We start from the raw sequence: 224495 nt of genomic DNA, 5'->3' as shown, positions 1-224495 counted from the left end.
CACGGCCTGTCCACCAAGTGGTACCTAGTGCCGGTCGTGGCGGCTATCTGGTTTGCGGTTTACTACGGCATCTTCCGCTTCGCCATCACCCGCTTTAACCTGAAAACGCCTGGACGCGATACCGATACGGCGAGCAGCGTTGAACAGGCGGTTGCCGGGACCGTGGGCAAATCCGGCTATAACACACCGGCCATTCTGGCGGCGCTGGGCGGCGCGGATAACATCACCTCGCTGGATAACTGCATCACCCGCCTGCGTCTGTCGGTGGCGGATATGTCAAAAGTGGATACCAACGCCCTGAAAGCCAACCGGGCCATCGGCGTGGTACAGTTAAATCAGCACAATTTGCAGGTGGTTATCGGCCCGCAGGTCCAGTCGGTGAAGGATGAGCTGGCAACCCTGATGCGAACAGTTGAAGCCTGATGCCTCAGCCCCCTCTCATGAGGGGGTTTTACTTTAAGGACTCACGTCATGTTTGATTTTTCTACCGTCGTGGATCGACACGGCACCTGGTGTACGCAGTGGGACTACGTCGCCGACCGCTTTGGCGCGGCCGATTTGCTGCCTTTCACCATCTCGGATATGGATTTGGCCACCGCGCCCTGCATTACCGACGCGCTGCATCAGCGCATCAATCACGGCGTGCTGGGCTACAGCCGCTGGAAGAACGATGAGTTTCTCGCCGCCGTCGCGCACTGGTTCCAGCAGCGCTTTAACAGCCAGATTGATACGGAAACCGTCGTTTATGGTCCTTCCGTTATCTACATGGTGTCAGAGCTGATTCGTCTCTGGTCACACCCCGGCGACGGCGTGGTGGTACACACCCCGGCATACGACGCGTTTTACAAAGCCATTGAAGGGAATGCGCGTCATGTGGTGCCCGTGGAGATGGAAAAGCACGCAGCAGGCTGGCAGGGAAATATGGCGGCGCTGGAAGCGGCCCTGGCGAAACCTGAAAACAAAATTTTACTGCTTTGCAGCCCGCAAAACCCAACCGGCAAGGTCTGGACGCGGGACGAGCTGACGCACATGGCTGGACTGTGCGCACGCTATGACGTGGCGGTTATCAGCGATGAAATTCATATGGATATGGTGTGGGGAGAGCATCGTCACACGCCGTGGAGCGCGGTGGCGCGCGGCAAATGGGCGCTACTCACCTCCGGCTCGAAAAGCTTTAATATTCCGGCGCTGACGGGCGCTTACGGACTGATTGGCGATGAACAGAGCCGTAACGGTTATCTCAGCGCGCTAAAAGGCCGGGACGGACTCTCTTCCCCTTCCGTGCTGGCGCTGACGGCGCATATTGCCGCCTATCAGCATGGAGCGCCGTGGCTGGATGCCCTGCGGGGGTATCTGGAAGAGAATCTGTTGTATATCGCGCAGGAAGTAAACCGCGCCTTTCCAAAACTGAACTGGCAGCCGCCCGAAGCAACCTATCTGGCCTGGATTGACCTGCGTCCGCTGAATATTGACGATCGGGCGCTGCAAAAAGTACTGATCGAGCAGCAAAAAGTCGCCATCATGCCGGGATATACCTACGGCAAAGAGGGAAATGGCTTTGTTCGCCTGAACGCTGGCTGTCCGCGCAGCAAGCTTGAACAAGGGGTGCAACGCCTCATTGCCGGGATTAACACGCTCCTGTAATCAATTTGCGCAACGGAATATTCCCTTGCGCAAATAGCTTTTTACCCCGTTTTGTTTTTATAATATGGCGCACTTTAACCAGAAAAGAGTGCGACCATGATTGATACACGCCTGCCTTTAACTGATATTCATCGTCACCTTGACGGTAACATTCGTGCCCAAACCATCCTCGATCTTGGCCGCCAGTTCAATTTAACGCTTCCTGCGCAGACGCTTGAGTCGCTGATCCCTCACGTACAGGTAACCTCCAATGAACCGGACCTGGTCAGCTTCCTGAGCAAACTCGACTGGGGCGTGAAGATGCTGGCCTCGCTGGATGCCTGCCGCCGCGTGGCGTTTGAGAACATTGAAGATGCGGCCCGTAATGGCCTGCATTACGTCGAGCTGCGCTTCTCGCCGGGCTATATGGCGATGACCCACAGCCTGCCCGTTGCAGGCGTGGTGGAAGCCGTGATTGAAGGCGTGCGCGAAGGGTGTAAAACCTTCGACGTTCAGGCCCGTCTGATTGGCATTATGAGCCGTACCTTCGGCGAAGCCGCCTGCCTGCAGGAGCTTGAAGCATTGCTGGCCCATCGCGATGCCATCACCGCCGTCGATCTGGCCGGTGACGAGCTGGGCTTCCCGGGCAGTCTGTTCCTCTCCCACTTCAACCGCGCGCGCGATGCCGGCTGGCACATTACCGTGCATGCGGGTGAAGCGGCTGGCCCGGAAAGCATCTGGCAGGCCATCCGCGAGCTGGGCGCCGAGCGTATCGGTCACGGCGTGAAGGCGGTAGAAGATCGCGCCCTGATGGATTTCCTGGCGGAGCAGCGTATCGGGATTGAGTCGTGCCTGACGTCTAACATTCAGACCAGCACCGTGGCAACGCTGGCGCATCATCCGCTGAAAACGTTCCTTGAGCACGGCGTGCTGGCCTCGCTGAACACTGACGACCCTGCGGTTCAGGGCGTGGATATCATCCACGAATACAACATCGCCGCACCGCAGGCGGGTCTGAGCCGCGAGCAGATCCGTCAGGCGCAGATCAACGGGCTGGAGATTGCCTTCCTGACGCCCGAAGAGAAGCAGGCGCTTAAAGATAAAGTGGCTCGCGGTTGAGCATTTGCCGGGTAGCGGCTACGCCTTACCCGGCCTACAACAGCCCTTATAGCTTATGCCAGACAGAGCGTGGCGCGATGTTTGGCAGATTCAATACCCAGCTCAATCAGTTCCATAATCTGAATCGCCTGGCTGGCCGGAACCGGATTTTCACCCGTGCCGTTCAGCGCATCGCGAATGCCCGCATAATAGGCCGGATAGTTGCCCGGGATCGTCAGCAAGGTCTCCTCTACCAGTTCCTCACCTTCCACCCGCGTGACCACGCCGTCGCGCATATCATAGCCCCAGTCTTCCTGCGGCAAACGTTCACCGCTTTTCAGCCGGTCCTCCTGCGGATCGAGGCCAAACTTCACGTAGCTCCCGCGCGTGCCGTGAATGATGTAGCGGGCCGATTCCGCGGCCGCGACCATCGTGCCGTGCAGCACAATCCGCCGCTGCGGGTAGCTGAGCACCGCGTGGAAGTAATCGGTCGTCTGCGCTCCGGGCCGGAGCTGGGCCAGATCGACCGTCATGCTCACCGGCAGACCAAAAAGATTGACGGCCTGATCCAGCAGATGCGGGGCTAAATCGTACCAGATGCCGCTGCCCGGACCGGCCTGCTCGCGCCAGCGGTTTCGTACCTGCGGACGGAAGCGGTCAAAGTGCGATTCAAAAAAGAGGATCTCCCCTAGCGTGCCTTCACTGAGAAGCCTTTTTACCGTCAGAAAGTCGCTGTCCCAGCGGCGGTTATGGAATACCGACAGCAGCCTGCCCAGACTTTTTGCCAGCGCATCCAGCTCGCGAGCCTGAGACAACGTGACGGTAAAGGGCTTATCGACCACCACGTGCTTACCGGCTTCAAGCGCGGCCTTTGCCAGCGGGAAGTGGGTGTCGTTCGGGGTGGGGATAACGATTAAATCAATATTCGGATCGTTGAAAAGGTGTTTTGGCTCAGAGACAACCGGCACGGAAGGCCAGTCGGCATGGACTTTAGCGGCATCGCTGCTGGATACCGCAGCCAGGGTCATCCCCGGCGTCCCGGCTATCAGAGGCGCATGAAACGTTTTGCTTGCATACCCGTAGCCGATAAGCCCAACGCGGATATTATCACTCATAGTGCCGTCCTCTTTTATGACGTTCTTATTTCACACTGGCTAGCCTGGCATTTCCACAGATTAATAATGTGCCATATGACTTAAAATAGCAGGTTGTACGGGTTGTTTTTGTTACATAGTATTAACCCACTGATTTTGTTTAAGGGAACCGTTCCCAAAGCGCTTGCCGTCGGGGAAACGTCGCTGTAACATTTGCGACCTGTATTTATGGATAAAGTACAACTACGAATCATGACGTCAATTATTAATCGAATCATTGAATTAGCGGGATGGATTGTCCTTGGGGTTTCGGTCATTTTGCTGGGCGTTGCCAGCCATATCGATAACTACCAGCCGCCGGAGCCTGTCACAGTCGCCCAACCTAAGTAACCGGTTACTGCAATAAAGAGTGACATAATATGTCAGTTACTTATTGCCAGCCCTGGTGAACACGGTTAACCTTCTCTTCCAGGCATCGTCTGATGCCTGAATTTCAGCAAAGAAAACTCCTAATTTCGTCGCGTTACCTGAGTGGGCTGTTTACGTCTTTATTAATCCGTTTATTATTCGAACGAATTACCTTAACTGGTATTACTCACTTTTATATGGAAACTTATTAATATGACAGTTCAGGACTATTTATTAAAATTTCGCAAGATCAATTCGCTTGAGAGCCTGGAAAAACTGTTTGACCATCTGAACTACACCCTGTCGGATAATCAGGACATCATTAATATGTATCGCGCCGCTGACCATCGCCGTGCGGAGCTGGTTTCCGGAGGTCGTTTGTTCAACGTGGGTGAAGTGCCTAAGTCCGTATGGCGTTACGTTTTATAAGAAAGTAGCCATCCGCGCGAAATGTTATATACTCTCCGCCCTGCAAACTGGCTGTACAACATTTCGCGCAGATTATGGGAGAGTTCATGACCGCAACGCCTGGAGAACGCATTGGAGGCTGGTTAATCGCCCCACTGGCATGGCTGCTGGTTGCCTTACTAAGCGCATCACTTGCGCTGCTGCTGTATACCACCGCACTGATTACTCCTCACGCTATCCAGACCCTGATGTCGCAAAGCGTGCTGAATATTGCGATGTGGTTTGTGTCGTTCGTTTTCGCGATTGGTATGTGGTACTACACCCTGTGGTTGACCATTGCCTTCTTTAAGCGCCGCAAAAGTGTACCTAAACACTACATTATCTGGCTGCTGATTTCGGTTCTGCTGGCGGTTAAAGCGTTTGCTTTTTCGCCCGTATCAGACGCTCTGGCCGTTCGTCAGCTGCTTTTCCCGTTACTGGCGGCCGCGCTGCTGGTCCCCTATTTCAAGCGTTCGACGCGGGTAAAAAACACCTTCGTGAACCCGTAATAACCTTACAGATAACCTGTTGTCGCCTGCGTGAGTTTGTCCGATAATAGGCGGCTTTTTTATTTCAGGCTAAATAATGACCGATTACTTACTGCTCTTTGTCGGCACCGTGCTGGTTAACAACTTCGTTCTGGTGAAGTTCCTTGGCCTGTGCCCGTTTATGGGCGTGTCCAAAAAGCTGGAAACGGCGATGGGCATGGGGCTGGCGACAACCTTCGTCATGACGATGGCGTCCATCTGCGCGTGGTTGATTGATACCTGGATCCTCATCCCGCTGGGGTTAATCTATCTTCGCACGCTGGCTTTTATTCTGGTCATTGCGGTTGTTGTGCAATTTACTGAAATGGTGGTGCGTAAAACCAGCCCGGCCCTCTATCGCCTGCTGGGTATCTTCCTGCCGCTGATCACCACCAACTGCGCCGTTCTCGGCGTTGCGCTGCTGAACATCAACCTTGGCCATAACTTTATGCAGTCGGCGCTGTACGGTTTTTCCGCCGCCGTCGGTTTCTCATTTGTTATGGTCCTGTTCGCGTCGATTCGCGAGCGTCTGGCGGCAGCGGATATCCCTGCGCCCTTCCGCGGTAACGCGATTGCGCTGGTGACCGCGGGTTTAATGTCTCTGGCCTTTATGGGCTTTAGTGGTCTGGTGAAGTTGTAATGAATGCTATCTGGATTGCCATCGCCTCTATCAGCGTCCTGGGGTTGGTGTTTGGCCTTATCCTGGGTTACGCCTCCCGCCGTTTCGCGGTAGAGGACGATCCCGTTGTTGAAAAAATTGATGAGCTTTTGCCGCAAAGCCAGTGCGGGCAGTGCGGCTACCCGGGCTGCCGCCCCTATGCCGAAGCGGTAGGCATTCAGGGTGAAAAAATTAACCGCTGCGCCCCCGGCGGCGAAGCGGTTATGCTGAAAATCGCGGCCCTGCTTAACGTCGATCCGCAGCCCGTTGATGGCGATGCGGAGGTGCAGGAGCCGGTTCGCGCCCTCGCCGTGATCGACGAGGCAAACTGCATCGGCTGCACCAAATGTATTCAGGCCTGCCCGGTTGACGCCATTGTCGGTGCCACCCGCGCCATGCACACCGTCGTGGCGGATCTGTGCACCGGCTGTAACCTCTGCGTGGCCCCCTGCCCGACGCAATGTATTGAGCTGCGACCGGTTGAAACGACTACCGAAAGCTGGAAGTGGGATCTTCAAACCATTCCGGTTCGCATCATTCCTGTGGAACAACATGCTTAAGTTATTTTCTGCTTTCAGAAAAGAGAAGATTTGGGACTTTGACGGCGGTATCCATCCGCCAGAGATGAAAACCCAGTCCAACGGCACGCCGCTGCGTCAAATTCCGCTGGCGACGCGTTACGTCATGCCGCTCAAACAGCATATTGGCGCTGAGGGCGAGCTGTGCGTGAAAGAAGGCGATACGGTTCTTCGCGGTCAGCCGCTGACCTTTGGCCGTGGACGTATGCTGCCGGTGCACGCCCCTACCTCCGGTAAAGTGGTGGCGATTGCCCCGCATACGGTGGCTCATCCGTCCGCGCTGTCGGAGCTGAGCGTGATCATTGAAGCAGACGGCGAAGACCGCTGGATCGATCGTGACGGCTGGAGCGACTACCGCAGCCAGAGCCGCGAAGCGCTTATCGAGCGAATTCATCAGTTCGGCGTCGCCGGGCTGGGCGGCGCGGGCTTCCCGACCGGCGTTAAGCTGCGCGGCGGTGGCGATAACATTCAGACGTTGATTATCAACGCCGCCGAGTGCGAGCCGTATATCACCGCCGACGATCGTCTGATGCAGGACTGTGCCGCTCAGGTGGTGGAAGGCATCCGCATCCTGGCGCACATTCTGAAGCCGCGGGAAGTGCTGATTGGTATCGAAGACAATAAACCGCAGGCCATCTCGATGCTGCGCGCCGTGCTGGCGGGCAGTCACGATATTAGCCTGCGCGTTATCCCGACCAAGTACCCTTCTGGCGGTGCAAAACAGCTGACGCAAATTCTCACCGGCAAGCAGGTGCCGCACGGCGGACGCTCTTCGGATATCGGCGTGCTGATGCAAAACGTCGGCACCGCCTATGCGGTGAAACGCGCGGTGATTGACGGCGAGCCGTTGACCGAGCGCGTGGTGACGCTGACCGGCGAGTCGGTTTCCCGTCCTGGCAACGTCTGGGCGCGTCTGGGTACGCCGGTGCGCCATCTGCTGGAACAGGCTGAATTTTGCCCGGCCAGCGACCAGATGGTGATCATGGGCGGCCCGCTGATGGGCTTTACGCTGCCGTGGCTGGACGTTCCGGTAGTGAAAATCACGAACTGTCTGCTCGCTCCTTCCCCAACCGAAATGGGTGAAGAGCAGGAAGAGAAAGGTTGCATCCGCTGCAGCGCCTGTGCCGATGCCTGCCCGGCGGATCTGCTCCCGCAGCAGCTGTACTGGTACAGCAAAGGCCAACTGCACGACAAAGCAAAATCACATAATCTGGCCGACTGCATTGAATGCGGCGCCTGCGCCTGGGTCTGCCCAAGCAACATTCCGCTGGTGCAATACTTCCGTCAGGAGAAGGCCGAGATTTATGCCATCTCCATGGAAGAAAAACGCGCCGCAGAAGCCAAGGCACGTTTCGAAGCGCGTCAGGCGCGACTGGAGCGCGAAAAAATCGCCCGTCAGGAACGCCATAAGCAGGCCGCCGTTCAGCCTGCCGGGAAAGATCAGGATGCGATCAACGCCGCACTGGCGCGCGTTCGCGAGAAAAAAGCCGATGCCGCCCAGACGGTGGTGATCCAGGCCGGGGAAAAACCGGATAACAGCGAAGCGATTGCCGCCCGCGAAGCGCGAAAGGCTGCGGCTCGCGCGCGTCAGGCGGAAAAAGCGCAAACGGTTCAGGCAGATACTGAGATCGACCCGCGTAAAGCGGCCGTTGAAGCGGCGATAGCCCGGGCCAAGGCCCGCAAAGCTGGAGAGCAGCAGGTAGTCGTCGAGCAAGAAGCGGTCGACCCGCGTAAAGCCGCCGTCGAAGCAGCGATTGCTCGCGCCAAAGCCCGCAAGGCTGCGCAGCAGGCGCCAGAGGCAGTATCAGAAGCACCACCGGTCGACCCGCGTAAAGCCGCCGTCGAAGCAGCGATTGCCCGCGCCAAAGCCCGTAAGGCTGCGCAGCAGGAAGAGCAGCCGCAGGCCGCCAACGATGACCCGCGCAAGGCCGCCGTCGCCGCCGCCATTGCGCGCGTTCAGGCGAAGAAAGCCGCACAGCAAGCCGTAAACGAGGATTAAATGGTTTTCAGAATCGCAAGTTCCCCTTACACCCACAACCAGCGTCAGACATCGCGCATTATGATGCTAGTCTGCCTGGCCGCGCTGCCGGGCATTGCCGTTCAGTGCTGGTTTTTCGGCTGGGGAACCCTGTTCCAGATAGCCCTGGGCTGCGCCAGCGCCGTCGCGGCGGAAGCGCTCGTCCTGAAGCTGCGTAAGATGGCGGTGTCACGCATTCTGGCTGACAACTCCGCGCTGCTGACCGGCCTGCTGCTCGCCATCAGTATTCCGCCGTTTGCCCCGTGGTGGATGGTCATGCTCGGTACCGTGTTTGCCGTGATCATTGCCAAACAGCTGTACGGCGGGCTCGGCCATAACCCGTTTAACCCGGCGATGATTGGCTACGTGGTGCTGCTAATCTCCTTCCCGGTGCAGATGACCAGCTGGCTGCCACCGCACGAGATTGCGGCCACGGTCCCGGACTTTATGGATGCCCTGCACGTTATCTTTACCGGCCATACGGCGCTCGGCGCTGATATGAACGCGCTGCGCATGGGCGTGGACGGTATCAGCCAGGCGACGCCTCTTGATACCTTTAAAACGTCCCTGCATGCCGGGCACAGCGTTGAGCAGATCATGAAATCCGCGATTTACAGCGGCATGCTGGCGGGTGCAGGCTGGCAGTGGGTCAACCTGGCGTATCTGCTGGGCGGCCTGTTCCTGCTGCAGCAAAAAGCCATTCGCTGGCATATTCCGGTCAGCTTCCTCGTGACGCTGACGGTTTGCGCGACGCTGGGATGGGTCTTCTCTCCTGAATCACTTGCCAGCCCGCAGATGCATTTGCTCTCCGGTGCGACCATGCTAGGTGCCTTCTTTATCCTGACGGATCCGGTCACGGCGTCAACGACTAACCGCGGCCGCCTGATCTTCGGCGCGCTGGCGGGCCTGCTGGTATGGCTCATCCGCAGCTTTGGCGGTTACCCGGACGGCGTCGCGTTTGCCGTCCTGCTTGCCAACATTACCGTTCCGCTCATCGACTATTACACGCGTCCGCGCGTGTACGGCCATCGCTAAGGGTTTCGCCATGTTAAAAACGATGCAAAAGCACGGCGTCACGCTGGCTGTCTTCGCCGCGGTCCTGACCGGGCTGACGGCCCTGGTTAACACGTTAACCAAAACGACCATCGAAGAGCAGGCTTCAAAGCAGCAAAAGGCGCTGTTCGATCAGGTGATCCCGTCAGATTTCTACGATAATGATCTGCAAAAAAGCTGCTTTGTGGTAGACGCACCGCAGCTTGGGAAAGGCGCGCACCGCCTCTTTATCGCCCGTAAAGGGAATAGACCGGTAGGCGCGGTGATGGAAGCGACGGCGCCCGACGGCTATTCCGGCGCCATTCAGCTGCTTGTCGGCAGCGATTTCTCCGGCACTATTCTGGGTACTCGCGTGACGGAACATCATGAAACGCCGGGCCTGGGCGATAAAATTGAAACCCGTCTGAGCGACTGGATTTTGCACTTCGCCGGTAAAGTTATCCATGGCGAAGGTGATACCACGTTTGCGGTGAAGAAAGATGGCGGCGAGTTCGACCAGTTCACCGGCGCGACCATCACGCCGCGCGCCGTGGTGAACGCCGTAAAACGAGCCGGGCTGTATGCTGAAACGCTGCCCGCGCAAATCAACAATCTTCCGGCCTGTGAGGAGTAATCATGAGCCAGGTTAAAGAGGTTATTGTCCAGGGGTTGTGGAAGAACAACTCCGCGCTGGTCCAGCTTCTGGGGATGTGTCCCCTGCTGGCGGTAACGTCCACCGCCACCAACGCGCTCGGTCTGGGTCTGGCAACCACGCTGGTTCTGACCCTGACCAACCTCTCCATCTCCGCCCTGCGACGCTGGACGCCTTCGGAAATTCGTATTCCGATTTATGTCATGATCATTGCGTCGGTGGTCAGTATCGTCCAGATGCTGATTAACGCCTACGCGTTTGGCCTGTACCAGTCGCTCGGGATCTTTATTCCCCTTATCGTCACCAACTGTATCGTCGTTGGCCGTGCGGAAGCGTTCGCGGTGAAAAACAGCCCCGCCATGTCGGCGTTGGATGGTTTTTCCATTGGAATGGGCGCCACCTGCGCCATGTTCGTGCTGGGCTCGCTGCGCGAGATCCTCGGTAACGGTACGCTGTTTGACGGCGCAGATGCGCTGCTGGGCGGCTGGGCCAAAGCGCTGCGCGTTGAAGTGTTCCACACCGATACGCCATTCCTGCTGGCAATGCTGCCCCCTGGCGCGTTTATTGGCCTTGGCATGATGCTGGCGATAAAATACCTGATTGATGAGAAACGTAAGCGCCGCGCGGCTGAGCGTAGCGTTCTGGAAGGGACACCCGAGAAGGCTTCATGAATAAAGAAAAGCGCATTGCGATCCTGACCCGTCTGCGGGACGAGAACCCGCACCCGACGACGGAGCTGAATTTTACCTCCCCGTTTGAGCTGCTGATCGCGGTGTTGCTCTCTGCACAGGCGACCGATGTGAGCGTCAATAAAGCCACTGCCCTGCTCTATCCGGTCGCCAATACGCCAAAAGCCATGCTGGAGCTGGGCGTGGAAGGCGTGAAGTCCTATATCAAAACCATCGGCCTGTTTAACAGCAAAGCCGAGAACGTCATTAAGACCTGCCGGATCCTGCTGGAACAGCACGGAGGCGAAGTACCGGAAGATCGCGCCGCGCTGGAAGCCTTACCGGGCGTGGGGCGTAAGACCGCAAACGTGGTGCTCAACACCGCGTTTGGCTGGCCGACCATCGCCGTGGATACGCATATTTTCCGCGTCTCTAACAGGACTAACTTCGCGCCGGGGAAAAATGTTGAGCAGGTCGAAGAGAAGCTGTTAAAGGTGGTTCCGGCCGAATTTAAGGTTGACTGCCATCACTGGCTGATTCTGCACGGCCGCTATACCTGTATTGCCCGTAAGCCTCGATGCGGCTCGTGCATTATTGAAGATCTCTGCGAATACAAAGAAAAAGTGTATCCCTGATCGTCACAAACCCTTACCAAAAGAAGGGCTACCAGACACCCTTCTTTTGGCCGTTATTTGTCCGTCTTTCATTCCCCCTGACCTGTCACTTGTTCGGTTGTTTAACGCTCAAACAGGTTAATACTTTTTTCATAGCCAAAAATTTCTATACATCTGTGATCGCGATCACCCTGATAACTTCATGTTGAATTTTTGTTGTCAAAATCCGCCTAAACCCTTTGTCTGACAAGATACTCTCCTTTCATCACCGAAGATAAGACCAGCTATTTTTCAGAATATGGCCCATATCACTGCATTAAGCGGCAAATAGCAGAACATATCGCCAAAAGCCGGTCAGGGTGGGTTATCGCCAGTCGAAAAAACTACCTTTACTCATCGTATGAAATTTAACGCTGAATAACATTTATATGAACCGACGATTATACCACTTCAGATATATGTAACAGATTATTACAAACGTATTGCCAGATGGGGCAGGATAGTGAACATTACCCGCCGTTTCTCCTCCCAATATAACTATAAGGCGTATGGACTACGGCCATCGCGCTATGAACACCCCCGTTAATATGGGATGTAAAAAAAGAGGTATATGTGTCTACTGCAAACAATAAACCAACAGATGAAAGCGTGAGTCTTAACGCTTTTAAACAGCCTAAAGCGTTCTATCTCATCTTCTCTATCGAGTTATGGGAGCGTTTTGGTTATTACGGCCTGCAAGGGATCATGGCGGTTTACCTGGTAAAACAGCTGGGTATGTCCGAAGCCGATTCCATCACGCTGTTCTCTTCCTTTAGTGCTCTGGTGTACGGTCTGGTCGCTATTGGCGGCTGGCTGGGTGATAAAGTCCTCGGGACTAAACGTGTCATCATGCTGGGCGCCATTGTCCTGGCGATCGGCTATGGTCTGGTTGCATGGTCAGGGCATGATGCCGCTGTCGTGTATATGGGTATGGCGACGATTGCCGTCGGTAACGGTCTGTTCAAAGCGAACCCGTCCTCCCTGCTTTCTACCTGCTATAACAAAGACGATCCGCGCCTGGACGGTGCATTTACCATGTACTACATGTCCATCAACATCGGTTCGTTCTTCTCGATGCTGGCTACCCCATGGCTTGCGGCGAAGTTCGGCTGGAGCGTGGCGTTTGCGCTGAGCTTCGTGGGCATGCTGATCACCGTGGTCAACTTCCTGTTCTGCCGCAGCTGGGTTAAAGACTACGGTTCAAAACCTGACTTCGAGCCTGTGCATATGGGCAAACTGCTGGCCACCATCGTGGGCGTAGTTGTCCTCGCGGCAATCGCCACCTGGCTGCTGCACAACCAGGGTATCGCCCGTGCCGTTCTGGGCGTGGTTGCGCTGGGCATCGTGGTTATCTTTGCGAAAGAAGCGTTCGCCATGCAGGGTGCTGCCCGTCGCAAGATGATTGTGGCGTTCATTCTGATGCTGGAAGCGATTATCTTCTTCGTGCTGTACAGCCAGATGCCAACCTCACTGAACTTCTTCGCCATTCGTAACGTTGAGCACTCAATTCTGGGCATCGCGTTCGAGCCGGAACAGTATCAGGCGCTGAACCCGTTCTGGATCATGATTGGTAGCCCGATTCTGGCCGCTATCTATAACAAGATGGGCGACCGTCTGCCAATGCCGCACAAGTTTGCTATCGGTATGGTGCTGTGCTCCGGCGCGTTCCTGGTGCTGCCGCTGGGTACTAAATTTGCCACCGACGCGGGTATCGTGTCCGTTAACTGGCTGATCCTGAGCTACGCGCTGCAGTCTATCGGTGAACTGATGATCTCCGGTCTGGGTCTGGCGATGGTTGCACAGCTGGTGCCACAGCGTCTGATGGGCTTCATTATGGGTAGCTGGTTCCTGACCACTGCCGGTGCGGCAATCATTGCGGGTAAAATTGCGAACCTGATGGCTGTGCCGGAAAACGTCACTGACCCACTGGTCTCCCTGAACGTCTACGGTACCGTGTTCATGCAGATTGGTATCGCGACTGCGGTTATTGCAGTTCTGATGCTGCTGACCGCGCCGAAACTGAATCGTATGACTCAGGACGACGACAAGACGGCTGAAGCGACCAAAACCGCTACCGCGTAAGATTATTGAGAAACGACAGAACAGAAGCCGCTAATGTATTAGCGGCTTTTTTTTTGTCCGTTGGCGCACTAACATAGCTGAAACCTCAGCAAAAAGGAGTTACCGATGAAACTGTTCTACAAACCGGGCGCGTGCTCTCTTGCTTCCCACATCACCCTGCGCGAGAGCGGCAAAGATTTCACGCTGGACGGCGTTGATCTGATGAAAAAGCGTCTGGAAAATGGCGATGATTTTCTTGCCATTAACCCCAAGGGACAAGTTCCGGCGCTCTTGCTGGATGACGGTACTCTGCTGACCGAAGGCGTCGCGATTATGCAGTTCCTGGCCGATAGCGTACCCGATCGCCAGCTGCTGGCACCGGTGAGTACCATTTCTCGCTATAAGACGCTGGAATGGCTGAACTACATTGCAACCGAGCTGCACAAAGGATTTACGCCGTTGTTCCGCCCGGATACGCCAGAGGAGTTCAAACCAACCCTGCGTGCGCTTCTTGAGAAAAAGCTGCAGTACGTTAACGAATCGCTGAGAGACGAACAGTGGATTTGTGGTTCGCGCTTCACGATTGCCGATGCGTATCTGTTTACCGTGCTGCGCTGGGCGCGCGCGGTTAAGCTGAACCTGGAAGGGTTAGACCATATCGCATCGTATATGAAACGCGTGGCGGAGCGTCCTGCAGTGGCTGCGGCGCTGAAAGCGGAAGGGTTGAACTAACCGAGCGGCCTGTGTTGCCGGGTGGCGCTAACGCTTACCCGGCCTACACGTTTTGGCCGGTTATAACCGGGTTGCGCTGAAATAGTGCTCCGGCTTCGCGATACGATCCTGTGCCGCAACCACCTGCAGTTCATATTCCTGCATCTCTTTCGTCGCAATCATGATTTCGTACACCGCCGCGGTAACGTGTTCCAGCGCGTCGCGCATCGTCGCCCCCTGCAGTAATTTCACCAGCAGCAGACCACTCGTAACATCTCCGACCCCAACCGGCTGGCGCAGGCCGAAATCCACCAGCGGACGGCTAATATGCCAGGCGTCATCTTTCGTCACCAGAAGCATCTCAAAACGGTCCTGACTCAGCCCTGCGCGGGCGAGATGTTTTACCAGCACCACCTCAGGCCCCTGAGCGATCAGTTCGCGAGACGCGCTTACCGCCTCTTCTACGCTGTTAACCGGACGCTCGCAGAGAATTTCGAGCTCGACCAGGTTTGGCGCAATGATATCGCTGGCGGGCAGCGCGTGGCGGACGTGAAACTCTGCGACGCCTGGCGCCACGATACAGCCTTTCTCCGGATGGCCCATGACGGGGTCGCAGAAGTATTTTGCCGCCGGGTTTGCGGCTTTCACCTGACGTACGATGCCGAGGATATGCTCCCCCTGCTCCGCTGAGCCGAGGTAGCCGCTCAGCACGGCGTCACAGCGTCTGAGCTGGTCGATATCGGCAATCCCCTGCACAACCTCGGTGAGGTGCGAAGGCGGCATTACGCAGCCGGTCCATTTGCCGTATTGCGTGTGGTTAGAGAACTGCACGGTATTAAGGGGCCAGACGTTGACGCCGAGGCGACGCATCGGGAATTCCGCGGCGCTATTGCCAGCGTGTCCAAAAACAACGTGGGACTGAATGGCGAGGATGTTCTTCATTTTTTTCTTACCAAACCCTGAAAAAACAAAAGGGGCGTGGTTTCCCACGCCCCTGGAGACTGTTAATTATTTCCAGCAGACAAGGCAGTAGTTTTTCTTACCGCGACGCAGCAGCGTGTAGCGACCATACAGACGGTCACCGTCAACGAAGGTGTATTCCGGGTCGGCCTGTTTCTCACCGTTGATGGTGATAGCGTTAGAGGCGATAGTTTTACGCGCCTGACCGCGCGAAGGCTGGAGCTCAGAGTCCACCAGCGCCTGCATCAGGTCAGCCCCTTTTTCCATCTCAACCATCGGCACGCCGTCCTGCGCCAGCTGTTCGAAGTCCGCCTCGCTCAGATCGCTCAGGGTACCGTTGAACAGGCTTGCGGTAATACGTTTTGCCGCGGCCAGACCTTCTTCACCGTGAACCAGTTTGGTCACTTCGTCCGCCAGCACATACTGGGCGCGCGGTGCTTTACCGCTGTTTTTGTCTTCTTCTTCCAGCGCGTTGATGTCTTCGATGTCCATAAAGGTGAAGAACTTCAGGAAGCGGTAAACATCGGCATCCGCCGTGTTGATCCAGAACTGGTAGAATTTGTACGGGCTGGTTTTCTTCGGATCGAGCCATACCGCGCCGCCTTCGGTCTTCCCAAATTTGGTGCCGTCTGCCTTGGTGATCAGCGGAACGGTCAGACCGAAGACCTGGTTCTGGTGCAGACGACGGGTCAGGTCGATACCGGAGGTGATGTTACCCCACTGATCGGAACCGCCAATCTGCAGGGAAACGCCGTGCAGCTTGTTCAGGCAGGCAAAGTCATAACCCTGCAGCAGGTTGTAGGAGAACTCGGTAAAGGAGATACCCTGGTCGTCACGGTTCAGACGCTGCTTCACGGCCTCTTTGTTAATCATCTGGTTAACAGAGAAGTGCTTTCCGATGTCGCGCAGGAAGGTCAGCACGTTCATGCTGCCAAACCAGTCGTAGTTGTTCGCGGCAATGGCAGAGTTATCACCACAGTTGAAGTCGAGGAATGGTGCAACCTGTTTGCGGATCTTATCCACCCACTCCTGCACGGTATCTTCGGTGTTCAGTTTACGCTCAGCGGCTTTAAAGCTTGGGTCACCAATCAGGCCGGTCGCGCCGCCCACCAGCGCAACAGGCTTATGGCCCGCCATCTGGAAGCGTTTCAGGCATAACAATGGAACAAGATGCCCCAAATGCAAGCTGTCAGCGGTGGGATCGAAGCCGCAATAGAGCGCGATCGGGCCTTGCGCCAGTCGCTCTGCTAACGCTTCCTCGTCCGTCACCTGGGCCACGAGGCCCCGCTCTTGCAATTGTTTAATCAAGTTACTGCTTGCCATCAAATTCTCCATGTATAAACGACTGCACCTTTGCCGGTACACGACTTTTCGCCTGATGCGAAAGGACAATAGAATAAAGCGCAAGCGCGGTGTGCGCTAGCGCTTAAATCAACAAATTTCGGGGATTACGGTGCCAGTCTGTCGATTTTCCAGCCGCCATTCTCGCGCTGGTATAAAAAGCGGTCGTGCAGGCGATGTTCGCCCCCCTGCCAGAACTCCATCTGCTCAATCGGGATGCGGAAACCGCCCCAGAAGCTTGGCAAAGGAATTTCACCCTGCTGGAACTTCTGTTTCAGCTCCAGGAATTTACTTTCCAGCACGCCGCGGGCGGAAATTCGGCTGGACTGTTTTGATACCCAAGCGCCAATCTGGCTGTCGCGCGGGCGGCTGTGGAAATACTTCACCACTTCCAGCGTCGAGAGACGTTCCGCCTTGCCGGTGACCATTACCTGACGTTCCAGCATGTGCCAGGGAAACAGCAGGCTGATACGCGGATTGTTTTCTAAATGGTGCGCCTTGCGGCTGCCGAGGTTGGTATAGAACACCAGCCCTTTCTCGTCATAATGCTTGAGCAATACGATGCGCTGATACGGTTGGCCGTTTTCATCCACCGTCGCGACAACCATGGCGGTTGGGTCGGCGAGTTTCGCTTCGCAGGCCTGTTTCAGCCAGCGTTCAAAAAGCACGAGGGGTTCAGCGGGAAGATCCTGGCGACGCAGGCCGCCTTTAGTGTATTCACGGCGCAGATGCGCAATTTGCTGCAGTTCGTCGTTATCTGACATGGCGTTAGCTGACATTGAGAGTGGGTGGCGCTATTGTGCGCCGCCCCTGTAAAAATCTCAACGCTTCGGATTTTCGAGCTGGCAATTGTTCAGCACAATGCGGTCGCGTTTGTAGACCGTGGCGCTGTAGCCTTTTGACCAGAAGACGTAGATACCGTCGGTATAACGCGCGCCGGAGGCCGACATGCCCTGCTTCAGCGTCAGCAGTTTATTGTCGTAAACAAAGCTGGCTTCCTGGCGTGGGTTATTCAGCTTCACGGTCAGCGGTTTTTCGTCGCAGCGATACTCCAGCGTATCGGTCTGCATGCGTTCAATGAGCTGGTTATAGACGCTGCATCCTGACAGCAATAAAGGCGCGGCAATAAGAAGAAGTTTTTTCATGGGCGTATTCCGAAGACTTTCCTGGTCCTGGAGGGCATGGCTGCCCTCCTGTTTCGTTCCATTCTAACGATGACGCGCCGCGCTGAATTTCAGTTAACTCTGATTATGACGAGGATTTGCCGGGAAAATCGCCCCGAGGACGCTCGCCTCACGCGCGCCGGTTACCGACGGCAAGTTGCCCGGCAGCCCGGCAATGGTGCGCCAGGCGAGCCAGGCGAAGGCCAGCGCCTCCATATCATCACCGCTGATGCCGGCCTCATCGGTCGTGGTCACTTCGGTACCCGGCAGTAGCCCCGCAAGACGCGCCATCACCAGCGGGTTGCGGCTTCCTCCACCGCACACCAGCAGGCGTTCACATCCGCCGCTGAGCAGAACCTGTTCGGAGATCGACACGGCCGTCAGCTCGGCAAGCGTCGCCTGGACATCCTGCGGCGCGAGCGCCGGGAATGGCGCCAGCTGACGCTCAAGCCAGCCCAGGTTGAAGTATTCACGCCCCGTGCTCTTAGGGGCCGGCAGGGCAAAATATGGATCGCTCAGCATCGACTGCAGCAGCGGAATAATCACTTTCCCCCCGCTCGCCCACTCGGCGTTTTTATCATACGGTTGTCCACACTGACGCCAGATCCAGGCATCCATTAACATATTGCCCGGACCGGTATCATAGCCGCGTACGGGCTGCCCCGGGATGAGCATCGACAGATTGGCAATCCCACCAATGTTGAGCACCATGCGGCGTTCTGTAGGGTGCGCCAGTAACGCCTGATGGAACGCGGGTACCAGCGGCGCTCCCTGCCCGCCAAGGGCGATATCGCGACGACGGAAATCGCCTACCACCGTCACGCCCGTTTTCGCCACAATCTGGTTGTTATCACCGATTTGCAGGGTATGCGGAGCATCTCCGCCGGGCTCATGCCAGACCGTTTGTCCGTGACACCCGATGGCCACCACATCCTGCGGGCGAAGATGTTCTTTTTGCATCAAAGCCTGCACCGCATCCGCAAACAGCGCCCCCAGGCGAACATCAAGCTGTCCAAGCTGGGAGAGGGTCAGCTGCTGCCCCTGACAGATACTCAGAATATCCTCTTTCAGTGAAATGGGGATTGGCCAGGTCAGGCTCGCCTGCTGCGCCACCATGTTTTCGTCAATGGCGGCCAGAACGACATCTACCCCATCCAGACTGGTGCCTGACATCACACCAATGTAGCGACCCGATTTCATGCGCTTTCCTTACGTTGCGTGGGCTAAGGTTATCCACTCAACCATAAACGGCGCAGCTTTGCCATCCGGCGATAATATTTTTTAACAATGTCAGACGGGTAACACGGGCGGATCCTGTTTATGTCTCGTTAAGTCAAATTCAAGTACAATTTTCTTATTGTTAGTGCAAAGATATGAACTATGGCCCCTTATGCCATATAATTTAGCCATAACGGATGCCCCCAATCGGGCGTTTTTGGTGAACAGGAGATTCAAATGATTTTACGTGTACTGGGCGTTTCGCTGATTGGTTTAACTCTGGCTGGCTGTGTGAATGACAGTTCACTTTCTGGCGACGTTTACAGCGCTTCTGAAGCGAAACAGGTTCAGAACGTGACTTACGGTACCGTTGTTAACGCACGCCCTGTACAGATCCAGGGTGGTGATGAAAGCAACGTGATGGGCGCAATCGGCGGTGCCGTTCTGGGTGGTTTCCTCGGTAATACCGTCGGTGGCGGTACAGGTCGCTCGCTGGCAACAGCCGCAGGCGCCGTTGCGGGTGGCGTAGCCGGCCAGGGCGTTCAGGGTGCGATGAACAAAACCCAGGGCGTAGAGCTTGAAATTCGTAAAGACGACGGCAGCACGATCATGGTTGTACAGAAACAAGGCAGCACTCGCTTCTCTGCAGGCCAGCGCGTTGTTCTGGCAAGCAACGGAAGTCAGGTGACCGTTTCTCCACGTTAATTAAAAATGGATGTGGTCATCAGGCCACATCCATTTACATTATTTATCACTCCCACAAATATATTTACAAAATACATTCACCCTACCCATAATTAACCACGCCATATATTGTTTCTGCGCAAAGTATTTAGCGTGCTAATTGATTACACTCTTCGCAATACCCTCACCTTAATTCATTATAAAGTTATTAAAACCATATATGTTTGCGAATCGCCGTTCTGTAAAGGGCCGTTATATCTCGTTCTGTCTAGGTTGTATTGCTGTTATCGGCATATTACACGCCCTGTTTTCAAAAATTGCCGAATGGGTTCCTACCTTTTCGTCTCACTTGTTCCCTACGCTCACCATTTTTTTACTGGTGTTTGACCTGTTTATTGCCTGCTTTATGGCAATGAAATACTGGTGTGACCGAAAACGGTTGTATCTGGTATCGCTTGCTTTTGCCTTTGCCGGGTCGGCATCGCTGATGGTCGGAACGCTGTGCAGCTTTCCCGCCTGGCTGGACCTCTATCAGTTCAACGCGGTGAACTACAACGATGCGATGATCTTCTATATGTTCCGCCATCTCTTAATGGCGGTGCTAATAATCGTTTCGGCAATACTTTATACCACGCGCAATTGTCCCCTTTCGCGGCTGGCGCATATTGCTATTGTGAGCGGCGAGTTTCTCTTTACCGCTTTTACTGTAGGGTTGGCCTGGATGTATTCCAGTCATTCTTCCTTTTTATCCATTGATCTTGTTGATAATGAAACCCGCGAGTTTATGGTTCTCTGGAGCCACTTTATTAATATTGCATTGATTGCACTCTGTTTGGTCACATTAGCCACGCTGATGTTTATTACGCGTATACGCAACTTATTCTGGGTGGGCGGTAATTTTCTGTGCGTCTGCTATATCGTCACGCTCTCAATGCTGTTAGTGGGTGGACATGTTGAAGATGTCTCCTGGTATCGCGCTCGCTTATTTGAAACCGTCGCCACGCTGATGATCATTTTTGTTCTGCTCTACGATGTTTTCAGGCTGTATCGCGACTCGCACGTTAAGTATCAGCAGTCTTACCAGAACTCCATTCGCGACCCGCTGACGCGCCTGTATAACCGCAGTTATTTTTATGAAACATTAAAGCAGGCGCTGGATATCGCCAAACCCAGCCGTCCGGTTTCCGTCATCGTCAGCGATCTCGATCGCTTCAAGCGCATCAACGACACCTACGGGCATCTTCAGGGCGACAAGGTCCTGCAGTTTGTTGCTAATCTACTGATGGATTCCGTGCGCCCCCAGGACATCGCGGCCCGTATCGGTGGTGAGGAGTTTGTTCTGATGCTGGCCAACACCTCATCAGACGCGGCGTATCAGGTGGCGGAACGCATACGGTTAAATCTGAGCAGCTTCGATAACGCCAGCAGCGGCGGTCAACTACCGGAGCCAATCACGATTAGCATGGGGGTATATACGGCAACGTCACCCGCAATAGCCGCAGAAACGTGCGTGGAAAATGCCGACAAAGCGATGTATGAAGCGAAGGAGACGGGCCGTAACCGCGTTGTCGTCTTTAAGTAAAAAAAGGCCTTGCTGCTGCAAGGCCTTGTTGTTTGTCAGTCGCGCGACTGTAGCTCATGGATGTTTTGCTCAAGGCGCCCAATGAGGCTGATGAGCATTTCCAGCTCCGCCGGTGAAACGCCTGACAGGATTTCACCACGCGTCTTGGTGATCACGGCTTCCATTTCCGTGATGATAGGCGCCGCTTTCTCGGTGAGTTTAATCCGCTTGGCGCGACGATCGCTGGCGCAGGTTTGCCGCGAGATCAACCCCTTCTCTTCCAGCTGGTCAAGCGTGCGCACCAGCGACGGTTGCTCAATCCCTATCGCTTTTGCCAGTTGAATTTGCGACTGTTCGGGCGGCAGCTGATGAATGTTGTGCAGCGTGACCCAATGCGTCTGTGTGAGTTCCAGAGGTTTCAGGCGATGGTCAATCAGAGCACGCCAGACGCGTACCAACCTTGCCAGATCAGAACCTAATGGCGATTCCAATTTCATCTCCTTATAATTAGCTTGCTAAGTTATTATACTGATTTTAGAATAGTGTGCAGCATTTGTATTGCCAAAACAAATGCAATACTGCATTCATCGAACTTAAAAGTATGACTTACACTGAATTGTGATGCTTCATCATACTAAGACAAGCCAACGCGGCATTCTGTTCACTGCAAAGGATTTCTGCCCGTGACGTTTTTTCATCGCTCAGAGGGTTTACCCCTTCAGGACCTGATCTTCGGTGCGTCAGTCTACTTTCCTCCCCTGTTTAAGGCCGTTCTGGTGGGCTTTATCCTCTGGCTCATCGCGCATCGTCTGCTTCGCGACTGGATGTACTCCGGCGAAATCTGGCATCCCATGCTGATGGATCTTTCCCTGTTTGCCCTTTCCGTATGCCTGGGCCTTGCCGTTTTGACTGTGTGGTGAATATGTCCCTTAAAACGCTAAAGTACTTTTCCACCCTGTTAGTCCTTGCCCTCGCGCTGGTTGCGGGCTGGTGGATGTGGAATTTTTATATGCAGTCGCCCTGGACGCGTGACGGCAAAGTCCGCGCCGAGCAGGTCAGCATTACCCCTCAGGTGTCGGGAAGTATTACGACGCTGTTGGTTAAGGATAACCAGTTCGTCAAAAAGGGAGACATTTTATTCCGCATCGACGACACCCCGTACCACATTGCGATCCTGAACGCCCAGGCGCAGCTGGCTAAAGCCCAGTCGGATCTGGCAAAGGCCAACAACGAGGCCAACCGCCGCCGCCACCTGTCGCAAAACTACATCTCAGCGGAAGATTTAGACACCGCCAATATCAACGTTAAGGCGATGCAGGCTAGCGTCAACGTGGCGGAGGCGACGCTGAAGCAAGCGCAGTGGCAACTGACCCAAACCGTGATTACGGCACCTGTTGATGGATGGGTGACCAACCTCTCGGCCCGCGTGGGGAATTATGCCACCACGGGACAACCGATATTCGCCCTCGTCGACAGCCACTCCTTCTACGTCGTGGGCTATTTCGAAGAGACCAAGCTTCGGCATATTCGCGAGGGTTCGCCAGCCGCAATAACGCTTTACAGCGGCTCTAAAAAGTTACAGGGTCACGTTTCCAGCATTGGCCGCGCCATTTACGATCAGAGTGTTGAAACGGATTCAGGCCTGGTGCCGGACATAAAGCCGAACGTTCCCTGGGTGCGTCTGGCCCAGCGCGTTCCGGTTCGCGTGGAGTTTGACCGCTTGCCGGAGGACATTACCCTGGTATCCGGCACCACCTGCACTGTCTCCATCGGAAACCGGTGATGAAGCTGCAGGGTCTCTCCTGGCAAAACACGCCGTGGATGAAAGCAACGCGTCCCCAGTGGCGCTACGCGCTGCGTAACGGCATTGCCATGTGTCTTGCGTTGACTGTGGCTTATTACCTTAACCTGGATGAGCCCTACTGGGCGATGACGTCTGCGGCGGTGGTCAGTTTTCCGACGGTAGGCGGAGTGATCAGTAAAAGCCTTGGCCGCATCGCGGGCAGCCTGCTGGGCGCCACCGCGGCGTTAATTATCGCGGGCCATACGCTGAACGATCCGTGGCTGTTCATGCTGAGCATGGCGGCATGGCTGGGGTGCTGTACCTGGGCCTGCGCCCATTTTACCAATAACGTCGCCTACGCGTTTCAGCTGGCGGGCTATACCGCCGCCATCATCGCCTTTCCGGTGGTTAACGTGCTCGACACCACCGAGCTGTGGGATATTGCCCAGGCGCGCGTCTGTGAAGTGATTGTCGGGATCCTCAGCGGCGGCTTTATGATGATGATCCTCCCCAGCACATCCGACGGCACCGCGCTCATCACCGCGCTAAAAACCATGCATACCCGATTACTGGAACACGCGAGCCTGCTGTGGCAACCGGATTCCAGCGACGATATCCGCCTCGCGCATGAAAAGGTTATCGGACAGATCCTGACGATGAATCTGTTGCGCATTCAGGCGTTCTGGAGCCACTACCGCTTTCGCCGCCAGAACACACTTCTTAACTATCTGCTGCACCAGCAGCTGCGCATGACCAGCGCCATCTCCAGCCTGCGCCGGATGCTGCTCAACTGGCCGACGCCGCCTGAAAATACCCGGGCCGTGATTGAAACGCTGCTCGCGGCCCTTGCGCGCCCGGATGCGGACATTTACACCGTAGCGCGGATTATCGCCCCGCTCGCCCCGGTTGATGAGTACGACTACCGCCATCGCGCCTTCTGGCAGCGCCTGAATTACTTTTGTCGGCTGTACCTGCGCAGCAGCCGCTGGATTACGGCCGTCGAAAACGCGACCCCATTGACGGAGTTCAACGTCCCCGGCAGCCCGGCACTTGCGCGCCATACCGACTATCTGGAAGCGCTGTGGAGCGGTTTTCGCACCTTCTGTGCGCTGATGCTGGTGGGGGCGTGGAGCATTACCACGCAGTGGGAGTCCGGTACGGCGGCCCTTACGCTTGCCGCCATCAGCTGCGTGCTTTATTCCGTCGCGGCCTCGCCGTTCAACTCGCTTACGCTGCTGCTGCGCACGCTGGTGCTGCTGTCGCTGTTCAGCTTCGTGGTGAAGTTTGGCCTGATGGTGCAGATAAGCGATCTGTGGCAGTTCCTGCTTTTCCTGTTTCCCCTGTTAACCACCATGCAGCTTCTGAAGCTGCAAATGCCTAAGCTGGCGGGCCTCTGGGGACAGCTGATTGTTTTTATGGGCTCGTTTATCTCCGTGACGAATCCACCTGTTTATGATTACGCCGATTTTCTCAATGACAACCTGGCGAAGATCCTGGGCGTGGGGCTGGCGTGGCTGGCTTTCGCGGTGTTACGTCCCGGCTCCGATGCACGCAAGAGCCGCAGGCATATCCGGGAGCTACGCAGAGGGTTTGTCGACCAGCTCAGCCGTAAACCGCATCTGAGCGAAAACGAATATGAATCGCTGGTCTATCATCACGTCAGCCAGCTGAATAACAGCCAGGACGCGCTGTCCCGGCGCTGGCTGCTGCGCTGGGGCGTGGTGCTGTTGAACTGCTCGCACGTGGTCTGGCAGCTTCGCGCGTGGGAAACGCGTTCCGATCCGCTGTCGCAGGTTCGTGATGTTTGCATCTCCCTGCTGCGCGATGTAATGAGCGAGCGCGGTGTCCAGCAGCGGCCGCTGGAAGCCACGCTGAATGAACTGCAGCGGATCTGCGATACGCTTGCACAGCATCATCTGCCCGCAGCCCGTGATTTGGCCTCGATAATCTGGCGCCTGCACTGCTCGCTCTCGCAGCTGGAACAGGCACCGCCACCGGGAACGATTGGGGATCAGATCACGCCGCACGCATAGCGTGCTCCGCCGCCGCCAAGCGGTTTAGGCCGATCGGACATATTGTCGCCGCCGACATGGATCATCAGCGCCTTGCCTTTCACCTCATCCAGCTTTTTCAGTCGCGGCGCGACAACAGGATCGGTGGCTTTACCGTCGTTATTCACCACCAGCACAGGCAGATCGCCTAAATGCCCCATTCCATCCGGGCCTTCATGCTTGCCGGAATGCTGCGGATCGAGGTGCCCTCCTGCCGCTTCCGCCGCAGACGGTTTACCTTCTTTTAAAGCGGGCTGACAGCTGCCTTTGGCATGAACATGGAAACCATGTTCACCAGGAGGGAGGGCTTTGAGGTTGGGGGCGAACTCCAGCCCTTTATCGGTTTCAGTGATTTTCACCGTTCCGATGGACTGACCCACACCCTGTGGGGTGACGAGATTCATTTCCACTTCGTCACTGGCTGCCTGCGCCCCTGCGCAAACAACCAGCGTGACCAGTGCCAGAGCAAAACGCTTCATAGTGACCTCCGCGGGTTATTTTTTGCCCCTTAAGTGTATACCAGGGGCAAAGATTTCACCGGAAAGCCACCTTCAGGCGGTTTATGGTACGTCGTAACCCAGCGCGGCCTTACGGATGCGGAACCACTGCTGACGGGTCATCTGCAGCTCTTCAGCGGCCAGTGCAGAACGCACGCGTTCTATTTTGCCGGAGCCGATAATGGGCAGCGGTTTTGACGGCAGGCGCAGGATCCATGCGTAAACCACCTGTTCGATGCTCTCCGCGTTCAGTTCGCGGGCGATGGTTTCAAGCTCGTTGCGCAGCGGCTGGAATTCCTCATCATTAAACAGACGTCCGCCCCCCAGGCAGGACCACGCCATCGGGCGAATGCGCAGCTGCTGCAGCTGGTCGAGGGTACCATCCAGCAGCAGCGGCTGGTGTACCGGGGAGATCTCAACCTGGTTGGTGGCGAGGGTGAACGGCAGACGAGACTGAAGCAGCGCAAACTGTGCCGGGGTAAAGTTAGACACGCCGAAGTGACGCACTTTTCCACTCTGATGCAGGTTCAGGAAGGCTTCCGCTACCTCATCGGTATCCATCAGCGGGTCGGGGCGGTGGATTAACAGCAGGTCGATACGATCGGTCGCCAGATTGACCAGCGACTGCTCGGCGCTCTTGATGATATGCGCGCTGTCGGTGATGTAATGACCGAGGGCATGTTCAGGTTTTGCCGTGGTGGCAATCCCACACTTCGTGACGATCTCCATGCGGTCGCGCAGGGCCGGAACCAGCTTAAGCGCCTCGCCGAACGCGGCCTCGCACTGGTAGCCACCGTAAATATCCGCATGATCAACCGTGGTGATGCCTAAATCGAGGTGCTCTTCAATAAAGCTCGCCAGCTGGAGCGGGGACATATTCCAGTCCATCAGACGCCAGTAGCCCATCACAAAACGGGAGAATTCTGGCCCCTGCGGGGCAAGGGTAATTCGCTGAACCATAACATTTTCCTCAAGGACGTAATGTCATAAGTATACGCAATTACTGTGTTAAAAAAGTGAAGGTTGCTGGGGTTCTTCGGTCTCACCCGCTTTGTTTGCGCGTATTTTGCGCAGAAGACGCTGTCGGCAAAGGCGTAACACCTCCTGCTTTTGCGTGTCGCTAAAGTTTTGCCAGTTAAAACGCTCATCGCGGGTACGCATGCACCCGCGGCAATATCCGCGTTCATCGACCTGACAAATACCCCGGCACGGGCTCTGGATGGGGAAAAACTCCAGCTGCTCTGCCACACTCACCTCCCGATAGCTACTCTCACCTACAGTGAAGACGTTAATCGCGCCGCGTGCAAGGCCGTATCACAGATTTGTGGCATTAAGGTTTCACTAATCTTCCCTCTCTATACTCGGCCCATCATGACAATAACGGGTTTACCGATCGATGTGGTTAATCAGAAAGTTACAATGTAACGACATTAAATTTACTCTGGGCTGTGCACTCTTTTTTACTCTGCTGAACGGGCTGTTTATCCAGCGCAGCTGGGCCATTATCGGCCCAGTGCATCTGCACGACTTCCTCTTTGCCGCCTCCGTCCCGCTGGTGCTGTTTTGCGGCTGGGTGATTGTCTTTAGCCTGCTTAATATCCCGTATCTCCGCAAACCGCTGCTGATTGTACTGACGATCGGATGCGCCGCGGCGACCTATTTCATGTATATCTACGGCGCGGTGATCGATCAGAACATGATTGTGAACGTGTTCGAAACCAACTCTCAGGAAGCGACCGCCCTGGTGACCCCACAGATGATTCTGTGGATTGTCATAGCCGGCCTCGTGCCTTCCGTGGTGCTGGCGTTGACCCGGATTCGTACCGGAAAATGGTGGTATGCGCTGCTGACGCGCGTTGCCGCGATGCTCGGCGCCCTGCTGGTGATTATCCTGATTGCCGCGCTGTTTTATAAAGATTACGCGTCGCTGTTCCGCAATAACAAAAGCATCGTCAAAATGGTCACCCCGGCGAACTATGTCAGCGCCGTGGTGAAGTACAGCAAGATGCGCTGGTTTGCCGGCGATCAAACGCTGGTGCGCATTGGTGAAGATGCCCACAAAGGGTCACTGATTACCGGTCAACAAAAGAAAACCGTTCTGGTGCTTGTCGTCGGCGAAGCCTCTCGCGCGGCAAACTACTCCCTGAACGGTTACGAACGCGAAACCAACCCGGAGCTGAAAAAGCAGGACGTGATTAACTTCCCGCAGGCCTCCTCATGTGGTACCGAAACCGCGGTTTCCGTTCCGTGCATGTTCTCCGGCATGACGCGCAGCAAATACGATGCCGACCTGGCTCACCATCGCGAGGGACTGCTCGACGTGCTTAAGCATGCGGGTATCAACCTGCTGTGGCGCGACAACGACGGCGGCTGTAAAGGTGCCTGCGATCGCGTGCCCCATACCGACATGACGCAGTGGCAGCTGGATCAGTTCTGCAAAGACAAATCCTGTATTGACGATGTGAACTTTTATCGTCTGGACAACGTGCTGGATGGCGTGAAGCAAGATACGGTGCTGGTTATCCACCTGATGGGGAGCCACGGTCCGGCATACTATCGCCGTTACCCGGACAACTTCCGTAAATTCACCCCAACCTGCGACACTAATGAAATTCAGGATTGCGACCATCAGGCGCTGATCAATACCTATGACAACACTATCCTCTATACCGACAGCATGGTCAGTAAAACCATTGATGCGCTGAAAGCGCGCCAGTCGAGCATGAACACCGCGCTGATTTATCTCTCAGATCACGGTGAATCGCTGGGCGAAAGCGGTATTTATCTGCACGGAACGCCGTACATGCTGGCGCCGGAGCAGCAAACGCATATTCCGTTTATGTTCTGGCTGTCACCGGATTACGCGAAAAACTTTGGCGTCAACGAACAGTGTTTGCGCGACAATGCAGCAAAAAATGCGGTTTCCCAGGACAATTTATTCTCAACCGTATTGGGTATGATGGACGTGAAATCAACGGTTTATCAACCGCAGCTGGATATACTGAGCGCATGTCGTCAGTAAACTCGCTTGCATTAGACCGAACGGTCTATTAGAGTGCGGCCATGAGCAGAAATACTGAACACGATACCCGCGAACATTTACTGGCAACCGGCGAGCGACTTTGCATGCATCGCGGGTTTACCGGTATGGGGTTGAGCGAGCTATTAAAAACCGCTGAGGTACCGAAGGGGTCGTTTTATCACTACTTCCGGTCCAAAGAGGCTTTTGGCGTAGCGATGCTGGAGCGTCATTATGCTGGCTACCACCAGCGTCTGGCGACCCACTTTGCGTCGGGTGAAGGTAACTACCGGGATCGTGTTCTGAACTACTATCAGGAAACGCTGAACCAGTTCTGTCAGCAGGGCATTATCAGCGGATGCCTGACCGTTAAGCTGTCTGCAGAAGTGTGCGATCTTTCTGAAGATATGCGCACGGCGATGGATAAAGGTGCCCGCGGCGTTATCGCCCTGCTGGCCCAGGCGCTGGAGAAAGGCCGCGATGAAAAAACGCTGGCCTTTTCCGGCGAGCCGTTAACCCAGGCGCAGGTGTTATATGCTCTCTGGCTAGGCGCTAACCTGCAGGCAAAAATTTCGCGCAGTGCCGTGCCGCTGGAAAGCGCGCTGGCACATGTGAAAAACAGCATTACTGCGCCTGGCGTATAGCAGGCGTTTTTATTTACCCAACTACTAGTCGACTGGTCTACTCAGGAGTCTTTATGTCAGCTGAAAAATTATTTACCCCCTTAAAAGTGGGTGCCGTCACTGCGCCAAACCGCGTGTTTATGGCTCCGCTTACCCGCCTGCGCAGCATTGAGCCGGGCGACATCCCAACCCCACTGATGGGTGAATACTATCGTCAGCGCGCAAGCTCTGGCCTGATCATCACGGAAGCCACGCAGATTTCCGCTCAGGCTAAAGGGTATGCGGGTGCGCCGGGTCTTCACAGCCCGGAGCAGATCGCCGCATGGCAGAAAATCACCGCGGGCGTTCACGCTGAAGAGGGTCGCATTGCGGTCCAGCTGTGGCATACCGGTCGTATCTCTCACAGCAGCATTCAGCCTGGCGGCCAGGCTCCGGTCTCCGCTTCGGCCCTGAGTGCAAATACCCGTACGTCCCTGCGTGATGAAAACGGCAATGCGATCCGCGTGGATACCTCTATGCCGCGCGCGCTTGAGCTGGATGAAATTCCGGGTATCGTGAACGACTTCCGCCAGGCCGTGGCCAACGCTCGTGAAGCCGGTTTTGACCTGATTGAGCTGCACTCCGCGCACGGCTACCTGCTGCACCAGTTCCTGTCACCGTCTTCTAACCACCGCACCGACCAGTACGGCGGCAGCGTCGAAAACCGAGCTCGCCTGGTGCTGGAAGTGGTTGACGCCGTATGCCAGGAGTGGAGCTCGGATCGTATAGGGATCCGCGTCTCCCCAATCGGTTCTTTCCAGAACGTCGACAACGGTCCGAACGAAGAAGCCGATGCCCTGTACCTGATCGAAGAACTGGCTAAGCGCGGCATCGCCTATCTGCACATGTCAGAGCCGGACTGGGCTGGCGGTAAGCCTTACACGGACGCTTTCCGTCAGAAAGTGCGCGAGCGTTTCCACGGGGTGATCATCGGTGCGGGGGCTTATACCCCGGAGAAAGCCGAAGACCTGATCGGCAAAGGGCTGATCGATGCCGTCGCGTTTGGCCGCGACTACATCGCCAACCCGGATCTGGTAGCCCGCCTGCAGAAAAAAGCGGCCCTGAACCCGCAGCGCCCGGAAAGCTTCTACGGCGGCGGCGCGGAAGGCTACACCGACTACCCTTCTCTGTAATCTCGCCATTGTTCATTGATAGCGGCGATACTTCGCCGCTATACTAAAACATCGTTTCTGTTCAAAAAGACAGTCTATTCCATTGGTTAATGAGGAAATTATGCGCCTACTTCACACCATGCTGCGCGTTGGCGATCTGCAACGTTCCATTGATTTCTACACTAACGTCCTGGGCATGAAGCTGCTGCGCACCAGCGAAAACCCGGAATACAAATACTCGCTGGCGTTCGTGGGTTACGGCCCGGAAACGGATGAAGCGGTGATCGAGCTGACCTACAACTGGGGCGTAGACAGCTATGAGCTGGGTACCGCCTACGGCCACATCGCGCTGGAAGTGGACAACGCGGCCGAAGCGTGTGAACGCATTCGCAGCAACGGCGGTAACGTTACGCGCGAAGCGGGTCCGGTAAAAGGTGGCACCACCGTGATTGCGTTCGTGGAAGATCCCGACGGTTACAAAATCGAACTGATTGAAGCCAAAGACGCGGGTCGCGGTCTGGGCAACTGATCCCTCAGGGCGCAACATGCGCCCGTAGTTTTACTGCATCACCCTGCAAAATTTGCCATAATGCGCTCTGCTTTTTCCCCTTGTAAGAGACCCTGATGTCCGATAACGCTCAATTTAGCGGTCTGTGCGACCGTTTTCGTGGTTTTTATCCCGTTGTCATTGATGTAGAAACAGCCGGATTTAACGCTAAAACCGATGCGCTGCTCGAAATTGCCGCCATCACGCTGAAGATGGATGAACAGGGCTGGCTTACACCGGACACCACGCTGCATTTCCATGTTGAACCTTTCGAAGGGGCAAACTTACAGCCGGAAGCGCTGGCATTTAACGGTATCGACCCGCACAACCCGCTGCGTGGCGCAGTCAGTGAATATGATGCGCTGCACGCCATTTTTAAAATGGTGCGTAAAGGCATGAAAGAGAGTAACTGCAGCCGCGCCATCATGGTGGCCCATAACGCCACCTTCGATCACAGCTTTACCATGGCCGCCGCGGAGCGCGCCGCGCTCAAACGCAACCCCTTCCATCCTTTTGTGACCTTCGACACCGCCGCGCTGAGCGGCCTGGCTCTGGGACAAACGGTGTTATCAAAGGCCTGTATTACGGCCGGCATCCCGTTCGACGGCACGCAGGCGCACTCCGCTTTATACGACACGGAGCGCACCGCAGAGCTGTTCTGTGAGATCGTTAACCGCTGGAAGCGTCTTGGCGGCTGGCCGCTGCCGATGGGCGACAGCGAAGAATAAAAAAAAGCGACCTTATCAGGTCGCTTTTTTATTTGCGCAGAAAATTACTCTGCGTCCGGCTCTTCAGTTTTGTACTTCGCCGCCGTCTCTTTGATCAGCTGCTGCAGTTCGCCGCGCTGATACATTTCAATCAGGATATCGCAGCCGCCAACCAGCTCACCGTCTACCCACAGCTGTGGGAAAGTCGGCCAGTTAGCGTACTTAGGCAGCTCAGCGCGGATGTCCGGGTTCTGCAGGATATCAACGTAAGCAAAACGCTCACCACAGGCTGACAGCGCCTGAACCGCTTGTGCGGAGAAGCCGCAGCTTGGCAGCTTCGGAGAACCTTTCATATACAGCAGAATTGGGTTTTCAGCGATCTGGCGCTGGATTTTTTCAATAGTGGTGCTCATGTCTTGCTTCCTTTAACTTCTGTTACGGCATTCGTCTGACATTGTAGCGGTTCAGACTGGCATCGGAAAATAACATTTTTGTCACGTTTATACATTCTACCCCGAGTCACGAAAAGTTGCATTGCAAATGGTGTTTACCCCTGCGGCGGTCAGGGTTTTGCTTAGGGAGTGGGCAAATGTGCGACAGAACGATGAATTTTTTTGCACTTGCTAACGAAACACGATTGTAGATTGAAAAATGCTATTAACTTTCTGGGTTTTTATAGATTAGAATCGACGGGCTTTGTAAATCACACGCGGGTATTATTGATGACCTGCATTTATCAGGGGACTGCCCAGTGGCGCGGATAAATAAAATCTCGATCACGCTCTGTGCTTTACTGTTTACTTCACTCACTTTCACGCCAGTGGCAAACGCCTCTCAGCAGGCGCGGCATTCTGCTGTACAAAAAAACCATCTTGTGAAAGCCACAGAACGTAAGAAAAAAACCACCGCTAAGAACGACAAGAAAAAAACACCGGCTCAGACGAAACAGACCGCTTCCAGCAAGACGAAAACAAAACCTTCCCGCACTGCCCACTCCGCCAAAAGTAAAGCTTCGCAAACCGCCGCTAACCTCGTTACTGAAAAATGCATCACGCGTAAAGGCCACAAGGCGAAATGCACGAAGGTCACGAAAATAGCGGAAGTGCATAAAGTGCGCGTACAAAAAGCGCAGAAAACCGCGATGAACAAACTGATGGGGCAGATTGGCAAACCTTATCACTGGGGTGGCAGCTCGCCGCGTACCGGCTTTGACTGCAGCGGCCTCGTCTATTACGCCTATAAAGATCTGGTCAAATTCCGCATTCCTCGTACCGCCAATGAGATGTACCACCTGCGCGATGCCTCACCGGTTGACCGCGGTGAGCTGGAAAACGGCGATCTGGTGTTCTTCCGCACCCAGGGTCGCGGCACGGCTGACCACGTCGGCGTGTATGTCGGCAACGGGAAATTCATCCAGTCTCCCCGTAGCGGCCAGGATATTCAGATCACTTCTCTCAGTGAAGACTACTGGGTACGTCACTACGTCGGCGCGCGTCGCGTGATGACGCCAAAAACCATTCGCTAACTCCTGCCCTGCCGCATCCGTGGCAGGGTAAGTTCCTCTTTTGCATACCCTTTCAATTTGCTATCCTGTCCATGTTGTCTGTGTGGTTATTGGCAACACAAAATACAATAAGGAGAGAAGCAATGTCGTTCGAATTACCTGCACTACCGTATGCAAAAGACGCCCTGGCACCGCACATTTCTGCGGAAACCCTGGAATATCACTACGGCAAGCATCACCAGACGTACGTCACCAACCTGAACAATCTGATCAAAGGCACCGATTTTGAAGGCAAAACGCTGGAAGAGATCGTCCGCAGCTCAGAGGGTGGCGTATTTAACAACGCCGCTCAGGTGTGGAACCACACCTTCTACTGGCACTGCCTGGCACCGAATGCCGGCGGTGAACCTGTCGGTGAACTGGCTACCGCTATCAATGCCGCATTTGGCAGCTTCGCGGATTTCAAAGCGAAATTTACCGATGCAGCCATCAAGAACTTCGGCTCTGGCTGGACGTGGCTGGTTAAAGAGGCGGATGGCAAACTGGCTATCGTGTCCACCTCTAATGCGGGTACCCCGCTGACCACCAGCGCGAAGCCGCTGATGACCGTGGACGTGTGGGAACACGCTTACTACATTGACTACCGCAACGCGCGTCCGAATTACCTGGAGCACTTCTGGGCACTGGTTAACTGGGACTTTGTCGCGAAGAACTTCGCCGCGTAAGAGACACGCAGAAGGGTTCGCCCTTCTGCGTTTTTGGTTTACTCCGCAGCGCAGGCTGCTTCAGGCTGTTTACGACCCGACATCATCACCAGCAGCAGGCCGAGCGCGGCAATAATCGCCCCCATCACCGGCACAAAGCTGTACCCCAGACCACCTGAAATCACGGCCCCACCGGCAGCGGCGCCCAGGGCATTACCCAGGTTAAACGCACCGATATTCACGGAAGATGAAAGTCCCGGCGCCTCGTGCGCCACACGCATCACGCGCATCTGCAGCGGCGGCACCACGGCGAAAGTGGCGGCTCCCCAGACGACCATCGCAACCGCGGCCCCAAACTCATTACGCGCCAGCCATGGAATGGCAACCATGATGACAATCAGCAGGGTTAAGAAGCCCTTCAGCGTCCCGCTCACGGAACGGTCGGCAAATTTCCCGCCGAGATAGTTGCCAATCGAGAAGCCCACGCCAATCAGCACCAGCATCGCGGTAACGAAGAGAGGCGTTGCGTGGGTGATATCGTGCAGTACCGGTGAAATATAGGTGTAGAGGGTAAACATCGCCCCTGCCCCCAGCACGGTGGTGAGCAGCGCGGAGAGCACCTGCGGGCGCATCAGCACCGCCAGCTCTTTACGCACTTCCGGACGTTCTCCGGCATTGCCTTTCGGCAGGGAGAAGAACAGCGCCACCATTGCAACCACGCCCAGCCCGGCCGTCGCCAGGAAAGACATACGCCAGCCGATCGCTTCTCCCAGCCAGGTTGCCGCAGGCACCCCGCCGATATTGGCAATCGTCAGCCCCATAAACATGGTTGCCACGGCGCTCGCCTGCTTGTGTTTTGGCACCACGCTGGCAGCCACGACCGACCCCAGCCCAAAGAACGCGCCGTGGTTAAGGCTGGTCAGAATGCGCGACAGCATCAATGTGGTGTAGTCCGGCGAAATGGCCGAAAGCACGTTGCCCAGGGTGAAAATCGCCATCAGGAAAATCAGCGCATTGCGGCGCGCGCGGTGCGAAAGAAGAAGGGTCATCAGCGGCGCCCCTACCATCACGCCGATAGCGTAGGCGCTGATTAACATCCCTGCCGCAGGGATAGAGACATCTACGCCCCGGGCAATAACAGGAAGTAACCCCATTGGGGAGAATTCAGTGGTGCCAATCCCAAAAGCGCCAATCGCCAGGGCCAGCAGGGGAAAATTGATTTTCATGCGTCAACTCCGGATGCCGTGTCATGTGGTGACACAGAACAAAGAAGCAGAAAGCATAACATCAATCACAAAAAATGAGAAGTTAACAAAATGGCAAAAGATTTTTGCCAGAGAAGTAACAATCCGGGGAGTCGGGAGGGAGAAGGCTCTCCCTCCGCGTAAATCAGTGCAGCGCAGCCGTCAGACCGGCCGCAACAATCAGAGCCAGCACAACAATGGTGGTGAACAGCGAAAACTTAAGATCGGAACTCATCAATTTTTCTCCTTTTAATCCCCACACGAAAAGTGAGCTTGCTCATTTTTGCACAGATTACGTCAAAAATCTTCCTGGATTTATACTGATAACCACTTTACCTCTTCCCCTTTTCATCAAGATAGGACAAAATTCCACGCTAAATTTATTAGCGTACCGGCCATTGACCCCCTCCTGACGTCCCGTGTCGTTTTCCCGGCGTGCCGCAATTCAAGATTGCGAGATAAGGGTGAGAGAAGGCAAACGTTTACCTTCAAGTTTTTCAGGAGCTTAGGATATGGTCTGGAGTGACATTTAATGGCAACAATTAAAGACGTAGCAAAACGCGCAAACGTTTCCACTACAACCGTATCACATGTAATTAACAAAACCCGCTTTGTGGCGGAAGAGACGCGCAACGCCGTCTGGGCAGCGATCAAAGAGCTGCACTATTCGCCAAGTGCGGTTGCGCGTAGCCTCAAGGTTAATCACACCAAGTCCATTGGATTGCTGGCGACCAGCAGTGAAGCGGCCTATTTTGCCGAGATCATTGAAGCGGTCGAAAAGAACTGCTTCCAGAAAGGCTATACCCTGATTCTGGGCAACGCGTGGAACAGCATTGAAAAACAGCGCGCCTACCTGTCGATGATGGCGCAAAAGCGCGTTGATGGCCTGCTGGTGATGTGTTCCGAGTACCCGGAATCCGTGTTGTCGATGCTGGAAGAGTATCGCCATATTCCGATGGTGGTGATGGATTGGGGCGAAGCGCGCGCAGACTTTACCGATTCCGTTATCGATAACGCCTTTGAAGGCGGCTATATGGCCGGTCGTTATCTGATCGAACGCGGTCACCGCGAGATTGGCGTGATCCCCGGTCCGCTGGAGCGCAACACCGGCGCGGGCCGTCTGGCCGGTTTTATGAAAGCGATGGAAGAAGCGTTGATCAACGTGCCGGAAAACTGGATTGTGCAGGGCGACTTTGAGCCGGAATCGGGCTACCGCGCGATGCAGCAGATCGTCTCCCAGCCGCACCGTCCGACCGCCGTGTTCTGCGGGGGCGACATCATGGCCATGGGCGCGCTCTGCGCTGCCGACGAGCTGGGCCTGCGCGTACCGCAGGATATTTCCGTGATCGGCTATGACAACGTGCGTAACGCGCGTTTCTTCACCCCGGCGCTGACCACCATTCACCAGCCGAAAGATTCGCTGGGCGAAACGGCCTTCAATATGCTGATGGACAGGATCGTCAACAAGCGCGAAGAGTCGCAGTCTATTGAAGTTCACCCGCGTCTTATCGAACGCCGTTCCGTTGCGGATGGTCCGTTCCGCGACTACCGTCGTTAATCGCTTTACGGGGCCAGCTATGCTGGCTCCCGTAACCATTCCCGGTTCAGCGTTTCGCTGTCTCCCAGATAATCCAGCAGCCAGGCCATCGCAGGCGAGACGTCATTTTGCTGCCAGGTGAGGCAGCAGGCCGCATCCGGGAACGGATTCTCCAGCGTCAGCTCAACCCACTCTCCGGTATCGATGCGCGGACGCGCGAAATGAACGGGCACCATCGCGACGCACAGCCCGGCGCTGAGGCACGTCGCCGACGATTCCCAGTCAGGGGCCACCACCCGCCGCTGGTTGTCCAGAAGCCAGGTGATACGCTTGGGCAATGAACGGGACGTATCCTCCAGCACCAGCGACGGCCAGTTGCGCAGCGTGTCATCGCTGAGCGGCCCTTCCATCGCCGCCAGCGGATGATCGCTTGCCACCACGCATTTCCAGCTCAGCATCCCCATATCGCGAAAAGCGTAACGTCCCCCGACCGGGATCGCCTGCGTGGCCCCAATCGCCATCTCTGCCCTGCCGTCCGCCAGCGCATCCCAGACGCCGTTAAACACCTCCTGCGAGACCCGCAGCTCGACGTCAGAAAAATGACGGTAGAAATCGACGATCATCTGCCGGGTGCGTTCCGGCTTAACGATATTATCCACCGCGATGGAAAGGTGTCCCCGCCAGCCGTTAGCGATCTGCTGACACTGTTCGCGGGTGATCTGCATTTTTTTGATAACAGAACGCCCTTCCTTCAAAAACCACGCGCCTGCGGGCGTTAATTCCACATCACGATGCCGCCGTTCAAACAGCGGAACCGCCAGCCACTCCTCCAGCTGGCGCACCGTGTAGCTGATTGCCGAAGGGACGCGGTGCAGCTCCTGCGCCGCACCGCTAAAGCTGCCGTTACGCGCAACAGCATCGACCACTTCAAGAGAATAATCTGACCACATTTTCTGCCTGCAAAATTTTTGAATGCACCAGCCAAATATTAGCGTTTCACAAGCAGCTTTGCACTCCCTACACTCAGCGCCAATGTATACCTGCCTCCTCAGGAGAATAAAATAATGCAACCCAGGAACGGTTTTTTAGTCTGGCTCGGCGGCTTAAGCGTGCTGGGCTTTTTGGCCACCGATATGTACCTGCCGGCGTTTGCCGCCATGCAGGAAGATTTACAAACGCCGGCTGCCGCCATCAGCGCCAGCCTGAGTTTATTCCTCGCCGGCTTTGCCTTCGCACAGCTGCTCTGGGGACCGCTCTCGGATCGCTTTGGTCGTAAACCGGTGCTGTTGCTGGGCCTGGCCATTTTTGCCGTGGGCTGCCTGGGAATGTTATGGGTTCGCGATGCCACCTGGCTGCTGGTGCTGCGTTTTATTCAGGCCGTGGGCGTCTGTGCCGCGGCCGTGACCTGGCAGGCGCTGGTCACCGACTATTACCCTGCTAACCGCACAAACCGTATCTTCGCCACCATTATGCCGCTGGTGGGCCTCTCACCTGCCCTCGCTCCCCTGCTGGGCAGCTGGATCCTCGCGCATTTCGACTGGCAGGCCATTTTCGCCACGCTGTTTGCCATTACCCTGGTCCTGATGCTGCCGGCGTTCGCCCTTAAGCCAGCGCATAAAAAAGAAGCGCATGCAGACGCGAAGCCGATTACCTTCACTTCCCTGCTCAGCGCCAAAGCGTATCGCGGGAATGTCCTGATCTATGCCGCCTGCTCGGCAAGCTTCTTCGCGTGGCTCACCGGCTCGCCGTTCATTCTGCACGATATGGGCTACAGCCCGGCAGCCATCGGCCTGAGCTATGTTCCGCAGACCATCGCGTTCCTGGTAGGCGGGTACGGCTGTCGCGCGGCGCTGCAAAAGTGGGAAGGTCAGCAGATGCTGCCGTGGCTGCTGGTGCTATATGCGCTGAGCGTTATCGGGACCTGGGCCGTTGGCTTTATTCCTGGCGCCGGTCTGGCCGAAATTTTGATCCCATTCTGCGTGATGGCCGTTGCGAACGGGGCGATTTACCCTATCGTTGTAGCCCAGGCGCTGCGTCCCTTCCCGCAGGCAACAGGCCGCGCCGCCGCGCTGCAGAATACCCTGCAGCTGGGGCTGTGCTTCCTGGCAAGCCTGGTTGTATCGGCGCTGATTGCCACGCCGCTCCTGACCACCACCAGCGTGATGCTGGTGACCGTTGCGCTGGCGGTGTTGGGCTATCGCATGCAGGCCTCCGCGCAGCGTGAGCAGGAAAAGAGTGCTCAGGTTGAAACGTCACATGCCTGATTGCGCCAGAAATCATGTTAATTTTCAGTGATTAGGTTGCTAAGAATTTTCTATTGAATCACCAAATTTTGAGGCCTATACTAAATTTGGTTCGATTAAATACGATAAATATTAATTGTTAACGGGAGCCGGAGTGCTCCCGTTTTACCATGGAAGGCATTTCGGCAAGGGTTATCTCCCTTCCTCTGTTCTACGTCGGATACTAGCCTCGCGGTATTTACCGTGAGATTTCTCACAAACCAAAAAAAGCGTCTACGCTGTTTTAAGGTTCTGATCACAGTAGGGTGATGGAGAAGCTATGAGTTCATCGTGTATAGAAGAAGTCAGCGTTCCGGACGATAACTGGTCCCGGATCGTCAGTGAACTGTTAGGTCGAGCAGGCATCACTATCAATGGATCATCGCCATCCGATCCTCAGGTTAAACATCCCGACTTTTTTAAACGCGTGCTGCGAGAGGGATCGTTAGGCCTGGGAGAAAGCTACATGGACGGCTGGTGGGAGTGCGAACGTCTGGATACCTTTTTCGCCAGCGTGCTGCGTGCCGGTCTTGAAAATCAACTCCCTCGCAATCTGAAAGACACCCTGCGCGTCGCCTCTGCCCGACTGTTCAATCTGCAAAGTAAAAAACGCGCATGGATCGTAGGCAAAGAGCACTACGATCTTGGCAACGACCTGTTCAGCCGTATGCTGGACCCTTTCATGCAGTACTCCTGCGCCTACTGGAAAGAGGCGTCGACGCTTGAAGAGGCCCAGCAGGCCAAGCTGCGTCTGATTAGCGAGAAGCTGCAGCTCCAGCCGGGTATGCGCGTGCTGGATATCGGCTGCGGCTGGGGCGGGCTGGCGTATTTTATGGCGAAACACTATGGCGTCAGCGTCGTCGGCGTCACGATTTCAGCGGAACAGCAAAAAATGGCGCGGGAACGCTGCCAGGGCCTCGATGTGGATATCCGACTGCAGGATTACCGTGACCTGAACGAACAGTTTGACCGGATCGTTTCCGTCGGCATGTTCGAGCACGTCGGGCCGAAAAACTACGCTACCTATTTTGAGGTGGTGGATCGGAATCTGAAACCGGACGGCATCTTCCTGCTGCACACCATCGGCTCTAAGCGAACCGACAATAACGTCGACCCGTGGATCAACAAATACATCTTTCCGAATGGCTGTTTACCGTCAGTCCGCCAGATTGCCAACGCCAGTGAACCCCATTTTGTAATGGAAGACTGGCACAACTTTGGCGCGGATTACGACACCACGTTGATGGCCTGGCATGCGCGTTTTCAGGAAACCTGGCCTGAGATTGCGGAAAACTATTCTGAACGATTCAGGCGGATGTTTAGCTATTATCTGAATGCCTGCGCGGGGGCGTTTCGCGCACGGGATATTCAGCTCTGGCAGGTGGTATTCAGCCGTGGGATTGAACACGGATTACGTGTCGCACGCTAAAAAAATAACCCCGGATGCCCGGGGTTATTTTTTATTCTTCTTCTGCGGTGGTCTTTATTATTGCCGCTTCTTTTGCTGCCAGCACGCGCTCAACCGTATCCACCACCGCCTGGGTTTGCGGATCGATTTCAATATTCACGCGATGCCCCAGTTTTTTGGCGCCCAGCGTGGTGCGCTGCAGCGTTTCAGGAATTAAATGCACGCAAAAACGCGTTGGCGTTACTTCACCCACCGTCAGGCTAATCCCGTCAATGCCAATAAATCCTTTATAGAGGATGTATTTCATTAATGAAGGATCCTGCATTTTAAACCAGATTTGACGGTTATTTTCCGAGGTCACGATTTTTGCCACTTCAGCGGTGGTCATGATGTGACCGGACATCAGGTGGCCGCCAATCTCATCGCTGAACTTTGCCGCCCGCTCAACGTTGACGGTATCTCCCACCGCCAGCTCGCCAAGGTTGGTGATGCGCAGCGTCTCTTTCATCAAATCAAAGCTAATCTGGTTGCCGTTAATTTCGGTAACGGTCAGGCAGCAGCCGTTATGAGCAATCGACGCGCCTGTTTCAATGCCCTCAAGCATATATTCCGGCAGCTCAACAACATGAGTACGGAAATTAGGTTTTTCATCAATGGACACCACTTTGGCGGTGCCCTGCACAATACCAGTAAACATGCTTACAACTCCTGTTTTTTCCGGACGGTGGTGACACCGTTTAATCCCACCACAATAACAGTTGGAAAAAGAGGTTGCCAGCGGAGCGCATTTTCTGGCGATTTTTTCACTAGATAAATAGCTAAAGCCCGCTACAATAGCTGGCACCCCCCTGCATTTTCTTCTTGTTGCCCGTTTCGGCGGCTTTTTTAGTCTCTCAAATAACAACAAAATAAAGGTGTTCACGTGCAGAAGTACATGAATGAAGCGCGCCAGCTATTGGCACTGGCTATACCAGTGATCGTCGCGCAAGTGGCCCAGACCGCAATGGGATTTGTGGATACGGTAATGGCAGGTGGCTATAGCGCCACCGATATGGCGGCCGTTGCTATCGGCACGTCAATCTGGCTTCCGGCCATCCTGTTCGGCCACGGTCTGCTGCTCGCGCTCACGCCGGTTATCGCTCAGCTCAATGGCTCGGGTCGTCGCGAGCGCATTGCCCATCAGGTTCGTCAGGGTTTCTGGCTGGCAGGGTTTGTTTCCGTGCTGATCATGGTCGTGCTCTGGAACGCGGGCCACATCATTCGCGCTATGCATAACATTGACCCGGCACTGGCTGATAAAGCCGTGGGCTATCTGCGCGCCCTGCTCTGGGGTGCGCCCGGCTACCTCTTTTTCCAGGTGGCACGTAACCAGTGTGAAGGCCTGGCGAAAACCAAGCCCGGGATGGTGATGGGCTTTATCGGTTTGCTGGTCAACATTCCGGTGAACTATGTCTTTATTTATGGTCATTTCGGGATGCCGGAGCTCGGCGGCGTCGGCTGCGGCGTGGCGACAGCAGCCGTTTACTGGGTGATGTTCTTCTCCATGATCGCCTTTGTAAAACGCGCCCGTTCCATGCGCGATATTCGCAACGAGAAAAAATTTAGCACGCCGGACTGGAACATCATGACGCGTCTGGTGCAGTTAGGGTTACCGATCGCCCTCGCGCTGTTCTTTGAGGTGACCCTGTTTGCCGTGGTCGCCCTGCTGGTCTCCCCGCTGGGCATCGTGAACGTGGCCGGGCACCAGATTGCGCTGAACTTCAGCTCCCTGATGTTCGTCCTGCCGATGTCGCTGGCGGCGGCGGTCACGATCCGCGTAGGCTTCCGCCTGGGCCAGGGCTCAACGCTTGATGCGCAAACGGCCGCCCGGACCGGGCTGGGCGTCGGCGTCTGCATGGCTGTCTGTACGGCGCTCTTTACCGTTGCATTACGCGAGCAGATTGCCCTGCTCTATAACGACAACCCGGAAGTGGTCACGCTGGCATCGCACCTGATGCTGCTGGCCGCAATTTACCAGATCTCTGACTCCATCCAGGTGATTGGCAGCGGCGTGCTGCGCGGATATAAAGACACGCGCTCCATCTTCTTTATCACCTTCATCGCCTACTGGGTGCTGGGTCTGCCGTGTGGCTATATCCTGGCGCTTACCGATCTGGTGGTGGATCGCATGGGTCCGGCAGGGTTCTGGATGGGCTTTATCATCGGCCTGACGTCGGCTGCGATTATGATGATGATGCGAATGCGCTTCCTGCAGCGCCAGCCATCAACGATCATTTTGCAGCGCGCGGCACGTTAACGACGCGGTAGCCGCCGCCCGGCGGCTACTTTCTCTTCACTTTGCGCGGTAATGAAGCAATCGCGTGAAATCAGAGAGAAAAATGCATTTTCCCTCTTGCCACCTCGATGCTGTGCCGCTAATATTCGTCCCCGTTGTCAGCGACAACACGTTGCGTTCATAGCTCAGTTGGTTAGAGCACCACCTTGACATGGTGGGGGTCGTTGGTTCGAGTCCAATTGAACGCACCATTCTGCGTCCGTAGCTCAGTTGGTTAGAGCACCACCTTGACATGGTGGGGGTCGGTGGTTCGAGTCCACTCGGACGCACCATTTCAGTCCTGAGATGGTGCAAATCCTCTTCTGATATCCTGAATTTTCCTAATCCCTTATTTTCATCATTGTTCTCCTGCTACGCTTTTCTTATGGAAAAAAAACAGGAAGACCGTCGATGAAGAAAATCGCGATTATCGGCTCCGGCCCCACAGGGATTTATACTTTTTATCATCTCCTTAAAAACAGTAAGCCGCTCTCCGTTTCCGTTTTCGAACAGGCCGATGAAGCTGGCGTGGGTATGCCCTATAACGACGACGATAACTCCCGGCTGATGCTGGCGAACATTGCGAGCATTGAAATCCCGCCCATTTTTATGACCTACCTCGACTGGCTGAAGGATCAGAGCGAAGCTCATCTGGCGCGCTTTAAGGTCGATACAACCCGCCTGCATGACCGGCAGTTCCTGCCCCGGCTTCTGCTGGGCGAGTATTTTCGCGACAGATTTCGTTCAATCGTGAAAGAGGCCAGAAAGCTGGGGTTTCAGGTTGATGTCCATGAATCCGCCCGGGTCACCGATATCGTGTCCACGAAAGAAGGGGTCACGCTTTCCGTCAACGACAGCGCCTTTCCTGAACGCTTCGACCTTGCGGTTATCGCAACCGGTCACGTCTGGCCAGACGAGGACGAAGCCACGCGCACGTTCTTCCCAAGCCCCTGGTCCGGTCTGATGGACGCCAGTATCCCTCCCTGCCGCGTCGGTATTATGGGGACATCGTTAAGCGGTCTCGACGCGGCCATGGCGGTGGTGATGCAGCACGGTGAATTTCGTGATGATAAATTCGTGCTGGATAAAGGCAGCGACGCGTTGAAGATTGTCCTGATGTCCCGAACGGGTATTCTGCCGGAAGCCGATTTTTACTGCCCTATTCCTTATGAACCGCTGTCGGTCTTAACCGAATTTGTGGTTGAAAACGAGATCGCCAAAGGATCGAATGGCCTGCTCGACTGTATATTTACCCTGATGGTGAAAGAGCTTCAGCTCGCTGACCCGACGTGGTGTGAGAAAATATCCCTGCATAAGCAGAATGCGGACAGCATTCGTGAGGCCTGGTTTGAGGATCGTAAACGGCATGGCCCGTTTACCTGGGCGGAAGAGAATCTCAACGAGGTGGAGCGGAACAAACGCGAGCGGCGCACCGTAGCCTGGCGCTATACCGTGCTTCGGCTGCATGAAGTGGTTCAGGAGATTGTTCCCCACCTCAGCGAACGGGACAGAGAGCGCTTTAAGCAAGGCCTCGCCCGCGTATTCATCGACAACTATGCGGCCATTCCTCCGCAGTCTATCCGCAGGCTGCTCGCGCTTCGCGAAGCCGGCATCATAAGCGTGGCAGCGCTCGGTGACGATTACACGCTGGACGTTGGCAGCGATCGAACGGTAATCACCACACAAGAGACCGTTTACCGTTTCGACGTGTTTATTGATGCGCGCGGGCAAAAGCCGCTCAAAACGAAAGATCTGCCCTTTCCGACGCTGCGCAAACAGCTGGAAGCCACGGGTGAAGAGATACCGGACGTCGGTGAGGATTACACCTTAAATGCGCCTGACGCCGTTCGCGGGCGCATTGCCTTCGGCGCGATACCGTGGCTGATGCACGATCGTCCCTTCGTTCAGGGGCTGGCGGAGTGTGCAGAGATTGCACAAGCAATGGCGAAGGCGGCGGAAAAACCCGCGTCGGGATCGCGGCGCAGACTACCGTATATCGAGAACTGACAGGGCTTCCATGCCCTGCTGTCGCGGATTACTCGAAGAAGACTTCCGGGTTTTCAGACAGCGAAACGAAGGTTTTCGTCGCTTTATCCAGGGCAAGAATTTTGCCGCTTTCAATGTCGTACACCCAGCCGTGCAGTCGGATGGAGTTATTACGCAGGCCCACCGCGACGGACGGGTGGGTCTTAATGTTGCTCAGCTGCGCAAACACGTTCTCCTGCACCATCGCATTGACTTTATCGATCGGCTTATCCCAGGTTTTCTTCTCTACCACGGCTTTCGCCGCGTCAGAATAGCGCAGCCAGTGTGACACAGCAGGCATCGGCTCCAGGTTCGCGTTATCGGCAATCGCCTTCATCGCGCCACAGTTGGAGTGACCGCAAATCACGATATCCGTGACGCCCAGCGCCACCACGGCGTATTCGATGGTTGCAGACACGCCGCCAGGCTCCGGCCCGAATGGCGGCACGATGTTGCCAGCATTACGAATGACAAAGAGTTGTCCTGGCTCTTGCTGAGTGACCAGTTCCGGGACCAGACGGCTGTCGGAGCATGAGATGAACAGCGCTTTGGGATTCTGGCTGGACGCTAAACTGCGGAAGAGTTCTTTACGTTGCGGGAAAATCTCTTTTTGAAAGCTGAGAAAACCTTCAATGATATGTTGCATAGCAATGTCTCTTTTATCTGTTTTAGTTTAGGCATGATCGAGATCACACTCGTAAAGTTTACCCATCGTGGTTTACTTCAGACAAGCAATATATTTCTGGCCCGACCGCTGCACAATCTCGTCCGCACTGGCCGGGATGTTCTGCCCTTCAAACGCGCCGTAAAGACGTTCGAAGGTTTTCCTTTCGAGATGACTCACCACCGACGCCACGGCGCGGGCCGGCAGCGGAAGATAATTCGGGTAGCTCCACATAAACGAGACGGCGTCTTTACCCGGCGTGACCTGCAGAATATCGCCCACCAGCAATACCCCATCCCCCTCCTGCCAGTGCAGCACCGTTCCACCGGCAAAATGCCCGCCCAGACGCAGCAAGGTGACCGACGGGAAAATCTCCAGCGCGTCCCCCTCCCAGAAATGAATGGCCGGGCTGTCGCGCATGACCCACTCTCTGTCGCTGGCGTGCAGGTAAACCGGCGCATCAAACGCCGCAGCCCACTCCTGCATCGTGGTGTAATAGTGCGGATGTGAAATAGCAATCGCGCTGATGCCGCCGAGGGCGGTAATGAGCGCTCTGGTTGCGGAGTCGAGGTTGGCGATGCAGTCCCAGAGGATATTCCCGTGGGGCGTTTGCAGGAGCAGCGCCCGCTGGTTGATCGCAAAGGCAGGCACCGTTTTGATCCCAAACAGCCGCGGCTCCAGCTGCTGCCATTTGTTGGTATGGGTGGCGGTGACGGTGTCGAAATCGGTCCACGCCTGGCCCGTGGCGGGCACGTACTGGCGTTCATCTTCGCAAATTGGGCATCTGTCCGGGCGGGCATCGTAGGCGGTTCCGCAGGTTTTACAGAGTGTAATCATGTGCTCTCCTCAGCGATAAAGCACTGAGTATGGCAGGGATTATCCTTATGTGCTGCGAGCTACATTGCTGGCTTTTTTTGCCCTATACTGTGCCAGTATCGAAAACTGAACAGAGCAGGTGCCACATGGAAATTGATCTCGATAATTTAGTCTTTAACGGTCTGGATGAAGCCGAAGAGCGTAATGCCGAACGTCTGGACGATGCAGACAAAAAAGCGCAGGCGATTGTCGCCGACGACGACTGCGGCGACGCCTGCAAAATCTAATAAAAAAGCACCGGGAAGCCGGTGCTTTTTTATTTCACTCGTTACACGTCACGCACACCTCGTTCCAGTACGTTTCGCGCGTGCGGCGCAGTTCAGCGTGACGTTTTATCATGGAACCACTCCGGGTCAATGTTGGCGACGTCGACGCCATACAGGCTGGCGACAGGCAGGATTGACTCAAGAACACGTTGCGCGCTGTTCTCCGCATTCACTGGTCGGGTCGCAAAAAACCGCCGTAACGTGCTGATCCATTTTTTCATCGTCTTACCCTCTCTCGCCGTGTCTGATCTCAGTTAAGCACTCAAATGCCGCGCGGGGGAAATACCAAAATCCACTGTCGATGTGCAGGATCTGCAAATAGCCTCCCGTTCTTTTCACTCTTCATTAACACCTTGTTCACTAATGCTTTTTTGCTCATAGCAAAGAACGATTTCTTATTTGGCGATAGCTTTCGCTTATGGGAGCGTAGCGGGGTAAAACAAAAACAACGGGATGGCGAATGACTATGGCAGCAAACATGAAAGGGTTTACAAAACGGACACTGGTTCTGGGATTACTGGCGGCGGGCAGCCTGCTTTCAGCGCAGGCACAGGCCGATCAGCTGGCGGATATTAAGGCCGCAGGGGTGGTAAAAGTGGCCACCTTTGACGCCAACCCGCCGTTTGGCTCTATTGATGCCAAAACGCACGAGATCGTGGGTTATGACGTGGACTTCGCCAAAGCGCTGGCAAAATCGCTCGGCGTGAAGCTTGAACTGGTTGCCACCAATCCGGCTAACCGTATTCCGCTGCTGCAGTCCGGAAAAGCCGATCTGATCGTGGCGGATATTACTATCACTCCGGAACGCGCGCAGGTGATTGATTTCTCAACGCCTTACTTTGTCACCGGTCAGCAGTTCCTGGTGCCGGCTAAATCACCGGACAAGCTTGATGACTACAGCCGGGCGCGTATTGGCGCGGTCAAAGGAACGACGGGCGAGCAGGCGCTGCACCAGCGTTTCCCGCAGTCACGCGTGCTCTCGTATGACGATATTCCGCTGGCGCTGACGGCGCTGCGCAACGGTAACGTACAGGCCATCACCCAGGACAGCACCATTCTGGCCGGTCTGCTGGCGCAGGCGCCGGATAAAGCGAACTTTAAAATCCTGCCCGATCTGCTCAGCAAAGAAGAGATTGGCGTTGGGGTGAAGAAAGGTGAAACGGCGCTGCTGAAGGCCGTTAACGACGAGCTGGTTAATCTCGAGAAGAACGGTCAGGCAGCAAAAATCTACGATGTCTGGTTTGGCCCAAACACGCCTTCCCCACAGCCTCGCGCCTTTAAAATAGAAGCCAGATAATTATGCTCTCAGGTTTATTTTCACACTCCGCGGCCGGTGCCGCGGATTTTTCACATCTGGAACAGGCCAGCGTCGAGTTTCGTCATGTGGACAAACGCTACGGTGACCATCAGGTTTTAAACGACATTAACCTCACCATCACGCCCGGTGAAGTGGTCGCCATCCTCGGCCCTTCGGGTTCCGGTAAATCCACCCTGATTCGTCTCATCAACCAGCTTGAAACCCTGAGCGGCGGGGAGATTCTGGTCGACAACAAGCCTACCGCAAAGCTCTCCGGTACCGGGCTGCGCCAGCTGCGCAGCCGCGTGGGGTTTGTGTTCCAGCAGTTCAATCTTTACGCCCACCTCACCGCCAGCCAGAACATTACCCTGGCGCTGGAGCACGTTCACGGCTGGAAGCCGCAGCCTGCCCAGGAGCGCGCGCTGGCCTTGCTGGAGAAGGTCGGGATGCTGGAAAAAGCCCACCATTTCCCGGCAGAGCTTTCCGGTGGACAGCAGCAGCGCGTCGCGATTGCCCGCGCCCTCGCCTCTTCACCGCAAATCATTCTGTTCGATGAACCCACCTCAGCGCTGGATCCGGAGATGATTGGTGAAGTGCTGTACGTGATGAAAGCCCTCGCCCACAGCGGGATCACGATGATCGTGGTGACCCACGAGATGCAGTTTGCCCGGGAAATTGCCGACCGGATTGTCTTTATCGACGGCGGGCAAATTCTGGAAACGGCGCCGCCGGCACAATTTTTCAGCCAGCCGTCGCATCCGCGCGCGCAGCGGTTCCTGCAGAAGGTGCTCAACCCGCTGCATCAGGAGCATCTGTAATGCCCGCGCTCGACTGGCAGGGGGTACTGACCGGACAGCCTCTGCAGTGGATACTCTCCGGATTCCTCACCACCCTGTGGGTCACGCTTGCCGGGATGCTGCTGGCCAGCCTGCTCGCACTGCTCTTTATGCTCCTGCGCCTTTCCGGCGGACGCCCCGGGAACGCGATCGTCAGCAGCTGGGTGTCGCTGTTTCGCAATACGCCGCTGCTGGTGCAGCTGCTGTTCTGGTATTTTGCCGCCTGGAACGGGCTACCGCAGGCGTTCCGCGACGCGGTGAACGCGGATCACAGCTGGTCAATTCTGCCCGGCGACGTCTGGTGGTTTACGCCCGAATTTTTATGTTCTGCCTGGGGGTTGGGCGTCTTTACCTCGGCGTTTTTAATCGAAGAGGTGGAGTCGGGCTTACGTTCCGTACCTGCCGGACAGCGGGAGGCGGCGCTCGCGCAGGGATTCTCCGCGTGGCGTCTGTTTCGTTACATCCTTCTGCCGCAGGGGCTGGCCAACGCCTGGCAGCCGGTTGTGGGCCAGTACCTTAATCTGATGAAGCTCTCCTCGCTCGCGAGCGGGATTGGCTTTGCCGAGCTGACCTATCAGGTCAGGCAGATCGAGAGCTATAACGCGCACGCGCTGGAGGCGTTTACCCTCGGTACCGCGCTCTATCTGCTGACCGGCCTGGTCATGGGGATGGTGCTGGTTCGCATCGGGCCTGACGCGAAACGTAAACGCCCAGGCGCCGCCGCCACTCGGAGTGAAAAACATGATTGCCGGACTTAACGTCATCACCGATAACCTCGACTATCTGCTGTGGGGACGCGCGGCAACGGGTGAACCGGGAGGCGTATTGCTGTCGTTGATGATGGCTGCCGGGGCCGCCGTTATCGCTCTGCCCGGAGGGATAGTGCTCGCCTGTCTGGCCTGGCGCTTTACCGGGCTCGTGCGAAAGGTCCTCTTTTTATGGGCAGAGCTGATTCGCGGTATCCCGCTCATCTTCGTAATTTTCTGGATGTGGTATCTCCTGCCGCTTATGACCGGAGGCGATCTGCCGGGAGCGCTGACCGTCACGCTGGCTCTGGCCTGGTTTACCGCGGCAACCGTGATGCACTCGGTGCTGGCAGGGCTTAACGCGCTACCGTCCGGGCAGTACGAGGCCGCACTGTCTCAGGGCTTCAGCACGCAGCAAACCCTCCTGCGCGTGCTGCTGCCGCAGGCGCTGAGGAATATTCTGCCGTCGCTGGTGGGGATTTTTATCAGCCTGCTGAAGGATACGTCGCTGGCGTTTATCGTGAACGTACCGGAGCTGACCACGGTGGCGGGACAGGTCAACAACCGGGTGCAAATCTACCCGGCGGCCATTTTTATCTTTACGGGCGTGGTCTACTACCTGCTCTGCTGCTCGCTCGAACAGCTTGCGAAACGCTGGCGCATTACCCGGCCAGCGCTTTAACCACCGTTTCCATCGCTTCAGTTGTCAGTTCACTGCGCTTAACGCGCTGGTTCGCCAGCGCGGTACGCAGGACTCCGGCAATGACAATATGCTTTGGCTCCTGCCCTAAATCACGCATCTCAAGCACCACCTTCCCGACCACCCGGCACATCTCCTGATACAGCGCTTCATCTTTGGTCACGTTACCCATCGTCATCACTCCATTGCCTGTTAAACGTTGAGCTTAAATGATTCTCCTGCCGGATACAAAAAAGAAGCCCGGCGAGAGACTCGCCGGGCTTCATCTGTAAAATCAGTAAATTAGTTGTTTACTGGGATGACCGCGCCTTTGTACTTGGTGCGGATCCAGTCCTGAATCTCTTTCGAGTGCAGCACGTTCACCAGCGCAACGATATCTTTCTTCTTCTCGTCACCGCGATGCACGGTAATGATGTTGGCGTACGGGTTATTTTCACCGCTCTCTACCGCAATCGGGTCGTGAACCGGATCCAGACCGGCGTCAATCGCGTAGTTGGCGTTAATCACCACCGCATCGCCTTCGTTGTTGTTGTACATCTGCGGCAGCAGAGAGGCTTCCACGTTCGGCGTGAACTTCAGTTTTTTCGGGTTCTCAACGATGTCGCTGATGCGCGCGGTCACTTTGTCGATGCCCGGCTTCAGCTTGATCACGCCCTCTTTCTCGAAGATGGAGAGAATACGCCCCTCTTCAGAAACCGCGTCACGCATGATGATCTTGCCACCTTCCGGCAGGTCTTTCAGCGACTTGTATTTTTTGGAGTAGATGCCGATTGGCTCAATGTGGATCGCGCCCGCACTGACGAAATCGTAGTCTTTATCGCCCGCATGATCCTTAAGCACGCTGTTCAGGTAAGGAATGTGCTGGAAATAGTTCGCGTCGATGTCATGACCCGCCAGCGCGGTGTTCGGCAGAATGTAGTCCTGGAACGGTTTAATCTCCAGGTCGATACCCTGCTTCGCCAGAATCGGCTTAGCCTGCTCCAGAATTTCGGCGTGCGGCGTGTTGGATGCGCCCACGGTCAGGGTGTCGGCCCAGGAGGCGAAGCTCAGGGCGCTCAGGGTTGCGGCGGCGATCAGTGTCAGTGTTTTTTTCATGATGTGGTTCCTGTGTGTATTTATTAGCGTTTATCTAACAGTGAAGTAATGACATCGCCGCAGAACTGGATAATGAAAACGATGATCAGAATGGTCACCGTTGCCACCAGCGTGACGTCACCATGGTTGCGCTGGAATCCTTCCAGATAAGCCAGATTTCCCAAACCGCCGGCGCCAATCACCCCCGCCATTGCGCTGTAGCTCACCAGCGCAATGAGCGTCACCGTAATACCCGATACCAGTGCGGGTGATGATTCCGGCAGTAAAACCCGAAACACTAACGTGCTCAGTCGTGCGCCCATCGAGCGCGTTGCTTCGATGACGCCTTTATCCACTTCACGCAGGGCGATCTCCACCAGGCGTGCGTAGAACGGTGCGGCGCCCACAATCAGCGCCGGCAGCGCCGCGTTGGCGCCAAGAATGGTGCCGACGACGGTCTTGGTGAACGGGATCAGCAGGACAATCAAAATGATGAACGGAATAGAGCGGAACACGTTCACCACAATCGAAATCACGCTGTAGACCGTGCGGTTGTGGAACAGCCCGCCGCGCGCGGTTAAAAACAGCGCCAGCCCCAGCACGATGCCCAGCACAAACGTCGCCACGCCGGACAGCGCGGTCATGTACAGCGTCTCCAGCGTCGCCGCCCAGAGCTGATCCCATTTGAGATGCGGAAAGAGATTCTCAGCCATGTTTAATCACCTCGCCTTCAATATCGCTGTGCTGCAGGTCGGCGAGGATATTGTTCAGTTGTTCATCGGATGCCACGACATGTACCCAGAGCTGACCAAACACCCCGTGGGCGGTTTGCGTCATTTTCCCGTGCAGGATGTTAAACGGCAGGCCGTAGCGCAGGGTCAGTTCACCCACGATCGGCTTATGGGTGCTGTGCCCGGTAAAGGTCAGCCTGATGACCGTGCCTTCCAGATCCTTTGCCAGTTCGGTATTGAAAGTTTCTTCTTCGGCGTACTGGCTCACCTGTCGGACAAACTGCTGCGTAATCGGCTGCTGCGGATGGGTAAAGACGCTCAGCACGTCGCCCTCTTCCACCACTTTACCGTTCTCCATCACCGCCACGCGGTCGCAGATTTTGCGCACTACGTGCATCTCGTGGGTGATCAGCACGATGGTCAGCCTGAAGCGGCGGTTAATATCCAGCAGCAGATCGAGGATCTGATCGGTGGTCTGCGGGTCGAGCGCCGAGGTGGCTTCATCGCAGAGCAGCACGTCAGGGCTGTTAGCCAAAGCGCGCGCAATACCCACGCGCTGCTTTTGCCCGCCGCTCAGCTGGGACGGGTACGCATTCTCGCGCCCCTTCAGGCCGACCAGATCCACCAGCTCGGCGACGCGCGCCTTGATGCTGGCTTTTGGCACACCGGCGATTTGCATCGAGAAAGCGATATTCTCGCTCACCGTGCGCGACCACAGCAGGTTGAAGTGCTGGAATACCATGCTGATTTTCAGGCGCGCCTGGCGCAACGCTTCACCCTTTGCCGCAGAGATATCCTGTCCGTTAATGGTCACGCTTCCGGCGCTGGGTTTTTCCAGACCGTTCAGCAGACGAATCAGCGTGCTTTTCCCGGCTCCGCTGTAGCCAATAATTCCGTAAATCTGTCCCTGCTCTATCGTCAAATTGACGTTATCAACGGCAGTCAGCGCGACCTTTCCGTTGTCAAAAACCTTCGAAATATTCCTGAGTACGATCATTCTTATTCTTTATCCGTTTCGCGCATGGCTGTTTAGCAGTATGGATGTCCAAATGATAGTAAACAGGCGTTATCAGCTTTCAAATGAACAAAAAAGAATTTGTTATAACTTTTGGAAATAAACAGCGGATTTACAGGGTGGGAAGCATTTAGATCAATTTCAGCAATGATTATCTGCCGGATGCATATCTGCTGGTAGATGCCCGCTAAAAACGGTCATTTTTTCAGCATTTCATGCCGATATAGCCATCCTCACATCCAGACAACTTTACGTCTTGCTGTCCTGACATCCAAAAATGGCATTTATATTCTTTTCTGTTCTAAAGAGCAGTGAATGGTTCTTTATTGCGAAAATTTCGCCGCTCTATCATCCCGTCATGACATCCAGAAAGGAAAACATCATGACGATTTACCACTCCGTCACTGAACTGATTGGCCGTACCCCGCTTATCCAGCTGCACAAGCTTGATACTGGCCCCTGCTCGCTGTTCCTGAAGCTGGAAAACCAGAATCCGGGCGGCTCTATTAAGGATCGCGTTGCGCTGTCGATGATTAACGAAGCGGAGCGTACCGGCCAGCTGCAGCCGGGCGGCACGATTATTGAGGCGACGGCGGGGAATACCGGTCTCGGCCTGGCCCTGATTGCCGCCCAGAAAGGCTACTCGCTGATCCTGGTGGTGCCGGACAAAATGAGCCGCGAGAAGATTTTCCACCTGCGCGCGCTGGGTGCCCAGGTGGTGCTGACCCGCTCCGACGTTAACAAGGGACACCCTGCCTACTACCAGGATTACGCCCAGCGCCTGGCCAACGAGCTGCCCGGCGCGTTTTACATCGACCAGTTCAATAACGAGGCCAACCCGCTGGCGCACCGCACCACCACGGCACCGGAACTGTACGAGCAGCTTGACGGGCGGATCGACGCCATCGTGGTGGGCGTCGGCTCAGGGGGTACGCTGGGCGGCCTGCAGGCGTGGTTCGCCGAGCACTCTCCGCACACGGAGTTTGTCCTGGCAGATCCGGCCGGATCGGTTCTCGCCGACCAGGTGGAAACCGGACGCTATAACGACGCGGGCTCCTGGCTGGTTGAAGGTATTGGCGAAGACTTTATTCCGCCGCTGGCCCACATTGAAGGGGTGAATCGCGCCTGGCGCATCACCGACCGAGAGGCCTTCACCACCGCGCGCGATCTGCTGAAAACGGAAGGCATTCTGGCGGGCTCCTCCAGCGGCACGCTGCTGGCGGCCGCGCTGAAGTATTGCCAGGCGCAGACCGCGCCGAAGCGCGTGGTGACCTTCGCCTGCGACAGCGGCAATAAGTATCTCTCGAAGATGTTCAACGATGACTGGATGCGTCAGCAAGGGCTCATCACGCGCCCTCAGGCCGGCGATCTCTCCGACTATATCGCCCTGCGCCACGATGAAGGCGCCACCGTAACCGCCGCCCCGGATGACACGCTTTCCACCGTACTGGCACGCATGCGCCTGTATGACATCTCCCAGCTGCCGGTGCTGGAGAACGGCAAGGTGGTGGGCATTATCGACGAGTGGGATCTCCTGCGGCATATCGGCGGCGACGGCGACCGCTTCGCGCTTCCGGTGACGGCAGCCATGACGCGTCAGGTGGAGTTTCTTGATAAACACGCCCCGGAAAGCGCCCTGAACGCCATCTTCGACCGCGGTCTGGTGGCCGTGATTAATGACAACGACCGTTTTCTCGGTCTGATTACGCGCAGCGACGTTCTGACCGCCTGGCGCAACCGTCTACAGCAATAAAGGAATCAATGATGAAAAATCTGGCCACCCTCAGCGTACACAGCGGCGAGTTCAACGACCAGCACGGCGCCGTCATGCCGCCGATTTACGCCACCTCAACGTTTGCGCAACCGTCACCCGGCGAGCATACCGGCTATGAATATTCCCGCAGCGGCAATCCTACACGCCATGCGCTGGAAACCGCCATCGCCGAACTGGAAGGCGGCACGCGCGGCTACGCCTTCGCCTCCGGTCTGGCGGCCATCTCCACGGTGCTCGAACTGCTGGATAAAGACAGCCATATTGTCGCCATTGATGACGTTTACGGCGGGACATACCGCCTGATTGAAAACGTGCGCAAGCGCAGCACCGGCCTGCAGGTCAGCTGGGTTAAACCGGACGACTTAGCCGGTCTCGAGGCCGCCATTCGCCCGGATACCCGCATGGTGTGGGTCGAAACGCCAACCAACCCGCTGCTGAAGCTGGCGGATCTGGCGGCCATTGCGGCGATCGCCCGCCGTCATAACGTCATCAGCGTGGCGGATAACACCTTCGCGTCACCGGTGATCCACCGTCCGCTGGAGTCAGGTTTCGATATCGTGGTGCACTCCGCCACCAAATACCTGAACGGCCACTCTGACGTGGTGGCCGGGCTGGCGATTGTCGGGGACAACAGGGAACTGGCGGATAAGCTGGGCTATCTGCAAAACGCGGTAGGCGGCGTATTGGATCCATTCAGCAGCTTCCTGACGCTGCGCGGTATTCGCACGCTTGCTTTGAGGGTAGAAAAGCACAGCACCAACGCGCTGGCGATTGCGCAATGGCTGGAGCAGCATCCTCTGGTCGAAAAGGTGTTCTATCCCGGCCTGGAATCGCATCCGCAATATCAGCTTGCCCGCACGCAGATGGCCCTGCCCGGCGGGATGATTTCCGTGGTGGTAAAAGGCGATGCGCAACGCGCCACCGAGGTGATTCGCAACCTGAAGCTGTTCACCCTCGCGGAAAGCCTCGGCGGTGTGGAAAGTCTCGTGAGCCAGCCTTACAGCATGACGCACGCCTCGATTCCGCTGGAGCAACGCCTGGCAAACGGCATTGTGCCGCAGCTGATCCGTCTCTCAGTCGGGATTGAAGATCCGAAAGACCTGATTGCCGACCTCAGCCAGGCGCTGCAAAAATAAGCAAAACGCGGCAGGTCAATCACCTGCCGCCATAAGTTGTCATCATGGCTTAACGCCTTGATAACAATATTATGTGAAACTGCACAGATTATTTCTGAAACACCGTTTCCATTTTCCTTTTATCTTAAAATCAGCGTATAATGCGCGCCTAATCCCTGGTGAATGGTTTCAGCGCTTGGAATACAAAAAACAACGTACAACTTCTCCTCTCCTTCGTTGGGCTGTCACTCAGGCACACTTTCTTCTGCACGCTCATTTGATGTCTCCTATCCTTAGTGCGTGTCATATACTCTTTTGCAACACAGGTTTGACTCCGCGGCGGTGCGCCCCCGGAGCGAGATTTCCATATCCTTCCCAACTTAAAGACTAAGACTGTCATGAAAAAGACGAAAATTGTTTGTACTATCGGCCCGAAAACCGAATCTGAAGAGATGCTGACCAAAATGCTGGACGCCGGCATGAACGTGATGCGTCTGAACTTCTCCCACGGTGATTACGCAGAACACGGTCAGCGTATCCAGAACTTGCGCAACGTAATGAGCAAGACCGGTAAAAAAGCTGCGATCCTGCTGGATACCAAAGGTCCAGAAATCCGCACCATCAAACTGGAAGGCGGTAACGACGTCTCTCTGAAAGCGGGCCAGACCTTCACCTTCACCACCGACAAATCCGTTGTCGGCAACAGCGAAATCGTTGCAGTGACCTACGAAGGATTCACCAACGACCTGTCCGTCGGTAACACCGTGCTCGTAGACGATGGTCTGATCGGTATGGAAGTGACCGCCATCGAAGGCAACAAGGTTATCTGTAAAGTGCTGAACAACGGCGACCTGGGCGAAAACAAAGGCGTTAACCTGCCGGGCGTCTCTATCGCACTGCCAGCACTGGCCGAAAAAGACAAACAGGACCTGATCTTCGGTTGCGAACAAGGCGTTGACTTTGTTGCGGCCTCCTTCATCCGTAAGCGTTCTGACGTAGTTGAAATTCGTGAGCACCTGAAAGCGCACGGCGGCGAGAAGATCCAGATCATCTCCAAAATTGAAAACCAGGAAGGCCTGAACAACTTCGACGAAATCCTCGAAGCGTCTGACGGCATCATGGTTGCACGTGGCGACCTGGGCGTAGAAATCCCGGTTGAAGAAGTGATCTTCGCGCAGAAGATGATGATCGAGAAATGTGTTCGCGCGCGTAAAGTGGTTATCACCGCAACGCAGATGCTGGACTCCATGATCAAAAACCCACGCCCAACCCGCGCAGAAGCAGGCGACGTGGCTAACGCCATCCTCGACGGTACTGATGCCGTTATGCTGTCCGGCGAATCCGCAAAAGGTAAATATCCGCTGGAAGCAGTGTCCATCATGGCCACCATCTGCGAACGTACCGACCGCGTAATGAAAAGCCGTCTGGACTACAACAACGACAGCCGCAAGCTGCGCATCACCGAAGCGGTATGCCGTGGTGCAGTAGAAACAGCTGAGAAACTGGAAGCACCGCTGATCGTGGTTGCCACCCAGGGCGGTAAATCTGCTCGCGCGGTGCGTAAATACTTCCCGGATGCGACTATCCTGGCGCTGACCACCAACGAAACCACGGCTCGTCAGCTGGTGCTGAGCAAAGGCGTGATCCCTCACCTGGTGAAAGAGATCGCGTCTACGGATGATTTCTACCGTCTGGGTAAAGAAGTGGCTCTGGAGCTGGTTGATCGTGGTCTGGCACAGAAAGGTGACGTTGTGGTCATGGTTTCTGGCGCGCTGGTGCCAAGCGGAACCACCAATACCGCATCTGTTCACGTGCTGTAATAATTCCCGAACGAATTAATTTTGATAAAAAGCGCCCTCCGGGCGCTTTTTTTATTCCTGACATTAGCTAAAGTCATTCAAATTGCAAATCGGGTTTTTCTATTTAATTGCGAATTATCTAAGATGAATCCGATGATAAATGCCTTTTTTTACATAGATTTTTGCTCAAAAAGGGCCGATTCGATGCTTCTTTGAGCGAACGATCAAAAATAGGTGTATTCCCATCAAAAAAATATTCTCAACCCAAAAAACTTTGTGTAATACTTGTAACGCTACATGGAGATTAACTCAATCTAGAGGGTATTAATAATGAATCGTACTAAACTGGTACTGGGCGCGGTAATCCTGGGTTCTACTCTGCTGGCTGGTTGCTCCAGCAACGCTAAAATCGATCAGCTGTCTTCTGACGTTCAGACTCTGAACGCTAAAGTTGACCAGCTGAGCAACGACGTGAACGCAATCCGTTCCGACGTTCAGGCTGCTAAAGACGACGCAGCTCGCGCTAACCAGCGTCTGGACAACCAGGCTACTAAATACCGTAAGTAATAGTACCTGTTAATAAAATGGCGCACATTGTGCGCCATTTTTTTTGCCTGCGTCAAACGGCTACTGCGTCACCTTCTCCCCTTCATCTTCCGCTACCGCAGCGGACACCCGACTGTTCTACACCGACAACACGCTATTGCTGGCCGACGGGCCGCTCCCTGACGACACGATAACCGGGATCCCGGCGCGGCGTGACAGGGCTTTCTCGATCAGCGCCTTATCGCTTCCCGCCTGAGAAACAAAGGTCGCAAAGTCGGCGGAGTGGGTAATGGGCGAGACCTGCGGGTTTTCTCCCTCAGCCTGCGCCAGCGGGCGGTGGACTTCAATATAGCGCTTACCATCCGGCTCCACGGAGAACTTCACGGGTTCATTGATAATCTGTACCCGCGTGCCAACCCGCACCTGTTCAAACAGGGCTTTAATGTCCGGGGCGTTCATCCGCATACAGCCGGAGCTGACGCGCAGACCAACGCTGTCCGGCGCGCTGGTGCCGTGGATGAGATATTCCCCGTTGCCCACGCCTAAACGCAGTGCGAAGCGTCCCAGCGGGTTATTTGGCCCGGCAGGTACCACCGGCGGTAATTTGATTCCCTGCTCAAGAGAGCGTGCTCTGATGCCCGGCGTGGGCGTCCAGGTGGGATTCGGGATTTTCTGGCTTACGCGCGTGGTCGTGACCGGTGTTTCCAGCCCCAGCTGTCCGATGCCGAGCGGGAAGACCTGAACGATATTTTCTCCCGGCGGGAAGTAGTAGAGCCGCAGCTCAGCGAGGTTCACCACAATCCCCTCGCGCGGCGTGTCCGGCAGCAGCATCTGCGACGGGATGGTAATGACGGTTCCCGGCGCCGGGTTGACTGGCGCAATGGTATTGTTCGTTTCCAGAATCACCTGCGCCGCGGTATTAAACCGGCGGGCGATGGTCTGCAGCTTATTATCCCCTTCCTGTATCGTGTAGGTTTGATTTTGCCCAATCAGGCGACTGCCTGCGGGCGGCAACGGATAGTCCATCGCGCGGGCCGAATTAAGTGCGCCGAGCGAACTGAGGAGTAATAGAGTTATGAGAGACGCGCGCTTCATGCTGAGATTCCTTATTCACTGGCAGGACGCCAGAAAGCTGAAAAACCAGCGAGGCGGGAACCACCTCGCGAAACAGAATGAATGCTGTTCTGTAAGTCTAGCTAAGGATTGCAGCTTTGGCGCGAATCGCGCGAATCATCGCTTCGAGTCCCTGGGAACGAGACGGGGTGAGGTGTTGGGTCAGGGCCATTTTTTCAAACCACGGGCGGACATCGAACGCGACAATATCCTGCGCCGACATCCGGTGGTAAAGAATAAAGACGACCGCAATAAGCCCTTTTACAATGGCCGCATCGCTGTCGCCGTGCAGTGCTATCGTGCCGTCGTCAGACTGTTCCATCACAATCCACACCTGGCTCTGACAGCCCTGAATAATATTTTCCGGGTTATGCGCCTCTTCACCGAGCGGCGGCAGACGCTGCCCCAGCTCGATGATATACAGGTACTTCTCTTCCCAGTTTGCGCAACGCCCAAAGTTGCGCAGCAATTTGTCTCTGTCCGGCAGTTCTGCCATCTTTCGCCTCTCCGTTAGCCCAGCAGCTGGTGAATGCGCTTAAGTCCCGCCACCAGCCTGTCGACCTCTTCCGTTGTGTTGTACATCACCAGCGACGCGCGGCACATTGCCGGCACCTGGTAAAACGCCATCAGCGGCATGGCGCAGTGGTGCCCGGTACGGACCGCCACGCCGTAGTTATCGAGGAAACTGCCCACGTCATAGGCGTGATGTTTCCCGAGATTGAACGCGATCACCCCTTGCCGGTCGGCAGGCCCGTAGAGGGTCAGATCCGGCACGCTGGCAAGCTCGGCAAGCGCATAGTGCATCAGCAGCTGTTCGTACTCCTGAATGCTTTCAAGGCCGATTGCGGAGACGTAGGAAACCGCCGCCCCCAGCCCGATAATCCCGCCGGTATTGGGCGTGCCCGCCTCAAAACGCCACGGCGCGCGCGCGTAGGTGGTGCCTTCCGTCAGGCTAACGGTGGCGATCATCGATCCGCCCCCTTCCCACGGCGGCATCGCCTGCAGGATATCTTCTTTCACGTACAGTACGCCAATCCCGGTCGGCCCATAGAGCTTGTGGCCTGAAAAGACGTAGAAATCACAGTCCAGCGCCTGAACGTCAACCGCGTGGTGCATCACCGCCTGAGCGCCGTCAATCAGCACCTTCGCGCCGGCCTGGTGGGCTTTTTCGATAATCTCTGCCACCGGGTTTTCCGTCCCCAGCACGTTGGAGACCTGGGTGACCGCCACCAGCCGCGTGCGGTCATCCAGCAGTGCGTCGAGCTGCTCAAGCTGCAGCGTCCCGTCAAGGTTAAGCGGAATGACCCGCAATTGCGCGCCAACGCGCTCGCAGAGCATCTGCCACGGCACGATATTGGAGTGGTGCTCCATCTGGGTGATGATGATGTTATCCCCCGCGTGGACCTGCGCGTTGCCCCAGCTGTTAGCGACAAGGTTGATCCCTTCGGTGGTTCCGCGCACGAAGACCAGCTCTTCAGGCGATTTTGCATTGAGGAAGGCGGCAATTTGCGTGCGCACGTTTTCCATACGCTGGGTCGCCTCGGCGCTCAGGGTATGAATACCGCGATGCACGGCGGCGTAGCCGTGGCGATAAAACTCGGCTTCCGCATCCACGACCGGGTTCGGCTTCTGCGCGCTGGCCGCGCTGTCCAGATAGGCCAGAGGAAGACCGTTTACTTCACGGGTCAGAACCGGAAAATCTGCCCGTACTTTCTCGACGGGAAAACTCATGCTTCGCCTCCAGGCAGACGCTGACCGATACGCGCCAGCACCTGCTGTTTCAACTGACCATCGTTCAGCGCCTCCGTCAGTTCGGCGGCAAACGCATAGATAATCATTTTCTGCGCCGCCTGCTGGTCGATACCGCGGGAACGCAGGTAGAACATCTGCTCGTCGTCGATGCGCCCGACCGTCGCACCGTGGCTGCACTTCACGTCGTCGGCGTAGATCTCCAGCTGCGGTTTGGTGTCCACTTCCGCCAGGCGACCTAACAGCAGATTGTTGTTGGTCATCTGCCCGTCCGTTTTAATGGCGTGCTGCGCCACGTTGATCAGTCCGTTAAACACCGCGCGCCCTTTATCACTCACGATAGTTTTATGCAGCTGGCGGCTGTTGCAGTAGCCTTTGTTGTGCTCAAGCCAGGTGCGCGTGTCGCACACTTCAGATTTAACCGGCATCGCCAGGCTGTTGATGCGCAGCGTGGTGTTTTCACCGTTAAGCTGCGTGCTGGTATTGTGGCGCAATACCGACCCGCCGAGCAGGAAGCTGTGGCTGTACGCCGCGGCATCCTGACCCAGTACAATGTCGTTATGGGCAAAGTGGTGGCTCTGCGCATTCTCAAACGCCAGCTTGACGTGGTGAAGCTGGGCATTGGCGGCAACGTTCATCGTCAGACGCGATCCGGTAAAGTGCCGGACATCGTTGAGGCTGACGTAATGTTCGATTACCGTGGCCTCCGCCCCCTCCGCCAGCTCAAGATGGTGGCGATAGTGCGCGGTGTTGATTTCGTCGCCGTCCAGACCCTGGGTGATGTGCATCAGCAGCAGCGGTTTTGCCGGACGCTGGTTACGCTTCACGCGGATATGCGTCACGCTGCGGGCCAGGCTCTCGGTCAGGTGCAGGAAAACCTCAGGCTGAACCGGGGCGCTCAGGGGCTGGCGATCGTCGTTTATCTCAATCTCAAATCCGCTCCCCTGAAGGGCGTCGCTCAGCTCCGGACGGAACTCACCGTCGACAAACACCAGGCGCACGGCATCCACGTTTACGGCCAGCGCGTCACGCTGCGCCGGGGTGAGATCCGCCAGGCGGGTCACAAACTCGGCGTTCAGCAGGCCATCAAGCGGGGTGTATTTCCAGTTCTCATGCTTACGCGTCGGCAGGCCGAGACGCAGCATCTGCTGCAGATGCTGCTGCGCCTGCTCAGAGCGCGTGCCGCCCTGGGCTTCAAACAGCCGGTGCCACTGCTGGAGCGCATTACTGCTGTTCGGTAAGCCAGCCATAGCCCTGCTCCTCCAGTTGTTTAACCAGCGTGAAATCACCGGATTTCACAATACGCCCCTGGTAAAGCACGTGAACGTAATCCGGCTTGATGTAGTCCAGAATGCGCTGGTAGTGGGTGACGATAATGAACGAACGCTTGCCGTCGCGCAGGGAATTCACGCCGTCAGCGACAATCTTCAGGGCGTCGATATCCAGACCGGAGTCGGTCTCATCCAGAATGCACAGCTCGGGCTCCAGCACCGCCATCTGCAGAATGTCGTTACGCTTTTTCTCGCCGCCGGAAAAGCCAACGTTCACCGAACGGGTCAGCAGATCTTCCGGCATTTTCAGCAGCTTGATCTTCTCTTCCATCAGGTCCTGGAAGTCAAAGCGGTCCAGCGCCTCCAGGCCGCGATACTTGCGCACCGCATTCAGCGCCGTCTGCAGGAAGAACTGGTTGCTGACGCCCGGAATTTCGACCGGGTACTGGAAGGCCATGAAGATGCCTTCTCCCGCGCGGTCTTCCGGCGACATCTCAAGCAGATCTTTGCCGTTAAACTCCACCGAGCCGTGGGTTACCTCATAATCTTCGCGCCCCGCCAGCGTCGCAGAAAGCGTACTTTTCCCGGAGCCGTTCGGCCCCATGATGGCGTGAACTTCGCCCGGCCTGACGTCAAAATTGAGGCCACGCAGGATGGCTTTGTCTTCTACGCTAACCTGTAAATCTTTAATGCTTAACATGTGCTTTCCTTAACCGACGCTGTGTTCAAGACTAATGGCGAGGAGCTTCTGGGCTTCAACGGCGAATTCCAGCGGCAGTTCAGAGAACACGTCCTTACAGAAGCCGTTAACGATCATCGAGATGGCGTCTTCTTCGCTGATCCCGCGCTGCAGGCAGTAGAAGAGCTGATCTTCCCCAATCCGCGACGTCGTCGCCTCGTGCTCAAGCTGGGCCGTGTTGTTACGGCACTCGACGTACGGGAAGGTATGCGCCCCGCAGTCAGCGCCAATCAGCATCGAGTCACACTGGGTAAAGTTTCTCGCATTGGTGGCCGTCGGCATGATTTTCACCAGCCCGCGATAGCTGTTCTGGCTATGCCCGGCAGAGATCCCTTTCGAGATGATGGTTGATTTGGTGTTTTTACCAATGTGGATCATCTTGGTGCCGGTATCGGCCTGCTGATGGCCGCTGGTCAGCGCCACCGAGTAAAACTCACCGATGGAGTTATCCCCGCGCAGAATGCAGCTCGGGTATTTCCAGGTGATGGCAGAGCCGGTTTCAGACTGGGTCCACGACATCTTGCTGTTTTCGCCTTCGCACAGCGCGCGCTTGGTGACGAAGTTCAGGATACCGCCGGTATTGCCGTCGCCCGGGAACCAGTTTTGCACCGTGGAGTATTTCACCTCGGCGTCTTTGTGGATGATGACCTCCACCACCGCCGCGTGCAGCTGGTAGCTGTCGCGGACCGGGGCGGAGCACCCTTCGATATAGCTGACGTAGCTGCCTTCATCCGCAACCAGAATCGTGCGTTCGAACTGGCCGGTTTTTTCGGCATTGATGCGGAAATAGGTGGACAGCTCCATCGGGCAGCGCACGCCTTTCGGCACATAGATAAAGGTGCCGTCAGAGGCTACCGCCGCGTTGAGCGCCGCAAAGAAGTTGTCGTTAGAAGGCACCACGGTCCCAATGTATTTTTTCACCAGTTCCGGATGATCGTGAATCGCTTCGCCGAAGGAGCAGAAAATGATCCCCTGCTCTGCCAGCTTCTCGCGGTAGGTGGTCGCCACCGAGACGGAGTCGAAAATAGCGTCCACCGCCACCTCTTTCCCCTCACGCACGGGCACGCCAAGCTGGTTAAAGGCTTCTTCCACCTCTTTGCTGAGGAAACTGTTCTCCGCACCGGTTTGCTGCACCGCGCCGGGCTGCGAGACGCAGGTATCGTCACAGCTGCCGCAGGAGGGCGCAGAATAGTAGCTGTAATCCTGATAGTTCAGCTTGTCGTAGTGCGCTTTCAGCCAGTGCGGTTCTTCCATCTCCAGCCAGGCGCGGAAGGCGCTCAGGCGGAACTCCAGCATCCACTCGGGCTCGTTGCGTTTCGCCGAGATCGCCCGGACGACATCTTCGTTGATGCCTTTCGCCAGCTCATCGGTCTGCAGTTGGGTGAAGAACCCCTCTTTATAGTTGAGGTGCCCACCGCCCCAGGTATTTACTTCACTCGTTGCTTCAGTATTACGAGACATAGTACCGCCTATACCCCAAAGCTTTCGCCGCAGCCGCATTCGTTCTGGGCTTTCGGGTTATGAAATTTGAATAACTGGTTTAAGCCTTCGCGGACGTAGTCCACTTCGGTGCCGTCAATAAACGGCATGGCCTGCAGCGCGACGTACAGCTTCGCGCCGTCAGTCTCGAACACCAGGTCATCTTTCTCGGGTTCGGTGACGGTATCGAGCACGTAGCCGAAACCCGCGCAGCCGGTCTGTTTGACGCCTAAACGCACGCCAAGGATCTCGGGCTTTTTCGCCACCAGCTCGTGAATATGTGCCGCCGCCGCTGGCGTGAGCGTTAAGCCGCGCCAGGCAAAATCGGCAGGATTAAAGGTTTCTGAATGCAGTTCCATAGGTCCACCTCATCTGATAAGCCATCAGGGCATAACACCATGTTAGTGATAACGATTATCACTTCAACCCTCTGTCAGCAGGGGCATTCGGCTAAACCGCCCTTTTTGCCTACTTTTATTAAGCATAGACCCTGTGAGAGGATGCAGTCAGGATGGATGTATTTGTTCAATGCATTGATTAATAATGCATTTCGTCGCGGCATTTATGACAGGGAAGAGAAAAGTAAAATATGCATCGGAAATGCCTATTTTTGAGATAGCTTTTGTTCAGAAAAGGACAAAAACAAAAAAAGGCCCTCAAGGCCTCTGTTAATCAGTGATGAAATGAGACAGCAAACCCCTGTTCACGCCAGTGGTCGAGCTGTTCCTGCTGGCGAGGCGTTGGGGATTTCCCCGTCCAGACGAAAATTTTTTGCCCAGGGAACAGTTCAGGACGCGGCGAATCAATAGGTTCCGCCAGGACGTCAATGTGCCAGCCCTTCTGCGATAGGCGCGCGGCTTCCAGCCACAGATGGGTGCGGTCATCGCATTCCCAGCCAATCAGGAGCGCGTCTTTACCGGCTTTTTTGCGGGATTCCGCCAGGCTTGCAATCGCGAATTCGATCAGGACGCCGTCAAACAGGCTCGCCATGTGGCGCACGGTGTTTTGATCCTGATTCATGCGCTGACGAACGGGAGAAATAATATTGTCAATCAGCGCATCTATCGCGTGATCGCGGCGGAATTCGCCCATTTTGGCGCGCAGCTTTGCCGGGCTGGCGTAACGCAGAACGGTCATCATCTCTTCCTGGAACGAGACCCAGTTGCCCTGAGTCAATACTTCTTTGTTTTCCAGCAAGGCTTTGACTTTTCCGACCGAGACGCCGCTTTTCATCAGGCGCTTGATCTCTTCTATGCGGAGGATATCTTCATCGTCAAACTGACGATGACCCCCTTCACTGCGCTGCGGCTTCAACAATCCATAACGGCGCTGCCAGGCACGCAGCGTAACGGGGTTGATACCGCATCGTTCGGCCACTTCGCCGATACTGTAATAGGCCATTAACTCCCTCACGCTCAGAACTTCCATACCTAACTGCACCAACCTTATCAGATTGTACACACCATTTGTATAACTAAGACCGCATTTTGCTCAGGTGAATGGGCTACTCCTCCCTTCACCTGTTAATACATTGTTGTATAAAAATTACCATTCGTACAGTTAACTCTGCCGTAATGTGTACAGCTTTATCAGAAGTCGAACTTTTTCTCCGGCCACGCAATCGCGGGAATACCGCCGTGTCGCGGGCTGGCAAAAAGATGTCCCTGGAACTGGGAAATCCCGGCGGATTCCAGCCACATCCACTCTTCAGCCTTCTCTACTCCTACCGCGCAGAACTGGATCTCAAGCGAGGAGCAGCATTTAATAATCGCCTGAATAATGGCCTGTCGGGGGCCACTTTTATGCACGTTCGCGACCAGATCGCGATTAATCTTAATTCTGTCCGGCTGGAACTGCGCCAGCAGCTGCAGCCCGGCAAAACCGGCGCCAAAGTGATCGATCGTCACGCTGATACCCGCGCTTTTTAACTGCCTGACCGAATCCGTGAATTCATCAAAACGGGAAATGGCTTCGCTCTCGGTGAACTCCACCACAATTTGCTCGGGTACAAACCCATTGGCTTCAATCGCGGTGAGCAGGAAATCCACGGCGTTGGGAATGTTGACCAGCGTCATGGGCCGCAGGTTGAGGGATAACGTCTGATCCTGTAGCCCCAGCGCGCTGGCCATGGAGAGCGCCACCTGCTTGCTGTGTAAATCAGAGGCGTACACCTCGTCACGCGGCAGATTAGCAAAGTAATCTCCCGGTGCGCCGCCGTCAGGCGTGCGGAGAAGCGCCTCCCAGGAGACGACCTGCTGCATAAACGGATCGACTATCGGCTGGAACGCAAAGCTGCAATCCGCCCCTTTCGCGACCACTTCGGGCTGCGCGGACAGGCGCGTTTCTTCGCGAACGAACTCCCAGGAATCCGCAGGCGGCAGTTCAAAATAGTTCGCTTTTTCCGTGGCCTCGACAAAGGTGCGGAAAAACTGCAGCGGGCGGTCATTATACGTCAGCTGATAGCGTGTCGTCCCTCTGTTGAGCACCTGCTGCAGCACTTCTTCCCTGTCGAAGTGGCGCAAATCAAAAAGCTCCATGCCCACGTTGCCAAAACGCCGGACAGGTCCGTGATCGCGCATCAGCTTCACCACGTTATGGTGGCGCGGGTCGTTGCAGATCTGCTCATAGATAGCAGAGACGTGTTCCACTGGCCCTTCAAGCAGCTGAAAAAAATGTGTGCCGTTAAACAGCAGGATCCCCGTGACATTGGATTGCCGGTTTTTACTATTTGCTGCAGCGACCATGGCTTCCAGCGCTTTCACTGGAACGTCCTCGCAGATATGGCTGCGGTAAATGATGGTTGTGAGCATGCGATTCCTGGGGTTAGGGTTTTGGCCACAAAAAGGTGGATAAGTATCATTTATAGCACATTCATTGCCTGACAAATAATTTACATCTCAATCATTTACGGCAGTTAATGAAACATTTTTCTGCGCTGTACAACTTACCAGTGTCAGACCTTTTTGTACAATATATCCTGTAACATTACCGGTTCATACCAACTAATTAACCATCTGAAAATAAAGAAATTTATAAAATATATCATAAAAATATTAAAAATCTGTACATTTTAAGTGTACAGATTTAAGAATTGTGTATACCTTAATTGTAACGTTAGTGATTACAAAATTTTACAGGAGCGAAACATGCAGCAGAAAGGTTACGCCACAGATTCCGCAGCAGCGATCGCACAGTACTTCGAAAAGGCGGCGCTTCCTACTCAGCAGGAGACGCTGGGCCAGGTGGTTGTCGAAATCCTCAGCGACGGGCGAAACCTGAATCGCAAATCGCTCTGTACCAAACTGCTCAGCCGCCTCGAAAGGGCCGATGGTCCGGAAGAGGAAGAGCACTACCACATGCTGCTTGGTCTGCTCTTCGAACGGTAACGTGATGAATAGCAGTGACGCAGACCGACTGATCGACACGCTTATCGGTGAAGCCGTTCTCTCTCTTCTGAAAGAGCGGGGGCCAGTGACAACCGAAGGATTGCTGCAGCGTCTGCGGGTTATGAAAGAACATGAAAAGGATCCCCGGCGGCGGGAGACACTTGCGGTGGTGATTGCCGAGATCGGCTCAAACAGCATCGCCTTTACACGTCGCAGAACCGCGCAAGGACGAACGAACAGAGAGGGACCTCTCAACGATAACAGAGACAATGTAGTGCCGTTATTTGGAAGTGGAAAACCGTCCGACCCCAAAAAAATACATTGACTGCAATTTAACAGCTACGGTGAGAACAAATGAGACAAAATATTCAGCTTCAACCCGAATACCACTCTGCTTTTTTAGACAGTGCGCTGGCGGAATATTTCCGTTATGCAGGCGATCGTTTTGCTGAAGAGTCCGCTATTTTTTCTACTGCAGTACGCTGTGTTCTGGCCTCCGAAGGCCATCTGTCCAACAAAGCGATCATCCTCTGGCTCATTCAGACGCTGGAAGCGACCCGTGACGTTGTCCAGGCGGATGTGATTCGCAAGACGCTGGAAATTGTCGTGGGCCACACCATGGACGACCTGTAATTTCACGGCTCCTCATCCTGCTTTCGTGTCATCGTCAAAACTGACGAACAGCCTGACGATGACACGCGCCTTCCCCGCTTAACACCCTGTAAAACCAGCAAAGCCAATCTGGCACGGTTCCTGCTTACCTCCGTGTACGGGACTGGATTTTCCAGTCAACTTTGCTTCATTTCTTAACAGGTCTGTTATTGATGAAAAAGATCGCCAGCGTCTGCCCCTACTGCGGTGCAGGCTGTAAATTAAACCTTGTCGTTGAAAATAACCGCATCATCCGTGCCGAAGCCGCAGAAGGCGTCACAAACCAGGGCACCCTGTGTCTGAAAGGCTTTTACGGCTGGGACTTCCTCAACGATACCCGTCTGCTCACCCCGCGCCTGACCCAGCCGATGATCCGCTACCGCAAAGGCGAGGCATTCACTCCCGTTACCTGGGAAGAGGCTATCCGCTACACCGCGCACAAACTCAGCAGCATTAAAGCGCAGCACGGGCCGCGGTCGATCATGACCACCGGATCCTCTCGCGGAACCGGCAATGAAACAAACTATGTGATGCAAAAATTTGCCCGCGCGGTGCTGAACACCAACAACGTGGACTGCTGCGCGCGCGTCTGTCACGGCCCTTCCGTGGCCGGTTTACAGGAAACGCTCGGCAACGGGGCGATGAGCAACTCAATCAGCGATATTGAAAACTCAAAATGCCTGCTGGTGTTTGGCTATAACTGCGCGGACTCCCACCCTATCGTCGCCCGACGCGTGCTGAAAGCGCGGGAAAACGGCGCAAAAATCATCGTCTGCGATCCGCGGCGCATTGAAACGGCGCGCATCGCCGACCAGCATCTGCAGCTGAAAAACGGCAGCAACATGGCGCTGGTAAACGCCTTTGGCTACGTGCTGCTGGAAGAGGAGCTCTACGACAAAAGCTACGTGGCGCGCTTTACCGAGGGGCTTGAGGCCTATCGCCAGACGGTGAAAGACTATGCGCCGGAGAAGGTTGAGCATCTTACCGGTATTCCCGCCCGCGACGTTCGCCAGGCGATGCGCACCTTCGCGGCGGCCCCTTCCGCCACCGTGATGTGGGGGATGGGCGTGACCCAGTTTGGTCAGGCCGTGGATGTGGTCAAAGGGCTTTCCAGCCTGGCGCTGCTGACCGGCAACCTCGGGCGCCCTGCCGTCGGCGTCGGTCCCGTGCGCGGGCAAAACAACGTTCAGGGCGCCTGCGATATGGGCGTTCTGCCGAATATGTTCCCGGGCTATCAGGATGTGACCGATCCGGCGGTCAGGCAGAAGTTTGCCGATGCCTGGGGAATTGACGCCACTAAAATGGACGATCGGGTCGGGACGCGCATTACCGAGGTGCCCCATCTGGCGCTGGAAGGCACGGTCAAGGCCTACTACATCATGGGGGAAGATCCGCTTCAGACCGAAGCCGATCTCGGTCTCGTTCGCAGCGGTTTTGAGGCGCTCGACTTTGTGGTGGTTCAGGACATCTTTATGACCAAAACGGCAGAAGTGGCGGACGTTCTGCTTCCTGCCACCTCCTGGGGTGAACACGGCGGCGTCTTTACCTGTGCCGATCGCGGATTCCAGCGTTTTGGCAAAGCCATTGAGGCCAGCGGCAACGTGAAGCGCGACTGGGAGATTATCAGCCTGCTCGCCACCGAGATGGGCTACCCGATGCATTATGACTCCAACCAGCAGATCTGGGACGAGATGCGCGAGCTGTGCCCTCTCTTCTATGGCGTGACGTATGAAAAAATGGGCGAGATGGGCCACGTGCAGTGGCCGTGCCCGACGCTGGATCATCCGGGAACGCCGTACCTGTACAAAGACAATCAGTTCGACACCCCAACCGGTAAAGGGCAGCTCTTTGCCGCCCCGTGGCGCGCGCCGGCGGAAACCCCGGACGCGGATTTCCCGCTGGTGCTGTGCACGGTGCGTGAAGTGGGGCACTACTCCTGCCGCTCGATGACCGGGAACTGCGCCGCGCTGCAAAGCCTGGCCGATGAGCCGGGCCGGGTGCAAATGAACCCAGCCGATGCGCAAAGGCTGGGCATCGCGGAGGGCCAGCTGGTCTGGGTGCGCTCGCGTCGCGGCAAAGTGATTACCCGCGCCAGCATTAGCGAGCGTATCAACGCCGGGGCGGTCTACATGACCTATCAGTGGTGGATTGGCGCCTGCAACGAGCTGACCCAGGATAATCTCGATCCCATCTCCAAAACGCCGGAAACGAAGTACTGCGCGGTGCAGCTGGAGGCGATTGAGGACCAGCGCTGGGCGGAGGATTTTGCGGCGTCGGCGTATCAGTCCATGAAGTCGCGGCTGATCAACGCCGTCAATGTCTGAGGAAAATATCGGGTGGCGTCACCGCCACCCGATACTGAATTTCAGACACAAAAAAGGCCGCACTCGCGGCCCTTTTATTCTCATGTACTCAATGGACGTGAACGCCCAACCGCCAGGCAAAGTAGATCTCTTCTTTCAGTTCATTCGAAGAGAGCGCCAGCAAATCTGTAAATTCCAGCTCAAGCTGTTTCAGCTTTTTCAGGTACTGCGCCGGAGACAGGTTGCTCTTATCGCGACGTAAATATTCAATTGCCAGCTGTGTTGGGGTTATTTCAGTATCCATGATGTCCTCGCTTATGTACAAAACCTGACCAGTATATCACAACGGACTGGCTAGTTTTTGACCAAAGGCAAAACATCTGAAAACTTTACACAACCGCCGTGGTCAGCCGCGACGAGCAGCACAGGCGATCCTGCTCATCGAGAATATCTATCTGCCACACCTGATGGCGGCTTCCGGCGTGCAGCGCGCGGCAAACACCGCGCACGCGCCCGCTGCGCACCGAGCGAATGTGGTTAGCATTCACCTCAAGTCCGACAACCTTCTGCTCCCCTTCGGTACAGAGATACCCCGCCACCGAGCCCAGCGTTTCGGCCAGCACGACGGAGGCCCCGCCGTGCAATAAACCAAACGGCTGGTGGGTGCGACTATCGACGGGCATGGTGGCCTCAATCTCATCGTCGCCAATGCGGATGAACTGGATATCCAGCAGCCCCACCATATTCCCCTCGCCCATGGCGTTCAGCGCCTGCAGCGTCACAGCACGTTTCCAGATCATCCAATTATCTCCAGTAAAGCCTGCAATGGGTGACGCACACCGTTACCTTCTACCCGTTTTACCTGGCTGCGACAGGAGTAGCCCGTCGCCAGACAGCGGTTTCGCGGCAAACGCTGCATCGCCTGATGCCAGGACAGCTCATAGATGCCGAGCGAGTTGGCGTGGTTTTTCACTTCGTGTCCGTAGGTTCCGGCCATCCCGCAGCAGCCTACGTTGACGCTCTCCAGCTTCGCCCCGAAGCGGGCAAAAACGGACGCCCACTGCGCGGGGGCACCCGGCAGCGCGGTCACTTCCGTGCAGTGGCCGAACAGATACCACGGTTCACCGCTGACGTCCTGAACGGCTTTATCTGCCAGCGCCACCGGAAGCCACTCGTGCACCAGCATGACGTTGAAATCACCGCGCTTATCGCCCAGCGTCTGCTTGTATTCATCGCGATAGCAAAGCACCAGCGCCGGATCGACGCCAACCATCGGTATCCCGAGTTGCGCCACGCGGTTTAAGAAGTCAGACGTTTTCTGCGCGGTCTTCGCAAATCGGTTCAGGAAACCTTTAATGTGCTGCGCCTTGCCGTTGGGAGAGAACGGCAGCACCACCGGCTGGTAACCCACCTTCTCCGCCAGACGGACGAAATCGGCCACGACCTGCGCATCGTAGTAGCTGGTGAACGGATCCTGCACCACCAGCACCATACTGGCTTTTTGCTCCGGAGCGAGCGCCTCCAGCTGTTCCAGGGTCATGTTCGCCGAACGGTGACCGACGAGCTGGCGCTGCAGAGACGGCACCGACAGCAGCGGCAGATCGACCATACCGATGTGTTTTTCGGAGAGCTTGCGCACCAGCGGCTGGTTGATAAAGAAGTTGAAGGTCTTTGGCGCACGCGCCATCAGCGGCGCGTAGCTTTCCACCGTCGCCACCAGATGGTCGCGTACCGGGCGGAGGTATCGGGTGTGGTAAAGCTGCAGGAAACGCGAGCGGAATTCCGGCACGTCGATTTTAATCGGGCACTGGGTGGAGCAGGCTTTACAGGCCAGACAGCCGGACATCGCCTCTTTCACCTCGTGGGAGAAATCATACTCGCCCTTGTTGGCATGCCAGCTGTTGCGGGTGCGCTCAATCAGCGAGCGCAGGCTGGCCCGTTTTTCCGGCAGCTCCTGCTCCAGCTTGAGCGGATCCACCCCGCGGTCGGCCAGCAGACGCAGCCACTCGCGCACCAGCGTCGCCCGCCCTTTCGGCGAGTGAATACGGTTGCTGGTGATTTTCATCGACGGGCACATCGGGCTTTTCACATCAAAGTTAAAGCACAGGCCATTGCCGTTGCACTCCATCGCGCCGCGCCAGGACGAGCGCACCGCAATCGGGATCTGCCTGTCGTAGGTGCCGCGCTTGACGGCATCCACCTGCAGCATCGGGGCATCAACACCCTCAGGCGGGCAGATTTTACCCGGGTTGAGGCGGTTATGCGGGTCGAACGCCGCTTTCACCTTACGCAATTCCGCGTAGAGCTGTTCGCCGAAGAATGCCGGGCTGTATTCCGCGCGGAACCCTTTCCCGTGCTCCCCCCACAGCAGACCGCCGTATTTGGCGGTTAAGGCCACCACGTCGTCGGAGATCTGCTTCATCAGGATCTCCTGCTGCGGGTCGCACATGTCCAGCGCCGGACGCACGTGCAGTACCCCGGCGTCGACGTGGCCGAACATGCCATAGCTCAGGCCGTGGCTGTCCAGCAGGGCGCGAAACTCCACGATGTAATCCGCCAGATGCTCGGGCGGCACGCAGGTATCTTCGGCAAAGGGAATGGGCTTCGCCGCCCCTTTCGCATTGCCGAGCAGGCCCACGGCTTTTTTACGCATCGCATAGATACGCTCAATCCCGGCCAGATCGTTACAGAGCTGCCAGCCGATCACGCCGCCTTCACTCTGCGCTATCAGCTCGTCCAGCCGCTGGCAGAGCGTGGTGACCTGACGCTCAATCAGCTCCGCATCATCGCCGGCAAATTCCACGATATTAAGACCGAGCATCTCTTTATCCGGCACGTCGGTAATGAGGTCGCTTACGGAGTGCCAGACAATATCTTCCCGGGCCAGATTGAGCACCTTAGAGTCGACGGTCTCCACCGACAGCGCCTGCGCTTGCACCATAAACGGCGCATTGCGCAGCGCGGAGTCGAAGGAGTCATATTTGACGTTCACCAGACGGCGCACCTTCGGCAACCGGGTGATATCCAGCCGCGCTTCGGTAATAAACGCCAGCGTTCCTTCGGAGCCGGTCAGCACGCGGGTTAAATCAAACTGGGTCAGGTCATCGTTGAAGACGTGACGCAGATCGTAACCGGTCAGGAAGCGGTTCAGCTTGGGGAATTTATCGAGAATAAGCTGGCGGTTGTCGCGGCAGCGTTCCAGCACGGTACGATAGATGCGCCCGCTGGCGGTGTTGTCTTTGCCCAGCGTTTCCGCCAGTTCAACCGGCATCGGCTGGGTATCGAGGATGTCGCCGCCCAGCAGCACCGCACGCACGCCCAGCACGTGATCGGAAGTTTTACCGTAGACCAGCGAGCCCTGCCCGGAGGCATCCGTGTTAATCATCCCGCCAAGGGTCGCGCGGTTGCTGGTGGAAAGCTCGGGGGCAAAAAAGTAACCGTACGGCTTGAGATACTGATTAAGCTGATCTTTGATGACGCCCGCTTCGACCCGCACCCACCCCTCTTCCGGGTTGATCTCAATGATGCGGTTCATATAGCGCGACATATCAACAATGATGCCCTGGTTTAGCGCCTGACCGTTGGTCCCGGTGCCGCCGCCGCGCGGCGTGAAGACCAGCGAGGCAAACCGCTCCTGCGTGGCCAGCCGGGCGATAAGCGCGACGTCGGCCGTTGAACGAGGGAAAACCACGGCATCGGGAAGAAGCTGGTAGATACTGTTATCGGTCGCCATCGTCAGCCTGTCGGCATAGTTCGTGGCGGTATCACCTGTAAAACCCTGTTGCTCCAGTGCTTGCAAAAAATTAAGCACCAGCTGAACGACGCCAGGTGCCTGAGAAATCTGTGGGATCATGACTGTCGACCCTAATTAGAGTTGTATGAAATCGTTTGCGTGTATCTTAAAAGTTTTATCACATTTTTTTCTTATAATCTCTGCTGAATTACAGGCAGAATTCGCCTGTTAAAAACCGCTGAGATCATTAATGATTAAAGAGACGCGGTTTTCCGTTCCCGCCAGTTGTACTGGCGTTCTTTTAAGGAAAGTTTCATTTATGGTCAATCTTCGCCAGCCCAGGGATGTTGCGCAAATTTTGCTGTCGGTGCTGTTTCTGGCCCTCATGATTATTGCGTGTCTGTGGATTGTTCAACCCTTTATTCTCGGCTTTGCGTGGGCTGCGACCGTTGTCGTGGCCACGTGGCCTTTGCTGCTGCGCTTGCAGAAGCTGCTGTTCGGCCGTCGCGGGCTCGCCGTGCTGGTCATGACGCTCCTGCTGTTCCTGCTGTTTATCATTCCGATTGCCCTGCTGGTAAATAGCCTGGTGGATTCCAGTGGCCCGGTTATTCGCGCCATTAGCAGCGGCGACCTGACGCTGCCGGATCTCGCCTGGCTGAACAGCATTCCGCTGGTGGGCGCCAAACTCTACAGCGGCTGGCATAGCCTGCTGGAGATGGGCGGCAGCGCGCTGATGGCAAAAGTCCGCCCGTATATTGGCACCACCACCACCTGGTTTGTCGGGCAGGCGGCGCATATCGGCCGCTTTATGATGCACTGTACCCTGATGCTGCTCTTCAGCGCCCTGCTCTACTGGCGCGGCGAGCAGGTGGCTTTAGGCGTTCGTCACTTTGCCACCCGCCTGGCGGGCAAACGCGGTGACGCCGCGGTGCTGCTGGCCGCGCAGGCCGTGCGCGCGGTTGCGCTGGGCGTGGTGGTCACCGCGCTGGTGCAGGCGGTGCTGGGCGGGATCGGTCTGGCGATTTCCGGCGTACCGTACGCCACCGTGTTCACCGTGGTCATGCTGATGACCTGTCTTGCGCAACTGGGACCTCTGCTGGTGCTGGTTCCCAGCATTATCTGGCTCTACTGGACGGGCGATACCACGTGGGGAACGGTGCTGCTGGTCTGGAGCTGCGTGGTCGGCACCATGGATAACGTGATTCGTCCGATCCTCATTCGCATGGGTGCAGACCTGCCGCTGATCCTGATCCTCTCCGGGGTCATTGGCGGATTGATTGCCTTTGGCATGATTGGCCTGTTTATTGGCCCGGTGCTGCTCGCCGTCACCTGGCGTCTGTTCTCTGCCTGGGTGCATGAAATTCCGCCGCCGGGAACTGACCCGGACGTGATTTTGAGCGAACTGGAAGAGCTGGAAGAGAAGAACACGCATTAAGGTATGCTGCCGGGTGGCGTTAACGCTCACCCGGCCTACACTCTCTCGCATGATACTTAAACACTGCTAAAGTATTTATTCGTTGCTCACTGGTCAGACCCGCCTTTTCAGCAGTAAGTCTGCTAATAACCTCAAGAATTCTTTACGTCTCTTTAACTATTGAGACGAATCCGATCGACGCTAAATAACACAATGCCTACTATTAGCACACGGTTATAAATCAACACCTTGATTTATAAGCATGGAAATCCCCTGAGTGAAACAACGAATTGCTGTGTGTAGTCTTTGCCCATCTCCCACGATGGGCTTTTTTTTATCCAGACTACGCGCGCTTAACCTCGCAGGTACTGAGCATCCGCCACTCAGCCGGCAGCACCCGCGTTTCCCCTGTCGCATTGACCGTCACCGCCTCGCAGATATCCGCCGACGATGCGCCAACCTGCAGCTCAAACTCGCCCGGCTCAACGATGCGTTTTCCGTCGCGACGGGTGAAGTTGAACATCTCAACCGGCAGCGTAAAGGTGAGCGTGGCGGTTTCCCCCGGCGAGAGCGTGACGCGCTGGAAAGCCTTCAGCTCCTGAAGCGGCCGCACCTGCGTGGCGACCTTATCCCTGACGTAAACCTGCACCACCTCGCTGCCGCTGCGCTCTCCGGTATTGGTGATATCCACGCTCAGCGTCACCTCGCCGTCAACCGGCACGCTGCTTTCGGCGACGCGGACAGCGCCCCAGCTAAACGTCGTCCAGCCGAGGCCGAATCCAAACGGATAACGTGAACCGAAATGGAACGCAAACGGCGTACCGCCGCTTTTGAGCTTGTGATTGTAGTAATACGGCATCGCACCGGCGCTTTTCGGTACGCTCACCACCAGACGACCCTGCGGCTCCGCACGCCCGGTTAACACGTCCGCAATTGCCCAGCCCCCTTCCTGCCCCGGCGCCCAGGCCATCATCAGCGCCGCGACCTTATCTTCCAGACCCTGCAGGTTGTATGGACGCCCCCCGGTCATCACGACAATCACCGGTTTACCGGTGGCGACCAGGGCTTCCAGCAGCTGTTGCTGCACGCCCGGCAGGTTCAGGGAATCGGTATCGGAACCTTCCCCCACGGTACCGCTCTGGAACAGCCCGGCGAGATCGCCCACGCAGGCCACCACCACGTCACTCTCCTGCGCGGCGTTCACGGCCTCGGGGATCGGGGCGGTACTTTGCGATACCGGCGACTGCTGCATCGGTTTGCCGCCGCTGTCGCCAGGGAAGACCGGCGCGCCCGCCATCCGTTTTTCGATGATGTGGCACCCTTTGGCATAGCGGACGTTCGATGCACCGAGATACTGCTCCAGCGCCGCGCGCGGGGTCGTGACCTGCGAAGTCTCTTCCACCATATCGCTGATGATCAAATGCACCGGGAAGCTGTAGCCGCTGAGTAACGCCAGCGGATCGTCTGCCGTCGGCCCCACTACCGCCACGCGGGGTTTGCCGCCGAGCGGTAAAATACCGTTGTTTTCCAGCAGCGTGATCGATTTCGTCGCCACCTCCCGCGCGGCCTGTCGAGTGATAGTATTTTGCAGGTCGATACCGTTTTCATCCGCGTACGGCTTTTCAAACAGGCCAAGGCGGAATTTTTCCGTCAGCGTACGCGCCACAATCTCATCGACCTTCGCCATAGAGATCAGCCCGCGCTCTACCGCTTCCGCCAGATGCCGCGCGCAGTCGTCTTTCGGCAGCTCAACGTCCAGCCCGGCGTTGAACGCCAGCGCAGCAGATTCGGCCGCGTCGTGGGAAATCCCGTGGTGCTGGTGCAGCAGGCTGACGCCGCCGTAGTCCGCAACGATAATCCCGTCGAACCCCCACTGCTCTCGCAGGACGGTGGTCAGCAGGAAGCTGTCGCTGTGTCCCGGCTGGTTATCAATATCGTGGTACGCGGGCATAACCGAACCGGCGTTTGCCAGCTTGACCGCCATTTCGAACGGCAGCAGGAAGGTGTCGTTCAGCTCGCTGAACCCCAGGTGGACCGGCGCATGGTTGCGCGCTCCTTCGCTGAACGAATGCCCCACGTAATGCTTGAGCGTCGCCAGCAGATCGCGCTTATCGCCCTGTAAGCCCTTCACGTAGGCGGTCGCCATTACGCCCACCAGCCAGGGATCTTCCCCGAAGGTCTCTTCCGTTCGCCCCCAGCGCACGTCGCGTGACACGTCCAGCACCGGCGCCAGCCCCTGCTGGCAGCCGACGGAGCGCGCCTCTTTGCCAATCTGCTCTGCCGCCCGCTGCACCAGCTCCGGATCCCAGGTCGAACCGTAGTTTAATGACGACGGGAAAAGGGTGGCGTCTTTGCACAGCAGCCCCACCAGACACTCCTCGTGGAATAGCGCCGGAATGCCGAGCCGCGTCTCTTCCATCATCATGCGCTGCAGGCGGTTCGCCGCGCGCACGCCGGTCTTCGCGTCAACGATGTGGGTGCCCAGCGGCCGCGTGATCTGCCCGACGCCGAGCTTCAGCCGCTCGCTGAGCGCAGCCTGCTCGCTCACGCCGGCGAATTCGTCACTCAGATCGCTGCGCTCGCGGTGGTTACCGTTTTCATCGAGAATCAGCCAGTACGCGTGCATCTGGGCGAACTTCTCTTCCGGGGTCATGCGCGCCAGTAAATCGGCGACGCGCTCGTGTACGGGACGTCCCGCGTCCTTATAGATAGTCGTCATGTTTTACTCCTGTAGTGCGGAAGGGGTTGCCGGGCTGAGCTGCCCCGCTTCGGGTCTGACTTCACGCTTGCTGGCCAGCTCCAGGGCGATGGAATCCACCAGCCGGCTGTTGAGCTTGTAGATGGCAAGCAGCGCGACCATGCAGAGGAACAGCGCGCAAGTGATAAGGGTGAACAGCGCGCTAATGGTCGAGAGAACGCCTGGCGCCTGGGTTGCCTGGCCCGGGGCGTAATCCACCATGCCAAGCACCCAGCCGACGACCGCCCCGCCCAGCGCCAGGCCAAACTTGATGGCAAACAGCGCGGTGGAGAAGACCAGCCCATCCAGACGACGGCCGCTGCGGTGCTCTTCGTAGTCGACCACATCGGAGAACATGGTCCACTGCAGCGGCGTGGTGAGGTTTTGAATAAAGCTAAAGACGATGTTAAGGCCAAAGATTAGCCACACCTGTGAAGGAGGCAGGAAGAAAATCAGCGCGCCGAAGATAACGAAGGAGATAATCGTCCACTGGTAGGCGCGCACGCGGTCAAATTTCCCCAGCAGCCGTTCAGATAATAATGCGCCGCTTAAGGAGGCCACCATGCCGGAAACAATAAAGGCAAAAACCAGATCCGGGCGCAGCAGCACATAGTTCACGTAATACATGGTGGCGGAACCGCGCGTCACCACCGCCGTTAACAGCAAAATATTAAACAGAAACACAATCCGCCACTGGCTGTTCCCGGCCAGCAGTTTTAAATCGGTGAGCATGGAGCCGGAGGTATCATTGCGCGGAGAATAACGCTCGCGGGTCATCAGGAAACAGCAGAAGAACAGCACAATTCCCAGCAGACCCATCAGGCTCATGGCATAGAAATAGCCTTTCTGCACGTTGCCCTGGCCTAACAGTGAGACCAGCGGCAGGGCGATAACCGTCACGATCAGCCCGCCGATAAACGACAGGCCAAAGCGCCACGACTGCAGAGAATGACGCTCGCGCGGGTCCAGCGTCAGCGCGCCGGGCATAGCGCAGTAAGGCACGTTAATTGCGGAGTAAATCAGGCTTAAAATCGCGTAGGTCACGCAGGCGTAAACGATTTTTGCCGTCGGCCCAACGTCCGGCACATAGAAGGTAATGAGGCAGCTCACGCCAAACGGGATAGCAAACCACAGCAGCCAGGGACGAAAACGTCCGTGACGCGTCTGGGTGCGGTCAACCAGTGCGCCAATGCACGGGTCGACAAACGCATCGACCACGCGCACCACTAAAAACATGGTGCCCATAATCGCGGCGGGCAGCCCAAATACGTCTGTATAAAAATAAGCGAGAAATAAGGTAGCCGTTTGCCAGACCAGCGCGCTGGCCATATCGCCTAAGCCATAACCTATTTTATCTTTGGTACGCAATACAGAGGAGAGAGTCATTGTTATTTGCCTTTTTATCAGGTTAAAACGTATTTCAACCAGTTGCGCATCTTCTTAAGGGAAATGCGCAGTAAGGCTCAAGTATTAGCAACGGTTTGCGCGCTAACAATTGTCTAAATTGACAGACAAATTATGATATTTGGTTTTTTACTTTATTTGTGATGGGGAGCAAATAAGAAATGAAATAAAAAAGGCGAGGAATAATATCCTCGCCTTTTCGGGTCAGCGTGGCGTTACTTGTTCAGTTCCGCCAGGCTCAGCCAGGTTTGCACCACGGTGTCCGGGTTAAGGGACAGGCTATCGATCCCCTCTTCCATCAGCCATGCGGCAAAGTCTTCATGGTCGGATGGGCCCTGACCGCAGATCCCGACGTATTTACCCTGCTTCTTCGCCGCGCGGATGGACATGGAGAGCAGCGCTTTCACCGCCTCGTTGCGCTCGTCGAACAGCTCGGAGACCACGCCGGAGTCGCGGTCCAGACCCAGCGTCAGCTGCGTCATGTCGTTCGAGCCGATAGAGAAGCCGTCGAAGTGCTCCAGGAACTGCTCGGCCAGCAGGGCGTTGGACGGGATTTCGCACATCATGATGATCTTCAGCCCGTTCTCGCCGCGCTTCAGACCCTGACGCGCCAGCTCGTCCACAACGGCTTTCGCCTGATCCACGGTACGCACGAACGGGATCATGATTTCGACGTTGGTCAGCCCCATGTCGTTGCGCACGCGTTTCACCGCCTCACACTCCAGCGCGAAGCAGTCGCGGAAGCTGTCGGACACGTAGCGTCCGGCCCCGCGGAAGCCCAGCATCGGGTTCTCTTCTTCCGGCTCGTAGCGCTCGCCGCCTACCAGGTTGGCGTATTCGTTAGACTTAAAGTCAGACAGACGCACGATCACGCGTTTCGGATAGAAGGCGGCGCCCAGCGTCGCGATCCCTTCGGTCAGACGGCCGACGTAGAACTCTTTTGGTGAGTCGTAGCCTTTCATCATCTCGCGGATCTCGTTCTGCAGCTTCGGATCCTGGTCGTCAAACTCCAGCAGCGCGCGCGGGTGAACGCCGATCATACGGTTGATGATAAATTCCAGACGCGCCAGGCCAACGCCTTCGTTCGGCAGGCAGGCGAAGTCAAACGCGCGGTCCGGGTTGCCGACGTTCATCATGATCTTCAGCGGCAGGTCCGGCATGGTATCCACGCTGGAGCTCTTCACGCTGAAGTCGAGGATATCGGCGTAGACGTAGCCGGTATCGCCTTCGGCACAGGAGACGGTCACGTTCTGCCCGTCCTTCATGCGTTCGGTGGCGTCACCGCAGCCGACAACCGCGGGAATGCCCAGCTCGCGGGCAATGATCGCCGCGTGGCAGGTACGACCGCCGCGGTTGGTGACGATAGCCGCCGCTTTCTTCATGATCGGTTCCCAGTCCGGGTCGGTCATGTCGGTCACCAGCACGTCGCCTGGCTCAATACGGTTCATCTCGCTGATGTCGTGGATCACTTTGACCGGACCGGCACCGATGCGGTGACCGATGGCGCGGCCTTCTGCCACAATTTTACCCTGCGCGTGCAGCGTATAACGCTCCATCACCTGACCGCGCGAGCGGACGGTTTCCGGACGCGCCTGCACGATAAACAGCTTGCCGGTGTTACCGTCTTTTGCCCATTCGATGTCCATCGGACGGCCGTAGTGTTTTTCGATCTGCACCGCCTGCTTCGCCAGTTCCTGCACTTCGGCGTCGGTCAGGGAGAAGCGGTCGCGCTGCTCCTGCGGTACATCTTCAATTTTAACCTGCTTGCCATGCTCCTGGGTCGGGGCATAGATCATGCGGATTTTTTTCGAGCCCATGGTGCGGCGCACCACCGCCGGACGGCCAGCGGCCAGCGTTGGCTTGTGGACGTAAAATTCGTCAGGGTTTACCGCGCCCTGCACCACCATCTCACCCAGCCCCCACGCGGAGGTGATAAACACCACCTGGTCGAAGCCGGATTCGGTATCAATGGAGAACATCACGCCGGATGAGCCCACGTCCGAGCGCACCATGCGCTGCACGCCAGCGGAGAGCGCCACGCCGCGATGGTCGTAGCCCTGGTGCACGCGATAGGAGATGGCGCGATCGTTGAACAGGGAAGCAAACACGTGCTTCACCGCCACCAGCACCGCATCGTAACCCTGGACGTTCAGGAAGGTTTCCTGCTGCCCGGCAAACGAGGCGTCCGGCATATCTTCTGCGGTCGCAGAGGAACGTACGGCAAAGGAGGCCTGCGCATCGTCAGCTGAGAGCTGGTTGTACGCGTCGTGAATGGCTTTTTCCAGTTCCGGCTGGAAAGGTGTGTCGATGATCCACTGGCGGATCTGCGCCCCGGCTTTGGCAAGCTCGGTAACGTCATCAATATCCGTTTTATCCAGCAGGTCGTAAATGCGCTGGTTAACACCGCTCTGGTCTAAAAACAGGTTAAAGGCATCGGCGGTGGTGGCAAACCCGTTCGGTACGGAGACACCCATACCTGACAGATTTGTAATCATTTCACCCAGGGAGGCATTTTTGCCCCCAACTCTGTCTACATCATTCATGCCGAGTTGGTTATACCAAAGCACCAGCGGTGACGAGCCATTGTTGGACATCGAAACAATCCTTTTGTGATATTTGATCGGAGTAAGTAACACCTGACTACGTATTTATACTGGCATATTTATTTCCGCTAAAAAAACGGTGAATCGTGTAAGCAATTTAAAATTTCAACTTTTCGGATACTTTCCCATCAACGATTAACCCGATGATTCCTCTATATTCAGCCAGAAACCCCAAAAATAAAGTCGCTATTTGAAAAATGAAATCCACTTTTCAGGAAAATCAAAAACAGCGTTTCATTCATAATTAGGATAAGTTCTTTGCTGTGTAATTTACTTTTTTAATTTATGCTTTCAGACAATTAGGTCTGATATTCAGGGTGAGTAAAATGGATAGTGCTGTCGATCGCCACGTTTTTTATATTTCTGATGGTACGGCGATCACCGCCGAGGTCCTGGGCCACGCGGTGATGTCGCAGTTTCCCGTTTCGATTAACAGCATCACGCTGCCGTTTGTTGAAAACGAGAGCCGCGCTAAAGCGGTGAAGGACCAGATTGACGCCATCTACCAGCAGACCGGCGTCCGCCCGCTGGTGTTCTACTCTATCGTGATCCCGGAGATTCGCTCCATCATTCTGCAAAGTGAAGGCTTCTGTCAGGATATCGTGCAGGCGCTGGTGGCTCCGCTGCAGAGCGAGCTGAAGCTCGACCCGACCCCCATTGCCCACCGTACCCACGGGCTGAACCCCGGCAACCTGACCAAGTACGACGCGCGTATCGCCGCTATCGACTACACCCTGGCCCACGACGACGGTATTTCGCTGCGAAATCTCGACCAGGCGCAGGTGATCCTGCTTGGCGTGTCGCGCTGCGGCAAAACCCCGACCAGCCTTTATCTGGCGATGCAGTTTGGCATTCGCGCCGCAAACTACCCGTTTATCGCCGACGATATGGATAACCTGGTGCTGCCCGCCGCCCTTAAGCCGCTGCAGCACAAGCTGTTCGGCCTGACGATCAACCCTGAACGCCTTGCGGCCATCCGCGAGGAGCGTCGCGAGAACAGCCGCTACGCCTCCATGCGCCAGTGCCGGATGGAGGTCTCCGAAGTGGAAGCGCTGTACCGCAAAAACCAGATCCCGTGGCTGAACAGCACCAACTATTCGGTTGAAGAAATTGCCACCAAAATTCTCGACATCATGGGGCTTAATCGCCGCATGTACTAATATGCTAGTACATTAGCTCAGATTCAGGTATCATCACCTGCAACCACGGGGCGGTGTCGCCCCGAACTTGAAATCAGCAGGGATTGGTTTAAGGTGATGCCCATCACTTCCCGGTAGTCTGCCGATGAAGCAAAAATTTTCTGAGACATTCCATGAATAAAACCGATGAACTCCGCACTGCGCGCATTGACAGCCTGGTCACGCCGGCTGAACTGGCACAGCGGCATCCCGTTTCCGCCGCCGTCGCGGAACATGTGACGGCCTCCCGCCGCCGCATTGAAAAAATCCTGAACGGTGAAGACAAACGTCTTCTAGTGGTCATTGGGCCTTGCTCCATCCACGATCTGGATGCCGCGATGGATTATGCAAAACGACTCCAGGGACTGCGGGATAAGTACCAGCATCGCCTTGAGATCGTGATGCGGACCTACTTTGAAAAACCGCGCACCGTGGTGGGCTGGAAAGGCCTGATTTCCGATCCTGACCTCAACGGCAGCTATCGCGTTAACCACGGTATCGAGCTGGCACGTAAGCTGCTTTTACAGGTCAACGAACTGGGCGTTCCGACGGCGACCGAGTTTCTCGATATGGTGACCGGGCAGTTTATCGCCGATCTGATCAGCTGGGGCGCGATTGGCGCACGCACCACCGAAAGCCAGATCCACCGTGAGATGGCCTCTGCCCTCTCCTGCCCGGTCGGCTTCAAAAACGGGACCGATGGCAACACCCGTATCGCGGTTGATGCCATCCGCGCTGCCCGTGCCAGCCACATGTTCCTGTCGCCGGACAAGAGCGGTCATATGACCATCTACCAGACCAGCGGTAACCCTTACGGGCATATCATTATGCGCGGCGGGAAGAAACCCAATTACCATGCCCAGGATATTGCGGCGGCCTGTGAAACGCTGGCCGAGTTCGACCTGCCGGAACATCTGGTGGTGGATTTCAGCCACGGCAACTGCCAGAAGCAGCATCGCCGCCAGCTGGACGTCTGCGATGAGATCTGTCAGCAGATCCGCAGCGGCTCGACCGCCGTTGCAGGGATTATGGCTGAGAGCTTTATCAAAGAAGGCACGCAGAAAATCGTTGCCGGACAGCAGATGGTTTACGGCCAGTCGATCACCGACCCGTGCCTGAGCTGGGAAGACAGCGAACTGCTGCTGGAAAAGCTGGCAGCTGCGGTGGATACCCGCTTCTGAAGCCTTCGGGTCAGCCGGATCGCACCGCCTGCCCCGGCTGGTAAAAATCTTTCAGCGTTTCCAGCAGGGCATGCGCCGCTTTAGAGAGCTGCGTGTGTCCTGGATGGATCGCTCCTATGCACTTTTCTATCGGCGGGTTATCCAGCGGGATACAGACCGCGCCCAGCGCCGTCATCTGCGCCTCGCAGAGCGCCGGGACGGCGCTGCCGCCCAGCCCGCTCGCGACCATTCGCCCGACCGTCACCAACTGATGACTCTCCAGCGCCACGTCCAGCTTTCTGCCGCTTCGCGCCAGCTCCTCCTCCATCATCAGACGTACCGCCGAAGGGCGCTGCAGGGTGATGAAATCCAGCGTCAGCAGCTCTTCCCATGACAGGCGCTTCTTGCCTGCCAGCGAGGAATCTTTTGGCACAATGGCCACAAACCTGTCGAGGCCCAGCGGGGTAAACAGCAGGTTGTGCGTTGGCGCGGGCTCAAAGGCGATGCCCATCTCGACCCGCCCTTCCCGCACCATCTCTATCACCTGCTCGTTAATGACATCATGCACGGTGACGTTGATCCCGGCATGGCGATCGCGAAACGCTTTTAGCACCTCGGGCAGGACATTCGCGGCAAACGACGGCATGGCCGCAACCGAAATTTTACCGCGCTGCAGGGTAAAGCACTGGTGCATCGCCTCTTCGACGTTATCCCAGTCGGCAAGCAGCTGGCGCGCCATCGGCAAAAACGTCTCTCCCTCCTGCGTCAGCGCGACCTTGCGCGTGCTCCGCTGTAGCAGCGGTCCGCCGAGCGCATCCTCCAGCGATTTAATCGTCAGGCTCAGGGCCGGCTGGGAAAGATTCAGCCGTTCGCTGGCGTGCGCGAAATTGAGAGTGTGAGCTACCGCTAAAAACGCGCGTAACTGTTTGACACTCATTCTCATTTTTCACCCTGTTAACTAATTGAAAAAATTTAGTTAACAGGAAATTAATAAAAAAACCAAATGAGTGGGTCACAAATTCAAAATTAACAAATGAGTCGCCGCCCCTAATGATACCGGCACGGATAACGGGAGGGATGACTATGGCGGGACTGGATAAGCGCGTCGGCAGCTATGCGCAGGCGCTGGATGGGCTGACGGACGGAATGACCTTGCTGGCGGGCGGCTTCGGCCTGTGCGGGATTCCGGAGAACCTGATTGCAGAGGTTAGACGCCGTCAGGTGAAAGATCTGACGGTGGTATCAAACAACTGCGGCGTGGACGGTTTCGGTCTCGGGATACTGCTCGAAACGCGGCAGGTTCGCAAAGTGGTGGCCTCTTACGTCGGCGAGAACGCCCTGTTCGAGCGGCAGGTGCTGAGCGGCGAACTGGAGATTGAACTCATGCCTCAGGGCACGCTGGCGGAAAAGGTGCGCGCGGGCGGCGCGGGCATTCCGGCATTTTACACGGCCACCGGCTACGGCACGCCCGTGGCTGCCGGCAAAGACGTGCGCCAGTTTTCGGGGAAGCACTACATCCTTGAAGAGGCCATTACCGGCGATTTCGCGCTCATTAAGGGCTGGAAAGCGGACTGGTACGGCAACGTTGTCTATCGGCATACCGCGCAAAATTTTAATCCGCTGATGGCAACGGCGGGCCGGATAACGGTCGTCGAGGTGGAAGAGATAGTTCCCCCGGGCGAGCTGCCCCCGTCGGCCATTCATACCCCGGGAATTTACGTCGACAGGCTGATTGTCGGCCAGTTTGAAAAACGCATTGAACAGCGCACCCTGCGCGCGGAAGGAGTCTGACGATGTTAACCCGTGAACAGATGGCCATGCGCGTCGCCCGCGAGCTGCGCGACGGGTATTACGTCAACCTGGGGATCGGTATTCCTACCCTGGTGGCGAACTACATTCCGGACGGAATGGACGTGATGCTCCAGTCGGAAAACGGGCTGCTGGGGATGGGGGCTTTTCCTGACGAGCAGAGCCTTGACGCCGACATGATCAACGCCGGTAAACAGACCGTGACCGCGCGCACCGGCGCGGCCATTTTCGACTCGGCCCAGTCGTTTGCCATGATCCGCGGCGGTCATGTCGACCTGACCGTGCTGGGCGCGTTTGAAGTGGACGTCGAGGGCAATATCGCCTCGTGGATGATCCCCGGAAAGATGGTCAAGGGCATGGGCGGCGCGATGGATCTCGTCGCCGGGGCGCAGAACATCATTGTGGTGATGACCCACGCCTCGAAAAGCGGTGAGTCAAAGCTGCTGCCGCGCTGCACGCTGCCGCTCACGGGCGCGGGCTGTATCCGTCGGGTCTTGACCGACCTCGCGTTGCTGGAGATCGAGGACGGCGCGTTCATCCTGCGGGAATACGCCCCCGGCGTCAGCATCGACGAAATTGCGGCTAAGACAGCCGGGAAAATGATTGTGGCGGACAACGTTCGCGAGATGCGCTTCAACTGAGGACTCACGATGAAAGAAGTCATAATTGTCGGGGCAACGCGAACCCCCATTGGCAGTTTTCGCGGCTCGCTATCGTCCCTTTCAGCGGTTGAGCTGGGGGCCGTAGCGGTGCGGCACCTGCTGGAGAACAGCGATCTTCGCGAAGAACAGGTAGATGAACTGATTTTCGGACAGGTGCTGACGGCGGGATGCGGGCAAAACCCCGCGCGTCAGACGGCCATCGCCGCCGGATTACCCGTCAGCACGCCGGCGACAACGGTCAACCTGGTCTGCGGCGCGGGCCTAAAAGCGGTGCAGCTCGCCGCGCAGGCGATCCGCTGCGGCGACGCGGACGTGGCTATCGCTGGCGGTCAGGAGAGCATGAGCAACGCTCCCTATCTGCTGGACGGCGCGCGTGCAGGGCTCCGTTTTGGCCATACGGGCCTGCAGGACAGCATGATTACCGACGGCCTGTGGGACGCGTTCAACGATTACCACATGGGGATTACCGCTGAAAACGTCGCCCGGGAGAATGCCATTTCCCGCGAGCAGCAGGACGCCTTCGCCGCCCGGTCGCAGCACAAAGCGGCCTCCGCCATCGAAGCGGGTCGCTTTGACGCCGAGATAGCGCCGGTGACGGTGAAACAGGGCAAAAAACCGCCGCTTATCGTCAGCCGTGACGAACAGCCCCGGCCTGGCACTACCGCTGAGCAGCTGGCGCAGCTGCGCCCCGCCTTTTTGCAGGCGGAAGGCTCGGTGACGGCCGGAAATGCGTCAACGCTCAACGACGGTGCCGCCGCGGTGCTGCTGATGAGCGGCGAAAAGGCGCGGGAGAGCGGTTTGCCGATCCTCGGTCGCATCGTGAGCTACGCCGTGACGGGCGTTGACCCGTCGGTAATGGGCATCGGACCGGTCAGTGCCTGCCGGACGGCGCTGGCGCGGGCGGGCTGGACGCTCGATGACGTGGACCTCATTGAAGCCAATGAAGCCTTTGCCGCCCAGGCGCTGGCGGTGGGCAAGCAGCTCGGCTGGGATGAGCGCAGGGTGAACGTTAACGGCGGCGCTATCGCCCTGGGTCATCCGATTGGCGCCTCCGGCTGCCGCATCCTCGTGACGCTGCTGTACGAAATGCAGCGCCGTGACGTCAAAAAAGGGCTCGTCACCCTGTGCGTGGGCGGCGGGCAAGGCATTGCTCTGACCGTCGAGCGGTAAGCATCTCGTTGGTACCCGAATAATAACTAAAGTGAGGAGTCGTAATGAGCGTGTTAATTGCCCTGGCGGCGCTGGCGCTGCTGATGCTGGCGGCCTATCGCGGATACAGCGTTATTTTGTTTGCGCCGATTGCGGCGCTCGGCGCCGTGCTGCTGACCGATCCGGGTGCCGTCGGCCCGACGTTTACCGGCCTGTTTATGGAAAAAATGGTGGGCTTCGTCAAGCTCTACTTCCCGGTGTTCCTGCTGGGGGCCGTTTTCGGCAAGCTGATTGAGCTTTCCGGTTTCTCACGATCCATCGTCGCGGCCGCGATTCAGATCCTCGGCCGTCGCCACGCCATTCCGGTGATTGTCCTGGTGTGTGCGCTGTTAACCTACGGCGGCGTGTCGCTGTTCGTGGTGGCGTTTGCAGTGTATCCGTTTGCCGCGGAACTGTTCCGCCAGAGCGGCATCCCTAAGCGGCTGATCCCGGCCACCGTGGCGCTGGGGGCATTTTCGTTTACCATGGACGCCCTGCCCGGCACGCCGCAGATCCAGAATATCATCCCCACCAGCTTCTTTGGCACGAACGCCTGGGCCGCGCCGTGGCTTGGGCTTATTGGCTCTCTGTTTATTATCGTCTTTGGCCTGCTCTGGCTGGAGCGCCAGCGTCGTAAGGCGTTCAATAACAACGAAGGCTACGGCACGGATCTGAAAAATGAACCCGAAACGCCGGATAACATTAACCTCCCGCACCCGCTGATTGCTATCTCCCCGCTGCTGGTGGTGGGCATACTGAACCTGCTGTTTACCCGCTGGATCCCCGGCTGGTACGGCACGACCCACGAGCTTACTCTGCCAGGCCTGGCGAAACCGATTGTGACCGAGGTGGGCAAGATCACCGCCATCTGGGCCGTGGAAGCGGCGCTGATCTCCGGTATCGTGCTGGTGCTGATTTTTGGCTTTCGCAATATTCGGGGGCGTCTGGCTGAAGGCAGCCGGACCGCGGTGAGCGGTGCCATTCTGGCGGCGATGAATACCGCCTCGGAATACGGTTTCGGCGCGGTGATCGCCGCCCTGCCCGGGTTCCTGGTGTTATCCAAAGCGCTGGCGGCCATCCCGAATCCGCTGCTGAATGAGGCCATCAGCGTGACGGTGCTTGCGGGGATCACCGGCTCGGCGTCCGGCGGGATGAGTATTGCCCTCGCCGCCATGTCAGACTCGTTTGTCGCCGCCGCCCACGCAGCCAATATCCCGCTTGAGGTGCTGCACCGCGTGGCCTCGATGGCGAGCGGGGGGATGGATACCCTTCCCCATAACGGCGCGGTGATTACCCTGCTGGCGATTACCGGCCTGAGCCATCGTCAGGCCTACGGCGGCATTTTCGCTATCACCCTCATTAAAAGTCTGGCAGTGCTTTTTGTCATTGCCGTGTTCTATCTGACCGGCATTGTGTAAGGAGAGAAAGATGAATCTGAACGGTAAGACCGCGCTGGTGACGGGCTCGACCAGCGGCATTGGACTTGGGATCGCCCGCGTACTGGCGAAGGCCGGAGCGCAGCTGATCCTCAACGGTTTCGGCGACAGCGAATCAGCAAGAGAAGAGATTGCGCAGCTGGGCAAAAAGCCGGGCTATCACGATGCGGACCTGCGTGACGTGCTGCAAATTGAAGCCATGATGCGCTACGCCGAATCGCAGTTTGGCGGCGTGGACATTCTTGTCAACAACGCCGGGATACAGCATGTCGCCCCGGTTGACGCGTTTCCGGTGGAGAAATGGAACGACATTATCGCCATTAATCTCTCCTCGGTATTTCACACCAGCCGGCTGGCGCTGCCCGCCATGCGCGAGAAAAACTGGGGGCGCATCATTAATATCGCCTCCGTTCACGGGCTGGTGGCCTCAAAAGAGAAGTCAGCCTACGTTGCCGCCAAGCATGGCGTAGTGGGCTTTACGAAATCGCTGGCGCTGGAAACCGCCCGCACCGGTATTACCGCCAATACCATCTGCCCGGGCTGGGTACTGACGCCGCTGGTGCAACAGCAAATCGACCAGCGCATCGCTGAAGGCGTCCCGCCGGAGCAGGCTCGCGATCGGCTTCTCGCGGAGAAACAGCCTTCGGGCGAGTTTGTCACTCCGGAGCATCTGGGTGAACTGGCGCTGTTTTTGTGCAGCGATGGCGCTGTGAACGTTCGCGGCGCCGCGTGGAATATGGATGGCGGCTGGGTTGCGCAGTGACTTTTGCCGGGTAAGGCGACGCCTCCACCCGGCAAAATCTCTAACTTGAGCAGCTGACCTCCAGCCGCTTGCCCCAGTCAGGCGGGCGGCTGACGTAGTCATCATCCCGCTCGGCAAACGGCGTGCGCAACGCCAGATGCAGGCGGTGTAGCTCGTCATACTCCCCCTGCTCTGCCTGCTCAATCGCCCGCTGCGCCAGCCAGTTGCGCAACACCATCGCGGGATTTGTCGCGTTCATCTGCGTCTGGCGGGTAGCGTCATCCACCCGCTCCTGCTGCAGCCGCGCGCGGTAAGTGGCAAACCAGTCGTCAAACGCCTGTCTGTCAATAAACTCGTCGCGCAGCGGTGAGGCCGCACTGTGCTGCTCCGTCTGGCCCAGCATCCGGAAGGTACGGGTATAATCGCTGCCCTCGCGCGCCATCAGGGCAAACAGACCGTTGAGAATGTCGTTATCGCCCCTCTCCTGCGTCATCAGCCCCAGCTTGTTGCGCATCAGCGTGCCGTATTCTCGCAGCAATATGTCCTGATAGCTGTCGAGCGCATCATTGAGGGCATCTACGTCGATGAACGGCGACAGGGTTTGCGCAAGCCGCTGCAGGTTCCACAGGCCAACCGCTGGCTGATTGTCAAAGCTGTAACGTCCCTGATAGTCGGAGTGGTTGCAGATATAGCCAGGCTGATAATCGTCCAGGAAACCAAACGGACCGTAATCAAAGGTCAGCCCGAGGATCGACATGTTGTCCGTATTCATGACGCCATGCGCAAAGCCCACCGTTTGCCAGCGGGCAATCAGGCTTGCGGTACGGGCAACCACATCCCTGAACCAGAGAACGTATTTATCCGCCTCGTCCTGCAAATGCGCCCAGTGGTGACGAATGGCAAAATCAGCCAGCTGGCGAACCTTGTCCGGCTCGCGGCGATAGTAAAAGTGCTCGAAATGGCCGAAGCGCAAATGGCTTTGCGCAATACGCATCAGCATTGCCCCTTTTTCCACCGTTTCGCGCGCTACCGGCGTATCGCTGGTGATAATCGACAGCGCGCGCGTAGTGGGAATACCCAGGGCGTGCATCGCTTCGGACGCCAGGCACTCGCGAATCGTTGAACGCAGCACCGCGCGCCCGTCGCCCATTCGCGAATAGGGAGTAAGACCCGCCCCTTTCAGGTGCCAGTCAACCGTCTCCCCGTTGGGAAGCCGTTGTTCGCCGAGCAGGATCCCCCTGCCGTCGCCAAGCTGTCCCGCCCAGACGCCAAACTGATGTCCGCTATAGACCTGAGCCAGAGGTTGCATCCCGGCGATAAGCGTTTCCCCGCCCCAGACGCCTGCGCCTTCTGAAGGCTGAAACAGCTCAGGCGGAATGGCCAGCTCTTCTGCCAGCGAATCGTTGTGCCAGATAAGGCGTGAATTTTGTAACGGTGTTGGTTTGAGTGCGGTGTAAAAGCCAGGCAACTCGTCATGCCAGTGAGCAGTAAAAGACAGGGTCATAAGTCCTCCTGCTTTTAGTGTAGAGGGTTTACCCGGACTTAAACACGGGCGAAAGCAAGGGTTATCGCTGCTGAACCAGCGATGTAACGTGCTCCGCAGAGACGGCTGGCCAGAGTGCGCCCTGCATGGCGCCAAAATTGAAGGACAAAACGCGTTGCAACAGGCCGTGGTCGTCAATGCCCGAGACGATCACTGACTGACAGTGCGGTGTGATTTGCCAGAGGATGGCGCGCATAAAGGGCTCAAAAGAGAGCTCCGGGGCACGCTGCTGAATGAAGCCTTTGTCGAGAATAACCCGTTTAAATAATCCATCATAGACCGCTTTGAGCGATGCGGCACCTGCGCCAAAGTTTGCCAGGACCAACGGGAAATGGATTGCCATTCTCGCCAGCTGCAGATCGTCCTTTCCGTTATTTAAACCTGGATAATTCTCATTAACAGTAAACTCAAGAAACGGGTAACGCTCAAGGATTGAAACAGCGTTTCCATTACTTAATAAAAATTCAACTATTGCAGGTGTAATATTGATCCATGCAATTAACTGATGCTGAATAAAAAACAGTTTACAGGTATCAAGCAATTGCAATTTTTCGTTAAACAGCACTAACTCTTCAGCTGCTGAAAGCCGAGGGATAACGAGCTCAGTGGGGATCCGCACATCGCTGCCGACGCCAGTAAAGTTAACCAGAACCTCTAAACCTTTAAGCTCCCCTGCGCTATTACGAGCAGGCAGAAGCAGCAGTTCAGACTGGTAAGCATTATCTAGCGTAATAATCATTGCACTCGCTCCGCATTAAAGATGAGAGAGGACATCCTGGAGCAATTGCCGACACAATTCCACTGTCTTGATTTTAATAAGATTAATTTCATTAGTTCCGTTTTTATTTTCAGATTTATCCCTGAATCTAAAATAATTTTATCCTGGTTGCCGAATAATAGCCAGTTTTAGATAAAACAGACACATGCAGGATTCGCTAATTTTAGATAAATTTAACTTTAAGCATCTTATTTGAGAAAAAACGGCATGATTTATTAGATACCATGCCGTCATAAGAGAAGTGTCTGACAAAGACTATATACGTCGTGCCTGCCAGAAATTTTTACGCCAGTAAACATTATCAAGAGAAGAGCGCATCACCCCGCGGCTTGTCGAGGCGTGAATGAACTGATTGTCTGTATCATATATCCCCACGTGCAGACCGCTTTCACCCGAGCCGGTTTTGAAGAAAACCAGGTCCCCGGGCAGAAGATCGTCTTTATCAATTTCAGTGCCAATTTCGGCCTGCTTGCGCGTTTCACGCGGAAGCTGTAAATCAAACTTGTCGCGGAACGTCATCAGAACGAAGCCGGAACAATCTACGCCGCCGCGGCTCATTCCGCCGTAGCGATAAGGCGTACCGCGCCAGTTGCTCAGCTGATCGTTAAGGCTGGCAATGACGGTGATCGAATCTGAAAGCCGTGGGTTAGGCGGCGGCGCACGATGGCTACTGCATCCCGCAAGAAAAAGTGCGGCCATCAGGAGAAACCAGAATCGCATTTTCAGACGAATCCTCTGCTTTTTTTGTTCTTTTCGTAATTTAGCGTGCAATTGTGCTAAGAGGCAAGAAACGGTTACGTCTGCCCGGTAGAAATCAGCATCTTATGTCCCTCAATATCCAGCCTGCGGAACGACATGTTGTACGCGCGGGCAAGATGGGGCGGCGTAAGAACCCGATCCCGCGCGCCGCTGGCGATCATCTTTCCCTGCGACAGCAGCCACACCCGGTGGGCATGACGCAGGGTGTGGTTGAGGTCATGACTGCTCATCACCACGGCGATACCTTTTCGGCTCAGGGTGCTTAACAGCGTATCCAGTGCCGCCTGCTGCGCCACGTCCAGACCGCTCATGGGTTCATCGAGAAGCAGCATTCGCCCGTGAGGATTACCTGCCGGGTGGATCTGAAGAATGACCGCCGCCAGACGCACCCGCTGCCACTCTCCGCCGGAAAGCTGGCTGGCATGCCGGGACAGTTTATCTTCCAGCCCCAGGGCTGCGGCCACGTCCGTCAGCAGTGCCGTCTGTTGTTTGTCGTGCAAATGCAGCATCAGATAGTGCCAGACCGGCATCGCAAAGGGCGGCACCTGCTGCTGCACGAGGTAACTGCGCCGGTGCGCCAGCGAGACCGGTGACCAGTCGGCGAGCGTATGCTCCAGCAGCGTTATCTGCCCTTCTCCGTCGGTCATGCCTGCCATCCGTGCCAGCAGCGTGCTCTTCCCTGCACCGTTTGGCCCGACAAGATGCAGGATTTCTCCCGCATTGATGGTACCGGTTATCGGCTCCAGACGTCCCCTCTCGGCAACGTCCGTGAGCTGCATCAGCAACGACATTATTTCGCCAGCGCCAGCTTGATCGATTCCATGACGATCGGATCCTCAGGGGTCATATCCGGCGAAAAACGCTGAACGACCTGGCCGTCGCGGCCAATCAGGAATTTTTCAAAATTCCACAGGATATCGTCCGGGTAAAGCGGCGCGCGGCCTTTGCTGGCCATGCGTTCATAAAAACCGCTTCCTTCCGGCGCAACGGCCTTCGGCGCGGCCGCGATCAGCTTCGCATACAGCGGATGGCGGTCTTCACCATTAACATCGATTTTGCTGAACATCGGGAACGTCACGCCATAGGTGGTGCTGCAGAAGGTTTTAATCTCCTCTTCGCTACCCGGCTCCTGGCCCAGGAACTGGTTGCACGGGAAGCCCAGCACGGTGAAACCGTCTTTCTCCCAGGCCTTCTGAATGTTCTCCAGCTGTTCGTACTGCGGCGTCAGGCCACATTTGGATGCCACGTTGACGATAAGCAGCACGTTGCCTTTGTAGCCTTCCAGAGTGGTGTTATCGCCATCAATGGTGGTCACTTCAGTATTCAGGATATCTGACTGCATAGCATTCCCTCAGGTTGTCTTACGGCTTGTTGATTTAACGTCCAGCTTTTAATAGTAGCCAGATAAATACCGGCGCGCCCAGCGTGGCGGTCACCACGCCAATCGGCAGCTCGGCTGCCGTCAGGGCAAGCCGGGCGATGATATCGGCCACCAGCAGCGTGACGGCCCCGGCAACCGCCGAGGCCGGAAGCAGGGTCCGATGGTCCGTGAGGCCACACAGGCGCAGCATGTGCGGAATCACCAGCCCGATAAAGCCGATCGCGCCCGCCAGAGCCACGCTGACGCCGACCAGCCAGCCAATGGCTATTACCAGCACATTACGCCAGAACCCAATCGGCATGCCGAGCTGGCGGGCAGAGGTTTCACCCAGCGCGAGCATATTCAGCGGCTGCGCCTGCAGGGCAGCCCAAACGATGACCGGCACCAGCAGCGCCATCAGCCAGCCCTGGTGCCAGTCAACGCCTCCAAAGCCGCCCATCATCCAGTACATCAGCTGACGCAAGTCAAAGGATGTTGAAAAGTAGACCGCCCAGGTCATCAGCGCGCTACAGATGATCCCCAGCGCCACGCCGGCAAGCAGCAGGCGGCTGGTCGATAAGTGCCGTCTGGCGAAACGAAGAAGGATCGCGGTGATTAGCAGCGCGCCGAGGATAGCGCTCAGGCTAATACTCCATCCGGAGAGTTCTCCCCCACCCAGCATCACCGCCGCAATCAGGCCTACGCCTGCGCCGTTTGACACGCCGAGCAGCCCGGGCTCCGCCAGAGGGTTATCAAACAACGCCTGCATTATGGTGCCGCACAGCGCCAGCGCGGCGCCGACCAGAACCACCGCGACGGTGCGCGGCAGGCGAATTTGCCAGACGAAGAGCTGTCCGTCCGGCCCCCACCAGCTTTCAGGCCCGATCCATCTGTCGCCCGCGCAGAGGCTCACGCCTGCGGCGACAATGAGCATCAGCACCAGCAAAAGCAGGCGACGCTTATCGGAACGGTGCTGGCGATGGGCGTAATCAAGCATGTGTATGGTTTTAGTAGCGTGAGATGTAATTGATTTTACGGCGGGTTTGCCGGAGAGCGCAAAGAAAAAAGGCCGCGTGGGCGGCCTTTTTAGTTAGTTCATATTACTCTGCTTTGGGCGTTGCGTTTTCGACACGGCTTTTCAACTTCTGGCCGGGTCTGAAGGTCACCACGCGGCGGGCTGTAATGGGAATATCTTCCCCCGTCTTCGGGTTGCGGCCCGGACGTTGGTTTTTGTCTCGCAAATCAAAATTGCCAAAACCGGAGAGTTTTACCTGCTCACCATTTTCCAGAGCACGACGGATCTCTTCGAAAAACAGCTCTACCAGCTCTTTGGCATCCCGTTTGCTAAGCCCAAGCTTATCAAACAGATATTCTGACATTTCAGCTTTTGTAAGCGCCATAGGTTCAATCCCTCAATGATGCCTGGAATCGCTCTTTTAATGCCTCTACACATTTGGCGACGGTAGCGGCAATCTCCTCTTCTTCGAGTGTACGGCTGGTATCCTGAAGGATAAGGCTAATAGCGAGGCTCTTGAAACCTTCTGCTACGCCCTTGCCGCGGTACACGTCAAATAAGTTTACGCCAACTACCTGATTTACGCCAACTTTCTTACATTCGGCCAAAATATCTGCTGCAGGCACATTTTCCGCGACCACAACCGCGATATCACGGCGGTTTGCCGGGAAGCGGGAGACGTCCTGAGCCTGAGGAATAACACGGTCAGCCACCGGGTTCCATTCCAGCTCGAACACGATGGTACGGCCGTTCAGGTCCAGCTTACGCTCCAGCTCAGGGTGAACAACCCCAATAAAACCAACGCGTTTGCCGTCTAAATAGATCGCTGCGCTCTGGCCCGGATGCAGAGCCGGGATAGCTTCTGCGCGGAATTCAATTTCAGATAATTTACCGGTAAGATCCAGAATCGCTTCCAGATCGCCCTTCATATCGTAGAAATCAACCGTGCCTTTTGCCAGGTCCCAGTGCTCTTCATAGCGGTTGCCGCTGATGGCGCCAGCCAGCATGAGATCCTGACGGATGCCTAAATTTGCCTGATTATCCGGTACAAAGCGCAAACCGCTTTCGAAAATTCGCACGCGGTTTTGCTGGCGATTCTGGTTATAAACGACAGTGCCCAGCAGGCCCGTCCACAGAGACAGACGCATCGCGGACATTTCGCTGGAAATTGGGCTTGGCAGGATCAGCGCCTCCTGACCCGGGTGGATCAGCTGCTGCAGCTTTGGATCAACGAAGCTGTAGGTGATCACTTCCTGGTAGCCTTTGTCGTTCAGCATGGTTTTCACGCGCTTCAGGGACAGGTCGGCTTCGCGGTGGGTGCCCATCACCAGACCTGCCTGGACAGGCTCGTCAGGGATGTTGTTGTAGCCGTAAACGCGGGCCACTTCTTCCACCAGATCTTCTTCAATTTCCATGTCGAAACGCCATGATGGCGCAACGGCTTTCCATTCGTCCTGGCCTTCGGTTACTTCACAGCCCAGACGTTTCAGGATGTCGGTTACCTGCGCATCGGCAACGTGGTGACCAATCAGGCGATCCAGCTTGCTGCGGCGCAGGGTGATGGTCGCACGCTTCGGCAGGGTCGCTTCGTTGGTGACGTCGATAACCGGGCCCGCTTCACCGCCGCAGATGTCGATCAGCAGGCGGGTCGCACGTTCCATCGCTTTGTACTGCAGCGCCGGGTCAACGCCGCGCTCGTAGCGGTGAGAGGCATCGGTATGCAGGCCGTGGCGGCGTGCGCGACCGGTGATAGAGAGCGGGCTGAAGAACGCGCATTCCAGCAGGACGTTTTGCGTCTCGTCGTTGACGCCTGAGTGCTCGCCACCGAAGATACCGCCCATTGCCAGCGCTTTGCCGTGGTCAGCAATCACCAGGGTGTCGGCGTTCAGTTTCGCTTCGCTGCCGTCGAGCAGAACCAGGGTTTCGCCCTCTTTCGCCATGCGCACAACGATGCCGCCGTCGATACGATCTTTATCGAACGCGTGCATTGGCTGGCCCAGCTCCAGCAGAACGTAGTTGGTCACGTCAACCACTGCGTCGATAGAGCGAATACCGCAGCGGCGCAGCTTCTCTTTCATCCACAGCGGAGTTGGCGCTTTCACGTTGATGCCTTTCACCACGCGACCGAGGTAGCGCGGGCAAGCATCCGCAGCGTCAACCTGGATAGGCAGCACGTCACTGATGGTCGCTTCAACCGGCGCGATTTCCGGCGCGTTCAGCTCAGTCTGGTTCAGCACGGCCACGTCGCGCGCCACGCCGATGATACCTAAGCAGTCGGCACGGTTTGGCGTGACGCTGATTTCGATAGTGTTGTCATCAAGCTTCAGGTATTCACGGATATCGGTGCCGATTGGCGCATCCAGCGGCAGCTCAATGATACCGTTGTGATCGTCGGAAATGCCCAGCTCGGAGAAGGAGCACAGCATGCCTTCAGACGGCTCGCCGCGCAGCTTAGCCGCTTTAATTTTGAAATCACCCGGCAGCACCGCACCGACGGTCGCCACGGCCACCTTCAGGCCCTGACGGCAGTTTGGCGCACCGCAGACGATATCCAGCAGACGGTCACCGCCCACGTTTACTTTTGTTACGCGCAGTTTGTCAGCGTTGGGGTGCTGGCCGCACTCGACCACTTCGCCGACAACCACGCCGTTGAAGGCACCGGAAACCGGCTCAACGCCGTCGACTTCCAGACCCGCCATGGTGATCTGGTTAGAAAGCGCGTCGCTGTCCAGCGTGGTGTTTACCCACTCGCGTAACCACAGTTCACTGAATTTCATTGTTCTGTCCTGCCCTTATTTAAACTGTTTGAGGAAACGCAGATCGTTTTCGAAGAATGCACGTAAGTCGGTCACGCCGTAGCGCAGCATAGTCAGACGCTCCATGCCCATGCCGAAAGCAAAGCCGGAGTAAACTTCCGGATCGATACCCACGTTGCGCAGCACGTTTGGATGCACCATGCCGCAGCCCAGCACTTCCAGCCATTTGCCGTTTTTACCCATCACGTCAACTTCCGCAGACGGTTCGGTGAACGGGAAGTAGGACGGACGGAAACGAACCTTCAGATCTTCCTCAAAGAAGTTGTTCAGGAAATCGTGCAGCGTGCCCTTCAGGTTGGTGAAGCTAATGTTTTTATCAACAATCAGACCTTCCATCTGGTGGAACATTGGAGTGTGGGTCTGATCGTAGTCGTTACGATAGACGCGGCCCGGCGCGATAATGCGGATTGGCGGCGCCTGATCCTTCATGGTACGGATCTGAACGCCGGAGGTCTGAGTACGCAGCAGACGCGTAGCGTCGAACCAGAAAGTGTCGTGGTCAGCGCGTGCCGGATGATGGCCAGGAATGTTCAGGGCGTCGAAGTTGTGGTAATCATCTTCGATTTCCGGGCCAGTCGCCACGGTAAAGCCGAGCTCACCGAAGAAACTTTCAATGCGATCGATGGTGCGGGTAACCGGGTGCAGACCACCGTTTTCGATGCGGCGCCCCGGCAGAGAAACGTCGATCGTCTCTGCGGCCAGACGCGCATTCAGCACCGCGCTTTCCAGCTCGGCTTTGCGCGCGTTCAGCGCCTGCTGAACCTGCTCTTTGGCTTCGTTAATCACCGCACCCGCTGCCGGGCGTTCTTCTGGCGGCAGCTCACGCAGGGTTGTCATCTGAAGGGTCAGGTGCCCTTTCTTCCCAAGATATTCGACGCGGACATTGTCTAACGCGGCAACATCTGAGGCCTGATTAATGGCGGCTGTTGCACTGGCAACCAGCTCTGCGAGATGTGACATGATTTTCCTCATTATGTCGGTGCAAACACCGATTTGGTGGAGTTATTCTCTCAAATTCAGGCACAAAAAAAGCCTCCATCGGGAGGCTTATCTGGCGCTGTTTTTCGTTTCATCTTTCACGCGCTAGCCTCCTGAAATCAGGTGCTAAAGTAAAAGAAGAAGCGGAAAATAGCAGCATTCATGCTTGCGTTACCTTGTCTGGTAAAAACCGTTAAGACCTTATTGAAAAGCCTGGACGGATAAATGTCAATCTTCTGATGGTGTTAAATGAAAAGAGGGAGCAAAGCCCCCTCTCTCAACTGGCTTATGCCAGTGCTGCTTTCGCTTTTTCGACCAGAGCGGTGAACGCTACTTTGTCGAATACTGCGATGTCAGCCAGGATCTTACGGTCGATTTCAACAGAGGCTTTTTTCAGGCCGTTGATGAATTTGCTGTAAGAAATACCGTTCTGACGTGCTGCTGCGTTGATACGCGCAATCCACAGTTGACGGAACTGACGCTTACGCTGACGACGGTCACGGTAAGCGTACTGACCTGCTTTGATAACAGCCTGGAAGGCAACGCGGTATACGCGTGAACGCGCACCGTAGTAGCCTTTAGCTTGTTTCAAAATTTTCTTGTGACGTGCACGTGCAATTACACCACGTTTTACGCGAGCCATATGTGCTCTCCTGTATCTATATTCTTAGTAAAAAATTAAACGTTAACGGCTTATGCGTACGGCAGGCACGCGATAACCAGACCCAGATCGCCTTTAGAAACGAGGCCTTTTGGACGCAGGTGACGTTTACGCTTAGTAGATTTTTTGGTCAGAATATGACGCAGGTTTGCGTGCTTACGCTTAAATCCACCACCACCGGTTTTTTTGAAGCGCTTAGCAGCACCGCGTACGGTCTTAATTTTTGGCATCTTAATAACTTCCACTTCGCATTGTTAAATAAACGAAACATAGGCGAACAAAACCTATGAAACCCGAAGGCTCCACAGATTTTGCTGCTTGAAGGCCTTACTGTTTCTTCTTAGGAGCGAGCACCATGATCATCTGGCGGCCTTCGATCTTCGTAGGGAAGGATTCGACTACTGCCAGTTCACTCAGATCGTCACGGACGCGGTTAAGCACTTCCATACCAATCTGTTGGTGGGCCATCTCACGACCGCGGAAACGCAGTGTGATCTTGGCCTTATCGCCATCTTCCAGAAAGCGAATCAGGCTGCGGAGTTTTACCTGATAATCGCCATCGTCGGTACCAGGACGGAATTTGATTTCCTTAACCTGGATAACTTTTTGCTTCTTCTTCTGTTCCTTAGAAGACTTACTCTTTTCATAAAGGAACTTGCCGTAGTCCATGATACGACAAACTGGCGGTTCGGCGTTAGGGCTGATTTCAACTAAATCTACTCCAGCTTCTTCAGCTTTTTCGATCGCTTCTCTCAGACTCACAATCCCCAGTGGTTCACCTTCAAGATCTGTTAAGCGAACTTCCTGGGCGCGAATCTCGCCATTGATACGATTCGGACGTGCCGTTTGAACTCGTTTTCCGCCTTTAATACCTTATTCCTCCAGTTGTTGAAGACTGCGGCTGCGAATCTCTTGTTGCAGCTTCTCAATCACTTCACTTACGTCCAGGCTGCCCAGGTCTTTACCACGGCGGGTGCGAACGGCAACTTTGCCTGCTTCCACCTCTTTATCACCACAGACCATCATATACGGGACACGACGTAAAGTGTGCTCGCGGATTTTAAAGCCAATCTTCTCATTTCTCAAGTCTGCTTTTACGCGAATGCCCGCATTTTGTAGTTTCTGCGTCAATTCTTTAACGTAATCCGCCTGAGAATCGGTAATGTTCATCACCACGACCTGCACTGGCGCAAGCCAGGTTGGGAAGAAGCCAGCGAACTCTTCGGTCAGGATGCCGATGAAGCGCTCCAGAGAACCGAGAATTGCACGGTGAATCATTACCGGTACCTGACGCTCGTTGTCTTCGCCAACATAAGAGGCGCTTAAACGCTGCGGCAGGGAGAAGTCCAGCTGTACAGTACCGCACTGCCATGCGCGATCGAGGCAGTCATACAGGGTAAATTCAATTTTCGGACCGTAGAATGCGCCCTCGCCCAGCTGGTATTCGAACGGAATGCCGTTCTCTTCCAGCGCCACGGCGAGATCCGCTTCTGCGCGATCCCATGTCTCATCGCTGCCGATACGTTTTTCCGGACGCGTTGAGAGTTTGACCACGATCTTCTCGAAGCCAAAGGTGCTGTACATATCGTAGACCATACGAATACAGGCGTTAACTTCGTCACGGACCTGATCTTCAGTACAGAAGATATGCGCATCATCCTGAGTAAAGCCACGAACACGCATCAGACCGTGCAGCGCACCTGATGGCTCGTTACGGTGGCAGCTACCGAACTCCGCCATACGCAGCGGCAGGTCGCGGTAGGACTTCAGACCCTGGTTGAAGATCTGAACGTGGCCCGGGCAGTTCATTGGCTTGATGCAGTATTCACGGTTCTCAGACGAGGTGGTGAACATCGCATCTTTGTAGTTGTCCCAGTGGCCGGTTTTTTCCCACAGCACACGGTCCATCATGAACGGGCCTTTCACTTCCTGATACTGGTACTCTTTCAGCTTGGAGCGTACGAAAGTTTCCAGTTCACGGAAGATGGTCCAGCCGTCGTTATGCCAGAACACCATGCCCGGCGCTTCTTCCTGCATGTGGTACAGGTCAAGCTGCTTACCGATTTTACGGTGGTCACGCTTCGCCGCCTCTTCCAGGCGCAGCAGGTACGCGTTCAGGGCTTTTTTATCGGCCCACGCGGTACCATAGATACGCTGCAACATCTTGTTGTTGCTGTCGCCACGCCAGTAGGCGCCTGCGATCTTCATCAGCTTAAAGTGATGACAGAAGCGCATGTTCGGCACGTGCGGTCCACGGCACATGTCGACGTATTCTTCGTGATGGTACAAGCCAGGCTTGTCATCATGCGAAATGTTTTCGTCAAGAATAGAGACCTTGTAGCTCTCGCCGCGCTTCACGAAGGTTTCACGCGCTTCGTGCCAGCTGACTTTCTTCTTGATGACGTCATAGTTCGTTTCGGCGAGCTCGTGCATGCGTTTTTCGAGCGCGTCGATATCTTCCTGAGTCAGGGTGTGGTCAAGGTCAACGTCATAGTAGAAACCATTGTCGATAACCGGACCGATCGCCATTTTGGTGTTTGGCCACAGCTGTTTGATGGCATGGCCTAACAGGTGCGCGCAGGAGTGACGAATGATCTCCAGACCTTCTTCGTCTTTCGCGGTGATGATTGCAAGCGTCGCATCGTTTTCGATCAGATCGGAAGCATCCACCAGCTCACCGTTAACGCGGCCAGCGATAGTCGCTTTCGCGAGACCAGGACCAATGTCCAGGGCAACATCCATTGGGCTAACAGCACGGTCAAAATGGCGTTGGCTGCCATCAGGAAGAGTAATTACAGGCATTTTATATCCTTATTTGCAGTGATGCCCCACACATAAGAGCATATACAAAGAAAATAATCGTGATTTGACAATAGATTACGACACCATCTGACCAACAATCGTCAAATTGGTTCGTCATCATTCACCAGCCGAATTCAGATTAATGTGGATTTACGGCAAGCGACGTAATGTTAACACTAACGGCAAGGAGATTGCACCCTCTGCGGCCAGATTGATGGGCTGGCGCTTTCGCACGAATTTGCAGGTTGCTTCTCCCCTGCGCTCGCATTTCAAAGATGCTGGGCTACTCTTGAACAGGTCTATAAACCCAAAGGTGCATACCATGAACGTATCCAGTAGAACGGTTGTGATATTGAACATCCTTTCCGCCACAGGTTTATTGTTGATTCTCGCCGAACGATTCCACTGGTTCTGAGCCGAACCCTACGCTGGCATAACCCAATCGTTCCTGAGAAGGGGCATATTTCGGCCCTGTTTGGTAGACTGGGGATATCAACCAACAAGGATTAGGTTATGCCAACTAAACGATTTGCCGTAAAACACTGGAAAATGGTGCTGGTGCTGATTGCCATCTGCGGCGCAATGCTGCTACTCCGTTGGGCGGCAATGATTTGGGGCTAGGGGCGAAGACAAGTCATCAGAAGGGACGTCAAAAGACCGCAGACAATAAACGGGCCGACATCATCATCGGCCCGCTTTTATTACATTCTATAACCCAGTGAAACCGTGGTTCTGCGGTCGGTATGATCCGGCGCAGATTCTGGTGGTGAAGAGTTCCAGGTCACGTTGTAGGCGACTTTCAGGCCAAAGTGTTCGTTGATAGCCACGTTCAGCGCCGTCTCAGAGTTCAGCGTCGTATCGTCGGCACCAAATACAGAAACACCCTGGGTAAATTTGGTGTTGTCAGTCATCTGCCAGGCATAGGTACCGGAAGCGTAACCGAGCGGTTGGGTTTTGGTATCGCCATTGGTGTACTCGTCGTAACGCACACCCGGACCGAATTCAAAACGGAAGCTGTGTACCGGACCGTTCAGGAACTGGCGACCATAACCGGCGGTGAATACATCGCGCTGGCGATAACCGTTGTAACGGTCGGTTAACCAGCTTGCCTGACCAAACAGGTAGTCATAGTCGGTCATGTTGTAACGGCTACGTCCGCCTACCGCATACTTCTCGGAAGAACGTTCGTCGTTAGCGGAAGTGTTGCTGGCATTACCCCATAGAGACCAGGCGGTGGTATTACCGTACCAGGTGAGCGTACTGTCCGCCGTCAGAGAAGAGCTTTTCGTGTTACCGGATTGTGCCAGGTATCCGGCGTTCAGGTTACCTTCAAACGGTTTTTTCGCGGTGGAAGGATCGTCCATGACAGTAAAAACGGTATCATCAGCGGTCGCGTTCATAGCCGCAAACACGCCACCCGCCAGCATCAGTGCAGCGGGCACTGTCTTTAAAAGCTTCATTTTATTAAGGAGTCCGTACAACAAAAAAAGAGACCACACGGTCCCGGAATCTTTCTTGAGGATCAATGACAAGGCGTCCAGAGAAAGGTAACAAATTATAAAAAGCCGCAAATAACATAGCAATGTTTTCTTATTTCATTTTTTGAATAAGAACGATCTCAAAAAGCGTTTTATTTTATATATCCCCCGCCTCACTTTTCGTCAGTATTCATATTTAAAATCATACTGTTATTTACATTGCCTTCCTGACAAATGGTGCCAGGCTAATAAGAACCCATGCTAAAAGGAGGTAATGATGGTTTCTATTTATACTCTGACGCTCTCCCCTTCCCTGGATTCCGCCACCCTGACGCCGCAGATTTACCCGGAAGGTAAATTGCGCTGCAGCGCCCCGGTCTTTGAGCCCGGCGGCGGCGGGATCAACGTGGCGCGCGCCATTACACACCTCGGCGGCAAAGCCACGGCAATTTTCCCCGCAGGCGGTGCCACCGGTGAACACCTGGTCTCTCTGCTGGCCGATGAACAGGTGGCCGTTGAAACCGTTGAGGCCAAAGACTGGACGCGGCAAAACCTGCATGTCCACGTAGAATCCAGCGGCGAGCAGTACCGTTTTGTCATGCCGGGCGCGAAACTCAGCGATGACGAGTTTCGTCAGCTTGAAGAAAAAGTGCTGACGATAGAAAGCGGCGCGCTGCTGGTGGTAAGCGGCAGCCTGCCGCCCGGCGTAAGCACGGAAAAATTGACGGCGCTGATTCAGGCCGCGCAGCAGCGCGGTATCCGCTGCATAGTCGACAGCAGCGGCGAGGCCCTGCAGGCGGCTCTGGTGCCGGGCAATCTGGAGCTGGTCAAACCCAACCAGAAAGAGTTAAGTGCGCTGGTCAACCGCGAACTGACGCAGCCTGATGATGTGCGCACCGCAGCGCAGGAGCTGGTGCGAAGCGGCAAAGCGCGGCGCGTAGTCGTCTCCCTTGGCCCTCAGGGGGCGCTGGCAGTCGATGAATCGTCGTCCGTTCAGGTTGTCCCACCGCCGATGAAGAGCCAGAGCACGGTTGGCGCTGGCGATAGCATGGTGGGTGCGATGACGCTAAAACTGGCGCAGGGCGCGTCTCTGCTCGAAATGACCCGCTACGGCGTGGCGGCGGGTAGCGCCGCCACCATCAACCAGGGCACGCGGCTCTGTTCGCTTGCCGATACGCAAAAAATCGTCGATTACCTGTCCCGAAATTAACCCCTCTTCCCCTTCGTCTTTACGGAGGGGAATGTCGTCTCTGAGTCGCCAAACGCAAACTATCGACTATGCTAAGAAAACTTCCATGATAACAATGAGGTGAATTATGAGCAGTGGTGACATCACACGCTACGTCGTGACCATCAACCTTCATGAAGCATCGCTGACCGAGCTGAATGAGCTCAACAATGCTTTCACCCGGGCTAATTTTCTCCTCACGCTGACGGATGACGAGGGCAACATTCATGATTTAGGCACCCTGACATTTGGTCTGATCGGCGCCCTGAGTCAGGAAGAGGTTCATGCGCTGGCCGCCAGTCTGGTGGAGAGCGTGACCGACAAGCCTGCCGAAATTGACGTGGATACCTGGGAAAGCTGGCGGAAAAAAGAACAATAAGTGCGCTGTATGAATTTAAACCGCTCAGGTGTGCGTTAGTTCGTATTTTTTTACCGCAGTTATGCGCTAACTTTATGATCTGGCAGACAACATGGGAGAGACAACATGTGGCAGGCTATCAGTCATCTTTTACGTGAGCAGCTGGGTGAAGGTGAAATTGAACTGCGTAACGAACTGCCAGGCGGTGAGATCCACGCCGCGTGGCATTTACGCTACGCAGGGCGCGATCTCTTCGTTAAATGCGATGAGCGAGAGCTGCTTCCAATATTTACCGCCGAAGCCGACCAGCTGGAGCTGTTGTCCCGCAGTAAAACGGTCACGGTCCCGCAGGTTCTGGCCGTGGGGAGCGACCGCGACTACAGCTTCCTGGTAATGGAATATCTCCCCGCCCGCCCGCTGGATGCCCATAATGCGTTCATCCTTGGCCAACAGCTAGCGCGCCTGCATCAATGGAGCGACCAGCCGCAGTTTGGTCTCGACTTTGACAACGATCTCTCCACCACGCCACAGCCCAATGCCTGGCAGCGTCGCTGGTCGACATTTTTTGCCGAGCAGCGCATTGGCTGGCAGCTTGAGCTGGCCGCCGAGAAAGGGCTGGAATTTGGCAATATTGACGCCATCGTCGAGCACGTTCAACAGCGTCTGGCATCCCACCAGCCTCAGGCGTCTCTGCTTCACGGCGATTTGTGGTCCAATAACTGCGCGCTGGGTCCCAACGGCCCGTACATCTTTGACCCGGCCTGCTACTGGGGTGACAGAGAGTGCGATCTTGCCATGCTGCCGCTTCATCCTGAGCAGCCGCCGCAAATATACGACGGATACCAGTCTGTTTCCCCTCTCCCGCCCGGTTTCCTCGACCGCCAGCCGGTGTATCAGCTTTATACGCTGATGAACCGGGCCATTCTTTTTGGCGGAGAACACCTTGTTAACGCGCAGCGGGCACTCGAGCGTATGCTTGCCGCCTGAGAAGATAACGGGTGGCCTTGCCGCCACCCTTATCGCTTACAGAAAACCGAGCAGTGAGAAGAAGAAGTATCCCGCCACAATGATAATCACGGGAAGGATATAGAGCGGGAAAATTTGCAGGAAAATGGTGTGACGCGGCACAACAATGCGGGATTCAATCTGCTCCCGACTCATTCCTTCCGGGCCTTTGGCCTGCTCCAGAATCAACTGATCCTCAACGCCTTCGCGTAAAAAGCGCGTCTGGCGACTCATTCTCGCGCCAGAGGCCTGTAATGCCAGCGCGACAAAGATCAGGGCATATATCACCCAAAAGCCGATATTCAGCTGTTGATGAAAATCCGGGGTGGGTGAGTTAAACCAGAAGACATTCAAAAATGGCGTATTAAAACGCATCATCTCAATCATGACATGAGCGAAATCAAGCATTACCGCATTGATACCCGGCTGTTTTTCGCTGTGGTCGTACATAAATTTGAGTACAGAAATCAGCGTAGAAATGACGGCAGGAATAAAAATCACCCAGCCAGCAATGCGTTTTAAGACCGCGATGCGTCCAGCTTGTTGATACGTCATCAGTTCCTCTTCATAAAGACGCGTTATTTGTGCCTAAGTCTACCTGCTGGTCATCAATTTCGCCCGCTCTTTAAAAGCAATATGCTAAATTGCAGAGTGTGCTTAGCACGTATCGTCTGTCGAACACCCTGGATAAGGAGACGTTGTGATGTCGACACCGCGCCAAATTCTTGCCGCAATTTTTGACATGGATGGATTACTGATCGATTCCGAACCGCTGTGGGATCGCGCCGAACTGGACGTTATGGCCAGCCTGGGCGTGGATATCAGCCGCCGTAATGAACTTCCCGATACGCTGGGCCTGCGCATCGATATGGTGGTTGACCTGTGGTTTGCCCAACAGCCTTGGGTAGGTCCCAATCGCGATGAGGTGACCGCACGCATTATCAGCCGCGCCATTTCTCTGGTGGAAGAGAACAGGCCGCTGCTACCCGGCGTACGTGAGGCCGTCGCGCTGTGTAAAGCCCAGGGGCTGAAGGTTGGCCTGGCCTCGGCCTCACCGCTGCATATGCTGGAAAAAGTGCTCACGATGTTTGAACTGCGCGACAGTTTCGACGCGCTGGCGTCCGCTGAAAAATTGCCTTACAGCAAGCCGCACCCGCAGGTCTATCTGGACTGCGCCGCAAAGCTGGGCCTGGATCCCCTCAACTGCGTTGCGCTGGAAGATTCCGTTAACGGTATGGTGGCGTCGAAGGCTGCACGGATGCGCTCCATTGTGGTGCCCGCTGAAGAAGGCCGTCACGACCCCCGGTTTGCCCTCGCCGACGTGAAGCTTAACTCGCTGGCAGAACTCACGGCGCATCACCTGCAGGGCGGTTAACGCCCTTCTCCGGTTTGTGACAAACAGTTACACCGTCACCTCTTCCGCCTACTGTATAAAAACCCTATACTGTATGAATTGACAGTTTTGTGGGTTTTATCATGACGGCGGAAGGCCACCTGCTTTTTTCTATTGCGTGCGCAGTATTTGCCAAAAACGCTGAACTCACTCCCGTGCTGGCACAGGGGGACTGGTGGCATATTGTCCCTTCCGCCGTATTGACCTGTCTGCTGCCCGACATTGACCACCCCAAATCTTTCCTCGGACAACGCCTTAAGTGGGTGTCGAAACCCATCGCCCGCGCGTTCGGCCACCGGGGATTCACGCACAGCCTGCTGGCCGTGTTTGGCCTGCTGACGCTTTTCTATTTGAAGGTGCCCGAAAGCTGGATAGTCCCCGCCGATGCCATCCAGGGGATGGTGCTGGGCTATTTAAGCCATATTCTCGCCGATATGCTGACGCCTGCGGGCGTGCCGCTGCTTTGGCCCTGCCGCTGGCGTTTCCGTTTTCCGATCCTCGCACCGCAGAAAGGGAACCAGCTTGAGCGCGTATTGTGCATGGCGCTATTTGCTTACGCCGTCTGGATGCCGCAAACATTGCCCGAAAACAGTGCAGTTCGCTGGTCATCCCAGATGATTAATTCGCTGCAATTTCAGTTCAATCGCTTTATTCATCACCAGATTGAACAGTAAACCAACAAAATTATCCTATTTGTCATAACCCATTCCATTTGGATATAAGCGCTACATCACACTTCTGCTAACCTTCCGCCAACAGGATCGGTAAAAACCGACCCAATAATAAATCAGGAGAACGGGGATGAATTTTCCACTCATCGCGAACGTCGTTGTGTTCGTTGTATTGCTATTGCTTCTCGCGCAGGCGCGCCACAAACAGTGGAGCCTGGCGAAAAAAGTGCTGGTTGGTCTGGCCATGGGTGTCGTATTTGGTCTGGCATTACAGGCAATTTATGGCTCCGATAATCCAGTTCTGAAAGATTCTATTCAGTGGTTCAACATCGTCGGTAACGGCTATGTCCAGCTGCTGCAGATGATCGTTATGCCGCTGGTGTTCGCCTCTATTCTGAGCGCCGTTGCCCGCCTGCATAACGCCACTCAGCTGGGAAAAATCAGCTTCCTGACCATTGGTACGCTGCTGTTCACCACGCTGATTGCCGCGCTGGTGGGTGTGCTGGTTACCAACCTGTTTGGCCTGACCGCAGAAGGTCTGGTTCAGGGTACCGCTGAAACGGCGCGTCTTACCGCGATTCAAACCAACTACGTTGGTAAAGTGGCTGACCTGACCGTGCCGCAGATGGTGCTCTCCTTCATTCCTAAGAACCCGTTTGCTGACCTGACCGGTGCGAGCCCAACCTCGATCATCAGCGTGGTTATTTTCGCCGCGTTCCTGGGCGTAGCGGCGCTGAAGCTGCTGAAAGACGACGCGCCTAAAGGCGAACGCGTGCTGACCGCGATTGATACCCTGCAAAGCTGGGTGATGAAGCTGGTGCGTCTGGTGATGCAGCTGACGCCTTACGGCGTGCTGGCGCTGATGACCAAAGTGGTTGCCGGCTCTAACCTGCAGGACATCATTAAGCTGGGCAGCTTCGTTGTCGCCTCTTATCTGGGCCTGGGCATTATGTTCGTGGTGCACGGCATCCTGCTGGGCGTGAACGGCGTCAGCCCGCTGAAATACTTCCGTAAAGTCTGGCCGGTGCTGACCTTTGCCTTCACCAGCCGTTCCAGCGCCGCGTCTATTCCGCTGAACGTTGAAGCGCAAACCCGCCGTCTGGGCGTGCCTGAATCCATCGCCAGCTTCTCTGCCTCCTTTGGTGCCACCATTGGTCAGAACGGCTGTGCGGGTCTGTACCCGGCGATGCTGGCGGTGATGGTTGCCCCTACCGTTGGGATTAACCCGCTGGATCCGGTCTGGATCGCCACGCTGGTCGGGATTGTTACCGTAAGCTCCGCAGGCGTTGCGGGTGTTGGCGGTGGCGCAACCTTCGCCGCGCTGATTGTGCTGCCCGCGCTGGGTCTGCCCGTGACGCTGGTCGCGCTGCTGATCTCCGTTGAACCGCTGATCGACATGGGCCGTACCGCGCTGAACGTGAGCGGCTCCATGACCGCCGGTACGCTGACCAGCCAGTGGCTGAAGCAGACCGACAAAGCGATTCTGGAAAGTGAAGACGACGCCGAGCTGGCGCACCGTTAATTACGGTCGAAATAAAAAAACCGCCTGATGGCGGTTTTTTTATGGCTGTTATTCCTCAACCTCTTCATCCTGGCGGATCTGCATCGCCCACCGTTGCGCTGACTCCGGCACGGTAAACGTGGGCGAGCGGCGGAAATGTTCGCCGATCAGCACAAAGGCCACGTATTTTCCCCGCAGCTGCCAGACATCGCGAAAACCCTCCACTTTCAGGGCATGGTCAGGCGGCGCGGGCTCAACGCGGGGCACATAGCTAATAACCTGGCGGTTTTGTTGACGAAGAGGTTTCATAAGCGACTGGTTCACTAAAGCAAATTCTTGAAGCAGGAAAATTCTATGATAGCCGATCCTGCTGCCTTCCGTCGCGCCCCGAGTGGGCGAGAAGGCTCCTTTCGTCAATGACGGCATGTGAAAACTCTTAGTTCGCGAGCCATCTCGCGACATTGTTCTATCCTTAATAGGGTTTTTAGCAATGGATAAAGGAGAAGCGTGCAATGTCGAACAAAGATAAAACACATCAATCACCGATTCATGGCACTGAGGAATCTCAACCGGGTATGGACTCTCTCGCCCCTGCTGACGGCTCTCACCGCCCCTCCCCTGGCCCCTCTGCACCGGGCGAACAGCCTACCGCACCGGGAAGCATGAAATCGCCGGAGACGGGAAACGAGAAGCTGAAATCGCTTGAGCCGCACCGCAAAGGCGGCGAAGGTTTTGCGCTGACCACCAATCAGGGCGTGCGCATTGCTGACGATCAGAACTCCCTTCGCGCAGGCGCGCGCGGGCCAACCCTGCTGGAAGATTTTATCCTGCGAGAAAAAATCACCCATTTCGACCACGAGCGGATACCGGAACGCATCGTCCACGCGCGCGGTTCCGCTGCGCACGGCTACTTCCAGCCCTATAAGAGCCTGAAAGCGATCACCAAAGCGGATTTCCTCTCCGACCCGGATAAAATCACTCCGGTATTTGTGCGCTTCTCCACCGTACAGGGCGGCGCGGGTTCGGCAGATACCGTCCGGGATATCCGCGGCTTTGCCACCAAGTTTTATACCGAAGAGGGTATTTTCGATCTGGTGGGCAATAACACCCCGGTGTTCTTCATTCAGGACGCGCATAAATTTCCTGACTTTGTCCATGCGGTAAAACCGGAGCCCCACTGGGCCATACCGCAGGGACAAAGCGCGCACGACACCTTCTGGGACTATGTCTCCCTGCAGCCTGAAACCTTACACAACGTGATGTGGGCGATGTCAGACCGCGGCATTCCGCGCAGCTATCGCACCATGGAAGGCTTTGGCATCCATACCTTCCGTCTGATCAACGCCGAGGGTAAAGCCACGTTCGTCCGTTTCCACTGGAAGCCGGTGGCGGGTAAAGCCTCGCTGGTGTGGGACGAGGCGCAAAAGCTGACCGGGCGCGATCCGGACTTCCATCGCCGCGAGCTGTGGGAGTCCATCGAAGCGGGCGACTTCCCGGAGTACGAGCTGGGCCTGCAGCTCATTCCGGAAGAGGACGAATTTAGGTTCGATTTCGACCTGCTTGACCCGACGAAGCTGATCCCGGAAGAGCTGGTGCCGGTTCAGCTGGTGGGTAAAATGGTGCTCAACCGCAACCCGGATAACTTCTTTGCCGAAAACGAACAGGCCGCTTTCCACCCGGGGCATATCGTACCGGGGCTGGACTTCACTAACGATCCGCTCCTGCAGGGACGCCTGTTCTCCTATACCGATACGCAGATCAGCCGTCTGGGCGGGCCGAACTTCCACGAAATTCCGATTAACCGCCCAACCTGCCCATACCACAATTTCCAGCGCGACGGGATGCACCGTCAGGATAATGATACCAATCCGGCGAACTATGAGCCGAACTCCATCAACGATAACTGGCCGCGCGAAACGCCTCCGGCGCCGAAACGCGGTGGATTCGAATCGTACCAGGAGCGTGTCGACGGCAACAAAATTCGCGAGCGCAGCCCGTCGTTCGGCGAGTATTACGCCCATCCTCGCCTGTTCTGGAACAGCCAGACGCCGATTGAGCAACAGCACATTATCGGCGGCTTCAGCTTTGAGCTGAGCAAAGTGGTGCGTACCTACATCCGCGAGCGGGTCGTCGATCAGCTGGCGCGCATTGATATTCAGCTCGCCCAGAGCGTTGCGGATAACCTGGGCATTACGCTGACCGACGAGCAGCGCAATCTTGCCCCGCCTAAAGAGGTTAACGGCGTGAAGAAAGATCCGTCGCTGAGCCTGTATGCCGTGCCGGGTGGCTCGATTAAAGGCCGCGTGGTCGCCATCCTGCTGAACGACAAAACCCGCGCCAGCGACGTGCTGGGGATCATGCAGGCGCTGAAGACCCAGGGCGTGCATGCGAAACTGCTTTATTCCCGCATGGGGGAAGTGACCGCCGATGACGGCTCCGTGCTGCCGGTGGCGGCGACCTTTGCCGGGGCGCCATCGCTGACCGTCGATGCGGTGATTGTGCCGTGCGGAGACATTGACAGCCTGCTGAGCAACGGTGACGCGGTGTATTATCTGCTGGAAGCCTACAAGCACCTGAAACCGATCGCGCTGTCCGGCGACGCGCGACGGTTTAAGGCACGGCTGAAGGTGGCCGATCAGGGTGAGGACGGCATTGTCGAGGGAGACAAGGTTGACGATGCCTTTATGACGAAGCTGTTTGATTTGCTCGCCGCGCACCGCGTCTGGTCGCGCAGCAGTAAGATTGACCAGATCCCGGCGTAAAAAATACCCTCACCCCGGCCCTCTCCCTGAAAGGGAGAGGGTGAAATGCAGACCTGTGTTCGCATTACAGACCGCACAGCCCAGTCCCCTCTCCCTTTTGGGGAGAGGGTTAGGGTGAGGGGGAATTTCTCACAAATCCCCGAACGTTCCCAACCGATACCCGCGCTCGGCAATCGCGTATTTCAGCGACGGCGACGTCAACACGTCCAGCTCCGCCAGGCGCGGCCAGCAGTAGGCGCTTTTCCGCACGGTGTTATCGACAAAAGCAGGATGCGCCATGACCTCCAGCGACCGTTCCCCCCGCGCGCTGGAATCATCCAGCACCTTCAGGAACAGCGCTTCGTCGATCTCGTCGCCGTAAAATGCGCTGCTGAACCCCTCTGTGGTGGTCACGTCGCAGTCGGGAACGCCGCGCGCCTCCCGATCCACGCGCATCGCCACGCCTTTGCGTTTTGCAAACTCAGCGACAATGGGGAAAATCGCCGGGATCATATGCACGTGGTGATGGCTGTCGATGTGCGTCGATGCCTTACCAAACGCGTCAACAAAGCGGTTGAACTGACACTCCAGCTCGTGGGCAATCTCTTCGAGCGGCAGAGCGCCCTGCTCCGCCAGTTCCCAAATCCATTTGCCCAGCTGGCCATCGCGCGTCAGGCCCGGCATTGGCGAAAGCGGCATCCCGAGCGTCAGCACAAAATGCATGCCGACGCCCAGCTCCGGCACCTCGCGGCTCAGCTGCGCCGCGTGTTCAACCGCCTCACCATTAACCATTGCCGTGGTAGAGGTCACAACACCCCGGCGACAGGCTTCAATAATGCCGTAGTTCTGACCTTTCGAGAGGCCAAAATCATCAGCATTAACGATCAGCAGGTTTTCCATTGTGCGTCCTCTCAGTGGTGTTTGAACTTCAGCTTCTCGATGGTGGCGGCAAAGTTCGGCAACCATTTTTCATGCGCCAGGATCATCTCGCTGGCCAGCTGCTCCGCATCGCGATCGGAATGCACCAGCGGGCTGAGGTTCAGCGCCAGCAGCACGTCATTGAGCTCGCCGCTCAGCGCCGCGTTGCTTGCCGCCACTTCAAAGCCTTTGATGGTGTGGATCAGGCCCATGACCTTATCATCGAAGTGGGTGATGCGTGGATGCGGTTTAGCGCCTTCGCGTCCCAGGATGCAGGTCATCTCGACCGCCCAGTCAGCCGGGATATTGTCGATATGGCCGTGGTGCGGCACGTTGACATAGTGTTCCGCCTGCTTGTCGTTGTAGATGGCGTTAATCACTTCGCACGCCGCATCGGAGTAGTAGGCCCCGCCGCGCTGCTCCAGCTCTTTCGGTTTGACGTTCAGGTTCGGATCTTTATACAAATCGAACAGCTGCTTCTCGACTTTCTGAACGATCTGCGCGCGCGCGCCGCCCTTATAGTACTCGCCCATTTCGATGGCCAGCATCTCTTTCTGCTTGAAGTAGTAAAGCAGGTACGAGCACGGCAGCAGGTTCAGCGAGCGGATCAGCCCTTCGCTGAACGGCAGGTCAAAGATGTTTTTCACCGATGCCGCCGTCAGGCGACCGGAAGCCACGCCGTCGAGCAGCTCGGCAAAGCGCGATTGACCGTTCACGATCACGTCTTTAATGAACACCATGTGGTTCAGGCCGAACAGGTCGATGGAGAGATCGTCGCTGTCGTTCAGCGCCAGCACGTCGCGGATAAACATCTTCATACCGATCGGAATATTGCAGACGCCGATAAAGCGTTTGAAACCGGTATGACGATAGACCGCCTCGGTCACCATCCCGGCCGGGTTGGTGAAGTTAATCACCCACGCGTTCGGGCAGATCTCCTGTACGTCTTTGACGATGTCGAAAATCACCGGGATGGTACGCAGGCCTTTGAACAGGCCGCCCGCGCCGTTGGTCTCCTGCCCGAGATAGCCGTGGCTCAGCGGGATACGTTCGTCCAGCTCGCGCGCCTTCAGCTGGCCGACGCGCAGCTGGGTGGTGACGAAATCCGCATCTTTCAGCGCCAGACGGCGGTCCAGGGTTTTATGCACGGTCAGAGGCACGCCAGCTTTCTCCACCATGCGTTTGCACAGGTCGAAAATAATATTCAGCTTTTCCTGACCTTCCTCAACGTCTACCAGCCATAATTCGCTGACCGGTAATTCATGATAACGTTTCAGGAAACCTTCAAGTAATTCCGGGGTATAGCTGCTGCCGCCACCAATGGTTACGACTTTTAATTTCTTCTGCATAATATCTCCCTTAGCGTATCAGGTTAATCGCCTGCAAGGTATAGCGTACTCTTCCCGCCATTTGGGCAAGCCATTAAAGCAATATTTGTGGCGGGTAATCCGCCGAAAGTTAATTAATTACCGTTAAATTCTTCCGGTAACTGTTCGGTGTGAATGAAGTCAATTTCTTAAAGGTCTTAATAAACAGGCTGGGACTGCTGTATCCTGACTCGTACGCAATATCGGTGACAGAGTAGTTGGTAATTTCCAGCTGTTTCCTGGCAAAATTAATGCGGATTTCATTAATAATTTGCACGGGTGTTTTACGATAATAGCGCTGCGTCGCGCGGGTCAGATATTCCTGGGATTTTCCCGACAGTGACACCATATTTTCCAGCGCATTTTCGCTGAACTGGCCTTTATCGTGCATCAGCTCAACGGTGCTGCGCAGCCACTGTGGAATATCATCCGTCACCTGCTGCTCCTCACGATGATGGCGCAGCCGGTTCATCACGTAGAAGGTCACCGTTTCAATAAACTCATCAAATTCATTGTCGCGGAAGTTAAGCGAGGCGATAACCGTTTCAATCCAGGTCATAAACTCGTTTTTGACCCGATAGACCTGGGAGGCCACAAAGCAGAACGGCACCAGCGGCAGATAGTGCTTCTCAAAGAAGCGTCTGCTGACGCCCACATTCAGAATACGGGTGGCACCAAATTCGTAAAAGCTCTGGTGATAAGAACCCATCGGCAGGAAGACAAAATCCCCTCGCTCAAGCAGGACGCGCTTACCGTTGATCTCCTGGTAGTAGCGGCCGGTCAGAACAATCGTGAACTCGTAGTAGTCATGCTGGTGCAGACCGCTGGCGCTCTCCGTCTTGTTGTAGATAACCACGTGAAAATTTTTGCCGTTAAACAGCTGCTGTTCAAGTGCGGTTTTAATTTCCATCGTGCTGACCTCCTGCTGCGAAATCCGACTCAGTGCATTTTCTCGTGAAGCTCGATAAGCTCCGCCACCAGCTCACGCGCCAGCATCGAGGTCATCAGGTGATCCTGCGCGTGGACCAGCACCAGGCTGACCTTCATCTTCCCTTCGCCCTGATCGCCTTCAATCAGCTTTGTCTGCACCAGGTGCGCTTCGTTCAGCGCCGTGCGGGACTGGTCCATCATGGTTTTCGCGGCGGCGAAATCTCCCTGCTTGGCCTGCTTCAGTGCGGCATAGGCCAGGCTGCGGGCCTGTCCGGAGTTGATGATAAGCCCCATCACCACTTCTTCGAGATCGTTCTCGACGGCTTCGTCTGCGACAATACTATCCAAATCTAACATGTTTAAGCTCCTTGTGGCTGGCACGGGCTTCCCCGCGCCGGTCAATCTTAGAATTTCAGTGAGAGGGCAATATCCTCTTCGCTCTCTTCTTCATCAATAATGGTGGCGGCTTTGTTGGCAATCGCCACGAACGGCATGTACAGCAGGGTGGCAATCCCGAGGTTGAATATCGCCAGCAGGAAGGCCGCGACGCTACCGTTGGTGTTGAAGAAGGCGCCCAGGCCCGCCGGCATGGTCCACGGCGCAATGTTGGTGACCGGTGGAATGATGCCCATGTAATACGCCGTCAGGGTGATCGCGGCCAGCAGCGGCTGAATCAGGATGAACGGAATGAACATTACCGGGTTCATGATGATTGGCAGACCGAACAGAATCGGTTCGTTAATCTGGAAGATGCCTGATGGCAGCGCCAGCTTCGCGACCTGACGGTAGTCAGCACGACGAGAGACAATAAAGACCGCGATGATCAGACCCAAGGTCGCCCCGGTACCGCCCAGGAAGATATAGGAGTCAAGCATCGGCTTCGCCCACACATGGAAGGTTTTACCCGCTGCCAGCGCCGCGTCAACGGAGCCGTACTGCTGGTAAAGCGCAACGTTTTCCAGTGCCCAGGGGGTCATAATCCCGCTGTCCAGCGCGGCCAGTGCCAGTGAACCATGCACGCCAAAGAACCACAGCAGAGAGGTGAAAATCACATACGCCCAACCGACCACGCCACCCATCGACGCCAGCGGCGTAGAGATAGAGTCCATGATGATCTGGTGGAAGTTAGTGCCCCAGTGGGAGAGCGCCCAGGCGATAATCCCCATGATGGAGAGAATAATGAAGCCTGGAATCAACGCGGAAAATGAACGAGAAACGGAAGCCGGTACGCTATCCGGCAGGCGGATAACCCAGTTGCGGCGGATAATAAAGGTGAACATTTCTGCCACCACCAGGCCGATAACAATACCGGAGATGATGTTGGCCCCGCCCAGCCAGTTGGCGCCAACGGCATAGGCTTCACCCACGCTGTAAGGCGTTACGGTCATAAAGGCGGCAACGGATAATAACCCGGCAGCCAGCGGATCCACTTTACGCTCTTCTGCCAGTGCCATCCCAATAAAGAAAGGCGCCATCAGCGACATAATCCCTAACGTACCGTTATAGACGTTGCCGCCAATGGCTTTAAAACCATTAAGGGTTTCAATAGTGGAAGCGTCTAACCGAATTCCTAATGAATAAAAGAAGGAACCTTCACCAAAGCTCAGAAAAACGTTGTTAATTAAAACGAACATGGCCCCGGCCAGCGTCAACGGCATTAATTTAATAAAGCCGTTTTTGATGGCATTAACGTGAGGCTGCTTTCCTATTTTAACAGCAAAAGGAAGGAGTACCTTTTCAAGTGAAGCGATGACTTTACTCATAGGAAAATACCCTTAAATGCCGTAACGCATGTTACGGCGTATTGTGTGTGAAATAACTCTTTGACGGGAAAAATAAAAATTAATTAGCAGCTTTTTTAATCGCTGCCACAGCAGCTTTAAGAACACCTAAACCATCAATTTTGCCGTACAGCCCCGAGTCGATCACTTCGACCGGTTTATTGGGTAACAGTCGTTGAATTTCGGGCAACATATAGGCAATTTGTGGCCCCAGTAAAACAACATCGGCTGTCTGGCCTTTTTCGCCCGCCAGCGTCTCTGGAAACGCTTCAATCACCACAGGGACTTCATACTTTTCAGCCTGCGCACGCATCTTTGACACCAGAAGCGACGTTGACATGCCCGCTGAGCAGAACAGGTAGATATGTTTCTTTTCCATCGTGATTTCCCTCTTGTATGACTACCTGCCATCGCGCTATCACTCGACTCGCTGTCCCGGCAGACAGGTAGCTTGCGTACTGTTGTTTATCGTTGGAGTGAGTATACGCAATGGTACAGACAGGGGATAATTCTGGATAGGCTAAAATTGTCTCTCATTGACCTGACTTGTTGACTCCCTTCACATTTCGGGCAAATAATTCGCGCAAAGAAATAAGATTTTCTGATGCATAAAAAAACCGGCCCATGGGCCGGTTTGTTAACATCCTCAGGCAAGCAGGGTTACTGCGCCTTAGGTGCCTGAGGATCGGTATCGTATTCAGCACAGGTCTGATAGCCGGAGTTGATCACATGACCGGTATCATCCAGGGCGACGAAGTAGGTTTCTGCCTTACCATCACGTTGACCCAGGATATAGGTCTGACAGGTACCCTTCGCATGAATCATGGTCACTTCAGAAGAAGGTTTACCGGCAATCGCAGCCACCTGCGAACGGGTCATCCCTTTTTTAACGTCTTTTACTACGGGCTGCGTAAACTGATCCTTAGTGCGATCGTAAGCCGTACACCCTGCCAGCATAGTCAGTACCGCCGCTGCGCTAAGAATTCCTGCTACGTTCTTGTTCATATTCCGTCCTCTTGTTTATCAGCGTGTTATCTAAGCATGGGATAAAAAGTACTATTGTTCAACTTTGTGAGTTACGCCAGACGAATTTCGGAAAATTCTAATAAAACAACGATAACCTGCTAAATCGGCGCAAATTAGCGCACTCGAAACTGTGATCCTTGTCGTTTCTCGCCCAAAGGGTTAGTTTTAACAGCTAACACATTCTGTTTATGTACTGCATATGGAGGGCGTGATGGCTCTGCAACAAGAGATTATTCAGGCACTGGGCGCGAAGCCTACGGTAGATGCACATGAAGAGATCCGCCGCAGCGTGGATTTTTTAAAATCGTACTTAAAAAAGAACGCTTTCCTGAAATCCCTGGTGCTGGGCATCAGCGGCGGCCAGGACTCTACCCTGACCGGTAAACTCTGCCAGATGGCGATTTCAGAGCTTCGCGAAGAGACGGGTGATGAGAAACTGCAGTTTATCGCGGTGCGTCTTCCTTATGGCGTACAGGCGGACGAGCAGGATTGCCAGGATGCCATTGCCTTCATTCAGCCTGACCGCGTGCTGACCGTGAATATTAAGGGCTCGGTGCTGGCAAGCGAGCAGGCGCTTCGCGAAGCGGGCATTGAGCTGAGCGATTTTGTTCGCGGCAACGAGAAGGCCCGCGAGCGCATGAAAGCGCAGTACAGCATCGCCGGGATGACCAAAGGAGTTGTGGTCGGCACCGACCATGCGGCAGAAGCGATCACCGGTTTCTTCACCAAATACGGCGACGGCGGCACCGACATTAACCCGATCTTCCGTCTCAACAAGCGTCAGGGTAAGCAGCTGCTGGCCGCGCTGGGCTGTCCTGAGCATCTGTATAAGAAAGCGCCGACAGCGGACCTTGAAGACGATCGCCCTTCCCTGCCGGATGAAGCGGCCCTTGGCGTCACCTATGACAACATCGATGATTATCTGGAAGGCAAAAAGCTGGATGAACGGACCGCGAAAATCATCGAAGGCTGGTATCTGAAAACCGAGCACAAGCGCCACACGCCAATTACGGTGTTTGACGACTTCTGGAAAAAATAAAGCAAAGCGGTAACCAGGTTACCGCTTTTAATGTTTACGCCCTCTCCCGTGGGAGAGGGTTGAGGTGAGGGCATCAAGCCGCACGTCCTGGCCGGGTAAGGCGTAGCCGCCACCCGGCTCTTTTTTAACCATCACACTCCTGCTACACTGTATGCCTGAACAGTATATGGAGCAGTATGTGAGCAGGCGTCAATCCGCCCCGCGTCTTGAATTTGAAGCGGCGGCTATCTACGAATATCCCGAGCACCTTCGCCCCTGGCTTGAGGCGCTGCCTAAACAGCCGGGCGTGTACATCTTTCACGGTGAAAGCGACACCCTGCCGCTCTATATCGGCAAGAGCGTTAACATTCGCAGTCGGGTGTTATCCCATCTCCGTACGCCTGACGAGGCCGCCATGCTGCGCCAGTCGCGACGCATTTCCTGGTTCCAGACGGCGGGAGAAATGGGCGCGCTGTTGCTGGAGGCGCGGTTGATAAAAGAACAACAGCCGTTGTTCAATAAGCGCCTGCGCCGCAACCGTCAGCTCTGCTCGCTGCAGATAAACGATGGCAGGCCGCAGGTCGTCTACGCGCGCGACGTCGATTTTTCTCATGCCCCGAATCTCTATGGGCTATTCGCCAATAAACGCGCCGCGCTCCAGGCGCTGCAGACGCTGGCGGACGATTTACAGCTTTGCTACAGCCTTTTAGGTCTGGAGGCAACCACCCGCGGACGCGCCTGTTTTCGATCCGCGCTGAAGCGCTGCGCCGGTGCGTGCTGCGGGAAAGAGAGCGTTGAGGCGCATCACGCCCGGCTTCTCACCGGTCTGGCGGCCATCAGCGTGAACTGCTGGCCCTGGGAAAGCGCCGTTGCGCTAAAAGAAGTGGGCGAGGCCATGACCCAGTATCACATCGTCAACAACTGGCTCTGGCTGGGCGCCGTCGACGACATCAACGACGCGGCAACCCTGCTGCGCACGCCCGCCGGATTTGACCACGATGGCTACAAAATTCTCTGCAAACCGGTCCTGGCAGGAAAGTTTGAGATCATTGTGCTCAATGACCCGGCAGCCACGTGATTTCGCTGAACAATAAGGTGCCCTGAGCCTCCAGCAGACGCAGCGTATGGGTACCCTCCTCCCAGCTGGCACCCTGATCGGCCGTCAGCAATTTATCGCCCAGCTGCCACGCCCCGCTTAGCACGAACACCACGCCCCCGCGTGAGCCAAAGGTGGTGAAGGTTCGGTCAGCAACGCGCACCTTCGCCCGGCAGCAGTCGCGCCGGGTCATGATGTTAAAGTCCATCGCCATCCGCCCATCTGAAAGCAGCGCTTTCACCGGCAGATCGCCGGCAAAACTGTAGGGCTGATGATGCTTGAGGGTATGGGAGAACGCCTGACCCGCGTCCAGCGTCACCTCTCCCCCTTCCAGCAAGGTAATCACCCGGTCAACACCGGGAAACGAGGAGAATTCGCCGTTGCTGGCAATCGTCGCGATACTGGCGCGCCAGTGAAAATCGCGCGTCGCGGGAGGGAAGCAGCAAATCTCACGCGTTTCGCCAGCACCATTGCGCCAGAGGCTGACCGGCATCTTACGGATATCAAAGAACTCCATCACCACTCCTGAATGGCACAACCCGTGCCAGGGCAAGGATATCGCTATCGTTGCTGTCTTGTTTGTTATCGTTGGGTATTCACAGAAACAGTATCGGCAGCAGAGCGGGCAGGCCTTAGCGGAACGTTAATAAAAATTCTAACGCCATGACTCTGCAAACATTCTCTGACGCGACTACAGGAGGATACCGCGCTGGCGGCGGCAGGCAAGAGGGCAGGAAAGAAAAACCGCCGGTCCTGTCCACAGCGGTTGCGCTTTTGTGGACAGGATCCCGGCGGTCTTAAGAGTGTGAACCGATTATTCGGTTGGTGCTGGCATTTTACCTTCCATCGCCGGACGTTCTGTCAGACGCTTCTCAAAATTCGCATTAAATTGCTTTTTCTGTTCCGGTGTCAGAATGTTGTAGATCTTGTTCTGGGTTTCCATGTGAGCCAGCATGCGGGCTTTGTGCTGCTCGGCCATTTTGTCGATCTGCGCTTCGGCTTTCGCCTTATCGAAGCTGTCGCTGGCGATGATGTCATGCATCGCACGACGCTCTTCAAGCGGAGGACGTTTCATCTGGTCGCGTTCGCCTTTTCTGATGTCGCGGATCTGCTGCTTCTGGGCATCCGTCAGGTTGAGATCCTTAAACATCATCATCTCGTTGTGCATACCCGGACCTTTATGATGCATCATCATTTTGCCTTCAGCAGGCGCGGCAGTTGTAGTGGTCGCAGTATCTGCGGCGAACGCCATGCTGGTAGCGCCCAGAGCCAGGGTAGAAGCAACAAACAGTGCAGTAAACTTACGCATAATTTATTTCCTTTCTTTCAGTTATTCTTCGGCGCTATGCCGTGTTGACGAGATTAACTTTACGGGGTTTATCGTCAATTAGTCAGAGCAACGGTAAAACAATGAAAGTGTAAAAAACAAATTTTCGCCAAATGTGGAGGAAATAAGGATAAAGCGTGGAGAGTTGCAACAAAAAAATATTTAACAGGATGATTTTAAAGAGATTAAGCAGAAGTATAGCGAAGTGAAGATCAATAATAAAGCAATTCACCAGGAATATTCTGCAAAACAAGCGCAAGCGCTTTAATCGTTAAGAAAAGTTTTTTACTTCCCCCACCCGGATGATGGGAGGGGAAAGGTTCAGGATATTTTTTCCAGCATCAGCCCGGCCCGCAGGCCAAACGCGACGGTGGGGTTAGGGAATAAGACATACTCGGTGGTGTTCTGCACCTCGTAACGTTCCTCGCCATCCTCAGCCAGCAGCGCCCCTTTGCGGAACGGGGTGAAGTTCAGGGTGTGCGCGGCCATATGGAGCTGGAAGGCATCGCTGCGGCGCGTGATCTGCTGTACGACCCGATACCGCTCAACGGGCTGATGCGCGTGCTCGGGAGCCGTTCCTCCTAGCAGCGCCCGAAGGGCGAGATGCGTAGGCGCAAAGCGGGTCAGATCGTTCTGGCCGAACGGCAGCGCTTTTCCCAGTTCCAGCGTGCAGGACAGCGCAGCGAAACGTTCACAGGTGAAATGGGTAAACGTTCCGCCCGGCGACTGATGAAATACCAGCGCCTCCAGCCCGGCGTCACCCAGCCAGCTCAGGAACGCTTCATCCCACGGCTGACTGCGCTGCGGCAGAACGCCGAAGCGAACGTGGTAAGACGCGCGGATTGCCGTATGCAGATCCAGATGCCAGCGCCCCGGCCCCGCGACGGCAAAAAACGCGGTCACGACGTTCTCCAGCCACTCAGCCCGCGCCGTTTCATCGCTCTGCGGAAACTGCGACCAGCGGCCGCCAAACATGCGGTTAATGTCGCTCACCAGATACCGTTTGTTTTGCGCCAGCGCAGGAGGATTGCCGAGCACCACCAGCACGCGGCACTTTAGTTCGATCTCATTGCGATACAGCGCACGCAGCAGCAGATCAACAATCTCGACGGGCGCGGTTTCATTCCCGTGGATACCCGTTGAAAGCAGCAGCGAGAGATCGCTTTTTACGGTCGGCGTCAGTTCAAGCACCCCGCGCCCCAGCCACCGCCAGCGAAATGAGGGGCCGTCCCCCTCTTTCTGTTCCGGCGTCTCATCGGCCAGGGTCAGCGCCAGTAAATTTTCCATATCCACTCCTTTAGCGCTGGAACGGGTAAACCGATCCCAGCTGCAGGATTGTCGATAACGCGTCCAGCGCCTCGCGCCCTTCACGCAGAAGCTGCGGGTCAACCAGATCCGCCTGCGTCAGACGATCGCGATAGTAGCGGTCGACCCAGTCATTCAGCCGCGTAAAGAGCGTATCGTTCATCATGACCGCCGGGTTCACCGCCTGCATTTCGTCCTGGGTCAGGACCACGCGCAGACGTAAACAGGCGGGACCACCGCCGTTGGCCATGCTTTCGCGCAGGTCAAACACGCGCAGTTCGTCAATCGGGTTATCGGCCTTGACCAGCTCCGTCAGGTAGCGCCACACGCCTTTATGATCCCGGGACTCCTGCGGCAGGACCAGCATCATGCTGCCATCGTCACGGCTCAGCAGCTGGCTATTGAACAGATAGGTTTCTACCGCGTCCTGCACGCTCACCGCCTCCGTGGGCACCTGGACTGGCGTGAAGCCGCGCACGCGCTCATGCAGCGTGGCGAGCAGCTTCTCCTGATGGGCAAACGCCTGCTCGTGGCAGAACAGCACCTGGCGGTTAGAAACGGCAATCACGTCGTTATGGAAAACGCCCTGGTCAATCACATGCGGGTTTTGCTGGGCAAAAACCACCTGGGAAGGATTGACCTGGTTCAGGCGGGCAACCGCCTGGCTGGCCGCCAGCGTCTGACGAGCAGGATAACGGGTTGGCGCGGCGTGGCCCCCCTCTTCTCGCCCGTAGATAAACAGCTGCAGGCCCGGGTCGCCATAGTCGCCCCCCAGGCGGTTATGGTTGGCCGCGCCTTCGTCGCCAAACATCGCCACCTGCGGCAGGGCCTGATGCACCTCAAAATGGGCGTCATGGTTGAAAATGGCGCGCAGCACGCGCTCGGTGGTTTCCGCTTCGGTGGCGCGGTGGAATTTATTGTTCAGGTTCGCCACTGTCAGATGAACTTTGCCATCCAGCGTATCGGCTGACGGCGCGACGGTCGCGGCGTTTGCCACCCACATAGAGGAGGCGGAGCTTGCCGCCGAGAGCAGGTGCGGCGTCTGCGTACCCGCTTTTTCGACGACCTGCTCATCGGTACCGCTAAAGCCGAGCTGACGAAGGACCGCCACGTTCGGGCGTTCCTGCGGCGGGATCACCGCCTGCGGGAAACCGGCATCCGCCAGCGCCTTCATTTTTAGCAGCCCCTGCTTCGCCGCCAGCTTCGGGTTGGAGACCTGAAAACGGTGCTTCGTCGAGGCTTCATTACCAAAAGAGAGACCGGCATAGTGGTGCGTCAGCCCCACCAGCCCGTCAAAGTTAACCTCACGCGCTTTCATGACGATCCCCTCCGGTAAAATCCAGCCCCGGATTAAGCGTCTCCGGCAGCGTCAGCGCCGGGGTTTCCAGGCTCGCCATCGGCCACGCGCAGTAATCGGCGGCATACCACGCGCTGGCGCGATGGTTGCCCGACGCGCCCACGCCGCCGAACGGCGCGGTGCTCGCGGCCCCGGTCAGCGGTTTATTCCAGTTCACAATCCCGGCGCGCGCTTCCAGCAGCAGTTGGTCAAACTTCTCGCGATGCGGCGAAATCAGCCCGCTCGACAGGCCATAGCGGGTGTTATTTGCCATCGCAATGGCCGCATTGAAATCGTCGTAACGCCAGACGCAGAGCAGCGGTCCAAAGACCTCTTCGTCCGGCACGTTGCTCGCGCCGCTCATCTCTACAATGCCCGGCGTCAGCAGCGAGCTACCCGGCTGAACCTGCTTCGGCTCCAGCAGGGTTTTCGCGCCGCGCGCGACGTGGTCCTGCCAGGCCTTCAGCACGTTCAGCGCGGCCTGTTCGGAAATCAGCCCGCCGATAAACGGCTGCGGGTCGGCATCCCACGCGGCAGGCACCAGACGCGCGCTGATTTCTACCAGACGTTTCATGAAGGCATCCCCCTGTGCGCCCCGCTTCACCAGCAGACGGCGGGAACAGGTGCAGCGCTGTCCGGCGGTAATAAAGGCGGACTGAATCGTCAGGTGCACCGCGGCGTCGATATCGTCAGGGTCTTCCACAATCAGCGGGTTGTTGCCGCCCATCTCCAGCGCCAGGATTTTCTCCGGCTGCCCTGCCAGCTGGCGGTGCAGCTGATAGCCCGTACCGGCGCTGCCGGTAAACAGCAGGCCGTCGATATCGCTCAGCGCGCTCAGCGCCTGACCGGTTTCCCGCCCGCCCTGCACCAGGTTCAGCACGCCCGGCGGCAGGCCGGCCTGTTCCCACAGCTTAACCACCGCCTCGCCGGTGAATGGCGTGAGCTCGCTCGGTTTGAAAATGACGGTATTGCCCGCCAGCAGCGCAGGCACAATATGGCCATTCGGCAGATGCCCCGGGAAGTTATACGGGCCAAACACCGCCAGGACGCCGTGGGGACGGTGGCGCAGCGTGGCCGCGCCGTCCGGCATGTCGGTGTGCTGTTCACCGGTGCGGGTGTGGTACGCCTTCACCGAAATGGCGATTTTGTTGATCATCGCCGTCACTTCGGTTGTCGCTTCCCAGCGCGGCTTGCTGGTTTCTGACGCGATGATGCGCGTCAGTTCGGCCTTGTTTGCCTCCAGCAGCCCGGCAAACTTTTCCACAATCGCCTGACGCACGGCGAAAGGCTGTTTTGCCCACGCAGGAAACGCGCGGCGCGCGGCACGGCAGGCTTGTTCCACCTGCGCGGCGCTGGCGTCATGCCCCTTCCAGAGCACCTCTTTTCCAACCGGATTGGTCTTTACGCGCTCTTCGCCTTCGCCCGTGACCCAGTCACCGTTAATCCATAATGTCATGCTGTTTTCTCCTCAGGGCAGAGACGCACCAGGCGAACCGTATCGCCGGCGTTACATTTCAGGGCATCCAGTTCTGCAGCCGTCAGCACCAGACGTTCACATTTCGGGTTGGTACGCACCAGCATGGCGCGGAAGTTGGCGTAATTTTCGTTCGACACCAGACAGGCGGGCCAGTCACCCGGCGCGGGCTGACCTTCAGAGACCTCAACCAGACGGCTTTTACGGATCGCGCGCACGCGGTCGATATCGCACTCAAGCGTTGGGCCGCCGTCAAAGATGTCGACATAGTTCCGGTAGCGGAACCCCTCTTTCTCCAGCACCGCGCGGGCGGGCGCGGTTTGCGGATGGACTTCGCCAATCACCGCCTGCGCTTCCGGGCTGAGGAAATGGGTATAGATAGGATGCTTCGGCATCAGTTCGGCGATAAAGGCTTTCTGGCCGGTGCCGCAGAGATAGTCCGCCCGGCTGAACTCCATCGAGAAGAAGCGCTCGCCCAGGCTCTCCCAGAACGGCGAGTAGCCGGTGTCGTCGATCACGCCGCGCATCTCAGCGACCACTTTTTCGTTAAAGCGATCGCGGAAGGCGGCCATAAACATAAAGCGCGATTTGGAGAGCAGATAGCCGTTGCCCTCTTTGCGCCACGCCGGGTCGAGGAACAGCGTGCACAGCTCGCTGGCGCCCGTGTGGTCATTACAGAGGAACAGCGTGGGCAGCGCGTTATAAACGTTCAGCTCTTTCGAGGCGTGAACCATGGTGCCGACGCGGTAGTTGTACCACGGGTCGTTAAGCCCGACGGCCACTTCGATGGCGCAGATCCCGGCCACGGTCCCCGTGTCGGTGTCTTCCAGCACGAACACATACCCCTGTTCGCTTTTTGGCAACGTCCCCTGCCAGGTTTGCAGGGCGCGCTCAATGCGCGCCGACAGCGTTTTTTCATCGGCAGGAAGCGAGGTCAGCCCGCCTCCCGTCTTACCGGCAAGCTGCATGAGCCCGGCGAGATCGCCGCGCTCAACGGGACGGATGACCATCATGATGACACCCCGGATTTCACTTTTTCACACGCCAGCGCAAAACGGTCCAGACCGGTTTGCACCTCTTCCTCGCTGACGATCAGCGCCGGCGCAAAACGCACCACGTTGGCACCGGCAATCAGCACCATCACGCCCACTTTTGCCGCTTCCTGTGAAATAAGTTTAGCTTTTCCGGCAAACTCGGCGGTGAGCTCGCAGCCGATTAACAGCCCCAGACCGCGAATTTCTTTAAACAGCCCCGTTTTGCCGTTGATGGCATTCAGACGTTCAACAAACCAGTCGTGACGCTGCTTAACGCCTTTCAGCACCTCAGGCGTGTTAATGATGTCGAGAACCTGCCCGGCGACGGCGGTGGCCAGCGGGTTGCCGCCGTAGGTGGTGCCATGGGTACCTACGGTCATTACGCTGGCGAATTTATCGGTGGTCAGCGTCGCGCCAATCGGGAAGCCGCCGCCCAGCGCTTTGGCGGTCGAAAGCACGTCCGGCGTTACGCCATAGTGCATATAGGCATACAGCTCGCCGGTGCGGCCCACGCCGGTCTGCACTTCGTCGAAAATCAGGACCGCGTTGTGGCGATCGCACAGCTCGCGCAGCCCCTGCAGGAAGGCTTTTTGCGCCGGAAGCACGCCGCCCTCGCCCTGCATCGGCTCGACGATCACCGCGCAGGTGGTGTCGTTAATCAGCTCGCTGGCGGACTGCAGATCGTTATAAACACCGTGACGGATATCCGGCGGCAGCGGTGCGAAATCCTGCGAGTAGGAAGGCTGGCCGCCCGCGCTGACGGTAAAGAGCGTGCGCCCGTGGAAGGCATTTTTAAACGCCACGATGCCGCTCTTGTGGCTACCAAATTTATCGTGCGCATATTTGCGCGCCAGCTTCAGCGCCGCTTCGTTGGCTTCAGCCCCCGAGTTACAGAAAAAGACCTTTTCGGCAAACGTCGCGTCGATCAGTTTTTTGGCCAGGCGCAGCGCGGGCTCGTTAGTAAAGCCGTTGCCGGTATGCCAGAACTTCGCCGCCTGGTCATTCAGCGCCTGACGCAGCGCAGGGTGCGCATGACCCAGCGCGTTGACCGCAATCCCACCTGCAAAGTCGATATACTCTTTACCCTGCTGATCCCACAGGCGCGAGCCTTCCCCACGAACCGGAATAAAAGCCGCCGGAGCGTAAACCGGCATCATCCATTCATCGAAATTTTCACGCGTAATTGACAGAGACATAGCGACCTCATCCGGTAAATAAAAAGTTATTTGAATGTTAAATAATTGAGTGTTTGCACTGTGAATGTAGATTGCAGCCTTCGTGCCAGCCAGCGATAAAATTGCATAAACGGGTTGAGGTAACAGAATATCAATAAGTTACAATATGGAGTTATTCACTGTTAGTGCATAAAAAGTGAATATTTTTACGATAAGCGGCGCTTTGCCGCATGAAAATCAGAAAGAGTATGCACAGGCCAAATATAATTCTGGAATTGTGATCGCTCGCGAAATTTATCGGTCATTTACGCTCTGTTTGAGGGCGATGCGCGTCAGAATGGTGCAAATATTGCACCACCGGCATTATCTGTCGCAGTTATTGGCCGATCCCGGTAACAGTTGACGCAAATTCTGCTACCATCCATGCACTATTCACCTTGCACTGGCAGCGACTATGAAATTTGTCTCTTTTAATATCAACGGCCTGCGCGCCCGCCCCCATCAGCTTGAAGCCATTGTTGAACAACATCAGCCAGATGTGATCGGCCTGCAGGAGACCAAGGTTCACGACGACATGTTCCCCCTCGAAGAGGTGGCGAAGCTCGGCTACAACGTCTTCTATCATGGGCAGAAAGGCCATTACGGCGTTGCGCTGTTGACCAAAGAGACGCCAGTTTCCGTCCGCCGCGGGTTTCCCGGCGATGACGAAGAAGCACAGCGCCGCATCATCATGGCGGAACTGCCTTCCCCGCTGGGGAACATCACCGTGATTAATGGTTACTTTCCCCAGGGCGAGAGCCGCGACCATCCGACCAAATTCCCTGCTAAGGCCAAGTTTTATCAGGATCTGCAGAACTACCTGACAACCGAACTCAATAAAGACAATCCGGTGCTGATCATGGGTGATGTGAATATCAGCCCGACCGATCTGGATATTGGCATCGGTGAAGACAGCCGCAAACGCTGGCTGCGTACCGGCAAATGCTCCTTCCTGCCGGAAGAGCGCGAGTGGATGCAGCGCCTGCTGGACTGGGGGCTGGTGGATACCTTCCGTACCGCCAACCCGGACACGCAGGATCGCTTCTCGTGGTTTGACTACCGCTCAAAAGGCTTTGACGACAACCGCGGCCTGCGTATCGACCTGCTGCTCGCCAGTTCGCCGCTGGCAGAGCGCTGCATCGAAACCGGGATCGACTACGAGATCCGCAGCATGGAAAAACCGTCTGACCACGCGCCGGTGTGGGCTAAATTCAAGCTGTAATGACGCGTGAACATTCGAAAAACACTTTTCCTGTGCGCCCTTCTGGGCGCATTTATTCTGACGTTTGTCATGCTTCCTCCTGGCACACTCTCCCTGGAAGGGATTAAAACCCACCAGCAGGCACTCCTCTCCCATGTTGACCACGCGCCGCTGCGAAGCGCGCTGATCTTTTTTGCGCTCTATGTGGCGGTCTCCGCCCTGTCGATCCCCGGCGCGGCGATCCTCACCCTGCTGGGCGGAGCGTTATTTCCCCTGTGGGAAGGCACCGTGCTGGTCTCGTTTGCCTCCACGCTCGGGGCGACGCTTGCGATGCTCGCCAGCCGTTATCTGCTGCGCGACGGGGTCCAGCGGCGGTTTGCTCAGCAGATGAAAACGGTGAACGCCGGTATGGCGCATGACGGCGCGGGCTATCTTTTTGCCCTGCGCCTGATGCCGCTGTTCCCGTTTTTCCTGGTGAATTTGCTGATGGGGCTGACCCGCATTGGAGTCTGCCGCTACTGGTGGGTCAGCCAGGCAGCCATGCTGCCCGCGACGGTGGTCTTTCTGAACGCCGGGCGCGAGCTGGGGAAAGTGGCGTCGCTGCGCGATATTTTGTCGCCGGGCATGCTAATCGCCTTTACACTACTGGGGTTATTGCCGCTGGCGACGCGCCGGCTGTTTTCCCGTTATCTCCCGTCTGTTAAAAAGTGAGGCATTATGCGCCGTGTGCGTTTTTGCGCGTACCTGACCGGTCTGCTGCTTGCAGCCCCCCTCTGTGCCGCCGAAAGCTGGCATGATATTCAACAGCAGGCCAAAGGCCAGACCGTCTGGTTTAACGCCTGGGGCGGCGATCCGGCGGTCAACCGCTACCTTGAGTGGGTCAGCGGTGAGATGCAAACGCACTACGCCATTACCCTAAAAATTGTCCCGCTGGCGGACGCCGCCGATGCGGTAAAACGGATCCAGACGGAAGCCGCCGCGGGGCGTAAGGCCAACGGCTCGGTTGACCTGCTGTGGGTCAACGGCGAAAACTTCCGCACGTTAAAAGAGGCGAACCTGCTGCAAACCGGATGGGCGCAGACGTTGCCAGACTGGCGCTATGTCGATACCCGCAAACCCGTCACGGAAGATTTTGCGATTCCAACCGACGGGGCGGAATCCCCGTGGGGCGGCGCGCAGCTAACCTTTATCGCCCGCAAAGCCAGCATGCCGACGCCGCCGGTGGATCCGCAGGCGCTGCTGGCGTACGCGCAGCAGCATCCGGGCAAAGTCAGCTATCCTCGCCCGCCCGATTTTACCGGCACGGCCTTTCTGGAGCAGCTGCTGCTGACGCTGACCGATCGCCCTGAAGCTTTACAAAAAGCGCCCGATGCAACGTTTGCTGAGGTTACGGCACCGCTCTGGGCCTACCTTGATAAGCTGCACCCGCTGCTGTGGCGCGAAGGAAAAGATTTCCCTCTCTCACCTGCCCGAATGGATACCCTGCTTGCCAGCGGCAGTCTGAACCTGTCGCTGACCTTTAACCCGGCTCATGCGCAGCAGAAAGTGGCGAGCGGCGAACTGCCTGCCGACAGCTACAGCTTTGGTTTCCAGAGCGGGATGCTCGGCAACGTCCATTTTGTGGATATCCCGGCCAATGCCAGCGCGAGTGCGGGTGCAAAGGTGGTCGCTAATTTCCTGCTGTCACCGCAGGCGCAAATCCGCAAGGCCGACCCGGCCATCTGGGGAGACCCGAGCGTCCTGGATGCGAAAGCGCTGCCCGAAGAGGAAGCGAAACAGCTGCTGGCCCATACGCCTAAGGGGCTGCCGCAGGTGCTTGCAGAGCCGCAGTCCGCTTGGGTGAACGCGCTGGAGCAGGAATGGCTGCGTCGTTACGGCACCCGCTAAGTGGCCTCGTCTGGCTGGCGATGGCGGTGATTTATCTGCCGATCCTGCCCGCCGGCGTGATGCTGTTCGCACCGGCGCTTTCTGCGGCAAACTGGCAGCGGCTGCTGAACGATCCGCAGCTGCCTCAGGCGACCGTCGCCACGCTGGTCTCAACGCTCATCGCCACGCTGGGGGCGTTGCTGATTGCCCTTTTCTTCGTCTGCCTTTTGTGGCCCGGTCAACGCTGGCGGCGCCTCACGACCCGGCTGCCCTGGCTACTGGCGATCCCCCATGTGGCGTTCGCCACCAGCGCGTTACTGCTGTTTGCCGAGGGCGGTCTGTTTTATCAGCTCTGTACCATCTGTACGGCTCCGTTTGACCGCTACGGCGTCGGGCTGGGCCTGACGCTCGCGGTCAAAGAGAGCGCGTTCGTGCTGTGGGCCATTTACGCCGTGCTGCCGGAAAAACGGCTCGCGCAGCAGAAGATCGTCCTGCAAACCTTTGGCTACGGGCGTTATCAGACGCTCAGCTGGCTGATCCTCCCGGCGATCGCGCCTGTCCTCGGCGCGGTGATGCTGGCGGTGCTGGCATGGTCGCTCTCGGTCGTGGACGTGGCGATCGTTCTCGGGCCCGGCAACCCGCCCACCCTGGCCGTGCTGGCCTTTCAGTGGCTAAGCCAGGGCGACGCGCAGCAGCAGGCAAAAGGAATGCTGCTGTGCCTGCTTCTCCTTGTACTGCTGGCCGCGCTGGCCGCCCTCGGGTACGGCCTCTGGAAAGCATGGCGTCGCACGATCCCGAATCTCGCGGGGACGCGCCCCCGTTCTCCACTCGTCCTGCCTGAGCGGGCATTCAGCGGGTTACTACCCGCGTGCGGCGTCCTGTGCGCTGCGGTACTGCTGATGCTGGCGGAAGGGGGCGACGCGGGCCCCGTGGAGACCAGCCTTTCCTTCGGCCTGCTGTCGAGCCTGATCGCCCTCATCGTCATTTTTCTCTGGCTGGAATGGGGACCGCAGCGCGGCGCAGCGTGGGTGTGGTCACCGCTCGCCCTTCCGGCGCTGCCGCTCGTCACCGGGCAATACTTTATTGCATTGCGTCTGGGGCTCGACGGGCACTTTGCCGCCGTGCTCTGGAGCCTTCTGCTGTGGGTAGTACCCTGGATGCTGCTGGTTCTGCAGCCCGCCTGGCGGCGGATCGATCCCCGGCTTATCCTTACCGCCAGAACGCTCGGCTGGCGACCGGCAAAAATATTCTTACTGCTGAAATGCCCCCTGCTGGTGCGCCCGGCGCTGCTGGCCTTTGCCATTGGTTTTTCCGTCAGCATGGCGCAATACATGCCGACGCTCTGGCTTGGCGCGGGGCGTTTCGCCACGCTGACCACTGAAACCGTCGCGCTCAGCAGCGGGGGCAGCATCCCTGTTCTCGCTAACCGGGGGCTGGGATTACTGCTGGTCACGGGAACGGTGTTCGGTCTTGCCGCCCTGATATCCCGGCTCGTGGGCCGCTACCGTCAAGGATTACGTTAATGCTGAAGGTAAAAGATCTCACCATCGAACCGCTTTTCCGCGAGGTCAATTTTTGCGTTCCCCGCGGGGAGATCGTTACCCTGATGGGGCCGTCCGGCAGCGGCAAATCAACCCTTTTTGCGTGGATGGTCGGCGCGCTGTCAGACGATTTCCAGGCGCGGGGCGAGCTGTGGCTCGACGCGCGTCGCTGCGACGGCCTCCCCGTCGAATCCCGCGGGCTGGGCATTCTCTTTCAGGACGCGCTGCTGTTTGAACAGTTCAGCGTCGGGCAAAATTTGCTGCTGGCCTTGCCTGAGCGCATCGTCGGACGCGCGCGTCGGGAAGCGGTCGAGCAGGCGCTGGATTCCGCCGGGCTGATCGGTCATTACGCCAGCGATCCGGCCACCCTTTCCGGCGGGGAGCGTGCCCGGGTCAGCCTGCTGCGCGCCCTGCTCGCAGAGCCGCAGGCGCTGCTGCTGGATGAACCGTTCAGCCGTCTCGATAAAACGCTGCGCATAGCGTTTCGGGAATGGGTTTTTGACGCCGTCCGCACGCGCAATATCCCGGTGGTGCTGGTCACGCACGATGAGGATGATATTCCGCCCGGCGGCGAGCTGATTGAGATTTCTCGCTGGCAATAATGTGCTAACGCAATGTTTTCCGTTTCGGGAGAGACGACAATGCCCCCCTCTTTTACTGACGTCAGGTTATTCGATGAAACGTGTTTCTCAACTGACCGCGCTGGCCCTGCTCTGCGGCCTCGCGTCCTTTTCCTCTCTGGCGGCTGACATGGCCAACGCGATGACGCTCTCCCAGCTTCAGGCGCAGCACGGCACGCCTGTCGACACCCGCCCCAGCGCGTTTTACAACGGCTGGCCGCAAACCCTCAGCGGCCCTTCCGGGCATGAACCCGCCGCACTCAACCTGGCTGCCGCCTGGCTGGGCGCAATGAGCGACGAGCAGATTGCGCTTTGGGCAAAGCAGCATCAGCTTACGCCCGCGACGGCCATCGCCCTCTACGGCGACGAGAACGATAACCTGGCGGTGAAGTCCCGCCTGGAGAAAGCCGGATACCGCCAGGTCTCGCTGCTCAGCGACGCGCTGCAGACGCTCGACCGCCTTCAGCGCCTGCCCCACTTTGAACAGCTGGTTTACCCGCAGTGGATCCACCGCCTCCAGCAGGGTAAACCCGTGACCGCCGCGCCGGCGGGTGACTGGAAAGTGATTGAAGCCGCCTGGGGCGCACCGAAGTTTTACCTGCTGAACCACATTCCCGGCGCGGGCTACATCGACACCAACGAGGTGGAAAGCGAGCCGCTGTGGAATAAAGTCTCCGACGACAAGCTGAAAGCGATGCTGGCGAAGCACGGTATCCGTCACGACACCACCGTTATTTTGTATGGCCGTGACGTTTACGCCGCCGCGCGCGTGGCGCAGATCATGCTGTATGCGGGCGTGAAGGATGTGCGCATTCTCGACGGCGGCTGGAAGGCGTGGTCGGATGCAGGCCTCCCGGTTGAACGCGGCACGCCCGGCAAAGTGACGCCAGCACCCGATTTCGGCGCGCCGATCCCCGGCCAGCCGCAGCTGATGGTTGATATGGAACAGGCGCGGGGGATGCTGCACCGTCAGGATGCCTCCCTGGTCAGCATTCGTTCGTGGCCGGAGTTCATCGGCGAAACCAGCGGCTACAGCTACATCAAGCCAAAAGGTGAAATAGCCGGTGCCCGCTGGGGTCATGCGGGCAGCGACGCGACCCATATGGAAGATTTCCATAACCCGGATGGCACCATGCGCAGCGCGGACGATATCGCCGCCCAGTGGAAGCGCTGGAATATTCTGCCGGAACAGCACGTCGCGTTTTACTGCGGCACCGGGTGGCGCGCGTCAGAAACCTTTATGTACGCCCGGGCGATGGGCTGGAAGAATGTCGCCGTCTATGACGGCGGCTGGTACGAATGGAGCAGTCACCCGCAGAACCCGGTCACCACCGGAGAGCGCGGGCCCGAGAGTACTCTCTAACGTGTGAGTGACTTCAGCGTTACATAACCGCTCCAGACGCGCGTTGTGGTGGTCAGCCAGCACAGCGCGCCGAATACCCACGCGAACAGCGCAAAGTGCGCCGGGAACAGGCAGCACAGCACGAACAGCGCGATGGTCTCCGTCCCTTCCGTTAACCCACCGATGTAATAAAACGACTTGTGCGCATAGCCGGGGTTGTCGATGTCGTGCTTTGAGGCCAGCGCCGCAAACGCCAGAAAGCTGCTGCCGGTACCGATAAACGCAAACAGCAGCCAGGCGGCCGCGAGCGCATTCTCTGCCGGAGCCGCGAGCGCAAAGCCAAACGGTACCAGGGCGTAGAACAGAAAATCGAGCGCGATGTCGAGAAATCCGCCCGCGTCGGTCAGCCCTCTCCGGCGCGCCAGCGCGCCGTCCAGACCATCCAGCAGGCGGTTAAGCACGATGGCGGCCAGCGCCGCCGGATACCAGCCGAGGGTCAGAAACGGCAGCGCCAGCACGCCGATGGCAAACCCGGTCAGGGTCAATCCGTCGGGCGTGATGCCCGGCTTATCCAGCACGGAAACCAGACAATTCAGAACGGGCTTTACCTGCGGATGAAGATGACGGTCAAGCATGGGGAGTCTCGTTAAACGTGGCGCACAGCCCCTGCGCCGGAATATCCAGCGCGGCATTAAAGCGGGCGGAGAGATTCTGAAACGCAATCAGCGCCGTCATCTCGGTGATGGCATCATCCGTGAAGTGGCGTTTCAGCGCCGTTCTGACTGACTCATCCGCCCGGGGCGGCGTGGCGGTCATCGCCTCGGCGTAGGCCAGGGCCGCGCGCTCTTGCTCGGTAAACAAGGCGGAATCCTGCCAGTCGCTCACGGCCTGAACCTTATCCAGCGCGCCGCAGCGCTCGGCCAGCCGCAGGCTGTTGGCATCAATACAGAAAGCGCAGTGACAGAGCTGGGATACCCGCGTCATGAGCAGCGAACGCAGCGCGGGCGTCAGGCGCGCGTGACGACGCTCCAGAAAGCCGACAAACAGCGCCACCAGCCAGAACAGACGCGGCATGCGCCCCCACCAGCGGGTGGGATTCAGCACCGCGCCAAAATGTTTTTTCTGCATGGCGGCTATCGGTTTTAGGCTGGCGGGAAGGGATTCGAGGGGGGCAACCCAGGCGGTGGACTCTTTCACCTGATTCTCCTGTTTACTGGACTCTGAGAAAGGGCACGATAATATGTCTTTTTTCGCTATCAATTATTGACGACCATGCTGAAAACACTCGATGTCGTTGCCGCCATCATCGAAAAAGACGGCAACATTTTACTGGCGCAGCGCCCTGTCCACGCCGACCAGCCGGGAATGTGGGAATTTGCAGGCGGTAAAGTCGAGGCCGGAGAAACCCAGCCAGAAGCGCTTATCCGCGAGCTGCGTGAAGAGTTGGGCATTGACGCCCTGCCGGGGCAATACGTGGCAAGCCACCAGCGGGAAGTCTCGCAACGGTTGATCAACCTGCATGCCTGGCACGTTCCTGCTTTTCGCGGCGAGCTCACGGCGCACTACCACAGCGCGCTCGCGTGGTGTACGCCGGAAGAGGCGTTTGGCTACGCCTTAGCCCCCGCGGATATTCCGCTGCTGGAAGCCTTTATTGTTTTACGCGACGCCAGACCAGCGGGTTCGTGCTGATGGCGCGCTCGTCGCGCTGGCACTGCAGCAGAATGCCGTCCGCTTTCACAACGGCCCCTTCCGAGTAGTTCTGATTCTGATAGATACAGCACTGATTACAGGGCTGCACCGTTTGATTCTGGCCGCTGGAGCTAAACACTTCCGGCGGCACATTCACTTCCACGTCCGGGAGAATGGGGTTGGCCTGCACGCCTGCAGTAAAGATCAGACATAACGCGGTGAGTAGATAACGTTTCATAGACACATCTTCCAGTAGTTCCTTGATAATGACTATAACGGTAAACCAGAGCCGAACCTTTAATTTATCTCTTCATCGCTTTTCGTTATGACGCCCACCCTCTCATTAATTTCCCTTTCGTCATAAATTTCTGCTTGCCTCACAAAGCGGTACGGGTGGTATAGTCAAAAAAACAACACAAATCGCATAAGTAATACACATAAAATACGATAAGAGGTTCTTATATCTATGGATCAGACACGCTCTCTGGAAAGTTTCCTTGCCCATGTTCAGCAGCGCGACCCGCACCAAAGCGAGTTCGCGCAGGCCGTGCGTGAAGTTATGACCACCCTGTGGCCCTTCCTTGAACAAAACCCGCGTTATCGCCAGATGTCTCTGCTTGAACGCCTGGTCGAGCCAGAGCGCGTGATCCAGTTCCGCGTGACGTGGGTTGACGATCGCAACCAGGTACAGGTTAACCGCGCGTGGCGCGTTCAGTTTAACTCGGCCATTGGCCCGTTTAAGGGCGGCATGCGTTTTCATCCGTCCGTGAACCTGTCGATTCTGAAATTCCTCGGCTTCGAGCAGACCTTTAAAAACGCCCTCACCACGCTACCGATGGGCGGCGGGAAAGGCGGCAGCGATTTCGACCCGAAAGGCAAAAGCGAAGGCGAAGTCATGCGCTTCTGCCAGGCGCTGATGACCGAACTCTACCGTCACCTCGGCCCGGATACCGACGTTCCTGCCGGTGATATCGGCGTGGGCGGACGTGAAGTGGGCTTTATGGCCGGGATGATGAAAAAGCTCTCCAACAACAGCGCCTGCGTCTTTACCGGCAAGGGGCTGTCGTTTGGCGGGAGCCTGATCCGCCCGGAAGCGACGGGATACGGCCTGGTTTACTTCACCGAGGCGATGCTCAAGCGTCACGGTTTAGGCTTTGAAGGTATGCGCGTCGCGGTGTCCGGCTCAGGTAACGTGGCGCAGTACGCGATTGAGAAAGCGATGCAGCTTGGCGCTCGCGTGGTGACCGCCTCTGACTCCAGCGGCACGGTAGTGGATGAAGCGGGCTTCACGGCAGAGAAGCTGGCGCGCCTGTGTGAAATCAAAGCCAGCCGCGACGGTCGCGTGGCGGATTATGCCCGGGAGCTTGGCCTGACCTACCTGGAAGGGAAACAGCCGTGGGGCGTGCCGGTGGATATCGCCCTGCCGTGCGCAACGCAGAACGAGCTGGATGCGGACGCCGCGCGTACCCTGATTAGCAACGGCGTAAAAGCGGTGGCCGAAGGGGCGAATATGCCGACCACCATCGACGCGACGGACCTGTTCCTGGAAGCGGGCGTGCTGTTTGCGCCGGGCAAGGCCGCTAACGCGCGCGGCGTGGCGACCTCCGGCCTCGAGATGGCGCAAAACGCCGCGCGTCTCGGCTGGAAGGCGGAGAAAGTGGATGCGCGCCTGCACCACATCATGCTGGATATTCACCATGCCTGCGTGGAGTACGGCGGCGAGGCATCGCAAACCAACTACGTGCGCGGGGCGAATATCGCCGGATTCGTGAAGGTGGCGGATGCGATGATTGGTCAGGGTGTGATTTAAGGTTTATCGCGTGCGGCCGGATGCCCTCACCCCGGCCCTCTCCCACAGGGAGAGGGAGAAAACCGGGCGTATCAGGCCGCAGAGCTGCTTTTCGCCGGGTAGCGGCTGCGCCTTACCCGACCTACGGTTTAAGAGGCTGCCGCGCTCTTTTTCTTCTTGAACGGTTTCTTCGCGCCGCTACCGGGCGCAACCATCCCTCTGAACGTTTTCACCGGCGTGCTGCGCGCCTGATCGATCAGCTGATAAAGCGTCCCGACCAGCGGCTGCATAAAGTCCTGATAGCGGCACTGCTTCTCGCTGATCTGCGTCAGCACCGATTCCCAATGCGCGGTCATGTCCGGCCTCGCGGCCAGCTCCGGCAGAGAATGAATCAGCGCCCGGCCCGGTTCCGTTGAGTGGATGTAGCGTCCCTTTTTCTCCAGGAAGCCACGCTTAAAGAGCAGCTCGATGATCCCCGCTCGCGTCGCTTCCGTCCCCAGACCGTCGGTGGCGCGCAGGATCTTCTTCAGATCTTTATCCTGCACAAACCGGGCGATCCCGGTCATCGCCGACAGCAGCGTCGCATCGGTGAAATGGCGCGGCGGCTGGGTCTGACGTTCAACCACTTCGCCCTTCTCGCACAGCAGTTCGTCATCTTTAGCGACCACCGGCAGCGGCGTGCCGTCGTTCTCTTCGTCGCGCTCTTTATTCCCCAGCAGCGTGCGCCAGCCTGCTTCCGCGAGGAAACGCGCTTTGGCGATAAACTTGCCTTTGGCAATCTCAAGCTCGATCACGCACTTACGGAATACCGCGTCCGGGCAGAACTGCATCAGGTACTGACGGGCGATCAGGTTATAGACCTTCGCTTCGTTCTCGGTCAGGTTGACGTTGCTGGCGCGCGCCGTCGGGATAATCGCGTGGTGAGCATCGACTTTTTTGTCGTCCCAGCAGCGATTATGGGTGTCCGGATTCACCGCCGGCTGCGGGAGCAGATCCGGCGCGTGCACGCTAATGGCGTTCATCACCGAGTGGCGTCCGGCAAAGTGTTCTTCCGGCAGATAGCGGCTGTCCGAACGCGGATAGGTGATGAGCTTGTGGGTTTCGTAGAGCTTCTGGCAGATGTCCAGCACGTTCTGCGCGCTTAAGCCAAACTTTTTGGCCGCCTCAATCTGAAGTGCGGAAAGCGAGAACGGCAGCGGCGCGGGTTCTGATTCCCGTTTATCGTTATAGCTGGTGACGATAGCCGGCTGGCCGGTAATGCGGTTAACCACGTGATCCGCCAGCGGACGATGGAGCAGTCGCCCCTCTTCATCCTGATACGATTCACAGGCATCGCTCGGCTGCCAGACGGCGGTAAAGCGTTCGTCTTTAGGCGTGACGATATGCGCTTTCACCTCAAAGAAATCTTTGGCGACGAAGTTCTCAATCTCTTCGTCACGACGCACGACCAGCCCCAGCACCGGCGTCTGCACGCGCCCCACGGAAAGCACGCCCTGATAGCCCGCGTTGCGCCCAAGAATGGTGTAGGCGCGGGTCATGTTGATGCCGTACAGCCAGTCGGCACGCGCACGCGCCAGCGCGGAAACGCACAGCGGAATAAACTCGCTGTTGGCGCGCAGGCGCGAAATCGCCCGCTCGACGGCCTGCGGGTTGAGGTCGTTAATCAGGCAGCGCTGCACCTGCTGGCGCTTTTCCGGCGCCAGCTCCAGGTAGTCCAGCACCTCATCCACCAGCAGCTGTCCTTCCCTGTCCGGGTCACCCGCGTGCACGATTTCAGCGGCGTCATGCAGGAAGCGCTTAATCACGTTGAGCTGTTTGGTGACCGAAGGTCGGGGCTGCAGGCGCCATTTTTCCGGCACGATGGGCAGATCGTTTAAATTCCAGCGGGCGTAGCGGCTGTCGTAGACATCCGGCTGCGCCTGCTCAAGCAGGTGACCAATACACCAGGTGACCACCTGCCCGTTACCGCATTCGATAAAGCCGTCGCCTTTGCGATGCGGTTTAGGCAGCACATCGGCAATGGCACGGGCCAGGCTCGGCTTTTCGGCAATAAACAACCGCATCGAATTAACGGATCTCAATCATCGGTCGGCCACCGCGCGCGGTCACCAGCTCGCCGATCGCCGTCAGGGTGATGCCGAACTCGGCGGCAGTGGCCTGAACCTCGGCTTCGGATTCCGGCGTGACCGCCAGCAGCAGGCCGCCGGAGGTTTGCGGATCGCACAGCAGGTTGCGCCACTCCTCAGGCATTTCGCCCATCAGGTGACCGTAGCTGGCGAAGTTGCGCTGGGTACCGCCCGGGACCGCGCCCTGAGCAATATACTCCTCCACGCCCGGCAGCTTCGGCACGTCCTGATACCAGACCTGCGCCTGCACGCCCGCGCCCTGACACACTTCAGAGAGGTGCCCCAGCAGACCAAAACCGGTGACGTCGGTCATCGCCTTCACGCCGTCGATATTGGCAAACGCCGCACCGGCGAGGTTCATCTGGCACATGACTTCCGTTGCCAGGCCTTTGTGCTCCGGTTTCAGCAGGGATTTTTTCTCGGCTGTGGTCAGCACGCCAATGCCCAGCGGCTTGGTGAGGAACAATTTGCAGCCCGCCTGCGCGGTACTGTTGCGCTTCACGCGTTCGGTCGGCACTACGCCGGTAACGGCCAGGCCAAAGATAGGCTCCGGCGCATCAATAGAGTGACCGCCGGCCAGGGCAATCCCCGCCTGCTGGCAGGCAAAGCGTCCGCCATCAATCACTTCACGGGCCACTTCCGGCGGGATGGTGTTGATCGGCCAGCCCAGAATGGCAATCGCCATGATCGGCTTACCGCCCATCGCGAAGATATCGCTGATGGCGTTGGTGGCCGCAATGCGCCCGAAGTCGAACGGGTTGTCGACAATCGGCATAAAGAAGTCGGTAGTACTGATAATGCTGGTGCCGTTACCTAAGTCATAAACTGCAGCATCGTCACGCGTTTCATTGCCGACAAGCAGGTTCGGGTCGACAAACTTCGCCTGTTCACTGTGCAGGATGGTCTCCAGCACTTTCGGGGAAATTTTACAACCGCAACCGGCTCCGTGGCTGTACTGCGTTAAACGAATGGTTTGCTCGCTCATGGACGTCTCCTGTCATCTCAATCGCGCTATGGTAGCGCTCATTCCATAAAGAGGTAAGTATGACTGTCTGAATTCTGCGGCAGATGCTCAGAATCCAGACAGTTTAGGTGCGTTATCAGAAATGGCTGACGAAAGGCGTGGTGTCCGGAATGCTGATGGTGCTGGAGGCTTTAAGCTGCGGGGTGCCGAGATAGAGGAAGCCGACAATTTTGTCATGCTCACCGCAGCCAAAACCGTCACGGACCGCCGGGCTTTCGGTCAGCGCACCGGTACGCCAGATACCGTTAAAGCCCTGCGCGACGGCGGCCATTTGCATCGCCATGACCGCACAGCCTGCGGACATTTCCTGCTCCCAGACCGGCACCTTATGGTCAGCCTGGCATTTCGCCACGACGGCGATAATCATCGGGGCGCGGAACGGGGCATTGCGCGCCTTGTCGATCCCTTTCTCATCCTGACCGGCGGCAACCGCGCCCTGCTCCAGGAGCTGACTGAAACGATCGCGGCCTTCGCCTTCAATCACAAAGAAGTGCCACGGCTGCAGCGTGCCGTGATCGGGGGCACGCATGCCGGCACGCAGAATGTTCTCCAGCTGCTCGCCTGCCGGGGCAGGTTCGGCCAGACGGGAAGCGCTACGGCGGTTAACAAGCAGTTCGAGTGCGTCCATTAGTTAACTCCTTTCTTGAAATTTACTCACAAAATTAACACGACGGCAGATTTTGTTACAGCCTGGCAGGCGATTCCTGCTGACAAGTGGCGGTTGGGTCATTACGATAACCCCACATTACCGTCCAGTGGCGACGGAAACAGTCATTTTCTGGTTAGGGAGAATACATGCGAACCCTTTGGCGAATCATTGCCGGTTTCTTTAAATGGACGTGGCGACTGCTCAACTTCGTCCGCAACCTGGTGATGAACATCTTCTTCATCCTGCTGGTTCTGGTTTGCGCGGGCATCTGGATGCATATCAGCAACGCGAATCAGGCGCAGCATTCGACTCGCGGGGCCCTGTTACTCGATATCACCGGCGTTATCGTTGATAAACCGTCCGCCAGCAACCGTCTGGGGGCAATCAGCCGCCAGCTGTTTGGCGCGACATCAGACCGTCTGCAGGAAAACTCCCTGTTCGATATCGTCGATACCATCCGCCAGGCCAAAGACGACCGTAACATCACCGGGATCGTGCTGGATCTGAAAGATTTCGCCGGAGGCGATCAGCCTTCAATGCAGTACATCGGTAAAGCGCTGCGCGAATTCCGCGACAGCGGCAAGCCGGTGATTGCCGTGGGCGACAGCTACAGCCAGGGGCAATATTATCTGGCGAGCTTCGCCAATAAAATCTGGCTCTCCCCGCAGGGGACGGTGGATCTGCACGGTTTTGCCACCAACGGCCTGTACTACAAATCCCTGCTCGACAAGCTGAAGGTTACCACCCACGTCTTCCGCGTCGGCACGTATAAATCAGCCGTCGAGCCGTTTATCCGCGACGACATGTCTCCTGCCGCCCGTGAAGCGGACAGCCGCTGGATTGGCGAGCTGTGGCAGAACTATCTCGGCACCGTTGCCGCCAACCGCCAGATTACGCCTGAGCAGGCGTTCCCCGGCGCGCAGGGCGTGCTGGATGGCCTGCGTAAGGTTGACGGTGATACCGCGAAATATGCGCTGGATAACAAACTGGTGGATGCCCTGGGCACCAGCGCCGAGATTGAAAAATCCCTGAGCAAGCAGTTTGGCTGGAGCAAAGAGGACAAAAATTACAGCGCCATCAGCATGTATGATTACTCGGCGAAAAAGCCGGATGACAGCGGTGACAGCGTCGCGGTGGTGTTTGCCAACGGCGCCATCATGGATGGTCAGGAGACCCCGGGTAACGTGGGCGGCGATACTACCGCGTCACAAATCCGCGATGCTCGCCTGGATCCAAAAGTGAAAGCAATTGTCCTGCGGGTGAACAGCCCTGGCGGCAGCGTCAGCGCCTCCGAGGTGATCCGCGCTGAACTGGCCGCGGCGCGTGCCGCCGGCAAGCCGGTCGTCGTATCCATGGGCGGAATGGCCGCCTCCGGGGGTTACTGGATCTCAACCCCAGCCAACTACATCGTGGCCAACCCAAGCACGCTGACCGGTTCGATTGGCATCTTCGGGGTGATCAACACCGTGGAAAACAGCCTGGATTCTCTGGGCGTGCATACCGATGGCGTGGCCACCTCTCCGCTGGCGGATGTGTCGGTGACCAAATCCCTGCCGCCGGAGGTTTCTGAGATGATGCAGCTCAGCATTGAGAACGGCTATAAGCGCTTTATCACCCTGGTGGCGGACTCGCGTAAAAAGACGCCTGAGCAGATCGACCAGATCGCACAGGGCCACGTCTGGACCGGCCAGGATGCGAAGAGCAACGGTCTGGTGGACAGCCTGGGCGACTTCGATGACGCGGTGAAGAAAGCCGCCGAGCTGGCGAAGCTCAAGCAGTGGCATATCGAGTATTACCAGGACGAGCCGTCGTTCTTCGATATGGTCATGGACAGCATGTCCGGCTCTGTACGCGCCATGCTGCCGGAGGCGATGCAGGCTTACCTGCCTGCGCCGGTCGCCACGGCGGCGAAAGCGATGAAGGCGGAAAGCGATAAGCTCGCGGCCTTTAACGATCCACAGAGTCGTTACGCGTTTTGCCTGACCTGCGCTAACGTCCGTTAAAAACCGTCCCCTCTTCCCGCGAAGAGGGGATTTTTTTCTTTTGAAGAACAAGAACTCACTACCATGCAGAAGAAATCGATTTATGTAGCCTACACTGGCGGTACCATCGGTATGCAGCGCTCTGAAAACGGCTATATCCCTGTCTCCGGCCACCTTCAGCGTCAGCTTGCGCTGATGCCAGAATTCCACCGTCCGGAAATGCCTGACTTCACCATCCACGAATACGAGCCGCTGATGGACTCCTCCGACATGACGCCGGAAGACTGGCAGCACATCGCGGATGACATTAAAGCCCACTACGACCAGTACGACGGCTTTGTGATCCTGCACGGCACCGACACCATGGCGTTTACCGCCTCGGCGCTCTCCTTCATGCTGGAGAACCTGAGCAAGCCGGTTATCGTCACCGGGTCGCAAATTCCGCTGGCGGAGCTGCGCTCGGACGGGCAGATCAACCTGCTGAACTCCCTGTACGTGGCGGCGAATTACCCGATTAACGAAGTGTCGCTGTTCTTCAATAACCGTCTGTATCGCGGCAACCGTACCACCAAAGCCCATGCTGACGGTTTTGACGCCTTCGCCTCCCCTAACCTGCAGCCGCTGCTGGAGGCCGGGATTCATATCCGTCGTCTGGGCACGCCGCCTGCACCGAACACCGCCGGCGAGCTGATCGTGCATCCGATCACTCCGCAGCCGATTGGCGTGGTCACTATCTACCCGGGTATCTCTGCCGATGTGGTGCGTAACTTCCTGCGCCAGCCGGTGAAAGCGCTGATTTTGCGCTCCTATGGCGTCGGCAACGCACCGCAGAACGGCGAATTCCTGAAAGAGCTTCAGGAAGCCAGCGAGCGCGGAATTGTAGTCGTGAACCTGACCCAGTGTATGTCCGGAAAGGTCAACATGGGCGGCTATGCCACCGGCAACGCGCTGGCGCACGCCGGAGTTATCAGCGGGTTCGATATGACCGTTGAGGCAACGCTGACTAAACTTCACTATTTACTGAGTCAGGATCTGGACATTCAGTCTATTCGCAGCGCGATGATGCAAAACCTGCGCGGCGAGCTGACCCCGGACGAATAAGGAGTGCTCATGAAGCAACGCGCCCTGTTACTGGTCGATTTGCAAAATGATTTCTGCGCGGGCGGTGCGCTGGCCGTCGCCGAAGGTGACAGTACCGTTGACGTGGCAAACACGCTGATTGACTGGTGCAAAGCCCGCGGTGAAGCGGTTGTCGCAAGCCAGGACTGGCACCCGGCGAACCACGGCAGCTTTGCCAGCCAGCACGACGTCGATCCTTTCACTCAGGGGGAACTCGACGGGCTGGCGCAAACCTTCTGGCCGGATCACTGCGTACAGCAGACGGAAGGCGCGGAGCTGCATCCGCTCCTGAACCAGAAAGCCATCGACGCGGTGTTCCATAAAGGTGAAAACCCGGCTATCGACAGCTATAGCGCGTTTTTTGATAACGGGCATCGCCAGAAAACGGCGCTGGACGCGTGGTTACGCCACCATGAAATCACGGAGCTGATCGTGCTGGGCCTGGCGACGGATTACTGCGTGAAGTTTACCGTGCTGGACGCGCTCCAGTTGGGGTATACCGTCAGCGTCATCACCGACGGCTGCCGCGGGGTAAACATTCACCCGCAGGACAGCGCTCAGGCGTTTATGGATATGGCTGCGGAAGGCGCAACGCTGTATACGCTCGAAGACTGGCTGGAAACACAGGCGTAGTCTTTTACGCCCTCTCCCTGTGGGAGAGGGTATCAACCTGCACCGTTATTGCATTTTCATCGTCGCAATCGGCTTCGGCGTGATGCCAAAGTCTTCTTTCAGCTCGCGCTTGCTCTTCATGACCATCTGGCCTGTGGTGTCGATCGTCATGTGCTGCGCGTCGGTGTTATTGCGCGCCTGCCACAGCATCACCAGCTGCAAACTGTTCTCTTTTTGCTCCGGCGTCAGCGCAACGCCGTCGGGCCATTTTCCCAGTTCTACGGCGGTCACCAGACGCTGATAAATCTCCGGCGTCATGCCGCTAACCATGTCATCAATATTCACTCTCGCGCCCTTTCAAAGGAATAATTTGCTGAATCGTTTTTTCAACCCTTAATCTGGTCACCGTTTTCATCATCGGTGAAGCTCATTGAGGCTGAATTTACGCAGAAACGCTCGCCCGTAGGCTGGGGGCCATCCGGGAAGACGTGCCCAAGGTGCGCATCGCAGTTGCCGCAGCGAATTTCCGTACGCACCATGCCGTGCGACGAGTCGGTCAGGTAGCGGATGGCCTCATCGCTCACCGGCTCGTAGAAACTCGGCCAGCCGCAGCCAGAATCAAATTTCGTTTGTGAATTGAACAGAGGCGCATCGCAGACCAGGCAGTGGTAGACGCCGTCTCGCTTGTTGTGCAGTAAACGCCCGGTGAACGGCGGTTCCGTTCCGTGATTCTGCGTCACGTAAAACTGCATTTCTGTGAGGTTTTTTTTCAAATCGTCAGGGTTACGTTGGTTCGACATATGCTTACATCTCGCTGTAGAAACAGACATCTTTCAACCCGGATTCTAACAAAACATTAACACCCTTGCGTGCACTTTTGATCTAAACTTATGTGTCGCGAATAAGCGGTCAGGCAATTGTGATCACGTTCACATTTTTATCCTGAGAGGACTTTAAAATCCCGGCTCAGCCCCCATATGGGTGCAAGCTCAAAGGGAAAGTGAGGCGAGTCAGTCGCACAAACGTTAGTCACAGGATTGATTTGTCGCAATGATTGACACGATTCCGCTTGACGCTGCGTAAGGTTTTTGTAATTTTACAGGCAACCTTTTATTCACTAACAAATAGCTGGTGGAATATATGACTATCAAAGTAGGTATCAACGGTTTTGGCCGTATCGGCCGTATTGTTTTCCGTGCTGCTCAGAAACGTTCTGACATCGAAATCGTTGGTATCAACGATCTCCTGGACGCTGAATACATGGCGTACATGCTGAAGTACGACTCAACTCACGGTCGTTTCGACGGCACCGTTGAAGTGAAAGACGGCCACCTGGTTGTTAATGGCAAAACCATCCGCGTTACTGCTGAAAAAGACCCAGCTAACCTGAAATGGAACGAAATCGGTGTTGACGTTGTTGCTGAAGCAACCGGTATCTTCCTGACCGACGAAACTGCGCGTAAACACATCACCGCAGGTGCGAAGAAAGTTGTTCTGACTGGTCCTTCCAAAGACAACACCCCAATGTTCGTTCGTGGTGCAAACTTCGAAACTTACGCTGGCCAGGATATCGTGTCTAACGCATCCTGCACCACCAACTGCCTGGCACCACTGGCTAAAGTTATCAACGACAACTTCGGCATCATCGAAGGTCTGATGACTACCGTTCACGCGACTACCGCTACTCAGAAAACCGTTGATGGCCCGTCTCACAAAGACTGGCGCGGCGGTCGTGGCGCGGCTCAGAACATCATCCCATCCTCTACCGGTGCTGCTAAAGCTGTAGGTAAAGTACTGCCAGAACTGAATGGCAAACTGACTGGTATGGCGTTCCGCGTTCCAACTCCTAACGTATCCGTTGTTGACCTGACCGTTCGTCTGGAAAAAGCTGCTTCTTATGAAGAAATTAAGAAAGCAATCAAAGCTGCTTCCGAAGGCGCAATGAAAGGCGTTCTGGGCTACACCGAAGACGACGTTGTATCTACCGATTTCAACGGCGAAATCTGCACTTCAGTATTCGATGCTAAAGCAGGTATCGCACTGAACGACAACTTCGTGAAACTGGTTTCCTGGTACGACAACGAAACTGGCTACTCTAACAAAGTACTGGACCTGATCGCTCACATCTCCAAATAAGTTGAGATGAGTGTTTGATCCAAAAAGGCGACTTCGGTCGCCTTTTTTTATTTATAAGACAGAGGATTGCTTAATGACTAATAAAATTTTTGCACTTCCGGTAGTCGAACAACTTACCCCTGTGCTCTCCCGCCGTCAGATTGACGGTGCTGATGTCATCGTCGTTGACCACCCACGCGTTAAAGCCTCCGTAGCGCTCAACGGCGCCCACCTGCTCTCCTGGAAACCGGAAGGCGAAGCAGAAGGCTTATGGCTGAGCGATGCGACCTCCTTCAAAAAAGGGGCCGCAATCCGCGGTGGCGTACCGATCTGCTGGCCGTGGTTCGGCCCGTCCGCACAGCCGGGTTTGCCGTCTCACGGTTTTGCCCGCAACCAGCAGTGGACGCTGAAAGCGCATAACGAAGATGACAACGGCGCAGTGCTGACCTTTGAGCTGCAGGCTAATGATGAAACCCGCGCCCTCTGGCCGCACGATTTCACCCTGTATGCCCGCTTCAAGCTGGGTAAAACCTGTGAAATCGAACTGGAAGCTCACGGCGAGTTCGAAACCACCTCTGCCCTGCACACCTATTTCAACGTGGGTGATATCAGCGCCGTGAAGGTGAGCGGCCTGGGCAATACCTATATCGACAAAGTGGATAACGCGAAAGAAGGCAAACTGAGCGACGGCGTTCAGGCATTCCCTGACCGTACCGACCGCGTTTACCTGCACCCGGAAGCGTGCAGCGTGATCCACGACGGCGCCCTGAACCGCGGCATTGAAGTGGTCCATCATCATCACAGCGACGTGGTGGGCTGGAACCCGGGCCCTGCGCTGTCCGTCAGCATGGCCGATATGACGGATGAAGGCTACAAAACGTTTGTCTGCGTGGAAACCGCTTGCGTGAGCAACCCGCAAAAAGCGAGTGAAGAAAAACCGTCCCGTTTAGGGCAGACGATTCGCATTGTTAAGCGATAAATTCACTGCACCACGCTAAAGCAAACGGGGCGCAAGCGCCCCGTTTTGATGCAAAGATTGCACTGAATTAATGCACAATCAGAACTTGTAGCTCACACCCACAGAGAAGATGCCTGCCCAGGACTTATCGACCATCGGGCTATCCTTCACTTCGTCGCTCAGACGCTCATAGCGGCCGGTACCGTACACGCTCCAGTCGCCAAGGAAGTTGTAGCTCGCGGTCAGCTCCAGGTAAGGATCCCAGCCGTCATCTGCACTGTAGCTTTTCAGACCACTGCGGCGGGACTCGTTTTTAGAGACGCCGTAGTAGTAGTCGTTGTAGTTCTCGCTGTTGTACTGCACACCGATACCCGGCGTCAGGGTGAGCCCACCGTTGGTGTAGCGGTACAACCACGCCAGATCCCAGATAAAGCCGTTGCTGTTATCCAGCGTGTCACCCGCCAGGGCCGTACGCAGGAAGCCATACTCGGTGTTATGTACATAAGAAAGCCCGGCCATCATGGTGCTTTTACGCTTGTCGAGCTGGCGAAGCGCATGGCTGTCGCTGTCACCCGGCTTGAAATGCGTTGGGTCGTAGTAGGCCATGATGGAGAGCTTATCGGCCTTATCGTTCCAGAGATAGTAGCCGCCGCCGAGCCCGCGGAACCAGACGTTGTCGCCTTCATAGGTGATAACGGGAACAGGATAAACATCACGGTCATACTGTTTATACGGGCTGTTAATGACGCCAACACCCGCGCCAACCGTCCACTGACTTTCCGCCTGCGCGGTGTTCACTGCGGTTGCGGCAAGGATGCCTAATGCCAGAAGTTTGAGTTTGGTCACAATCCATTCTTTCCTGTAGTCAAATAATCAGCGGATGAAGTGTAACCGCCATTCCCGTACATCCCAAAATTTTTTGCCTGCTAATCAGTCTGATTAACCCGTTATTTTTAACTTTTCAGATGACAACACGCTTTCATTTATATGACCACTGAATGAAAAACGTGCATTTGTCTTATAACGACAGTGGAAATTTTTGGATGAGTTATTGATATGTCATTGAAAGTAGATTTTCTGGGCATGCAAGTTTTGCAAATGCCATCTACGCTTTAATTTAAGAAGAGTTTTCCTGAACACCCTGCGGTTCTTAGCGTCTGACCTGGCACACAGGTTGCTGCTCTGGCAGTGAGGTGCGAGAGATTCTCTTCCGGGAGCCTCCACTACTCATACGAACGGCTCTTATCCTGTGCTAAAAAACGAAAGGACGGCATGCCATGAATATATTCGATCACTATCGCCAGCGCTATGAAGCTGCCAAGGACGAAGAGTTCACACTGCAGGAGTTTCTTACCATCTGTCGGCAAGATCGCAGTGCCTATGCCAATGCGGCAGAACGGCTATTGATGGCTATTGGTGAGCCAAACATGGTTGACACTGCCCTGGAGCCTCGGCTTTCCCGTCTCTTTTCGAACCGGGTGGTCGCCCGATACCCGGCGTTTGAAGAGTTCTATGGTATGGAAGATGCCATCGAACAGATTGTCTCCTATCTGAAGCATGCCGCTCAGGGTCTGGAAGAGAAGAAACAGATCCTCTATTTACTCGGCCCGGTGGGGGGCGGTAAATCCTCGCTGGCTGAACGCCTGAAGTCGCTGATGCAGCGCGTTCCTATCTATGTGCTGAGCGCCAACGGTGAACGCAGCCCGGTGAACGACCATCCGCTGTGCCTGTTCAATCCGCAGGAAGACGCGCAGATTCTGGATAAAGAGTATGGCATCCCGCGTCGCTACCTCGGCACCATCATGTCGCCGTGGGCGGCAAAACGCCTGCACGAGTTTGGTGGCGACATCACCAAATTCCGCGTGGTGAAGGTCTGGCCGTCTATCCTTGAGCAAATCGCCATCGCCAAAACAGAACCGGGTGATGAGAACAACCAGGATATCTCGGCGCTGGTGGGTAAAGTCGATATCCGTAAGCTGGAAAACTTCGCGCAAAACGATCCGGATGCCTACGGTTACTCAGGCGCGCTGTGCCGTGCGAACCAGGGGATTATGGAATTCGTCGAGATGTTTAAAGCACCGATTAAAGTGCTGCATCCTCTGCTGACGGCTACCCAGGAAGGCAACTACAACGGGACGGAAGGTATCTCCGCCCTGCCGTTTAACGGGATTATTCTCGCCCACTCGAACGAATCTGAATGGGTGACCTTCCGTAATAACAAAAACAATGAGGCCTTCCTTGACCGCGTGTACATCGTCAAGGTGCCTTATTGCCTGCGGATCTCCGAAGAGATCAAAATTTACGAGAAACTGCTTAACCACAGCGAGCTGGTGCACGCTCCTTGCGCACCGGGAACGCTGGAAACGCTGTCGCGCTTCTCCATCCTTTCGCGTCTGAAAGAGCCGGAAAACTCAAGCATCTATTCGAAAATGCGCGTCTATGACGGTGAAAGCCTGAAAGATACCGACCCGAAAGCGAAGTCGTATCAGGAATACCGCGACTATGCCGGGGTTGATGAGGGGATGAACGGTCTGTCCACGCGCTTCGCGTTTAAGATCCTCTCCCGCGTCTTTAACTTCGACCATGCGGAAGTGGCGGCCAACCCGGTTCATCTGTTCTACGTGCTGGAGCAGCAAATCGAACGCGAGCAGTTCCCGCAGGAGCAGGCTGAACGCTACCTTGAGTTCCTCAAAGGTTACCTGATCCCGAAATACGCCGAGTTCATTGGCAAAGAGATCCAGACGGCCTACCTGGAATCCTATTCAGAATACGGGCAGAACATTTTCGACCGTTATGTCACCTATGCTGACTTCTGGATCCAGGATCAGGAGTACCGCGACCCGGATACCGGCCAGCTGTTTGACCGTGAATCCCTGAACGCGGAGCTGGAAAAAATCGAGAAGCCTGCCGGGATCAGCAACCCGAAAGACTTCCGTAACGAGATTGTGAACTTCGTCCTGCGCGCCAGAGCGCATAACAACGGGCGCAATCCGAACTGGACCAGCTACGAGAAACTGCGCACGGTCATTGAGAAGAAAATGTTCTCCAATACCGAAGAGCTGCTGCCGGTGATCTCGTTTAACGCCAAAACCTCAACCGATGAGCAGAAAAAGCACGACGACTTTGTCGACCGTATGATGGAAAAAGGCTACACCCGCAAGCAGGTCCGCCTGCTCTGTGAATGGTATCTGCGCGTGCGTAAATCGTCTTAAAAACAAGTGCCCGGTGGCGGTTAGCGCTGACCGGGCCTACAAAATGCAAGTTGGCAAATGCAGTACGGGGGGTATATGACCTGGTTTATTGACCGGCGTCTTAACGGCAAAAACAAGAGCACGGTGAACCGCCAGCGCTTCTTGCGTCGTTATAAAGCGCAAATTAAACAGTCTATCTCCGAGGCCATCAACAAACGCTCGGTGACCGACGTCGACAGCGGCGAGTCTGTCTCCATCCCCACCGATGACATCAGCGAACCGATGTTTCATCAGGGGCGAGGCGGCCTGCGCCATCGCGTACATCCAGGTAATGACCACTTCGTTCAGAACGACAGAATTGAGCGTCCTCAGGGCGGCGGCGGTGGTTCAGGAAGCGGTCAGGGACAGGCCAGCCAGGACGGTGAAGGTCAGGACGAATTTGTCTTCCAGATTTCGAAAGACGAATATCTCGACCTGCTGTTTGAAGACCTGGCGTTGCCGAATCTGAAAAAGAATCAGCATCGTCAGCTTAATGAATACAAAACCCATCGCGCGGGCTATACCGCCAACGGCGTGCCCGCCAATATCAGCGTCGTGCGTTCGTTGCAGAATTCGCTGGCGCGACGAACGGCCATGACGGCGGGCAAACGGCGCGAACTGCGCGAGCTGGAGAGCAGCCTGAAGGTCGTGGAAAACACGGAACCGGCGCAACTGCTGGAAGAGGAGCGTCTGCGTAAAGAGATTGCGGAACTAAGAGCGAAGATCGAACGGGTACCGTTTATCGACACCTTCGACCTGCGCTACAAGAATTACGAAAAACGCCCTGAGCCCTCCAGCCAGGCGGTGATGTTCTGTCTGATGGACGTTTCCGGCTCGATGGACCAGGCCACGAAGGATATGGCGAAGCGTTTTTATATTCTGCTCTACCTGTTCCTGAGCAGAACCTATAAGAACGTGGAGGTGGTCTATATTCGTCACCATACTCAGGCGAAAGAAGTAGATGAACATGAGTTTTTCTACTCGCAGGAGACCGGCGGGACCATCGTGTCAAGCGCTCTGAAGCTGATGGATGAAGTGGTCAAAGAGCGTTACGACCCGGCGCAGTGGAACATTTATGCCGCGCAGGCGTCCGATGGCGACAACTGGGCCGACGACTCACCGCTGTGTCACGAGATTCTGGCGAAGAAAATTCTGCCGGTGGTGCGTTACTACAGCTATATCGAAATTACCCGTCGCGCGCACCAGACCCTGTGGCGGGAGTATGAACATCTGCAAGCAATGTTCGATAATTTTGCCATGCAGCATATCCGTGACCAGGATGATATTTATCCGGTGTTCAGGGAGCTGTTCCACAAGCAATCTGCTACCAGCAACGCATAATCCAACAGCCAGCGAACCCGCTGGCTGTTTTCTTTCGACCTCGTTCATCCCGTGCTAATGTAGAACCCTGCAAAATGGATTATCACCGGGAAATCGTTATGACTGACGACGTTATTGGGGCAGGAACCCACCAGCAGCTGATTACCTTACTCACCGAGCAGGGCGCGCGTTTTCGCGTCATGGAGCACGAGGCGGTTGGGAAATGCGAAGCGGTAAGTGAAATTCGCGGGACCGATCTGCGGCAAGGCGCCAAAGCCCTGGTCTGCAAGGTGAAGGGAAACGGCGTAAAAAAACACGTTCTGGCGATCCTCGCCGCCGATCTGCAGGCCGACCTGAGCCAGCTTGCCAGCCATTTTGGCGGGCTGAAGGCCTCCCTCGCCAGCCCGGCTGAGGTCGATACCCTGACCGCCTGCGTTTTCGGCGCGATCCCGCCCTTTAGCTTCCATCCTGATTTGGCGCTGGTTGCCGACCCGCTGCTGTTCGAGCGCTTTGACGAAATCGCCTTTAACGCCGGTTTACTGGAGAAATCCGTGATTATGGATACCCAGGATTACCTGCGCATCGCCCGTCCTGAGCTGGTGACCTTCCACAAAGCGTAACCGTGATGGCTGACGCCCCTGTCAGCCTTTTCTTTCCAGAAACAGCACGGAGGCGACGAGAATAATGGCAATAGCAAAAAACGATGAGGAGATAATCAGCGTTTCAACAAACATGTGATCGTTCATGATGGCGACCCCTTTTGCGATATCTGCCTTCGTTTTAATCCGCGTAAATGACAAGGTTATGACAGCAATATAATCTTTTTAAAACTGTCCTCCGACGCGTTTGCGCGTACAGTAAGCAAGTTGATTATTTTGGCAAGGATTCCCTATGTTTGACCCTACTCTGCTCATTCTTCTGGCACTCGCCGCGCTCGGCTTTGTCAGCCATAACACCACCGTCGCCATCTCGATTCTGGTGCTGATTATTGTTCGCGTGACCCCGTTAAATACCTTCTTCCCGTGGATAGAAAAACAAGGCCTCACCATCGGGATCATCATTTTAACCATCGGAGTAATGGCGCCCATCGCCAGCGGCACGCTTCCCGCTTCAACCCTGCTGCACTCGTTTGTAAACTGGAAATCGCTGGTGGCGATCGCGGTGGGGATTTTTGTTTCGTGGCTGGGCGGGCGCGGCGTTACGCTGATGAGCAGCCAGCCCTCGCTGGTGGCGGGTCTGCTGGTGGGCACCGTGCTGGGCGTGGCGCTCTTTCGCGGCGTTCCGGTGGGGCCGCTGATTGCGGCAGGCCTTGTCTCTCTGTTTATTGGGAAGTCGTAGTCAGGCTGGCCATATAACGCGCCGGCGTCTGGCCCAGTCCCTTTCTGAACATGGTGATAAACGCGGTGGTAGAGTCATAGCCGAGTGTCTGTGCCACCTGCTGTACCGATTTCCCACCGATCAAATGCTGTAACGCCACGATCAGCTGCAGCTGGTGACGCCAGCGGCGAAAGCTTAAACCGGTCTCTTTCACCACCAGCCGCGCCAGGTTGCGTTCGCTCATGGCAAAGTGGCTCGCCCACTGCGTCAGCGTCTGCCAGGCGGCGGGCTCTTCCGCCATTTTCTCGCTCATCAGCCGAATTTTAGGATGGGGCGAGACGGGCAGCTGCAGATGCTCCTGACGCTGGAGCGGCAGCTCGTCAAACAGAACGTCTACCAGGCGCGACGTGGCCGCAAGAGAGAGTTGTTCACGCGATTTTTCCGCCAGGGATAAAATCAGCTCCCGCACCAGAGGGGAGATTTTCAGGGTGCAGCAGCGGTCGGGCAAGCTTGCCGCCCCCGGCTCAATGAACAAAAAGCAGAGCTGCGCGCCCGGGGTGGCCCTGTTGCTGTGCGGCATCTGGCCGGGGATCCAGACGGCGTACTGGGGCGGAACCATCAGCATGGCATTTTCCACTTCGCAGGTGATCGCGCCGCCGAGGGCCAGAATCAGCTGCCCCTTACGGTGATGATGCCGGGGAATATACTGTTCCTCCGCCACCACGCGGATGCGAAATGCGACGGCCGCGTCGTGCTGGCTATCGGGATCATAGCCGTCCAGTCCCAGACCAATCATCAGTTTGTCCGATTTTAGCGATAAACTGTCATTTTAGCCTGATTTAAACCGCCAGGAAAATCGGTATTGTGTGCGCTCGCTTGAACGTATGAGAACATAATGACTACTGCTATTCGCACCTCAGGAAAACACGGCGCGCTGTTGATTGCAGGCATCCTGATGATTGCCACTACGCTTCGCGTCACCTTTACCGGCGCAGCCCCGCTGCTCGACACTATTCGTCTTGATTATGGCTTAAGCACGGCGCAAACCGGTCTGCTGACCACCCTGCCCCTGCTGGCTTTCGCCCTTGTCTCACCGCTTGCCGCAGGCGTTGCCCGACGTATCGGCATGGAGCGCAGCCTGTTTGTCGCCCTGCTGCTGATTTGCGCCGGAATTGCACTTCGCTCGCTGCCTTACGCCGCACTGCTTTTCATCGGAACCGCGGTCATCGGCTGCGGGATTGCGCTCGGGAACGTGCTGTTACCCGGATTAATTAAGCGTGACTTCCCGGGCCAGGTAGCCCGACTCACCGGGGCCTATTCCCTGACGATGGGCGTCTCGGCGGCGCTTGGCTCAGCGATGATTGTTCCCCTGGCGCAGGGTAGCGCAGGCTGGCATGGCGCGCTGCTGATGCTGATGGCATTTCCGCTGGTCGCGCTGCTGCTCTGGCTGCCGCAGTGGCGTCAGAAACACGTTGCGACGGTAACGGGCGCTGGCGCGCTGCATAACCGCGCCATCTGGCGCTCGGCCCTCGCCTGGCAGGTAACGCTCTTTTTGGGGATTAACTCGCTGATTTACTACGTCATCATCGGCTGGCTGCCGGCGATATTGCTCAGCCACGGCTACAGCGAAGCGCAGGCCGGCTCGGTGCACGGACTGTTGCAGCTGGCCACGGCCGTGCCGGGGCTTGCCGTTCCGCTGATCCTCCACCGTCTGAAAGACCAGCGGGGTATCGCCGGCGCGGTGGCGCTGATGTGCGCGGTAAGCGCGGCAGGGCTATGGTTTATGCCTGACATGGCGGTGATGTGGACGCTGGTGTTTGGCTTTGGCTCCGGAGCAACGATGATCCTCGGCCTGACGTTCATCGGTCTGCGCGCCAGCTCCGCGCACCAGGCTGCGGCTCTGTCCGGCATGGCGCAGTCGATTGGCTATCTGCTCGCCGCCTGCGGCCCTCCGCTGATGGGGAAAATTCACGATAGCGCGGGAGACTGGCAAATCCCGCTTCTGGGCTGCGCTCTGGCCGCCGTGATAATGGCGCTCTGCGGCGTGCTTGCCGGGCGAGACCGCGAGATCGCGCCCCGTTAAATGTTGTGGCAGACCATCGGGTCTGCCTTTTCCTACCCGCGCGCCGCGCGCAGCATCGCCTGCACCAGCACGACCGGACGGCCTTCCAGCGCGGCACGCTCATGCTGGAACAAGGTGATCACGAAGAACGGGTGCGTAACCAGTTCTGCGGCGCGAATTTCCCCCTGTTCGTCCCAGCCCGTAACATGCATATCACCGCTTTCCAGCGCCTGGGAAAACGCCGGCGACACACCATAGTTACAGTGATAACCCTCTTCTATTTCCGGCTTGCCGTAGGCTTTCGCGATCAGCGTATTTTTGCGCAGCTCAATGGCATCGGTTTTTTCCACCAGCGAGCAGGTCAGCGGCGCAATCACCATGGTGCCTTCGGTATCCGTCTCGGCATGTGCCGCATCGGCCCAGCCCAACACATTGCGGGCATACTCAATCAGCGCGTGCTGGAATCCGCCGCAGGTGCCCAGGAACGGTACGCCGTTTTCACGGGCGTAGCGCGCGGCGATAAAGGCCGCCTCGGTGTTTTTATAGGGGCTGGCAGGCACCAGCCAGATGGCATCGTAGCCCACCAGATCTTCAGGGCTCGTCAGCTCCGTGGTGGCAAGCCAGTCGTAATCGGCGGTGAGGTCAAGGACTGCGGCGGCGTCGTCAATCGCCAGCGGGATCGCCTGATGCGCAATAACACTGGGATTGTAATCGCCAACCAGCGCAATGCGCAGCGTCGTTTTAACCGGGAGGTGTTCCATGAAAGGTTCCTTATGCCAGAGTATTATCAGATAACATAAGGAACCTCAGACTACCGATCTTCTGCAATTATCACAATACCTTAAATTGGGAGGGTGGAATTATGATTCAATGCAAACGCGTATACGAGCAGGCTGGTCCGGACGACGGCTATCGAGTACTGGTGGACAAGCTGTGGCCGCGCGGGGTTAAAAAAACGGACCTCGCCTATGATGAATGGTGCAAAGTGCTCACGCCCTCGAATGAATTACGCAAGGCCTTTCATAGCGAAACCATTGATTTCGCTGCCTTCAGCAAAGCCTATCGGGAAGAGCTGGCGCAGCATGCTGACGAGGGAATGCGTCTGGCGACGCTGGCGAACAGGCAGACCGTCACCCTGCTCTTTGCTGCCAAAGACACGAAGCAAAATCACGCCCTGGTATTAGCCGACTGGCTGCGCCATCTCTGATCAGCCGATCGCCAGCTCGTCAAGCATTTGCGGCGCTTCATCGGGGGTGAGCGGCATCAGATGTTCGGCGCGGACAAAGGCAAAGCCGTGCTGATTGTCAAAGGCGTAAACATCACCTGTCACCAGCCAAAGCGCGCGATCGGCGGTAGAGGGTAATTGCGTCATCACGCCGTTGACCGGGTTAACGAAACGCAGGCCGGGCTGACACAGGCCAAACAGCTCAACAGATTTACCAATATTGCGACGGCCTGACGCCGTGCGGGCACCGATGATCATCGCCATGCTGCCCGGTTTAAGCTGAAACATACTTCTCTCACGGTAACGGTAGCCAGGAACTGGCTAAGAATAATCCTAAAGAGAAGTGTATCGCAGGCAATATACGTCTGTCACCTGGTGGGTTGCGGACGATCGCGACGGTAGAGCGTCCATTCATCAATCACTTCGCCCCCCGGTAGTTTGCACTCCGTGCGTACGCCCTGCGGGCTTTGAACCGGGATCTGTTCCCCGCCTTTCTCCAGGCAGTACACGGAGGCCGGGTTCGCCATACCGATAGCGTGCGGTGGTTTCGGGGCATCGGGTGGGGTTGTTTTCGCGGTGCAGGCAGCCAGGGGAAGCGCCAGCGCCAGAAGCAGAAATCTCATCTCATTGATCCTTGTGACATCATGACAGTCTAAGGTTAACGGGTCATCGCCCCTTTCTCCATGATTTCTCCATTTTAACTGCACTTTTCAACACTATAGTGTGGCATGTTCTCGATATGACCAGAGAACATCATTCCGTAATCAAGATGTCTTTGCCCCGGTCTCAACAACGGGGCCTTTTTTTCTCTGCTGCTGCCCTCTCCCTGCATATATTAAATTTTTTATATTCATGTTTTACTATGCCTGAAGTCTAAAAATTCAGCATAACATGCAGATGCAGACGTCTTCTGCCTGGGAGTCATTCTACGTCATGTCGGATATTATCCTTGCCCGTGTTTCAGAAACCCTCGCCACTGAACAATCCCTTGAAGGTCTCGTTCGCCAGCTGCTGGAGATGCTGGAGATTGTGACTGACATGGAGTCGACTTACCTCACCAAGGTAGATATCGAAGCCCGACTGCAGCATATCCTCTACGCCCGCAACAGCAAGCAGATGACAATTCCTGAGGGGCTGAGCGTCCCATGGGATGAAACACTGTGCAAGCGCGCGCTGGATAGCGACACCGTATTCAGCAACGACGTTCCCGAACGCTGGCCGGAGTGCGAGGCGGCGAAAGCGCTCGGCATTACGACCTACATGAGTATTCCTGTCCATCTTGCGGATGGTTCACTCTACGGAACGCTTTGTGCCACCAGCACGGCCAGAAAGCCGCTTAGCGAGCGCGGTGAACAGGTTCTGAAGTTATTCGCCGGTCTGATTGCCCAGTCCATTCAGAAAGAGTCGCTGGTAACCCAGCTTCGCGAAGCCAACGCGGCCCTCATCGCGCACTCTTACACGGATGCCCTTACCGGTTTACCCAACCGTCGCGCCATTTTTGAAGATCTGACCACGCTGTTTTCCCTGGCGCGTCACCTTAAACGTAACACCGTCATCGCGTTCATCGATCTCGATGATTTCAAGCTGATTAACGATCGCTACGGCCACGAGGCTGGCGACCAGTTCCTGATTGAAGTGGGCAAGCGTCTGACGGAAGAAAAACAGCAGGACGATATCATTGGCAGGCTGGGCGGCGATGAGTTTCTGGTGGCGTCGTTGAGCACATCCCACAGCGAAGGAGATAACGCGCAGGTCACGCTGCTCAAAACGCGCCTCAGCGCCTGTATTGCCGGTGAATACTGGCTGGGTAGCGTCAACCTCATTTACCCCGGAGCCAGCGTCGGCGTTATCGAAGTGGACCCTCGGGTAACCGATCCGGACGGCGCATTACGCGACGCGGATGTCGCGATGTATCAGGATAAGAAAGGAAAAAGCAAAACACGCTTTCTCACTATGGATTAACCCCGTACACTCTACGGCGTTACAAAAACCGAAACAGGTGATGATATGAGAATAGGGATCCTCTTCCCGGTCGTTATTTTTATAACGGCGGTGATTTTTTTAGCATGGTTTTTTGTCGGTGGTTACGCGGCGCCTGGGGCATAAATGAGAAAAACGACCCTCGTTATGCTGATCGTTGCCATCGCGGCATTTGCCGGCACGCAGCTTGGCTGGTGGTAAACGCCACTACGTAAAAAGGCCGCCATCTGGCAGCCTTTTTTCACGCTTGTAAGCCTTAGCTTTTGATTTTTCTGTAGATAAACAGAACAACCAGCGCACCAATCACCGCGACGGCGAAACTGCCGAAGTTAAAGCCATCGACTTTGCCAAAACCGAACAGCGTACTGATCCAGCCGCCGACTACCGCGCCGATAATACCCAGTATTACGGTGACGATAAACCCACCGCCATCTTTGCCCGGCATGATCCACTTCGCCAGAATACCCGCAATAAGCCCAAAGATAATCCAGGATAAAATTCCCATAACTTTCCTCTCTGTATGGTTTTTGTCATTAAATCAACGACACAAAAAAGAATAGCACAGGATTTCAGAAAGGAAATTTGTGATAGGCATCACAATGAGAGAGTGCGCAATTATTCATCAACAAAAAGGTCCAGCCGCATAAACTGTGGGGTTGCATCTTTTGTTGAGAAAGATTATCTTTCTCAATACTGAATAGTTGAGCGTAACACTCAGGTATTCAGTACGACATTGCTCACATTGCTTCCAGTATTTCTTGCCCACTCCTGAGTGGGCTTTTTTTTCTGTTCATACCCCAACAAACGCGTACCGGTTACGTCCTGCGCGTTTTGCCTGGTAGAGCGCCTGGTCAGCGGCAATAATGATATTCTGCTGGCTGCCCGCGATGTCGACCGCACGCGCGGTGGAAATCCCGACGCTTACCGTCACCCGCCCGAAGGGGCTAAAATCATGCACGATTTGCAGGGAGAACACGTTGCGAATGATCGTCTGCGCCAGTCGAAGCGCCTCCTGGATATCCGTATCAGGCAATATCAGCGCAAACTCCTCTCCACCGTAGCGCGCTACAATCTGATTATCACGGGTAAGGCTCTCCCTGAGACTGTTTCCCAACAGCGTCAGACACCGGTCCCCTTCCGGATGGCCGTAGTTATCGTTGTATTTTTTGAAGTAGTCCACGTCCACAATCAGTATCGAAATTGCTGCGTCATGCGCGGCACAAGTCGCGATTTCCGAGAGGATTCTTTCATCAAAAATGCGACGGTTATACAGCCCGGTCAACGCATCCTCGGAAGCGATAATCTTCAGCGCCTTATTATCTCTGGTTTTTCTGGATAAGTCGGAATACAGGAAGTATGACGCGACGATAAGTATCGCAGTGAAAACGAAAATGAGCAGCGCCAGCTGAATAGCCTGCTTGCGCCACGGTGCGAGGGCTTCATCAATGCTGACGGCCACGGTGGTCACCAGCCCGTAGCGTCGGTTTTTCTCATAGGCGTAAATGCGTTCGATTTTATCAAACCGCGAAACGGAACTGGCTATCCCGGTATTTTGTACCTTTAGGTATTTCCTGAAGAGGGGTGAATCAGAAAAAATCGTGCCGACGTAGGTATTTTTAAAGGGGTGACGGACCAGCAGCACGCCGGATTGTGTCGTTAAGCCAATGACGCCCAGATGACCAATATTAATCTGCCCGTAAAGCGCGAGAAAATTCTCAATACCCAGCGTCACCACCACGACACCGTTAAATGCCCCGGTGTGGGTTTCAAGGCGACGACTAATGGTAATGACCCATTTGCCATTGGTTCTGCTTACCACGGGCTCACCAATAAAAATCTGCTGATTTTTATTTTCCTTGTGATAGATAAAAAATGACCTGTCCGATCCTTTGCGTGGGCCTGTAAAAGTTTCATGCAGCGCGGTAAAGATATCGCCCTGAGCGTCGTAAACAACCACATTATTAATCTGGGTAAGAAGATTATCCTGATTATTTATCATCCGCTGAATATTGGTCGCCTGTTGCGGCGTCATGCCATAAATTTCGATTATGTCGGAAACGGTAGTAATTAACATTTCGCTTTGGCGCATGATCCCCTCGGTGTAGACATCAAGGGTATGGCTCAGGTTAGCAACGCTGGTATTAATTTGCTGAATTGACTGCTGTCTGGACGTGGCAATTTGGACGGCAAGCGACAGCGAGATGATCAATGAGACAATGATGACGGTAATGGTTGTTGTGTAAAAAGTATTTTTCACATGCACGAGCTTTTCCACCTTATCACGCCTGACATCCCTGGCTGACAACTCTTGTCACTGTAACAAAGCTCGGGATAAGAGGAAAATGAATTGCACTTAAGCATACAACAGAAGCTCGTCTTTATTTCGTTTTACAAACTAACGGTCTCCCTGGGTTTAGATAAAATGACTTTAATAAAATCGATATAGGAGACGGGCTTACCAAAATAATATCCCTGTAACAGGGTTATCTCATTACGGTTGAGATACTCCAGTTGCTCTTTTGTTTCTACGCCTTCAGCGACAATGCGCAAAGAGAGTTTTTTCGCCAGGTCAATGACGCAGTCCAGCAGGATCGTTGAGTCCTTTTCCTCTGAAACCCGGTTCACAAAGCTTTTATCAATTTTAATATAATCAATGGCAAGCGCATTAAGGCATGACAGCCCGGAATAACCCGTACCAAAATCATCCAGGGCAATAACAAAGCCGGCGTTATGCAGCATGTTAAGGTTCTCCACGAGGTGAGGATTATCGACCAGCGGTTCACGCTCGGTCACCTCGAGAACCAGTTTGACCTCTTTACCCTGAAACCCCTTCCCGAAAACGCGACAGTCACCGATAAATGAAGGCGCATTAATATGCCTGGCGCTGATGTTCACCCCAATATGAAACCCGTCCGGTAGCTTAGGCAAAAGCGGCTTAAGCTGGGTCACCACTTTCGCCATCAATCCTTTAGTCAGCGGTATAATCAACCCGCTACGTTCGGCAATTGGAATAAAGACATCCGGCGGGATAAACCCTGACTTTGGATGCTTCCATCTTGCCAGGACCTCAACGCCGTACAGCCCGCCGGTATCGCCGTTCACGATCGGCTGGTAATAAGGCTCGATCTCCCCCTGCAAAATCGCTTTACGCAAATCGTCTTCAAATGAGGTGCTTTTCCCTTTGTATCGACGGATCAAAATGCCTACCGCCACCGATAGCGCGAGAATAAGCAGTATCAGGCTCCATCCCTGTTGCAAAAGCCGCGTCAGGCTAAAAAAGGCAGGAGGTTGCCAGGTCAGGCTAAAAGGAAATAGCGTTGACGCCGTAAGCGCCCCCGTCCAGGAGGCCGCTTTCCAGCCCCTCACATCGCCGTTGCGAACAAGCATGCTTTCGCCGACAACCAGCCCCAGGTCCACGCTGTTCGATGCGCTTGCAATGACGTCCTGCAAATGCGCGTCACTGATGCTGACAATGACGCGCCCTCCCGCGATGGGCATCTGGAAGATAAGCACCGGAATGCCGTTCACCAGTCGATTGCCGGGTAACAGCATCAATTTTTCGGCAGGTAACGTCTCAGGATGAATAATCAACACGCCATTCCCGGGAAGGGAAGTACAGATGATTTTACCCTGCAACTCGATCATGATGGCGCGCAGATGCGGTTTTAGCGCTGCCTCTGTCCCCAGCGCCAGCTGTCCGCTACTGGTACACCCTTGAGCCGCAACGCGCTTTGCCGTGCTGGCCGCACTGACTGCTTCAGCCAGAATGTTTTCTATTTTTTGGGTGCTCGCCGTGGCGGTGTGACTATTACTCAGCTTCGCCATCTGCCATAGCTGCCAGTTAATAATCAAAATGCCGCTCAGAAAAAGAAACAGAGCGCTAAGAATAGGGATCATCACGTTGCGCACGATGTTTTCCTTAATAGAAAAAACAAGCATGGATGTTCTGGTAGAAGAGCCTGTGCTAACCCGGTATTGCTTATAACAATGAAAATAGCTTAGCTGAGAATTGTCTTAAAAAACTGATGCTTTCGTATGAGTTCACCTGCCGGCATTTACTCACATGACGTGACTATCAGGCTTGTTCCTTGCCCTGGCTGTGTTAAGATTTGTGAAATCAGGGAGCGGACTGGATAACTGGAAAATGAAAAAGCTCATTGCCGTTGCTATTGTTTCATCGCTTCTGGTCTTCCTGTCTCTTTATGCGGTCAATGCTGTAATCATTGGTCAGCAGAAGAGCAAACAGCGTGAAATATCCCGTACCCTTTTACATTATTCAGAAGACGTGTCCCAAAGCGTGGCGCTGGGTCTCAAAAGCATCACAACGCAGGGATGCGATAAAACCAGCCTCGATCGCTACAGACAAATTAAGCTTAATAATCTTTATTTTGCCGATATCGGCTTTATTGAGAAGGGAAAAATAGTCTGTACCGCTTTTTGGGGGAAACTCGCGACGCCCGTTGCACTTCCTGCAGAACTGCATAAAACGCCGAGGGGCTTTCTCCTGGCCCAGTTTTCGAGAAAAGACTTTTTCACGGGCAATGCGGCAATTTATAATAATATTATTATCTTTACCTCCCGCTATGCTTACGATAAATTCACCCCGGTTACCGCAAGCTATTCGCTCAGTGCTACCACCAAAGACTTCGGCAGAGTCTTTTTTTCGGCCGCCACGGAGCTAAATCAGCAGAGCTGGCTGCATTCGACATTTTTTACCCTGACCCTGACACAGTGCAGCGCCTTCTGGGACCTGTGCGTCATCGTGAAGCATCACGACGCCGGGCTCGCCTCGTTACCTCCGTTTATCTTTGCGCTTCTCGCGGTCATTCTCTGTTTTATCTGGATTGCGATAACGTTATTTATCTTCCGTATCTATGAAGACCGTTTTTCTCTGGAACGTACGCTGATAAAAGCCGTCCTCACGAATACCATCAGCGTTAACTATCAGCCCATTATTCGCATTCACGATCAAAAAATCGTGGGTGTAGAAGTTCTGTCGAGATGGCGCGACCAAAAACACGGGGACGTCTCTCCGGAGCTGTTTATCCCATTAATTAAGAAGATCGGTCTGTATAAAAAATATTACAGTAATATTATCGAAAAATCCCTTTCCGAAATTGTCCCTCTGGCGATAAAACACCAGCTGATAGTCTCAATAAACGTTGGGCACAAGGAAATTGAAGATGGACAGTTCATTACCATTTTGCGTCGTGCGTGTTTTGCCAATCACCTTCCCCTTTCCCTGATGAAGGTCGAACTTTCTGAGAAAGCCGTTTCCACGGCAGATATCCTCGAGGGATTCTGTCAGGAGCTGAAATCGCTCGGCGTTAAAATATCAATAGATGATTTTGGCGTGCAGAACTCGAACCTCGCCCGCCTTTCGCTGCTTGAATATGATGAAATCAAAATTGATAAGTCGCTGGTGGACGGCATCAGCGAGCATTATAAGCAAAACATCTTTGCAATCTTCTGCGATGCCCTGGCAAGATTGAATAAAACGCTTGTTTTCGAGGGTGTGGAAAATGAAATTCAATATCGCTTTATTGCAAGCAGATATCCCGATGCGCTGATTCAGGGATGGTATTTTTCAAAAGCACTCACCCGGAGCGAGCTGGCGAAGCGACTCACCGGGGTCGCACCGTAACCCGAAGCCTTGCGCGTCCGTTTTTTTCCAGTCGGGCATTTCTATTTTTTACGCAAAAACATATAGTCGTCACATTCAGACGGTAGATTACCCTGAAGCACACTCATATTTTGGTTAAAAACGTGAAATTATCCTTACTATTCCCAGTGGTACTCTTTTGTCTGACCGTTATTTTCGCGCTGTTTATCGACGCCCCCGCTTCGCATATTCTGCGGAAAAAATGCATGTGGTCCGATAGCGTGATGCTGAGCTGTATCGCAAAGCATCAGCATAACGGTTTTTGAAGCAGACTATTCATTTCCCCACTGATTGAGGAAGTTCGCAATATCATCAACGCGACCCGCACGGATCCCGGCCTCAGTGGCCATCTCCTGCTGGGCTTCCTCGCTAATCTCCTCATTATTCGATAAACGGGTGAGCAGCAGCTGGAAATAATGTGCCAGAGCGTCGCGCTCTGACTCAGCGACCTGTTCAGCGGCTTCCGTCGCGTACTCATCGGCAATGTCATAATATTTCAGTGGGATATCGTTGTTCATAACAGTCTCGTCGCTAACCTGTAAGGGTAAAGCCATCAGTATATCGGACGCCCTATCTCAACCAAAGCATTGCTTCAGATGAGTAACGCAAGCAACGCTGCGAGAGCGGGCGCGGCCTGTACACACAAAATTTTTCGGCTGGCGGTGGCTGCGCCAAAGAGTCCGGCGATCAGCACGCAGGCCAGGAAGAAGATGGCCACCTGAATCCCCTTTTCCCCGAGCCAGAGGCTCCAGAGCAGACCGGCAGCCAGAAAACCGTTATACAGCCCCTGATTCGCGGCCAGCACGCGGGTCTCGCGCGCAAAATCAGGACGCAGATTAAAGGCCTTGTGCCCTGTTTTCGTATTCCACAGGAACATTTCCAGCACAAGAATGTAAAGATGGATGAGTGCAACGACAGCGATAAGGACAGTGGCTAACATCGTGTTGTCTCCCGCAGGCAGAGGCAAAAAAAACGGGAACCCTCAGGCCCCCGCTCTTGTTTAACCCAGAATCTGGATTACATATTCGCGATAATCGCGTCGCCAAACTCTGAGCATTTCAGCAGCTTAGCGCCTTCCATCAGACGTTCGAAGTCATAGGTTACGGTTTTCGCGTTGATCGCGCCTTCCATACCCTTAACGATCAGGTCTGCGGCTTCGAACCATTCCATATGACGCAGCATCATCTCTGCGGACAGGATGATAGAGCCTGGGTTCACTTTGTCCTGGCCCGCGTATTTAGGTGCAGTACCGTGGGTCGCTTCGAACAGGGCGCACTCGTCACCGATGTTCGCGCCAGGGGCGATACCGATACCGCCAACCTGGGCAGCCAGGGCGTCAGAGATGTAGTCACCGTTCAGGTTCATACAGGCAATTACGTCGTATTCTGCAGGACGCAGCAGGATCTGCTGCAGGAACGCATCGGCGATCACATCTTTAATGATGATCTCTTTGCCGGTGTTCGGGTTCTTGATCTTCTGCCATGGGCCACCGTCGATCAGCTCACCACCGAACTCTTCTTTCGCCAACTGGTAGCCCCAGTCTTTGAACGCGCCTTCGGTGAACTTCATGATGTTGCCTTTGTGAACCAGGGTCACAGAGTCACGGTCGTTGGTGATCGCGTATTCGATGGCCGCACGCACCAGACGTTTAGTACCGTCTTCAGAGCATGGCTTGATGCCGATACCGCAATGCTCAGGGAAGCGAATTTTCTTCACGCCCATCTCTTCGCGCAGGAATTTAATCACTTTTTCTGCGTCAGCTGAGTCCGCTTTCCATTCGATACCCGCGTAGATGTCTTCTGAGTTTTCGCGGAAGATAACCATATCGGTCAGTTCAGGGTGCTTAACCGGGCTTGGGGTGCCCTGATAGTAACGAACCGGACGCAGACACACGTACAGGTCCAGCTCCTGACGCAGTGCCACGTTCAGGGAACGGATACCGCCGCCAACTGGCGTCGTCAGTGGGCCTTTAATAGCAACGCGGTAGTCGCGGATCAGGTCCAGCGTTTCTGCTGGCAGCCAGACGTCCTGGCCATAAACTTGAGTAGATTTCTCACCGGTGTAAATTTCCATCCAGGAAATTTTACGCTCGCCTTTGTAGGCTTTCTCAACAGCGGCATCAACCACTTTCAGCATCGCCGGGGTAACGTCTACACCGATACCGTCACCTTCGATGAACGGGATAATCGGATTGTGAGGAACGTTAATCTTGCCGTTTTGCAGGGTGATCTTTTTACCTTCCGCCGGAACAACTACTTTGCTTTCCATTAACCTCTCCTTCGAGCGCTTCTGGTTGTTACTGATCTTATGTTAATAAATTGTAATGAGCCCTTCGATAGTACCTGATTGTCCTGCGCCATGAAAGGTCTTCGTTATTAGGCTATAATGCGGCAATTGATAACGCCTGAAAATACCATGAAGAAAACTTCTTTTACAAAACACCGGGTTGAGCGATTCAGCTCGCGACAAGCCGCCAGAAGACCGCAGGAAACCCAGCCGAAGCGGGTTATTTTGTTCAATAAACCCTACGATGTTTTGCCGCAGTTTACCGATGAAGCCGGGCGCAGCACGCTGAAGGACTACATTCCTGTTCAGGGCGTCTACGCGGCCGGGCGCCTGGACCGCGACAGCGAAGGCCTTCTGGTCTTAACCAACGACGGCGCGTTGCAGGCAAAGCTCACGCAGCCGGGCAAACGCACCGGCAAAATTTACTTCGTCCAGGTGGAAGGCGAGCCGGATGACGCGACGCTAGAAGCACTACGCAGCGGCGTGACGTTGAACGACGGCCCAACCCTGCCCGCAGGTATTGAACGCGTGAATGAGCCGGAGTGGCTGTGGCCGCGCAACCCGCCGATTCGCGAACGTAAATCCATTCCGACAAGCTGGCTCAAAATCACCCTTTATGAAGGCCGCAACCGCCAGGTTCGCCGCATGACCGCACACGTCGGCTTCCCTACCCTGCGTCTCATTCGCTACGCCATGGGCAGCTACACCCTGGAAACGCTGGCAAACGGCGAATGGCGCGACGTCACCCCTTAAGGAGTCACTATGTTTAAACCTCATGTCACGGTTGCCTGCGTGGTCCACGCCAGGGGTAAATTCCTTGTTGTTGAAGAGAGCATTAACGGCAAAGCGCTGTGGAACCAGCCTGCCGGACACCTTGAAGCCAATGAAACCCTGCTGCAGGCAGCAAAACGCGAGCTGTGGGAAGAGACCGGTATTCACGCTGAGCCCCAGCACTTCATCCGTATGCACCAGTGGATCGCGCCGGATCACACCCCGTTCCTGCGCTTTTTATTCGCCGTTGAGCTTAGCGAAACGTGCGCCACAGAGCCGCAGGATGACGATATCGATCGCTGTCTTTGGGTCACCGCCGACGAGATCCTGAACGCGCCAAACCTGCGCTCGCCGCTGGTTGCGGAAAGCATTCGCTGCTGGCAGTCTGCTGGCCGCTTACCGCTGGACGTCATCGGCGCATTTAACTGGCCGTTTACAGAGGGTGTCAATGGTGGGGGGGCGTGATAGAATACGCCGCCTTGAAGTTCAATGTCGTGAGTATTCCATGTCAGATAACAGCCAGAAAAAAGTGATCGTCGGCATGTCCGGCGGTGTCGATTCCTCCGTTTCCGCCTTCCTGTTACAGCAACAGGGCTATAAGGTGGAGGGCCTGTTCATGAAGAACTGGGAGGAAGATGATGGCGAGGAATACTGCACCGCCGCTGCGGATCTCGCCGACGCGCAGGCCGTATGCGATAAGCTCGGCATTGAACTGCACACCGTTAACTTTGCCGCAGAATACTGGGACAACGTTTTTGAACTGTTCCTGGAAGAGTACAAAGCGGGCCGCACGCCGAACCCGGATATTCTGTGCAACAAAGAGATCAAATTTAAGGCCTTCCTGGAATTCGCCGCGGAAGATCTGGGCGCTGACTACATCGCGACCGGTCACTACGTGCGCCGTGCAGACGTCAATGGCAAAAGCCAGCTGCTGCGCGGTCTGGACGGCAACAAAGATCAAAGCTACTTCCTCTATACGCTGAGCCACGAGCAAATCGCCCAGAGCCTGTTCCCGGTCGGCGAGCTGGAAAAGCCGCAGGTGCGTAAAATCGCCGAAGAGCTGGACCTCATCACCGCGAAGAAAAAAGACTCTACCGGCATTTGCTTCATCGGCGAGCGCAAATTCCGCGATTTCCTGGGACGTTACCTGCCTGCTCAGCCGGGTAAAATTGTCACCGTCGACGGGGAAGAGATTGGCCAGCATCAGGGGCTGATGTACCACACGCTCGGCCAGCGTAAAGGCCTGGGTATTGGCGGGACCAAAGAAGGTAGCGAAGATCCGTGGTATGTTGTCGACAAAGACGTCGAAAACAATATTCTGGTTGTTGCCCAGGGTCACGATCATCCGCGTCTGATGTCCGTTGGCCTTATCGCGCAGCAGCTTCACTGGGTCGATCGTGAGCCGCTGAAAGGCACCCTGCGCTGCACGGTGAAAACACGCTACCGTCAGACCGATATTCCTTGCACCATTACCGCGCTCGATGACGATCGCATTGACGTGCGTTTCGACGAGCCGGTCGCGGCCGTCACCCCGGGTCAGTCTGCTGTCTTCTACAGCGGCGAAATCTGTCTGGGCGGCGGGATCATTGAACAGCGCCTGCCGCTGCCTGCTGTTTAATACGATTGCACACATAAAGGAGACCGTGTGGCGAAGAACTACTATGACATCACCCTGGCGCTGGCGGGAATTTGCCAGTCAGCCCGTCTGGTGCAACAGCTGGCGCATCAGGGTCATTGCGACGCAGATGCCCTGCACGTTTCACTGAACAGCGTTATCGATCTCAACCCCGGCTCGACCCTGGGCGTGTTCGGCGGCAGTGAAACCAATCTTCGTCTCGGTCTTGAAACCCTGCTCGGCGTGCTTAACGCCAGCAGCCGTCAGGGATTAAACGCGGAGCTGACCCGCTACACGCTGAGCCTGATGGTGCTGGAGCGTAAGCTGAGCGCCGCAAAAGGCGCGCTCAATACCCTGGGCGATCGTATTGCCGGGCTGCAGCGCCAGCTCGATCATTTTGACCTGCAGTCGGAAACGCTGCTGAGCGCTATGGCCGGTATTTATGTTGACGTCATCAGCCCGCTGGGCCCGCGTATTCAGGTCACCGGATCCCCTGCCGTGCTGCAAAGTCCGCAGGTACAGGCAAAAGTGCGCGCGTCCCTGCTGGCAGGTATCCGCGCCGCCGTGTTGTGGCACCAGGTGGGCGGTGGCCGCCTGCAGTTAATGTTTTCTCGTAATCGCCTGACCACTCAGGCAAAACAAATTCTTGCTCATTGTTAACCTCCCGGAGTTGCGAATTATGGAATTATCCTCACTGACCGCCGTATCCCCTGTCGATGGACGCTACGGCGATAAAGTCAGCGCGCTGCGCGGGATCTTCAGCGAATATGGTTTGCTGAAGTTCCGTGTTCAGGTTGAAGTACGCTGGCTGCAAAAGCTGGCCGCCCAGGCAGCAATCAAGGAAGTTCCTGCTTTTGACGAAAAGGCAAACGATTACCTTGATAAAATCGTTGCCGGGTTTAGCGAACAAGACGCCGCGCGCATTAAAACCATCGAACGCACCACCAACCACGACGTGAAAGCGGTTGAGTACTTCCTGAAAGAGAAAGTGGAAAGCGTCCCTGCGCTGCATGCCGTGTCTGAGTTCATTCACTTCGCCTGTACCTCTGAAGACATCAACAACCTGTCTCACGCGCTGATGCTCTCCACCGCGCGTAAAGAGGTGGTGCTGCCTTACTGGCGTAAAATCATCGACGCGGTAAAAGCGCTGTCCGTGGAATACCGCGACATTCCGCTGCTCTCCCGTACCCACGGCCAGCCGGCCACCCCATCCACGATGGGTAAAGAGATGGCGAACGTCGCGTACCGTATGGAGCGCCAGTACCGTCAGCTGGAGCAGGTTGAGATCCTCGGCAAAATCAACGGCGCGGTCGGTAACTATAACGCCCACATCGCCGCTTACCCGGAGGTGGACTGGCACCAGTTCAGCGAAGAGTTCGTGACCTCTCTGGGCATTCAGTGGAACCCGTACACCACGCAGATTGAGCCGCACGACTATATCGCCGAACTGTTTGACTGCATCGCGCGCTTCAACACCATCCTGATCGACTTCGATCGTGACGTGTGGGGCTACATCGCCCTGAACCACTTCAAGCAGAAAACCATCGCCGGTGAAATCGGCTCTTCCACCATGCCGCACAAAGTGAACCCAATCGACTTCGAAAACTCCGAAGGCAACCTGGGCCTGGCGAACGCCGTGCTGCAGCATATGGCAAGCAAACTGCCGGTATCCCGCTGGCAGCGCGACCTGACCGACTCCACCGTACTGCGTAACCTGGGCGTGGGCATTGGCTACGCGCTGATCGCGTACCAGTCCACCCTGAAAGGCGTGAGCAAACTGGAAGTGAACCGTGACCGTCTGCTGGACGAGCTGGATCACAACTGGGAAGTGCTGGCGGAGCCAATCCAGACCGTGATGCGCCGTTACGGTATCGAAAAACCGTACGAGAAGCTGAAAGAGCTGACCCGCGGCAAACGCGTTGACGCCGAAGGCATGAAGCAGTTTATCGACGGTCTGGCGCTGCCGGAAGAAGAGAAAACGCGCCTGAAGGCGATGACCCCGGCGAACTACATTGGTCGCGCTATCACCATGGTCGACGAGCTGAAGTAACGCCCCTCTCCCCCTTTTCGCCCGAAAAGGGGGATGCTTTTCCCCGGTTTACTCAATGTTTATCCCCACAACAACATAATCAGCGTTAAACTATTCATACCAATTATTTAGGGAGAAGAGATGATGCGCGTACTGGTTGTTGAGGATAACGCATTGCTACGCCATCACCTGAAGGTTCAGCTTCAGGAGATGGGACATCAGGTGGACGATGCTGAAGATGCAAAAGAAGCCGATTATTATCTCAATGAACACCTGCCGGATATCGCCATTGTCGATTTAGGGTTGCCTGACGAAGACGGTCTGTCGTTAATTCGCCGCTGGCGCAGCCACGATGTCTCCCTGCCGGTTCTGGTTCTGACCGCCCGTGAAGGCTGGCAGGATAAGGTCGAAGTGCTCAGCGCGGGTGCAGACGATTACGTCACCAAGCCGTTTCATATTGAAGAGGTGGCGGCGCGCATGCAGGCGCTGTTACGCCGCAACAGCGGGCTGGCTTCACAGGTTATTTCCATCCCACCATTCCAGGTCGATCTCTCCCGCCGGGAATTAGCGATCAATGAGGAAGTGATTAAGCTCACCGCCTTCGAATACACCATCATGGAAACGCTGATCCGTAACAATGGCAAAGTGGTGAGCAAAGATTCCTTGATGCTCCAGCTTTATCCTGATGCTGAACTGCGCGAGAGCCATACCATTGACGTGCTGATGGGCCGTTTGCGTAAGAAAATTCAGGCGCAGTATCCGCAGGATGTGATTACCACCGTCCGTGGCCAGGGCTACCTGTTCGAATTACGCTAAATGAGAGGGATTTTACGCCACATTCTGCCCCTCTCGCTGCGGGTTCGTTTCTTACTGGCAACAGCCGCCGTCGTGCTGGTGCTGTCGCTCTCCTACGGCATGGTCGCCCTGGTGGGCTACAGCGTCAGCTTTGATAAAACCACCTTTCGACTGTTACGCGGCGAAAGCAATCTGTTTTATACCCTGGCGAAATGGGAAAATAACCGAATCACCGTCGAAATGCCGGAAAACCTCAACCAGCAGAGCCCAACGCTGGCCCTAATTTATAACGAAAAAGGGAAATTACTGTGGGCGCAGCGTGATATCCCCTGGCTGGTTAAAAGCATTCGTCCGGACTGGCTCAAAACCAACGGGTTTCATGAAATTGAAGCCGATCTCAACACCACCAGCTCGCTGATCCGTGAAGATCGCTCCCTGCAGCAAAAGCTGAACGAGATCCGCGCCGACAACGCCGAAACGGAGATGACGCACTCCGTCGCGATTAACCTCTATCCGGCGACGCTGAACATGCCGCAGCTGACCATTGTGGTGATCGACACCATTCCGGTCGAGCTGAAGCGTTCTTATATGGTCTGGAGCTGGTTCATCTACGTTCTGGCTGCGAATCTCCTGCTGGTGATCCCGCTGCTGTGGGTGGCGGCGTGGTGGAGCTTGCGCCCCATTGAGTCACTGGCGAAAGAGGTTCGTGAGCTGGAAGAACATCATCGCGAGAAGCTGAACCCGGAAACCACCCGTGAGCTCACCAGCCTGGTGCGTAACCTCAACCGCCTGCTGAAAAGTGAACGCGAACGCTACGATAAATACCGTACCACCCTTACCGACCTGACCCACAGCCTGAAAACTCCGCTGGCCGTCATGCAAAGTACCCTGCGTTCAATGCGCAGTTCGAAGCTGAGCGTCGATGATGCCGAGCCGGTGATGCTGGAACAGATCAGCCGTATTTCACAGCAAATTGGCTATTACCTGCACCGCGCCAGCATGCGTTCCGGCAGCGTGCTCCTGAGCCGCGAGCTGCACCCGGTAGCCCCGCTTCTGGATAACCTCACGTCCGCCCTCAACAAGGTGTATCAGCGTAAAGGGGTTAACATCAGCCTCGATATCTCGCCAGAGATAAGCTTTGTGGGTGAAAAAAATGACTTCATGGAAGTGATGGGTAACCTGCTGGATAACGCCTGCAAATACTGTCTGGAGTTCGTGGAAGTGTCTGCGCGTCAGACGGAAACCGAACTGCATATTATCGTTGAGGATGATGGCCCGGGGATCCCGCGAAATAAACGCGACGTGGTGTTCGATCGCGGTCAGCGCGCCGATACGCTACGTCCTGGCCAGGGCGTAGGATTGGCCGTCGCCCGTGAGATTGTCGACCAGTACGACGGGAAAATCGAAACCGGCGAAAGTCTGCTGGGCGGCGCCAGAATGGAGGTTATTTTTGGTCGCCAGCAGCCCACATTGAGCGATAGTTAACCCGTTATGTGAAAAATGCGAGGATCTCGCAGCCGGGGGGCTGAGCTTCCGTTATAATCCGAGTCAGTAAGAGCCTGCGGAATAAAAAAATTATGGATTATCACTTAACGCTTAACTGGCCCGAGTTTATTGAACGTTACTGGCAAAAACGCCCGGTGGTTCTGAAACGCGGATTCAGCAATTTTGTCGACCCTATCTCGCCTGACGAGCTGGCAGGTCTGGCCATGGAAAACGAAGTCGACAGCCGTCTGGTCAGCCACCAGGACGGGAAATGGCAGGTTAGCCACGGTCCTTTCGAAAGCTACGATCACCTCGGTGAAAACAACTGGTCGCTGCTGGTGCAGGCGGTCAACCACTGGCACGAGCCGACTGCCGCCTTAATGCGCCCGTTCCGCGCCCTGCCCGACTGGCGCATGGACGATCTGATGATCTCCTTCTCCGTGCCGGGCGGCGGCGTAGGTCCACATCTTGACCAGTACGACGTGTTCATCATTCAGGGTACGGGCCGCCGCCGCTGGCGCGTGGGCGAAAAAGTCCCGATGAAGCAGCACTGCCCGCATCCTGACCTGCTTCAGGTTGACCCGTTTGAAGGGATTATCGATGAAGAGCTGGAGCCGGGTGATATTCTCTACATTCCGCCGGGATTCCCTCACGAAGGCTACTCCCTGGAAAACTCACTCAACTACTCCGTGGGGTTCCGCGCGCCAAGCGGCCGCGAGATGATCAGCGGATTTGCCGACTATGTTCTGCAACGCGAGCTGGGCAGCTATCGTTACAGCGATCCTGATGTGCCTGCGCGCGAGCATCCGGCGGATATTCTGCCAGAAGAACTCGATAAGCTGCGCGGCATGATGCTGGATCTGATCAACGAGCCGGAGCACTTCAAACAGTGGTTTGGTGAGTTTATCAGCCAGTCTCGTCATGAGCTGGACGTTGCGCCGCCGGAGCCACCTTATCAGGCTGACGAGATTTATGATGCGCTTCAGCAGGGCGACAAGCTGACGCGTCTGGGCGGGTTGCGCGTGCTGCGCATTGGTGAAGAGGTGTTCGTTAACGGCGAGAAGCTGGACTCTCCGCACCGTCCGGCGCTGGAAGCCATTGCCAGCCATCTGGTGCTGACTGCCGACACCTTTGGCGATGCGCTGGAAGATCCTTCCTTCCTCGCGATGCTCGCCGCGCTGGTCAACAGCGGGTACTGGTTCTTTGAGGACTGAGTCGCCTTAATTCCCGGTGGCGCTTCGCCACCGGGCTTTTCTTACCGCTTCGCGGTCAACTCCGCTATCCGCACTATCACCTTCACCGCTTTTTCCATCCCTTCCAGCGTCACAAACTCATGCTTGCCATGGTAGTTGTAGCCACCGGTAAACAGGTTCGGGCACGGCAGCCCCATAAACGACAGCTGAGAACCGTCGGTGCCGCCGCGAATCGGCTTCAGCTGCGGTTCAATATCGCAGTCGCGCATCGCCTGCTGGGCGATATCGAGAATATGCGGATGCGCCATCACCTTCTCGCGCATGTTGTAATAGCTGTCTTCAATGATCAGCTCAATATAGCAATCAGGGTGTAACCCTTTACCGACCTTCTTGGCGATCTCCATCATCTTGCGCTTGCGCGCCTCAAAGGCTTTGCGGTCGAAATCGCGGATAATGTAGTGCATCTGCGCGCTGTCCACGGTGCCTTTAATGCTGGTCAGGTGATAGAAACCTTCATACCCTTCGGTCTGTTCAGGGCTCTCTTCCGCCGGGACTTCTGCATGAATTCTGGATGCCAGCGACAGCGCGTTCACCATGACGCCTTTCGCCGAGCCGGGGTGAACGTTGTTGCCGACAATTTTGATCGTGACGGACGCGGCATTGAAGTTTTCATACTCCAGTTCGCCGACGCCACCGCCGTCGACGGTATAAGCCCACTGCGCGTTAAAAGCTTCCACGTCGAAGTGCTTCGCGCCCTTGCCGACCTCTTCATCCGGCGTAAAGGCCACGCGGATATCGCCGTGCGGGATATTTTTGCCCTTCAGCACTGCCAGCGCGGTCATAATTTCCGCAATGCCCGCCTTGTCATCCGCCCCCAGCAGCGTTTTACCGTCGGTGGTGATCAGCGTCTGGCCCAGCAGCTGGTGCAGCACGGGGAACATCACCGGCGAGAGCACCTCGTCGCCAATGCCCAGCGCAATATCGCCGCCGCGGTAATTTTCCACAATCTGCGGGTTCACATGTTTACCGCTAAAATCCGGAGAGGTGTCGACATGGGAGATAAAGCCAATCGCCGGAATATCACCCTGGACATTCGCCGGCAGCGTTGCCATCACAGTGCCTTTTTCGCTTAACGTGACGTTGACCAGCCCCATGGCGTCAAGCTGCTCTTTAAGCAGGTTTAATAACTTCCACTGGCCTTCGGTGCTCGGCACCTGGCGAACACCCGGTTTAGATTGGGTATCCAGCGAAACGTACTGTAAAAAACGCTCAAGTAATTTATCCATGCAGTCACCCTCACTTTTCGTGACAACATTATCAGTAAGCATCAAAACGCAAATATTGCGTCAGGTCACTTTTATCCCGCAAACGAGAATATTTTCCGTTTATATGGTTATGCGTTAGTAAATGTAGCTTATGAATCAGTGACAAGGTTTGGCGTTCGCAGGGGATTGCCGTAGAATGTCCGCCCTCATTACGAGTCACCAAGGTGGTTACACACAAACCCCGCTTCAGTCTGCTGCCTGAGGCGTCTATATGGGACAGCGCAAAAATTGAATACACAATCCCGTTCACGTTCACCGCTGGTGCAACTGGAACGAATTCGTAAAAGTTTTGATGGTAAAGACGTTATTTCCGACCTCACTCTGACCATCAATGACGGTGAGTTTCTGACGCTGCTTGGCCCCTCGGGCTGCGGCAAAACAACCGTACTGCGCCTTATCGCCGGGCTGGAAAGCGTCGATAACGGCCATATCCATCTTGAAAACCAGGACATCACCCAAGTTCCTGCCGAAGATCGCCACGTCAACACCGTCTTTCAGAGCTACGCCCTGTTCCCGCACATGACCGTGTTTGAAAACGTGGCGTTTGGCCTGCGGATGCAAAAAACGCCGGCGAATGAGATCGAACCGCGCGTCATCGACGCCCTGCGCATGGTGCAGCTTGAGACGTTTGCCCAGCGTAAACCCCATCAGCTTTCCGGCGGCCAGCAGCAGCGTGTAGCCATCGCACGCGCCGTGGTCAACAAGCCGCGCCTGCTCCTGCTGGATGAATCCCTCTCCGCGCTGGATTACAAGCTGCGCAAGCAGATGCAGAACGAGCTTAAAGCCCTGCAGCGCAAGCTCGGCATTACCTTTGTCTTCGTCACCCACGATCAGGAAGAGGCCCTGACCATGTCCGACCGCATCGTGGTAATGCGCGACGGCAAAATCGAGCAGGACGGCACGCCGCGCGAAATCTACGAAGAGCCGAAGAATCTGTTTGTCGCCAGCTTCATTGGCGAGATCAATATCTTCGACGCTACGGTGATTGAGCGTCTGGACGACCAGCGCGTGCGCGCCAGCGTCGAAGGACGCGAGTGTAATATCACGGTGAATTTCCCCGTCGAAAAGGGACAAAAACTCAACGTTCTGCTGCGCCCGGAAGATCTGCGCGTCGATGAAATTCACGGCAATACCGAGGCCGAAGGGTTAATCGGCTATATCCGCGAGCGCAACTACAAAGGGATGACGCTGGAGTCCGTCGTCGAGCTGGAGAACGGCAAGATGGTGATGGTCAGCGAGTTCTTTAACGAAGACGATCCTGACTTCGACCACTCTCTCGACCAGAAAATGGTTATCAACTGGGTAGAAAGCTGGGAGGTTGTGCTGGCTGATGAAGAACACAAGTAAATTCCAGAATGTGGTGATTGCCACGATCGTCGGTTGGCTTGTGCTGTTTGTCTTTTTGCCCAACCTGATGATCGTTGCCACCAGCTTTCTGACCCGCGATGACGCTAGCTTCGTTTCGCTGGTCTTTACGCTGGACAACTACGCGCGCCTGCTCGATCCGCTCTATTTTGACGTGCTGCTGCACTCGCTCAATATGGCGCTGATTGCCACCCTTGCCTGTCTGGTGCTGGGGTATCCTTTCGCATGGTTCCTCGCGGGCCTGCCGCAAAAGGTGCGGCCCCTGCTGCTGTTTTTACTGATTGTTCCCTTCTGGACCAACTCGTTAATCCGCATCTACGGGCTGAAAATCTTCCTTAGCACTAAAGGCTATCTCAACGAGTTTCTGCTGTGGCTGGGGGTGATTGATACGCCGATCCGCATCATGTTTACCCCGAGCGCGGTGATTGTGGGCCTGGTCTATATCCTGCTGCCGTTTATGGTGATGCCGCTCTACTCCAGCATCGAGAAGCTGGATAAACCGCTGCTGGAGGCGGCAAAAGATCTGGGCGCTAACAAGCTGCAGACCTTCATCCGCATTATTATCCCGCTGACCATGCCGGGCATTATCGCGGGCTGTCTGCTGGTGATGCTCCCGGCGATGGGTTTGTTCTACGTGTCGGATCTGATGGGCGGCGCGAAAAACCTGCTGATCGGTAACGTGATCAAGAGCCAGTTCCTGAACATCCGCGACTGGCCGTTCGGGTCCGCGACCAGCATTACGCTGACGGTGATCATGGGCCTGATGCTGCTGGTCTACTGGCGCGCCTCACGCTTGCTGAATAAAAAGGTGGAACTCGAATGATCGGTCGACTGCTTCGCGGCGGTTTTATGACCGCCATTTATGCCTATCTCTATATCCCGATCGTTATTTTGATCGTGAACTCGTTTAACAGCTCACGCTTCGGGATCAACTGGCAGGGCTTTACCACCAGCTGGTACAGCCTGCTGATGAACAACGATAGCCTCCTTCAGGCCGCGCAGCACTCGCTGACGATGGCGATCTTCTCCGCCACCTTCGCGACGCTGATTGGCTCGCTCACCGCCGTGGCGCTGTACCGCTATCGCTTTCGCGGCAAACCGTTCGTCAGCGGCATGCTGTTTGTGGTGATGATGTCGCCGGACATCGTGATGGCCATTTCGCTGCTGGTGCTGTTTATGCTGCTGGGCGTACAGCTTGGCTTCTGGTCGCTGCTGTTCTCGCACATCACCTTCTGCCTGCCGTTTGTGGTGGTGACCGTTTTCGCGCGCCTGAAAGGGTTCGACGTGCGCATGCTGGAGGCGGCGAAAGATCTGGGTGCCAGCGAGATGACCATCCTGCGCAAAATCATCCTGCCGCTGGCGATGCCCGCCGTGGCGGCCGGATGGCTACTTAGCTTCACCCTGTCGATGGATGACGTGGTCGTGTCCTCCTTCGTCACCGGTCCGAGCTATGAAATTCTGCCGTTGAAGATCTATTCAATGGTGAAAGTCGGCGTCTCACCAGAGGTGAACGCGCTGGCGACCATTCTGCTGGTGTTTTCGCTGGTTCTGGTGATTGCCAGCCAGGTTATTGCTCGTGATAAAACAAAATCTCAGGGGACAATGAAATGAAAAAAATGCTCGCCGCTGCGGCGCTGGTGCTTGGCATGGGTGCCGCGCACGCTGATGACAGCAAAACGCTCTACTTCTACAACTGGACCGAATACGTGCCGCCGGGCCTGCTGGAACAGTTCACAAAGGAGACGGGCATCAAGGTTATCTACTCGACCTACGAGTCGAATGAAACCATGTACGCCAAGCTGAAAACCTACAGAGACGGCGCGTACGATCTGGTCGTGCCTTCCACCTACTTTGTCGACAAAATGCGCAAAGAGGGCATGATTCAGAAGATCGATAAAACGAAGCTAACCCATTTTTCAAACCTCGATCCAGAGATGCTCAACAAGCCGTTCGACCCGAATAACGACTACTCCATTCCGTACATCTGGGGAGCAACCGCGATTGGCGTGAACAGCGAGGCCGTCGATCCGAAAACGGTGACAAGCTGGGCCGACCTGTGGAAACCAGAATACAAGGGTAGCCTGCTGTTAACCGACGACGCGCGTGAAGTGTTCCAGGTCGCGCTGCGCAAGCTGGGCTACTCGGGCAACACGACGGATCCGAAAGAGATTGAAGCGGCGTATAACGAGCTGAAAAAGCTGATGCCTAACGTGGCGGCGTTTAACTCTGATAACCCGGCAAACCCGTATATGGAAGGCGAAGTAAATCTGGGGATGGTGTGGAACGGCTCCGCGTATGTTGCCCGCCAGGCCGGTACGCCGCTTGAGGTGGTCTGGCCGAAAGAAGGCGGGATCTTCTGGATGGACAGCCTTGCGATCCCCGCCAACGCGAAAAACGCTGAAGGGGCGCACAAGCTGATTAACTTCCTGCTGCGCCCGGACGTGGCGAAACAGGTTGCCGAGACGATTGGCTACCCGACGCCAAACCTCGCCGCACGCAAGCTGCTAAAACCTGAAGTGGCTAACGATAAATCGCTCTACCCGAATGCCGAAACCATCAGCAAAGGTGAATGGCAAAACGATGTCGGTGACGCCAGCCGCCTCTACGAAGAGTATTACCAGAAATTAAAAGCGGGCCGATAAACGGTATCGCGTTCTTCCTCACGCCGTACGTGCGGCGTGAGGAGGATTAACCGACCGCATTCTCCCCAGCCCAGATCGTCGCCTTTCTCATCGCCTCAACCACATCCTCATCCGACAGACCCAGCGCCTGACGAACCCGGGTCGCCTCGTCCCACTGCTGCTGTTCATAGTATCGGCACAGGCTCACCATATCGGCTAACCGTCCCTCCTGATGGCACAGGGCATTGCTCACGCTCTGCGGGACCGCAATTTGCTTCATCAACTCGGCCATCGGCTGTTCGAGGAGGGTATCGAGCAGAGAAAACAGGCCGCACATGAAGGCATTTTCAGCCAGCGCCGGTTCGTTCATCGTCCCGGCTATCAGCTCGCAGAACTTGCCGCGCATCATGCTCAGCGGATAAAGCTCGCTGACGGTGTCATTGCCCGCGCTCGCCAGGACCACGACGGCAACAAACCGTCTCAGCTGGTTTTCCCCGAGATATCTGAGGACTTCACTCAGGGTTAACTTGCTGAAATTACAGGCACCGATATGTTTAAAGGCGGTGTGCTTCATGTAGCGCATGATTTTCCAGGACAGCGTGAGATCGGTTTTAATCAACGACTCGACGATCCGAAAATCAGGCTTATTGCGCCCAACCTCCATTTGCAGCCGAAAAATTGCCAGCTGATTTTGCGATAGCCGTTTATATTTAATGACCTCCGGACGGCAGAAAAAATAGCCCTGAAACAGCGAGAATCCCTCTTCCCTGTATTGGCTGAATTCCTCTTTAGTCTCAATTTTTTCAGCGAGATATTTAATATGCCCGGTTAAATGTTTACGCTCTTTAAGATACTGTTTAATTTGCGCTAAGGTATAATTCCTGACGTCAAATTTCAGTATTGAAATATAGGGTAAAAAAGCATCCCATTCTGGAGCAAGGGTGAAATCATCAAGCGCAAACTGATAACCATCCGCACTCATCTCCCTGACGGCCTGCAACAGCTCCGCTCCCGGCACAGCATCTTCCAGGATCTCAATGACCACGCTCTCTTTATCCAGCGCTTCTCCACTGCGGTCTATGACCATCCGCGAAGGGAAATTAATAAACGACGTATGTGCCCCGGCGATGCGCTGGGACGGCACGCATAAAAACTGATCTGATATCATCCTGGAGGTGGCATATTCCGCCGACACATCCGGAAAACGGTTTGTCATCCCATCTCTGAAGAGCAGCTCGTAGGCCACCGTCTTCATCTCAGGGTTAAAAATGGGTTGTCGCGCAATAAATCCGTACATATCCCATCCTCCTCTACAACTTTATATTTATTAGCATCCTCTTTCTACACGACGATAACGAGTTTTATCGAGCACTATTTTGATTGAATGCACAAAATAAAAGCATCCACACTAATTAACCGGATTTACAAATCAAAATTTAAATTAAATATCCCTGGCGCTCTACAGAAAGAGGAGAAAATATCCGATAAGGAATATGTGCCTGCCCGACATGCACGATATTACGGGAGATGAGAATGAAAGACGCCGTGGTCCAAAGAAAAAAAATAAGAGTCAAGACGTTGATGCTATTGTCCATTTTCCTCACCGTAACGGTGGGCTTTACGGCAACGATCGGGTTTATGATGTGGCAGTGGATGGCACAGCAGGAGGTTCTGGCCAAAAAACATATCCGCCAGATTGCTGAAGTGCAAGCGTTGCAGGTCAGCAAACAGCTGGATTCTGCCCTGACTGCCGCCCGGGATATGGGCAACAGCGCCCTGGCGCTGCGCGAGGCGGGCGTGACCGATCGCCAGAGCCTGAACCAGCTGCTCATCCACTACCTTTCGGCTCACCCGCAGTTTCTCTCCATGTCGATGGCCTTTGAGCCTAACGCGTTCGACGATAAAGATGCCGTCTGGGCCGGTCAAAGCGGTGAAGATCCTGCCGGGCGCTACGCCCGCTATGTCGACCGGGACGCCACCGGCAAACCGGCATTACACCTGCTGACGGACATCGAAACGCCCGGCAGCGGCGATTATTATCTGCTGCCGAAACAACGCCATAAAGATGTGATCATCGAACCCTATATCTATCCCTACAACGGCGTGGACGTGATGCTCACCTCGATTGCCGCCCCCATCATGCGTGACGGTCAGTTTCTGGGCTCGGTCACCTCTGACTTCTCCCTCGCCACGCTGCAGTCGACGATCGGCGCGATTAAACCGTGGAACGGCACGGGCTATGCCCTGCTCCTCTCCGCAGGCCATAACGTGGTGTCCAGCCCGGACAAGCGCGCTGCGGGCAAGCCTTACGCCGGTCAGATTGCCGGTCATGACGTCACCCGCATTAACGATCCGCTGCTGAAGGAGGACGTGTTTATCACCTGGCAGGACATCGCCGTCGGTAACAGCCAGACGCCGTGGAAACTTGCCATTATCACGCCGGTCAGCGAAGTGATGGCCGAAGCGCGCGCATTTTTACTGAAAGCCATCATCATGATGGTGCTAAGCATCGTGGCGGTTAGCCTGGTCATGGCACAGATCTTCACCCGCAAAGTTGACCGTCCGGTTGGGGGAGAACCTTCTGAGGCCGCCGGGATCGCTCTGGCCGTTGCCCGGGGAGACCTGAACAACACCATCCCGGTGCGTTCCGGAGATACCCACAGCATTTTTTACGCCCTGCACACCATGCAGATGCAGCTCAAGCGCATCGTCGACAACATCAGCGAAGCCAGCCACTCCGTACACGGCGGCACCAGCGAAATTTCGGCGGGCAACCTGGACCTCGCCTCGCGAACCGAGGAACAGGCGGCTGCGATTGTTGAAACGGCAGCCAGCATGGAAGAGATTTCGGTCACGGTGAAGAATAACGCCGACAACGCCCACAAGGCGACCACGCTGACCGATCGCGCCGCGAACCTCGCCGGGCATGGCGAAACGCTGGTGAACGACGTGGTCGTGGTGATTGGGGAGATTGATGAGAGCGCGCGTAAGATCGGCGAGATTAACAGCATTGTCGACGGCATCGCCTTCCAGACCAATATCCTGGCGCTGAATGCTGCCGTTGAAGCGGCACGGGCTGGCGAACAGGGGCGCGGCTTCGCGGTAGTCGCAGGGGAAGTGCGCAATCTTGCCCAGCGAAGCGCTAACGCGGCAAAAGAGATCTCTCAGCTCATTGCCGAGTCCTCAGGGCGCGTCAGCAAAGGCGTTGAGCTGGTCAATGAAACCGGCGTGATGATGAAACAGGTGATTGAAGCGGTATCGCATGTGCATCTGGTCATCAACGATATCGTTCAGGCGCTGGACGAGCAAAATCGCGGGATTAGCCAGGTCAGCACCGCCGTTAACCAGATGGACAGCACGACCCAGCAGAACGCCTCGCTGGTTCAGCAGATCTCTGCGGCGGCGCTCTCGCTGGATGAGCAGGCTAAATCGCTCGAGAAGACGCTGGCGTTCTTCCACTCATAAATAAAAAGGCACCCGTCCAGCGGGTGCCTTTTCACGCGATTGCCGTTACAGCCCTTTCAGCAGCTTGTCGACAAACTCCGGGACGACCGTGCTTGCCAGACCGTAGTGTTTCTCTTCAAACTCGCTGCCCACCTGGCTTGGCTCAAGATTGAGTTCTACCGTATGCGCACCGTGCAGGCGCGCTTCGTGGACAAACCCCGCCGCCGGATAAACATGACCGGATGTGCCGATGGCGATAAACACGTCGGCCATCGCCAGCGCGCTGTAGATATCATCCATTCCCAGCGGCATTTCGCCGAACCAGACCACGTGCGGACGCAGGCGCGACGGGAATTGGCAGCAGTGGCACTTATCCTCTGGCAGCACGTCCTCTTGCCAGTCCAGCACCTGACCGCTCCAGGCGCAGCGAACCTTGAGCAGCTCGCCGTGCATGTGGATGATGTTCTTGTTACCGGCCCGCTCGTGCAGGTTATCGATATTCTGCGTCACCAGCAGAAAACGATCGCCGAGCGCCTCTTCGAGCTTCGCCAGCGCCAGATGCGCCGCATTCGGCGCGACGTCAGGCTGTTGAAGCTGACGACGGCGGGCGTTGTAAAACGCCTGGACGAGATCCGGATCGCGCGCAAAGCCTTCCGGCGTGGCTACATCCTCCACGCGGTGCTCTTCCCACAGCCCGTCCGCCGCGCGGAAGGTTCGAATTCCTGACTCGGCGGAGATCCCCGCCCCGGTCAGCACCACCACTCTGGGTTTATCCATCGCTTCTGGCATTATTCTGTCTCTGAAAAAAATCCGCTGGCGCAAGCGCTCACGCAAGCGGCGTTTGTTTTTGCGAAAACGGCTGAGTCGACCCTGTCGACGCGACAGCATAGAAACCTCGTAAACTAATCGGTGAGATGAAGGAATGCGGCTCCGCGCATGCCTCCTGCGTCCCCGTGTCGCGCGCGTTCAATACGCGGCACGCGGGCAACCGGCAATAAATGTCGGGGCAAACGCCCGGACAACCGTTCCGTAATCGCGGTAAAGTTTGAAAGCCCTCCCCCGATCACCAGCAGATCTGGGTCGACGATGGTGAGAATATTTCCCAGACACACCGCCAGCAGATCCAGATAACGCTCGACGTGCTCACGCGCCTGCGCATCCCCTTGCTCCCACAGGGTAATGATTTGAGGGGCCTCAAGTTTCTGATGATAGAAGTGTTCGTAAAGCCATGCAAACCCGCGACCGGAGAGGTAGTTCTCAATACAGCCGTGCTGGCCGCAGCCGCAGCGGGTCAGCGGGAAATCGCGCCCCACTACCTCCAGGGCATCCACCGGGAGACGGATATGACCAAACTCGCCGGTGATGTAGCTGCGCCCGGTGATTGGCTTCCCGTTGATCACAATTCCCCCGCCGACGCCGGTGCCGAGGATCAGACCCATCACCAGCGGATACTGACGGAACTCATCGTCCCAGGCTTCGGAGAGCGCAAAGCAGTTAGCATCATTGTCTAAACGCACGTCGCGTTCAAGGAGGGCAGAGAGATCGGCGCGGAGCGGTTTACCGCTGGCGGCAGGCACGTTGGCGGCATACAGCGTGCCGTCGTCGGTTTCGGGCATACCCGGAATGCCAATGCCGACGCTGCCTTTCACGCCAAAGCGTTCATCGGCCTGCGCCACCAGCGCGGCAATCGCGGTTAAAAATTCGTCGTAGCTTTCGCGCGGCGTGGGAACGCGGGTTTCCCACTGTAGTTTGAGATCTTTATCAAACACGCCTAGCGCAATCTTGGTGCCGCCAATATCAAATCCGTAATACATAACGCATTCCTCTTTTAACCTGGCGGCCCGAAAGCCGCTAGATCATGACGTAATTACTGGCCACTTAATACCCTCGCCGGATCAATTCGGCTTGCGCGACGCGCCGGATACCAGCTTGCCAGCAGACTCAGTAAAAGTGCTGTAACCAGCACATAAAAAACGTCCAGCCAGTGCAGTTCAGACGGCAGGAAGTCAATAAAGTAGATATCACCCGACAGGAACTGGTGACCAATAAGCTTTTCGATCCCGTTGATGATCGGCGTCAGCTGCAGGGAAACCACCACGCCAATCACCACGCCGCAAAGGCTACCGAACAGCCCCGCCAGCAAACCGTACCAGACGAAGATGGCGCGAATAAGACCGTCTTTCGCCCCCAGCGTACGCAGCACGGCGATGTCGCCGCTCTTGTCCTTGACCGCCATCACCAGCGTCGAGACGATATTAAAGCACGCCACACCAATCACCAGCACCATCGCCAGATACATAATGGCGCGGATCATCTGGATATCACGGTACATATAGCCGTAAGTGCCGATCCAGCTCTTGATGTAGACATAGTTATTGGTCACGCTGCCCGCGTCGCGGACCAGTTTGTTGGCGTTAAAGACGTCGTTCACCTTAATGGCAATGCCCGTCACGCTGTCAGCCATGTCGAGATACTGGCGCGCATCCTCCATCGGCACCATCGCAAAGCTATGGTCAAGCTGACCGCTCAGCTGAAGAATACCGGTGACGTGCAGGCGCACGCGCTTAGGCTGCTGCAGCTTGTGGTCGGCGCTGGCGTTCGGGATCATGATCGACACCCAGTCGCCCTGCTTCACCTTCAGGGCATCGGCCACGCCTTTACCCATGATGATCTGCTGCTCGCCGGCCTTAAAGTTGGCCCATGCGCCGTTCTGCACATAGTTTGGCAGCGCGCTGAGACGCGCTTCCTGGGCGGGGTTAACCCCCTTTACCTGAATGGCGCGCAGGTTTACCCCGCTCTCCACCAGCCCGGTAAAGTTAATGTAGGGCGCGGCCGCGGCAATGCCCGGCACCTTTTCGACTTTGGCGAGCGCATCGCTCCAGTTCGTCCACGGCTGGTTAACCGGCTCGATCTCCCCGTGCGGCACTACCGCCAGAATGCGGTTATTCAGCTCGCGCTCAAAACCGTTCATGGCGCTCAAGCCGACAATCAGCACCGCCACACCGAGCGCAATACCGATGGTCGAGATGACGGAGATCAGCGACACCATGCCGCCGCGACGACGGCCGCGGCTAAAACGTAAACCGATGAGTAACGATAACGGTGACGCCATTACTCTGCTCCCATCAGGGTCAGTTCCGCGTTCAGATGGCCGTCGCGCATCTCAAGCTGACGCCCCATGCGTTTTGCCAGCTGCAGATCGTGGGTTACGACCAGAAACGCGGTGCCCTGCGAGGCGTTCAGCTCGCCCAGAAGCTGGAAAATACTGTCCGCATTGCGGGCATCCAGGTTACCGGTAGGCTCATCCGCCAGCACCAGACGCGGGTTGTTGACCAGCGCACGGGCAATCGCCACGCGCTGGCGCTCGCCGCCGGAAAGCTCAGAGGGACGATGGTTACCGCGATGGCCCAGCCCTACCGCTTTCAGCATGTCGCTGGCGCGGGCGTTAATTTCTGCCGGTTTCTTTTTGCCAATCAGCAGCGGCATCGCCACGTTTTCCAGCGCCGTGAAATCCGGCAGCAGGTGGTGGAACTGGTAGATAAAGCCCAGCTCGCGGTTACGCAGCTCTGCCTTCGCCGCAGAGGACATTTTGCTCATCGGCTGGCCGGAGAAAATCACGTCGCCGTTAGTTGGCGTATCCAGCCCGCCCAGCAGATGCAGCAGCGTGCTTTTACCCGAGCCGGAGCTGCCGACAATCGCCATCATCTCGCCTTCGCCCACGCTGAAGCTCACATTGTGCAGCACGTCGGTTTGCACAGTGCCTTCCTGATAGCGTTTGGACAGGTTGTCGCATTGCAACAGGATCTTATTCATAACGTAAAGCCTCAGCGGGTTGAGTGGCGGCAGCGCGCCAGGAAGGATAAAGCGTAGAAAGCAGCGCAATGGCCATCGCGGCCAGCGCAATACCGACCACCTGCAGCGGCTCGATAGCCACCGGCAGCGCCGCGCCGTCGAGAAGAGCGCCGATGATCGGCATTAAGTTATTAAGCTGGCTGGCAAGCAAGGCCCCCAGCACGGCGCCGAGCAGCGCGCCGATGATGCCTGCGCTGGCTCCCTGCACCATAAACACCGCCATAATCTGGCGCGGCGTGAGCCCCTGGGTTTGCAGAATGGCGACTTCGCCCTGCTTCTCCATCACCATCAGGCCCAGCGAGGTAATGATGTTAAATGCGGCCACGGCCACGATCAGGCTCAGCAGCAGCCCCATCATATTTTTTTCCATCCGCACGGCCTGGAACAGTTCGCCTTTACGCTCGCGCCAGTCCTGCCATTTGGTGCCGTCCGGCAGTTTTTGCTGGCTGAGGGTATCGACCTTCAGCGGCGCATCGAGCCACAGGCGCCAGCCGGTGATGTTCCCTGCCGGGTAGCGCATCAGGCGTGAAGCGTCCTGGATATTTACCAGCATCTGGTAACCATCGACTTCGCTGTTGGCGGCAAAGGTACCAATCACGTTGAACAGGCGCTGGCTTGGCAGGCGCCCCATCGGCGTAAACTGGCTGGCAGAAGGTACCATCACGCGCAGCTGGTCACCGCGGTTGACGCCAAGCTGTCCGGCAAGCTGTTCACCCAGAATCACGTTGTATTTTCCGGCTTCCAGATCGGTCTGCTTCACGTTAACCAGATACGGCGTCAGCGGATCGTTTTGCGCCGGGTCGATACCCAGCATCACGCCGACCGCCACGCTGCGGGCGCTTTGCAGCACCACGTCGCCGGTCGTCAACGGCGCGACGCGCGTGACGCCCTGTAACTTCGCCGCGCTTTCCGGCAGCTGTTGCGGGTTAACCGAACCGTTGGATGATGAGAGAACGGCCTGCGGCATCAGCCCCAGGATGTTGTTTTGCAGCTCGCGTTCGAAGCCATTCATGACGGAAAGCACCGTCACCAGTGCCATCACGCCAAGCGTAATGCCAATAGTCGAAAGCCAGGAGACAAAGCGACCGAAGCGGTCCGCGGCGCGCCCACGCATGTAACGTAAGCCTATGAAGAGTGCGACAGGTTGATACATGAAATCCGTCTGTTTGCTGATAGCAGACCCACGAGTATATAAGCGAATCCGTTAAGCGTAAATGACTGAAACAGTAAGCTTTGGTAATCATTCTTCCGAAAAATTCAGATAAATCAGGGTGCTATTGTCTGAATACTCACCTCGCAACCTCCACCTTTTCCGAAAAACCACCGGATACAGACTGTTACCCATTACATCCCGGCTTCGTTTTACAACAATTGCTCGTTCGTTTATGGCAATAAGGTAGTGGCGAATAATGAAGCAAAAAGCATTATGGATTAACCAGATAAAAGGGCTGTGTATCTGCCTGGTGGTTATCTATCATTCGGTTATCACGTTTTATCCGCATCTGATCGGGCTACAACACCCGCTCTCCGGCCTTCTCGCCAAATGCTGGGTCTATTTTAACCTCTATCTCGCACCGTTTCGTATGCCGGTCTTCTTCTTTATCTCCGGCTATCTGATCCGTCGTTATATTGACGAAGTGGACTGGCGAACCAGTCTCGATAAACGGATCTGGAGCATTGTCTGGGTCCTGGCGCTGTGGGGCGTTCTGCAATGGCAGGCGTTGACCCACCTGAACGCCTGGCTGGCGCCCGATCGTGAGCTTGCCACCGCGTCGAACGCGGCCTACGCCGACTCGCTCTCAGGATTTGTACGGGGTATGCTCACCGCCAGCACCAGCCTGTGGTATCTGTATGCCCTGGTGGTCTACTTCACGCTGTGTAAACTGCTGAGCCGCTGGAAGCTGCCGGTTCTGGGACTGCTGGCGCTGGCGAGCATCGCGATTAACTTCATGCCGCTGCCGTGGTGGGGGATGAACAGCGTGGTCCGCAACATGATCTACTACAGCCTCGGGGCGTGGTATGGCGCAGCGCTGATGGCGTGGATGAAAAGCGTCAACCTGCGCCGTATCTGGCTGGCAACCGGCGCTTTCGCCGCCGTCTCCGTGGTGCTGTGGTTTGCTAACGTTCCGCTGCTCCTCTCATTGCTGTCGATTGTGTTGATCATGAAGCTGTTCTACAGCCTTGAGCAGCGCTACGCCGTTAACCCGAACAATCTGCTGAACGTGATTGGCTCCAATACCATTGCGATTTATACCACCCACCGCATCCTGATTGAGGCCTTTAGCCTGTTCCTGATTGGCGAAATGAATGCCGCCTCGTGGCCGGTCTGGGCAGAGCTCACCCTGGTGCTGGTCTACCCGTTTGCCAGCCTGCTTATCTGTACCCTTGCCGGGCTCGGAGTGCGTAAAATCTCCACCGCGCTGTTTGGGGACGTGTTCTTCTCTCCTCCGTCTACGCTAACCCTGTCACCTTCAACGCGTTAATGCCCTCTCCGCCCCCGTTTCGGGGGCGTTTAGCCCTGCCGTGCGGTTACGATTTGCTTATGTAAAACGATCGAGGATAATAAAGACATTGCGTATCAGTGATATGCCCCAATACTGTTGGTATATCCATAAGAGACTCTGACATAGCCATGCCTGAACACTATCGTTATTCCTTGCCTGTCAAAGCGGGCGACCAGCGCCAGCTGGGTGAACTCACGGGCGCGGCGTGCGCCACGCTGGTGGCGGAAATCGCCGAGCGTCACCCAGGCCCGGTGATTCTGGTTGCCCCGGATATGCAAAACGCCCTGCGCCTGCACGACGAAATTCGCCAGTTCACCGATAGCCTGGTATTCAGCCTGGCCGACTGGGAGACGCTGCCGTATGACAGCTTCTCTCCGCATCAGGAGATTATCTCCTCGCGCCTGTCGACGCTCTATCAGCTGCCGACCATGCAGCGCGGCGTGCTGATTGTGCCGGTGAACACCCTGATGCAGCGCGTCTGTCCGCACAGCTATCTGCACGGTCACGCGCTGGTGATGAAAAAGGGCCAGCGTCTGTCCCGTGATGCCCTGCGCGCGCAGCTTGACGGTGCCGGCTATCGCCACGTCGACCAGGTGATGGAGCACGGGGAATACGCGACCCGCGGCGCGCTGCTTGACCTTTACCCGATGGGCAGCGACCAGCCGTATCGTCTGGATTTCTTTGATGATGAAATCGACAGCCTGCGCGTATTCGACGCCGACACGCAGCGCACGCTGGAGGAAGTCGAGTCGATCAATTTACTGCCCGCGCATGAGTTCCCCACGGACAAAACCGCTATCGAGCTGTTCCGCAGCCAGTGGCGCGATAAGTTCGAGGTGAAGCGCGACGCGGAACATATTTATCAGCAGGTCAGTAAAGGCACGCTTCCAGCCGGGATCGAATACTGGCAGCCGCTGTTCTTCAACGAGCCGCTGCCTGCCCTGTTCAGCTACTTCCCGGCGAACACGCTGATTGTCAACACCGGGGATATCGACGCCAGCGCCAGCCGCTTTGAAAGCGAAACCCGCGCCCGCTTTGAAAACCGTGGCGTTGATCCGATGCGTCCGCTGCTGCCGCCGGAAGCGCTGTGGCTGCGCACCGACGAGCTCAACGCCGAGCTGAAGCGCTGGCCGCGCATGCAGCTGAAAACCGATTCGCTTGCCGAAAAGGCCGCCAATACCAACCTCGCCTTCCGGACGCTGCCGGACCTGGCCGTTCAGGCGCAGCAGAAATCCCCGCTGGATAATCTGCGCAAGTTCCTGGAGTCCTTCACCGGCCCGGTGGTGTTCTCCGTTGAGAGTGAAGGCCGCCGCGAAGCGTTAGGTGAGCTGCTGGGACGCATTAAGGTGGCGCCGAAGCGCATCCTGCGTCTGAGCGAAGCGACCGGAAACGGTCGTTACCTGATGATTGGCGCCGCCGAGCACGGGTTCATCGACACGCTCAACAACCTGGCGCTGATTTGCGAAAGCGACCTGCTGGGCGAGCGCGTCGCGCGCCGCCGTCAGGACAGCCGTCGGACCATCAACCCGGACACTCTGATCCGTAACCTGGCCGAGCTGCATCCGGGCCAACCGATTGTTCACCTGGAACACGGCGTTGGGCGCTATCAGGGGATGACCACGCTGGAAGCGGGCGGCATCAAAGGTGAATATCTGATGCTCACCTACGCCAACGACGCCAAACTGTATGTCCCGGTCTCCTCTCTGCATCTGATCAGCCGCTACGCGGGCGGCGCCGAAGAGAATGCGCCGCTGCACAAGCTGGGCGGCGACGCCTGGGCGCGCGCGCGCCAGAAGGCGGCGGAAAAAGTGCGCGACGTGGCAGCCGAGCTGCTGGATATCTACGCCCAGCGCGCGGCCAAACAGGGCTTCGCCTTTAAGCACGATAAAGAACAGTACCAGCTGTTCTGCGACAGCTTCCCGTTTGAAACCACGCCGGATCAGGCCCAAGCCATCAACGCCGTGCTGAGCGACATGTGCCAGCCGCTGGCCATGGACCGCTTAGTCTGCGGCGACGTCGGCTTCGGCAAAACCGAAGTGGCGATGCGCGCCGCCTTCCTTGCGGTGGAAAACAACAAGCAGGTGGCGGTGCTGGTGCCGACCACCCTGCTCGCTCAGCAGCACTTCGATAACTTCCGCGACCGTTTCGCCAACTGGCCGGTACGTATCGAGATGCTCTCGCGTTTTCGCAGCACTAAAGAGCAGACGCAGATCCTCGAACAGGCCAGCGAAGGCAAAATCGATATTCTGATCGGCACCCACAAGCTGCTGCAAAGCGACGTGAAGTGGAAAGATCTGGGGCTGCTGATCGTCGACGAAGAGCACCGCTTCGGGGTGCGTCATAAAGAGCGAATCAAAGCGATGCGCGCCGACGTCGATATCCTAACCCTGACCGCGACGCCGATCCCGCGAACCCTCAACATGGCGATGAGCGGCATGCGCGATCTGTCAATTATCGCCACGCCGCCTGCGCGCCGTCTGGCGGTGAAAACCTTTGTCCGCGAGTACGATAATCTGGTGGTGCGTGAGGCCATTCTGCGTGAAGTGCTGCGCGGAGGTCAGGTCTACTACCTCTACAATGACGTGGAAAACATCCAGAAAGCGGCGGACAGGCTGGCGGAGCTGGTGCCGGAAGCGCGCATCGCTATCGGTCACGGGCAGATGCGCGAGCGCGAGCTGGAGCGGGTAATGAACGACTTCCATCACCAGCGCTTTAACGTGCTGGTGTGTACCACCATCATTGAGACCGGGATCGACATTCCGACGGCAAACACCATCATCATTGAGCGTGCGGATCACTTTGGTCTGGCGCAGCTTCACCAGCTGCGCGGCCGCGTCGGGCGTTCGCACCATCAGGCCTACGCCTGGCTACTGACGCCGCATCCGAAAGCGATGACCACCGACGCGCAAAAGCGTCTGGAAGCCATCGCCTCGCTGGAAGACCTGGGCGCTGGCTTTGCGCTGGCGACGCACGATCTCGAGATCCGCGGTGCCGGCGAGCTGCTGGGTGAAGACCAGAGCGGCTCCATGGAGACCATCGGCTTCTCGCTCTATATGGAGCTGCTGGAGAACGCGGTTGATGCCCTGAAGGCCGGACGCGAGCCGTCGCTGGAAGATCTTACCAGCCAGCAGACCGAGGTCGAGCTGCGTATGCCTTCCCTGCTGCCGGACGATTTTATTCCGGACGTGAATACCCGACTGTCGTTCTACAAGCGCATCGCCAGCGCGAAGAAGGAGAACGAGCTGGAAGAGATCAAGGTGGAGCTGATTGACCGCTTTGGTCTGCTGCCCGATCCGGCGAGAAATTTGCTGGATATCGCGAGGCTGCGCCAGCAGGCGCAAAAGTTGGGGATCCGCAAGCTTGAAGGCAATGAAAAAGGCGGCGTGATTGAATTCGCCGAGAAGAATCACGTCAACCCGATGTGGCTGATCGGCCTGCTGCAAAAACAGCCGCAGCATTTCCGTCTGGATGGTCCAACCCGTTTGAAATTTACCCAGGAGCTGACGGAGCGCAAAACCCGTATGGACTGGGTGCGTAACTTTATGCGCCAGCTGGAAGAGAACGCGATCGCATAACCTCCCTTCCCCCTGTTAGCCCAGCGCTACGGGGGGACAATTTACAAACTCTTTGCACTTCACCCGATCTTCCCGACATACCCATTCGCCATAATTATGTTTAACGCCTTATAAAATAATAACCTTATCATTTACATGGATTATGGTGATGATGACCTCTTCGCGTTTTACTCGCTGGATGACTCTGTTTGCGCTGGCAGCCACCGTCGCGGTGGCGCTTCCCGCCCGGGCAAACACCTGGCCCCTTCCCCCTCCCGGCAGCAAGGTCGTGGGTGAAAACCGCTTTCATGTGGTTGAAAATAATGGCGGTTCGCTGGAAGCGATTGCCAAAAAATATAACGTCGGTTTTCTGGCCCTGCTGCAGGCGAACCCCGGCGTCGACCCGTATGTCCCGCGCGCGGGCAGCGTACTGACCATCCCGTTACAGACCATCCTGCCAGACGCCCCGCGCGAGGGGATGGTGATAAACCTCGCCGAGCTGCGCCTGTACTATTACCCGCCGGGTAAAAACGAAGTGACGGTCTACCCTATCGGTATTGGTCAGCTGGGCGGCGACACGCTGACGCCGACGATGGTCACCACCGTCTCGGATAAACGCGCGAATCCAACCTGGACCCCGACGGCCAACATTCGTGCCCGCTATAAGGCCCAGGGGATCGATCTTCCTGCTGTGGTTCCGGCAGGCCCGGATAACCCGATGGGGCACCACGCGATACGCCTCGCGGCATACGGCGGCGTCTACCTGCTGCACGGAACGAATGCGGACTTTGGCATCGGCATGCGCGTCAGCTCCGGCTGTATTCGTCTGCGCGATGACGATATCAAAACGCTGTTTAACGTCGTTACGCCGGGAACCAAAGTGAATATTATCAATACGCCGATTAAAGTTTCAGAGGAGCCCGGCGGCGTGCGGCTGGTTGAGATACATCAGCCGTTATCGAAAAACATTGGTGACGATCCGCAGACGCTGCCCATTAATCTGAATGCCGCGATGGTAAGCTTCAAAACGAATGCGAATACCAACAGCGTGGTGATGGAGCGTGCGATGGAAGCCCGGTCAGGCATGCCGACCGATGTCACCCGGCATCACGATGTCGTCCCGCAGTCGATGTAAATCAGAAATAAAAAAACGCCCTGCTCAGCAGGGCGTTTTTTATTGCAGCGGCATAAATGAGGGTTTATGCCCGGCTTATTTGTAGATGACCGCCGTGCCGTGCAGGGTGTTAGGACCGGTCACTGAGGTGATGCGGTAAGATTTTGCACCCATCTCTTGCGCTTTTTGCGCCAGCTGATCTTCCAGGGAACCCAGGTTAGAACCTGCAGACGCAGAGATTGTCCCGACTTTATGCTGGTCGGCAGGGGTGGATTGCACCTGTACAGCAGCAAAGCTTGCGAAAGAGAGTGAACTCAGGACAGCGGCAGCGATGAGGGTTTTTACGTTTTTCATGATGTTTACCTTTAGCAGATGAATTTGGAGGTCGTTAATCATTTAGTTAACGATCGATAGGTAAATCATAAGTGTGATCCAGGTCACGCGTCAACATAATTTTATAACGATCGCTAACTTAATTTTAAAATTGTTATTTTTCATACATATATGATTAATTTATTTTTAAGCATTCAGCACTGGTGGCGGGTTGCGTTTATTTTTATAATGGTCATTCACCAAACCAACAGAGGACCAACGGCAAATGACAACCGATGTCACGAGTTGTGCGAAGAAAAGCCGTGGCCGACCAAAAGTGTTTGACAGGGATGCAGCGCTTGATAAGGCCATGACTCTCTTCTGGCAACATGGGTATGAAGCAACCTCGCTTTCCGATCTGGTAGAAGCCACCGGAGCCAAAGCGCCGACGCTGTATGCCGAATTTACCAATAAAGAGGGGCTGTTCAGGGCGGTGCTGGACAGATACATTTCGCGCTTTGCGGCGAAACACGAAGCCCAGCTGTTCTGCGAAGAGAAAAGCGTTGAACAGGCGCTTCGGGACTATTTCACCGCCGTCGCGACCTGTTTCACCAGTAAAGAGACGCCTGCGGGCTGCTTTATGATTAACACCTCTGCCACCCTGGCGGCGTCCTCTAAAGAGATTGCCAATACGGTGAAATCACGGCATGCCATGCAGGAGGAGACCCTCAGCGCATTTCTGGCTCAGCGCCAGCAGCGCGGTGAAATCCCCGCGCAATGCAACCCTCAGCTGCTGGCGCAATACCTGAGCTGTATTTTGCAGGGGATGTCGATCAGCGCCCGTGAAGGGGCCACGCTGGAAAAACTGCAGCATATTAGCGAAACCACGCTGCGGCTGTGGCCTGAGCTACTGAAAATCTGAAGCAAAAAAAAAGCTCCTCAGCCTGAGCGCATGAGGAGCTAAATTCAGAGAACATCTTTTTTACACTTTGTTATTCAGAACCAGCTGGCCGTTTCCATCCAGTGGAATTTGCGTGCCCGGGTCTTTATCCATGCGGATTTTGCCCTGCTGATCGCCAATTTTGTACGTCACGTCATAGCCCAGCATTTTTTCCGACTTGTCATAGACGGTTTTGCAGCGTTGCTGAGTCGTGGTGTAGGTATCATTATCCTGCATCGCGCCCTGCACCTGGTTACCGGCATAGCCGCCACCCAGCGCGCCGACCACGGTCGCCACGTCTTTACCCCGGCCGCCGCCAAACTGGTGACCAATAACGCCACCCGCTACTGCCCCCAGAACAGAACCGGCAATGCGGTTTTCATCCTGCACCGGACGACGGTGCGTCACGGAGACGTTACGGCACTCCTGACGAGGCGTTTTTACGGTTTCTTTAATCGGTGTAGCAGAAACCACCTGTGCATACTGCGGGCCGCGATCTAATACGTTGAGACTGGCAACGGCAGCCACACCTAACGCAGCCGCGACGCCAATCCCTATACCCGCCAACATTGATTTATTCACGGGACTTCCTCCTTTGTTGCTATTGGTAACAATTTTGCAATGGAGGCACGGCTTCGCCAATAAGATAAAGGATCAAAAAAGGGGCGTTGAGAGGAGATATATTGTATTTAGGAGAACTCTTAAGCAGTCAAACTGTGATCTACAGCATGAAATGCTAAAAACTCCCTCCGGAGGGCCCGGAGGGAGTGAAAGATTAGTGCAGCTTCAGACGCGGACGGATCACGCGGTTGATTCTGCCCACCAGCATCATCAGCCCGGTTTTGAAGTAGCCGTGCAGCGCAATCTGGTGCATGCGGTACAGGGAGATATACACGAAGCGGGCAATGCGCCCTTCTACCATCATTGAGCCGCGCATCAGGTTGCCCATCAGGCTGCCGACAGTAGAGAAGTTTGACAGCGACACCAGTGAACCGTGGTCTTTGTAGACATAGGCTTTCATTGGCTTGCCTTTGTACTGCGCCAGAATGTTGTGCAGCACCAGGCTTGCCATCTGGTGAGCGGCCTGCGCGCGCGGCGGCACGAATCCACCTTCAGGACGCGCGCAGGAGGCACAGTCACCGATGGCAAAGATTTCAGGATCGCGCGTGGTTTGTAGCGTTGGCTCCGTAACCAGCTGGTTAATGCGGTTGGTTTCCAGACCGCCGATCTCTTTCATAAAGTCAGGCGCTTTGATACCAGCCGCCCAGACCATCAGATCCGCTTTGATATACTCGCCGTCTTTGGTGTGCAGGCCGCCTTCATCGGCGCTGGTCACCATGGTCTGCGTCAGCACCCGCACGCCCAGCTTGGTGAGCTCATTGTGCGCCGCACCGGAAATACGCGGAGGCAGCGCAGGCAGGATACGTTCACCGGCTTCAACCAGCGTGACGTTCAGCGCTTCGTTAGTTAACCCTTTGTAACCGTAGCTGTGCAGCTGCTTCACCGCATTGTGCAGCTCCGCTGACAGCTCAACGCCCGTCGCGCCGCCGCCGACAATGGCGATATTCACCTTACCGTTCGCACCCATATTGCTGGTGTACTTCAGGAACAGGTTCAGCATTTCCTGATGGAAACGACGCGCCTGGTGCGGGTTATCGAGGAAGATACAGTGCTCTTTCACGCCCGGCGTGTTGAAGTCGTTGGAGGTACTGCCCAGCGCCATGACCAGCGTGTCGTACGCCAGTTTACGCTCGGGAACCAGTAGCTCCCCTTTTTCATCGCGCAGCTCTGCCAGGGTGATGGTTTTGCTTTCACGGTTGATGTCCACCACCGAGCCCAGCTGGAACTGGAAATGATGGTTGCGCGCGTGCGCCAGATAGCTGAGCGCGTCCACGCCCTCATCCAGAGAACCGGTCGCCACTTCGTGCAGCAGCGGTTTCCACAGGTGGCTGTGGTTACGATCCACCAGCGTAATTTTGGCTTTTTTACCGCGACCCAGCTTCTTGCCCAGCTGTGTAGCCAGCTCCAGCCCGCCAGCACCACCGCCTACAATCACTATCTTTTTCAATGGCGTAGTCAACGTGACCCCCTCAAATTATTAACCAATTGTTAATTAAAAGTTATAAAAATAACCCTTAATTAACAACAGGTTACAGCACTGAAACCATTCAGGTGCATTGAGAATACCACGTCAGGCGCATTGGTCATACCAAAATTGATATGCATCAAGTTTTGATGGCTTAAAAGTAGACAATTCTGGTCAAAAAGAAAGCCCGGTACGCTTTCGCGGCCGGGCTTTGATGCATGCGGGTAATTGATTAACCCAGCGTTTTAAACGCTTTGATACGCTGCAGATGCGGAGAGATGTTTTTGAACTTGTGGGTCTGTTCTTCGTCCCAGACGATCTCATAGTAATGATGCAGGAGCTCTGCTGCCCGATGGCTGTTGAGCGCTTCATCATTACGGGAAAGGATCACCAGGCAGCGGTCGCGGTTTTTCTCACGGAAGTTGCTCACGCACTTGGTCGCAATATCGACATACTCTTCCGGACGGTCAATTTTGCCTTCCATGTTCTCGTTCGGGAACAGGTTAGGATTGAACACCACCTGGCGAATGTCGCACAGGAAGCCAATCCGCTCCGCCCAGTAGCCGCCCAGCCCTACGCCGCAAATCAACGGGCGATCGTCGACGTTGAGCTGCAACATCTTGTCCACCTCTTTGAGCAGATGCTGCATATCATGCTTCGGATGACGCGTGCTGTAGCTGATCAACCGTACATCCGGATCGATAAACTGCAGCTGCAGCACCTTCTCATGATTGCCAGGACTGTTTGAGTCAAAACCGTGTAAATAGATGATCATCGTCTTCTCACCACGCTACGCCTTCCGGGAGGGTTTACAGGCTGGCTTTATGTGCCTGCCAGCGCTCATTCAGGTCTTCAAGCCGGGCGTTGACCGTCTTCCAGCGCGCCGAATCCATCAGCTCCTGACGGCTAAATGAACCTTTATGATACAATTGTGTAACACGCTCTGCATTGATCGGCGACAGGTTATCCAGCACGCTAACGGCACCTTTACGATTATTGCAGACCAGGATCATATCGCAACCCGCATCCAGCGATGCCTGACCGCGTTCAGCGTAGCTGCCCATGATCGCGGCCCCTTCCATCGACAAATCGTCAGAGAAAATCACGCCGTTGAAGCCCAGATCCTGACGCAGAACGGTTTTCAGCCAGTGCGGAGAGCCGCTGGCAGGACGCGGGTCGACGTCGCTGTAAATCACGTGCGCGGGCATAATGGCATCCAGCTTGTTATCGGTGATAAGCGACTGGAAAACCGACATATCTTTGGCGCGAATTTCCGCTTCCGGGCGCGGATCGCGCGGGGTCTCTTTGTGAGAATCCGCCGTCACCGCCCCGTGACCCGGGAAGTGTTTCCCGGTGGTTTTCATGCCTGCGTCGTGCATGCCGTCGATGAACCGGGTCGCCATTGCCAGCGCAATACGCGGGTCTTCATGGTATGAGCGCTCGCCAATGGCAGCGCTGATATGCCCTACATCCAGCACCGGTGCAAAGCTGATGTCGATATCCATAGCAATCATTTCGCTGGCCATCAGCCAGCCGGCCTCCTGCGCCAGTTTTCCACCCTCTTCCGTGCCGAGCAGCGCAGCGAATGACTGGGCTGCCGGGAGGCGGGTAAAACCGTCGCGAAAACGCTGCACGCGCCCGCCTTCCTGATCGACGGCCACCACCAGATGATTGCGCGACGCGGCGCGGATCTGACGCACCAGCTCGCGCAGCTGCGCCGGATCGTGATAGTTGCGAGTAAACAGGATCAGGCCACCCACCAGCGGATGCGCCAGAATTTCACGCTCCTCCGCATCCAGCTCAAACCCTTCAACATCCAACATGACTGGACCCACATCCACCTCTCTTATCCTTTAGTTTGTAACTGACGCCAGGCATCGTCTGCCAGCGCAATAAATTGTTTGTCTCTGGACTGCCGATAGCGCATTTCAAACCAGCCAGCCATTAACATAATGACCCAGGGTCGCCAGCGTCTGACCTGACGCCTCAGCGCGTCGGGGTCAATATGCGCCACCCGGGCGTAGCCCCTGATGAGCATCTGCCGCGCGGCTTCACTCTCCGTCCAGACGGCCGCCAGCTCCAGCGCCACATCGCCATCTCCGGCATACTCCCAGTCGATAAGCCTGATGCCCGCTGGCGTATGAACAATATTCCCGGCATGAACATCCATATGCAACGGCGCGAGCCGAATCGGCTGCGGCTCGCCCGTTTTACGCAACCGCCTGAGAAGTGCCAGCCACACTGGAGTACGCCTGTCAGGCAGGGCTTGCTGCCAGTAATGTTCCAGCAGTGGGAATAACGTAATTCGCCATCCCAGACGTGGCTGCCGGTGCAGATGATACAGCACCGCCGCAAGCTCCGGCGTGTCCGACAGCGCGCTTTTAACTTCACCTTCCAGATAGTCGACGGCCATCCAGCCCTGTCTGAAAAAACGAGGGGCAGGCACGAGATCTGACGGAAGACGTCTCAGGGCACGAAACTGACGACGGAAATGGGAGGCAGGCGCGTCGGGGTCGTGATTTTGCCGCAAGACCAGACGTCGTTCGCCCTGCTCTATAATGCAACTCGCGCCGCCAAGCCCGGAGTGGGCCTGCGGCGCGATAAGGCGGTACTGAGGAAAATAGCGCGTCAGAATCTCTTCACGCGTGCCGTCATTGTTGCGTAACCGCACCTTTACCTGACCAGATAATTTCGCCTGTCTGAACCAGCATCAGCTGCATCTGCAGGGCTGGGGTATTCACGTTACCGGTGGCGTTAGAGTACAGCACATACTGTGCGCCAACGTTACGGGCAATGCCGATCGCCTTGCTGCGGGTACCGAGGCTATCCTGCGGCGACAGGCCCAGCTGCTGTTTGGCGACGGCGAGCTGCTGAGCCGAGACCAGCGTAAACTTGCCGTTGTTAGCCAGAGCATTGCGCAGGGTTTCCGTGGCTTCACCCGCGTTCAGCGAACCGTTGGTGCGGTTGTTCACGCTGTCGACCAGCAATACGCTGCCCGCCGTCACGCCCTGCGCCTGCAGCATTTTGCCTACCATCGGCTGCATCGCCCCGTTCCAGTCGTAATGGCGCACGCGCGGCGTGGGCTGTGACGTCTGGTCCGGATGTTCAATCGGCCCTGGCTGCGCCGGTATAGACGGTACAGACGGCACGGTTGGCTGCTGCTGCGTTGGCGGTGTCGGCTGTTCAGTACCCGGCTTAGCCTCTTCCACAGGCGCAGGCTGTTCAGTTCGGGTCACACACCCTGCAAGAAACAGAGCGAAAGCTGTCACGAGCGCATAGCGGCTCAAATTTTTAATCAAGGTTCACCCCTCAGAGATAAAGATAAAGTCTCACCTTATGCGCACCCAGATAGTTGGCGCTGCCATAGAGCGTTACCGACGACCTGGCCGGAATGGTGACGCTGCGCGGCGCCTCCAGCGGATGCATTTCAAGACCTCTTACGTCATACCAGAAAAAACGGTAGTGGACCGTCACCGGTTCATGTCTTTCATTAAAGAGCGTAGAGGAGGCAGATGAGTTGATTTCACTGATGGTCAACGCGGGCTGTTGCGCCGTGATGCCCGCGGCAAGCACGGAGGACTCCATGACCAGCGTCTGTTCATCATTCACGGGGATCGCCGGACGCGAGCTGCACCCCACAATCATCATCGCCATTACCAGCGCTGCAATACGCCCTTTCAGCATGTCAAAGACCTTTATGTGCCAGCATCGGCCCCAGAGGACGTCCACCCAGCAGATGCATGTGAATATGATAAACTTCCTGGCCACCATGGCGGTTGCAGTTCATGATCAGACGGTAACCATCTTCTGCAATCCCTTCCTGTTCAGCGATTCTGGCAGCCACCGTCAGCATACGACCTAACGCCACTTCATGCTCGGTTTTTACGTCGTTTACAGTCGGAATCAGAATATTGGGAATGATAAGGATGTGCGTCGGGGCCTGAGGGGAAATGTCCCGGAAAGCCGTCACCAGTTCATCCTGATAGACGATATCCGACGGGATTTCGCGGCGGATAATTTTACTGAAAATCGTTTCTTCAGCCATGACCTTTTCCTTTTTTGTTTAATCTGGCGCAATGCGTCCGCTGTAAACACACTCCCGGGATCGGTGTGTGACACAATCCAAGAGTATGAGCGAGTTTCTCCTGTCCTTTCAACCTCCTCCCTCGATTTCTTTCCTGAATGTTCATCAGCTGACTGAAGAGTGACCGCTCTCGCGTCTCAGTGGCGTTTTTTAAGACACAAATAAAAAAGGCAGCCATTCGGCTGCCTTAGTCTCCCCAGGTCACAACTTAGTTGCTGCGGATGTACTCATCCATTTCGGTTTTCAGGTTATCGGATTTGGTACCGAAGATTGCCTGTACACCAGAACCTGCAACAACTACGCCCGCTGCGCCCAGTTTTTTCAGACCCGGCTGGTCTACTTTCGCTACGTCGGCAACGCTCACACGCAGACGAGTGATGCACGCGTCCAGGTTAGTGATGTTCTCTTTACCGCCGAACGCTGCGACCAGTGCCGGAGCCATTTCGCTGGTAGCGCCAGCTTTGCTGTCTTCTGTCGCATCTTCACGACCCGGAGTTTTCAGGTCCAGTGCTTTAATCAGCACGCGGAAGATGGTGTAGTAAACAACTGCATAGCACGCACCCACGATTGGGAACAGCCACAGTTTGCTGCTGTTACCGGACAGAACGATGAAGTCGATCAGACCGTGAGAGAAGGACGTACCGTCACGCATACCCAGCAGGATACAGATTGGGAACGCCAGGCCCGCCAGAATCGCGTGGATAACGTACAGGATCGGCGCAACGAACATGAAGGAGAACTCGATCGGCTCGGTGATACCGGTCAGGAACGAGGTCAGCGCTGCGGAGATCATGATACCGCCCACTTTTGCACGGTTCTCTGGCTTAGCAGAGTGCCAGATAGCAATCGCAGCTGCTGGCAGACCGTACATTTTGAACAGGAAGCCACCTGACAGTTTACCTGCAGTTGGGTCGCCCGCCATGTAACGTGGGATATCGCCGTGGAATACCTGACCTGCTGCGTTGGTGAATTCACCAATCTGCATCTGGAATGGAACGTTCCAGATGTGGTGCAGACCGAATGGAACCAGGCAACGCTCGATGAAGCCGTAGATACCAAACGCCACAACCGGGTTCTGGTAAGCAGCCCACTGAGAGAAGGTCTGGATAGCAGAGCCGATTGGTGGCCAGATGAAGGACAGGATCACGCCAGTGAAAATCGCTGCCAGACCAGAGATGATCGGAACGAAACGCTTGCCCGCGAAGAAGCCCAGATACTCAGGCAGCTTGATGCGATAGAAGCGGTTAAACATATACGCTGCAATCGCACCGGAGATGATACCGCCCAGAACACCGGTGTCCGCCAGGTGTTTCGCGGCGATCTCTTCTGCCGGTAAATGCAGAACCAGCGGCGCAACCACAGCCATGGTTTTCACCATGATGCCGTAGGCAACCACTGCAGCCAGCGCAGAAACGCCGTCGTTATTGGTGAAGCCCAGAGCCACACCGATCGCGAAGATCAGTGGCATGTTAGCAAAGACAGAACCGCCTGCTTCGGCCATCACGTGGGACACTACGGCTGGCAGCCAGCTGAAGTTAGCAGAACCGACACCCAGCAGGATACCTGCGATAGGCAGTACGGATACTGGCAGCATCAGCGATTTACCGACCTTTTGCAGGTTAGCAAATGCATTCTTAAACATAATTGAGAGTGCTCCTGAGTATTTGTGCTTTTTTTACGCTTTCACGCATTGGCCCGGGGGGAGTACCGTGCCGTGGACAGGACATCTAAGCGCCCTTTATTTATTACACAGAGTAAAATAATTCCCTCTGAGTTTGTTTGACGGCTATCACGTTTCAGCTTAAGGCGGTCGAAAAACTTTCAGTTATTTACAAAAAGCATGTCCGGATGTGTCTAAATACACACTCACCGCCCCAAATGAGGCGGTGAACTTTACTCGCTTTACTTATTAATTACGAGCCTAAAAAAAACAGGTGTATCAAACAGATTGCAGGCGGGCGGGGTCGATATGGAACAGCGTGGAGAAGTTTTCCGTCGTCACGCGGGCCAGCTCATCGATGCTGATGCCCTTCAGTACGGCCATGTACTCAGCCACGTCTCTCGTCATAGCGGGCTGGTTCTCTTTACCGCGATGCGGTACCGGTGCCAGGTAAGGAGAATCCGTCTCCACCAGAATACGATCGAGCGGAACATAACGCGCAGCATCACGCAGCTGCTCAGCGTTACGGAACGTCACGATCCCCGAAAACGAGATATAAAACCCCAAATCAAGCAGCTTCCCCGCCGTTTCTCTGTCTTCTGTGAAACAGTGTAGTACGCCACCGCAATCCGTCACGTTTTCTTCCCGGAGGATAGCCAGGGTATCCGCGCGCGCATCGCGGGTGTGGACGATAACCGGCTTATTCAGTTCCCGGCCAATGCGAATATGGTTGCGAAAGGACTCCTGCTGGCGCGGTTTGGTTTCCGGCGTGTAAAAATAGTCCAGACCGGTCTCGCCCATCGCTACCACGCCCTCTTCTGCTGCCAGTCGGCGCAGATCCTCAACGTCGTAGGCCTCGTCCTGATTCAGCGGGTGCACGCCGCAGGAGAACACCACGTTATCGCGAACGCCCACCAGCTCACGCATGGAGCGGTAGCCCGGCAGCGTCGTCGCCACCGCAAGACAGAATTTCACATCGCGGGCAGCGGCTTTTGCCAGCACGTCATCCACGTTTTTATGCAGGGATTGATAATCCAGGCCATCAAGATGGCAGTGTGAGTCGACTAAAAACATAATGTCTCTCTCAGAGATGGGAAACTGGCGGTGTGACGCCGGGTTGCAGGTAATGTTCGATACGCAGTAACTGGTCGGTCAGTAAAAGCTCGCGATTAAGACCCGTCACGGTTAAAAGCTGTTCACGGCTCTGGCAGATGTCATGGAGCATCGCGTGAAGAATCTTCCCTGAGAGGCGGTTCGCCAGCGTATTCACCAGCGGCAACGCGTCCGGGTTGGTCAGAAGCGTAGCCCCCTGCTGGATTTTGAGCGCATCCAGCAGTAGGGAGGCCAGCCAGTGCAGACGATCAACGGCCCGATCGCTGTTAAGCGCAGGCAGTAAACTTAGCCAGTCGTGACTGTTCAGCGACGCATCTACGGCCCGGCAGAGCGTTTCTCGCTCTGACCAGACGTCAGGCTGCAGTAGTGCCAGCGCCGCCGCGGGCGCGCCGCTGCTCAGGCGCAAGGCGGACAGCGCACTCTCAGGTGACGTTGTCACCTCTCGTTCAAGCCAGCTCAGCGCCCACGATTCCTGAGGTACTGCAAGGTGATGAAGACGACAACGGCTACGCAACGTCGCCAGCAATCGTCCCGGGTCACGGCATGAGAGGAAAAACCACGTTTTAACCGGCGGCTCTTCCAGGGTTTTAAGCAGGGCGTTAGCCGCCGCCTCGGTAAGCAGCGTGGCGTCTTTAAGCCAGACCACTTTTGCGCCGCCCAGTCGCGCGTGTTCATACAATTTTTCACTGACTTCACGCACGGCATCGATACCGAGCGCGCTTTTACCCTTCTCAGGCTCAAGGGTGTAGTAGTCAGGATGCGTGCCTGCCTGCATCAGCTGGCAGCCACGGCATTTACCACAGCTCTTGTGCCCTTCCGGCTGCTGACACATCAGAAAACGGGTGATGGCATAAATCAACGCATCATCACCCATTCCTGGCAACGCCTGAATCAGTAACGCATGATGCCCCCGACCCGCCTGATAGCTGCCGATCAGCTGTTCAAAGTGTGGGCGCAACCATGGATACCATTTCATGCCTGCTGCTCCTGCACCCACTGCGTAATGGTGTGCTGAATGTCGCGCGTAACGTCGTCCAGAGACTGCGTCGCATCGATGGTACAAATTGAGCTGTCCTGTGCGGCCAGCTCAAGATAGCGCGCACGGGTGCGGTTAAAGAAATCAAACGACTCTTGTTCAATGCGGTCCAGCTCGCCGCGCGCGCGGGCACGTTTGAGACCCACTTCCGGGGTCACATCCAGATAGAGCGTCAGGTCGGGGCGAAAATCACCCAGTACGGCATTACGTAGCGTTGCCAGCATTGTCTGGTCGATGCCGCGTCCTCCGCCCTGATACGCCTGAGTCGACAGATCGTGACGGTCGCCGATAACCCACTTGCCCTCGGCCAGGGCGGGTTTGATCACCGTCTCAACCAGCTGAACGCGCGCCGCGTAGAACATCAGCACTTCGGCTTTGTCAGTGATAACTTCGTCGCCGACGGATTTGATATCCAGTACCAGGCTGCGCAGCTTTTCAGCCAGCTGCGTGCCGCCCGGCTCGCGGGTAAATACCATGTCCGCCACGCCAAGCGCTTTGAGCGTATCCACCACCACGTTGCGGGCAGTGGTTTTACCCGCCCCTTCGAGTCCCTCAATGACAATGTATTTACTGCGCATTTTTTTCCTTAAGTGCCTTCAGATAGTCCTGAACAGAGCGATTGTGGCTGGCAAGGTTGGTGTTAAAGGTATGCCCCCCTTTTCCATCAGCCACAAAATAGAGATACGGTGTTTTAGCCGGATGCGCGGCGGCTTTGAGCGACGCCTCGCTCGGCGTGGCGATCGGGCCCGGCGGTAAACCGCTAATCACGTAGGTATTATACGCCGTTGGCGTCTCCAGATCTTTTCTTGAGATTTTGCCCGTGTAGCTCTCGCCCATGCCGTAGATAACGGTAGGGTCGGTTTGCAGACGCATCCCGATGCGCAGACGGTTGATAAATACTGACGCCACCCGATCGCGCTCAGCAGCGACGGCCGTTTCTTTCTCGATGATCGAGGCCATAGTCACGAACTGGTTCGGATCGCTGTAAGGCAATCCTTCCATCCGCCCTTCCCAGGCGGCATCTACGGCGGCAACCATTTTTTTGTGCGCCCGCTTCAGGATAGCCACATCGGTCGTGCCTGCCGTGTACATCCAGGTGTCTGGCCAGAACCAGCCTTCCACCCATTCCGGATGTTCAAACTTCAGCGCTTCAGCCACCGTCTGATAGCTATCGTCTTTTAACGTATGTTTGATATACGGCGCGTCACGCAGCTGTTTGAGGTAATCGCTCAGGCGCATCCCTTCCACAAACCGCAGTGGGAACTGGGCTTCTTTACCGCTTTCCAGCAGCTGCAGCATCTCTCTGACGGTCATTCCCGGCGTAAAGCGATAGGTACCGGCTTTGAAATGTGACAGCTCAGGTTCCACGCGCAATAGCCACTGGAATACGCGTGGACGATTGATAATCTTGTCGCCATAAAGCTGTTCCCCAAGCGCCTGACGGCCGGTTCCCGCTTTCAGGGTAAAGATCGTTTCCTCTTTAACCAGGATCTTGCTGTTCGCCAGCTGGCGAACTTTCCATACGCCCGCTCCGCCGGCGACGCCCAGCGCAACGATGAGGATAAGGACAACGCGCAACATTTTTTTCATGACTATCTGGTTTGCTCACATATCGGGGCTAAAAACTGAAACAGTTCGCGCGAAGACCAGCGTTGTTGGCCATACGCACGGACGGGTACAACAGGCATCAGCGCATTGCAGATGATGACTTCATCGGCAGTCTGTAGCGCGGCTTCTCCTGCGCTAACTTCGACAACGCGAAAGCCAGAGCGTGCCAGCTGTTGCAGACAAAACTGACGCATTAACCCATTTACGCCAGCGTGTTCCAGCGACGGAGTGAACACCTCTTCCCCCTGCCGCCAGAGTAAATTAGCCGCACAGCATTCCGTAATGAACCCTTCGCTGTCAAGAACCAGCGCCTCATCGGCGTCAGTCTGTTCAAGATGAGTACGAATGAGCACCTGCTCGAGGCGGTTGAGATGCTTAAGCCCGGCCAACATCGGGTTTCGTCCCAGTCGTACTGGGCTCAGCGTCAGCGTGATGCCGTCTTCTCGCCAGCGAGTGTAATGCGCGGGATAAGCAGAAACGGAGAGAATACGCGTAGGGTTGATACACGATGCGGCGCTGTAACCCCGGCCACCACTGCCGCGGCTGATGATGACTTTGAGTACGCCGCTGTCCTTCCCGGTTGCCAGCTGGCACATTTCCTGTCGCAACGTGTCCCAGTGCGTAAAGGGGATCATGAGCTTTTCACAGCCATGCTGCAGGCGTCGAATGTGCGCCTCCAGCAGGCAGACATCACCTTCCAGAATGCGCGCCGTCGTAAAGCAACCATCACCGAACTGTATCGCCCTGTCGCTGGCAGGCAGCGTGTCCTGCTCAAGGCCATTGATTAAAAACATGGTGGCTCCTTATGCGTGGGCAATTAGTCTGGCAGGATGTCATGCAGCCGACAAGAAGATTAGGCTTAATAAAAAAGGCCCGGCAAGCGGACCTTTATAAATGCTATCGGGACGTCAGGATCAGATCTTTTTGAAGATCAGAGAGCCGTTGGTGCCGCCGAAGCCGAAGGAGTTACACAGGGTGTACTCCATACCGCTAACCTGACGCGCTTCGTGAGGAACGAAGTCCAGATCGCAACCTTCATCCGGGTTATCCAGGTTGATGGTTGGCGGAACAGCCTGATCGCGCAGCGCAAGGATGGAGTAGATTGACTCTACTGCACCCGCCGCACCCAACAGGTGACCGGTCATGGACTTGGTGGAGCTCACCATTACGCGGCTGGCAGATTCGCCGAAGATAGACTTAACCGCCTGAGCTTCAGCTTTATCGCCTGCAGGTGTAGAAGTACCGTGCGCGTTCACGTAGCCAATTTGTGCTGGGGTAATACCCGCATCACGAATCGCGTTTTCCATCGCCAGCGCAGCACCCGCGCCGTTCTCAGGAGGAGACGTCATGTGGTAAGCATCGCTGCTCATGCCGAAACCAACGATTTCAGCATAAATTTTCGCGCCGCGTTTTTTCGCGTGTTCGTACTCTTCCAGTACGATCATGCCCGCCCCGTCGCCCAGCACGAAGCCGTCACGGTCTTTATCCCACGGACGGCTCGCCGCCTGCGGGTTATCATTGCGGGTAGACAGAGCACGCGCCGCACCAAAACCGCCGACACCCAGTGGGGTACTGGCTTTTTCAGCACCGCCCGCAACCATAGCATCTGCATCGCCGTACGCAATAATGCGCGCGGCCTGGCCGATGTTATGTACGCCAGACGTACAGGCAGTCGCGATAGAAATGCTTGGCCCACGCAGGCCGAACATGATGGTCAGGTGACCCGCCACCATGTTAACAATCGTGGACGGAACGAAGAACGGGCTGATCTTACGCGGGCCGCCATTCATCAGAGATGTATGGTTTTCCTCGATCAGGCCAAGACCGCCAATCCCGGAGCCGATAGCGGCGCCAATACGGGTTGCGTTCTCTTCCGTAATCACAAGGCCAGAATCCTGCATGGCCTGAACGCCAGCGACAATTCCATATTGAATGAAGGCATCCATCTTGCGCTGTTCTTTGCGCGAGATGATCTCTTCACAGTTAAAATCCTTTACTAAGCCAGCAAATTTCGTTGCATAGGCGCTAGTATCGAAATGGTCGATTAGGCTGATGCCGCTCTGACCGGCAAGGAGAGCTTTCCAGGTGGACTCTACGGTATTGCCGACAGGAGACAACATGCCAAGTCCGGTCACAACTACACGACGCTTAGACACGTTTGTCCTCCAGGGAGGGATAAAAAAAGAGATTCGTGGGACTAAAAAAGATAAAACTCAGGCGGTCGAATGACCGCCTGGAGATGTTCACTTACGCCTGGTGACCGTTGATGTAATCAATGGCAGCCTGAACGGTGGTGATCTTCTCAGCTTCTTCGTCCGGAATCTCAGTATCAAACTCTTCTTCCAGAGCCATTACCAGCTCAACGGTGTCAAGAGAATCTGCGCCCAGGTCTTCAACGAAGGAAGCGGAGTTCACAACTTCTTCCTGCTTAACGCCCAGCTGTTCGCCGATAATTTTCTTAACGCGTTCTTCGATAGTGCTCATACTCTTAAATTTCCTATCAAAACTCGCTTTCGCGATGGTTTTCGTAGTGTATAAAATGTTGAAAAATTTGCAACTAAATCCCGGCAGTTCGTACCACGATTTTACGTTATTTTGAGGCCATTCGCCCTAATAACGCAAATATTTTTCTACACGTCATCATCCAGGCTGCCTCTGCGTTGGCTGCGCCCTCTAATCCCGGTCACATAGTAATCTATGCTCCCAGGCTTCTCGGTCTTGCCGCCTTGATCCAACCAGAATGATTTAGTGTATCTCGTGGTTAAACCATATACATCCCGCCGTTGACGTGGAGGGTCTCACCAGTGATGTAACCCGCTTCGTCAGAGGCTAAAAATGCAACCGCACTGGCGATTTCTTTAGGGTCGCCAAGACGACCCGCCGGAACTGCCGCCAGCGTACCCGCACGCTGCTCATCAGTCAGCGCACGCGTCATGTCCGTTTCAATAAAGCCCGGAGCAACAACGTTTACCGTAATACCGCGGGACGCGACTTCACGCGCCAGCGACTTACTGAAACCAATCAGACCTGCTTTCGCCGCAGCGTAGTTAGCCTGACCAGCATTTCCCATGGTACCAACCACAGAACCGACAGTGATAATACGTCCATGACGCTTTTTCATCATAGCGCGCATTACCGCTTTTGACAGACGGAATACAGATGACAGGTTGGTTTCGATGATATCGTTCCACTCGTCGTCTTTCATTCGCATTAACAGGTTATCGCGAGTGATCCCGGCATTGTTTACCAGAATATCCACTTCACCAAACTCTGCGCGAATATTTTCCAGAACAGATTCGATAGATGCAGGTTCGGTCACATTCAGTACCAGACCTTTACCATTCGCACCCAGATACTCGCTGATGGCCTGAGCGCCATTCTCGCTGGTTGCTGTACCAATCACCTTCGCGCCGCGCGCAACCAGTGTTTCAGCAATTGCACGCCCGATACCGCGGCTTGCGCCAGTGACCAGGGCGATTTTTCCTTCAAAACTCATGGTATTCCTCTTTTATTGCGAGAGTGCCGCTGACATCGCTTCCGGCTCGTTAATTGCCGAGGCTGTCAGGGTGTCAACAATACGTTTTGTCAGACCGGTGAGGACTTTACCTGGGCCGACTTCATACAGGTGCTCAACGCCCTGAGCGGCCATAAACTCAACGGTTTTAGTCCACTGTACCGGGCTGTAGAGCTGGCGAACCAGCGCGTCACGGATCGCTTCCGGCGTGGTTTCGCATTTCACATCGACGTTGTTCACAACGGAAATCGTCGGTGCGTTAAACGTAATTTTTTCCAGCTCAACCGCCAGTTTTTCGGCAGCAGGCTTCATCAGCGCACAGTGAGACGGCACGCTGACCGGCAGCGGCAGCGCACGCTTAGCACCCGCTGCTTTACAGGCCGCACCCGCACGTTCAACCGCTTCTTTATGACCGGCAATAACCACCTGGCCCGGCGAGTTGAAGTTTACCGGAGAGACAACCTGGCCTTCAGCAGATTCTTCACACGCTTTTGCAATTGCAGCATCATCCAGACCGATGATAGCAGACATGCCGCCCGTGCCTTCCGGCACCGCTTCCTGCATGAATTTACCGCGCAGTTCAACCAGACGTACCGCGTCAGCAAACGCGATCACGCCGGCACACACCAGCGCAGAGTATTCACCCAGGCTGTGACCCGCGAGCAGCGCTGGCGCTTTACCGCCCTGCTGCTGCCAGACACGCCACAGCGCAACGGACGCGGTCAGCAGCGCTGGCTGGGTCTGCCAGGTTTTGTTCAGTTCTTCGGCCGGACCCTGCTGGGTCAGCGCCCATAAATCATAACCCAGTGCATCAGAAGCTTCACGGAAAGTCTCTTCAATTACCGGATAGCGTGCTGCCATTTCAGACAACATCCCAACGGTTTGAGAGCCCTGTCCCGGGAACACAAAAGCAAATTGCGTCATTTTTTATTCCTTATACTAGAAACGAACCAGCGCGGAACCCCAGGTGAACCCGCCACCGAAGGCTTCAAGCAAGACCAGCTGGCCCCGTTTGATTCGTCCATCGCGTACCGCTTCATCAAATGCGCACGGTACCGACGCCGCAGAGGTGTTGCCATGACGATCCAGCGTCACTACAACGTTATCCATCGACATGCCCAGCTTTTTCGCGGTCGCGCTGATGATACGCAGGTTCGCCTGATGCGGCACCAGCCAGTCGAGCGCGGTACGCTCAAGGTTATTCGCTTCCAGCGTTTCATCAACGATGTGTGCAAGCTCGGTTACCGCCACCTTGAACACCTCGTTCCCTGCCATGGTCAGGTAAATCGAGTTGTCCGGATTAACGCGATCGGCGTTAGGCAGGGTCAACAGTTCGCCATAGCTGCCATCAGCATGCAGATGCGTGGAGATGATACCTGGCTCTTCGGACTGCCCCAGCAGCACCGCACCCGCACCATCACCAAAAATAATGATCGTTCCACGATCGGTTGGATCGCAGGTACGCGCCAGCACGTCAGCACCGATCACCAGCGCATATTTAACGGCACCGGATTTCACGTACTGATCGGCAACGCTCAGCGCATAGGTGAAGCCTGCGCACGCGGCAGCGACGTCAAACGCCGGGCAGCCTTTGATGCCGAGCATATTTTGCACCTGGCACGCCGCGCTTGGGAAAGCATGCGTGGCAGACGTCGTGGCGACCACGATCAAACCAATCTGTTCTTTATCAATGCCCGCCATTTCGATAGCACGCTGTGCGGCTTCGTAACCCATGGTCGACACGGTTTCGTCTGGCGCGGCAATACGACGTTCACGGATACCTGTGCGCGTGACAATCCACTCGTCAGACGTATCTACCATTTTTTCCAGATCGGCGTTGGTACGCACTTGTTTTGGCAGGTAGCTGCCGGTACCTAAAATCTTCGTATACATGTACGCTCAGTCACTTTTAGCTAATACAGATTCCAGGCGAGCGGCAATCCGCTGAGGGACTTGTCGCTGCACCGCCTGCACTGCCTGTTCAATCGCGACAGCAAATGCTCGCTGATTGGCGGCGCCATGACTCTTAATCACGATGCCGCGCAATCCTAACAGACAGGCGCCATTATACTGGTCGGGGTTGAGGTGACTGAATCGCCGCGTCAGGCTCTTTTGTAACCAACGCTTCAATAAAATCAGCCACCAGGCGCTTTTTTTGCCTTCTCCCTGAGATTTCAGCAGAGAAAGAAACATGCGTACGACCCCTTCCATGGTCTTCAACGTGACGTTTCCGGTGAAGCCATCGCACACCAGAACATCCGTTTTACCCGTCAACAACTCATTGGCTTCGAGATAACCAATATAGTTGATGGAGGGAACCTGTTTGAGCAATTCAGCCGCTTCGCGAATGCTGTCCAGGCCTTTGGTCTCTTCTTCACCAATGTTCAGTAACGCAACACGGGGAGTGTTGATCCCGACAACTTCTTCTGCCAGCACCGATCCCATCACGGCAAACTGAGCCAGCATAGTACTATCACAGTCGACGTTAGCGCCCAAATCGAGCACCACCGTCTTGCCCTTCTGCTGATGCGGTAACACCGTTACCAGCGCAGGGCGCTCAATACCTTCAATAGGTTTGAGCAGCAATTTCGACAGCCCCATCAGCGCGCCGGTATTTCCCGCGCTGACGCAAGCCTGAGCTCGCCCTTCTTTCACCAGCTCCAGCGCTATCCGCATAGAGCTGCCACGACTATTGCGAATCGCCTGCGAGGGTCGGGCATCACTGGCAATAACTGACTGCGCAGGAATAATCTGCAGACGCGAACGTTGTTCAAAGTCAGCTTTTGCGAGTAATGGCGTGATTGCGTCGGGATTGCCGACTAAAAGAAGTGTGAGTTGCGAATTAGAATTCAGTGCCTGCAATGCTGCAGGCACTGTCACGGAAGGGCCAAAATCTCCCCCCATGACATCTAACGCCAGGGTTAGACGTGTCAAGGTATCGTCGCAGCCTGGTTCGGTAAATTCCCCGTTTGCACGGGGAAATCCTCACTAAGCCTAATCACGCTTGCGCGTGATTACTTAGTGATAACCTTGCGGCCGCGGTAGAAACCGTCAGCGGTGATGTGGTGACGCAGGTGTTTCTCACCAGAAGTCTTGTCTACAGACAGGCTGGTAACTGCAGTCAGCGCGTCATGGGAACGACGCATGCCACGTTTGGAACGGGTTGGTTTATTCTGTTGTACGGCCATGGACCTTACTCCTCAATTACTTACGCTTTAAGCTGGCTAATACGGCAAATGGGTTTGGTTTTTGCGCTTCATCAGGCAGTTCCCCAAAGACCATGTCCGCCTCGGACACTTCACAGTGTTCAGAATCATGCACCGGAACTACTGGCAAGGTGAGGATGATTTCATCTTCAACCAGAGCCAGAAGATCGATTTCACCGAATTCGTTAACCTCAATCGGCTCATACGCTTCCGGGAGTGCTTCAGCCTGTTCGTCAGAACGAACGGGACTGAAACAATACGTTGTGTGAACATGCTGTACAAACGGTTTCCCGCAACGCTGACACTCGAGCGTTACCGTCACCTTTGCATCACCGGTTAAAACGGCGAGACGCTGGTTGTCGATAGCGAACGACATGGAGCATTCTACATCACTGTCCACACTGACTACGGATTCGGCAATACGCTCAGCCTGATCGGAAGTATAGATACCTTCGTAATCGAGGCGTTTTTGAGCCGTACGAACCGGATCAAGAGTCAGGGGTAATTTTACCTTTTGCATAGGGCGCGCATATTAACTTTGTAACGTCATAGAGTCAAAGAAAAAGGCAACCAGAGCTGCCTTTTGCCAATTATTCGCACACATTGCGGCCTGTAGTTTAAAATGGCTGGCATCGATACGCTATATCTGGTGATAAAAATATGCCAAATCTCGTCCTTGCTTCCACGTCTCCCTACCGCCGAATGCTGCTGGAAAAGCTCGGGATCCCGTTTGAATGCGCCGCGCCAGAGGTTGATGAGACGCCACAGCCGGGCGAATCACCGCGTCATCTGGTGATGCGTCTTGCTAAAGAGAAAGCGCAGTCGCTGGCCGCACGTTACCCCACACATTTGATTATAGGCTCAGACCAGGTTTGCGTGCTGGACGGCGAAATCACCGGCAAGCCCCATACGGAGGAGAACGCCTGCCAGCAGCTTCTGCGCGCGCGAGGCACTATCGTGACCTTTTATACCGGCCTGGCGCTTTATAACTCTGCCACCGGTCATCTGCAAACCGAATGCGAGCCGTTCGACGTACACTTTCGCCATCTCAGCGAGCAAGAGATCGTGGATTATGTGCGCCGGGAACGTCCGCTGAACTGTGCGGGGAGCTTTAAAAGCGAAGGACTGGGGATTGCGCTGTTCGACAAGCTGGACGGTCGCGATCCCAACACGCTGGTGGGGTTACCGCTGATTGCCCTGTGTCAAATGTTAAGACGAGAAGAGTGTAATCCGCTGACCATGTGACTTTTGCCCAGCGGCGCTTCGCTTGCATGGGCCTACTAAACTGCGGCCTGATGCCCTCACCCCGGCCTTCTCCCACAGGGAGAGGAAGCAAACATTAAAAACGACAACATTCGTTGCCGTTTTACGTTTACCTTAGCCGCGCAGAACCTTAAGACAGCGTTTCAACTGCTCATCCAGCGGCGCTTCAATACGGATGACTTCTCCCGTATTAGGATGGGTAAACTTCAGCGCTGCCGCATGCAGGAACAAACGCGACAGTCCCGTCCCCGCCAGCTGCTTATCAAACTCGCGGTCGCCATAGCGGTCATCAAAGGCGATAGGGTGCCCTGCGAACTGCGTATGCACGCGGATCTGGTGAGTACGACCGGTCACCGGACTGCAGCGCACCAGCGTGGCAAACTCATAGCGCTCTTCAACCTTAAAGCGCGTCTCAGACGGTTTCCCTTCCTGGCTCACGCGGACAATACGTTCGCCGCTTTGCAGAATGTTCTTCAGCAGCGGCGCCTGCACCACTTTTACATGGGACTGCCACTGACCGCGCACCAGCGCCAGGTAGTCTTTCTGCATCCCTTTTTCACGCAGCTGTTCATGCAGCGAACGCAGCGCAGAACGCTTTTTCGCCACCAGCAGTACGCCAGAGGTATCACGGTCAAGACGGTGCACCAGTTCAAGGAAGCGCGCTTCCGGGCGCAGGGCACGCAGCCCTTCAATCACGCCGAAGCTCAGACCGCTGCCGCCATGAACAGCCGTTCCTGACGGTTTATTGAGCACCAGAATGTGGTCATCTTCGTACAGGATCACATCGCTCAGGGCCGCCACTTTCTGTAGCTTCGGTGAAACGGTCTCTTCTTCACGTTCCGCAACGCGCACCGGCGGAATACGCACTTCATCGCCCGCCTCGAGTTTGTACTCGGGCTTCACGCGTTTTTTGTTCACCCGCACCTCGCCCTTGCGCAGGATGCGGTAAATCATGCTCTTTGGCACACCTTTCAACTGGGTGCGCAAAAAGTTATCGATACGTTGCCCCGCGTCATCTTCGGCGATGGCAACCATTTTTACGGCTGGAGTCTCTGTTTTCATGGTTGGCGATTCTAAATATCGTCAGCCATTAGCGCCACTCATTTTTCTATGCTTATATTTACTTTTATCCGGCCAGCTCCCGGTTTCGCGCAACCGATTTGGTGGTTATTAAACCAATCGCCATTCTGAAGTGAAGAAACTGTGAGTAACCGGGTGATAATTGGTAAAAGTCATCTTGCTATAACCCGGCGAGCAGTGGAATAATGAGGCTGTTTTCCGTGTTAAATCCTGGTTAAGTAAGGATGTTGACGGAATGACCAATTTTGTCTGACCGATCATCCACGCAGCAATGGCGTAAGACGTATTGATCTTTCAGGCAGTTAGCGGGCTGCGGGTTGCAGTACTTCCCGGTATAAGGATTGTTCTCTGGAGAGTTCTACCCAGGCAATTCCCCTGATAATTGCGCTGTGTTTCCGTATGAAATACAGGCAACCGACACTCTGCGCCTCTTAAGCGAGCGACAACCGTGAGGTTGGCGACGTGAACAGACACGAGGCCATCGGTTCATACCCCGGAAAGCGTCACCTTGCCCGCAGCTTTGTCGTCAATGTAAGAATAACGAGTAAGTTACGATGAAAAGAATGTTAATCAACGCAACTCAGCAAGAAGAGTTGCGTGTCGCCCTTGTGGATGGGCAGCGCCTGTACGATCTGGATATCGAAAGTCCTGGACACGAACAGAAAAAAGCGAACATTTACAAAGGTAAAATCACCCGCATTGAACCAAGCCTTGAAGCTGCATTTGTCGATTACGGTGCTGAGCGTCATGGTTTCCTCCCTCTGAAAGAAATCGCCCGCGAATATTTCCCCGCAAACTACAACGCCCATGGCCGCCCAAACATCAAAGATGTTCTGCGTGAAGGTCAGGAAGTTATCGTTCAGATTGATAAAGAAGAGCGTGGCAACAAAGGTGCCGCACTGACCACCTTTATCAGCCTGGCAGGGAGCTATCTGGTTCTGATGCCTAACAACCCGCGTGCGGGTGGCATCTCTCGCCGTATCGAAGGTGATGACCGTACCGAGCTGAAAGAAGCGCTGGCAAGCCTCGAACTGCCTGATGGCATGGGGCTTATCGTGCGTACCGCAGGCGTTGGCAAATCAGCCGAAGCGCTGCAGTGGGACCTGAGCTTCCGTCTGAAGCACTGGGAAGCCATTCAGAAAGCAGCCGAAAGCCGCCCTGCTCCGTTCCTGATCCACCAGGAAAGCAACGTTATTGTGCGTGCCTTCCGTGATTATCTGCGTCAGGACATCGGTGAGATTCTGATCGATAACCCGAAAGTGCTTGAGCTGGCGCGCCAGCACATCGCCGCGCTGGGTCGTCCGGATTTCACCAGCAAAATTAAACTGTACACCGGTGAAATCCCGCTGTTCAGCCACTATCAGATCGAATCCCAGATTGAGTCCGCCTTCCAGCGTGAAGTGCGTCTGCCATCCGGCGGTTCTATCGTTATCGATACCACTGAAGCGCTGACCGCTATCGACATCAACTCCGCACGTGCAACGCGCGGTGGCGATATCGAAGAGACTGCCTACAACACTAACCTCGAAGCCGCTGATGAAATCGCCCGCCAGCTCCGCCTGCGCGACCTGGGTGGTCTGATTGTTATTGACTTCATCGACATGACCCCGGTACGCCACCAGCGTGCGGTTGAAAACCGTCTGCGCGAAGCGGTGCGTCAGGACAGGGCGCGTATCCAGATTAGCCATATCTCACGCTTTGGCCTGCTGGAGATGTCCCGTCAGCGTCTGAGCCCGTCTCTCGGCGAGTCCAGCCATCACGTTTGTCCGCGCTGCTCCGGCACCGGTACCGTGCGTGATAACGAATCTCTGTCCCTCTCCATTCTGCGTCTGATTGAAGAAGAAGCGCTGAAAGAGAACACCAAAGAGGTTCACGCTATTGTGCCGGTGCCCGTTGCCTCTTACCTGCTTAACGAAAAACGTGCAGCGGTAAGTGCGATTGAAGCGCGTCAGGGTGGCGTTCGCTGCATCATCGTGCCAAACGACCAGATGCAGACCCCACACTATCACGTGCTGCGCGTGCGTAAGGGCGAAGAGACGACCACCCTCAGCTACCTGCTGCCGAAGCTGCATGAAGAAGAGATGTCCCTGCCTTCCGATGAAGAGCCAGCCGAGCGCAAACTGCCAGAGCAGCCTGCATTAGCGACCTTCATCATGCCTGAAGCACCACCGGAAGCAGCCCTGGAAAAACCTGCGGCCAAACCTGCAGCGCAGAAACCAGAAGCCGCGGTAGCGAAAGCTCAGCCGGCGCAACCGGGTCTGCTGAGCCGCTTCTTTGGCGCGCTGAAGAAGATGTTTGCTGAAGAAGAAGTTCAGCCAGAGCAGCCGAAAGAAGAGCCAAAAGCGGCCAAGCCAGAGCGTCAGCAGGATCGCCGTAAGCGTCAGAACAACCGCCGCGATCGTAACGACCGCAGCGATCGCAATGACCGCAGCGAGCGTCGTGACAACCGTGACAACCGTTCTGAGAATGGCGAAGGCCGTGAGCAACGCGAAGACAACCGTCGCAACCGTCGCGAGAAACAACAGCCGAATGTTGAAGATCGTGAAATTCGCCAGCAGGCGGGCGATGAGTCTGAGAAGAGCAAACAGCGTGACGACCAGCAGCCGCGCCGTGAACGCAGCCGTCGCCGTAACGACGAGAAGCGTCAGGCACAGCAGGAAGTCAAAAACCTGAACCGCGAAGAGCCTGTTGAACAGCAGGACGGCGAGCAGGAAGAACGTACTCAGGTTATGCCGCGTCGTAAGCAGCGCCAGCTTTCTCAGAAAGTTCGCTTCGCCTCTGAAGCAACCGAAGAGTCAGGCGCTATCGCGGTTGAAACCAGCGAGAGCACAACCGGCACACAGCTGGCGAAAGTTGACCTGCCAGCGGTCGTTGAAAACAACGTTGAGCAGGATGATAACGGTGAAAACCGTGATAACGCCGGTATGCCGCGCCGTTCACGTCGTTCTCCACGTCATCTGCGCGTCAGCGGCCAGCGCCGTCGTCGCTATCGTGACGAGCGTTACCCGACTCAGTCGCCAATGCCGCTGACCATTGCCTGTGCTTCACCAGAAATGGCCTCCGGCAAAGTCTGGATCCGCTACCCGGTTGCTCGCCCGGAGCAGGTTGTTGAAGAACAGCCTGTAACCGAAGAGGTGATTGCACCAGCAGCCGCGGTAGAAGCTGTCGTGACTGAAGCGGCAACCGTGGTTGAACCTGAGGTTGTTGAACCTGAGGTTGTTGAAGCTGAAGCACCTCACGCAGTGGACGTTGAAACCACCCATCCAGAAGTGATTGCCGCGCCGGTTGATGCCGCACCGCAGCTTATCGCCGAAGAAGATGCCGTGGTGGCTGAGGAAGTCGCTGAAGAGGCTGAACCTGTAGCCGCAGTGGAAGACACCGCAGAAACCCTCGTTGAAACCACCACTGAAGAAGTCGTTCAGGACGTTGAGATTCAGGTTGAACCGGTTGTCGAAGAAGCGAAAGCGACTGAGGTGAAACCTGAGCCGGTTGTTTCTGCACCAGCCGCAGCCCACGTGGCGACAGCACCAATGACGCGCGCCCCGGCACCGGATTACGTGCCTGAAGCCCCGCGTCACAGTGACTGGGTACGCCCGACCTTCAGCTTCGACGGTAAAGGCGCTGCAGGCGGCCACAGTGCAACGCATCAGGCGACTGCACCGGCGACGCGTCCGCAGTCTGTCGAATAACGACGCTGAAAGTAAAAAGCCGACCTTCGGGTCGGCTTTTTTTATGGCTGCTGCACGGGCTTTCTCATTCCGGTCACCTCAGGCATGACCTGGCGCATCAACTCCAGAAAACGCCGCAAGCGTGCCGGATAATAGCGGGACCAGGGGTAAACAAGATGCACCGGTAACGCCGCTGGCTGCCAGTCTGGCAGCAAATGCACCAGCCGCCCTTCCCGAATATCATCCTGTACCGTCCAGCTGGATACCACCGCCACGCCAAGCCCGGTGAGCGCCGTATTGCGTGCGACATACAGGCTATCGGTGCTCAGCCGTGGCGTAATAGCAATCCGCGCGGTGGCGGGTGATGCATCGTGGAACAGATCCACATGGCGCTGGTAGAATGAGCTGATCGCTATCCAGGGAAACTGCTGCAAATCCTCCGGCGTGGTAACCGACGGAAAACGGGCCAGCAGTGCCAGTGAAGCCACTACCGAGCGCGGCACTTCGGCCAGCAGCACGGACACGGTCGCCGGATCGACTTCCACGCCCACCCGAATCGCACAGTCAAGGTTGTCGCCGAGGAAGTCCGCTGACCGATCGTTGAGCATCCACTCAATCGAAAGCTGGGGATAGCGTTGCAAAAACTCGGTTACGGGTTTCAGAAGCTGATCCTGACCAAACGCGTGCGGAGCGCGCACCCGCAGCACGCCTACCGGCTCATCTTCCGTCTGCCCCACCTCATCTTCCAGCGCCAGCCAGCTGTCAATCACCCGACGGGCGTGCTGATAGCAGCGCTCGCCGTCATCCGTCAGCCGCGTCGTGTGGGTGGTGCGCAATATCAGGCGCACGCCCAGCATGGTCTCAAGCGACTGTAACCGTCTGCTTACCGTGGCCTGGGTAGTAGCCAGCTGCCGTGCCGCCGCAGAGAGGGATCCCGCCTCCACAATACGAACAAACGTCCGCATTAGCTCCACCCTGTCTATACGCTCAGCTCTTTTCATCGCATTTGCACTTATACGTTCAACGTATAAGCGTTTTACCACCGGGCCCGCTACCGTCGCAAGGCGTACTGATAAAAAATAGCCTCACACGACGAATGAGGAACATCTTATGAACACAACAACCGCCGCCCATGCCGTGAGCCGCTGGGTAATCTTAATGCTGACGATCGGTGCAGGTTTCAGCGTGGCATCTATCTATTATGCCCAGCCTCTGCTGCCGCTGATGGGCGCAGACCTTCATCTGAGTATCGAAGGAATGGGCATGGTTCCGACGCTCACCCAGGCGGGATATGCCCTGGGGATCCTGTTCCTGCTCCCGCTCGGCGATCGCCACGACCGCAGGACGTTAATCCTGATAAAAAGTGCGGCGCTGGCGCTGTTTCTTCTCGGCTGTAGCCTGACCGGGCAGATCCACTCTCTGCTGCTGGCCAGCCTGCTCATCGGCATGGCCGCCACCATGGCACAGGATATCGTCCCTGCCGCGGCCATCCTTGCGCCGGAAGGTAAACAGGGGAAAACCGTGGGTACGGTAATGACCGGGCTGCTGATGGGTATCTTATTATCAAGAACCGTGAGCGGCGTGGTGGGCGAAGCGTTTGGCTGGCGCGTCATGTACCAGCTGGCGGCGGCGAGCATTGCGTTCGTCGGGGTGATGATGTGGTTTGTGCTTCCCCGTTTTGCCATTCACTCCACGCTGAGCTACCCCGCACTGATGCGCTCAATGGAGCATCTGTGGCGTCGCTATCCGGCGCTGCGCCGTGCGGCGCTGGCTCAGGGCTTCCTGTCGATTGCCTTTAGCGCCTTCTGGTCTACGCTTGCGGTCATGCTGCTGGAACGCTATCACCTGGGTAGCGCTGTAGCGGGAGGATTTGGTATTGCAGGT

The 224495-nt window shown here is 56.1% G+C and carries 228 protein-coding genes, 2 tRNA genes, 1 other RNA gene and 1 other annotated feature (2 of these 232 running past the window's edge); of the genes, 110 read left to right on the top strand and 121 right to left on the bottom strand.

The genetic code is table 11. From position 1 onward, the window contains the following. From malX to add, 3 genes are all read left to right on the top strand, one after another. Positions 1-423, top strand: partial view of a maltose/glucose-specific PTS transporter subunit IIBC gene (malX, locus tag ACWKXN_RS03930; protein WP_029740306.1) — the final stretch only. It extends 1170 nt beyond the left edge of the window; the window shows 423 of its 1593 coding nt (coding positions 1171-1593); its start codon lies off the left edge, out of view; the stop codon is at positions 421-423. A gap of 48 nt (positions 424-471) precedes the next feature. After that, positions 472-1644, top strand: coding sequence for a MalY/PatB family protein (locus ACWKXN_RS03925; protein WP_454543329.1), 1173 nt, complete (start codon positions 472-474; stop codon positions 1642-1644). A 96-nt stretch (positions 1645-1740) separates the two neighbouring features. Further along, positions 1741-2742 (top strand): adenosine deaminase, encoded by a 1002-nt coding sequence (gene add, locus ACWKXN_RS03920; protein ID WP_033145337.1) that lies wholly within the window; start codon positions 1741-1743, stop codon positions 2740-2742. Positions 2743-2795: 53 nt separating this feature from the next. Here add and ACWKXN_RS03915 read toward each other — a convergent pair whose 3' ends face one another. Continuing rightward, positions 2796-3836 carry an oxidoreductase gene (locus ACWKXN_RS03915; RefSeq protein WP_032657704.1) on the bottom strand — a complete coding sequence of 347 codons (1041 nt, stop codon included), beginning with the start codon at positions 3834-3836 and terminating at the stop codon, positions 2796-2798. Between the two features lie 243 nt (positions 3837-4079). Here ACWKXN_RS03915 and blr point away from each other — a divergent pair, with 243 nt between their 5' ends. The 12 genes from blr to gstA all read left to right on the top strand — a co-directional run bounded on the left by blr (position 4080) and on the right by gstA (position 14248). Then, a complete protein-coding gene (gene blr / locus ACWKXN_RS03910; RefSeq protein ID WP_168112406.1) occupies positions 4080-4205 on the top strand; it encodes a division septum protein Blr in 126 nt (41 codons plus the stop codon). A gap of 231 nt (positions 4206-4436) precedes the next feature. Beyond that, on the top strand, positions 4437-4652 hold the full coding sequence (gene ydgT, locus ACWKXN_RS03905) for a transcription modulator YdgT (protein WP_013096896.1): 216 nt from the start codon (positions 4437-4439) through the stop codon (positions 4650-4652). Between the two features lie 86 nt (positions 4653-4738). Next, positions 4739-5179, top strand: coding sequence for a DUF2569 domain-containing protein (locus ACWKXN_RS03900; RefSeq protein WP_023311379.1), 441 nt, complete (start codon positions 4739-4741; stop codon positions 5177-5179). Positions 5180-5255: 76 nt separating this feature from the next. Next, positions 5256-5837, top strand: a complete 582-nt coding sequence (gene rsxA / locus ACWKXN_RS03895; protein ID WP_014883581.1) for an electron transport complex subunit RsxA — start codon at positions 5256-5258, stop codon at positions 5835-5837. Next, positions 5837-6415: an electron transport complex subunit RsxB gene (gene rsxB, locus ACWKXN_RS03890; protein WP_023311378.1), complete on the top strand. Its 579-nt coding sequence runs from the start codon at positions 5837-5839 to the stop codon at positions 6413-6415. Before rsxA ends, rsxB begins: the two co-directional genes overlap by 1 nt. Further along, positions 6408-8432 carry an electron transport complex subunit RsxC gene (rsxC, locus tag ACWKXN_RS03885; protein ID WP_454543328.1) on the top strand — a complete coding sequence of 675 codons (2025 nt, stop codon included), beginning with the start codon at positions 6408-6410 and terminating at the stop codon, positions 8430-8432. The genes rsxB and rsxC overlap by 8 nt, the downstream gene beginning before the upstream one ends. Beyond that, a complete protein-coding gene (rsxD, locus tag ACWKXN_RS03880) occupies positions 8433-9485 on the top strand; it encodes an electron transport complex subunit RsxD (RefSeq protein WP_454543327.1) in 1053 nt (350 codons plus the stop codon). 10 nt (positions 9486-9495) lie between these two features. Further along, the gene (rsxG, locus tag ACWKXN_RS03875; RefSeq protein ID WP_454543326.1) at positions 9496-10116 is read left to right on the top strand and encodes an electron transport complex subunit RsxG; all 621 of its coding nucleotides are present in this window, start codon (positions 9496-9498) and stop codon (positions 10114-10116) included. Between the two features lie 2 nt (positions 10117-10118). Continuing rightward, complete coding sequence (locus tag ACWKXN_RS03870; protein WP_023617347.1) at positions 10119-10805, top strand: electron transport complex subunit E; 687 nt, start codon at positions 10119-10121, stop codon at positions 10803-10805. After that, positions 10802-11437, top strand: coding sequence for an endonuclease III (gene nth / locus ACWKXN_RS03865; RefSeq protein WP_008500570.1), 636 nt, complete (start codon positions 10802-10804; stop codon positions 11435-11437). Before ACWKXN_RS03870 ends, nth begins: the two co-directional genes overlap by 4 nt. A gap of 591 nt (positions 11438-12028) precedes the next feature. Next, positions 12029-13537 carry a dipeptide/tripeptide permease DtpA gene (gene dtpA, locus ACWKXN_RS03860; RefSeq protein WP_033145330.1) on the top strand — a complete coding sequence of 503 codons (1509 nt, stop codon included), beginning with the start codon at positions 12029-12031 and terminating at the stop codon, positions 13535-13537. A 105-nt stretch (positions 13538-13642) separates the two neighbouring features. Beyond that, the gene (gene gstA, locus ACWKXN_RS03855; RefSeq protein ID WP_048979515.1) at positions 13643-14248 is read left to right on the top strand and encodes a glutathione transferase GstA; all 606 of its coding nucleotides are present in this window, start codon (positions 13643-13645) and stop codon (positions 14246-14248) included. Between the two features lie 60 nt (positions 14249-14308). Here the strand turns inward: gstA and pdxY are convergent, their stop codons facing one another. The 5 genes from pdxY to anmK all read right to left on the bottom strand — a co-directional run bounded on the left by pdxY (position 14309) and on the right by anmK (position 18891). Further along, positions 14309-15169 carry a pyridoxal kinase PdxY gene (pdxY, locus tag ACWKXN_RS03850; RefSeq protein WP_033146525.1) on the bottom strand — a complete coding sequence of 287 codons (861 nt, stop codon included), beginning with the start codon at positions 15167-15169 and terminating at the stop codon, positions 14309-14311. 66 nt (positions 15170-15235) lie between these two features. Beyond that, complete coding sequence (tyrS, locus tag ACWKXN_RS03845) at positions 15236-16510, bottom strand: tyrosine--tRNA ligase (protein WP_048977462.1); 1275 nt, start codon at positions 16508-16510, stop codon at positions 15236-15238. A 125-nt stretch (positions 16511-16635) separates the two neighbouring features. Next, positions 16636-17292 carry a pyridoxamine 5'-phosphate oxidase gene (pdxH, locus tag ACWKXN_RS03840; protein ID WP_024909355.1) on the bottom strand — a complete coding sequence of 219 codons (657 nt, stop codon included), beginning with the start codon at positions 17290-17292 and terminating at the stop codon, positions 16636-16638. 57 nt (positions 17293-17349) lie between these two features. Continuing rightward, positions 17350-17673 carry a C-type lysozyme inhibitor gene (gene mliC / locus ACWKXN_RS03835; RefSeq protein WP_454543325.1) on the bottom strand — a complete coding sequence of 108 codons (324 nt, stop codon included), beginning with the start codon at positions 17671-17673 and terminating at the stop codon, positions 17350-17352. Positions 17674-17766: 93 nt separating this feature from the next. Then, positions 17767-18891: an anhydro-N-acetylmuramic acid kinase gene (gene anmK, locus ACWKXN_RS03830; RefSeq protein WP_047648005.1), complete on the bottom strand. Its 1125-nt coding sequence runs from the start codon at positions 18889-18891 to the stop codon at positions 17767-17769. Between the two features lie 255 nt (positions 18892-19146). Between anmK and slyB the strand changes: the two genes are divergently transcribed. Both slyB and ACWKXN_RS03820 read left to right on the top strand, forming a co-directional pair. After that, positions 19147-19614 (top strand): outer membrane lipoprotein SlyB, encoded by a 468-nt coding sequence (slyB, locus tag ACWKXN_RS03825; RefSeq protein WP_023311367.1) that lies wholly within the window; start codon positions 19147-19149, stop codon positions 19612-19614. Positions 19615-19813: 199 nt separating this feature from the next. After that, positions 19814-21175 (top strand): MASE4 domain-containing protein, encoded by a 1362-nt coding sequence (locus ACWKXN_RS03820; RefSeq protein ID WP_454543324.1) that lies wholly within the window; start codon positions 19814-19816, stop codon positions 21173-21175. A 35-nt stretch (positions 21176-21210) separates the two neighbouring features. On the opposite strand, the gene slyA is transcribed toward ACWKXN_RS03820, so the two are convergent. Next, entirely contained in the window at positions 21211-21651 is a 441-nt protein-coding gene (gene slyA, locus ACWKXN_RS03815) for a transcriptional regulator SlyA (protein WP_033145325.1), read from the bottom strand. 186 nt (positions 21652-21837) lie between these two features. Here slyA and ACWKXN_RS03810 point away from each other — a divergent pair, with 186 nt between their 5' ends. From ACWKXN_RS03810 to ACWKXN_RS03800, 3 genes are read left to right on the top strand one after another with little or no spacing between them, the layout of a single operon-like run. Beyond that, entirely contained in the window at positions 21838-22074 is a 237-nt protein-coding gene (locus ACWKXN_RS03810; protein ID WP_032657739.1) for a DUF1656 domain-containing protein, read from the top strand. A gap of 2 nt (positions 22075-22076) precedes the next feature. Continuing rightward, on the top strand, positions 22077-22937 hold the full coding sequence (locus ACWKXN_RS03805) for an efflux RND transporter periplasmic adaptor subunit (RefSeq protein ID WP_454543323.1): 861 nt from the start codon (positions 22077-22079) through the stop codon (positions 22935-22937). Then, positions 22937-24970: an FUSC family protein gene (locus tag ACWKXN_RS03800; RefSeq protein ID WP_039262329.1), complete on the top strand. Its 2034-nt coding sequence runs from the start codon at positions 22937-22939 to the stop codon at positions 24968-24970. Before ACWKXN_RS03805 ends, ACWKXN_RS03800 begins: the two co-directional genes overlap by 1 nt. On the opposite strand, the gene sodC is transcribed toward ACWKXN_RS03800, so the two are convergent. From sodC to ACWKXN_RS03785, 3 genes are all read right to left on the bottom strand, one after another. Beyond that, entirely contained in the window at positions 24949-25467 is a 519-nt protein-coding gene (gene sodC / locus ACWKXN_RS03795; protein ID WP_045887807.1) for a superoxide dismutase [Cu-Zn] SodC, read from the bottom strand. The genes ACWKXN_RS03800 and sodC overlap by 22 nt on opposite strands. A gap of 81 nt (positions 25468-25548) precedes the next feature. Next, complete coding sequence (locus ACWKXN_RS03790; protein WP_454543322.1) at positions 25549-26445, bottom strand: aldo/keto reductase; 897 nt, start codon at positions 26443-26445, stop codon at positions 25549-25551. Between the two features lie 48 nt (positions 26446-26493). After that, the gene (locus ACWKXN_RS03785) at positions 26494-26733 is read right to left on the bottom strand and encodes a DUF1289 domain-containing protein (RefSeq protein ID WP_008500587.1); all 240 of its coding nucleotides are present in this window, start codon (positions 26731-26733) and stop codon (positions 26494-26496) included. 148 nt (positions 26734-26881) lie between these two features. Between ACWKXN_RS03785 and eptA the strand changes: the two genes are divergently transcribed. The 5 genes from eptA (at position 26882) to rnt (ending at position 31553) form a co-directional block, all read left to right on the top strand. After that, positions 26882-28507, top strand: a complete 1626-nt coding sequence (eptA, locus tag ACWKXN_RS03780; protein WP_454543321.1) for a phosphoethanolamine transferase EptA — start codon at positions 26882-26884, stop codon at positions 28505-28507. A 41-nt stretch (positions 28508-28548) separates the two neighbouring features. Then, positions 28549-29148: a TetR/AcrR family transcriptional regulator gene (locus ACWKXN_RS03775; protein ID WP_048977453.1), complete on the top strand. Its 600-nt coding sequence runs from the start codon at positions 28549-28551 to the stop codon at positions 29146-29148. A 53-nt stretch (positions 29149-29201) separates the two neighbouring features. After that, positions 29202-30299, top strand: coding sequence for an alkene reductase (gene nemA, locus ACWKXN_RS03770; RefSeq protein ID WP_039262333.1), 1098 nt, complete (start codon positions 29202-29204; stop codon positions 30297-30299). Positions 30300-30399: 100 nt separating this feature from the next. Next, positions 30400-30807, top strand: coding sequence for a lactoylglutathione lyase (gloA, locus tag ACWKXN_RS03765; protein WP_013096923.1), 408 nt, complete (start codon positions 30400-30402; stop codon positions 30805-30807). Positions 30808-30902: 95 nt separating this feature from the next. Continuing rightward, entirely contained in the window at positions 30903-31553 is a 651-nt protein-coding gene (gene rnt, locus ACWKXN_RS03760) for a ribonuclease T (protein ID WP_023311355.1), read from the top strand. Between the two features lie 44 nt (positions 31554-31597). Here the strand turns inward: rnt and grxD are convergent, their stop codons facing one another. Beyond that, positions 31598-31945 (bottom strand): monothiol glutaredoxin 4, encoded by a 348-nt coding sequence (gene grxD, locus ACWKXN_RS03755; RefSeq protein WP_003832760.1) that lies wholly within the window; start codon positions 31943-31945, stop codon positions 31598-31600. A 338-nt stretch (positions 31946-32283) separates the two neighbouring features. On the opposite strand from grxD, the gene ACWKXN_RS03750 reads away from it, so the two are divergent. Both ACWKXN_RS03750 and sodB read left to right on the top strand, forming a co-directional pair. Next, a complete protein-coding gene (locus ACWKXN_RS03750; protein WP_023311354.1) occupies positions 32284-33057 on the top strand; it encodes a C40 family peptidase in 774 nt (257 codons plus the stop codon). 122 nt (positions 33058-33179) lie between these two features. Beyond that, a complete protein-coding gene (gene sodB / locus ACWKXN_RS03745; RefSeq protein WP_029739795.1) occupies positions 33180-33761 on the top strand; it encodes a superoxide dismutase [Fe] in 582 nt (193 codons plus the stop codon). Positions 33762-33799: 38 nt separating this feature from the next. Here sodB and ACWKXN_RS03740 read toward each other — a convergent pair whose 3' ends face one another. Then, on the bottom strand, positions 33800-34966 hold the full coding sequence (locus ACWKXN_RS03740; RefSeq protein WP_213787983.1) for an MFS transporter: 1167 nt from the start codon (positions 34964-34966) through the stop codon (positions 33800-33802). Between the two features lie 163 nt (positions 34967-35129). Then, positions 35130-35219 (bottom strand): cytochrome bd-I oxidase subunit CydH, encoded by a 90-nt coding sequence (gene cydH, locus ACWKXN_RS03735; RefSeq protein WP_014883553.1) that lies wholly within the window; start codon positions 35217-35219, stop codon positions 35130-35132. Positions 35220-35516: 297 nt separating this feature from the next. Between cydH and purR the strand changes: the two genes are divergently transcribed. Beyond that, on the top strand, positions 35517-36542 hold the full coding sequence (purR, locus tag ACWKXN_RS03730) for an HTH-type transcriptional repressor PurR (RefSeq protein WP_023335431.1): 1026 nt from the start codon (positions 35517-35519) through the stop codon (positions 36540-36542). 17 nt (positions 36543-36559) lie between these two features. On the opposite strand, the gene punR is transcribed toward purR, so the two are convergent. Next, complete coding sequence (gene punR, locus ACWKXN_RS03725; RefSeq protein WP_023311350.1) at positions 36560-37471, bottom strand: DNA-binding transcriptional activator PunR; 912 nt, start codon at positions 37469-37471, stop codon at positions 36560-36562. A gap of 114 nt (positions 37472-37585) precedes the next feature. On the opposite strand from punR, the gene punC reads away from it, so the two are divergent. Continuing rightward, the gene (gene punC, locus ACWKXN_RS03720; RefSeq protein WP_048979492.1) at positions 37586-38785 is read left to right on the top strand and encodes a purine nucleoside transporter PunC; all 1200 of its coding nucleotides are present in this window, start codon (positions 37586-37588) and stop codon (positions 38783-38785) included. 298 nt (positions 38786-39083) lie between these two features. Beyond that, positions 39084-40232, top strand: a complete 1149-nt coding sequence (cfa, locus tag ACWKXN_RS03715; RefSeq protein ID WP_454543320.1) for a cyclopropane fatty acyl phospholipid synthase — start codon at positions 39084-39086, stop codon at positions 40230-40232. A 31-nt stretch (positions 40233-40263) separates the two neighbouring features. On the opposite strand, the gene ACWKXN_RS03710 is transcribed toward cfa, so the two are convergent. Beyond that, positions 40264-40908, bottom strand: a complete 645-nt coding sequence (locus tag ACWKXN_RS03710; RefSeq protein ID WP_048977446.1) for a riboflavin synthase subunit alpha — start codon at positions 40906-40908, stop codon at positions 40264-40266. 225 nt (positions 40909-41133) lie between these two features. Here ACWKXN_RS03710 and mdtK point away from each other — a divergent pair, with 225 nt between their 5' ends. The 4 genes from mdtK (at position 41134) to ACWKXN_RS03690 (ending at position 44532) form a co-directional block, all read left to right on the top strand. Continuing rightward, positions 41134-42507, top strand: a complete 1374-nt coding sequence (mdtK, locus tag ACWKXN_RS03705; RefSeq protein WP_048979490.1) for an MdtK family multidrug efflux MATE transporter — start codon at positions 41134-41136, stop codon at positions 42505-42507. A gap of 153 nt (positions 42508-42660) precedes the next feature. Further along, positions 42661-42737 (top strand) — tRNA-Val (locus ACWKXN_RS03700). 4 nt (positions 42738-42741) lie between these two features. Further along, positions 42742-42818: transfer RNA gene (locus ACWKXN_RS03695), tRNA-Val, on the top strand. A 118-nt stretch (positions 42819-42936) separates the two neighbouring features. Beyond that, entirely contained in the window at positions 42937-44532 is a 1596-nt protein-coding gene (locus tag ACWKXN_RS03690; protein ID WP_454543319.1) for an FAD-NAD(P)-binding protein, read from the top strand. A 28-nt stretch (positions 44533-44560) separates the two neighbouring features. Here ACWKXN_RS03690 and ACWKXN_RS03685 read toward each other — a convergent pair whose 3' ends face one another. Both ACWKXN_RS03685 and ACWKXN_RS03680 read right to left on the bottom strand, forming a co-directional pair. Beyond that, positions 44561-45196 (bottom strand): carbonic anhydrase, encoded by a 636-nt coding sequence (locus ACWKXN_RS03685; RefSeq protein WP_023311344.1) that lies wholly within the window; start codon positions 45194-45196, stop codon positions 44561-44563. Positions 45197-45268: 72 nt separating this feature from the next. Further along, positions 45269-46051 (bottom strand): MBL fold metallo-hydrolase, encoded by a 783-nt coding sequence (locus tag ACWKXN_RS03680; protein ID WP_454543318.1) that lies wholly within the window; start codon positions 46049-46051, stop codon positions 45269-45271. Positions 46052-46176: 125 nt separating this feature from the next. On the opposite strand from ACWKXN_RS03680, the gene ACWKXN_RS03675 reads away from it, so the two are divergent. Further along, positions 46177-46317 (top strand): hypothetical protein, encoded by a 141-nt coding sequence (locus ACWKXN_RS03675; RefSeq protein WP_003857665.1) that lies wholly within the window; start codon positions 46177-46179, stop codon positions 46315-46317. A 92-nt stretch (positions 46318-46409) separates the two neighbouring features. Here ACWKXN_RS03675 and ACWKXN_RS03670 read toward each other — a convergent pair whose 3' ends face one another. Then, positions 46410-46577 carry a hypothetical protein gene (locus tag ACWKXN_RS03670; protein ID WP_014831607.1) on the bottom strand — a complete coding sequence of 56 codons (168 nt, stop codon included), beginning with the start codon at positions 46575-46577 and terminating at the stop codon, positions 46410-46412. A 245-nt stretch (positions 46578-46822) separates the two neighbouring features. On the opposite strand from ACWKXN_RS03670, the gene ACWKXN_RS03665 reads away from it, so the two are divergent. From ACWKXN_RS03665 to ACWKXN_RS03650, 4 genes are read left to right on the top strand one after another with little or no spacing between them, the layout of a single operon-like run. Further along, positions 46823-47653, top strand: coding sequence for an ABC transporter substrate-binding protein (locus tag ACWKXN_RS03665; RefSeq protein WP_161798672.1), 831 nt, complete (start codon positions 46823-46825; stop codon positions 47651-47653). A gap of 2 nt (positions 47654-47655) precedes the next feature. Then, positions 47656-48471, top strand: coding sequence for an amino acid ABC transporter ATP-binding protein (locus ACWKXN_RS03660; protein ID WP_039262344.1), 816 nt, complete (start codon positions 47656-47658; stop codon positions 48469-48471). Next, the gene (locus tag ACWKXN_RS03655) at positions 48471-49247 is read left to right on the top strand and encodes an amino acid ABC transporter permease (RefSeq protein ID WP_454543317.1); all 777 of its coding nucleotides are present in this window, start codon (positions 48471-48473) and stop codon (positions 49245-49247) included. Before ACWKXN_RS03660 ends, ACWKXN_RS03655 begins: the two co-directional genes overlap by 1 nt. Then, the gene (locus ACWKXN_RS03650) at positions 49231-49917 is read left to right on the top strand and encodes an amino acid ABC transporter permease (RefSeq protein ID WP_045401407.1); all 687 of its coding nucleotides are present in this window, start codon (positions 49231-49233) and stop codon (positions 49915-49917) included. Before ACWKXN_RS03655 ends, ACWKXN_RS03650 begins: the two co-directional genes overlap by 17 nt. Here ACWKXN_RS03650 and fumD read toward each other — a convergent pair. From fumD to ACWKXN_RS03630, 4 genes are all read right to left on the bottom strand, one after another. Beyond that, complete coding sequence (fumD, locus tag ACWKXN_RS03645; RefSeq protein ID WP_008500615.1) at positions 49898-50107, bottom strand: fumarate hydratase FumD; 210 nt, start codon at positions 50105-50107, stop codon at positions 49898-49900. The genes ACWKXN_RS03650 and fumD overlap by 20 nt on opposite strands. Before the next feature lie 110 nt (positions 50108-50217). Continuing rightward, positions 50218-51030 (bottom strand): MetQ/NlpA family ABC transporter substrate-binding protein, encoded by an 813-nt coding sequence (locus tag ACWKXN_RS03640; RefSeq protein WP_008500616.1) that lies wholly within the window; start codon positions 51028-51030, stop codon positions 50218-50220. 23 nt (positions 51031-51053) lie between these two features. Further along, the gene (locus tag ACWKXN_RS03635) at positions 51054-51722 is read right to left on the bottom strand and encodes a methionine ABC transporter permease (RefSeq protein ID WP_008500617.1); all 669 of its coding nucleotides are present in this window, start codon (positions 51720-51722) and stop codon (positions 51054-51056) included. Further along, positions 51715-52737: a methionine ABC transporter ATP-binding protein gene (locus ACWKXN_RS03630; protein ID WP_058840761.1), complete on the bottom strand. Its 1023-nt coding sequence runs from the start codon at positions 52735-52737 to the stop codon at positions 51715-51717. Before ACWKXN_RS03630 ends, ACWKXN_RS03635 begins: the two co-directional genes overlap by 8 nt. A gap of 400 nt (positions 52738-53137) precedes the next feature. On the opposite strand from ACWKXN_RS03630, the gene ACWKXN_RS03625 reads away from it, so the two are divergent. The 5 genes from ACWKXN_RS03625 to lpp all read left to right on the top strand — a co-directional run bounded on the left by ACWKXN_RS03625 (position 53138) and on the right by lpp (position 58010). Continuing rightward, positions 53138-54508 carry a pyridoxal-phosphate dependent enzyme gene (locus tag ACWKXN_RS03625; protein WP_454543316.1) on the top strand — a complete coding sequence of 457 codons (1371 nt, stop codon included), beginning with the start codon at positions 53138-53140 and terminating at the stop codon, positions 54506-54508. A gap of 11 nt (positions 54509-54519) precedes the next feature. Next, complete coding sequence (locus ACWKXN_RS03620) at positions 54520-55665, top strand: trans-sulfuration enzyme family protein (protein ID WP_045887795.1); 1146 nt, start codon at positions 54520-54522, stop codon at positions 55663-55665. Between the two features lie 73 nt (positions 55666-55738). Next, on the top strand, positions 55739-56035 hold the full coding sequence (gene ynhH / locus ACWKXN_RS03615; RefSeq protein WP_418921897.1) for a protein YnhH: 297 nt from the start codon (positions 55739-55741) through the stop codon (positions 56033-56035). Positions 56036-56042: 7 nt separating this feature from the next. Further along, positions 56043-57464, top strand: a complete 1422-nt coding sequence (gene pykF / locus ACWKXN_RS03610) for a pyruvate kinase PykF (protein WP_029739779.1) — start codon at positions 56043-56045, stop codon at positions 57462-57464. A 309-nt stretch (positions 57465-57773) separates the two neighbouring features. Then, complete coding sequence (gene lpp / locus ACWKXN_RS03605; RefSeq protein ID WP_010430241.1) at positions 57774-58010, top strand: murein lipoprotein Lpp; 237 nt, start codon at positions 57774-57776, stop codon at positions 58008-58010. A 117-nt stretch (positions 58011-58127) separates the two neighbouring features. On the opposite strand, the gene ldtE is transcribed toward lpp, so the two are convergent. The 9 genes from ldtE to ACWKXN_RS03560 all read right to left on the bottom strand — a co-directional run bounded on the left by ldtE (position 58128) and on the right by ACWKXN_RS03560 (position 67150). Continuing rightward, positions 58128-59084, bottom strand: a complete 957-nt coding sequence (gene ldtE / locus ACWKXN_RS03600; protein WP_454543315.1) for a L,D-transpeptidase LdtE — start codon at positions 59082-59084, stop codon at positions 58128-58130. Positions 59085-59181: 97 nt separating this feature from the next. Beyond that, a complete protein-coding gene (gene sufE / locus ACWKXN_RS03595; RefSeq protein ID WP_028012869.1) occupies positions 59182-59598 on the bottom strand; it encodes a cysteine desulfuration protein SufE in 417 nt (138 codons plus the stop codon). Positions 59599-59612: 14 nt separating this feature from the next. After that, complete coding sequence (sufS, locus tag ACWKXN_RS03590; RefSeq protein WP_454543314.1) at positions 59613-60833, bottom strand: cysteine desulfurase SufS; 1221 nt, start codon at positions 60831-60833, stop codon at positions 59613-59615. After that, positions 60830-62101, bottom strand: coding sequence for a Fe-S cluster assembly protein SufD (gene sufD, locus ACWKXN_RS03585; RefSeq protein ID WP_182931856.1), 1272 nt, complete (start codon positions 62099-62101; stop codon positions 60830-60832). The genes sufS and sufD overlap by 4 nt, the downstream gene beginning before the upstream one ends. Beyond that, positions 62076-62822 carry a Fe-S cluster assembly ATPase SufC gene (gene sufC / locus ACWKXN_RS03580; protein ID WP_033145303.1) on the bottom strand — a complete coding sequence of 249 codons (747 nt, stop codon included), beginning with the start codon at positions 62820-62822 and terminating at the stop codon, positions 62076-62078. The genes sufD and sufC overlap by 26 nt, the downstream gene beginning before the upstream one ends. A 9-nt stretch (positions 62823-62831) precedes the next feature. Continuing rightward, positions 62832-64322, bottom strand: a complete 1491-nt coding sequence (gene sufB / locus ACWKXN_RS03575; protein WP_454543313.1) for a Fe-S cluster assembly protein SufB — start codon at positions 64320-64322, stop codon at positions 62832-62834. 8 nt (positions 64323-64330) lie between these two features. After that, on the bottom strand, positions 64331-64699 hold the full coding sequence (sufA, locus tag ACWKXN_RS03570) for a Fe-S cluster assembly scaffold SufA (protein ID WP_008500631.1): 369 nt from the start codon (positions 64697-64699) through the stop codon (positions 64331-64333). A 313-nt stretch (positions 64700-65012) separates the two neighbouring features. Then, positions 65013-65741 (bottom strand): MerR family transcriptional regulator, encoded by a 729-nt coding sequence (locus ACWKXN_RS03565; RefSeq protein ID WP_033145300.1) that lies wholly within the window; start codon positions 65739-65741, stop codon positions 65013-65015. Positions 65742-65929: 188 nt separating this feature from the next. Beyond that, positions 65930-67150: a diguanylate phosphodiesterase gene (locus ACWKXN_RS03560; RefSeq protein ID WP_454543312.1), complete on the bottom strand. Its 1221-nt coding sequence runs from the start codon at positions 67148-67150 to the stop codon at positions 65930-65932. A gap of 336 nt (positions 67151-67486) precedes the next feature. On the opposite strand from ACWKXN_RS03560, the gene ycgZ reads away from it, so the two are divergent. The 4 genes from ycgZ (at position 67487) to fdhF (ending at position 70701) form a co-directional block, all read left to right on the top strand. After that, positions 67487-67726 (top strand): regulatory protein YcgZ, encoded by a 240-nt coding sequence (ycgZ, locus tag ACWKXN_RS03555; RefSeq protein ID WP_029739771.1) that lies wholly within the window; start codon positions 67487-67489, stop codon positions 67724-67726. Positions 67727-67730: 4 nt separating this feature from the next. After that, positions 67731-68051 carry a hypothetical protein gene (locus ACWKXN_RS03550; RefSeq protein WP_033145299.1) on the top strand — a complete coding sequence of 107 codons (321 nt, stop codon included), beginning with the start codon at positions 67731-67733 and terminating at the stop codon, positions 68049-68051. A gap of 29 nt (positions 68052-68080) precedes the next feature. Next, positions 68081-68359, top strand: a complete 279-nt coding sequence (locus tag ACWKXN_RS03545) for a biofilm development regulator YmgB/AriR family protein (protein ID WP_454543311.1) — start codon at positions 68081-68083, stop codon at positions 68357-68359. 191 nt (positions 68360-68550) lie between these two features. Continuing rightward, positions 68551-70701 (top strand): formate dehydrogenase subunit alpha, encoded by a 2151-nt coding sequence (fdhF, locus tag ACWKXN_RS03540; protein ID WP_454543310.1) that lies wholly within the window; start codon positions 68551-68553, stop codon positions 70699-70701. Positions 70702-70789: 88 nt separating this feature from the next. Here the strand turns inward: fdhF and ACWKXN_RS03535 are convergent, their stop codons facing one another. The 3 genes from ACWKXN_RS03535 to ydiJ form a co-directional block, all read right to left on the bottom strand. Continuing rightward, a complete protein-coding gene (locus tag ACWKXN_RS03535; RefSeq protein ID WP_003857766.1) occupies positions 70790-70984 on the bottom strand; it encodes a YdiH family protein in 195 nt (64 codons plus the stop codon). 85 nt (positions 70985-71069) lie between these two features. Then, positions 71070-71480: a 1,4-dihydroxy-2-naphthoyl-CoA hydrolase gene (menI, locus tag ACWKXN_RS03530; protein WP_023311321.1), complete on the bottom strand. Its 411-nt coding sequence runs from the start codon at positions 71478-71480 to the stop codon at positions 71070-71072. Further along, positions 71477-74533: a D-2-hydroxyglutarate dehydrogenase YdiJ gene (ydiJ, locus tag ACWKXN_RS03525; protein ID WP_454543309.1), complete on the bottom strand. Its 3057-nt coding sequence runs from the start codon at positions 74531-74533 to the stop codon at positions 71477-71479. Before ydiJ ends, menI begins: the two co-directional genes overlap by 4 nt. A 199-nt stretch (positions 74534-74732) precedes the next feature. Here ydiJ and ydiK point away from each other — a divergent pair, with 199 nt between their 5' ends. Both ydiK and rprA read left to right on the top strand, forming a co-directional pair. Continuing rightward, the gene (gene ydiK / locus ACWKXN_RS03520; protein ID WP_033145295.1) at positions 74733-75848 is read left to right on the top strand and encodes an AI-2E family transporter YdiK; all 1116 of its coding nucleotides are present in this window, start codon (positions 74733-74735) and stop codon (positions 75846-75848) included. A 209-nt stretch (positions 75849-76057) separates the two neighbouring features. Continuing rightward, positions 76058-76165, top strand: an RNA gene (rprA, locus tag ACWKXN_RS03515) — antisense sRNA RprA. A gap of 5 nt (positions 76166-76170) precedes the next feature. On the opposite strand, the gene ACWKXN_RS03510 is transcribed toward rprA, so the two are convergent. The 3 genes from ACWKXN_RS03510 to ppsA all read right to left on the bottom strand — a co-directional run bounded on the left by ACWKXN_RS03510 (position 76171) and on the right by ppsA (position 82562). Continuing rightward, positions 76171-78546 (bottom strand): glycoside hydrolase family 3 N-terminal domain-containing protein, encoded by a 2376-nt coding sequence (locus ACWKXN_RS03510; RefSeq protein WP_454543308.1) that lies wholly within the window; start codon positions 78544-78546, stop codon positions 76171-76173. Between the two features lie 3 nt (positions 78547-78549). Next, on the bottom strand, positions 78550-79950 hold the full coding sequence (locus ACWKXN_RS03505) for an MFS transporter (RefSeq protein WP_454543307.1): 1401 nt from the start codon (positions 79948-79950) through the stop codon (positions 78550-78552). 233 nt (positions 79951-80183) lie between these two features. Continuing rightward, entirely contained in the window at positions 80184-82562 is a 2379-nt protein-coding gene (gene ppsA, locus ACWKXN_RS03500; RefSeq protein ID WP_023311316.1) for a phosphoenolpyruvate synthase, read from the bottom strand. Positions 82563-82897: 335 nt separating this feature from the next. Here ppsA and ppsR point away from each other — a divergent pair, with 335 nt between their 5' ends. Both ppsR and aroH read left to right on the top strand, forming a co-directional pair. Next, positions 82898-83731: a posphoenolpyruvate synthetase regulatory kinase/phosphorylase PpsR gene (ppsR, locus tag ACWKXN_RS03495; RefSeq protein WP_023311315.1), complete on the top strand. Its 834-nt coding sequence runs from the start codon at positions 82898-82900 to the stop codon at positions 83729-83731. Positions 83732-83883: 152 nt separating this feature from the next. After that, positions 83884-84930 (top strand): 3-deoxy-7-phosphoheptulonate synthase AroH, encoded by a 1047-nt coding sequence (gene aroH / locus ACWKXN_RS03490; RefSeq protein ID WP_008500645.1) that lies wholly within the window; start codon positions 83884-83886, stop codon positions 84928-84930. 10 nt (positions 84931-84940) lie between these two features. Here the strand turns inward: aroH and ACWKXN_RS03485 are convergent, their stop codons facing one another. Further along, positions 84941-85852 carry a LysR family transcriptional regulator gene (locus ACWKXN_RS03485; RefSeq protein WP_454543306.1) on the bottom strand — a complete coding sequence of 304 codons (912 nt, stop codon included), beginning with the start codon at positions 85850-85852 and terminating at the stop codon, positions 84941-84943. A 140-nt stretch (positions 85853-85992) separates the two neighbouring features. Here ACWKXN_RS03485 and ACWKXN_RS03480 point away from each other — a divergent pair, with 140 nt between their 5' ends. The 5 genes from ACWKXN_RS03480 to ACWKXN_RS03460 are packed head-to-tail and all read left to right on the top strand — an operon-like array spanning position 85993 to position 90767. Beyond that, the gene (locus tag ACWKXN_RS03480) at positions 85993-86700 is read left to right on the top strand and encodes a CoA transferase subunit A (protein WP_454543305.1); all 708 of its coding nucleotides are present in this window, start codon (positions 85993-85995) and stop codon (positions 86698-86700) included. A 2-nt stretch (positions 86701-86702) separates the two neighbouring features. Further along, complete coding sequence (locus ACWKXN_RS03475; RefSeq protein ID WP_039262087.1) at positions 86703-87359, top strand: CoA transferase subunit B; 657 nt, start codon at positions 86703-86705, stop codon at positions 87357-87359. Between the two features lie 9 nt (positions 87360-87368). Continuing rightward, the gene (locus ACWKXN_RS03470) at positions 87369-88550 is read left to right on the top strand and encodes an acetyl-CoA C-acetyltransferase (RefSeq protein ID WP_454543304.1); all 1182 of its coding nucleotides are present in this window, start codon (positions 87369-87371) and stop codon (positions 88548-88550) included. 44 nt (positions 88551-88594) lie between these two features. Beyond that, positions 88595-89986, top strand: a complete 1392-nt coding sequence (locus ACWKXN_RS03465; RefSeq protein ID WP_039262085.1) for a GntP family permease — start codon at positions 88595-88597, stop codon at positions 89984-89986. Positions 89987-89996: 10 nt separating this feature from the next. Further along, the gene (locus ACWKXN_RS03460; protein ID WP_454543303.1) at positions 89997-90767 is read left to right on the top strand and encodes a 3-hydroxybutyrate dehydrogenase; all 771 of its coding nucleotides are present in this window, start codon (positions 89997-89999) and stop codon (positions 90765-90767) included. A gap of 40 nt (positions 90768-90807) precedes the next feature. On the opposite strand, the gene selO is transcribed toward ACWKXN_RS03460, so the two are convergent. The 14 genes from selO to thrS form a co-directional block, all read right to left on the bottom strand. Continuing rightward, complete coding sequence (gene selO, locus ACWKXN_RS03455) at positions 90808-92250, bottom strand: protein adenylyltransferase SelO (RefSeq protein WP_454543302.1); 1443 nt, start codon at positions 92248-92250, stop codon at positions 90808-90810. A 61-nt stretch (positions 92251-92311) separates the two neighbouring features. Beyond that, positions 92312-93028: an EAL domain-containing protein gene (locus ACWKXN_RS03450; RefSeq protein WP_032657851.1), complete on the bottom strand. Its 717-nt coding sequence runs from the start codon at positions 93026-93028 to the stop codon at positions 92312-92314. 294 nt (positions 93029-93322) lie between these two features. Then, the gene (locus tag ACWKXN_RS03445) at positions 93323-93787 is read right to left on the bottom strand and encodes an NlpC/P60 family protein (RefSeq protein ID WP_008500650.1); all 465 of its coding nucleotides are present in this window, start codon (positions 93785-93787) and stop codon (positions 93323-93325) included. 74 nt (positions 93788-93861) lie between these two features. Then, positions 93862-94617, bottom strand: a complete 756-nt coding sequence (gene btuD, locus ACWKXN_RS03440) for a vitamin B12 ABC transporter ATP-binding protein BtuD (RefSeq protein ID WP_121931307.1) — start codon at positions 94615-94617, stop codon at positions 93862-93864. Next, complete coding sequence (locus tag ACWKXN_RS03435) at positions 94617-95168, bottom strand: glutathione peroxidase (RefSeq protein ID WP_023311298.1); 552 nt, start codon at positions 95166-95168, stop codon at positions 94617-94619. The genes btuD and ACWKXN_RS03435 overlap by 1 nt, the downstream gene beginning before the upstream one ends. 34 nt (positions 95169-95202) lie before the next feature. After that, the gene (btuC, locus tag ACWKXN_RS03430; protein WP_454543301.1) at positions 95203-96183 is read right to left on the bottom strand and encodes a vitamin B12 ABC transporter permease BtuC; all 981 of its coding nucleotides are present in this window, start codon (positions 96181-96183) and stop codon (positions 95203-95205) included. Between the two features lie 103 nt (positions 96184-96286). Then, on the bottom strand, positions 96287-96586 hold the full coding sequence (ihfA, locus tag ACWKXN_RS03425; protein WP_003857805.1) for an integration host factor subunit alpha: 300 nt from the start codon (positions 96584-96586) through the stop codon (positions 96287-96289). Positions 96587-96590: 4 nt separating this feature from the next. Next, the gene (gene pheT, locus ACWKXN_RS03420) at positions 96591-98978 is read right to left on the bottom strand and encodes a phenylalanine--tRNA ligase subunit beta (protein WP_219939513.1); all 2388 of its coding nucleotides are present in this window, start codon (positions 98976-98978) and stop codon (positions 96591-96593) included. A gap of 15 nt (positions 98979-98993) precedes the next feature. Next, the gene (pheS, locus tag ACWKXN_RS03415) at positions 98994-99977 is read right to left on the bottom strand and encodes a phenylalanine--tRNA ligase subunit alpha (RefSeq protein WP_454543300.1); all 984 of its coding nucleotides are present in this window, start codon (positions 99975-99977) and stop codon (positions 98994-98996) included. Between the two features lie 62 nt (positions 99978-100039). Next, positions 100040-100164: a sequence feature (Phe leader region), on the bottom strand. Further along, a complete protein-coding gene (gene pheM / locus ACWKXN_RS03410) occupies positions 100115-100159 on the bottom strand; it encodes a pheST operon leader peptide PheM (RefSeq protein ID WP_001386830.1) in 45 nt (14 codons plus the stop codon). Its footprint overlaps the feature before it by 45 nt. A gap of 117 nt (positions 100165-100281) precedes the next feature. Then, entirely contained in the window at positions 100282-100638 is a 357-nt protein-coding gene (gene rplT, locus ACWKXN_RS03405) for a 50S ribosomal protein L20 (RefSeq protein WP_000124850.1), read from the bottom strand. 50 nt (positions 100639-100688) lie between these two features. Continuing rightward, positions 100689-100886: a 50S ribosomal protein L35 gene (gene rpmI / locus ACWKXN_RS03400; RefSeq protein ID WP_003030583.1), complete on the bottom strand. Its 198-nt coding sequence runs from the start codon at positions 100884-100886 to the stop codon at positions 100689-100691. A 97-nt stretch (positions 100887-100983) separates the two neighbouring features. Further along, positions 100984-101526 (bottom strand): translation initiation factor IF-3, encoded by a 543-nt coding sequence (infC, locus tag ACWKXN_RS03395; protein WP_014069901.1) that lies wholly within the window; start codon positions 101524-101526, stop codon positions 100984-100986. Positions 101527-101529: 3 nt separating this feature from the next. Continuing rightward, positions 101530-103458 (bottom strand): threonine--tRNA ligase, encoded by a 1929-nt coding sequence (gene thrS / locus ACWKXN_RS03390; protein ID WP_181594920.1) that lies wholly within the window; start codon positions 103456-103458, stop codon positions 101530-101532. Between the two features lie 142 nt (positions 103459-103600). Between thrS and yncL the strand changes: the two genes are divergently transcribed. Then, the gene (yncL, locus tag ACWKXN_RS03385; RefSeq protein ID WP_080338151.1) at positions 103601-103873 is read left to right on the top strand and encodes a stress response membrane protein YncL; all 273 of its coding nucleotides are present in this window, start codon (positions 103601-103603) and stop codon (positions 103871-103873) included. Positions 103874-103971: 98 nt separating this feature from the next. Then, the gene (gene yniD, locus ACWKXN_RS03380; RefSeq protein ID WP_008500658.1) at positions 103972-104079 is read left to right on the top strand and encodes a small membrane protein YniD; all 108 of its coding nucleotides are present in this window, start codon (positions 103972-103974) and stop codon (positions 104077-104079) included. 80 nt (positions 104080-104159) lie between these two features. Here the strand turns inward: yniD and ACWKXN_RS03375 are convergent, their stop codons facing one another. Next, positions 104160-104918 carry a DUF481 domain-containing protein gene (locus ACWKXN_RS03375; RefSeq protein WP_033145273.1) on the bottom strand — a complete coding sequence of 253 codons (759 nt, stop codon included), beginning with the start codon at positions 104916-104918 and terminating at the stop codon, positions 104160-104162. Between the two features lie 295 nt (positions 104919-105213). Between ACWKXN_RS03375 and pfkB the strand changes: the two genes are divergently transcribed. From pfkB to ACWKXN_RS03360, 3 genes are all read left to right on the top strand, one after another. Continuing rightward, entirely contained in the window at positions 105214-106146 is a 933-nt protein-coding gene (gene pfkB / locus ACWKXN_RS03370) for a 6-phosphofructokinase II (protein ID WP_033145272.1), read from the top strand. A gap of 106 nt (positions 106147-106252) precedes the next feature. Further along, a complete protein-coding gene (ghoS, locus tag ACWKXN_RS03365) occupies positions 106253-106543 on the top strand; it encodes a type V toxin-antitoxin system endoribonuclease antitoxin GhoS (protein WP_033145271.1) in 291 nt (96 codons plus the stop codon). Between the two features lie 105 nt (positions 106544-106648). Next, entirely contained in the window at positions 106649-107509 is an 861-nt protein-coding gene (locus ACWKXN_RS03360) for a fructosamine kinase family protein (protein ID WP_029740438.1), read from the top strand. A gap of 36 nt (positions 107510-107545) precedes the next feature. On the opposite strand, the gene ACWKXN_RS03355 is transcribed toward ACWKXN_RS03360, so the two are convergent. Continuing rightward, positions 107546-108082 carry a YniB family protein gene (locus ACWKXN_RS03355; RefSeq protein WP_023311291.1) on the bottom strand — a complete coding sequence of 179 codons (537 nt, stop codon included), beginning with the start codon at positions 108080-108082 and terminating at the stop codon, positions 107546-107548. 148 nt (positions 108083-108230) lie between these two features. Here ACWKXN_RS03355 and hxpB point away from each other — a divergent pair, with 148 nt between their 5' ends. From hxpB to tcyP, 3 genes are all read left to right on the top strand, one after another. Further along, positions 108231-108902 (top strand): hexitol phosphatase HxpB, encoded by a 672-nt coding sequence (gene hxpB / locus ACWKXN_RS03350; RefSeq protein ID WP_033145270.1) that lies wholly within the window; start codon positions 108231-108233, stop codon positions 108900-108902. A 101-nt stretch (positions 108903-109003) separates the two neighbouring features. Next, positions 109004-109594 carry a metal-dependent hydrolase gene (locus ACWKXN_RS03345; RefSeq protein ID WP_014883483.1) on the top strand — a complete coding sequence of 197 codons (591 nt, stop codon included), beginning with the start codon at positions 109004-109006 and terminating at the stop codon, positions 109592-109594. Between the two features lie 127 nt (positions 109595-109721). Further along, a complete protein-coding gene (gene tcyP, locus ACWKXN_RS03340) occupies positions 109722-111113 on the top strand; it encodes a cystine/sulfocysteine:cation symporter (RefSeq protein WP_008500667.1) in 1392 nt (463 codons plus the stop codon). A 48-nt stretch (positions 111114-111161) separates the two neighbouring features. Here tcyP and cedA read toward each other — a convergent pair whose 3' ends face one another. Then, entirely contained in the window at positions 111162-111518 is a 357-nt protein-coding gene (gene cedA, locus ACWKXN_RS03335; protein ID WP_072196682.1) for a cell division activator CedA, read from the bottom strand. 86 nt (positions 111519-111604) lie between these two features. On the opposite strand from cedA, the gene katE reads away from it, so the two are divergent. Next, positions 111605-113854, top strand: coding sequence for a catalase HPII (katE, locus tag ACWKXN_RS03330; protein WP_454543299.1), 2250 nt, complete (start codon positions 111605-111607; stop codon positions 113852-113854). A gap of 129 nt (positions 113855-113983) precedes the next feature. Here the strand turns inward: katE and chbG are convergent, their stop codons facing one another. The 7 genes from chbG to osmE form a co-directional block, all read right to left on the bottom strand. Next, positions 113984-114733, bottom strand: a complete 750-nt coding sequence (chbG, locus tag ACWKXN_RS03325) for a chitin disaccharide deacetylase (protein ID WP_454543298.1) — start codon at positions 114731-114733, stop codon at positions 113984-113986. An 11-nt stretch (positions 114734-114744) separates the two neighbouring features. Then, entirely contained in the window at positions 114745-116100 is a 1356-nt protein-coding gene (locus ACWKXN_RS03320; RefSeq protein ID WP_058840792.1) for a 6-phospho-beta-glucosidase, read from the bottom strand. Positions 116101-116209: 109 nt separating this feature from the next. After that, the gene (gene chbR / locus ACWKXN_RS03315) at positions 116210-117052 is read right to left on the bottom strand and encodes a transcriptional regulator ChbR (protein ID WP_071884835.1); all 843 of its coding nucleotides are present in this window, start codon (positions 117050-117052) and stop codon (positions 116210-116212) included. 5 nt (positions 117053-117057) lie between these two features. Further along, on the bottom strand, positions 117058-117405 hold the full coding sequence (gene chbA, locus ACWKXN_RS03310) for a PTS N,N'-diacetylchitobiose transporter subunit IIA (RefSeq protein WP_023311284.1): 348 nt from the start codon (positions 117403-117405) through the stop codon (positions 117058-117060). A gap of 47 nt (positions 117406-117452) precedes the next feature. Beyond that, positions 117453-118811 carry a PTS N,N'-diacetylchitobiose transporter subunit IIC gene (gene chbC, locus ACWKXN_RS03305; protein ID WP_023311283.1) on the bottom strand — a complete coding sequence of 453 codons (1359 nt, stop codon included), beginning with the start codon at positions 118809-118811 and terminating at the stop codon, positions 117453-117455. A gap of 79 nt (positions 118812-118890) precedes the next feature. Further along, on the bottom strand, positions 118891-119208 hold the full coding sequence (gene chbB / locus ACWKXN_RS03300; RefSeq protein ID WP_008500676.1) for a PTS N,N'-diacetylchitobiose transporter subunit IIB: 318 nt from the start codon (positions 119206-119208) through the stop codon (positions 118891-118893). A 281-nt stretch (positions 119209-119489) separates the two neighbouring features. Continuing rightward, positions 119490-119834: an osmotically-inducible lipoprotein OsmE gene (osmE, locus tag ACWKXN_RS03295; protein ID WP_010430142.1), complete on the bottom strand. Its 345-nt coding sequence runs from the start codon at positions 119832-119834 to the stop codon at positions 119490-119492. Between the two features lie 232 nt (positions 119835-120066). Here osmE and nadE point away from each other — a divergent pair, with 232 nt between their 5' ends. Then, positions 120067-120894 carry an ammonia-dependent NAD(+) synthetase gene (gene nadE, locus ACWKXN_RS03290; RefSeq protein ID WP_033145265.1) on the top strand — a complete coding sequence of 276 codons (828 nt, stop codon included), beginning with the start codon at positions 120067-120069 and terminating at the stop codon, positions 120892-120894. Between the two features lie 178 nt (positions 120895-121072). After that, positions 121073-121951 (top strand): excinuclease Cho, encoded by an 879-nt coding sequence (gene cho, locus ACWKXN_RS03285; RefSeq protein ID WP_072196683.1) that lies wholly within the window; start codon positions 121073-121075, stop codon positions 121949-121951. Here cho and ves read toward each other — a convergent pair. The 7 genes from ves to astC all read right to left on the bottom strand — a co-directional run bounded on the left by ves (position 121929) and on the right by astC (position 129641). Next, positions 121929-122486 (bottom strand): environmental stress-induced protein Ves, encoded by a 558-nt coding sequence (gene ves / locus ACWKXN_RS03280; RefSeq protein ID WP_023311280.1) that lies wholly within the window; start codon positions 122484-122486, stop codon positions 121929-121931. The two genes, cho and ves, sit on opposite strands and share 23 nt — an antisense overlap. 297 nt (positions 122487-122783) lie before the next feature. Next, a complete protein-coding gene (gene spy, locus ACWKXN_RS03275) occupies positions 122784-123278 on the bottom strand; it encodes an ATP-independent periplasmic protein-refolding chaperone Spy (protein WP_023311279.1) in 495 nt (164 codons plus the stop codon). A gap of 339 nt (positions 123279-123617) precedes the next feature. Continuing rightward, the gene (astE, locus tag ACWKXN_RS03270) at positions 123618-124583 is read right to left on the bottom strand and encodes a succinylglutamate desuccinylase (protein ID WP_033145262.1); all 966 of its coding nucleotides are present in this window, start codon (positions 124581-124583) and stop codon (positions 123618-123620) included. A 10-nt stretch (positions 124584-124593) separates the two neighbouring features. Further along, on the bottom strand, positions 124594-125919 hold the full coding sequence (gene astB / locus ACWKXN_RS03265) for an N-succinylarginine dihydrolase (RefSeq protein ID WP_094935579.1): 1326 nt from the start codon (positions 125917-125919) through the stop codon (positions 124594-124596). Then, positions 125906-127393: a succinylglutamate-semialdehyde dehydrogenase gene (gene astD / locus ACWKXN_RS03260; RefSeq protein ID WP_454543297.1), complete on the bottom strand. Its 1488-nt coding sequence runs from the start codon at positions 127391-127393 to the stop codon at positions 125906-125908. The genes astB and astD overlap by 14 nt, the downstream gene beginning before the upstream one ends. Beyond that, on the bottom strand, positions 127390-128424 hold the full coding sequence (gene astA, locus ACWKXN_RS03255; protein ID WP_023311275.1) for an arginine N-succinyltransferase: 1035 nt from the start codon (positions 128422-128424) through the stop codon (positions 127390-127392). The genes astD and astA overlap by 4 nt, the downstream gene beginning before the upstream one ends. Beyond that, positions 128421-129641, bottom strand: a complete 1221-nt coding sequence (gene astC, locus ACWKXN_RS03250) for a succinylornithine/acetylornithine transaminase (RefSeq protein ID WP_047061612.1) — start codon at positions 129639-129641, stop codon at positions 128421-128423. The genes astA and astC overlap by 4 nt, the downstream gene beginning before the upstream one ends. Before the next feature lie 433 nt (positions 129642-130074). On the opposite strand from astC, the gene xthA reads away from it, so the two are divergent. From xthA to ACWKXN_RS03220, 6 genes are all read left to right on the top strand, one after another. Then, a complete protein-coding gene (xthA, locus tag ACWKXN_RS03245; protein WP_023311273.1) occupies positions 130075-130881 on the top strand; it encodes an exodeoxyribonuclease III in 807 nt (268 codons plus the stop codon). A gap of 6 nt (positions 130882-130887) precedes the next feature. Further along, the gene (locus ACWKXN_RS03240; protein ID WP_320734385.1) at positions 130888-131571 is read left to right on the top strand and encodes a TVP38/TMEM64 family protein; all 684 of its coding nucleotides are present in this window, start codon (positions 130888-130890) and stop codon (positions 131569-131571) included. Between the two features lie 15 nt (positions 131572-131586). Continuing rightward, positions 131587-132747, top strand: a complete 1161-nt coding sequence (locus tag ACWKXN_RS03235; RefSeq protein ID WP_454543442.1) for an ABC transporter substrate-binding protein — start codon at positions 131587-131589, stop codon at positions 132745-132747. Further along, entirely contained in the window at positions 132720-134249 is a 1530-nt protein-coding gene (locus ACWKXN_RS03230; RefSeq protein WP_454543296.1) for a thiamine ABC transporter permease, read from the top strand. Before ACWKXN_RS03235 ends, ACWKXN_RS03230 begins: the two co-directional genes overlap by 28 nt. After that, positions 134249-134869 (top strand): ATP-binding cassette domain-containing protein, encoded by a 621-nt coding sequence (locus ACWKXN_RS03225; protein WP_248232711.1) that lies wholly within the window; start codon positions 134249-134251, stop codon positions 134867-134869. Before ACWKXN_RS03230 ends, ACWKXN_RS03225 begins: the two co-directional genes overlap by 1 nt. Before the next feature lie 73 nt (positions 134870-134942). Next, positions 134943-136250 (top strand): sulfurtransferase, encoded by a 1308-nt coding sequence (locus tag ACWKXN_RS03220; protein ID WP_454543295.1) that lies wholly within the window; start codon positions 134943-134945, stop codon positions 136248-136250. On the opposite strand, the gene ACWKXN_RS03215 is transcribed toward ACWKXN_RS03220, so the two are convergent. Continuing rightward, positions 136247-136864, bottom strand: a complete 618-nt coding sequence (locus ACWKXN_RS03215; protein ID WP_454543294.1) for a CDP-alcohol phosphatidyltransferase family protein — start codon at positions 136862-136864, stop codon at positions 136247-136249. The genes ACWKXN_RS03220 and ACWKXN_RS03215 overlap by 4 nt on opposite strands. Then, positions 136857-137426 (bottom strand): carboxymuconolactone decarboxylase family protein, encoded by a 570-nt coding sequence (locus tag ACWKXN_RS03210; protein WP_096151199.1) that lies wholly within the window; start codon positions 137424-137426, stop codon positions 136857-136859. The genes ACWKXN_RS03215 and ACWKXN_RS03210 overlap by 8 nt, the downstream gene beginning before the upstream one ends. Before the next feature lie 75 nt (positions 137427-137501). On the opposite strand from ACWKXN_RS03210, the gene ACWKXN_RS03205 reads away from it, so the two are divergent. Next, positions 137502-137918, top strand: a complete 417-nt coding sequence (locus ACWKXN_RS03205; RefSeq protein WP_033145251.1) for a pyrimidine (deoxy)nucleoside triphosphate diphosphatase — start codon at positions 137502-137504, stop codon at positions 137916-137918. Here the strand turns inward: ACWKXN_RS03205 and ACWKXN_RS03200 are convergent. Continuing rightward, positions 137878-138156 (bottom strand): DUF1496 domain-containing protein, encoded by a 279-nt coding sequence (locus ACWKXN_RS03200; protein ID WP_029742006.1) that lies wholly within the window; start codon positions 138154-138156, stop codon positions 137878-137880. The genes ACWKXN_RS03205 and ACWKXN_RS03200 overlap by 41 nt on opposite strands. Positions 138157-138384: 228 nt before the next feature. Between ACWKXN_RS03200 and gdhA the strand changes: the two genes are divergently transcribed. Further along, a complete protein-coding gene (gene gdhA / locus ACWKXN_RS03195) occupies positions 138385-139728 on the top strand; it encodes an NADP-specific glutamate dehydrogenase (protein ID WP_454543293.1) in 1344 nt (447 codons plus the stop codon). A 128-nt stretch (positions 139729-139856) separates the two neighbouring features. On the opposite strand, the gene ACWKXN_RS03190 is transcribed toward gdhA, so the two are convergent. From ACWKXN_RS03190 to ACWKXN_RS03180, 3 genes are all read right to left on the bottom strand, one after another. Further along, on the bottom strand, positions 139857-141770 hold the full coding sequence (locus ACWKXN_RS03190) for a DNA topoisomerase III (protein WP_048979435.1): 1914 nt from the start codon (positions 141768-141770) through the stop codon (positions 139857-139859). A gap of 4 nt (positions 141771-141774) precedes the next feature. After that, the gene (gene selD, locus ACWKXN_RS03185) at positions 141775-142818 is read right to left on the bottom strand and encodes a selenide, water dikinase SelD (protein WP_008500702.1); all 1044 of its coding nucleotides are present in this window, start codon (positions 142816-142818) and stop codon (positions 141775-141777) included. A gap of 115 nt (positions 142819-142933) precedes the next feature. Then, a complete protein-coding gene (locus ACWKXN_RS03180; protein ID WP_047061604.1) occupies positions 142934-143485 on the bottom strand; it encodes an NAD(P)H nitroreductase in 552 nt (183 codons plus the stop codon). Positions 143486-143652: 167 nt separating this feature from the next. Here ACWKXN_RS03180 and sppA point away from each other — a divergent pair, with 167 nt between their 5' ends. The 3 genes from sppA to pncA all read left to right on the top strand — a co-directional run bounded on the left by sppA (position 143653) and on the right by pncA (position 147240). After that, positions 143653-145509 (top strand): signal peptide peptidase SppA, encoded by a 1857-nt coding sequence (gene sppA, locus ACWKXN_RS03175; protein WP_039262030.1) that lies wholly within the window; start codon positions 143653-143655, stop codon positions 145507-145509. Between the two features lie 63 nt (positions 145510-145572). Then, the gene (gene ansA, locus ACWKXN_RS03170; RefSeq protein WP_008500705.1) at positions 145573-146589 is read left to right on the top strand and encodes an asparaginase; all 1017 of its coding nucleotides are present in this window, start codon (positions 145573-145575) and stop codon (positions 146587-146589) included. A 9-nt stretch (positions 146590-146598) separates the two neighbouring features. After that, positions 146599-147240, top strand: a complete 642-nt coding sequence (gene pncA / locus ACWKXN_RS03165) for a bifunctional nicotinamidase/pyrazinamidase (RefSeq protein ID WP_211437871.1) — start codon at positions 146599-146601, stop codon at positions 147238-147240. 45 nt (positions 147241-147285) lie between these two features. Here the strand turns inward: pncA and ACWKXN_RS03160 are convergent, their stop codons facing one another. Together ACWKXN_RS03160 and msrB are read right to left on the bottom strand one after the other, a co-directional pair. Then, entirely contained in the window at positions 147286-147549 is a 264-nt protein-coding gene (locus ACWKXN_RS03160; RefSeq protein WP_454543441.1) for a YeaC family protein, read from the bottom strand. A 56-nt stretch (positions 147550-147605) separates the two neighbouring features. Continuing rightward, the gene (gene msrB, locus ACWKXN_RS03155) at positions 147606-148019 is read right to left on the bottom strand and encodes a peptide-methionine (R)-S-oxide reductase MsrB (protein WP_008500710.1); all 414 of its coding nucleotides are present in this window, start codon (positions 148017-148019) and stop codon (positions 147606-147608) included. Positions 148020-148359: 340 nt separating this feature from the next. Here msrB and gapA point away from each other — a divergent pair, with 340 nt between their 5' ends. Continuing rightward, the gene (gene gapA, locus ACWKXN_RS03150) at positions 148360-149355 is read left to right on the top strand and encodes a glyceraldehyde-3-phosphate dehydrogenase (RefSeq protein WP_023311257.1); all 996 of its coding nucleotides are present in this window, start codon (positions 148360-148362) and stop codon (positions 149353-149355) included. 73 nt (positions 149356-149428) lie between these two features. Further along, positions 149429-150313, top strand: a complete 885-nt coding sequence (locus ACWKXN_RS03145) for a D-hexose-6-phosphate mutarotase (protein ID WP_454543292.1) — start codon at positions 149429-149431, stop codon at positions 150311-150313. Positions 150314-150391: 78 nt separating this feature from the next. Here the strand turns inward: ACWKXN_RS03145 and ACWKXN_RS03140 are convergent, their stop codons facing one another. Next, positions 150392-151138, bottom strand: coding sequence for a MipA/OmpV family protein (locus tag ACWKXN_RS03140; RefSeq protein WP_032657936.1), 747 nt, complete (start codon positions 151136-151138; stop codon positions 150392-150394). A 431-nt stretch (positions 151139-151569) separates the two neighbouring features. Here ACWKXN_RS03140 and yeaG point away from each other — a divergent pair, with 431 nt between their 5' ends. The 3 genes from yeaG (at position 151570) to ACWKXN_RS03125 (ending at position 155462) form a co-directional block, all read left to right on the top strand. Then, a complete protein-coding gene (gene yeaG / locus ACWKXN_RS03135; protein WP_008500713.1) occupies positions 151570-153504 on the top strand; it encodes a protein kinase YeaG in 1935 nt (644 codons plus the stop codon). Between the two features lie 75 nt (positions 153505-153579). Further along, on the top strand, positions 153580-154863 hold the full coding sequence (locus tag ACWKXN_RS03130) for a YeaH/YhbH family protein (RefSeq protein ID WP_032651499.1): 1284 nt from the start codon (positions 153580-153582) through the stop codon (positions 154861-154863). A gap of 98 nt (positions 154864-154961) precedes the next feature. Continuing rightward, positions 154962-155462, top strand: a complete 501-nt coding sequence (locus tag ACWKXN_RS03125) for a YbaK/prolyl-tRNA synthetase associated domain-containing protein (protein WP_047651996.1) — start codon at positions 154962-154964, stop codon at positions 155460-155462. 21 nt (positions 155463-155483) lie between these two features. Here the strand turns inward: ACWKXN_RS03125 and yoaI are convergent, their stop codons facing one another. After that, the gene (gene yoaI, locus ACWKXN_RS03120) at positions 155484-155588 is read right to left on the bottom strand and encodes a small membrane protein YoaI (protein ID WP_087822389.1); all 105 of its coding nucleotides are present in this window, start codon (positions 155586-155588) and stop codon (positions 155484-155486) included. Positions 155589-155733: 145 nt separating this feature from the next. Between yoaI and ACWKXN_RS03115 the strand changes: the two genes are divergently transcribed. Beyond that, positions 155734-156180 carry a DUF441 domain-containing protein gene (locus tag ACWKXN_RS03115; RefSeq protein WP_024908579.1) on the top strand — a complete coding sequence of 149 codons (447 nt, stop codon included), beginning with the start codon at positions 155734-155736 and terminating at the stop codon, positions 156178-156180. Here the strand turns inward: ACWKXN_RS03115 and ACWKXN_RS03110 are convergent. After that, entirely contained in the window at positions 156164-156955 is a 792-nt protein-coding gene (locus ACWKXN_RS03110) for an AraC family transcriptional regulator (RefSeq protein WP_033145241.1), read from the bottom strand. The genes ACWKXN_RS03115 and ACWKXN_RS03110 overlap by 17 nt on opposite strands. Before the next feature lie 99 nt (positions 156956-157054). Between ACWKXN_RS03110 and ACWKXN_RS03105 the strand changes: the two genes are divergently transcribed. Then, positions 157055-158242, top strand: a complete 1188-nt coding sequence (locus ACWKXN_RS03105; RefSeq protein WP_196354577.1) for a CynX/NimT family MFS transporter — start codon at positions 157055-157057, stop codon at positions 158240-158242. 32 nt (positions 158243-158274) lie between these two features. Here the strand turns inward: ACWKXN_RS03105 and ACWKXN_RS03100 are convergent, their stop codons facing one another. Further along, complete coding sequence (locus tag ACWKXN_RS03100) at positions 158275-158982, bottom strand: CTP synthase C-terminal region-related (seleno)protein (RefSeq protein ID WP_048975694.1); 708 nt, start codon at positions 158980-158982, stop codon at positions 158275-158277. A 101-nt stretch (positions 158983-159083) separates the two neighbouring features. On the opposite strand from ACWKXN_RS03100, the gene ACWKXN_RS03095 reads away from it, so the two are divergent. Beyond that, positions 159084-159428, top strand: coding sequence for a DUF488 domain-containing protein (locus ACWKXN_RS03095; RefSeq protein WP_058840809.1), 345 nt, complete (start codon positions 159084-159086; stop codon positions 159426-159428). On the opposite strand, the gene ACWKXN_RS03090 is transcribed toward ACWKXN_RS03095, so the two are convergent. Both ACWKXN_RS03090 and ACWKXN_RS03085 read right to left on the bottom strand, forming a co-directional pair. Next, the gene (locus ACWKXN_RS03090) at positions 159429-159734 is read right to left on the bottom strand and encodes a nuclear transport factor 2 family protein (protein ID WP_087822386.1); all 306 of its coding nucleotides are present in this window, start codon (positions 159732-159734) and stop codon (positions 159429-159431) included. An 80-nt stretch (positions 159735-159814) separates the two neighbouring features. Then, positions 159815-160069, bottom strand: a complete 255-nt coding sequence (locus ACWKXN_RS03085; protein ID WP_023311246.1) for a putative hemolysin — start codon at positions 160067-160069, stop codon at positions 159815-159817. Between the two features lie 310 nt (positions 160070-160379). Here ACWKXN_RS03085 and ACWKXN_RS03080 point away from each other — a divergent pair, with 310 nt between their 5' ends. Continuing rightward, positions 160380-161408: a sensor domain-containing diguanylate cyclase gene (locus tag ACWKXN_RS03080; protein WP_033146523.1), complete on the top strand. Its 1029-nt coding sequence runs from the start codon at positions 160380-160382 to the stop codon at positions 161406-161408. Between the two features lie 45 nt (positions 161409-161453). Further along, positions 161454-161552, top strand: coding sequence for a YoaK family small membrane protein (locus tag ACWKXN_RS03075; RefSeq protein ID WP_029739841.1), 99 nt, complete (start codon positions 161454-161456; stop codon positions 161550-161552). A 130-nt stretch (positions 161553-161682) separates the two neighbouring features. On the opposite strand, the gene ACWKXN_RS03070 is transcribed toward ACWKXN_RS03075, so the two are convergent. The 3 genes from ACWKXN_RS03070 to ACWKXN_RS03060 all read right to left on the bottom strand — a co-directional run bounded on the left by ACWKXN_RS03070 (position 161683) and on the right by ACWKXN_RS03060 (position 165335). After that, complete coding sequence (locus tag ACWKXN_RS03070; RefSeq protein WP_006174788.1) at positions 161683-161931, bottom strand: GlsB/YeaQ/YmgE family stress response membrane protein; 249 nt, start codon at positions 161929-161931, stop codon at positions 161683-161685. A 285-nt stretch (positions 161932-162216) separates the two neighbouring features. Next, positions 162217-163701, bottom strand: coding sequence for a sensor domain-containing diguanylate cyclase (locus ACWKXN_RS03065; RefSeq protein ID WP_454543291.1), 1485 nt, complete (start codon positions 163699-163701; stop codon positions 162217-162219). A 113-nt stretch (positions 163702-163814) separates the two neighbouring features. After that, a complete protein-coding gene (locus ACWKXN_RS03060) occupies positions 163815-165335 on the bottom strand; it encodes an EAL domain-containing protein (RefSeq protein WP_454543290.1) in 1521 nt (506 codons plus the stop codon). A gap of 235 nt (positions 165336-165570) precedes the next feature. On the opposite strand from ACWKXN_RS03060, the gene ACWKXN_RS03055 reads away from it, so the two are divergent. Continuing rightward, positions 165571-167070, top strand: a complete 1500-nt coding sequence (locus tag ACWKXN_RS03055; protein WP_454543289.1) for an EAL domain-containing protein — start codon at positions 165571-165573, stop codon at positions 167068-167070. A gap of 290 nt (positions 167071-167360) precedes the next feature. On the opposite strand, the gene ACWKXN_RS03050 is transcribed toward ACWKXN_RS03055, so the two are convergent. The 3 genes from ACWKXN_RS03050 to icd all read right to left on the bottom strand — a co-directional run bounded on the left by ACWKXN_RS03050 (position 167361) and on the right by icd (position 169356). Next, on the bottom strand, positions 167361-167606 hold the full coding sequence (locus ACWKXN_RS03050; RefSeq protein ID WP_033145234.1) for a DUF2543 family protein: 246 nt from the start codon (positions 167604-167606) through the stop codon (positions 167361-167363). A gap of 74 nt (positions 167607-167680) precedes the next feature. Next, positions 167681-168028 carry a DUF1304 domain-containing protein gene (locus tag ACWKXN_RS03045; protein WP_454543288.1) on the bottom strand — a complete coding sequence of 116 codons (348 nt, stop codon included), beginning with the start codon at positions 168026-168028 and terminating at the stop codon, positions 167681-167683. 77 nt (positions 168029-168105) lie between these two features. Then, the gene (gene icd / locus ACWKXN_RS03040) at positions 168106-169356 is read right to left on the bottom strand and encodes an NADP-dependent isocitrate dehydrogenase (protein WP_032657958.1); all 1251 of its coding nucleotides are present in this window, start codon (positions 169354-169356) and stop codon (positions 168106-168108) included. A gap of 117 nt (positions 169357-169473) precedes the next feature. Between icd and rluE the strand changes: the two genes are divergently transcribed. From rluE to ACWKXN_RS03000, 8 genes are all read left to right on the top strand, one after another. Beyond that, positions 169474-170127, top strand: coding sequence for a 23S rRNA pseudouridine(2457) synthase RluE (gene rluE, locus ACWKXN_RS03035; protein WP_094935561.1), 654 nt, complete (start codon positions 169474-169476; stop codon positions 170125-170127). A 9-nt stretch (positions 170128-170136) separates the two neighbouring features. Then, a complete protein-coding gene (locus tag ACWKXN_RS03030) occupies positions 170137-170610 on the top strand; it encodes an NUDIX hydrolase (protein ID WP_033145233.1) in 474 nt (157 codons plus the stop codon). A gap of 40 nt (positions 170611-170650) precedes the next feature. Beyond that, positions 170651-171763 (top strand): tRNA 2-thiouridine(34) synthase MnmA, encoded by a 1113-nt coding sequence (mnmA, locus tag ACWKXN_RS03025; protein WP_048975699.1) that lies wholly within the window; start codon positions 170651-170653, stop codon positions 171761-171763. A gap of 27 nt (positions 171764-171790) precedes the next feature. Beyond that, positions 171791-172420 carry a high frequency lysogenization protein HflD gene (gene hflD / locus ACWKXN_RS03020; RefSeq protein ID WP_013097081.1) on the top strand — a complete coding sequence of 210 codons (630 nt, stop codon included), beginning with the start codon at positions 171791-171793 and terminating at the stop codon, positions 172418-172420. Positions 172421-172439: 19 nt separating this feature from the next. Then, complete coding sequence (gene purB, locus ACWKXN_RS03015) at positions 172440-173810, top strand: adenylosuccinate lyase (RefSeq protein WP_048975702.1); 1371 nt, start codon at positions 172440-172442, stop codon at positions 173808-173810. Between the two features lie 123 nt (positions 173811-173933). Then, positions 173934-174605 (top strand): two-component system response regulator PhoP, encoded by a 672-nt coding sequence (phoP, locus tag ACWKXN_RS03010; RefSeq protein ID WP_033146521.1) that lies wholly within the window; start codon positions 173934-173936, stop codon positions 174603-174605. Then, positions 174606-176069: a two-component system sensor histidine kinase PhoQ gene (gene phoQ, locus ACWKXN_RS03005; RefSeq protein WP_454543287.1), complete on the top strand. Its 1464-nt coding sequence runs from the start codon at positions 174606-174608 to the stop codon at positions 176067-176069. A 92-nt stretch (positions 176070-176161) separates the two neighbouring features. Continuing rightward, positions 176162-177283, top strand: a complete 1122-nt coding sequence (locus ACWKXN_RS03000) for a ribosomal protein uL16 3-hydroxylase (protein WP_023311180.1) — start codon at positions 176162-176164, stop codon at positions 177281-177283. A 41-nt stretch (positions 177284-177324) separates the two neighbouring features. Here the strand turns inward: ACWKXN_RS03000 and pepT are convergent, their stop codons facing one another. Beyond that, positions 177325-178548 carry a peptidase T gene (gene pepT, locus ACWKXN_RS02995; RefSeq protein WP_032665021.1) on the bottom strand — a complete coding sequence of 408 codons (1224 nt, stop codon included), beginning with the start codon at positions 178546-178548 and terminating at the stop codon, positions 177325-177327. A 237-nt stretch (positions 178549-178785) separates the two neighbouring features. On the opposite strand from pepT, the gene potA reads away from it, so the two are divergent. From potA to potD, 4 genes are read left to right on the top strand one after another with little or no spacing between them, the layout of a single operon-like run. Further along, positions 178786-179934, top strand: a complete 1149-nt coding sequence (gene potA, locus ACWKXN_RS02990) for a spermidine/putrescine ABC transporter ATP-binding protein PotA (protein ID WP_172620299.1) — start codon at positions 178786-178788, stop codon at positions 179932-179934. Further along, positions 179918-180775, top strand: coding sequence for a spermidine/putrescine ABC transporter permease PotB (potB, locus tag ACWKXN_RS02985; protein ID WP_033145229.1), 858 nt, complete (start codon positions 179918-179920; stop codon positions 180773-180775). Before potA ends, potB begins: the two co-directional genes overlap by 17 nt. Beyond that, a complete protein-coding gene (gene potC / locus ACWKXN_RS02980; protein ID WP_033145228.1) occupies positions 180772-181563 on the top strand; it encodes a spermidine/putrescine ABC transporter permease PotC in 792 nt (263 codons plus the stop codon). Before potB ends, potC begins: the two co-directional genes overlap by 4 nt. After that, a complete protein-coding gene (gene potD / locus ACWKXN_RS02975; protein ID WP_454543286.1) occupies positions 181560-182594 on the top strand; it encodes a spermidine/putrescine ABC transporter substrate-binding protein PotD in 1035 nt (344 codons plus the stop codon). Before potC ends, potD begins: the two co-directional genes overlap by 4 nt. Positions 182595-182640: 46 nt before the next feature. Here potD and ACWKXN_RS02970 read toward each other — a convergent pair whose 3' ends face one another. After that, positions 182641-183870, bottom strand: a complete 1230-nt coding sequence (locus ACWKXN_RS02970; RefSeq protein WP_039261925.1) for an EAL and HDOD domain-containing protein — start codon at positions 183868-183870, stop codon at positions 182641-182643. Positions 183871-184106: 236 nt separating this feature from the next. Here ACWKXN_RS02970 and ACWKXN_RS02965 point away from each other — a divergent pair, with 236 nt between their 5' ends. Continuing rightward, positions 184107-186038, top strand: coding sequence for a methyl-accepting chemotaxis protein (locus ACWKXN_RS02965; protein ID WP_039261923.1), 1932 nt, complete (start codon positions 184107-184109; stop codon positions 186036-186038). A gap of 45 nt (positions 186039-186083) precedes the next feature. On the opposite strand, the gene cobB is transcribed toward ACWKXN_RS02965, so the two are convergent. The 5 genes from cobB to lolC are packed head-to-tail and all read right to left on the bottom strand — an operon-like array spanning position 186084 to position 191022. Further along, positions 186084-186905 carry a Sir2 family NAD+-dependent deacetylase gene (cobB, locus tag ACWKXN_RS02960; protein ID WP_045888802.1) on the bottom strand — a complete coding sequence of 274 codons (822 nt, stop codon included), beginning with the start codon at positions 186903-186905 and terminating at the stop codon, positions 186084-186086. A 14-nt stretch (positions 186906-186919) separates the two neighbouring features. Next, positions 186920-187831, bottom strand: coding sequence for an N-acetylglucosamine kinase (gene nagK, locus ACWKXN_RS02955; protein ID WP_048979230.1), 912 nt, complete (start codon positions 187829-187831; stop codon positions 186920-186922). A 53-nt stretch (positions 187832-187884) separates the two neighbouring features. Beyond that, positions 187885-189129, bottom strand: coding sequence for a lipoprotein-releasing ABC transporter permease subunit LolE (gene lolE / locus ACWKXN_RS02950; protein WP_032657985.1), 1245 nt, complete (start codon positions 189127-189129; stop codon positions 187885-187887). Further along, positions 189129-189830 (bottom strand): lipoprotein-releasing ABC transporter ATP-binding protein LolD, encoded by a 702-nt coding sequence (lolD, locus tag ACWKXN_RS02945; protein ID WP_008500772.1) that lies wholly within the window; start codon positions 189828-189830, stop codon positions 189129-189131. Before lolD ends, lolE begins: the two co-directional genes overlap by 1 nt. Next, entirely contained in the window at positions 189823-191022 is a 1200-nt protein-coding gene (gene lolC, locus ACWKXN_RS02940) for a lipoprotein-releasing ABC transporter permease subunit LolC (protein ID WP_032668182.1), read from the bottom strand. The genes lolD and lolC overlap by 8 nt, the downstream gene beginning before the upstream one ends. A 256-nt stretch (positions 191023-191278) precedes the next feature. Between lolC and ACWKXN_RS02935 the strand changes: the two genes are divergently transcribed. From ACWKXN_RS02935 to ldtC, 3 genes are all read left to right on the top strand, one after another. Then, positions 191279-192352, top strand: a complete 1074-nt coding sequence (locus ACWKXN_RS02935) for an acyltransferase family protein (RefSeq protein WP_211437856.1) — start codon at positions 191279-191281, stop codon at positions 192350-192352. Positions 192353-192501: 149 nt separating this feature from the next. Then, entirely contained in the window at positions 192502-195948 is a 3447-nt protein-coding gene (gene mfd / locus ACWKXN_RS02930; protein WP_047061581.1) for a transcription-repair coupling factor, read from the top strand. A 148-nt stretch (positions 195949-196096) separates the two neighbouring features. Then, positions 196097-197062, top strand: a complete 966-nt coding sequence (gene ldtC, locus ACWKXN_RS02925) for a L,D-transpeptidase LdtC (RefSeq protein WP_029739865.1) — start codon at positions 196097-196099, stop codon at positions 197060-197062. Positions 197063-197137: 75 nt separating this feature from the next. Here ldtC and bhsA read toward each other — a convergent pair whose 3' ends face one another. Then, entirely contained in the window at positions 197138-197395 is a 258-nt protein-coding gene (gene bhsA, locus ACWKXN_RS02920; RefSeq protein WP_454543285.1) for a multiple stress resistance protein BhsA, read from the bottom strand. A gap of 244 nt (positions 197396-197639) precedes the next feature. On the opposite strand from bhsA, the gene ACWKXN_RS02915 reads away from it, so the two are divergent. Next, positions 197640-198275 carry a TetR/AcrR family transcriptional regulator gene (locus tag ACWKXN_RS02915; protein ID WP_029739866.1) on the top strand — a complete coding sequence of 212 codons (636 nt, stop codon included), beginning with the start codon at positions 197640-197642 and terminating at the stop codon, positions 198273-198275. Between the two features lie 60 nt (positions 198276-198335). On the opposite strand, the gene ACWKXN_RS02910 is transcribed toward ACWKXN_RS02915, so the two are convergent. The 22 genes from ACWKXN_RS02910 to yceD all read right to left on the bottom strand — a co-directional run bounded on the left by ACWKXN_RS02910 (position 198336) and on the right by yceD (position 217120). After that, complete coding sequence (locus ACWKXN_RS02910; protein ID WP_008500779.1) at positions 198336-198875, bottom strand: glycine zipper 2TM domain-containing protein; 540 nt, start codon at positions 198873-198875, stop codon at positions 198336-198338. 193 nt (positions 198876-199068) lie between these two features. Beyond that, a complete protein-coding gene (locus ACWKXN_RS02905) occupies positions 199069-200373 on the bottom strand; it encodes an NAD(P)/FAD-dependent oxidoreductase (protein WP_023335290.1) in 1305 nt (434 codons plus the stop codon). A gap of 238 nt (positions 200374-200611) precedes the next feature. Continuing rightward, a complete protein-coding gene (gene ycfP, locus ACWKXN_RS02900; protein WP_008500781.1) occupies positions 200612-201154 on the bottom strand; it encodes an alpha/beta hydrolase YcfP in 543 nt (180 codons plus the stop codon). Positions 201155-201188: 34 nt separating this feature from the next. Further along, positions 201189-202214, bottom strand: coding sequence for a beta-N-acetylhexosaminidase (gene nagZ, locus ACWKXN_RS02895; RefSeq protein WP_454543440.1), 1026 nt, complete (start codon positions 202212-202214; stop codon positions 201189-201191). A gap of 11 nt (positions 202215-202225) precedes the next feature. Beyond that, the gene (gene thiK / locus ACWKXN_RS02890) at positions 202226-203050 is read right to left on the bottom strand and encodes a thiamine kinase (protein ID WP_454543284.1); all 825 of its coding nucleotides are present in this window, start codon (positions 203048-203050) and stop codon (positions 202226-202228) included. After that, entirely contained in the window at positions 203031-203675 is a 645-nt protein-coding gene (lpoB, locus tag ACWKXN_RS02885; protein WP_103791505.1) for a penicillin-binding protein activator LpoB, read from the bottom strand. Before lpoB ends, thiK begins: the two co-directional genes overlap by 20 nt. Before the next feature lie 13 nt (positions 203676-203688). Then, positions 203689-204063: a YcfL family protein gene (locus tag ACWKXN_RS02880; RefSeq protein WP_023311159.1), complete on the bottom strand. Its 375-nt coding sequence runs from the start codon at positions 204061-204063 to the stop codon at positions 203689-203691. Between the two features lies 1 nt (position 204064). Further along, positions 204065-204424, bottom strand: coding sequence for a purine nucleoside phosphoramidase (gene hinT, locus ACWKXN_RS02875; RefSeq protein ID WP_033145218.1), 360 nt, complete (start codon positions 204422-204424; stop codon positions 204065-204067). A gap of 247 nt (positions 204425-204671) precedes the next feature. After that, positions 204672-206105 carry a PTS glucose transporter subunit IIBC gene (ptsG, locus tag ACWKXN_RS02870; protein WP_023311158.1) on the bottom strand — a complete coding sequence of 478 codons (1434 nt, stop codon included), beginning with the start codon at positions 206103-206105 and terminating at the stop codon, positions 204672-204674. A 297-nt stretch (positions 206106-206402) separates the two neighbouring features. Beyond that, on the bottom strand, positions 206403-207197 hold the full coding sequence (locus ACWKXN_RS02865) for a metal-dependent hydrolase (protein WP_454543283.1): 795 nt from the start codon (positions 207195-207197) through the stop codon (positions 206403-206405). Positions 207198-207207: 10 nt separating this feature from the next. Next, on the bottom strand, positions 207208-208212 hold the full coding sequence (gene holB, locus ACWKXN_RS02860) for a DNA polymerase III subunit delta' (protein WP_094934967.1): 1005 nt from the start codon (positions 208210-208212) through the stop codon (positions 207208-207210). Next, positions 208209-208850 (bottom strand): dTMP kinase, encoded by a 642-nt coding sequence (tmk, locus tag ACWKXN_RS02855; RefSeq protein WP_023311155.1) that lies wholly within the window; start codon positions 208848-208850, stop codon positions 208209-208211. The genes holB and tmk overlap by 4 nt, the downstream gene beginning before the upstream one ends. Further along, positions 208840-209862 carry a cell division protein YceG gene (gene yceG / locus ACWKXN_RS02850; RefSeq protein ID WP_048979223.1) on the bottom strand — a complete coding sequence of 341 codons (1023 nt, stop codon included), beginning with the start codon at positions 209860-209862 and terminating at the stop codon, positions 208840-208842. Before yceG ends, tmk begins: the two co-directional genes overlap by 11 nt. A 2-nt stretch (positions 209863-209864) precedes the next feature. Continuing rightward, a complete protein-coding gene (pabC, locus tag ACWKXN_RS02845; protein WP_039261906.1) occupies positions 209865-210674 on the bottom strand; it encodes an aminodeoxychorismate lyase in 810 nt (269 codons plus the stop codon). Positions 210675-210794: 120 nt separating this feature from the next. Next, positions 210795-212036, bottom strand: a complete 1242-nt coding sequence (gene fabF, locus ACWKXN_RS02840; RefSeq protein ID WP_024909028.1) for a beta-ketoacyl-ACP synthase II — start codon at positions 212034-212036, stop codon at positions 210795-210797. Between the two features lie 91 nt (positions 212037-212127). Further along, positions 212128-212364 carry an acyl carrier protein gene (acpP, locus tag ACWKXN_RS02835; RefSeq protein WP_003857954.1) on the bottom strand — a complete coding sequence of 79 codons (237 nt, stop codon included), beginning with the start codon at positions 212362-212364 and terminating at the stop codon, positions 212128-212130. Between the two features lie 277 nt (positions 212365-212641). Further along, positions 212642-213376: a 3-oxoacyl-ACP reductase FabG gene (gene fabG, locus ACWKXN_RS02830; RefSeq protein WP_008500795.1), complete on the bottom strand. Its 735-nt coding sequence runs from the start codon at positions 213374-213376 to the stop codon at positions 212642-212644. Positions 213377-213388: 12 nt separating this feature from the next. Continuing rightward, the gene (gene fabD / locus ACWKXN_RS02825; protein ID WP_033145214.1) at positions 213389-214318 is read right to left on the bottom strand and encodes an ACP S-malonyltransferase; all 930 of its coding nucleotides are present in this window, start codon (positions 214316-214318) and stop codon (positions 213389-213391) included. A gap of 15 nt (positions 214319-214333) precedes the next feature. Then, on the bottom strand, positions 214334-215287 hold the full coding sequence (locus ACWKXN_RS02820; RefSeq protein WP_023311150.1) for a beta-ketoacyl-ACP synthase III: 954 nt from the start codon (positions 215285-215287) through the stop codon (positions 214334-214336). A gap of 6 nt (positions 215288-215293) precedes the next feature. After that, on the bottom strand, positions 215294-216328 hold the full coding sequence (gene plsX, locus ACWKXN_RS02815) for a phosphate acyltransferase PlsX (protein ID WP_060568787.1): 1035 nt from the start codon (positions 216326-216328) through the stop codon (positions 215294-215296). An 80-nt stretch (positions 216329-216408) separates the two neighbouring features. Continuing rightward, positions 216409-216582, bottom strand: a complete 174-nt coding sequence (rpmF, locus tag ACWKXN_RS02810) for a 50S ribosomal protein L32 (protein WP_003857964.1) — start codon at positions 216580-216582, stop codon at positions 216409-216411. Between the two features lie 16 nt (positions 216583-216598). Continuing rightward, positions 216599-217120, bottom strand: a complete 522-nt coding sequence (yceD, locus tag ACWKXN_RS02805) for a 23S rRNA accumulation protein YceD (RefSeq protein WP_014883375.1) — start codon at positions 217118-217120, stop codon at positions 216599-216601. 140 nt (positions 217121-217260) lie between these two features. On the opposite strand from yceD, the gene ACWKXN_RS02800 reads away from it, so the two are divergent. Then, positions 217261-217845 (top strand): Maf family protein, encoded by a 585-nt coding sequence (locus ACWKXN_RS02800; RefSeq protein WP_039261893.1) that lies wholly within the window; start codon positions 217261-217263, stop codon positions 217843-217845. A gap of 132 nt (positions 217846-217977) precedes the next feature. Here the strand turns inward: ACWKXN_RS02800 and rluC are convergent, their stop codons facing one another. Continuing rightward, positions 217978-218925 (bottom strand): 23S rRNA pseudouridine(955/2504/2580) synthase RluC, encoded by a 948-nt coding sequence (rluC, locus tag ACWKXN_RS02795; RefSeq protein ID WP_024909023.1) that lies wholly within the window; start codon positions 218923-218925, stop codon positions 217978-217980. A gap of 572 nt (positions 218926-219497) precedes the next feature. Between rluC and rne the strand changes: the two genes are divergently transcribed. After that, complete coding sequence (gene rne / locus ACWKXN_RS02790; RefSeq protein ID WP_454543282.1) at positions 219498-222632, top strand: ribonuclease E; 3135 nt, start codon at positions 219498-219500, stop codon at positions 222630-222632. Between the two features lie 41 nt (positions 222633-222673). Here rne and ACWKXN_RS02785 read toward each other — a convergent pair whose 3' ends face one another. Continuing rightward, positions 222674-223576 (bottom strand): LysR family transcriptional regulator, encoded by a 903-nt coding sequence (locus tag ACWKXN_RS02785; RefSeq protein ID WP_454543281.1) that lies wholly within the window; start codon positions 223574-223576, stop codon positions 222674-222676. A 145-nt stretch (positions 223577-223721) separates the two neighbouring features. Here ACWKXN_RS02785 and ACWKXN_RS02780 point away from each other — a divergent pair, with 145 nt between their 5' ends. Further along, positions 223722-224495, top strand: partial view of an MFS transporter gene (locus ACWKXN_RS02780; RefSeq protein WP_454543280.1) — the 5' portion only. The gene runs 441 nt beyond the window's last position; the window shows 774 of its 1215 coding nt (coding positions 1-774); it begins with the start codon at positions 223722-223724; the stop codon falls past the right edge of the window.

This window comes from Enterobacter sp. UPMP2060, from assembly GCF_053709655.1.
This window is presented reverse-complemented; position numbering and strand designations above follow the sequence as displayed.

Bases quoted from the DNA above. Each gene is read 5' to 3' on its own strand.
- ACWKXN_RS03925 (WP_454543329.1), top strand. From the start codon at position 472: ATGTTTGATTTTTCTACCGTCGTGGATCGACACGGCACCTGGTGTACG.
- add (WP_033145337.1), top strand. From the start codon at position 1,741: ATGATTGATACACGCCTGCCTTTAACTGATATTCATCGTCACCTTGAC.
- ACWKXN_RS03915 (WP_032657704.1), bottom strand. From the start codon at position 3,836: ATGAGTGATAATATCCGCGTTGGGCTTATCGGCTACGGGTATGCAAGC.
- ydgT (WP_013096896.1), top strand. From the start codon at position 4,437: ATGACAGTTCAGGACTATTTATTAAAATTTCGCAAGATCAATTCGCTT.
- ACWKXN_RS03900 (WP_023311379.1), top strand. From the start codon at position 4,739: ATGACCGCAACGCCTGGAGAACGCATTGGAGGCTGGTTAATCGCCCCA.
- rsxA (WP_014883581.1), top strand. From the start codon at position 5,256: ATGACCGATTACTTACTGCTCTTTGTCGGCACCGTGCTGGTTAACAAC.
- rsxB (WP_023311378.1), top strand. From the start codon at position 5,837: ATGAATGCTATCTGGATTGCCATCGCCTCTATCAGCGTCCTGGGGTTG.
- rsxC (WP_454543328.1), top strand. From the start codon at position 6,408: ATGCTTAAGTTATTTTCTGCTTTCAGAAAAGAGAAGATTTGGGACTTT.
- rsxD (WP_454543327.1), top strand. From the start codon at position 8,433: ATGGTTTTCAGAATCGCAAGTTCCCCTTACACCCACAACCAGCGTCAG.
- rsxG (WP_454543326.1), top strand. From the start codon at position 9,496: ATGTTAAAAACGATGCAAAAGCACGGCGTCACGCTGGCTGTCTTCGCC.
- ACWKXN_RS03870 (WP_023617347.1), top strand. From the start codon at position 10,119: ATGAGCCAGGTTAAAGAGGTTATTGTCCAGGGGTTGTGGAAGAACAAC.
- nth (WP_008500570.1), top strand. From the start codon at position 10,802: ATGAATAAAGAAAAGCGCATTGCGATCCTGACCCGTCTGCGGGACGAG.
- gstA (WP_048979515.1), top strand. From the start codon at position 13,643: ATGAAACTGTTCTACAAACCGGGCGCGTGCTCTCTTGCTTCCCACATC.
- pdxY (WP_033146525.1), bottom strand. From the start codon at position 15,169: ATGAAGAACATCCTCGCCATTCAGTCCCACGTTGTTTTTGGACACGCT.
- tyrS (WP_048977462.1), bottom strand. From the start codon at position 16,510: ATGGCAAGCAGTAACTTGATTAAACAATTGCAAGAGCGGGGCCTCGTG.
- pdxH (WP_024909355.1), bottom strand. From the start codon at position 17,292: ATGTCAGATAACGACGAACTGCAGCAAATTGCGCATCTGCGCCGTGAA.
- mliC (WP_454543325.1), bottom strand. From the start codon at position 17,673: ATGAAAAAACTTCTTCTTATTGCCGCGCCTTTATTGCTGTCAGGATGC.
- anmK (WP_047648005.1), bottom strand. From the start codon at position 18,891: ATGAAATCGGGTCGCTACATTGGTGTGATGTCAGGCACCAGTCTGGAT.
- slyB (WP_023311367.1), top strand. From the start codon at position 19,147: ATGATTTTACGTGTACTGGGCGTTTCGCTGATTGGTTTAACTCTGGCT.
- ACWKXN_RS03820 (WP_454543324.1), top strand. From the start codon at position 19,814: ATGTTTGCGAATCGCCGTTCTGTAAAGGGCCGTTATATCTCGTTCTGT.
- slyA (WP_033145325.1), bottom strand. From the start codon at position 21,651: ATGAAATTGGAATCGCCATTAGGTTCTGATCTGGCAAGGTTGGTACGC.
- ACWKXN_RS03805 (WP_454543323.1), top strand. From the start codon at position 22,077: ATGTCCCTTAAAACGCTAAAGTACTTTTCCACCCTGTTAGTCCTTGCC.
- ACWKXN_RS03800 (WP_039262329.1), top strand. From the start codon at position 22,937: ATGAAGCTGCAGGGTCTCTCCTGGCAAAACACGCCGTGGATGAAAGCA.
- sodC (WP_045887807.1), bottom strand. From the start codon at position 25,467: ATGAAGCGTTTTGCTCTGGCACTGGTCACGCTGGTTGTTTGCGCAGGG.
- ACWKXN_RS03790 (WP_454543322.1), bottom strand. From the start codon at position 26,445: ATGGTTCAGCGAATTACCCTTGCCCCGCAGGGGCCAGAATTCTCCCGT.
- eptA (WP_454543321.1), top strand. From the start codon at position 26,882: ATGTGGTTAATCAGAAAGTTACAATGTAACGACATTAAATTTACTCTG.
- ACWKXN_RS03775 (WP_048977453.1), top strand. From the start codon at position 28,549: ATGAGCAGAAATACTGAACACGATACCCGCGAACATTTACTGGCAACC.
- nemA (WP_039262333.1), top strand. From the start codon at position 29,202: ATGTCAGCTGAAAAATTATTTACCCCCTTAAAAGTGGGTGCCGTCACT.
- gloA (WP_013096923.1), top strand. From the start codon at position 30,400: ATGCGCCTACTTCACACCATGCTGCGCGTTGGCGATCTGCAACGTTCC.
- rnt (WP_023311355.1), top strand. From the start codon at position 30,903: ATGTCCGATAACGCTCAATTTAGCGGTCTGTGCGACCGTTTTCGTGGT.
- grxD (WP_003832760.1), bottom strand. From the start codon at position 31,945: ATGAGCACCACTATTGAAAAAATCCAGCGCCAGATCGCTGAAAACCCA.
- sodB (WP_029739795.1), top strand. From the start codon at position 33,180: ATGTCGTTCGAATTACCTGCACTACCGTATGCAAAAGACGCCCTGGCA.
- ACWKXN_RS03740 (WP_213787983.1), bottom strand. From the start codon at position 34,966: ATGAAAATCAATTTTCCCCTGCTGGCCCTGGCGATTGGCGCTTTTGGG.
- cydH (WP_014883553.1), bottom strand. From the start codon at position 35,219: ATGAGTTCCGATCTTAAGTTTTCGCTGTTCACCACCATTGTTGTGCTG.
- purR (WP_023335431.1), top strand. From the start codon at position 35,517: ATGGCAACAATTAAAGACGTAGCAAAACGCGCAAACGTTTCCACTACA.
- punR (WP_023311350.1), bottom strand. From the start codon at position 37,471: ATGTGGTCAGATTATTCTCTTGAAGTGGTCGATGCTGTTGCGCGTAAC.
- punC (WP_048979492.1), top strand. From the start codon at position 37,586: ATGCAACCCAGGAACGGTTTTTTAGTCTGGCTCGGCGGCTTAAGCGTG.
- cfa (WP_454543320.1), top strand. From the start codon at position 39,084: ATGAGTTCATCGTGTATAGAAGAAGTCAGCGTTCCGGACGATAACTGG.
- ACWKXN_RS03710 (WP_048977446.1), bottom strand. From the start codon at position 40,908: ATGTTTACTGGTATTGTGCAGGGCACCGCCAAAGTGGTGTCCATTGAT.
- ACWKXN_RS03690 (WP_454543319.1), top strand. From the start codon at position 42,937: ATGAAGAAAATCGCGATTATCGGCTCCGGCCCCACAGGGATTTATACT.
- ACWKXN_RS03685 (WP_023311344.1), bottom strand. From the start codon at position 45,196: ATGCAACATATCATTGAAGGTTTTCTCAGCTTTCAAAAAGAGATTTTC.
- ACWKXN_RS03680 (WP_454543318.1), bottom strand. From the start codon at position 46,051: ATGATTACACTCTGTAAAACCTGCGGAACCGCCTACGATGCCCGCCCG.
- ACWKXN_RS03675 (WP_003857665.1), top strand. From the start codon at position 46,177: ATGGAAATTGATCTCGATAATTTAGTCTTTAACGGTCTGGATGAAGCC.
- ACWKXN_RS03670 (WP_014831607.1), bottom strand. From the start codon at position 46,577: ATGAAAAAATGGATCAGCACGTTACGGCGGTTTTTTGCGACCCGACCA.
- ACWKXN_RS03665 (WP_161798672.1), top strand. From the start codon at position 46,823: ATGGCAGCAAACATGAAAGGGTTTACAAAACGGACACTGGTTCTGGGA.
- ACWKXN_RS03660 (WP_039262344.1), top strand. From the start codon at position 47,656: ATGCTCTCAGGTTTATTTTCACACTCCGCGGCCGGTGCCGCGGATTTT.
- ACWKXN_RS03655 (WP_454543317.1), top strand. From the start codon at position 48,471: ATGCCCGCGCTCGACTGGCAGGGGGTACTGACCGGACAGCCTCTGCAG.
- ACWKXN_RS03650 (WP_045401407.1), top strand. From the start codon at position 49,231: ATGATTGCCGGACTTAACGTCATCACCGATAACCTCGACTATCTGCTG.
- fumD (WP_008500615.1), bottom strand. From the start codon at position 50,107: ATGGGTAACGTGACCAAAGATGAAGCGCTGTATCAGGAGATGTGCCGG.
- ACWKXN_RS03640 (WP_008500616.1), bottom strand. From the start codon at position 51,030: ATGAAAAAAACACTGACACTGATCGCCGCCGCAACCCTGAGCGCCCTG.
- ACWKXN_RS03635 (WP_008500617.1), bottom strand. From the start codon at position 51,722: ATGGCTGAGAATCTCTTTCCGCATCTCAAATGGGATCAGCTCTGGGCG.
- ACWKXN_RS03630 (WP_058840761.1), bottom strand. From the start codon at position 52,737: ATGATCGTACTCAGGAATATTTCGAAGGTTTTTGACAACGGAAAGGTC.
- ACWKXN_RS03625 (WP_454543316.1), top strand. From the start codon at position 53,138: ATGACGATTTACCACTCCGTCACTGAACTGATTGGCCGTACCCCGCTT.
- ACWKXN_RS03620 (WP_045887795.1), top strand. From the start codon at position 54,520: ATGAAAAATCTGGCCACCCTCAGCGTACACAGCGGCGAGTTCAACGAC.
- pykF (WP_029739779.1), top strand. From the start codon at position 56,043: ATGAAAAAGACGAAAATTGTTTGTACTATCGGCCCGAAAACCGAATCT.
- lpp (WP_010430241.1), top strand. From the start codon at position 57,774: ATGAATCGTACTAAACTGGTACTGGGCGCGGTAATCCTGGGTTCTACT.
- ldtE (WP_454543315.1), bottom strand. From the start codon at position 59,084: ATGAAGCGCGCGTCTCTCATAACTCTATTACTCCTCAGTTCGCTCGGC.
- sufE (WP_028012869.1), bottom strand. From the start codon at position 59,598: ATGGCAGAACTGCCGGACAGAGACAAATTGCTGCGCAACTTTGGGCGT.
- sufS (WP_454543314.1), bottom strand. From the start codon at position 60,833: ATGAGTTTTCCCGTCGAGAAAGTACGGGCAGATTTTCCGGTTCTGACC.
- sufD (WP_182931856.1), bottom strand. From the start codon at position 62,101: ATGGCTGGCTTACCGAACAGCAGTAATGCGCTCCAGCAGTGGCACCGG.
- sufC (WP_033145303.1), bottom strand. From the start codon at position 62,822: ATGTTAAGCATTAAAGATTTACAGGTTAGCGTAGAAGACAAAGCCATC.
- sufB (WP_454543313.1), bottom strand. From the start codon at position 64,322: ATGTCTCGTAATACTGAAGCAACGAGTGAAGTAAATACCTGGGGCGGT.
- sufA (WP_008500631.1), bottom strand. From the start codon at position 64,699: ATGGAACTGCATTCAGAAACCTTTAATCCTGCCGATTTTGCCTGGCGC.
- ACWKXN_RS03565 (WP_033145300.1), bottom strand. From the start codon at position 65,741: ATGGCCTATTACAGTATCGGCGAAGTGGCCGAACGATGCGGTATCAAC.
- ACWKXN_RS03560 (WP_454543312.1), bottom strand. From the start codon at position 67,150: ATGCTCACAACCATCATTTACCGCAGCCATATCTGCGAGGACGTTCCA.
- ycgZ (WP_029739771.1), top strand. From the start codon at position 67,487: ATGCAGCAGAAAGGTTACGCCACAGATTCCGCAGCAGCGATCGCACAG.
- ACWKXN_RS03550 (WP_033145299.1), top strand. From the start codon at position 67,731: ATGAATAGCAGTGACGCAGACCGACTGATCGACACGCTTATCGGTGAA.
- ACWKXN_RS03545 (WP_454543311.1), top strand. From the start codon at position 68,081: ATGAGACAAAATATTCAGCTTCAACCCGAATACCACTCTGCTTTTTTA.
- fdhF (WP_454543310.1), top strand. From the start codon at position 68,551: ATGAAAAAGATCGCCAGCGTCTGCCCCTACTGCGGTGCAGGCTGTAAA.
- ACWKXN_RS03535 (WP_003857766.1), bottom strand. From the start codon at position 70,984: ATGGATACTGAAATAACCCCAACACAGCTGGCAATTGAATATTTACGT.
- menI (WP_023311321.1), bottom strand. From the start codon at position 71,480: ATGATCTGGAAACGTGCTGTGACGCTGCAGGCGCTGAACGCCATGGGC.
- ydiJ (WP_454543309.1), bottom strand. From the start codon at position 74,533: ATGATCCCACAGATTTCTCAGGCACCTGGCGTCGTTCAGCTGGTGCTT.
- ydiK (WP_033145295.1), top strand. From the start codon at position 74,733: ATGGTCAATCTTCGCCAGCCCAGGGATGTTGCGCAAATTTTGCTGTCG.
- ACWKXN_RS03510 (WP_454543308.1), bottom strand. From the start codon at position 78,546: ATGACGACTATCTATAAGGACGCGGGACGTCCCGTACACGAGCGCGTC.
- ACWKXN_RS03505 (WP_454543307.1), bottom strand. From the start codon at position 79,950: ATGACTCTCTCCTCTGTATTGCGTACCAAAGATAAAATAGGTTATGGC.
- ppsA (WP_023311316.1), bottom strand. From the start codon at position 82,562: ATGTCCAACAATGGCTCGTCACCGCTGGTGCTTTGGTATAACCAACTC.
- ppsR (WP_023311315.1), top strand. From the start codon at position 82,898: ATGGATAGTGCTGTCGATCGCCACGTTTTTTATATTTCTGATGGTACG.
- aroH (WP_008500645.1), top strand. From the start codon at position 83,884: ATGAATAAAACCGATGAACTCCGCACTGCGCGCATTGACAGCCTGGTC.
- ACWKXN_RS03485 (WP_454543306.1), bottom strand. From the start codon at position 85,852: ATGAGAATGAGTGTCAAACAGTTACGCGCGTTTTTAGCGGTAGCTCAC.
- ACWKXN_RS03480 (WP_454543305.1), top strand. From the start codon at position 85,993: ATGGCGGGACTGGATAAGCGCGTCGGCAGCTATGCGCAGGCGCTGGAT.
- ACWKXN_RS03475 (WP_039262087.1), top strand. From the start codon at position 86,703: ATGTTAACCCGTGAACAGATGGCCATGCGCGTCGCCCGCGAGCTGCGC.
- ACWKXN_RS03470 (WP_454543304.1), top strand. From the start codon at position 87,369: ATGAAAGAAGTCATAATTGTCGGGGCAACGCGAACCCCCATTGGCAGT.
- ACWKXN_RS03465 (WP_039262085.1), top strand. From the start codon at position 88,595: ATGAGCGTGTTAATTGCCCTGGCGGCGCTGGCGCTGCTGATGCTGGCG.
- ACWKXN_RS03460 (WP_454543303.1), top strand. From the start codon at position 89,997: ATGAATCTGAACGGTAAGACCGCGCTGGTGACGGGCTCGACCAGCGGC.
- selO (WP_454543302.1), bottom strand. From the start codon at position 92,250: ATGACCCTGTCTTTTACTGCTCACTGGCATGACGAGTTGCCTGGCTTT.
- ACWKXN_RS03450 (WP_032657851.1), bottom strand. From the start codon at position 93,028: ATGATTATTACGCTAGATAATGCTTACCAGTCTGAACTGCTGCTTCTG.
- ACWKXN_RS03445 (WP_008500650.1), bottom strand. From the start codon at position 93,787: ATGCGATTCTGGTTTCTCCTGATGGCCGCACTTTTTCTTGCGGGATGC.
- btuD (WP_121931307.1), bottom strand. From the start codon at position 94,617: ATGTCGTTGCTGATGCAGCTCACGGACGTTGCCGAGAGGGGACGTCTG.
- ACWKXN_RS03435 (WP_023311298.1), bottom strand. From the start codon at position 95,168: ATGCAGTCAGATATCCTGAATACTGAAGTGACCACCATTGATGGCGAT.
- btuC (WP_454543301.1), bottom strand. From the start codon at position 96,183: ATGCTTGATTACGCCCATCGCCAGCACCGTTCCGATAAGCGTCGCCTG.
- ihfA (WP_003857805.1), bottom strand. From the start codon at position 96,586: ATGGCGCTTACAAAAGCTGAAATGTCAGAATATCTGTTTGATAAGCTT.
- pheT (WP_219939513.1), bottom strand. From the start codon at position 98,978: ATGAAATTCAGTGAACTGTGGTTACGCGAGTGGGTAAACACCACGCTG.
- pheS (WP_454543300.1), bottom strand. From the start codon at position 99,977: ATGTCACATCTCGCAGAGCTGGTTGCCAGTGCAACAGCCGCCATTAAT.
- rplT (WP_000124850.1), bottom strand. From the start codon at position 100,638: ATGGCTCGCGTAAAACGTGGTGTAATTGCACGTGCACGTCACAAGAAA.
- rpmI (WP_003030583.1), bottom strand. From the start codon at position 100,886: ATGCCAAAAATTAAGACCGTACGCGGTGCTGCTAAGCGCTTCAAAAAA.
- thrS (WP_181594920.1), bottom strand. From the start codon at position 103,458: ATGCCTGTAATTACTCTTCCTGATGGCAGCCAACGCCATTTTGACCGT.
- yncL (WP_080338151.1), top strand. From the start codon at position 103,601: ATGTGGATTTACGGCAAGCGACGTAATGTTAACACTAACGGCAAGGAG.
- yniD (WP_008500658.1), top strand. From the start codon at position 103,972: ATGCCAACTAAACGATTTGCCGTAAAACACTGGAAAATGGTGCTGGTG.
- ACWKXN_RS03375 (WP_033145273.1), bottom strand. From the start codon at position 104,918: ATGAAGCTTTTAAAGACAGTGCCCGCTGCACTGATGCTGGCGGGTGGC.
- pfkB (WP_033145272.1), top strand. From the start codon at position 105,214: ATGGTTTCTATTTATACTCTGACGCTCTCCCCTTCCCTGGATTCCGCC.
- ghoS (WP_033145271.1), top strand. From the start codon at position 106,253: ATGAGCAGTGGTGACATCACACGCTACGTCGTGACCATCAACCTTCAT.
- ACWKXN_RS03360 (WP_029740438.1), top strand. From the start codon at position 106,649: ATGTGGCAGGCTATCAGTCATCTTTTACGTGAGCAGCTGGGTGAAGGT.
- ACWKXN_RS03355 (WP_023311291.1), bottom strand. From the start codon at position 108,082: ATGACGTATCAACAAGCTGGACGCATCGCGGTCTTAAAACGCATTGCT.
- hxpB (WP_033145270.1), top strand. From the start codon at position 108,231: ATGTCGACACCGCGCCAAATTCTTGCCGCAATTTTTGACATGGATGGA.
- ACWKXN_RS03345 (WP_014883483.1), top strand. From the start codon at position 109,004: ATGACGGCGGAAGGCCACCTGCTTTTTTCTATTGCGTGCGCAGTATTT.
- tcyP (WP_008500667.1), top strand. From the start codon at position 109,722: ATGAATTTTCCACTCATCGCGAACGTCGTTGTGTTCGTTGTATTGCTA.
- cedA (WP_072196682.1), bottom strand. From the start codon at position 111,518: ATGCCGTCATTGACGAAAGGAGCCTTCTCGCCCACTCGGGGCGCGACG.
- katE (WP_454543299.1), top strand. From the start codon at position 111,605: ATGTCGAACAAAGATAAAACACATCAATCACCGATTCATGGCACTGAG.
- chbG (WP_454543298.1), bottom strand. From the start codon at position 114,733: ATGGAAAACCTGCTGATCGTTAATGCTGATGATTTTGGCCTCTCGAAA.
- ACWKXN_RS03320 (WP_058840792.1), bottom strand. From the start codon at position 116,100: ATGCAGAAGAAATTAAAAGTCGTAACCATTGGTGGCGGCAGCAGCTAT.
- chbA (WP_023311284.1), bottom strand. From the start codon at position 117,405: ATGTTAGATTTGGATAGTATTGTCGCAGACGAAGCCGTCGAGAACGAT.
- chbC (WP_023311283.1), bottom strand. From the start codon at position 118,811: ATGAGTAAAGTCATCGCTTCACTTGAAAAGGTACTCCTTCCTTTTGCT.
- chbB (WP_008500676.1), bottom strand. From the start codon at position 119,208: ATGGAAAAGAAACATATCTACCTGTTCTGCTCAGCGGGCATGTCAACG.
- osmE (WP_010430142.1), bottom strand. From the start codon at position 119,834: ATGAACAAGAACGTAGCAGGAATTCTTAGCGCAGCGGCGGTACTGACT.
- nadE (WP_033145265.1), top strand. From the start codon at position 120,067: ATGGCTCTGCAACAAGAGATTATTCAGGCACTGGGCGCGAAGCCTACG.
- ves (WP_023311280.1), bottom strand. From the start codon at position 122,486: ATGGAGTTCTTTGATATCCGTAAGATGCCGGTCAGCCTCTGGCGCAAT.
- spy (WP_023311279.1), bottom strand. From the start codon at position 123,278: ATGCGTAAGTTTACTGCACTGTTTGTTGCTTCTACCCTGGCTCTGGGC.
- astE (WP_033145262.1), bottom strand. From the start codon at position 124,583: ATGGAAAATTTACTGGCGCTGACCCTGGCCGATGAGACGCCGGAACAG.
- astB (WP_094935579.1), bottom strand. From the start codon at position 125,919: ATGAAAGCGCGTGAGGTTAACTTTGACGGGCTGGTGGGGCTGACGCAC.
- astD (WP_454543297.1), bottom strand. From the start codon at position 127,393: ATGACATTATGGATTAACGGTGACTGGGTCACGGGCGAAGGCGAAGAG.
- astA (WP_023311275.1), bottom strand. From the start codon at position 128,424: ATGATGGTCATCCGTCCCGTTGAGCGCGGCGATCTCGCCGGGCTCATG.
- astC (WP_047061612.1), bottom strand. From the start codon at position 129,641: ATGTCTCTGTCAATTACGCGTGAAAATTTCGATGAATGGATGATGCCG.
- xthA (WP_023311273.1), top strand. From the start codon at position 130,075: ATGAAATTTGTCTCTTTTAATATCAACGGCCTGCGCGCCCGCCCCCAT.
- ACWKXN_RS03230 (WP_454543296.1), top strand. From the start codon at position 132,720: ATGGCTGCGTCGTTACGGCACCCGCTAAGTGGCCTCGTCTGGCTGGCG.
- ACWKXN_RS03225 (WP_248232711.1), top strand. From the start codon at position 134,249: ATGCTGAAGGTAAAAGATCTCACCATCGAACCGCTTTTCCGCGAGGTC.
- ACWKXN_RS03220 (WP_454543295.1), top strand. From the start codon at position 134,943: ATGAAACGTGTTTCTCAACTGACCGCGCTGGCCCTGCTCTGCGGCCTC.
- ACWKXN_RS03215 (WP_454543294.1), bottom strand. From the start codon at position 136,864: ATGCTTGACCGTCATCTTCATCCGCAGGTAAAGCCCGTTCTGAATTGT.
- ACWKXN_RS03205 (WP_033145251.1), top strand. From the start codon at position 137,502: ATGCTGAAAACACTCGATGTCGTTGCCGCCATCATCGAAAAAGACGGC.
- ACWKXN_RS03200 (WP_029742006.1), bottom strand. From the start codon at position 138,156: ATGAAACGTTATCTACTCACCGCGTTATGTCTGATCTTTACTGCAGGC.
- gdhA (WP_454543293.1), top strand. From the start codon at position 138,385: ATGGATCAGACACGCTCTCTGGAAAGTTTCCTTGCCCATGTTCAGCAG.
- ACWKXN_RS03190 (WP_048979435.1), bottom strand. From the start codon at position 141,770: ATGCGGTTGTTTATTGCCGAAAAGCCGAGCCTGGCCCGTGCCATTGCC.
- selD (WP_008500702.1), bottom strand. From the start codon at position 142,818: ATGAGCGAGCAAACCATTCGTTTAACGCAGTACAGCCACGGAGCCGGT.
- ACWKXN_RS03180 (WP_047061604.1), bottom strand. From the start codon at position 143,485: ATGGACGCACTCGAACTGCTTGTTAACCGCCGTAGCGCTTCCCGTCTG.
- sppA (WP_039262030.1), top strand. From the start codon at position 143,653: ATGCGAACCCTTTGGCGAATCATTGCCGGTTTCTTTAAATGGACGTGG.
- ansA (WP_008500705.1), top strand. From the start codon at position 145,573: ATGCAGAAGAAATCGATTTATGTAGCCTACACTGGCGGTACCATCGGT.
- pncA (WP_211437871.1), top strand. From the start codon at position 146,599: ATGAAGCAACGCGCCCTGTTACTGGTCGATTTGCAAAATGATTTCTGC.
- ACWKXN_RS03160 (WP_454543441.1), bottom strand. From the start codon at position 147,549: ATGGTTAGCGGCATGACGCCGGAGATTTATCAGCGTCTGGTGACCGCC.
- msrB (WP_008500710.1), bottom strand. From the start codon at position 148,019: ATGTCGAACCAACGTAACCCTGACGATTTGAAAAAAAACCTCACAGAA.
- gapA (WP_023311257.1), top strand. From the start codon at position 148,360: ATGACTATCAAAGTAGGTATCAACGGTTTTGGCCGTATCGGCCGTATT.
- ACWKXN_RS03145 (WP_454543292.1), top strand. From the start codon at position 149,429: ATGACTAATAAAATTTTTGCACTTCCGGTAGTCGAACAACTTACCCCT.
- yeaG (WP_008500713.1), top strand. From the start codon at position 151,570: ATGAATATATTCGATCACTATCGCCAGCGCTATGAAGCTGCCAAGGAC.
- ACWKXN_RS03130 (WP_032651499.1), top strand. From the start codon at position 153,580: ATGACCTGGTTTATTGACCGGCGTCTTAACGGCAAAAACAAGAGCACG.
- ACWKXN_RS03125 (WP_047651996.1), top strand. From the start codon at position 154,962: ATGACTGACGACGTTATTGGGGCAGGAACCCACCAGCAGCTGATTACC.
- yoaI (WP_087822389.1), bottom strand. From the start codon at position 155,588: ATGAACGATCACATGTTTGTTGAAACGCTGATTATCTCCTCATCGTTT.
- ACWKXN_RS03115 (WP_024908579.1), top strand. From the start codon at position 155,734: ATGTTTGACCCTACTCTGCTCATTCTTCTGGCACTCGCCGCGCTCGGC.
- ACWKXN_RS03110 (WP_033145241.1), bottom strand. From the start codon at position 156,955: ATGATTGGTCTGGGACTGGACGGCTATGATCCCGATAGCCAGCACGAC.
- ACWKXN_RS03105 (WP_196354577.1), top strand. From the start codon at position 157,055: ATGACTACTGCTATTCGCACCTCAGGAAAACACGGCGCGCTGTTGATT.
- ACWKXN_RS03100 (WP_048975694.1), bottom strand. From the start codon at position 158,982: ATGGAACACCTCCCGGTTAAAACGACGCTGCGCATTGCGCTGGTTGGC.
- ACWKXN_RS03095 (WP_058840809.1), top strand. From the start codon at position 159,084: ATGATTCAATGCAAACGCGTATACGAGCAGGCTGGTCCGGACGACGGC.
- ACWKXN_RS03090 (WP_087822386.1), bottom strand. From the start codon at position 159,734: ATGTTTCAGCTTAAACCGGGCAGCATGGCGATGATCATCGGTGCCCGC.
- ACWKXN_RS03085 (WP_023311246.1), bottom strand. From the start codon at position 160,069: ATGAGATTTCTGCTTCTGGCGCTGGCGCTTCCCCTGGCTGCCTGCACC.
- ACWKXN_RS03080 (WP_033146523.1), top strand. From the start codon at position 160,380: ATGTCGGATATTATCCTTGCCCGTGTTTCAGAAACCCTCGCCACTGAA.
- ACWKXN_RS03075 (WP_029739841.1), top strand. From the start codon at position 161,454: ATGAGAATAGGGATCCTCTTCCCGGTCGTTATTTTTATAACGGCGGTG.
- ACWKXN_RS03070 (WP_006174788.1), bottom strand. From the start codon at position 161,931: ATGGGAATTTTATCCTGGATTATCTTTGGGCTTATTGCGGGTATTCTG.
- ACWKXN_RS03055 (WP_454543289.1), top strand. From the start codon at position 165,571: ATGAAAAAGCTCATTGCCGTTGCTATTGTTTCATCGCTTCTGGTCTTC.
- ACWKXN_RS03050 (WP_033145234.1), bottom strand. From the start codon at position 167,606: ATGAACAACGATATCCCACTGAAATATTATGACATTGCCGATGAGTAC.
- ACWKXN_RS03045 (WP_454543288.1), bottom strand. From the start codon at position 168,028: ATGTTAGCCACTGTCCTTATCGCTGTCGTTGCACTCATCCATCTTTAC.
- icd (WP_032657958.1), bottom strand. From the start codon at position 169,356: ATGGAAAGCAAAGTAGTTGTTCCGGCGGAAGGTAAAAAGATCACCCTG.
- rluE (WP_094935561.1), top strand. From the start codon at position 169,474: ATGCGGCAATTGATAACGCCTGAAAATACCATGAAGAAAACTTCTTTT.
- ACWKXN_RS03030 (WP_033145233.1), top strand. From the start codon at position 170,137: ATGTTTAAACCTCATGTCACGGTTGCCTGCGTGGTCCACGCCAGGGGT.
- mnmA (WP_048975699.1), top strand. From the start codon at position 170,651: ATGTCAGATAACAGCCAGAAAAAAGTGATCGTCGGCATGTCCGGCGGT.
- purB (WP_048975702.1), top strand. From the start codon at position 172,440: ATGGAATTATCCTCACTGACCGCCGTATCCCCTGTCGATGGACGCTAC.
- phoP (WP_033146521.1), top strand. From the start codon at position 173,934: ATGCGCGTACTGGTTGTTGAGGATAACGCATTGCTACGCCATCACCTG.
- phoQ (WP_454543287.1), top strand. From the start codon at position 174,606: ATGAGAGGGATTTTACGCCACATTCTGCCCCTCTCGCTGCGGGTTCGT.
- ACWKXN_RS03000 (WP_023311180.1), top strand. From the start codon at position 176,162: ATGGATTATCACTTAACGCTTAACTGGCCCGAGTTTATTGAACGTTAC.
- pepT (WP_032665021.1), bottom strand. From the start codon at position 178,548: ATGGATAAATTACTTGAGCGTTTTTTACAGTACGTTTCGCTGGATACC.
- potB (WP_033145229.1), top strand. From the start codon at position 179,918: ATGAAGAACACAAGTAAATTCCAGAATGTGGTGATTGCCACGATCGTC.
- potC (WP_033145228.1), top strand. From the start codon at position 180,772: ATGATCGGTCGACTGCTTCGCGGCGGTTTTATGACCGCCATTTATGCC.
- potD (WP_454543286.1), top strand. From the start codon at position 181,560: ATGAAAAAAATGCTCGCCGCTGCGGCGCTGGTGCTTGGCATGGGTGCC.
- ACWKXN_RS02970 (WP_039261925.1), bottom strand. From the start codon at position 183,870: ATGTACGGATTTATTGCGCGACAACCCATTTTTAACCCTGAGATGAAG.
- ACWKXN_RS02965 (WP_039261923.1), top strand. From the start codon at position 184,107: ATGAAAGACGCCGTGGTCCAAAGAAAAAAAATAAGAGTCAAGACGTTG.
- cobB (WP_045888802.1), bottom strand. From the start codon at position 186,905: ATGCTGTCGCGTCGACAGGGTCGACTCAGCCGTTTTCGCAAAAACAAA.
- nagK (WP_048979230.1), bottom strand. From the start codon at position 187,831: ATGTATTACGGATTTGATATTGGCGGCACCAAGATTGCGCTAGGCGTG.
- lolE (WP_032657985.1), bottom strand. From the start codon at position 189,129: ATGGCGTCACCGTTATCGTTACTCATCGGTTTACGTTTTAGCCGCGGC.
- lolD (WP_008500772.1), bottom strand. From the start codon at position 189,830: ATGAATAAGATCCTGTTGCAATGCGACAACCTGTCCAAACGCTATCAG.
- lolC (WP_032668182.1), bottom strand. From the start codon at position 191,022: ATGTATCAACCTGTCGCACTCTTCATAGGCTTACGTTACATGCGTGGG.
- ACWKXN_RS02935 (WP_211437856.1), top strand. From the start codon at position 191,279: ATGAAGCAAAAAGCATTATGGATTAACCAGATAAAAGGGCTGTGTATC.
- mfd (WP_047061581.1), top strand. From the start codon at position 192,502: ATGCCTGAACACTATCGTTATTCCTTGCCTGTCAAAGCGGGCGACCAG.
- ldtC (WP_029739865.1), top strand. From the start codon at position 196,097: ATGATGACCTCTTCGCGTTTTACTCGCTGGATGACTCTGTTTGCGCTG.
- bhsA (WP_454543285.1), bottom strand. From the start codon at position 197,395: ATGAAAAACGTAAAAACCCTCATCGCTGCCGCTGTCCTGAGTTCACTC.
- ACWKXN_RS02915 (WP_029739866.1), top strand. From the start codon at position 197,640: ATGACAACCGATGTCACGAGTTGTGCGAAGAAAAGCCGTGGCCGACCA.
- ycfP (WP_008500781.1), bottom strand. From the start codon at position 201,154: ATGATCATCTATTTACACGGTTTTGACTCAAACAGTCCTGGCAATCAT.
- ACWKXN_RS02880 (WP_023311159.1), bottom strand. From the start codon at position 204,063: ATGCTGAAAGGGCGTATTGCAGCGCTGGTAATGGCGATGATGATTGTG.
- hinT (WP_033145218.1), bottom strand. From the start codon at position 204,424: ATGGCTGAAGAAACGATTTTCAGTAAAATTATCCGCCGCGAAATCCCG.
- ptsG (WP_023311158.1), bottom strand. From the start codon at position 206,105: ATGTTTAAGAATGCATTTGCTAACCTGCAAAAGGTCGGTAAATCGCTG.
- ACWKXN_RS02865 (WP_454543283.1), bottom strand. From the start codon at position 207,197: ATGTTTTTAGTCGACTCACACTGCCATCTTGATGGCCTGGATTATCAA.
- holB (WP_094934967.1), bottom strand. From the start codon at position 208,212: ATGAAATGGTATCCATGGTTGCGCCCACACTTTGAACAGCTGATCGGC.
- tmk (WP_023311155.1), bottom strand. From the start codon at position 208,850: ATGCGCAGTAAATACATTGTCATTGAGGGACTCGAAGGGGCGGGTAAA.
- yceG (WP_048979223.1), bottom strand. From the start codon at position 209,862: ATGAAAAAAATGTTGCGCGTTGTCCTTATCCTCATCGTTGCGCTGGGC.
- pabC (WP_039261906.1), bottom strand. From the start codon at position 210,674: ATGTTTTTAATCAATGGCCTTGAGCAGGACACGCTGCCTGCCAGCGAC.
- acpP (WP_003857954.1), bottom strand. From the start codon at position 212,364: ATGAGCACTATCGAAGAACGCGTTAAGAAAATTATCGGCGAACAGCTG.
- fabG (WP_008500795.1), bottom strand. From the start codon at position 213,376: ATGAGTTTTGAAGGAAAAATCGCCCTGGTCACTGGCGCAAGCCGCGGT.
- fabD (WP_033145214.1), bottom strand. From the start codon at position 214,318: ATGACGCAATTTGCTTTTGTGTTCCCGGGACAGGGCTCTCAAACCGTT.
- ACWKXN_RS02820 (WP_023311150.1), bottom strand. From the start codon at position 215,287: ATGTATACGAAGATTTTAGGTACCGGCAGCTACCTGCCAAAACAAGTG.
- rpmF (WP_003857964.1), bottom strand. From the start codon at position 216,582: ATGGCCGTACAACAGAATAAACCAACCCGTTCCAAACGTGGCATGCGT.
- yceD (WP_014883375.1), bottom strand. From the start codon at position 217,120: ATGCAAAAGGTAAAATTACCCCTGACTCTTGATCCGGTTCGTACGGCT.
- ACWKXN_RS02800 (WP_039261893.1), top strand. From the start codon at position 217,261: ATGCCAAATCTCGTCCTTGCTTCCACGTCTCCCTACCGCCGAATGCTG.
- rluC (WP_024909023.1), bottom strand. From the start codon at position 218,925: ATGAAAACAGAGACTCCAGCCGTAAAAATGGTTGCCATCGCCGAAGAT.
- rne (WP_454543282.1), top strand. From the start codon at position 219,498: ATGAAAAGAATGTTAATCAACGCAACTCAGCAAGAAGAGTTGCGTGTC.
- ACWKXN_RS02785 (WP_454543281.1), bottom strand. From the start codon at position 223,576: ATGCGGACGTTTGTTCGTATTGTGGAGGCGGGATCCCTCTCTGCGGCG.